At 48.5% G+C, this 230,686-nt stretch carries 186 protein-coding genes and 6 rRNA genes (1 of these 192 cut by a window edge); 117 read left to right on the top strand and 75 right to left on the bottom strand.

The genetic code is table 11. From position 1 onward, the window contains the following. On the top strand, window positions 1–398 hold the final stretch of the coding sequence (locus LKI20_RS00960) for a lipopolysaccharide biosynthesis protein (protein ID WP_291768616.1). It extends 1,078 nt beyond the left edge of the window; only the last 398 of its 1,476 coding nucleotides appear in the window; its start codon lies off the left edge, out of view; the stop codon is at window positions 396–398. Window positions 399–1,889: 1,491 nt separating this feature from the next. Further along, entirely contained in the window at window positions 1,890–2,921 is a 1,032-nt protein-coding gene (locus LKI20_RS00955) for a glycosyltransferase family 2 protein (protein ID WP_291768613.1), read from the top strand. Window positions 2,922–3,860: 939 nt separating this feature from the next. Here the strand turns inward: LKI20_RS00955 and LKI20_RS00950 are convergent. Both LKI20_RS00950 and LKI20_RS00945 read right to left on the bottom strand, forming a co-directional pair. After that, window positions 3,861–4,997: a glycosyltransferase gene (locus tag LKI20_RS00950; protein WP_291768609.1), complete on the bottom strand. Its 1,137-nt coding sequence runs from the start codon at window positions 4,995–4,997 to the stop codon at window positions 3,861–3,863. After that, window positions 4,994–5,878 (bottom strand): glycosyltransferase, encoded by an 885-nt coding sequence (locus LKI20_RS00945; RefSeq protein ID WP_291768606.1) that lies wholly within the window; start codon window positions 5,876–5,878, stop codon window positions 4,994–4,996. Before LKI20_RS00945 ends, LKI20_RS00950 begins: the two co-directional genes overlap by 4 nt. Before the next feature lie 105 nt (window positions 5,879–5,983). Here LKI20_RS00945 and LKI20_RS00940 point away from each other — a divergent pair, with 105 nt between their 5' ends. The 4 genes from LKI20_RS00940 (at window position 5,984) to LKI20_RS00925 (ending at window position 11,247) form a co-directional block, all read left to right on the top strand. Continuing rightward, window positions 5,984–7,030, top strand: coding sequence for a glycosyltransferase family 2 protein (locus LKI20_RS00940; RefSeq protein ID WP_291768603.1), 1,047 nt, complete (start codon window positions 5,984–5,986; stop codon window positions 7,028–7,030). A 21-nt stretch (window positions 7,031–7,051) separates the two neighbouring features. Then, complete coding sequence (locus tag LKI20_RS00935) at window positions 7,052–8,503, top strand: O-antigen polymerase (RefSeq protein ID WP_291768600.1); 1,452 nt, start codon at window positions 7,052–7,054, stop codon at window positions 8,501–8,503. Window positions 8,504–9,112: 609 nt separating this feature from the next. Next, window positions 9,113–10,585, top strand: a complete 1,473-nt coding sequence (locus tag LKI20_RS00930) for a polysaccharide biosynthesis tyrosine autokinase (protein ID WP_291773283.1) — start codon at window positions 9,113–9,115, stop codon at window positions 10,583–10,585. Window positions 10,586–10,602: 17 nt separating this feature from the next. Next, window positions 10,603–11,247, top strand: coding sequence for a hypothetical protein (locus tag LKI20_RS00925; RefSeq protein WP_291768597.1), 645 nt, complete (start codon window positions 10,603–10,605; stop codon window positions 11,245–11,247). Window positions 11,248–11,266: 19 nt separating this feature from the next. Here LKI20_RS00925 and LKI20_RS00920 read toward each other — a convergent pair whose 3' ends face one another. Further along, window positions 11,267–11,842: a low molecular weight phosphatase family protein gene (locus LKI20_RS00920; protein ID WP_291768595.1), complete on the bottom strand. Its 576-nt coding sequence runs from the start codon at window positions 11,840–11,842 to the stop codon at window positions 11,267–11,269. Between the two features lie 90 nt (window positions 11,843–11,932). Continuing rightward, window positions 11,933–13,810 carry a DUF4012 domain-containing protein gene (locus tag LKI20_RS00915; RefSeq protein WP_291768592.1) on the bottom strand — a complete coding sequence of 626 codons (1,878 nt, stop codon included), beginning with the start codon at window positions 13,808–13,810 and terminating at the stop codon, window positions 11,933–11,935. A gap of 378 nt (window positions 13,811–14,188) precedes the next feature. Here LKI20_RS00915 and LKI20_RS00910 point away from each other — a divergent pair, with 378 nt between their 5' ends. Further along, window positions 14,189–15,082 (top strand): hypothetical protein, encoded by an 894-nt coding sequence (locus tag LKI20_RS00910; RefSeq protein WP_291768590.1) that lies wholly within the window; start codon window positions 14,189–14,191, stop codon window positions 15,080–15,082. A gap of 195 nt (window positions 15,083–15,277) precedes the next feature. Further along, on the top strand, window positions 15,278–16,030 hold the full coding sequence (locus LKI20_RS00905; protein ID WP_291768587.1) for an alpha/beta hydrolase: 753 nt from the start codon (window positions 15,278–15,280) through the stop codon (window positions 16,028–16,030). Between the two features lie 178 nt (window positions 16,031–16,208). Here LKI20_RS00905 and LKI20_RS00900 read toward each other — a convergent pair whose 3' ends face one another. Beyond that, the gene (locus tag LKI20_RS00900; RefSeq protein ID WP_291768584.1) at window positions 16,209–18,404 is read right to left on the bottom strand and encodes a cation:proton antiporter; all 2,196 of its coding nucleotides are present in this window, start codon (window positions 18,402–18,404) and stop codon (window positions 16,209–16,211) included. A 430-nt stretch (window positions 18,405–18,834) separates the two neighbouring features. Between LKI20_RS00900 and LKI20_RS00895 the strand changes: the two genes are divergently transcribed. The 4 genes from LKI20_RS00895 to LKI20_RS00880 all read left to right on the top strand — a co-directional run bounded on the left by LKI20_RS00895 (window position 18,835) and on the right by LKI20_RS00880 (window position 25,758). Beyond that, the gene (locus LKI20_RS00895; RefSeq protein ID WP_291768581.1) at window positions 18,835–21,630 is read left to right on the top strand and encodes a cation-translocating P-type ATPase; all 2,796 of its coding nucleotides are present in this window, start codon (window positions 18,835–18,837) and stop codon (window positions 21,628–21,630) included. 51 nt (window positions 21,631–21,681) lie between these two features. Continuing rightward, complete coding sequence (locus LKI20_RS00890; protein ID WP_291768579.1) at window positions 21,682–22,233, top strand: nucleoside deaminase; 552 nt, start codon at window positions 21,682–21,684, stop codon at window positions 22,231–22,233. A 233-nt stretch (window positions 22,234–22,466) separates the two neighbouring features. Further along, a complete protein-coding gene (locus tag LKI20_RS00885) occupies window positions 22,467–24,695 on the top strand; it encodes an alpha-galactosidase (RefSeq protein WP_291768575.1) in 2,229 nt (742 codons plus the stop codon). A gap of 196 nt (window positions 24,696–24,891) precedes the next feature. After that, a complete protein-coding gene (locus LKI20_RS00880; protein WP_291768572.1) occupies window positions 24,892–25,758 on the top strand; it encodes a hypothetical protein in 867 nt (288 codons plus the stop codon). A gap of 95 nt (window positions 25,759–25,853) precedes the next feature. On the opposite strand, the gene LKI20_RS00875 is transcribed toward LKI20_RS00880, so the two are convergent. Then, complete coding sequence (locus tag LKI20_RS00875) at window positions 25,854–27,140, bottom strand: ROK family protein (RefSeq protein ID WP_291768567.1); 1,287 nt, start codon at window positions 27,138–27,140, stop codon at window positions 25,854–25,856. A 291-nt stretch (window positions 27,141–27,431) separates the two neighbouring features. On the opposite strand from LKI20_RS00875, the gene LKI20_RS00870 reads away from it, so the two are divergent. The 6 genes from LKI20_RS00870 to LKI20_RS00845 all read left to right on the top strand — a co-directional run bounded on the left by LKI20_RS00870 (window position 27,432) and on the right by LKI20_RS00845 (window position 38,354). Further along, on the top strand, window positions 27,432–28,688 hold the full coding sequence (locus LKI20_RS00870) for an ABC transporter substrate-binding protein (RefSeq protein WP_434734927.1): 1,257 nt from the start codon (window positions 27,432–27,434) through the stop codon (window positions 28,686–28,688). Window positions 28,689–28,713: 25 nt separating this feature from the next. Next, window positions 28,714–29,640, top strand: a complete 927-nt coding sequence (locus LKI20_RS00865; protein ID WP_291768562.1) for a carbohydrate ABC transporter permease — start codon at window positions 28,714–28,716, stop codon at window positions 29,638–29,640. A 1-nt stretch (window position 29,641) separates the two neighbouring features. After that, complete coding sequence (locus tag LKI20_RS00860) at window positions 29,642–30,520, top strand: carbohydrate ABC transporter permease (protein ID WP_291768560.1); 879 nt, start codon at window positions 29,642–29,644, stop codon at window positions 30,518–30,520. 834 nt (window positions 30,521–31,354) lie between these two features. Further along, the gene (locus LKI20_RS00855) at window positions 31,355–33,214 is read left to right on the top strand and encodes a glycoside hydrolase family 13 protein (RefSeq protein WP_291768558.1); all 1,860 of its coding nucleotides are present in this window, start codon (window positions 31,355–31,357) and stop codon (window positions 33,212–33,214) included. Window positions 33,215–33,888: 674 nt separating this feature from the next. After that, the gene (gene otsB / locus LKI20_RS00850; protein ID WP_291768554.1) at window positions 33,889–36,318 is read left to right on the top strand and encodes a trehalose-phosphatase; all 2,430 of its coding nucleotides are present in this window, start codon (window positions 33,889–33,891) and stop codon (window positions 36,316–36,318) included. A 179-nt stretch (window positions 36,319–36,497) separates the two neighbouring features. Continuing rightward, the gene (locus tag LKI20_RS00845) at window positions 36,498–38,354 is read left to right on the top strand and encodes an alpha-glucosidase (RefSeq protein WP_291768551.1); all 1,857 of its coding nucleotides are present in this window, start codon (window positions 36,498–36,500) and stop codon (window positions 38,352–38,354) included. 63 nt (window positions 38,355–38,417) lie between these two features. On the opposite strand, the gene LKI20_RS00840 is transcribed toward LKI20_RS00845, so the two are convergent. From LKI20_RS00840 to LKI20_RS00820, 5 genes are all read right to left on the bottom strand, one after another. Then, window positions 38,418–39,419 carry a siderophore-interacting protein gene (locus LKI20_RS00840; protein WP_291768548.1) on the bottom strand — a complete coding sequence of 334 codons (1,002 nt, stop codon included), beginning with the start codon at window positions 39,417–39,419 and terminating at the stop codon, window positions 38,418–38,420. A 66-nt stretch (window positions 39,420–39,485) separates the two neighbouring features. Next, a complete protein-coding gene (locus tag LKI20_RS00835) occupies window positions 39,486–40,367 on the bottom strand; it encodes an ABC transporter ATP-binding protein (protein WP_291768544.1) in 882 nt (293 codons plus the stop codon). Next, on the bottom strand, window positions 40,364–41,419 hold the full coding sequence (locus LKI20_RS00830; RefSeq protein WP_291768541.1) for a FecCD family ABC transporter permease: 1,056 nt from the start codon (window positions 41,417–41,419) through the stop codon (window positions 40,364–40,366). Before LKI20_RS00830 ends, LKI20_RS00835 begins: the two co-directional genes overlap by 4 nt. A 26-nt stretch (window positions 41,420–41,445) precedes the next feature. Next, a complete protein-coding gene (locus tag LKI20_RS00825; RefSeq protein WP_291768538.1) occupies window positions 41,446–42,477 on the bottom strand; it encodes a FecCD family ABC transporter permease in 1,032 nt (343 codons plus the stop codon). 79 nt (window positions 42,478–42,556) lie between these two features. Beyond that, window positions 42,557–43,633, bottom strand: a complete 1,077-nt coding sequence (locus LKI20_RS00820; RefSeq protein WP_291768536.1) for an iron-siderophore ABC transporter substrate-binding protein — start codon at window positions 43,631–43,633, stop codon at window positions 42,557–42,559. Between the two features lie 304 nt (window positions 43,634–43,937). Here LKI20_RS00820 and ilvA point away from each other — a divergent pair, with 304 nt between their 5' ends. Then, window positions 43,938–45,203, top strand: coding sequence for a threonine ammonia-lyase (gene ilvA / locus LKI20_RS00815; protein WP_291773278.1), 1,266 nt, complete (start codon window positions 43,938–43,940; stop codon window positions 45,201–45,203). Between the two features lie 80 nt (window positions 45,204–45,283). Here the strand turns inward: ilvA and LKI20_RS00810 are convergent, their stop codons facing one another. Then, on the bottom strand, window positions 45,284–46,051 hold the full coding sequence (locus LKI20_RS00810; RefSeq protein ID WP_291768533.1) for an SIR2 family NAD-dependent protein deacylase: 768 nt from the start codon (window positions 46,049–46,051) through the stop codon (window positions 45,284–45,286). Window positions 46,052–46,580: 529 nt separating this feature from the next. Between LKI20_RS00810 and LKI20_RS00805 the strand changes: the two genes are divergently transcribed. The 11 genes from LKI20_RS00805 to LKI20_RS00755 all read left to right on the top strand — a co-directional run bounded on the left by LKI20_RS00805 (window position 46,581) and on the right by LKI20_RS00755 (window position 61,510). Beyond that, window positions 46,581–48,102 (top strand): 16S ribosomal RNA (locus tag LKI20_RS00805). Window positions 48,103–48,480: 378 nt separating this feature from the next. After that, window positions 48,481–51,538 (top strand): 23S ribosomal RNA (locus tag LKI20_RS00800). 161 nt (window positions 51,539–51,699) lie between these two features. Next, window positions 51,700–51,816 (top strand): 5S ribosomal RNA (gene rrf, locus LKI20_RS00795). A 314-nt stretch (window positions 51,817–52,130) separates the two neighbouring features. Further along, window positions 52,131–52,397 carry a type II toxin-antitoxin system RelB/DinJ family antitoxin gene (locus LKI20_RS00790; protein ID WP_291768530.1) on the top strand — a complete coding sequence of 89 codons (267 nt, stop codon included), beginning with the start codon at window positions 52,131–52,133 and terminating at the stop codon, window positions 52,395–52,397. A gap of 2 nt (window positions 52,398–52,399) precedes the next feature. After that, entirely contained in the window at window positions 52,400–52,690 is a 291-nt protein-coding gene (locus LKI20_RS00785; RefSeq protein WP_291768527.1) for a type II toxin-antitoxin system RelE/ParE family toxin, read from the top strand. A 484-nt stretch (window positions 52,691–53,174) separates the two neighbouring features. Continuing rightward, window positions 53,175–54,696, top strand: a 16S ribosomal RNA gene (locus LKI20_RS00780). Between the two features lie 378 nt (window positions 54,697–55,074). Next, a 23S ribosomal RNA gene (locus LKI20_RS00775) occupies window positions 55,075–58,132 on the top strand. A 161-nt stretch (window positions 58,133–58,293) separates the two neighbouring features. Continuing rightward, window positions 58,294–58,410, top strand: a 5S ribosomal RNA gene (rrf, locus tag LKI20_RS00770). Together the 16S, 23S and 5S rRNA genes form the textbook arrangement of a ribosomal RNA operon. 213 nt (window positions 58,411–58,623) lie before the next feature. After that, window positions 58,624–60,111, top strand: a complete 1,488-nt coding sequence (locus LKI20_RS00765; RefSeq protein ID WP_291768524.1) for an MFS transporter — start codon at window positions 58,624–58,626, stop codon at window positions 60,109–60,111. Window positions 60,112–60,308: 197 nt separating this feature from the next. Continuing rightward, window positions 60,309–61,247: an aldo/keto reductase gene (locus LKI20_RS00760; RefSeq protein ID WP_291768522.1), complete on the top strand. Its 939-nt coding sequence runs from the start codon at window positions 60,309–60,311 to the stop codon at window positions 61,245–61,247. Window positions 61,248–61,261: 14 nt separating this feature from the next. Continuing rightward, window positions 61,262–61,510: a hypothetical protein gene (locus LKI20_RS00755; protein WP_291768520.1), complete on the top strand. Its 249-nt coding sequence runs from the start codon at window positions 61,262–61,264 to the stop codon at window positions 61,508–61,510. Window positions 61,511–61,563: 53 nt separating this feature from the next. Here LKI20_RS00755 and LKI20_RS00750 read toward each other — a convergent pair whose 3' ends face one another. Then, a complete protein-coding gene (locus tag LKI20_RS00750) occupies window positions 61,564–62,391 on the bottom strand; it encodes a nitroreductase family protein (protein WP_291768517.1) in 828 nt (275 codons plus the stop codon). A 95-nt stretch (window positions 62,392–62,486) separates the two neighbouring features. Then, window positions 62,487–62,771, bottom strand: a complete 285-nt coding sequence (locus LKI20_RS00745) for a DUF4235 domain-containing protein (protein WP_291768514.1) — start codon at window positions 62,769–62,771, stop codon at window positions 62,487–62,489. Between the two features lie 286 nt (window positions 62,772–63,057). Between LKI20_RS00745 and LKI20_RS00740 the strand changes: the two genes are divergently transcribed. Then, window positions 63,058–63,759, top strand: a complete 702-nt coding sequence (locus LKI20_RS00740) for a histidine phosphatase family protein (protein WP_291768511.1) — start codon at window positions 63,058–63,060, stop codon at window positions 63,757–63,759. A 99-nt stretch (window positions 63,760–63,858) separates the two neighbouring features. Here LKI20_RS00740 and LKI20_RS00735 read toward each other — a convergent pair whose 3' ends face one another. Then, on the bottom strand, window positions 63,859–64,896 hold the full coding sequence (locus LKI20_RS00735; RefSeq protein ID WP_291768508.1) for a LacI family DNA-binding transcriptional regulator: 1,038 nt from the start codon (window positions 64,894–64,896) through the stop codon (window positions 63,859–63,861). Window positions 64,897–65,133: 237 nt separating this feature from the next. Beyond that, window positions 65,134–66,477, bottom strand: a complete 1,344-nt coding sequence (locus LKI20_RS00730) for an ABC transporter substrate-binding protein (RefSeq protein ID WP_291768504.1) — start codon at window positions 66,475–66,477, stop codon at window positions 65,134–65,136. A 721-nt stretch (window positions 66,478–67,198) separates the two neighbouring features. Between LKI20_RS00730 and LKI20_RS00725 the strand changes: the two genes are divergently transcribed. After that, window positions 67,199–68,053 (top strand): carbohydrate ABC transporter permease, encoded by an 855-nt coding sequence (locus LKI20_RS00725; RefSeq protein ID WP_291768502.1) that lies wholly within the window; start codon window positions 67,199–67,201, stop codon window positions 68,051–68,053. Continuing rightward, window positions 68,050–68,886: a carbohydrate ABC transporter permease gene (locus LKI20_RS00720; RefSeq protein ID WP_291768499.1), complete on the top strand. Its 837-nt coding sequence runs from the start codon at window positions 68,050–68,052 to the stop codon at window positions 68,884–68,886. Before LKI20_RS00725 ends, LKI20_RS00720 begins: the two co-directional genes overlap by 4 nt. 592 nt (window positions 68,887–69,478) lie before the next feature. Here LKI20_RS00720 and LKI20_RS00715 read toward each other — a convergent pair. Continuing rightward, window positions 69,479–71,239: a glycoside hydrolase family 13 protein gene (locus LKI20_RS00715; RefSeq protein WP_291768497.1), complete on the bottom strand. Its 1,761-nt coding sequence runs from the start codon at window positions 71,237–71,239 to the stop codon at window positions 69,479–69,481. A gap of 158 nt (window positions 71,240–71,397) precedes the next feature. Then, window positions 71,398–72,756 carry an ABC transporter substrate-binding protein gene (locus tag LKI20_RS00710; protein ID WP_291768494.1) on the bottom strand — a complete coding sequence of 453 codons (1,359 nt, stop codon included), beginning with the start codon at window positions 72,754–72,756 and terminating at the stop codon, window positions 71,398–71,400. 385 nt (window positions 72,757–73,141) lie between these two features. Here LKI20_RS00710 and LKI20_RS00705 point away from each other — a divergent pair, with 385 nt between their 5' ends. The 7 genes from LKI20_RS00705 (at window position 73,142) to LKI20_RS00675 (ending at window position 80,956) form a co-directional block, all read left to right on the top strand. Further along, on the top strand, window positions 73,142–73,738 hold the full coding sequence (locus LKI20_RS00705; RefSeq protein ID WP_291768491.1) for a YesL family protein: 597 nt from the start codon (window positions 73,142–73,144) through the stop codon (window positions 73,736–73,738). 280 nt (window positions 73,739–74,018) lie between these two features. Then, window positions 74,019–75,890: a molecular chaperone DnaK gene (gene dnaK / locus LKI20_RS00700; RefSeq protein WP_291768488.1), complete on the top strand. Its 1,872-nt coding sequence runs from the start codon at window positions 74,019–74,021 to the stop codon at window positions 75,888–75,890. Continuing rightward, the gene (gene grpE / locus LKI20_RS00695) at window positions 75,890–76,552 is read left to right on the top strand and encodes a nucleotide exchange factor GrpE (protein ID WP_291768485.1); all 663 of its coding nucleotides are present in this window, start codon (window positions 75,890–75,892) and stop codon (window positions 76,550–76,552) included. Before dnaK ends, grpE begins: the two co-directional genes overlap by 1 nt. 49 nt (window positions 76,553–76,601) lie before the next feature. Then, window positions 76,602–77,627, top strand: a complete 1,026-nt coding sequence (locus LKI20_RS00690; RefSeq protein WP_291768482.1) for a DnaJ C-terminal domain-containing protein — start codon at window positions 76,602–76,604, stop codon at window positions 77,625–77,627. A 151-nt stretch (window positions 77,628–77,778) separates the two neighbouring features. Further along, complete coding sequence (locus LKI20_RS00685; protein WP_434734926.1) at window positions 77,779–78,321, top strand: heat shock protein transcriptional repressor HspR; 543 nt, start codon at window positions 77,779–77,781, stop codon at window positions 78,319–78,321. Window positions 78,322–78,572: 251 nt separating this feature from the next. Further along, entirely contained in the window at window positions 78,573–80,186 is a 1,614-nt protein-coding gene (locus LKI20_RS00680; protein WP_434734925.1) for a DEAD/DEAH box helicase, read from the top strand. Window positions 80,187–80,269: 83 nt separating this feature from the next. Continuing rightward, a complete protein-coding gene (locus tag LKI20_RS00675; RefSeq protein ID WP_291768478.1) occupies window positions 80,270–80,956 on the top strand; it encodes an HAD family hydrolase in 687 nt (228 codons plus the stop codon). Window positions 80,957–81,524: 568 nt separating this feature from the next. On the opposite strand, the gene LKI20_RS00670 is transcribed toward LKI20_RS00675, so the two are convergent. Next, entirely contained in the window at window positions 81,525–81,761 is a 237-nt protein-coding gene (locus LKI20_RS00670) for a hypothetical protein (protein WP_291768475.1), read from the bottom strand. 367 nt (window positions 81,762–82,128) lie between these two features. On the opposite strand from LKI20_RS00670, the gene LKI20_RS00665 reads away from it, so the two are divergent. The 6 genes from LKI20_RS00665 to LKI20_RS00640 all read left to right on the top strand — a co-directional run bounded on the left by LKI20_RS00665 (window position 82,129) and on the right by LKI20_RS00640 (window position 88,918). Then, entirely contained in the window at window positions 82,129–82,569 is a 441-nt protein-coding gene (locus tag LKI20_RS00665; RefSeq protein WP_291768471.1) for a pyrimidine dimer DNA glycosylase/endonuclease V, read from the top strand. Between the two features lie 12 nt (window positions 82,570–82,581). Further along, the gene (locus LKI20_RS00660; RefSeq protein ID WP_291768468.1) at window positions 82,582–83,592 is read left to right on the top strand and encodes a LacI family DNA-binding transcriptional regulator; all 1,011 of its coding nucleotides are present in this window, start codon (window positions 82,582–82,584) and stop codon (window positions 83,590–83,592) included. Window positions 83,593–83,808: 216 nt separating this feature from the next. After that, entirely contained in the window at window positions 83,809–85,119 is a 1,311-nt protein-coding gene (locus tag LKI20_RS00655) for an ABC transporter substrate-binding protein (RefSeq protein ID WP_291768465.1), read from the top strand. 138 nt (window positions 85,120–85,257) lie between these two features. Then, window positions 85,258–86,397 carry a carbohydrate ABC transporter permease gene (locus LKI20_RS00650; protein ID WP_291768463.1) on the top strand — a complete coding sequence of 380 codons (1,140 nt, stop codon included), beginning with the start codon at window positions 85,258–85,260 and terminating at the stop codon, window positions 86,395–86,397. Beyond that, window positions 86,397–87,341 (top strand): carbohydrate ABC transporter permease, encoded by a 945-nt coding sequence (locus tag LKI20_RS00645; RefSeq protein ID WP_366936177.1) that lies wholly within the window; start codon window positions 86,397–86,399, stop codon window positions 87,339–87,341. Before LKI20_RS00650 ends, LKI20_RS00645 begins: the two co-directional genes overlap by 1 nt. A gap of 167 nt (window positions 87,342–87,508) precedes the next feature. Then, on the top strand, window positions 87,509–88,918 hold the full coding sequence (locus tag LKI20_RS00640) for a GH1 family beta-glucosidase (protein WP_291768457.1): 1,410 nt from the start codon (window positions 87,509–87,511) through the stop codon (window positions 88,916–88,918). A 116-nt stretch (window positions 88,919–89,034) separates the two neighbouring features. On the opposite strand, the gene LKI20_RS00635 is transcribed toward LKI20_RS00640, so the two are convergent. Further along, window positions 89,035–89,640: a DNA-3-methyladenine glycosylase I gene (locus LKI20_RS00635; RefSeq protein WP_291768454.1), complete on the bottom strand. Its 606-nt coding sequence runs from the start codon at window positions 89,638–89,640 to the stop codon at window positions 89,035–89,037. A gap of 251 nt (window positions 89,641–89,891) precedes the next feature. Here LKI20_RS00635 and LKI20_RS00630 point away from each other — a divergent pair, with 251 nt between their 5' ends. The 6 genes from LKI20_RS00630 (at window position 89,892) to LKI20_RS00605 (ending at window position 98,781) form a co-directional block, all read left to right on the top strand. Next, window positions 89,892–90,296 (top strand): hypothetical protein, encoded by a 405-nt coding sequence (locus LKI20_RS00630; RefSeq protein ID WP_291768451.1) that lies wholly within the window; start codon window positions 89,892–89,894, stop codon window positions 90,294–90,296. Continuing rightward, window positions 90,293–91,465, top strand: coding sequence for a cation:proton antiporter (locus LKI20_RS00625; RefSeq protein WP_291768448.1), 1,173 nt, complete (start codon window positions 90,293–90,295; stop codon window positions 91,463–91,465). Before LKI20_RS00630 ends, LKI20_RS00625 begins: the two co-directional genes overlap by 4 nt. 141 nt (window positions 91,466–91,606) lie before the next feature. Then, window positions 91,607–95,236 carry an SNF2-related protein gene (locus LKI20_RS00620; protein ID WP_434734924.1) on the top strand — a complete coding sequence of 1,210 codons (3,630 nt, stop codon included), beginning with the start codon at window positions 91,607–91,609 and terminating at the stop codon, window positions 95,234–95,236. A gap of 328 nt (window positions 95,237–95,564) precedes the next feature. Next, window positions 95,565–96,518, top strand: a complete 954-nt coding sequence (locus tag LKI20_RS00615) for a carbohydrate kinase family protein (RefSeq protein ID WP_291768444.1) — start codon at window positions 95,565–95,567, stop codon at window positions 96,516–96,518. Then, on the top strand, window positions 96,515–97,522 hold the full coding sequence (locus LKI20_RS00610; RefSeq protein WP_291768441.1) for an ADP-ribosylglycohydrolase family protein: 1,008 nt from the start codon (window positions 96,515–96,517) through the stop codon (window positions 97,520–97,522). Before LKI20_RS00615 ends, LKI20_RS00610 begins: the two co-directional genes overlap by 4 nt. Window positions 97,523–97,716: 194 nt before the next feature. Next, window positions 97,717–98,781 carry a LacI family DNA-binding transcriptional regulator gene (locus tag LKI20_RS00605; RefSeq protein ID WP_291768439.1) on the top strand — a complete coding sequence of 355 codons (1,065 nt, stop codon included), beginning with the start codon at window positions 97,717–97,719 and terminating at the stop codon, window positions 98,779–98,781. A 75-nt stretch (window positions 98,782–98,856) separates the two neighbouring features. Here the strand turns inward: LKI20_RS00605 and LKI20_RS00600 are convergent, their stop codons facing one another. The 4 genes from LKI20_RS00600 to LKI20_RS00585 all read right to left on the bottom strand — a co-directional run bounded on the left by LKI20_RS00600 (window position 98,857) and on the right by LKI20_RS00585 (window position 101,986). After that, the gene (locus tag LKI20_RS00600) at window positions 98,857–99,468 is read right to left on the bottom strand and encodes a DJ-1/PfpI family protein (protein WP_291768437.1); all 612 of its coding nucleotides are present in this window, start codon (window positions 99,466–99,468) and stop codon (window positions 98,857–98,859) included. A gap of 45 nt (window positions 99,469–99,513) precedes the next feature. After that, window positions 99,514–99,846, bottom strand: coding sequence for a hypothetical protein (locus tag LKI20_RS00595; protein WP_291768435.1), 333 nt, complete (start codon window positions 99,844–99,846; stop codon window positions 99,514–99,516). 78 nt (window positions 99,847–99,924) lie between these two features. Next, window positions 99,925–101,157: a pyridoxal phosphate-dependent aminotransferase gene (locus LKI20_RS00590; RefSeq protein WP_291768432.1), complete on the bottom strand. Its 1,233-nt coding sequence runs from the start codon at window positions 101,155–101,157 to the stop codon at window positions 99,925–99,927. A 31-nt stretch (window positions 101,158–101,188) separates the two neighbouring features. After that, window positions 101,189–101,986, bottom strand: a complete 798-nt coding sequence (locus LKI20_RS00585; protein WP_291768430.1) for a helix-turn-helix transcriptional regulator — start codon at window positions 101,984–101,986, stop codon at window positions 101,189–101,191. Window positions 101,987–102,184: 198 nt separating this feature from the next. On the opposite strand from LKI20_RS00585, the gene LKI20_RS00580 reads away from it, so the two are divergent. The 6 genes from LKI20_RS00580 to LKI20_RS00555 are packed head-to-tail and all read left to right on the top strand — an operon-like array spanning window position 102,185 to window position 106,772. Then, the gene (locus LKI20_RS00580) at window positions 102,185–103,042 is read left to right on the top strand and encodes a transporter substrate-binding domain-containing protein (protein WP_291768427.1); all 858 of its coding nucleotides are present in this window, start codon (window positions 102,185–102,187) and stop codon (window positions 103,040–103,042) included. Window positions 103,043–103,093: 51 nt separating this feature from the next. After that, on the top strand, window positions 103,094–103,762 hold the full coding sequence (locus LKI20_RS00575) for an amino acid ABC transporter permease (RefSeq protein ID WP_291768424.1): 669 nt from the start codon (window positions 103,094–103,096) through the stop codon (window positions 103,760–103,762). Further along, complete coding sequence (locus LKI20_RS00570) at window positions 103,759–104,406, top strand: amino acid ABC transporter permease (RefSeq protein ID WP_291768421.1); 648 nt, start codon at window positions 103,759–103,761, stop codon at window positions 104,404–104,406. The genes LKI20_RS00575 and LKI20_RS00570 overlap by 4 nt, the downstream gene beginning before the upstream one ends. Further along, window positions 104,403–105,143, top strand: coding sequence for an amino acid ABC transporter ATP-binding protein (locus LKI20_RS00565; RefSeq protein WP_291768418.1), 741 nt, complete (start codon window positions 104,403–104,405; stop codon window positions 105,141–105,143). The genes LKI20_RS00570 and LKI20_RS00565 overlap by 4 nt, the downstream gene beginning before the upstream one ends. A gap of 48 nt (window positions 105,144–105,191) precedes the next feature. Continuing rightward, complete coding sequence (locus tag LKI20_RS00560; protein WP_291768416.1) at window positions 105,192–105,569, top strand: Rid family detoxifying hydrolase; 378 nt, start codon at window positions 105,192–105,194, stop codon at window positions 105,567–105,569. Window positions 105,570–105,575: 6 nt separating this feature from the next. Beyond that, a complete protein-coding gene (locus LKI20_RS00555; RefSeq protein WP_291768411.1) occupies window positions 105,576–106,772 on the top strand; it encodes a pyridoxal phosphate-dependent aminotransferase in 1,197 nt (398 codons plus the stop codon). An 89-nt stretch (window positions 106,773–106,861) separates the two neighbouring features. Here LKI20_RS00555 and LKI20_RS00550 read toward each other — a convergent pair whose 3' ends face one another. Then, window positions 106,862–107,602 carry a VIT1/CCC1 transporter family protein gene (locus tag LKI20_RS00550; protein ID WP_291768409.1) on the bottom strand — a complete coding sequence of 247 codons (741 nt, stop codon included), beginning with the start codon at window positions 107,600–107,602 and terminating at the stop codon, window positions 106,862–106,864. Window positions 107,603–107,882: 280 nt separating this feature from the next. Between LKI20_RS00550 and LKI20_RS00545 the strand changes: the two genes are divergently transcribed. The 3 genes from LKI20_RS00545 to LKI20_RS00535 are packed head-to-tail and all read left to right on the top strand — an operon-like array spanning window position 107,883 to window position 111,259. Next, window positions 107,883–108,302, top strand: coding sequence for a GntR family transcriptional regulator (locus LKI20_RS00545; protein ID WP_291768407.1), 420 nt, complete (start codon window positions 107,883–107,885; stop codon window positions 108,300–108,302). Continuing rightward, window positions 108,295–109,200: an ABC transporter ATP-binding protein gene (locus tag LKI20_RS00540; protein WP_291768405.1), complete on the top strand. Its 906-nt coding sequence runs from the start codon at window positions 108,295–108,297 to the stop codon at window positions 109,198–109,200. The genes LKI20_RS00545 and LKI20_RS00540 overlap by 8 nt, the downstream gene beginning before the upstream one ends. After that, window positions 109,178–111,259: a hypothetical protein gene (locus LKI20_RS00535; protein ID WP_291768402.1), complete on the top strand. Its 2,082-nt coding sequence runs from the start codon at window positions 109,178–109,180 to the stop codon at window positions 111,257–111,259. Before LKI20_RS00540 ends, LKI20_RS00535 begins: the two co-directional genes overlap by 23 nt. Window positions 111,260–111,354: 95 nt before the next feature. Here the strand turns inward: LKI20_RS00535 and LKI20_RS00530 are convergent, their stop codons facing one another. Next, window positions 111,355–112,644, bottom strand: a complete 1,290-nt coding sequence (locus LKI20_RS00530; protein ID WP_291768399.1) for an MFS transporter — start codon at window positions 112,642–112,644, stop codon at window positions 111,355–111,357. 282 nt (window positions 112,645–112,926) lie between these two features. Here LKI20_RS00530 and LKI20_RS00525 point away from each other — a divergent pair, with 282 nt between their 5' ends. Beyond that, a complete protein-coding gene (locus LKI20_RS00525; protein ID WP_366936161.1) occupies window positions 112,927–114,363 on the top strand; it encodes an APC family permease in 1,437 nt (478 codons plus the stop codon). 46 nt (window positions 114,364–114,409) lie between these two features. Here the strand turns inward: LKI20_RS00525 and LKI20_RS00520 are convergent, their stop codons facing one another. Continuing rightward, complete coding sequence (locus LKI20_RS00520) at window positions 114,410–116,086, bottom strand: glycosyl hydrolase family 28-related protein (protein ID WP_291768396.1); 1,677 nt, start codon at window positions 116,084–116,086, stop codon at window positions 114,410–114,412. Window positions 116,087–116,313: 227 nt separating this feature from the next. Beyond that, a complete protein-coding gene (locus tag LKI20_RS09825) occupies window positions 116,314–116,400 on the bottom strand; it encodes an ATP-binding cassette domain-containing protein (protein ID WP_366936176.1) in 87 nt (28 codons plus the stop codon). A 290-nt stretch (window positions 116,401–116,690) separates the two neighbouring features. Between LKI20_RS09825 and LKI20_RS00515 the strand changes: the two genes are divergently transcribed. After that, entirely contained in the window at window positions 116,691–117,353 is a 663-nt protein-coding gene (locus LKI20_RS00515; protein ID WP_291768393.1) for a TetR/AcrR family transcriptional regulator, read from the top strand. 81 nt (window positions 117,354–117,434) lie between these two features. On the opposite strand, the gene LKI20_RS00510 is transcribed toward LKI20_RS00515, so the two are convergent. Both LKI20_RS00510 and LKI20_RS00505 read right to left on the bottom strand, forming a co-directional pair. Further along, window positions 117,435–118,349: a ketopantoate reductase family protein gene (locus LKI20_RS00510; protein WP_291768390.1), complete on the bottom strand. Its 915-nt coding sequence runs from the start codon at window positions 118,347–118,349 to the stop codon at window positions 117,435–117,437. Window positions 118,350–118,422: 73 nt separating this feature from the next. Next, the gene (locus LKI20_RS00505) at window positions 118,423–119,265 is read right to left on the bottom strand and encodes a PhzF family phenazine biosynthesis protein (protein ID WP_291768387.1); all 843 of its coding nucleotides are present in this window, start codon (window positions 119,263–119,265) and stop codon (window positions 118,423–118,425) included. A gap of 91 nt (window positions 119,266–119,356) precedes the next feature. On the opposite strand from LKI20_RS00505, the gene LKI20_RS00500 reads away from it, so the two are divergent. Continuing rightward, window positions 119,357–119,821: an Lrp/AsnC family transcriptional regulator gene (locus LKI20_RS00500; protein WP_291768384.1), complete on the top strand. Its 465-nt coding sequence runs from the start codon at window positions 119,357–119,359 to the stop codon at window positions 119,819–119,821. Window positions 119,822–119,947: 126 nt separating this feature from the next. On the opposite strand, the gene LKI20_RS00495 is transcribed toward LKI20_RS00500, so the two are convergent. Further along, window positions 119,948–121,231: a hypothetical protein gene (locus LKI20_RS00495; RefSeq protein WP_291768381.1), complete on the bottom strand. Its 1,284-nt coding sequence runs from the start codon at window positions 121,229–121,231 to the stop codon at window positions 119,948–119,950. Between the two features lie 443 nt (window positions 121,232–121,674). Between LKI20_RS00495 and LKI20_RS00490 the strand changes: the two genes are divergently transcribed. The 4 genes from LKI20_RS00490 (at window position 121,675) to LKI20_RS00475 (ending at window position 123,733) form a co-directional block, all read left to right on the top strand. Continuing rightward, complete coding sequence (locus tag LKI20_RS00490) at window positions 121,675–122,754, top strand: PQQ-dependent sugar dehydrogenase (RefSeq protein ID WP_291768378.1); 1,080 nt, start codon at window positions 121,675–121,677, stop codon at window positions 122,752–122,754. A 67-nt stretch (window positions 122,755–122,821) separates the two neighbouring features. Further along, window positions 122,822–123,040, top strand: a complete 219-nt coding sequence (locus tag LKI20_RS00485; RefSeq protein ID WP_291768375.1) for a hypothetical protein — start codon at window positions 122,822–122,824, stop codon at window positions 123,038–123,040. Then, a complete protein-coding gene (locus LKI20_RS00480; RefSeq protein ID WP_291768372.1) occupies window positions 123,037–123,273 on the top strand; it encodes an aldo/keto reductase in 237 nt (78 codons plus the stop codon). The genes LKI20_RS00485 and LKI20_RS00480 overlap by 4 nt, the downstream gene beginning before the upstream one ends. Then, window positions 123,242–123,733 carry an aldo/keto reductase gene (locus LKI20_RS00475; RefSeq protein ID WP_291768369.1) on the top strand — a complete coding sequence of 164 codons (492 nt, stop codon included), beginning with the start codon at window positions 123,242–123,244 and terminating at the stop codon, window positions 123,731–123,733. The genes LKI20_RS00480 and LKI20_RS00475 overlap by 32 nt, the downstream gene beginning before the upstream one ends. A gap of 10 nt (window positions 123,734–123,743) precedes the next feature. Here the strand turns inward: LKI20_RS00475 and LKI20_RS00470 are convergent, their stop codons facing one another. Further along, on the bottom strand, window positions 123,744–124,631 hold the full coding sequence (locus LKI20_RS00470; protein ID WP_291773274.1) for a LysR family transcriptional regulator: 888 nt from the start codon (window positions 124,629–124,631) through the stop codon (window positions 123,744–123,746). Window positions 124,632–124,775: 144 nt separating this feature from the next. Here LKI20_RS00470 and LKI20_RS00465 point away from each other — a divergent pair, with 144 nt between their 5' ends. Further along, window positions 124,776–125,609, top strand: a complete 834-nt coding sequence (locus LKI20_RS00465) for a DUF3737 family protein (protein ID WP_291768367.1) — start codon at window positions 124,776–124,778, stop codon at window positions 125,607–125,609. A 71-nt stretch (window positions 125,610–125,680) separates the two neighbouring features. Here LKI20_RS00465 and LKI20_RS00460 read toward each other — a convergent pair whose 3' ends face one another. Continuing rightward, window positions 125,681–128,257 carry an excinuclease ABC subunit UvrA gene (locus tag LKI20_RS00460; protein ID WP_434734895.1) on the bottom strand — a complete coding sequence of 859 codons (2,577 nt, stop codon included), beginning with the start codon at window positions 128,255–128,257 and terminating at the stop codon, window positions 125,681–125,683. A gap of 276 nt (window positions 128,258–128,533) precedes the next feature. Between LKI20_RS00460 and LKI20_RS00455 the strand changes: the two genes are divergently transcribed. Genes LKI20_RS00455 through LKI20_RS00445 form a run of 3 tightly spaced genes read left to right on the top strand, consistent with a single transcriptional unit; the run spans window position 128,534 to window position 132,300 of the window. Beyond that, a complete protein-coding gene (locus tag LKI20_RS00455) occupies window positions 128,534–129,046 on the top strand; it encodes an RrF2 family transcriptional regulator (RefSeq protein ID WP_291768364.1) in 513 nt (170 codons plus the stop codon). Beyond that, window positions 129,033–131,627: a YhgE/Pip family protein gene (locus LKI20_RS00450; RefSeq protein WP_291768361.1), complete on the top strand. Its 2,595-nt coding sequence runs from the start codon at window positions 129,033–129,035 to the stop codon at window positions 131,625–131,627. The genes LKI20_RS00455 and LKI20_RS00450 overlap by 14 nt, the downstream gene beginning before the upstream one ends. Window positions 131,628–131,649: 22 nt before the next feature. Further along, on the top strand, window positions 131,650–132,300 hold the full coding sequence (locus LKI20_RS00445) for an NAD(P)-dependent oxidoreductase (RefSeq protein WP_291768360.1): 651 nt from the start codon (window positions 131,650–131,652) through the stop codon (window positions 132,298–132,300). 35 nt (window positions 132,301–132,335) lie between these two features. On the opposite strand, the gene LKI20_RS00440 is transcribed toward LKI20_RS00445, so the two are convergent. From LKI20_RS00440 to LKI20_RS00430, 3 genes are all read right to left on the bottom strand, one after another. Then, on the bottom strand, window positions 132,336–133,766 hold the full coding sequence (locus LKI20_RS00440; RefSeq protein ID WP_291768357.1) for a DHA2 family efflux MFS transporter permease subunit: 1,431 nt from the start codon (window positions 133,764–133,766) through the stop codon (window positions 132,336–132,338). 57 nt (window positions 133,767–133,823) lie between these two features. Beyond that, window positions 133,824–134,543 carry a hypothetical protein gene (locus LKI20_RS00435; protein WP_291768355.1) on the bottom strand — a complete coding sequence of 240 codons (720 nt, stop codon included), beginning with the start codon at window positions 134,541–134,543 and terminating at the stop codon, window positions 133,824–133,826. A 433-nt stretch (window positions 134,544–134,976) separates the two neighbouring features. Then, on the bottom strand, window positions 134,977–135,543 hold the full coding sequence (locus tag LKI20_RS00430) for a hypothetical protein (RefSeq protein WP_291768352.1): 567 nt from the start codon (window positions 135,541–135,543) through the stop codon (window positions 134,977–134,979). Window positions 135,544–135,722: 179 nt separating this feature from the next. Between LKI20_RS00430 and LKI20_RS00425 the strand changes: the two genes are divergently transcribed. The 6 genes from LKI20_RS00425 (at window position 135,723) to LKI20_RS00400 (ending at window position 141,052) form a co-directional block, all read left to right on the top strand. Then, window positions 135,723–136,904: a sensor histidine kinase gene (locus LKI20_RS00425; RefSeq protein WP_291768349.1), complete on the top strand. Its 1,182-nt coding sequence runs from the start codon at window positions 135,723–135,725 to the stop codon at window positions 136,902–136,904. A gap of 1 nt (window position 136,905) precedes the next feature. Next, the gene (locus LKI20_RS00420; RefSeq protein ID WP_291768346.1) at window positions 136,906–137,574 is read left to right on the top strand and encodes a response regulator; all 669 of its coding nucleotides are present in this window, start codon (window positions 136,906–136,908) and stop codon (window positions 137,572–137,574) included. Window positions 137,575–137,673: 99 nt separating this feature from the next. Beyond that, on the top strand, window positions 137,674–138,576 hold the full coding sequence (locus LKI20_RS00415; protein ID WP_291768344.1) for an ATP-binding cassette domain-containing protein: 903 nt from the start codon (window positions 137,674–137,676) through the stop codon (window positions 138,574–138,576). A gap of 2 nt (window positions 138,577–138,578) precedes the next feature. Next, window positions 138,579–139,466, top strand: a complete 888-nt coding sequence (locus LKI20_RS00410; protein WP_291768341.1) for an ABC transporter permease — start codon at window positions 138,579–138,581, stop codon at window positions 139,464–139,466. A 44-nt stretch (window positions 139,467–139,510) separates the two neighbouring features. Further along, window positions 139,511–140,323, top strand: a complete 813-nt coding sequence (locus LKI20_RS00405) for a putative ABC transporter permease (protein ID WP_291768338.1) — start codon at window positions 139,511–139,513, stop codon at window positions 140,321–140,323. Window positions 140,324–140,371: 48 nt separating this feature from the next. Next, on the top strand, window positions 140,372–141,052 hold the full coding sequence (locus tag LKI20_RS00400) for a hypothetical protein (protein ID WP_291768335.1): 681 nt from the start codon (window positions 140,372–140,374) through the stop codon (window positions 141,050–141,052). A gap of 267 nt (window positions 141,053–141,319) precedes the next feature. Here LKI20_RS00400 and ptsP read toward each other — a convergent pair whose 3' ends face one another. The 4 genes from ptsP to LKI20_RS00380 form a co-directional block, all read right to left on the bottom strand. Further along, complete coding sequence (gene ptsP / locus LKI20_RS00395; RefSeq protein WP_291768332.1) at window positions 141,320–143,014, bottom strand: phosphoenolpyruvate--protein phosphotransferase; 1,695 nt, start codon at window positions 143,012–143,014, stop codon at window positions 141,320–141,322. A 1-nt stretch (window position 143,015) separates the two neighbouring features. Continuing rightward, window positions 143,016–143,282, bottom strand: coding sequence for an HPr family phosphocarrier protein (locus LKI20_RS00390; protein ID WP_291768330.1), 267 nt, complete (start codon window positions 143,280–143,282; stop codon window positions 143,016–143,018). A 132-nt stretch (window positions 143,283–143,414) separates the two neighbouring features. Continuing rightward, window positions 143,415–144,272: a PRD domain-containing protein gene (locus LKI20_RS00385; protein WP_291768327.1), complete on the bottom strand. Its 858-nt coding sequence runs from the start codon at window positions 144,270–144,272 to the stop codon at window positions 143,415–143,417. Between the two features lie 52 nt (window positions 144,273–144,324). After that, a complete protein-coding gene (locus LKI20_RS00380) occupies window positions 144,325–146,439 on the bottom strand; it encodes a glucose PTS transporter subunit IIA (protein WP_291768324.1) in 2,115 nt (704 codons plus the stop codon). Window positions 146,440–146,813: 374 nt separating this feature from the next. On the opposite strand from LKI20_RS00380, the gene LKI20_RS00375 reads away from it, so the two are divergent. Then, the gene (locus LKI20_RS00375; protein ID WP_291768321.1) at window positions 146,814–147,386 is read left to right on the top strand and encodes a hypothetical protein; all 573 of its coding nucleotides are present in this window, start codon (window positions 146,814–146,816) and stop codon (window positions 147,384–147,386) included. Between the two features lie 225 nt (window positions 147,387–147,611). Here LKI20_RS00375 and nhaA read toward each other — a convergent pair whose 3' ends face one another. Beyond that, a complete protein-coding gene (gene nhaA, locus LKI20_RS00370) occupies window positions 147,612–148,850 on the bottom strand; it encodes a Na+/H+ antiporter NhaA (RefSeq protein WP_291768319.1) in 1,239 nt (412 codons plus the stop codon). A 135-nt stretch (window positions 148,851–148,985) separates the two neighbouring features. On the opposite strand from nhaA, the gene LKI20_RS00365 reads away from it, so the two are divergent. Continuing rightward, window positions 148,986–149,336: a tautomerase family protein gene (locus LKI20_RS00365; RefSeq protein WP_291768316.1), complete on the top strand. Its 351-nt coding sequence runs from the start codon at window positions 148,986–148,988 to the stop codon at window positions 149,334–149,336. A gap of 21 nt (window positions 149,337–149,357) precedes the next feature. On the opposite strand, the gene LKI20_RS00360 is transcribed toward LKI20_RS00365, so the two are convergent. The 8 genes from LKI20_RS00360 to LKI20_RS00325 all read right to left on the bottom strand — a co-directional run bounded on the left by LKI20_RS00360 (window position 149,358) and on the right by LKI20_RS00325 (window position 156,499). Continuing rightward, the gene (locus LKI20_RS00360) at window positions 149,358–149,729 is read right to left on the bottom strand and encodes a RidA family protein (RefSeq protein ID WP_291768313.1); all 372 of its coding nucleotides are present in this window, start codon (window positions 149,727–149,729) and stop codon (window positions 149,358–149,360) included. 66 nt (window positions 149,730–149,795) lie between these two features. Continuing rightward, window positions 149,796–150,575 carry an amino acid ABC transporter ATP-binding protein gene (locus LKI20_RS00355; protein WP_291768311.1) on the bottom strand — a complete coding sequence of 260 codons (780 nt, stop codon included), beginning with the start codon at window positions 150,573–150,575 and terminating at the stop codon, window positions 149,796–149,798. An 89-nt stretch (window positions 150,576–150,664) separates the two neighbouring features. Beyond that, window positions 150,665–151,510 (bottom strand): substrate-binding periplasmic protein, encoded by an 846-nt coding sequence (locus LKI20_RS00350; RefSeq protein ID WP_291768308.1) that lies wholly within the window; start codon window positions 151,508–151,510, stop codon window positions 150,665–150,667. Between the two features lie 171 nt (window positions 151,511–151,681). Beyond that, window positions 151,682–152,341 (bottom strand): amino acid ABC transporter permease, encoded by a 660-nt coding sequence (locus tag LKI20_RS00345; RefSeq protein WP_291768305.1) that lies wholly within the window; start codon window positions 152,339–152,341, stop codon window positions 151,682–151,684. Window position 152,342: 1 nt separating this feature from the next. Further along, entirely contained in the window at window positions 152,343–152,990 is a 648-nt protein-coding gene (locus tag LKI20_RS00340; protein WP_291768303.1) for an amino acid ABC transporter permease, read from the bottom strand. Between the two features lie 48 nt (window positions 152,991–153,038). Continuing rightward, window positions 153,039–154,076, bottom strand: a complete 1,038-nt coding sequence (locus LKI20_RS00335; RefSeq protein WP_291768300.1) for a zinc-binding dehydrogenase — start codon at window positions 154,074–154,076, stop codon at window positions 153,039–153,041. Then, on the bottom strand, window positions 154,073–155,092 hold the full coding sequence (locus LKI20_RS00330) for a C-terminal binding protein (protein ID WP_291768296.1): 1,020 nt from the start codon (window positions 155,090–155,092) through the stop codon (window positions 154,073–154,075). Before LKI20_RS00330 ends, LKI20_RS00335 begins: the two co-directional genes overlap by 4 nt. A gap of 114 nt (window positions 155,093–155,206) precedes the next feature. Continuing rightward, a complete protein-coding gene (locus LKI20_RS00325; protein ID WP_291768293.1) occupies window positions 155,207–156,499 on the bottom strand; it encodes an aspartate aminotransferase family protein in 1,293 nt (430 codons plus the stop codon). A 142-nt stretch (window positions 156,500–156,641) separates the two neighbouring features. Between LKI20_RS00325 and LKI20_RS00320 the strand changes: the two genes are divergently transcribed. Next, complete coding sequence (locus LKI20_RS00320; RefSeq protein WP_291768291.1) at window positions 156,642–158,414, top strand: PucR family transcriptional regulator; 1,773 nt, start codon at window positions 156,642–156,644, stop codon at window positions 158,412–158,414. Between the two features lie 164 nt (window positions 158,415–158,578). Here LKI20_RS00320 and LKI20_RS00315 read toward each other — a convergent pair whose 3' ends face one another. Further along, window positions 158,579–161,476, bottom strand: coding sequence for a glycoside hydrolase family 3 protein (locus tag LKI20_RS00315; protein WP_291768289.1), 2,898 nt, complete (start codon window positions 161,474–161,476; stop codon window positions 158,579–158,581). Window positions 161,477–161,842: 366 nt separating this feature from the next. Between LKI20_RS00315 and LKI20_RS00310 the strand changes: the two genes are divergently transcribed. The 4 genes from LKI20_RS00310 (at window position 161,843) to LKI20_RS00295 (ending at window position 166,994) form a co-directional block, all read left to right on the top strand. After that, window positions 161,843–164,287 (top strand): glycoside hydrolase family 3 C-terminal domain-containing protein, encoded by a 2,445-nt coding sequence (locus LKI20_RS00310; protein ID WP_291773271.1) that lies wholly within the window; start codon window positions 161,843–161,845, stop codon window positions 164,285–164,287. Next, the gene (locus tag LKI20_RS00305; RefSeq protein WP_291768286.1) at window positions 164,280–164,876 is read left to right on the top strand and encodes a GtrA family protein; all 597 of its coding nucleotides are present in this window, start codon (window positions 164,280–164,282) and stop codon (window positions 164,874–164,876) included. The genes LKI20_RS00310 and LKI20_RS00305 overlap by 8 nt, the downstream gene beginning before the upstream one ends. 79 nt (window positions 164,877–164,955) lie before the next feature. Further along, the gene (locus tag LKI20_RS00300) at window positions 164,956–165,675 is read left to right on the top strand and encodes a LytR/AlgR family response regulator transcription factor (protein WP_291768284.1); all 720 of its coding nucleotides are present in this window, start codon (window positions 164,956–164,958) and stop codon (window positions 165,673–165,675) included. Further along, window positions 165,672–166,994, top strand: coding sequence for a sensor histidine kinase (locus LKI20_RS00295; RefSeq protein ID WP_291768283.1), 1,323 nt, complete (start codon window positions 165,672–165,674; stop codon window positions 166,992–166,994). Before LKI20_RS00300 ends, LKI20_RS00295 begins: the two co-directional genes overlap by 4 nt. A 9-nt stretch (window positions 166,995–167,003) precedes the next feature. Here LKI20_RS00295 and LKI20_RS00290 read toward each other — a convergent pair whose 3' ends face one another. The 3 genes from LKI20_RS00290 to LKI20_RS00280 form a co-directional block, all read right to left on the bottom strand. Further along, window positions 167,004–168,035: a glycosyltransferase family 2 protein gene (locus tag LKI20_RS00290; protein WP_434734923.1), complete on the bottom strand. Its 1,032-nt coding sequence runs from the start codon at window positions 168,033–168,035 to the stop codon at window positions 167,004–167,006. Window positions 168,036–168,515: 480 nt separating this feature from the next. Next, a complete protein-coding gene (locus LKI20_RS00285) occupies window positions 168,516–169,100 on the bottom strand; it encodes a DUF1349 domain-containing protein (protein WP_291768232.1) in 585 nt (194 codons plus the stop codon). Window positions 169,101–170,024: 924 nt separating this feature from the next. Then, window positions 170,025–171,299 (bottom strand): MFS transporter, encoded by a 1,275-nt coding sequence (locus tag LKI20_RS00280; protein ID WP_291768230.1) that lies wholly within the window; start codon window positions 171,297–171,299, stop codon window positions 170,025–170,027. 476 nt (window positions 171,300–171,775) lie between these two features. Between LKI20_RS00280 and LKI20_RS00275 the strand changes: the two genes are divergently transcribed. Both LKI20_RS00275 and LKI20_RS00270 read left to right on the top strand, forming a co-directional pair. Then, window positions 171,776–172,690: a glycosyltransferase family 2 protein gene (locus tag LKI20_RS00275; protein WP_291768227.1), complete on the top strand. Its 915-nt coding sequence runs from the start codon at window positions 171,776–171,778 to the stop codon at window positions 172,688–172,690. Window positions 172,691–172,785: 95 nt separating this feature from the next. Further along, window positions 172,786–173,367 (top strand): GNAT family N-acetyltransferase, encoded by a 582-nt coding sequence (locus LKI20_RS00270; RefSeq protein WP_291768224.1) that lies wholly within the window; start codon window positions 172,786–172,788, stop codon window positions 173,365–173,367. 133 nt (window positions 173,368–173,500) lie between these two features. On the opposite strand, the gene LKI20_RS00265 is transcribed toward LKI20_RS00270, so the two are convergent. Together LKI20_RS00265 and LKI20_RS00260 are read right to left on the bottom strand one after the other, a co-directional pair. Further along, complete coding sequence (locus tag LKI20_RS00265) at window positions 173,501–174,301, bottom strand: YaaA family protein (RefSeq protein ID WP_291768221.1); 801 nt, start codon at window positions 174,299–174,301, stop codon at window positions 173,501–173,503. Window positions 174,302–174,614: 313 nt separating this feature from the next. Further along, window positions 174,615–175,988: a right-handed parallel beta-helix repeat-containing protein gene (locus tag LKI20_RS00260; RefSeq protein ID WP_291768218.1), complete on the bottom strand. Its 1,374-nt coding sequence runs from the start codon at window positions 175,986–175,988 to the stop codon at window positions 174,615–174,617. Window positions 175,989–176,299: 311 nt separating this feature from the next. Here LKI20_RS00260 and LKI20_RS00255 point away from each other — a divergent pair, with 311 nt between their 5' ends. The 9 genes from LKI20_RS00255 (at window position 176,300) to LKI20_RS00215 (ending at window position 186,761) form a co-directional block, all read left to right on the top strand. Beyond that, complete coding sequence (locus tag LKI20_RS00255; protein ID WP_291768215.1) at window positions 176,300–177,736, top strand: ABC transporter substrate-binding protein; 1,437 nt, start codon at window positions 176,300–176,302, stop codon at window positions 177,734–177,736. A gap of 75 nt (window positions 177,737–177,811) precedes the next feature. Beyond that, complete coding sequence (locus LKI20_RS00250; protein ID WP_291768212.1) at window positions 177,812–178,750, top strand: carbohydrate ABC transporter permease; 939 nt, start codon at window positions 177,812–177,814, stop codon at window positions 178,748–178,750. A 4-nt stretch (window positions 178,751–178,754) separates the two neighbouring features. Next, the gene (locus tag LKI20_RS00245) at window positions 178,755–179,609 is read left to right on the top strand and encodes a carbohydrate ABC transporter permease (protein ID WP_291768209.1); all 855 of its coding nucleotides are present in this window, start codon (window positions 178,755–178,757) and stop codon (window positions 179,607–179,609) included. A gap of 31 nt (window positions 179,610–179,640) precedes the next feature. Next, window positions 179,641–181,131: a glycoside hydrolase family 32 protein gene (locus tag LKI20_RS00240; protein ID WP_291768206.1), complete on the top strand. Its 1,491-nt coding sequence runs from the start codon at window positions 179,641–179,643 to the stop codon at window positions 181,129–181,131. Between the two features lie 176 nt (window positions 181,132–181,307). Further along, window positions 181,308–182,330 (top strand): LacI family DNA-binding transcriptional regulator, encoded by a 1,023-nt coding sequence (locus LKI20_RS00235; RefSeq protein WP_291768203.1) that lies wholly within the window; start codon window positions 181,308–181,310, stop codon window positions 182,328–182,330. Between the two features lie 90 nt (window positions 182,331–182,420). After that, on the top strand, window positions 182,421–183,035 hold the full coding sequence (locus LKI20_RS00230) for a dihydrofolate reductase family protein (protein ID WP_291768200.1): 615 nt from the start codon (window positions 182,421–182,423) through the stop codon (window positions 183,033–183,035). Further along, on the top strand, window positions 183,036–183,473 hold the full coding sequence (locus tag LKI20_RS00225; RefSeq protein ID WP_291768197.1) for a hypothetical protein: 438 nt from the start codon (window positions 183,036–183,038) through the stop codon (window positions 183,471–183,473). A 165-nt stretch (window positions 183,474–183,638) separates the two neighbouring features. After that, window positions 183,639–185,303 (top strand): hypothetical protein, encoded by a 1,665-nt coding sequence (locus tag LKI20_RS00220; protein ID WP_291768195.1) that lies wholly within the window; start codon window positions 183,639–183,641, stop codon window positions 185,301–185,303. A gap of 339 nt (window positions 185,304–185,642) precedes the next feature. After that, window positions 185,643–186,761 carry a glycoside hydrolase family 26 protein gene (locus LKI20_RS00215; protein ID WP_291768192.1) on the top strand — a complete coding sequence of 373 codons (1,119 nt, stop codon included), beginning with the start codon at window positions 185,643–185,645 and terminating at the stop codon, window positions 186,759–186,761. A 78-nt stretch (window positions 186,762–186,839) separates the two neighbouring features. Here the strand turns inward: LKI20_RS00215 and LKI20_RS00210 are convergent, their stop codons facing one another. After that, window positions 186,840–187,664 (bottom strand): sugar phosphate isomerase/epimerase family protein, encoded by an 825-nt coding sequence (locus tag LKI20_RS00210; protein ID WP_291768190.1) that lies wholly within the window; start codon window positions 187,662–187,664, stop codon window positions 186,840–186,842. A 5-nt stretch (window positions 187,665–187,669) separates the two neighbouring features. After that, window positions 187,670–189,457, bottom strand: coding sequence for a glycoside hydrolase family 2 protein (locus LKI20_RS00205; protein WP_291768188.1), 1,788 nt, complete (start codon window positions 189,455–189,457; stop codon window positions 187,670–187,672). A gap of 133 nt (window positions 189,458–189,590) precedes the next feature. On the opposite strand from LKI20_RS00205, the gene LKI20_RS00200 reads away from it, so the two are divergent. The 6 genes from LKI20_RS00200 to LKI20_RS00175 all read left to right on the top strand — a co-directional run bounded on the left by LKI20_RS00200 (window position 189,591) and on the right by LKI20_RS00175 (window position 198,092). Beyond that, window positions 189,591–190,421 carry an AraC family transcriptional regulator gene (locus LKI20_RS00200; RefSeq protein WP_291768186.1) on the top strand — a complete coding sequence of 277 codons (831 nt, stop codon included), beginning with the start codon at window positions 189,591–189,593 and terminating at the stop codon, window positions 190,419–190,421. A gap of 328 nt (window positions 190,422–190,749) precedes the next feature. Then, window positions 190,750–192,144 carry an ABC transporter substrate-binding protein gene (locus tag LKI20_RS00195; RefSeq protein ID WP_291768184.1) on the top strand — a complete coding sequence of 465 codons (1,395 nt, stop codon included), beginning with the start codon at window positions 190,750–190,752 and terminating at the stop codon, window positions 192,142–192,144. 140 nt (window positions 192,145–192,284) lie between these two features. Beyond that, window positions 192,285–193,331 (top strand): carbohydrate ABC transporter permease, encoded by a 1,047-nt coding sequence (locus tag LKI20_RS00190; protein WP_291768181.1) that lies wholly within the window; start codon window positions 192,285–192,287, stop codon window positions 193,329–193,331. A 5-nt stretch (window positions 193,332–193,336) separates the two neighbouring features. After that, window positions 193,337–194,233 carry a carbohydrate ABC transporter permease gene (locus LKI20_RS00185; protein WP_291768179.1) on the top strand — a complete coding sequence of 299 codons (897 nt, stop codon included), beginning with the start codon at window positions 193,337–193,339 and terminating at the stop codon, window positions 194,231–194,233. Between the two features lie 61 nt (window positions 194,234–194,294). Beyond that, complete coding sequence (locus LKI20_RS00180) at window positions 194,295–196,967, top strand: glycoside hydrolase family 2 protein (protein ID WP_291768178.1); 2,673 nt, start codon at window positions 194,295–194,297, stop codon at window positions 196,965–196,967. 96 nt (window positions 196,968–197,063) lie between these two features. Further along, window positions 197,064–198,092, top strand: coding sequence for a LacI family DNA-binding transcriptional regulator (locus tag LKI20_RS00175; RefSeq protein ID WP_291768176.1), 1,029 nt, complete (start codon window positions 197,064–197,066; stop codon window positions 198,090–198,092). A 103-nt stretch (window positions 198,093–198,195) separates the two neighbouring features. Here the strand turns inward: LKI20_RS00175 and LKI20_RS00170 are convergent, their stop codons facing one another. Both LKI20_RS00170 and LKI20_RS00165 read right to left on the bottom strand, forming a co-directional pair. Beyond that, the gene (locus tag LKI20_RS00170; protein ID WP_291768174.1) at window positions 198,196–198,825 is read right to left on the bottom strand and encodes a YesL family protein; all 630 of its coding nucleotides are present in this window, start codon (window positions 198,823–198,825) and stop codon (window positions 198,196–198,198) included. Between the two features lie 115 nt (window positions 198,826–198,940). Further along, window positions 198,941–199,762 carry a hypothetical protein gene (locus tag LKI20_RS00165; RefSeq protein ID WP_291768172.1) on the bottom strand — a complete coding sequence of 274 codons (822 nt, stop codon included), beginning with the start codon at window positions 199,760–199,762 and terminating at the stop codon, window positions 198,941–198,943. A 358-nt stretch (window positions 199,763–200,120) separates the two neighbouring features. On the opposite strand from LKI20_RS00165, the gene LKI20_RS00160 reads away from it, so the two are divergent. Next, entirely contained in the window at window positions 200,121–201,485 is a 1,365-nt protein-coding gene (locus tag LKI20_RS00160; protein WP_291768170.1) for an AGE family epimerase/isomerase, read from the top strand. Between the two features lie 608 nt (window positions 201,486–202,093). Here the strand turns inward: LKI20_RS00160 and LKI20_RS00155 are convergent. From LKI20_RS00155 to LKI20_RS00135, 5 genes are all read right to left on the bottom strand, one after another. Further along, window positions 202,094–202,798 carry an amino acid ABC transporter permease gene (locus LKI20_RS00155; RefSeq protein ID WP_291768168.1) on the bottom strand — a complete coding sequence of 235 codons (705 nt, stop codon included), beginning with the start codon at window positions 202,796–202,798 and terminating at the stop codon, window positions 202,094–202,096. After that, on the bottom strand, window positions 202,798–203,499 hold the full coding sequence (locus LKI20_RS00150; protein ID WP_291768166.1) for an amino acid ABC transporter permease: 702 nt from the start codon (window positions 203,497–203,499) through the stop codon (window positions 202,798–202,800). Before LKI20_RS00150 ends, LKI20_RS00155 begins: the two co-directional genes overlap by 1 nt. After that, entirely contained in the window at window positions 203,496–204,293 is a 798-nt protein-coding gene (locus LKI20_RS00145; RefSeq protein WP_291768164.1) for an amino acid ABC transporter ATP-binding protein, read from the bottom strand. The genes LKI20_RS00150 and LKI20_RS00145 overlap by 4 nt, the downstream gene beginning before the upstream one ends. Continuing rightward, entirely contained in the window at window positions 204,290–205,369 is a 1,080-nt protein-coding gene (locus LKI20_RS00140) for an NAD/NADP octopine/nopaline dehydrogenase family protein (protein WP_291768163.1), read from the bottom strand. The genes LKI20_RS00145 and LKI20_RS00140 overlap by 4 nt, the downstream gene beginning before the upstream one ends. Before the next feature lie 88 nt (window positions 205,370–205,457). Beyond that, window positions 205,458–206,342, bottom strand: coding sequence for a transporter substrate-binding domain-containing protein (locus tag LKI20_RS00135; RefSeq protein WP_291768160.1), 885 nt, complete (start codon window positions 206,340–206,342; stop codon window positions 205,458–205,460). Between the two features lie 1,258 nt (window positions 206,343–207,600). On the opposite strand from LKI20_RS00135, the gene LKI20_RS00130 reads away from it, so the two are divergent. From LKI20_RS00130 to LKI20_RS00115, 4 genes are all read left to right on the top strand, one after another. After that, window positions 207,601–207,801: a hypothetical protein gene (locus LKI20_RS00130; RefSeq protein WP_291768158.1), complete on the top strand. Its 201-nt coding sequence runs from the start codon at window positions 207,601–207,603 to the stop codon at window positions 207,799–207,801. An 80-nt stretch (window positions 207,802–207,881) separates the two neighbouring features. Continuing rightward, entirely contained in the window at window positions 207,882–208,595 is a 714-nt protein-coding gene (locus LKI20_RS00125; protein WP_291768156.1) for a flavodoxin, read from the top strand. Window positions 208,596–208,597: 2 nt separating this feature from the next. After that, complete coding sequence (locus tag LKI20_RS00120; RefSeq protein WP_291768154.1) at window positions 208,598–209,869, top strand: FAD-binding oxidoreductase; 1,272 nt, start codon at window positions 208,598–208,600, stop codon at window positions 209,867–209,869. Between the two features lie 143 nt (window positions 209,870–210,012). Then, on the top strand, window positions 210,013–211,008 hold the full coding sequence (locus LKI20_RS00115) for a helix-turn-helix domain-containing protein (protein WP_291768152.1): 996 nt from the start codon (window positions 210,013–210,015) through the stop codon (window positions 211,006–211,008). Between the two features lie 123 nt (window positions 211,009–211,131). Here the strand turns inward: LKI20_RS00115 and LKI20_RS00110 are convergent, their stop codons facing one another. From LKI20_RS00110 to LKI20_RS00100, 3 genes are read right to left on the bottom strand one after another with little or no spacing between them, the layout of a single operon-like run. After that, complete coding sequence (locus LKI20_RS00110) at window positions 211,132–212,172, bottom strand: NAD(P)-dependent alcohol dehydrogenase (protein ID WP_291768150.1); 1,041 nt, start codon at window positions 212,170–212,172, stop codon at window positions 211,132–211,134. 47 nt (window positions 212,173–212,219) lie between these two features. Further along, window positions 212,220–212,990: an SDR family oxidoreductase gene (locus tag LKI20_RS00105; RefSeq protein ID WP_291768148.1), complete on the bottom strand. Its 771-nt coding sequence runs from the start codon at window positions 212,988–212,990 to the stop codon at window positions 212,220–212,222. Continuing rightward, complete coding sequence (locus LKI20_RS00100; protein WP_291768147.1) at window positions 212,981–213,625, bottom strand: NAD(P)H-binding protein; 645 nt, start codon at window positions 213,623–213,625, stop codon at window positions 212,981–212,983. Before LKI20_RS00100 ends, LKI20_RS00105 begins: the two co-directional genes overlap by 10 nt. 255 nt (window positions 213,626–213,880) lie before the next feature. Between LKI20_RS00100 and LKI20_RS00095 the strand changes: the two genes are divergently transcribed. Continuing rightward, entirely contained in the window at window positions 213,881–214,768 is an 888-nt protein-coding gene (locus tag LKI20_RS00095; RefSeq protein WP_291768145.1) for a LysR family transcriptional regulator, read from the top strand. A gap of 46 nt (window positions 214,769–214,814) precedes the next feature. Here the strand turns inward: LKI20_RS00095 and LKI20_RS00090 are convergent, their stop codons facing one another. Both LKI20_RS00090 and LKI20_RS00085 read right to left on the bottom strand, forming a co-directional pair. After that, window positions 214,815–215,780 (bottom strand): SDR family oxidoreductase, encoded by a 966-nt coding sequence (locus tag LKI20_RS00090; RefSeq protein WP_291768143.1) that lies wholly within the window; start codon window positions 215,778–215,780, stop codon window positions 214,815–214,817. A gap of 195 nt (window positions 215,781–215,975) precedes the next feature. Next, window positions 215,976–216,596, bottom strand: coding sequence for a TetR family transcriptional regulator (locus tag LKI20_RS00085; RefSeq protein WP_291768141.1), 621 nt, complete (start codon window positions 216,594–216,596; stop codon window positions 215,976–215,978). 103 nt (window positions 216,597–216,699) lie between these two features. Here LKI20_RS00085 and LKI20_RS00080 point away from each other — a divergent pair, with 103 nt between their 5' ends. The 3 genes from LKI20_RS00080 (at window position 216,700) to LKI20_RS00070 (ending at window position 218,910) form a co-directional block, all read left to right on the top strand. Beyond that, a complete protein-coding gene (locus LKI20_RS00080) occupies window positions 216,700–216,948 on the top strand; it encodes a hypothetical protein (RefSeq protein ID WP_291768139.1) in 249 nt (82 codons plus the stop codon). Then, window positions 216,848–218,146 carry a DHA2 family efflux MFS transporter permease subunit gene (locus LKI20_RS00075; protein ID WP_366936175.1) on the top strand — a complete coding sequence of 433 codons (1,299 nt, stop codon included), beginning with the start codon at window positions 216,848–216,850 and terminating at the stop codon, window positions 218,144–218,146. The genes LKI20_RS00080 and LKI20_RS00075 overlap by 101 nt, the downstream gene beginning before the upstream one ends. Window positions 218,147–218,211: 65 nt before the next feature. Then, window positions 218,212–218,910, top strand: a complete 699-nt coding sequence (locus LKI20_RS00070; protein ID WP_291768134.1) for a Pr6Pr family membrane protein — start codon at window positions 218,212–218,214, stop codon at window positions 218,908–218,910. A 64-nt stretch (window positions 218,911–218,974) separates the two neighbouring features. On the opposite strand, the gene LKI20_RS00065 is transcribed toward LKI20_RS00070, so the two are convergent. Continuing rightward, window positions 218,975–219,811, bottom strand: coding sequence for a helix-turn-helix domain-containing protein (locus tag LKI20_RS00065; RefSeq protein ID WP_291768132.1), 837 nt, complete (start codon window positions 219,809–219,811; stop codon window positions 218,975–218,977). Between the two features lie 260 nt (window positions 219,812–220,071). Here LKI20_RS00065 and LKI20_RS00060 point away from each other — a divergent pair, with 260 nt between their 5' ends. The 3 genes from LKI20_RS00060 (at window position 220,072) to LKI20_RS00045 (ending at window position 222,193) form a co-directional block, all read left to right on the top strand. Beyond that, window positions 220,072–220,665, top strand: coding sequence for a flavodoxin family protein (locus LKI20_RS00060; RefSeq protein ID WP_291768130.1), 594 nt, complete (start codon window positions 220,072–220,074; stop codon window positions 220,663–220,665). A gap of 122 nt (window positions 220,666–220,787) precedes the next feature. Continuing rightward, entirely contained in the window at window positions 220,788–221,801 is a 1,014-nt protein-coding gene (locus LKI20_RS00050; RefSeq protein WP_366936160.1) for a zinc-dependent alcohol dehydrogenase family protein, read from the top strand. A 59-nt stretch (window positions 221,802–221,860) separates the two neighbouring features. Then, a complete protein-coding gene (locus LKI20_RS00045; RefSeq protein ID WP_291768128.1) occupies window positions 221,861–222,193 on the top strand; it encodes a MoaF-related domain-containing protein in 333 nt (110 codons plus the stop codon). Here LKI20_RS00045 and LKI20_RS00040 read toward each other — a convergent pair. Beyond that, window positions 222,186–222,827 (bottom strand): DapH/DapD/GlmU-related protein, encoded by a 642-nt coding sequence (locus LKI20_RS00040; RefSeq protein ID WP_291768126.1) that lies wholly within the window; start codon window positions 222,825–222,827, stop codon window positions 222,186–222,188. The genes LKI20_RS00045 and LKI20_RS00040 overlap by 8 nt on opposite strands. After that, a complete protein-coding gene (locus LKI20_RS00035) occupies window positions 222,821–223,567 on the bottom strand; it encodes an SDR family oxidoreductase (RefSeq protein ID WP_291768124.1) in 747 nt (248 codons plus the stop codon). The genes LKI20_RS00040 and LKI20_RS00035 overlap by 7 nt, the downstream gene beginning before the upstream one ends. Window positions 223,568–223,826: 259 nt before the next feature. Between LKI20_RS00035 and LKI20_RS00030 the strand changes: the two genes are divergently transcribed. Together LKI20_RS00030 and LKI20_RS00025 are read left to right on the top strand one after the other, a co-directional pair. Further along, window positions 223,827–224,375, top strand: a complete 549-nt coding sequence (locus tag LKI20_RS00030) for a cyclophilin-like fold protein (RefSeq protein WP_291768122.1) — start codon at window positions 223,827–223,829, stop codon at window positions 224,373–224,375. 72 nt (window positions 224,376–224,447) lie between these two features. After that, complete coding sequence (locus LKI20_RS00025) at window positions 224,448–225,023, top strand: cyclophilin-like fold protein (protein ID WP_291768120.1); 576 nt, start codon at window positions 224,448–224,450, stop codon at window positions 225,021–225,023. A gap of 1,112 nt (window positions 225,024–226,135) precedes the next feature. On the opposite strand, the gene LKI20_RS00020 is transcribed toward LKI20_RS00025, so the two are convergent. From LKI20_RS00020 to LKI20_RS00010, 3 genes are all read right to left on the bottom strand, one after another. Continuing rightward, entirely contained in the window at window positions 226,136–226,795 is a 660-nt protein-coding gene (locus tag LKI20_RS00020; protein WP_291768117.1) for a sugar O-acetyltransferase, read from the bottom strand. 74 nt (window positions 226,796–226,869) lie between these two features. After that, the gene (locus tag LKI20_RS00015) at window positions 226,870–228,288 is read right to left on the bottom strand and encodes an MATE family efflux transporter (protein WP_291768115.1); all 1,419 of its coding nucleotides are present in this window, start codon (window positions 228,286–228,288) and stop codon (window positions 226,870–226,872) included. Then, on the bottom strand, window positions 228,281–228,883 hold the full coding sequence (locus LKI20_RS00010; protein ID WP_291773267.1) for a sugar O-acetyltransferase: 603 nt from the start codon (window positions 228,881–228,883) through the stop codon (window positions 228,281–228,283). Before LKI20_RS00010 ends, LKI20_RS00015 begins: the two co-directional genes overlap by 8 nt. A gap of 168 nt (window positions 228,884–229,051) precedes the next feature. On the opposite strand from LKI20_RS00010, the gene LKI20_RS00005 reads away from it, so the two are divergent. Beyond that, entirely contained in the window at window positions 229,052–229,978 is a 927-nt protein-coding gene (locus LKI20_RS00005; RefSeq protein ID WP_291768113.1) for a helix-turn-helix transcriptional regulator, read from the top strand. The last annotated feature ends 708 nt before the right edge of the window (window positions 229,979–230,686 follow it).

Below are 230,686 nucleotides of genomic sequence, written 5' to 3'. Positions count from 1 at the left end.
GGACCGATTATTTGTTTAGACAAGGAGTCGTAGCTACTACAACGATGCTCGGAATGCTTCTTATCGGCTCATTCACTCATGATCTGAATAAGCTGACTGCTTTCATTACGATAGGTTTCGTGCTTCAGACAATATCCGTTGCATACTACACTACAGTGAAGGCGTTTGGGCACTCAATAATTGAGTTTTTTAAACCGATTGTGTCCGCACTTTGCCCTGCAGTAATTATTTTCATTCCGCTCGCTGTATTGAAGTTCCACTATATGATATTGGCAGAGCATTTTCTTTTATCATTATTGGTTTTTGGTCTCACCTTCGTAGCAGCTTATTGTCTGTGGTTATTTTGCACAGGTAAAATGTCGATTTTTGCTTCTTTATGGAAGAGCAAGAGTGTCTAACCACCTGGGGAATTTCAACAATTGTAAACTATGGATACCTAGTACGGTTGTACAGGAAAAGTAATTGTTTGCACAGCCTGCTCAGAAAATTTTAATATTCATAGGGGAAAGTTCAATGTTCTAAACGGATTGTTTTGTACCTCACTTATAAAGCGTTGAAAATTGGTGGGGTATCAGAACAGTACGTGGTTGTTGCTAAATTCCTGAGTAGATTATTAATATTTGTTGATTTTGTTCAAACGAGTTGACCTCTCTTGCCCAGATATCTCCAGAGCCGTGCAATATAAGCAACGTGTTTGGATAATTGAAGAGCAATATTCTGTATTATCGTGTTCTCGAATTGGAGTATTAAAGCGATAAAGCTAGTCTAAAAAATAGCAAATCATTAAGTTGATATTTCTAGATAAACGTTCTCCGCGGTAACAACTCTACTATGTGGTTTATTCAATCAATGTGTTAAAACAATTTGAAAAATGCTTTGGGGTGGGGTGATCTAACATCATGGTCGCGCCAAGCGTGTGAAAGCATGAAAGCTTATCTATAACTCGTGTAGTTGTACTGTTGAAAAGACTTGGTTACGGGTGAAGCAGACTATTTATGGTTGAGTCGTCTTGTCGCAGAACCAGCTCGGTTCCGTAATGAGTTGAGAGTAAGTAGTATTTCTGTTGTTTCTCATTTGTTGTAGCCAATAGTGTTTTGTATCGCTAAAACTGTGAGTAGGTTCAGAACATGTTATCAACAACTTCGCTTTAGATGTTTCAAACCAGCTGATAGATTCGTTACTCTGCTACTGTGAAAGAAAGGCTTCTACAGCATGAGAACTGCTGACTGTTATCTCTCCCAAGTCTGCCTTCTGATCCGCAAAGTGGGGAGTATACCTGTGTTCGACAGGAGTGACACAAGCGTCACGGTGATCTGATTAGCTATCGGACGTGTCGAAAATAGACGATGAGACGCGAGGACGAAATTCCTAATTCCATATTGAAAATTTTGACCAGTATTTCCTCAACTGCAGGCAGATTACATAGTTACTCTTGTGTCTTTATGCTTTGTGCGCAAGGTGTGTCAGCACTAATTAATGATTTACCTTTGCGATTGATATTAAGATGAGTGATTTTGTAAGAAATCATCAAGGAATTAAACTCGGCTCATTGGTCGAGGCTTGGCTTCTAGAAGTTTGAAAGAATCCCAACTCAGTCCAGTTTATACTCGAATATTGACTGCGATAAAAATGAGAGATTTGGTATTTGTGCTGGATTCATTGAGGAGAAAAACGCGGTTCTTGTTAATCGAATTATAGGTAGAAGGTTCTCCACAAATTCTTTCTGAAGATAAAAACTCTAGCTACTGTGAAGTCAACAGCTTTGGATAACTTTACAACTCACGTTCTTAGCAACATAACTCCTGTGCGGGGTAAATTTGATATGCTCATTATAGTTGCATAGTCGGCAGCAACAAAGAGCATTTGATAAAGATCGAAAGCTGGTTCAATTGGGTTCTGTCAAGGTTTCTGTTATTATCCCGGTATACAATGTAGACACATATTTGCCGGCTTTCCTTGAGAGTCTAAGTCGGCAGGATTGCGCTGGTGCAGAGTATATATTTATTGATGATGGATCAACAGATGAGTCTGGAAAGATATTAGATGACTTTCAGAAGAAGGAACACTCTTTTGTCGTAATACACCAGTCCAATGGTGGTGTCGCAAGAGCGCGTAATAAAGGTTTAGAAATCGCGCGGGGAGAATACTTGTGTTTCATTGATCCTGATGATCAAATAAGCGACGATTATCTGAATCAACTACTCAACTATGCTAAATTGTATTCAGCTGATTTTATTTTTACTGATACCGTAAATATCGACAAAGGCAAATTATCTTTACCTCGGGAAATTGAATTTCCAAAAACAATACGTCACATAGATAAGAACGCTGTGATTTGTGAACCACAACTCGTTTTTTATGAACTCCTTAAAGGCACAAGTGTCGGACTAACAGTTTGGGCTAAGTTGTTCAACAAGAAACTGTTCAATGAGAACTTGTTCCCTGAGCAGAGGACCAGCTCGGATTCGGTGCCATGCTTTACAGCAATCAGCAGAGCAAAAAAAATAATTTATATCAATGGGCCTCGTTACTATTATCGAGTTGATCGGCCTGATAGTTTGCAGAATACTCTTTTACCTAAAGATATTGCGGATAGTGTGGACGTGCATCTTTCTCTACAAAGATTCATCGCAGTAACCTATCCAAACTTAAATTACATGGCACGAATGAATTTATCTAAGAAACTTGTACAAGTGAGTATCAAAATATGTTTGTCTTCAGCTATACAAAATAGGCATGTTGAGTTCGAAAAATATAATCGTATGCTCTCGGGTCAAATAATAGCTATTTGGAAATCTTCTCAAACTTTTAAGGAGAAGATAAATGCAACGATTGTCCGTTCAGGATACTATCCGACGATTATAGCTATAAAGGCTAAACAGGCTGTATCGAGTTTTAGGCGTTCCCTATTAAAGAATTAAATGATAGATTCTTTGAGTTTTGTTTATCCTGTATCAATGTAATTCATGTTATTAATCTTGCTGTCAAAGGTTTCATGAGGCTATAGGTTCGGTCGGTAACGTCTATTAGTTATATGCATTGAGCATTTATTATTGACTTTCTTCTAAAAACAACAGATAGTACTATCACATGATTAGCTGGTTCAAGAAATTTTGATACAGCAATCTCTAAAACTCACAGATTATACAGATTCGTATTTCCTTTGTTGATTTTATTGCTTCCACAGAGCCTGCGTATATGTAAGAATCAAAAAAACATTTGTTTTGTTTTTGACTACGGAAGTAGAAACATAGAATATAAGAATGGAACGAGAATAATATACTAGTTCAACAGACGAAGTCTTTTAGCTAGCTTGTAAATTGTGATTTGTTGCGAACGCGGGGTACATACAACCTCCGGTTTGCCCCCTCCAGTGGAAATTATGAGCATGAATCCCCGTAAACCGAGAGAATTTGAATTCATATCTTGTTTTTGAATTGAATTAATATGTATCAACGTAATCAAAGCAGGAGATTATGATTGCTCCTGGTTGGTAGTTTGCTGTATTGAATAGATCGACATTATGTACACACTAGCTAAGGGGATTAATCAGCCTTATTTGTTGTAAAACAATCGAAAGAGATTCTCTGTATGAATGTATTACGTAATGTTAGGCAAATGCAGCTTGGTTGGATTATTCCTTGCAGAGACAATATAACCGCAATGGGATATCACCCAGTTTTGCTTTTGTCTTTTTTATAATCTGTGCTAGATAATACTGTTGTTTCATGTGATAAAGAATTCAGAAAATCAAACGAACCTTATGGATGGGGTTGTAGAGAATTCACAAAATTCTACTTTCGACGAATAAGAATCTTGTGAATTATTACGCGGAATACTGCTATCTCTCTATTGTTTGCTCAATTTGTTGTATATAGAGTTTGCAAAAGTTTGACTGTAGAAGAAATGTCATATCCCAAATTGATTATTTCATTCGTCCCGTATTCACGTTCTTGAGTGGAAGGGCGATGGGTTGTTAACAACGTGCTAGCCCAGATTTCTGGATTATCTAAAGATAGTTTTGTAATGTGTGAGTAAGGGAATGTTGAAATATCAAATGAATCAGAAATTAGAATCGGTAGTCCGCTACATGCGGCCTCGATAACTGAGAATGGTAGCCCCTCAAATTTGCTCGGCATAGAAATGGCATCAAATGCTGAAAGAAAATCTTCTGGATGGGTCGTTGTGCCTGCCAATATAACGTTGTTTTCAAGGTTGTCCCGTTCGACGGTTGTGCGTAATTGTTGGACGAGAGGCCCATCTCCCACTAACATTAGTTTCGCCTTAATATTTTGTTTTACAATCTTGGAGAGGACTTCTAATTGAAACAAAGGATTTTTTGAGGTGTCAAGTCTCCCAATAGATCCGAATAGCAATGTTTCTTCATCAATTTCATATTGTCTTCTTATGGCTTGTCTTGAAGAATTGTCGAATGAAAAAATTGGGGGGTCTATACCGTTGGGCACTACGGTAAAGGAATCTTGGTCGAATAGATACTGGCCCGCCTGTTGAGAACAGGCTAGCCTGATGTCACATGAATTACTCCACAATTGTTTTCCTATTCGGTGCCCCAGAGTTTTAAGTCGCTCATGTCCTTCACCGAATCTCGAATTATGTGAGTGAACTATTGAGATGGGTATTCCACACTCTTTTGCTATCGACGAGTAAATAAATCCCATACCGTTCATGGTGTTGATATGGACCACGTCGTATTTCTTTGAAAGGAGTAATTCACGCCATGCTTTTTCACTTTTGAGTAAACGTGTGCAAAGATTTGGTTTTTTGTTATTGAACACAGTATATCTTTGCGCGCCTAGCTCATTAATCACTTCGTCATAAGATGTATCCCAAGTGTGAGTGGAAAAAATATCGAAATCAAAAGACGATCGATCAGCGTGCGCAATGACGTTTATGATGAATCGTTCAATACCCCCTAATCCCCATCCCTCTGAGTAGTAAAGGACATGATATTTTTTCTGGTCCATTGGAAAAGTCAATTTTCAAATCCTTTTTCTTGTAACAGTGGTTTCATTTTGTTTCCATCAGTGATTCCTCGTTTAACAGCCCTCAGTCGAGCTAGTTTTTGTCTCTCAAAGATAATTATTTTGATGATTGCTTTGCTGATCTCAGATTTCGAATTTCGATATCCGGTATGTCGTTTTGCTAAGTAGGTAAGATTGCGGGCTCTGTAATAGGTTCTCTTCAGGGATGTATCGTGATACTGAATTGTTTTATGGAGCAGATGCAGTTGTTTTATCTGGTCGTCTGCTATGACTTCGTGTAACATGCAAATGTTATCGACTCGTTTGATTGCTAGCCCACTCTGGTGCACACGAAACGCGTACTCGTAATCAACCTCATCAATGAATAGTTGTTCGTCAAAATATCCTAGATCCCGACAATGCAGTATCGAAATACAGCTCCCAGATGTTATGCAGCGCTCAATTGTCGACAAGTAGAGCCCATTAATGATTTGATGACCGGATCCTTTTTCTAAGTTTGCGAAAGGTTTTCCATGAAGCGATTTCACTGAAGGACAGATGATTGCTACATCTTTTTCAACTTCGGGTATGAGATCATGATAGGCTGCCAACAAATAGGGTGATAGAAGAGAATCATGATCCATGAGTAGCACCCACTTTGAACCGAGCTGTTCGCTTTTTTGTACTATCTGATTCAGTGCATGTGCCACACCGCGATTTTCCTCATTTAAGATGAGTAAAACTTTTGGAAGAGACAGAAAACTTTTCGTCAGTTCTTGTTGATTATGACTGCCGTTGTCGATAATGATGAAATGACAAATGCTTTTCTTGGCTAAGCGGTAAGATTGCATTAGTAAGTCTAAATCTGCATTGAAAGTGACTATCCCAAGATCCATAACTTCTGGCTCCAATGTTAGTATTGCTGAGCTTAGTTCTATATTCAAGTGTAGCCTGACGCTGTACAAATATATGTAGCATGACTTGGAGGAAGTGGGGGTGTAATGCTTCAGTGCAAGTTGTCTGATTCTGCTCTTTTATCGGTTATCGTACCGATTTATAACGTTGAAGATTACCTCTCCCAGTGTGTTGATAGTCTGCTAAAACAAACCGTCCCAGTACACGAAATCATTTTGGTCGACGATGGTTCAACAGATTTGTCAGCTCAACTGTGTGATTCGTATGAGAAGAGAGATAATCGTATAAGGGTTTTTCATATAAATAATTCTGGTGTATCTTACGCTCGAAACTTCGGGGTTGAACAAAGTACTGGCAACTTCATTTTATTTGTTGATCCTGATGATATGCTGAGGAGAGACGCGGTTTCTTTGATTTATCCTCTGCTGTCTCCTCCGCAAAAACAAGAGACAGTGGTTTTTAGTTACAAGAAAGTTGCAGATAACGGGCGGTTGATTGAGGAGACCGAGGAATCTAGATCTTTTCCGAAAGATGGTTTAGTTTCTCCTAAACAAGCGGTTGAGCATCTTCTAGAAGAACATATTCAGAATTTCATTTGGAGAGTCGTATTTGCTAAGAGCATTTGGCAGAACAACTCTATCCGATTTCCCATCGGGAGGGTTTATTGTGAAGATATGTCTGTGATGTATCAGATTCTTATGAATAGTGGTTCTGTGATTTTTCTAAACCAGAAGCTTTATTTATACAGACAACGCGAGGGCTCAAGAACTTACAGAATGACTTCGAAGACTATCGAAGATATGAGGTTCGCCTTTTTGAGTAGAGACAATGACGTCCGAGGTGTTATGCCGAGTTTGTCTGGACTATGTAACTTGCAATTGGACAAAATGAGTTATGTCACTTATATCGATAGTTATTTAATATCGGATAAAAAACGTGCTAAACAACTCAGAGCGGATTCTGTTAGAGAACTCAAAGGTATCAATAAAGTTAGCCGTTTACGTAAAGTTATTGGGCGCAAGGGATTGTTTGTGATCTTTCTTGCCCAATTGAATGTGGCAGATCCAGTGGTGAATTCCATGCGAATCATATTGAACGGTTTTAGGACATTACGCAATAAAATCAGTATGTAAAACTTTGCATGATTGTCGGAAGTGGAGTGGGAGATTTTGTTAACAATTGTATTACTTATTGCTTTAGCAATGTTGCTCAGCTTGAACTGGTTCTTTCTTGGGAAGGATCCTATATCGCCGGCGGTATTGTTGGTTGCTGTATTTTGCTTTTCCGTTGCTGACGGGGTTATCACTTCTTACGAAAAATGGGGACTAGATATTGATGCCTCTACATGCTTTTCTATTCTATTTGCATGTTGTGCTTTCTCATTAGGATGTTATTCCATACACGTAGCACTGGGGGAAAAACGGATAATGACAAGGAGCTCAGAACGTTATTCCCGCAGAAATTTGTTCAAAATCAATACCCCAATTCTCGTGATTATAGCCCTTCTGCAAATTGTTGTCTATTTTTTTGTGCAACGAAAAATTGATACGATTGTTGCGTCGTACACAGGGGCTCTAGCATATGACAGAACAGGTTCTACTGCAGGCGTATATGACCAACTATCCAAATATTCCTCTGTAGATACTTCACTTGGAGTTGTTCTCGATACGGCCTTTAGCCTGTGCACGGCAATTCCGAATGTATTAGGTTTCGTTCTCATATGGAATTACTTGATTGTTCGAAAAGCCAACATACGGTATCAACTGTCGATGCGGAATCTGTTCCTCTTCATAAATATTCTTTTAGGCATATTAGGCTCCATGATTACGGGCGGCCGGTCGGGAGCTATTTGGACTCTGCTATCTATTACCGTTATGTTTGTCATAATTCGGCGCGGCGTAACAGGGCGAAAAGCCAACGCATTAAAGTTGAAATATGTCGTCGGATTCGTAATGGCAGGAATTATTATTATTCCGCTTTTCTATTATTCGTTGGCTCTGGTTGGGCGAGCTACTGGAGGTTTTTCTTCAGTATTCGATACTCTGAATGTTTATTTGGGTGCGCCGATAAAAAATTTTGACACCTTTATGAGAACCAATATTCGCAATCCTGGGTCTTTTGGGGCTGAGTCCCTTAAGTCATTGTACGGTTTCTTGGGTATCGACACTCACAGTCCCGGAATCAGTGTGGAACATCGTTATTATCAGGGTCATTGGCTCGGTAACGTAACAACTATGCTAGCATCGTTGAACTATGACTTCGGTCTTTTGGGTACAGTGCTTGTGATGTTCATACTTGGATTATTCAGTCAATTTATATTTGAAAAAGCGCTCAGCGATGGAAATGAAATCAATACTGCATTGTCTGTTGTAGTGTACGGGTACATAACCAGAGGTATTGTATTCGCATTTTTTGATAACTTATTTACGACATCAATTATCTCTATAGGGTTTATTTGTAAGGTGCTCTTATGGTTTGTAGTTTTAAAAATGTGTTTTAATAGTCAAACAGATTGCTGGAAAGCTACGGGTGTCATGCGTCAACCCCAAATTAATTCCATGAAACAGCTCCCAATATCAGCGCGGGGACGAGAAGTTATGGAATAGCATGGTCTCGGCACATCATTAATAAGCTTTCCGTCAGCATATCTTGTGGACACGGTACGAGGATTATCTACAGATACTCATTTTTGGTTTTTGGCTGTTTTCTATACAATGTCTAAATTGCATGAATTGCTCAATGTTCGTTGAAACGAACTTTTACGGCGAAAGAGCATAAACTAAGTTAATGGAACAGGGGCTGCCCTGTCTTCTGCAGCTGTGGATATTAACTATCTCTTTTCCAATTCGTATACAATATTAGTCTCGCGTTATGGCTTTCAATATACTTATTCAAATTTGTATGGCGGCGGCCTGTCGTGTTGTACGGGTAACTTGTTGTAAATTTGACACTATGATGTTTATTGAGCTTTTTGAGCCAGAAATTTGCATAGAATGTTGGAACTATAGTGTTAGATATCATCCGAATAGGAACGATACCTCAATTGGGGAGCAATCATCAATTCCCTCTGAGCGAGCAATAGTTTGTTTAAGGTTCTTAACTTGAATAGAGAGAATTCTATAAGGCGAAAAGTTAAGACACCTAGGAAAGAATTCCATATAGTCTGCTAGTATTGACGGCACCCGTTCAACGCGAAGGAGAGACGCGTGGCTTCTATGAGTACCAAATCTGGTACCGATTATAATCAAGAGTTACCCTCAGTTGGTAGTTCGAATTATTCGGGACTTAACGTTACAGATTTGTTTGGAATCGTATCTAAACGCATTTTGTTTTTCTTAACCGGTTTCGTGCTAGTAGTTGGTTTGTTGCTGCTTTACTCTCTTGCGGCCACGCCAAAGTACACCGCATCGTCAGAGCTCTTCGCCAGCTACGATGACACTTCTTCGTCATCGCAAGACATTTCATCAATAAACACCGCAGGCTCATATATAGCCACTCAGATCAAGTCTTATCCGAGTCTTGCTACCACTCAGGCTGTGTTGGAGCCAGTCATCAAGGATCTCAATCTCGATATGTCTGTGAAGGATCTTGGTGAATTGATCACGGTCACTAATCCGACGAACACCATGCTTGTAGATATCTCAGTTGAGACGGACGACGCCGCACAATCGCAGAAGATTGCTAATGGTGTTGCTGAGTCACTTAGCAACACCATTAAATCATCGTTGTATTCATCATCCAACTCACCAGTGAAGCTCGCAGTAGTGCAAAAGGCAACTCTTCCTGATAGCCCAAGCTCTCCTAATATCAAACTGAACCTATTAATTGGTATTGTGCTTGGCATCATCGTTGGCATCCTCGCTGCACTGGTCAAAGATATGACCGATACCCGACTCAGCTCGGTTCGAGACCTGCAGAATATTACTAATGCTCCGCTGTTGGGCTCAATCCCAGACACAGATGTGGTTAAACAGGCGGCGCCGGTGGTTACTTCTGCTCCTAGCTCGCTGGTGGCTGAGGAATACCGACGTGTTCGCTCAAATCTCTCCTTCATTGCACCTGTCAAGGGATTAAACTCACGTCTAATCGTTATTACTTCTACAGAGCCTGGTGAAGGTAAGACCACGACATCAGTGAATATCGCTGCAGCTTTTGCCGAGAACGGTAGCAAAGTGCTCCTGATTGATGCCGACTTGCGTCACCCCTCAGTTGCGACGAAGGTTGGACTGGAAGAAGCAGTTGGTCTTTCCCATGTGCTCTCAGGTCAGGCGAATGTGGCTGATGCTGTGCAGCGTTACTGGAAAGCTAATTTCCACATCATGCCAGCTGGTCCTAAGCCGCCGAATGCTTCTCTGCTGCTGAACTCTTCCACCATGGAAGCCATGGTGATGCAAGCACTCAGGCAATACGATTACGTCATTATTGACACCACCCCAATGACCATCGCGGCAGACGCTGGCATGTTCGGGCGTATGGGCAACGGCGTGGTGATGGTTGTCGGCAGAGGAATATGCGACAAGAAAGATCTTGGCACCACTCTGCAGCAGCTCCACAATGTGGAAGTGCCAGTCATCGGCACAGTACTCAATTACGCTGAGCAATCCAAGAAGCATCATGGCAACTACTATTATTACGACACAGAAGGTAAGCGCCAGCAGCGTCAACAACGCCGCACAGACAAACGGTGAAGGAGCCTTACGACGCTATGAATGATTCTCATACAGTCGACAATGGGCAACCGAGTTTGATGTTCCCCGTGATTAGCACGGATGATAACGCTCCCTCTGCTGCGAGCAATGCAGCAGAGGATGAGCAGCTCATTTTTGCACAACAAGATGCTGCAGTTGGAGATGTGGTTGATACCAACTGGGATATACCCAAGATTGATTTCACAGAGCATCAGCCACTGCGCGTCAATCCAGTACCATTGCCTCCGGCATTTCCGCCTGCGCATACCGACCAGGTACGAACTACTCCGACAAGCAACTCCGTGTGGGACGCCAAACTTGATTTAGATCCCGCCGAAGATAGTGCAGTACAGCCAGTCGCGCCATTATTTGCCCCAACAGTCACTCCCGAAGAACGCAACCTAACTGCAGCGACTCCCCAAGAGGATGCAGTACCGAGATCTCTTCCTAGACGAAGTGTGCAGGAAGATCAGGAGTTTTTGAGCATATTAACGGGGGCAGACGCTGACGAGCAACAGGTGGCAGCAGCGCCAAGACGTAGATCACATACTAATACTGAAGAACCGGCCACCAAAGGGATTCTGTGGTACATAGGCTGCGGCGCTCTGCTTGGTGTAGTCGTTGTAGCTGCGGTAATACTAGTAGCTAGCCTTCTGCAGTAAGAATCGATCTATATGACTGCTAGGCGATTTGCAGTTCAGGAACCACAGCGGGATGCTTTTTTAAGCTCAGCAGTATAGTTCGTAGAGCCTTATTCGTTTGATCCGCTGCACGTTCAAAAACATCAAAGCTTTTGCGATGCGGATCTTCAATATCATCAGCGCTTGGCAGCAACCCTTGAATCAAAGGTGCAGTAGCGATAACAGATTCTAAGCGGTCAGCAACAGTGAGTCCGCGCACCATATTGCTATTGGCGCAGTACACCGCGATATTAGCGAAATCTCCCAGCAAAAAAATGCGTTTAGACATTGAAGGAGCCAGGAGAGCAATTTCTTGACGTTGAATTTTCTCAAAACAGAAAATGAGATCAGCAGAAGTTGCCAGTTCAGCGGTCAATCGTTTCGACCGGAAAGCTTGTGAGTCAATGCCTGCTCTAGTGAGTAATTTCTCGCTTGACGGGTCGATGCGATGGTTGGCAAGACCATGAGTTCCAGCGCTAGAAATGTTAATAGAAGAGGCTGCTAGATAGCGTTTAGCCAGGAGCTCCCCGATTGGAGAGCGGCAAATGTTCCCTGTGCATACAAACAAAATCAGCATTGTGCTCCTCAACATCCCATCAACTCTGGTGTATTTTTTCTTTGCTCTGGCTGAGCCCTAGTACTTCAACTCAACACGTCTCAACTCAACTTACTTAATGGCACACGCCTTGGTGTCATAAGTTACCCCTTGGTCCGTCCATCCCATCGGGGTCTGATCAAGTTTCAAATCTGTTGTCGCCTTGGAAGAGGTGTTTACATCATATGCATAGGTTACAGACTTGCCTGGTGCAATGGTAGCGACACTCGTCCATAGTTTCTTTCCATTCATAGAGGCTTGGTCGGGCTTTTCAGCGTTACCGGACACTGTGAAATTCGAGATACTGCCACCAAGAGGAGCATAGAAGAGAATTTTTTCAACTGATGTACCAGCGGAGCCGATGCCGTTGACTCCACCTAGGATGTAAGAATTGCCGGTAGCTAGATCACTTTGAGTGATGGTGTTATTAGCAGTGAATTCCACATGATAGCTCTGCGAACCATCAGCATTGCAGCTGTTCCGTGTAATCGTGGTGTTGCGATGTAGATACCAATCAAGCTTAGAAGGATTGTTTTGGTTGAGATAGATACCAACCTCTGGCTCTGTTTCACTACTCGGAGTTTCTTTTGCGAGCCCCGCCCCTTGGAAGGACGCAGCATCATCCTTGTGGAAGGAATACAGGTACAGATGCCGCTGGCTCGCCAAGTTGGTAAATGATTGTGCCATACTTATCATCTTCTTGGCTGTCATATTAGAAAATATGTTGTTCATTGCAGTTGAAGCAGCATACTCAAAATATGCATCCTGCTGGGCAACGGGCACAGTTTTATAAATCCCATTGAGCAGGAATTCGGCAGTATTATCACCGGTAAGCTGTTGGCCATTCGGTAGTGAAACATTGCCGCCGAGCTTAATCATCTCTTGCACGAATACGGGGTCAATCATCATCACCCCATCTGTGGTGCTGGCATAAGCGGATCGCTGCCAAACCGAATTGACGGTTGTAGCTGTGCGCGAGAAATCAGGGAATGAGGCAAGATCGCGGATATCGAATGCCAAGTCCAAAGGAGCCTTAAATACATTTTCCTCATCGGCGTTGGCATTGCCACCGCCAATATTGATGAATTCAGTATTTGGATGAAAAGAGCCAATGGTTATTGAACCGTTATCTGCGGTAAAAGTACCAAGAGAACCAATCAACCCCCCGCTTGAACGCGCCTCAGAAGTTGTCTGTGCCACAATCAAATAATTGCGAGAACCATTTTGCCCGAGAAACTTCGGTAACACTTGAATCAGGCTGTTCACCTGGTCGATCTTGTCTGAAACCGATGTGAATTGCTGCACTGCAAGATCATAGGGTTCTTGTATCTGGCTGAGATGCGGTTCTGGTAGAGCCTTCAAAGTTTTCAGTTCAGACTGTAAAGAGGTGTTAGCAGCATTAAAACCTTGTTGAGCATCAACAATAGGCTGCAGATTGACGTTCCCATCCCCTGAGCTCAACTTTGACGACAGCATAGTGGTTAAAGTTTCTGACAGTTTTGGCAGAGCTTCGGTAGACAGCGAATCAACTGCGCTGGCCATTCCTCGGACTGTGGTGATGTCGTCTCCATAAACCGGCAGAGAGGATGCTATCTTCCATAATCTGCCGTCTGTAATCTTCTTCGCTGATGACGTCTCGGACTGCAGCTGAGGAAGGATTGAAGCAATTGCTTGAGAGTCTTGCAGTTGATCGACATTCTGCACACTTGACAGTAGAGTCATCGCACGCTGCTCGTGTGCCTTGACCTCTTGAGCTTCTCGGTACAGCTTGTATCCCATAAATCCGGCTACGCCTGCCAGTACGAGTAGTAGTAACAGTATGGTGACTATGACATTGCGCACCGTGTGCCGTGGCTTGCGTCCGCGGCTATGCTGACCAGAGTTATGTCTTGAGTGACGAGCATATGCGTCTGGATTTGCTTCGTAGACGCCGTCTGTAGCATTACTCATATCTGGTCTCCTCAACTTCGTAATCTGACATCTTAATTCTGAACATCGATACACTTGTGAACAGCAATTGATAGCTATCTCCACACAATCTGCGTTGGAATTCCCAGAGTATTATCAGAAAACCCCAGCAAATCGTCAAGGTTCGAGTGGTCTACTAGATGTTGTCAAAGGAAAACAACACATACCCGAGGCCAGGAATTTAATTCCCGATAACTGAATCCTTCTTCTCTCTCCTTTCTCTCCCGGCGGTCAACCCCCGCCGGGTTTCTCTTTGTTCGAGGCCAAATAAACCTTCCCTTGTGTCTCCCCATACAAGTCTTCTGCGTACACTGATGTTGAGTAGTGCGGCAGTGTCCGTGTGAGCAGAAGGGTGACATCATGGCTGACGATCTCGATTTTTTCGAGGAATATGCTAAATCGCAGGATGAAGGCGCAACTCAAAACCCTTCAACATCAGAGCTTGATGAGAAGCAACCTTATGGAGCTGACAGTCAATCTGATACCGGTAGGAATCCCGCTGGTCGTCACCAGTCTGGTTCTGGAGCAACAGCGCCGAGAGCTTCAAGGCCAACTGTACGCAGGTCTACACCATTAAGCAGGATAGCTCTGCTCATTGGCATTATTGCACTAGCTGTCGCAGGATTATTCCTTGCCTACGCTGTTGCGCCCTCCAAAATACAGTTCCTCAACGGGATATTTGGCACTACCGCTGCGGCCATAGCATCTGCTGCGCTCGCGTTGATATCTCTAGTGCTAGGGATTGTTTCACGATTCATAGTGCCTCGATTTCAGCGAAGCCACTCCACTGGTTCATGGAGCATAGTGTGCTTTGTCTGCTCACTATTACTGCTCGCAGGCGGATTTGTCGTGCACAATCTATTTCCAACGGGCATCATCAAAGAAGCTGTTCGCGATGAAGCTCCCACAACGAGTGTGTCCGCCATGCAGAAAGGCATGGAGCAAACTGCTGGCACTTGCACCGATGGCTGGCAATCGATGGGAGTCAGTGAGTACCCTGGTGTTAGCAGTATTGAAGCATGTAAAAGCCCTCGCATGGCTTTCATCGTATTTAGTAATACATCCGCAGCAAGTTTATATAGAGGAGCTGCGGAACAAAAGATTGCCAGCCTTCTCAGTGAATATAGCGACAAGTCGCAGGCGCAGGGGGACTGGCGCATACTCAATGGCAAACAGTGGCTGGTGTTTGCCCAGGCATCTGAGATTCAAAAACTCCAAAAATCTTGGGGTGGAACGATTAGCACAGTCGATTAAGAGCTAAATGGTGATAATCTCGCTGGTTTTCTGCCCAGGTATTCGTTTGTGTAGTGATTTGCACTGTAACTGCTACTAGCGCATGATTACAAACCCCGGAATACTGCGGATTTTTCATTGCCGATAGTCATGAGATTGCAGCAAATCCCTACACAAAATGGCTGAAGGGTGAAATTGTGCGCTATGGTGTCCAATATGAGTGAGGAAAACCTTAAAAGTGAGCTAAGTGGCCGCGAATCTGAGGTAATTGCTGGAAGATTTGGCGAGGCCGTGCAAGTACAGCATGCGTTGTTTTCCAAGGATCATGCGCAGGCGAATACTCGACTTCCGATGTTTCTCCTGTTGCACGGATGGGGCTCAAACGAGCAAGATTTAGCTGATTTGATGCGTTACGTGGCTCCTTATAACGATTATGTAGCTTTACGTGCGCCACTCGAGATGCCCCAAGAACTTATGGGGGTAGGTCCTGCCGGTTATACGTGGTTCCATGATTGTGTACCTACTGGCGATGACTTAGATAGAGATGCCTACGCTGCATCCGTTGCCATAGATCGATGGGTACGCGAGCACATCCCAGCAGATCGAGACATCGTGCTGTTGGGATTCTCACAGGGTGGGGTGCTGGCAGTGCATTTATTGCGTATCAACCCCGAACGATACCGAGCTTCAGTATGTCTCTCCGGATTCTTAGCACCAGGGAATGTTGAGGGTTCAGCACCCGCTGACGAACAATTAGCGCAGTTGGACCTTCCGGTTTTCTACGGATACGGCAGCTCCGATAATGTTATTCCGCGATATGAGTTGTTTGCGATGGATGCTTGGTTGGAAGAGCATACCTGGCTTACGTCCCATGAGTATAGAGGATTGGACCATGCTGTCAGCCTCGAAGAGTTCAGCGATATCAGGCAGTGGCTCATACAAAACAATATTTCGTCTGGAATGATGTAAAAAACGCAGTAATTGTCGTCAATATTCGTTGACGGATTCAGTTGTGTAGGGATTTCAACCGATACCGGCAGTATAAGAATTTTGAAAAGGGCGGAATTCCGCCCTTTTCAAAACTATAAAGAAGGCTTTATCAAGATAATCCCTACACAAACGATTTTGTCACTGAAAATTGCCTGCATTAGATGCCAGAATCGGCGTCAACCTGCATCACATAGACGTTGCGGCGCAACAATCGGGCCTCAGGGCGTGATATGTCACCCGCCTCGAGCATATCTTGGATGATGCTGAGCTCGATGGCGTATCCCTCACGTTTAATCTCTTGCACGGTGACCAAAGTTTTTGTGGTGTCGCCCATAGTCGGACGTGCACGCAGAGCATTATCAGCCCGCTGGTGCTCAATCAGCAGTGACAACACATCTTCGGTATTAAAGCGGTCAGAACCTAGTTCAACATATAACTTCTCGATAACATAACGATTTACGTCTGCCTGCAACGATCGAGTGATAGCGAATAACACATCACCATTCATCAACGGAGTTGAATGCCGGATACGTCCACTTAGACGCTTAACTAAACTGTGCGAGCGACGTCGAATGCTGCGCAGTCGCCAACGCATCTCACTGGATTCATCGATATGACTGAGCGAACGAGAAATCTGATCCAAAAGACGTGAGGCTGCACGACGTTCATATTCTTTTCGTGTTTCCTCATCAATCGGATCAGCAGTCAGAGTAGCTGTCTGCGCTGCAGCCGTATCCGTAGATGGCTCAAGTGCATCCGGCGCACTGGGTAATGACTCGGTTGTTGAATCTGCGGCACTCTGCTCAGTTTCTGGTGTTTCAAGGCTGTGCTTAGATTCTGGCTCATCCAAGACGGCAAGACGGTGCTCAATGAAATCCTGCTCCCACGTCAAAGCCTCAATCTGAAGTGCCTCAAATTCCTTAGGATCGCGCTGCCCGATTCTGGCTTTGAGTCGTGCAATCCTTTGGTTGTAGGAGGACAGCACGATTTGAACTGCTCGACGATTTTCGGCGGTGGCTCTGGAAGATAACTCCTCCACCGTTCTACGAAGCACATCAATAACGGTTTCAAAATGCTTAGTGGGGATGCTGTGCGCTCCAACAGGGGCAAGCAACGGTAATGCGAAATTAGCCATGACCAGAGTCACGATAATCACCCCAGCAGCGACAAAAATCAGTTCATCGCGCATTGGGAAAGGTTTACCAGAAGCTAGGAAATACGGAATGGTAAGCACCAACGACAGCGTGATAGTTCCTTTTGGCCCGCCGAAAGTCATCACTGCTGCGGAACGCCAACGTTCTGCAGTCATAGGTCTGCGCCTATGTGAGTTGGCGTCTTTGGTAATGGCAAGCATGCCAGAAACCCAAATGAATCGAATAACCACAACTACTGCTGAAACTAAAGCGATAATCCCAATGAGTGCCCAATTGTTCACTGTTTCATCTGACCAGCTGGTTTGCATGGCCTCTGGCAGCAACATCCCCAGAAGCACAAAAACGGCACCGTTCAAGCTGAACGACAGTACCGTCCACACACTTGAGGACACAATGTTGGTTCGTGAAACATTAGGACCTATACCGCTGCGGTCAAAGCGGATGAGTAAGCCAGCTGTGACCACTGCAAGAATCCCAGATATGTGGGCAATATCTTCCGCGACGATGTAGAGCAGGAAAGGGAAGAAAATCTCCATTAGGATTCGTGTAGTAGTCGTTTCCCAACCGAGTTCGCGACTGGTTTCGAAAAGCCAGTTGAGGCATACGCCAGATATCAATCCGAGTAGCACTCCTCCAACGAAGGAGAAAGCGAAAGTGCCAATGGCCTGAGCCGGAGAGAAAGCCCCGGTTACGGCTGCAAGAATGGAAAATTGGAAGCCTATGACGCCAGTCGCATCATTGAATAATGATTCGCCTTTAAGAATGGCTCGTTGACGGATACTTAAACTAGCTTCTTTACCAAGTGAAGATACAGCCACAGCATCAGTAGGACCAAGAGCTGCACCCAAAGCGAAAGCTGCTGCCAGCGGTATCGAAGCCCATGCGGCGTTCAAAGCGTATCCGACTACGAGCATGGTTGCAGTTGCGAGTCCAATAGCCAGTGAAAGTGAGATACCGAGGTTCTTAATTAAAGACGACTTATCAATACTGTGAGCTTCGTAATAGAGCAGTGGGGCAATAAAGAGCACCATAAAGAGCTCTGGATCAAGGTGAACCTCAGGGAAAAAGGGTAATTGGGTTAACACCACGCCAAGGAGTATCTGCACTAAAGGTGTTGAAACCTTTGGAAGAAAACGACTGAGAAACGAGGAGATCAACACGGCGCCAACGATGCAAAGGATAAGTGTGAACTCCTGCACAGCCGCCCTCTTTCTCGGTCACATGCGCGTACGCATGATGGCTCGGGTGATGAATCCCGCTCCGTTTTGCCATGGATGTTGGGCGCTCATCGTCAACCGGCGCATATCTCATCTCAACACCGACCGACTGCTTCGCTCTCACTGCGTTCCGTGGCTGATGTTTACTATTATCCGCGATAGCGTAATGAACACCTACAGCTTCTCATTCTTCCTTAAATCGTCTTGGGGATGCCGCCACAAGCATAATGTTTCCAATTACTACAGATTAGCCCGTTAGTAACGTGTTAGTGTTGAATTAGGTTTTTGTTAACGGTCTGATTGACGTGCGAAGTCGCTGTTCACCGAGTGGGGAAGTATGCGCCGCGCACAAACTGGTTTGGACTCGCAGCGACCTCTCCGGTGATGGAATCATTCACGAGAAAGGCCCCCTATGACCGAGATGGCACATACGACAACAGATAATGCGACGGAGCTTAAGGAATCGATTGCCCCTGTCCGTGAGGAAACCTCATGGCACGCTATTAGCGCCGAACAAGCACTTGACGCTCTAGAGGTTTCTCCGCGAGGGTTATCCCCAGAAGAAGCTCAGCGACGATTTGAGGTGTTCGGAGCTAACGCGCTTTCTGCCCAGGCGCCTATGCCGAAGTGGAAAATGTTCCTCATCCAATTCAAGAGTCCTCTGATTGCTGTACTTATCGGGTGCGGCATTATCACCATTCTGTTGGAGCATTTCGTAGATGCCATCGCTATTTTCATCGTGCTGCTGCTTAATGCCATTATCGGCTACTACCAAGAGACCAAGGCTGATAAAGCTGTTGAAGCGCTCGCATCGCTGTCGTCACCAACCTCCCGAGTGCTGAGAAACGGTTCAATGCAGCGTATAGAAGCTGCCAACTTGGTTCCAGGCGACATTGTGGTTATGGAGAGCGGAGATAGAGTACCTGCTGATTTGAGATTGATTGAATCTAGCAGGCTGCGAATCAACGAGTCAATGTTGACTGGTGAAAGCACGGATGCCCAGAAAAACACTGAAGCTGTGGATGAGGATGCATCGCTTGGCGATCGCAAATGTGTTGCTTTCTCAGGAACTTTGGTAACTAGTGGCCGAGGGCGTGGGCTCGTGGTGGCGACCGGTTCAGATACTGAGCTCGGTGAAATCAACGATTTGGTGCATGGTGCCAAGGCGAATACGCCACTACAACAAATCATGCAGCGCACTGAGCGCGGTATTTCCATTGCCGTGCTGATCGTGGCAGTATTCGTTTTTCTTGGTGGAGTATTCATCAACAAAGATGCCACTGGTGCATTTCTCTCCTCAGTCTCACTCGTTGTAGCGTCTATGCCAGAGGCGCTGCCAATCGTGTTGACGGTCGCTATGGCCCTTGGCATTTCGAGAATGGCGAAGCGTAATGCCATTGTGCGAACGCTGCCTGCGGTGGAGACGCTAGGATCCACAACGGTGATCGGTTCAGATAAAACCGGCACACTCACACAGAATCGTATGACTGTGGAACAGTTTGCAGTTGGGCAGCAGCGTCCAACACTGTGCGACGAAGAATCTCGTGACCAAATAAGCGAACCGCAGAGAGCTAGTTTGATACAGCTGCTTAAAGCAGGGGCGTTAACCAATGAGGCTTATCGCAACACCGAGGATGACGGCAGTATGACCTACACAGGTGATGCCGTCGATGTAGCCATGGCACGAATAGCAGATGAAGCCGGTGCTATCAGTGCTTCGGAACTTGCATATCCTATAGAGATTGAAACTCCATACGAGCCAGAGTTACGTTACTCAATGACTATTCGTCGTAATCCAGACGGCAGCTATACACAATATGTGAAAGGCGCGCCCGACAGCATAGCCACTATGAGTACCACGATGGATGACGGCAGCGGCGAAGAAATCGCTATGGACGTCGATGCTATGCATCAAACGTACAACAGCATGGGCAGCCAAGGGTTGAGAGTAATAGGGGTTGCCAGTAAACAATTGCCCGCTGATACCGATCTCCACGATCATCAAGAACCGCATAGTTTGAAATTCCTAGGATTAGAAGGAATGTTGGATCCTCCTCGTAAGGGCGTTAAGGAGGCAATCAAACAATGCGCAGATGCTGGTATTGAGGTCAAAATGATTACTGGTGATCATCCTCTTACCGCAGCTGCGATAGGAGAACGTCTGGGGTTGCGACATACCAAAGACGCCTTAACTGGTAGTGAGATGTTGGAGATGAGTGACGAAGTACTCAAAGCACGACTTAGAGAGACTTCTATAGCGGCTCGCGTTTCACCACAAGACAAGCTCCGCATAGTCGAAGTGCTGCAGGATCAAGGCGAAGTTGTTGCAGTCACAGGTGACGGTGTAAACGATGCTCCTGCTTTGAAAGCTGCCTCGGTGGGTATTGCTATGGGCAAATCAGGAACGGATGTTGCTCGTGAGGCGAGCGATGTGGTGTTGACTGACGATAACTTCGTCACCATCACGGATGCCGTTCGTGAGGGACGAGTAACGTTCAAGGCCATTCGAGGTTCGGCATTCTTCCTGCTCTCAACTGCAGTTGCTGCGATGATTGCAGTAGGAGTGAACGTTATTGCCGAGATGCCGTTACTATTCCTCCCGCTACAGATGCTATGGATTAACTTTGTTACCAACGGTGTGCAAGATATCGCGCTCGGTTTCGAGCCAGGTAGCGGTGATGAACTTACGCGCCCACCGAGGGAACGCAAAGAAGGACTGCTCTCCGCAGCATTGTGGGCACGAACAGCTGTGTGTGGTCTATGGATGGCAATGTGCATTCTGGTGATGTTCCGTATGCTGCTCGACAATGGTACTGAAGTTATCCAAGCTCGCACTATGGCATTAACCTTGTTGGTGCTATTCAACTTCTTTATGTCAATGTCAGCCAGATCAGAAACGCTGTTGATAGTGCAGCTCAACCCATTGCGTAACAAATTCCTATTAATCGCATCGGTGGTTGCCTTGGTAATACATGCTGGAGCAATGTATATATCGCCGATTGCCTCAGTACTCGGAGTATCTCCGATGAATGGAACTCAGTGGTTGGTGTGCTTCCTAATTTCCATCACAGTGCTGTTCTTCTGCGAAGGCGACAAAATCATCCGAGCATGGCTTGCCAGACACGGACATGGGCCAAAATCAGGACTTAAGGCCATGGGACGTAGGGCTAGGCGCGGAATTATCACTATGTTGAAAACCAGTCGTTAAGACTCCGCCTCTAGTCGCGCAAAGCAAACGGGCCATGCTACAACTTGGGGTATGAATATCGCATCCGTACCCAAGCAGTGGCATGACAGTATGAGCCAAGCACTTCAACTGGCAGCTGTCGCGGCAAAACAGGGCGATGTTCCCGTGGGTGCTCTGGTGATAGGACCAGACGGAACCGTAGTTGGGCAAGGATATAACCAGCGAGAGCTTAAAGGTGACCCTCTGGCGCATGCAGAGATGGTGGCGATTCAACAAGCTGGCATGCTGAATGATCGGCGTTCATCTTGCGCAATAAATGCTTCCAGACCGTCGCAGCTGTGTGGCGAAGCTGCACATGAAAGTTCCTCGATGCCCCGCTGGAATCTTTCAGACATGACGTTGGTAGTAACGCTCGAACCCTGCCCAATGTGTGCAGGTGCCGCGCTCGCTACGCATATAGGACGCATAGTTTTTGGAGCCTGGGACCCGAAGATGGGTGCCTGCGGCTCGGTTTGGGATATTCCGCGTGACCCACATATTGGGGCTAGGCCTGAGGTTATCGGTGGGGTGCAAGAAGAAGCATGTACCGCGATGCTCAACAATTTCTTTCGTAAATTAAGATAATCGTGAGTTGAGATAGTCCCTCGCAAATAATGTATAGCGCTGAACATACTGTGAAATCAGACTTCAGCACCAATTGAGCAGTCGTCAGCAACAGGTGTTTTCTTTCCACTTGTCGTTGACACGCAGAAATAGGACAAGCAAACGCACTGTTTCTACGATATTGGTTAGCGCCGAGGAATGATTTTCGTAGCTAGAACATCCTATTTCAAAGGTGAAGGGACCGAAGGAACAATATGAGTAATACACACACATCCGAACAGACCGTATGGTCCCATGTTGAGGGCAAATCTGCTCTGGGACCTCATATCAAGGTTTATTACGGGCAGAGGTCTAAAGCTGATGTGGGTTTCGCGTTCGTTATAGCGGACGATCAGATGCCACGCATTGTTTACTGGGGGAAAGCCCTCAAACATCCAGAGCAATTGCTTGATACCTATGATGCACTCCGTCCACAACGAGTGTCAGGTTCATTGAACGATACTAATTGGCCTAGCGTTCTGCCGACTCAAGCAGAAGCATGGTCAGGAGTATCTCGCTTCGTGGTCAGGCGTAATGGCATTGAACTATTCTGCAGCTTCTCCGTCATAGATGTCGATACTGATTGCGATGGGCAAGTTGTTGTGGTGAAGGCCAGCGATGAAGAGCAGCATGTCGGCCTCGAATGGCGATGTGAATTGACGCCTTCCGGTTTGCTTAGACAACAAGCGACCGTCACCAATATGCCAGGTGCCTCGGGTACTTTGGCAGTCGACAAGGTCGAATTGGCGTTCCCTGTGCCCGAAGTAGCGAGCGAAATCCTCACCACGACCGGACATCACCTGCGAGAGCGCTCTCCACAGCGTCAGCCTTTCAACCTTGGCCGTCTTGAAAAAGCCAGCACCGTTGGACGTCCTGATTTTGATGCGTCCCTGCTCCTTTCTGCTGGAGTGCCAGGATTTGGCTTTACTCAAGGCGAGGTGTATTCAGTTCATGTTGCGTGGAGTGGCAATTCGCTGTTGTCTGCCGAAAGACTTGCATATACACAGGGCATCATTGGTGGCGCTGAAACACTCGTCGGCGGCGAGATTGAGCTGGATGAGTCACAGACATATACCACTCCGTGGATTTACGGCTCCTACGGTATCGGCCTCAATCAGGTTGCTACTCGTTTCCATGAGTATCTCAGAGCATTACACCCACAATTCGCAAAGAAACCACGCCCAGTTATTCTCAATACTTGGGAGGCTGTGTACTTCGATCATTCCTTCGATACGCTCAAAGCGCTCGCGGACAAAGCTCAGGACTCAGGAGTTGAGCGTTTTGTGGTTGATGATGGATGGTTTATGCATCGTCGTGATGACACCGCAGGTTTGGGAGATTGGCAGATTGATCCAGCTGTTTGGCCAGAAGGTTCCCAGAGTCTAGATGCTCTCGCAGAGTATGTTCACAAGCTTGGCATGGAGTTTGGCTTGTGGTTTGAGCCGGAAATGGTGAATCCTGATTCAGATGTCGCTCGCGCACATCCGGACTGGATTATCAAACCGACAGCAAACAGATTACCTATGACAGGGCGTAGCCAGCAGGTGCTGGATCTCAGCAATCCTGATGCTTATGAGTATGTGTTCTCTGCAATGGATGGACTAGTAGCTCAGCTGGGTATCGACTACATCAAGTGGGACCATAATCGTTTGGTTACTGAAGCTGTTTCTCCTCGCAGCGGGCGTCCTTGTGTACATCAGCAGACAGAAGCGGTGTATCAGATATTTCGTGATCTCAAGCAACACCATGTTGGTTTGGAAATCGAATCTTGCAGCTCAGGCGGTGGCCGCGTAGATTTGGGCATTCTTGAAGTTGCAGATCGTATTTGGGCATCTGACTGTGTCGATCCAGTGGAGCGTGCGGATATTCAGCGATATACCTCATTGCTGGTGCCTCCAGAGATGATCGGTGAGCATGTTGGTGCATCACCTGCGCATTCGACGCATCGTGCAACAAGTCAAGAAATGCGTATGGCAACTGCGTTCTTTGGTCATATGGGTATTGAGTGGAATTTGCTTAAAGAACCGCAGTCGGCAATTGATACTCTTGCAGGTTGGGTCGAAGCGTTCAAAGAGCGCAGAGGAATCTTTGCTACCGGACAGGCTGTGCACGGGGATTCAAGCGATCCTGGGGTTCGGCTTGACGGTGTGGTCAGTGAAGATAAATCTCACGGGGTCTATCGCTTTACTCAGCTCACCACTTCAAAAATATATCCCAGCGCTCCTGTGAGACTTCCTGGACTGGATCCTGATGCTCTCTATCGGGTAAAGCCTCTGTCTGTGAGCAGAGACATTAGCGAAATCGGTAATGCGCAGTCTGATTCAGGATGGTGGAATGAGCAAGGAGTAGTACTCCCAGGAGCGCTGTTGATGTCTTCAGGATTGCGCGCACCTTCCCTGCATCCGGCGCAAGCAGTGCTGTTTGAAGCTGAATTAGCTCAGTAAATACGTAAATATGCTTGGTAATGCCGTTTCTGTAGGGATTATTAAGTAGTAATGCAAGGTGAGCGTTGGAATTCCAACGCTCACCTTTGTTGTTACCTGCGAGATTGCAAAAAATCCCTACACAAAACGACGCACTCTGTCTCATTCGACCACATAGGTGAAACAGTCATCATTATCTGAGGATATTACCTATGTTATGAGCATGAACTTCGATGAAACTGATGTGAATGGCGGAATTCTTGGTAGCTCTTTGAGCGTGGCTGCGGATGAGATGAAGCGATGCATTGATGCCAGTAAGAGGTGTAAGCAGTCGCTGGTGTTTTGCGCATTAAGTGCTCTAAAGTTGTTAGGGATCCCCATTCCTTACGGACATCGACTTAGTGATGATCTTTTGTATGTGTGTGTACCACGACAGGATATGCGTTCGACTGTAAGAGGTATGCAGTTCCGCGTGTGGTCTTTGCCAGTGCAAGCCCAACTCCTCGAAAATAGCATTAGCGTGGTCGATCCGATTACCGCATGCATGCAGATGCTTGCTTTCTGCTCGAGAGAAGAAGCAGTAATGATGTTTGACAGTCTTGTGTGCAGAGACCCCATCCGTCGCCTGGCTAGTTTGAATGAGCTCGAAGGGTATCTTGCTGATTCAGCTTCATTTCGTGGAAGAAAAAATGGAATGTGGGCTATTGAGCGTTGCCGCGAAGGAACGGATTCTCCGATGGAGACGCGCTTGCGTCTCAAGATAGTGCGCAGCGGATTACCTTGTCCTGAGGTGAATTATCGCCTGGTTCACCCGAAGACTAAGGAAATGTGGTTTTTTGATCTCTCATACCCTGAGCATCGTGTTGCACTCGAATACCAAGGGGAACAATTTCATACGACTCGAGATGCTTTGCACAGAGATAGTCGAAAGATTGCAGCAGTTCAGGGTTTGGGGTGGGCAATTATTCCTATTACTTGGGAATCACTGCTTTCTGAGCGTCAATGGAAGCTATTAGTGGAAGATATTGTCGAAATATTGGGTCATCGAACGAACCCGATTCGTTTGTGTAGGGATTTTTCTTGAAACCCAATGTATCGGTGTTGAAAAATGGCGATTTTTCAACACCGATACTCGAGGTATGGCGAAGAATCCCTACACAAACGGTCTAAGGGAGTATTTCAGCCTCGGATATAACGTTCAATCGCGCTAGAAGCAGCAGATCGTCCCCAATTAATCCAATTATCATCGAGTATTTCTATAGGCACCGGCTCAGCCTGACTGTGTCGGTAGCTTTCTACACCTTTGCGCAAGAGCTCCATACTCATTTCGGCAAGAAAAGAGGATTCTCCGCCTATCAGCACTTTTTGTGGCATCGCAGCGTTGGTGATCGTGGCAATCAAAACACCCAATCTGAAACATGTACGGTTTAATAACTGAGTAGCTTGTCTCAGTCCTCTGCGCGCATCGCTGACAAAGTCTTCAAAGGAGCAAGTCTTGCCGATTAGCTCTGAATATTGCTCAGCGATTGAGTCATTTACCAAACAATCTGCACACCCAATATGTCCTTGATAGCATCTTGGTCCTTCAGGGTCAACGATGATGTGCGTGGCTGTTCCATAGCTGGTTTCTGAATTGTTTAGTGGCGCACCATCTTGGGCTATGGAGTATCCAATACCGGCACCTATCGTGATGAGTGCGAAGCGCGAAACTCCAACCCCGGCTCCGAACCAACATTCGTGCCTTACTGCGGATTCCAAATCATTGAACAAGATGGTTGGTATGGTGCATTTGGTGGTGAGTAATTGTGCAAGTGGCGCATTGCCGTTCCAGTGCAGGAATGGTGCTGCAGTAACTATCTGGTTATCGACCACATGCCCGCCCAGACTAACGCCAACTAAGACCGGTTCAGGCAGGCCAGCTTTCTTAGTATCTGCTACGCAGGCTTCAATCGGTTTAACTAGTAGTGTGCTCAACTCTTCAGCAGATACATAAGAAAAATCGATGGTGTGTGGTTCTCCGATTGGCTCACAACGAGCATTAACAGCCACTGCTAAAGCACTGTTACCTCGAACGTTTATTCCTATAAACGTTCGTTCGTTTGCATTGATCTGCAAAGCGGTGAGAGGACGTCCCCTTCGCTCAGCATTGTCGTTGTGTTGCTGCGAGAAGCCAAAGGGAAGTCGGCCTGACTGTCGAGTGTCAGAAGAGTCGGATGATTCTTCGATGACATTGAGATGGAGAAGGTCTCCGGTAATGCGGGACAACGCGCCTTGTGAAAGGTCAAGAATCTGAGCCAGAGTAGTGCGCGCTATTGGCCCATATTGGACGATATCGGCGGCAACTTGATGAGTGTATGGAGAGCCGCTAAACCATTGTGGCACCGGCGTGCTTTGAGTGTCAGCTTGCTGAGATTCTGTGTTGTCAGCGATAATTTTATGTGAGTCGGGACTGGACGCTCCTGCCATAACGTGTTTCTCCCTTTCGTAGATTTTGGTCTGCCTCACCGTCTATCACAGGACTTGGAGACAGGAAGGAAGCATTTTCTTTCTTAGTTTATAAAATTAGCTCGATTTTGTTGCTTACTGCAACTGACTCGCCAGAGATAGGAATGATAATTGGGGATAGTTAAGATGCACAATGAAAGTAAGCTCAGTACGCGACGACGCGTCGAGCCACGACAATAAGGAGTCGAAATGAAGTCTGATTCCATTTTTCGTCCTAAGGGGAGCGGCATGCTTTCCGGTTGGTCGGGACGAATGAAAACAGTTTTGGGCCGTACATGCGCAGCTCTATTAGCTGCTGCTATAGGTCTGTCGATCAGTGGTTGCGGTTCATCCACCGCACAGGTCGTAACTTTGGACTTCTTCCAGTTCAAGTCGGAAGCTGCTGATCAGTTCAAAGCGATGGCTAAGGAATTCGAGGCTGAGAACCCGAATATCCGAATCAATATTAATAACTCAGCTAGTGCGCAGACTGATTTGCGTACTCGTCTGGTCAAGAACCGCGTGCCAGATGTCATCACATTTAACGGCGATATCAGCTTTGGCATGTTTGCTGCCTCGGGCGTATTCCATGATTTTACGGACGATCCGATCGTTAAAACTTTGAATCCTGGCATGGTAACTATCGCCAAGAATCTTGTTCAAACTACTGACGCCTCCAAAAAGAAGCTCTATGGTTTGCCATTCGCAGGTAATGCTAGCGGTTACATCTATAACAAGGCGCTGTGGAGACAAGCAGGTGTAGATCCGGATAACCCACCAACAACATGGACTGGCTTTATCCAGATGCTCCAGAAGTTCAAGGCTGCTGGTATTACACCAGTACAGGCCACAGTTGCTGATTCCTGGACCTTGCAGGCTCCTCTAGCTTCGCTGAACGGTACCTTAGTGCCTGAAAGCAAGTACACAGATTTGAAGACTGGTGCTACCACCTTTGACAAGATCTGGACTGATGCAGGAAACAAGATTGTTGAGTTAATGAAGTACTCACAAGCGGATCAGGGTGTTACCTACCAGCAGGGAACGCAGGACTTTGCAAATGGTAAGGCCGCAATTATTCCGCTGGGAACTTATGCTATTCCTCAGATCAAACTGGTGAACGCCAAAGCAGATCTTGGTTTTGCACAGATGCCAGCCACTGATAATGCTGATGAGCAAGTTCTTACCGCAGGTGATGATGTGATGCTGACTATGGGTGCCAATACCAAGCATCCGAAGGAAGCCATGAAGTTCATTAAGTTCCTGATGAGTAAGCCACAGCTTGAGGCTTATGCCAAGGCTCAGTCGGCATTTACACCTCTGAAAGACACCACGGTCGGTGACGATGCCCTCAAGGGTGTACTCCCGTTCTTCAAGCAGAATAAGCTCGCTGATTTCTGCGATCATTACATTCCGTCATCCATCAACATCGGAGGCTATCTCCAGACGATGGTGACAACGGGCAATGTGGATAACTTCACCTCCTCGATGCAGACCGAGTGGGACAAGATCCAAGCCAGGACCTTCGAGTAGGCCGAGGAAGGATAGAGAGATCATCATGTCACACGTACAAACCGCGCAGGGCGCTGCTGTAAAGCGTCCAAAGAAGCGCAGTGCTTTCTCCAATCGCAAGGTTGATCGAGCCTACTACTGGATGGTTGTTCCAGCAGCAGTTATTTTCGGTCTATTCTTGTATGTTCCCTTCATTCAGGGCGTCGCTTATTCCTTTACCAATTCGCAAGGTTTTGGCGACTACAAGTGGATTGGTTTCAAGAACTATGTTGCTCTGTTCTCAGATGACCGTGTAGGCCATGCGTACCTGTTCACCTTCCTGATTGCTATTGCGATTACGATTCTGATTAACGTTATTGCTATGTTCTTGGCAGTGGCTTTGAACAGTAATCTGTGGTTCAAGAATGGGTTCCGCGCTATCTACTTCATCCCGTACACCCTTGGTGTGCTGGTCATTGGTTATGTATTCAAGTACATCTTCATGACGCCTTTACCGGCGCTAGGGCGAGCTTTAAACATCAGTTGGCTTTCGGAATCGCTGTTGACTAGTGAGCATTATGCTTGGGTGCCGATTGTCTTCCTTGCTGTTTGGCAGGGCATCGCTTACTCGACATTGATTTACCTTGCTGGTTTGCAGACTATTGATGGCGAGATTTATGAAGCAGCTTCCATCGATGGTGTGAATGGCTGGCAGCGCTTTAGCAAGATTACCTTCCCTCTGATTGGACCATTCTTCACCATCAATTTGGTGCTGACCATGAAGAACGCTTTGGGTACTTTCGATCAGGTCGTTGCTTTGACAAATGGTGGTCCTGATTCAAAGACTGAAACGGTGACTTACTTGATTTACACAGGTGGTCTAACCGGCGGCGAATACGCCTACCAGACTGCAAACGCTGTGCTGTTCTTTATTGTTCTGGCAATTATCGCGTTTGTTCAGTTGAAGTTCTTTGGGAACAAGGAGAAGATCTGAAATGAGTGCCGCAACAACCTTAACGAATGGCGCAGAGCCTGCTGGGTCGGAAAAGATAAAGAAGAGTCGTTCTCACCGCATTAATTGGTGGTTGACCGCAGTCATTGCAGTGCTCTCTCTGACGATTCTTATTCCGCTGTATTTCACCATCATTACCGCTCTGAAAACACCTGCTGATGCAGGTACATTCGGTCTGCCGGGAACGTGGGAATGGCATAATTTTGCTGATGCTTGGAATAAAGTTAACTATCCAAAGGCAGCACTGAACTCGGCGTTAATTACCGTGGCTGCAGTGGTGTTGACATTGCTGACCAACACCTTTGTGGCGTATGCAGTGGCAAGGAATATGGATAAGCGATTCTTCCGCTTTATGTATTACTTCTTCATTGCTGCAATGTTTGTGCCTTTCCCTGTGATCATGCTTCCTATCGCTAAGCAATTCGGTAGCTGGCATTTGGATAATCAGATTGGCTTGGTGCTGCTGTATATGGTGCTTGGTCTTGGAACCAACTTGTTTATCGCAACCGGTTTCATCCGTTCGATTCCTGTCTCTTTGGAAGAAGCGGCGAGAATCGATGGTGCTGGGACTTGGCGCATCTTCTGGAAGATTATCTTCCCGCTGATGGGACCTATCAACGCTACTATCGCAATTCTGACAGCACTGTGGGCTTGGAACGACTTCCTGTTGCCATTGATTATTTTGACTGATCAGTCGAATCAGACAATTCCTCTGGCACAATATGTGTTCAGCTCTCAGTTCGCCACTAACTATCCGATGGCTTTCGCTAGCTATCTGATGGCTATGGCACCAATCCTCATCGTCTACGTCTTCGCCCAGAAGTGGGTCATCTCCGGCGTAATGAGGGGCGCCGTTAAGTAACGAACAGCCCTGTGGGCTGAGCCGTTAAGCGGACAGCCCTGTGGGCTGTCCGTAGGCGAAGTGAGCAGCCGCAAAGGCTGAGCCCGTTAAGTGTGAAGCGCGGTGCGCTTCACATAGGCGAAGTGAGCGCCCGCAAAGGGCGCGAGGGCTATCGCTGTGGCGATAGTAAGAATCGCGTAGCGATTGCCATACGTCGTGATACGTTACGCAATGGTTCATGACATCAGGCGAAGTGAAGTACCCGCTAAGCCTGAGTTGTTAACCGTACAGCGCGCTGTGCTTCGCATAAGCGATATGAGCACCCACCAATCTGATCCCATAAACATACAGCTCACTTAATCACGAGTGTATTTGCCATAATCGGGCCCCTCCTACATAGGAGGGGCCCGATTATTGTTGAACTCGCTATGCTGCGTAAGTAATGAGGCGAGAGTGTGCATAGTGCTGCATAACCCGTCGAAAATCATCTTCCACATGCAGCATTATGCACACTCTTAAGGCCACAGTGAGTGTGCGATTTACTTGCTCCAACTGCCAGACGCGCCGAGGCATCCCAAGTTATTCGGTTGTTGCCATACTGTAGGAGGAAAAGCAAAGATCTTGATGGTGACAGCAGGACAGCGAAGTCAGCTAGGTGTTGTGCGGCCTGTGAGCAAGCGCTTGCACTACATGGCAATACAAACAAGTATTCCCGTGTTCTCAGAGCATTGACAGCGCACAATCCTGAGTGGAGTTAGTAATCCAAACCCCGCGCTCACAAGTCTGAAAGTCTCGCAGTGCTGTGTGCACATCGAGGAGCTTTGCAACAGAGGTATAGCTAAGAAAGGATTTGTAATGACCAATTCCCAACGAATCACACTCGCAGATTCAATTCGGACGAATGGGGAAACACCAAACCCCTGGTGGACAAATGCTGTGGTCTATCAGATCTATCCAAGAAGCTTCCAAGATTCTAATGGTGATGGTTTCGGTGATCTCAAGGGCATCACTTCTCGTTTGGATTATCTGGCTGATCTCGGCGTTGACGTGATTTGGTTGAGCCCTGTATACAAGTCTCCTCAAGATGATAACGGCTACGATATTTCGGATTACCAAGATATTGACCCGCTCTTCGGCACCCTTGAGGATATGGACGAGTTGCTGGCTCAAGCTCATGCAAGAGGCATTAAAGTCGTGATGGACTTGGTGGTCAACCATACTTCTGATGAGCATGCATGGTTCCAAGCATCACGCGACCCTCAGGATGAGCATGCTGATTGGTACTGGTGGCGTCCAGCGCGTCCTGGTTTTGAACCAGGCACTCCAGGCGCTGAACCAAATCGCTGGGGTTCATGCTTTGGTGGTTCCGCATGGGAATACGATCCCAAGCGTGGAGAATACTTTATGCACAACTTTTCCAAGAAACAGCCTGAGCTGAACTGGGAGAGCAAGAGCCTACGTCAGGCTGTGTATTCGATGATGAACTGGTGGATGGATCGTGGCATCGATGGTTTCCGTATGGATGTCATCGTAATGATTTCTAAGGTTATGGACGAGAACGGAAAATTGCCAGGCGAGGCTGGAAGTTTGCTTGAAGATACTCCGGTCGGCCCAGAAGGTTATTCGAATCCTGGCCCGTTCTGCACGGATGGTCCAAGGCTAGAAGAATTCCTCAAGGAAATGCGTGCGAATGTATTCGAAGGTCGCGAGGGTGTTATTACTGTTGGCGAAGCACCAGGGTTGTCACCTGAGCGCACAGGAGTGATATCTGATCCTGCAAACCATGAGCTTGATATGTTGTTCCTCTTCGATCATCTCAGCATTGATCAGGAAGGTAGCAAGTGGAATGTGCTGCCATTTGAGGTGCCGAAGTTGCAAGACATCATGTCTCGTGAACAGGAAGCTGTGCGCCAAGCGGGTTGGGCAAGTCTCTACTTCGACAATCATGATCAGCCTCGTATTGTGTCTCGGTGGGGAGATACCTCCACTGAAGAGTTACGCGACTTGTCAGCCAAGGCGCTTGGTTTATTGCTTCATCTGCATCGTGGCACTCCCTATATCTATCAGGGTGAAGAACTCGGAATGACGAACGCCGGTTTTACCAGACTCGATCAATATCGTGATCTCGAATCAATCAATCTATATCATCAGCGCGTAGAAGAGGCACAAGTTCAAGATTCAGCCTCAATGCTGCATGGTATGGCTGTGATGAGCCGAGATAATGCGCGTACTCCGATGCAATGGGATTCAACCACATATGCAGGTTTCACAGCATCGTACGCACCGAAGGAGCCGTGGATCTCTGTAAATCCAAACCATGCGACCATCAATGCAGCTGCGGAAAGCAGAGACGAAGACTCTGTTCTAGCGTTTTACCGCAAACTCATTGAATTGCGCCATAAGAATCCTGTGGTTGCTGCTGGTTCGTGGCATCTGTTGGATGAAGGCGATGCACAGGTGTATGCCTTCACCAGAGAGCTCGAATCCACAGGGGAGCGTCTTCTCGTAGTGGTCAATCTTTCTTCCCGTAGTGCTCAGATTCCTGAGCAGACTGCGCAGCTGCTCGGTATCGATCAGGCGGGAATGATGACTACATCGCTTGGTGCTGTCGACCCAAGTAAGGTGCTGATTAGCAACTATGCACAAGAGAAAACTGCAGCTTCACTACTTACCGGGAAGCTCTCTGCGTGGGAGGCACTGGTTTACGCTCTCTGAAGGGGTGAAGCGGATACGTCCTGCTGATTTCACAGTTTCTTGGATTTGTTGAACTGTTGTTTCTCGGTAGAGCGGTGATTATCTTAACTCACATAGCGCACATGGGCACGCGTGGCAGTCAATACAGACCGCTCCGCGTGCCTTGTTATACGGATTTCACGATTGTGTAGGGATTTGTGAATAAACAGGCTTCGTCAAGTTGGCGTTTTCCTTGCAATTCCGCCATTCTGCTATTCCTCCTACTCTTGGATGTAGCCATAATCCCTACACAAACGGAGAACGATGCTCCAACAGGCAAGATTTCACTGTATTTTCGTCATGAATCCAATATATTGAAGGTCTTTTGTTGCGAGTTAACGGATTTGCCTGTGAATATCGTAGAGAACCTTCACTTGTGCCAAGAAAAAGGTGTATCAAAATCTGTGAGACGAGTGTGGCGGTCACCAGTGTACGCAGCTATGAGGAGCTCGTGATAGTGCGCGAACCGCGTAATCTCTTAAGCTTGAGAAAGCTAAAAAATCCTAATAGCGAGTAAGGCTCCACGTATATTCCACAGAGTTTATAGCTCATAGGCTTGTAGTGTGCCTGTGAATCTTGTGTGCTATAGCTTAACAACAGATGGAGAGTGCCCAAGAACATGCAGGGCTGTGCCCTGTTCGCGGAAACGAGGAAATGTGGGACGACTGATAATCGTATCGAACAGACTGCCGATGTCTCTTGATATCAGTGATGACGGGTCGTATTCCCTCCGGCAAAATGTTGGTGGTTTAGCAACGGCAATTGGCCCATATCACAAAGCACATAAAGACAGCATTTGGGTTGGTTGGAGCGGTATCAATCCTGATGATCATACTGATGAAGAAATTGATCGTATTCGACAAGAGTATGAGGACCGTCGATGTGTGCCGATATTCCTCAGTAAACACGAGGTTGATGGGTATTACGCAGGATTTTCAAATGACACTATGTGGCCATTACTCCATGATTTTGCTCATGAAGCCAATTTTGATCCTGACACTTGGCAAACATACCAAGAAGTTAATGAACACTTCTTGGAGACATTAATACCGTTACTGCGTAAAGGTGACAAGGTGTGGATTCAGGACTACCACCTGATGTTGCTGCCACAGATGTTACGCAAGCGCTTCCCTGATGCCTCTATCGGATGGTTCTTGCACGTGCCTTTCCCGAGCCCAGAAATATTCCGTTCACTACCGTGGAGCAGAGAAATACTTGAGGGCATGCTCGGAGCTGACCTAGTTGGTTTCCATACTGTCGACTACGCGAAGAATTTTGAGGGTTCAGTGGAGTTGTTGCTGGATAAGCACAGTGACAAAGAAGGTCGTTTCGCCATGCCTGACGGGCATGATGCCGCTGTTGATGCCTTCCCAATTGGCATTGATTACAACTTGTATCGTAGGACTTCGCGTTCGAATCTTGCACGCATGATGCGAAGAGGTATTGAAGAAGCAGCAGGTAAGCGACCACATAGTCGTTTCTTGAGCTCGCTAACTGCAGAGAGTAATGCAGCTGCTGAAGCTTCCACTAAGGAAGGCAGCTGGTGGAGCCACTATGCGCATGAGGAGCTCCCCGAGTTAACTCTCGCTAAATCCGCTGCGGCTGGTTCTCCTAAACCCAATAAGGTCATTGTTTCAGTTGACCGTTTGGATTACACCAAAGGAATCCCTGAACGTTTACGTGCCTATCAACGGATGCTAGAGAAATACCCGGAGTGGGCAGGGCATGTGACCTATTATCTGCTAGCTACACCATCAAGAGAGAACGTCGATACTTATAAACGCTTGAAAGAGCAGGTCGATCAACTCGTTGGACAAATTAATGGCAAATACTCGCTGCTCTCATGGTCGCCTATTCACTACATCACGCGATCGTTACCGATTAAACCTGTATGTGGCATCTACGCAGCCGGAGATGTTGCGCTAGTAACGCCACTGCGTGACGGTATGAATTTAGTCGCCAAGGAATATTTAGCATGCCATGACGGGCGTGACGGTTCTCTGGTGTTATCGGATATGTGTGGTGCAGCTGCGGAGCTGTCCGAGGCTTTCATCGCGAACCCTTATGACACAGAAGCTGTGTGCGAAGCTCTGCATGATGCACTAGAAACCAGCGCTGAAGAGTCAACCAGGCGCAATATTGCCATGCAAGCTCGTTTGAAAGCGCGTACCGCTGCTACATGGTGTGCGGGATTCATTTCTGCACTTGAACAAGTCGCAGATGTCAGTTCTGCGGACAAGCGTCTGCGCATGAGTCAACGCAACGATCTGATGGATCAGTGGCGTAAAGCGAAGCGTCGACTGGTGATGTTTGATTATGACGGTACCCTGACTCCCTTAGCCCGCACACCAGATCGGGCGAAACCCACAAGAGCTCTAAAAGAATTGATGCGCAGCATTGCTTCTCAACCTGGAGTCGATATGATTATCGTTTCTGGACGTGGCCACGAGACCATGAACGACTGGTTCTCTGATTTGCCGGTTGGGCTGATTGCTGAGCATGGCGTTTGGTTCTGGAAATATCCCGATGTGGGTGCAAGCCCTGAAGGTATCGATCCAGAAGAGACTTGGAGTAAGGGTTGGGTCCGCGCTCTCAATCTTCCAGATGCACAAGAGTGGAAGAAAACCATTCAGCCAATATTGGAGCAGGCTGTTGCCACGGTGCCAAATTCACTAATTGAGCAGAAAGATGATGCTATAGCTTGGCATTATCGACTCAGCGATCAACGCGTGGCAGAAAACGAGAAAGTTAAGCTTCTCGAAGCCTTGCGTATGGTGACAGGCAAACTTGGCTTGATGGTTATGGAAAATGCCATGGTTGTTGAAGTTTGCCCAGTTTCTACGAGCAAAGGGCAAGCTGTAAGACCTTTGGTGAATAGCGGCGCTTACGACTTTATGATGGCTGTTGGAGATGACAGCACTGATGAAACTATGTTTGCAGTGATGCCGGAAGATACTTGGACTATAAAAATTGGTCAAGGACTCACCAAAGCGCATACCCGCTTACAAAATCCTGCCGCGCTTCATCGTCTAATCGGTTATTTAAATGCCGAATCTGCGGTGGCTAGCGTAGAAAATAGTCACTGATTCTCGACACAGAGCGTTGCTCTGCATGTTTGCGAATTGAATGTTGTAGGCTTACCTTCTCGCAGGTTGTTGTATGTGCTCAGACGCAAGGCCTCTACGAAGATGGGCTTGCTGTTTGCGCTGCTGCTACCTGCAACGAAGGTGTACTGATTGTTGTTGGTTATGCGAGATGGACGGTCATGACAAGTGAGCAGCGTGAATTCCTACCGGATTCAATTCGTACCAATGGGGCCACTAACAATCCGTGGTGGGCGAATGCCGTGGTGTACCAGATATACCCACGCAGTTTCCAAGATACTAACGGCGACGGTATAGGTGATCTCAGAGGGATTATCAGCAGGCTCGATTATCTGGCAGACTTGGGTGTCGATGTGCTCTGGCTGAGTCCTGTGTATAAGTCACCACAAGACGACAACGGTTACGATATCTCTGATTATCAAGATATAGACCCGATGTTTGGCACTTTGTATGACATGGACGATCTTATTGATGCTGTGCACGAGCGTGGCATGCGAATCATTATTGATTTAGTCGTGAATCATACTTCTGACGAACATAGTTGGTTCGAAGCATCTCGTAGAGGCACTGCACCCTATGCCGATTGGTACTGGTGGCGGCCCGCCAAGGAAGGTCATACGCCTGGCGTTCCAGGGTCTGAACCAAATAATTGGGGATCAGACTTCGGCGGCTCTGCTTGGGAGTATTCTCCCGAGCGCAACGAATACTATCTTCACTCATTTTCTGAGAAACAGCCAGATCTCAATTGGGAAAATCCTGCTGTGCGACAAGCTGTGTATGACATGATGAATTGGTGGCTTGACCGTGGTATTGACGGTTTCCGTATGGATGTCATTACGCTGATCTCCAAACCTATTGGCGTTGATGGGGAATTGCCAGATGGAGTGCCTGGTGAGGATGGATATGCCAATGCACAAATTGTGATGGCTGATGGCCCACGGTTGGATGAGTTTCTTAAGGAGATGCGTCAGGAAGTTTTCGCGGGCAGAGAGGGCTTCCTCACTGTTGGTGAAGCACCTGGAATTACTCCTGATCGTAATCGTGCGATAACCGATCCATCGAACCATGAGCTCGATATGTTGTTCCTCTTCCATCATGTTGAATTTGATGCGAGGGGCAGCAAGTGGAATCCTCTTCCACTAGATATTGTGCCGCTCAAACGCATTATGGCCAGCGAACAGGAAGCGGTGAAAGATTCTGGCTGGGCAAGTTTGTTTTTCAATAACCACGACCAACCGCGTGTGGTATCGCGCTGGGGAGATACCACTACCGAGCAGCTGCACTCGCTCTCTGCAAAGGCTCTGGCGTTGGTGTTGCATATGCATCGCGGAACGCCATATATCTATCAGGGTGAAGAGCTTGGTATGACTAATGCTGGTTTCACAGCACTTGATCAATATCGCGACATTGAGTCTTTGGACTTATACAGGCTTCGCGTGCTGGCAATGAAACTTTCTACACACGATCAGATGCTTGAGGCGCTTGGTAGGCGAAGCCGAGATAATGCGCGTACTCCGATGCAGTGGGATTCCACTATATATGCTGGTTTCACTGATGAAGATGCGACCACAGCACCGTGGCTTCCGGTTAATTCGAATAAAGAAGACATCAATGCGCTCGATGAGCTGCGTGATCCCAACTCAGTTTTGGCATTCTATAAAGATCTAATTCATCTCCGTCACATCAACCCTGTGATCTCTGCAGGTAGCTGGACCTTACTTGATGGAGACGATAAGCGTGTATATGCTTTTGTACGCTCGCTAGAAGGATTTGATCTTTCAGATACCACTGAGCTATCGCATGTGGTTGTAGTGGCGAACCTTACTGGCCGCACTGCCTTCATTCCGCCGCAAACTGCAGCAGCACTGGGCCTTGATCCTATAGCGTTCCCAGTAGAGTCAGGTATGTCGATCGACGAGGAGAATTTGCTCATCAGCAATTATCCCAAGGGACAAACCATATCTGCACTCTTCACTGGGAAACTAGCACCTTGGGAAGCTTTTGCATATCAACTGTGAGCGCTGTGGTTTGCAGCGGACACGTCATGAATATATCCATGAATGTATCCAGAAGGTAAGCGGTCACATCTCTGCTTTCCCAGCCCGCCAATACCCCATAAAGGCGACCCTCTTGCGGTTTACTCCGTAGTCTCGAACCAAGATTTTTCGAAGAGTTCGCATAGTTGCTGCTTCTCCTGCCATCCAGGCATAGAAGCCGTCATGTTGAGGCTGTTCAGGGACTTCCCAGAGCAGCTCTTTGTCAACATTGATGTCTGTGAAAGCATGAGTGTTTGAGGCAAGGTTGTTTTCACCATCATTACTAAACATTGTGCTGTGTGCGGCGGCGTAGTCTTCAACTCGCCTGATTAGTGAATCTCCGTGGACGATAGGCGAGGCGCTCTCAGGGGAGGAGCGGCTGACCCAATCAATTGCAAAATCTTGAGGTTTCACTAACGGTATGTTGATGTCGTCTTGCTCAGGAACTTCCAACAATGCTAGGCCAGAGCCACTCCAACCCGAGTTTGCCAATCCTTCGAGGATTCCTCCAATTGCTGGGACTGCCGTCTCATCCCCTACCAGCAGCAAGGTGCTAGCTCGACCTGGATGAAAATCGATACCGATAGCAGAATTATCGGATCGTCGATCTGGCCCAACGATAACCACTTCATCCCCAACGACTGCCTGCTGAGCAAAGAGTCCTGCAGGCCCGGAGTTATCGTGGAGCACGAAATCAATGCTGAGACGACGTTGCACAGGGTCCGCCTGGCGTATCGTGTAGGTGCGAATCGGATTGCGATCTTGTACTGCCAACGCTCGCCATTGTTCCCACCACAAGCCCTTCGCAAGAGATTCCTCGTCGAATAGCTGCGGGTCAGACCACTTGCTACCTGGAAGCGGCAGCAAGATTTTGATGCGTTGATCGTAGCCGTCTGTACCGATGTATTGCAGATCGTCGCCTTGGAATACTATCCGTTGAAAACTTGATGAGAGGCGTTCAGTGCGTGCTACCCGAACTTTATACGGGCGAAATGCAGGAGGTTGTTTTGGAGCCTCAGCATTCTGAGAATTCTGGGAATTCATCATCAAACCTTTCGTGCTATATATATCGGTGTTGTGGTGATCTGGGTATGGAAGTGTTGCGTTAGAGTCCTAATCCTGAGTGCGTCGTCCCTTGAGAGAGTGACTCTGGTCAGCAATCATCATCGGGGTGCCGCTGACAGGGTCTTCGAGTACTGCAGCGTGTATACCAAAAACCTCTTGAATCAGCGATTGTGTGAGTATCGCAGACGGAGCTCCTAGCGCTGCACGTTGACCATCACGCATAGCGAGCAGCCAGTCTGCATATCGCGCGGCGAGGTTAACATCATGCAACACCATGACAATGGTGGTTCCTTCGCTGGTGTTCAAGTCACACAGCAAATCGAGTACTTCGAGTTGATATGCAACGTCAAGGTAGGTCGTGGGTTCATCAAGCAATAGAATCCCTGTTTGCTGAGCCAAAGTCAGTGCAATCCATGCTCGTTGACGCTGTCCTCCTGAAAGTTCATCAACCGCTCGGTCGGCAAAATCAGCCATGCCAGTAGCATGCAAAGCATGATCCACAGCACGTTGATCGTCTTGGGACCACGACGTGCCGAAGCGATGATATGGATACCGTCCCCGTGACACTAAATCGCTCACAGTGATTCCCTCGGGCGCTATCGATGACTGTGGCAACAAGCCCACTTTCGTAGCTACCTTTTTAGTGGGCATTGACGCAATATCACTGCCGTTGAGCAGCACTGTGCCCTTCTGAGTTTTCAATAAACGAGCTAAAGCGCGCAAGAATGTTGATTTGCCACACCCATTCGGGCCGATAATTGCTCCGATAGAACCTGGTTTGATATCTAAATCAATATCATTGACGACAAGATGAGCGCCATAAGCAAGCGAAACGTGCTTAGCGTGCATATGGTCGCTATTGCGTGGTGCTAGGCGCTCGCTAGCTGCGGCCAAGGCATTGTCACTAGTGTGATGTGGTGTATCGCTCATTCTAGGTTCCCCTTCTTTGCCGAAATGGTCATCAGCAATACCAAAACCGGTCCACCAACCACGCTGGTAATGACCCCAACAGGCATCTGTTCCGCAGCTACATGCTGAGCCAAAATATCGGATCCCAACACTAAGCAAGCTCCAACCAGCGCCGATTCCATGAGTGCCGAATTGGCGTATCCACTGATACGTCTAGCAATCGGGCCGGAGAGGAATGAGACGAACGCGATTGGCCCTACTGCAGCGGTAGCGACCGACAGCATAGCCACAGCGACAATGACGATAGCAATTTGCGAGAGCCCCACACGTACCCCGAGTCCGGCTGCGAGATCATCACCGAGGCGAAGGATATTCAGTCTCCTTGAGAGAGGCATCAGTGCGACTCCACCAAGCAGCAGGGCACAGCCTGACAGCAGCACGTCGCTCCATTGCGTTCCCGATAGGCTACCAGTGAGCCAGCGGGATGCCGACTGTATATCCCATTGATCGGCATGTACTAACATCCAAGAGCTCACCGCATCAAGCATGGCTCCAAATGCAATGCCTATGAGGATGAGACGCCCCAGTGAAAGTCGGCCTTGCCACGTCAATCCAGAAACCACTGCTGCTGTAATAAGGCCTCCCGCTATCGCTAAGGCACTGAGTTCAATACCAGAAAGACCCAGCACCACTATGCCGAACACCGCTGCAGTATTCGCTCCGGAGGTGATGCCAATGATGTCGGGACTGGCGAGAGGATTACGAAGAAGATGTTGAAAACAAGAACCCGCTAATCCGAAGGTTGCGCCACAAATGAGAGCGGTAAGTGAGCGAGGGATGCGCAGCTCTCCAAGTGCAAAGGAGACACCTGGGAGTTGTTCGCCAGATATAACCCGTAATAGTTGATCGAAGCTGTACATCACGGTTCCATAAGTGATATCGAGATACAGCAGAGCAAGTCCCAAAGCGCCGAGGATGCAGCACACCACTACTGTTCGTCGCCTCCGATGCATGCGCACTTGTACAGAAGGCGTCAGGTAGGTTATAGCCCTTGTCCCAATCGGATGTGCCACCACTTAAGGTCCCCTCCTAAACTTTCCTAGATCTGTTGTAACTTGCGCCGACGAACCAGCAATATAAAACAGGGCGCACCGATAAGAGCGGTGATAATGCCGACTTCAACGTCAGTAGGACGAGTGAGCACACGTCCGATGGTGTCTGAAGCCACCAACAGAACAGGACCAAACGCCATGGAAAGTCCAAATATCTTTCTGTAGTCAGAGCCGACTAACAATCTGGCGGCGTGCGGAATTACCAAGCCTACAAAACCAATAGGTCCCGCTAAGGCTGTGGCGCTCGCTGACAGTATTACTGCCGAGACCCAAGCAGCAGCGCGCACCACGCGGACTTTACTTCCCAGTCCTAAAGCCATATCGTCGCCCATTGCCAGTGCATTCAATCCTGGAAGGCAGAATATTGCAATTACAACGCCGACGAGCACAATAGGGACTATCGGTAGCATCAGTGAGAAACGTGCACCGGATAAGCCACCAACCTGCCAAAAACGGTAAGAGGAAATGACATCAATGCGTGGCAATAATATCGCTGAAGTTGCAGATGACAGCATGGCGGCAACAACAGCGCCAGCTAGTGTCATCTTTAAAGGGGTAGCCCCCGTAGCTCCGAGTGACCCAAGAAACCATACGCATACGGCAGCAATACAAGAGCCAAGCATACCGACCCAAACGTATTGAATTGGAGCACTTAATCCGACCGTTGCCATAGAAAGAACTATCGCAAACGCAGCTCCTCCGTTAAGACCAAGTATTGACGGGTCTGCCAGTGGATTCCGCGTCATTCCTTGGAGCAGTGTGCCTGCTGCAGCAAGAGCAATACCGACAAGAACACCTAGCAGCATGCGAGGGATACGTAGACGAACTGCTTGTGCAGAGACTCCGTTTACGTTTGAATCGCTGAGAATGTGCAACACTTCGGACAAGGGCACAGAGCGTGAGCCAATGGCGATTGAGGCGACAGCCAAGAAAGCCAATGTTATCAATGCAATCAGCAGATACATCACATAGCGGCCCGTACTAGATTTCGCTTCTCCATGCTGATAGTGCGCATTCATATCGCTTGGCTTTCCTTCCTTTCTTCATTGCAGTGGTGATGGTATTGCCACACTCCAATTGCTTAACGCTTGGCTAACCTCAACTGACTTTTGCGGCGGCTGTTGCGAGTTCGCTGGCGTAATCGTCCACTGTTGATGGAATTGACAGTGCAGAAGGTGCGATTGCGCTGCCGAGCGCAGAGTTCAAGTCAATAACTACTACAGAACCGCGCTTAACCGCAGGAATTTGCGAGATCAGCGGGTCTTTTTGCAGCGTGCTGAGTGTGGTGCTGTCTCCGTAGGTCACAATGATATCCACGTCGTTGAATTGGTCGACGTTTTCAGCAGCGATATCTTTATAGAAGGAATCGGTAGAATTCGATATCTTCTTGACTGAAGAGGGAGTTTGTAGTCCCAAATCTTCGAGGAAAGCTGGCCTAGTATCGGCAGTGGTATACACACTGATGGTCGAGAGTTTGGTGGTATCGAAATACATTACTGAAGCGTTTTTGCCTTTGAGATCTGGGTGAGCTGCCGCTGCCTTACTGATTGCTTCCTCATCGTCGGCGATCACTTGTTTTGCTTCACTTTCTTTCCCGAGTGCTTTTCCGCTCAATTCAAGGACTTCTCTCCATTGCGCTGCCCACGCTTTCCCTGGGTATGCGATGGTCGGAGCTATTTTGCTCATCGTCTGGTACTGAGCCTTGGAGATGCCTGATTGAATACCAATAATGACGTCAGGGCTAGTGGAAGCAATGGCCTCTGTATCTATATCGTCGCTTTCGTCATGCAGTTTCGGCGCCTTATCGCCTGTGGCTCCTAGTTTCTTGAGCGCGCTTTCGGTCCAAGGCAAAATGCCACTGTCTCCTGCTGCTCCATCAGTAATTTTGGGCATATCAACTGGAACAACTCCTAGAGCGATGACGGCATCCTGATTCGTCCAACCAATAGTTGATACGCGTGAGGGCTGTTGCTCAATCGTTGTGGTGCCATACGCGTGCTTAATACTGACGGGAAAATTGCCTGAAGTCTTAGACGTTGCGTCAGAGGATGTGGCTGATTGCCCAGTACCTGAGCACGCAGTTAAAGCGATAACGCTTAGTCCAGCCAAAACCGTCACGGTCAGACGTCGGACCATATTTGAGCTGTGCCTGTGGTGTGTGTTCGTGTTCATCATATTTCCCTTACCCGAATATTCTCTTAGCCATAACTCATGTGCACTTCGTTGTAAATGCCGTTCTCAGTAGCTGATTGCTTATTGCAACACTGGCAGGAAGCGCAATCAATCTAGCAATCTAGCAGAGCGCGAGTGCTTTGAATAGGTCTTGACTTTTCTTAGCGCAAGGGCTAAGGAACTGCCTCGTTGCAAGCCTTCTGCTGGAGCTAAGGGCACTGGTTATTGCCAGTAATTACGTCCACTTAGTGAACATGCCGGACTCTATTGGCTAAGCTCGTCATGCGTGGGCGTGATAATGAGTGGCATGCAAAGCGACGAAGTCCAAAAGTTTCTCTCATGCGATCATCGTGCCGAACTGCTTGCTGCAGTGCAGCGACTTAAAGGCACGGTGCGTCATACGCGAATCGAAGAATCTGAAATTCTGAGCACACGAAATGGTCATCGCACTCTGCTGAAGCCTGAGAATCTTCAAATTACAGGCTCTTTCAAACTGCGCGGAGCATACAACAAGATTGCATCCTTATCTCAAGAAGCTCTCGATAAAGGTATTGTTACCGCATCTGCTGGAAACCATGCTCAAGGTGTTGCTTTCGCTGCCCGTGAGCGAGGAGCTCAGGCGACAATTGTGATGCCACAAATTACTCCTCCTCTTAAAGTTGATTCCACTCGGGCATATGGAGCTGAGGTAGTACTGCACGGTAATGTCTTCGACGAAAGCTTTGCCTATGCTCAGCAGCTTTCACAAGAACGGCATATGACTTTTGTTCATCCATTCGACGATTATCAAGTGCTTTGTGGGCAAGGCACAATTGCTATGGAGATACTCGAAGATGTGCCTGATGTCACTGACATCGTTGTGCCGATGGGCGGCGGCGGCCTAGCGGCTGGTGTAGCGCTGGCGGTGAAAACTTTCCGTCCTGATGTCCGTGTGATTGGCGCAACACCTGTTGGATCGCCTGCGTGGAGAGAATCGTTTACAGCTGGCCATGTTGTTGAGGCGGATCAGGTCAATACTGCAGCTGAAGGCGTTGCCGTAAAACGCCCGGGAGATCTCACTTTCGCTCTACTGCAGCAATACTTGGACGATTTGGTGCAGGTTACTGAGCGCGATATTTCTGAGATGATTTTGTTGATGCTTGAGAAGCATAAGTTGGTTGTTGAGGCAGCGGGCGCTGTTCCTTTGGCTGCTCTGGCACAGTTGGATTTGCAATCTCAAGTATTCCAGTCTGAACCAGGACCTCATGTGGTGGTCCCGATTGTTTCAGGCGGCAACATCGATACAGTTACTATTGGTGCGGTTATTCAGCGAGGGATGATTTCACGCGGGAGAATCATGCAATTCGGTGTTGAACTGCCTGATATTCCTGGTCAGCTTGCGAAAATAGCTACATTGCTAGCAGGTTTGAGAGCGAATGTTATTGAGTTGAATCATGATCAGTTCAAGGCTTCTGGGCATTATCGCAATGGGGTTCTGCTTGAGGTTACGGTCGAGACGAATGGCCCTGACCATATTGCTCAGGTACTAGATACCTTGCGATCAGAAGGTTTCCGAGTCGAGCAGACCTACTGATACCTGAAATCTACTGATGCATTAGGGGGGGGGGACTACCCACACCGAAAAACCAAGACGGTTGGTGTGGGTGGTCTCCTTTAGTTGTTATTAGACTCAGATTCACTAATAGTGTCGGATACTAAACGAGGTAAGGCATCTTGTATTGGTTCACGAATGAGCCTTGTTGCCAATGAATCGTATTGAGTGCTTCCCATATTCATAATGGTGATTGGCACACCAGCTTGAGCAGCGACTGGCACTAATGATGCAGCGGGGAATACTTCTAAGGTGCTGCCTATAACCCAAAACTCATCTGCGGATGTGGCCAAACGCATGCTTTTTTCCATGGCACCCTCGGGAAGTGCTTCTCCGAAATACACCACATCGGTTTTGAGTATGCCGCCACATGTCATATTTGAACGGTAGGGGAGCTGACGATGACAGTGTGGGTCAGGCTCTTCATCTAAATGATTCATAATCTCTGCTGTGTCGTACTGTGCATGGCACTTCAGACAGTGTGAGGTACCGATAGAACCGTGGAGGTTCACGATGAGGTCTGGCGAATTACCTGCTTTTTCGTGAAGTGCATCGAAATTCTGTGTTGCCAGCAGAGTCAACAAGCCCGCCTGTTCCAAACGCAGCAGGGCTTTGTGCGCAACTCCAGGTTGTGCATTCCATACGGGTGACTCTTTTTGCCACCGCCAGGAGTATTCGCGTTCTTCCTTATTAGTCATAAAAGCATCGATGTCATAAACGCTCATCTGTTCAGGGTGCTTAGTCCAGACGCCTTGAGGTCCACGGAAGTCGGGTATTCCTGCGGAGGTTGAAATTCCTGCTCCGGTAAGTATTGCTATGTTCTTGCTCATATGGCTGTATTACCACCTCGTTTGTGAACGCCATAATGCCTTTATGTCGTATATCAACGTCACAACGGTATAGAGGTGGTCGTATCTCGAGCTCGACACGCCGTGCTGAGAAATTAAGCAATCCAATATTCCCGAGAACAAGGCGATAATCTGGTGTTGTTGAGATTTGTTGCTTCAAATCAACACGCCGATGGAAGCTTGGAATACCAAGGCTCCCAGGCTTCAGTGCGCCTATCAATTTGCATATCTACCCTCATCAGGGTAAGTTTATTACTCGCTGCTCAGCACGGCGGACATCTCCTCAAGGGAGTTGGAAAGCTTGCTGGTGTGGTGGTGGTTTGAGAACTCAAGAGCGTATTTGTACTACTTTTTATAGTCTTTTTTAATTGCCAGTTCGGTATGAGCTTCATTTTTTGGTGGAGTGCTTTGATTAGCTTAATGAGTACCGAGATTTTTGTGTGGTTCGTTTTTTAACGAATCCGTCAATATGAATTATATTTAAGGGTCATTTTTTGGGCTCTTCATTTTTTTTGTGGAGGGTTTGATTCTGGCTCAGGATGAACGCTGGCGGCGTGCTTAACACATGCAAGTCGAACGGGATCCATCAAGCTTGCTTGATGGTGAGAGTGGCGAACGGGTGAGTAATACGTGACTAACCTGCCTCATACACCGGAATAGCTCCTGGAAACGGGTGGTAATGCCGGATGCTCCAACATTTCACATGTTTTGTTGGGAAAGCGTTAGCGGTATGAGATGGGGTCGCGTCCTATCAGCTTGTTGGTGAGGTAATGGCTCACCAAGGCTTCGACGGGTAGCCGGCCTGAGAGGGCGACCGGCCACATTGGGACTGAGATACGGCCCAGACTCCTACGGGAGGCAGCAGTGGGGAATATTGCACAATGGGCGAAAGCCTGATGCAGCGACGCCGCGTGCGGGATGAAGGCCTTCGGGTTGTAAACCGCTTTTAATTGGGAGCAAGCGAAAGTGAGTGTACCTTTTGAATAAGCACCGGCTAACTACGTGCCAGCAGCCGCGGTAATACGTAGGGTGCAAGCGTTATCCGGAATTATTGGGCGTAAAGAGCTCGTAGGCGGTTTGTCACGCCTGGTGTGAAAGTCCATCGCTTAACGGTGGATCTGCGCCGGGTACGGGCAGGCTAGAGTGCAGTAGGGGAGATTGGAATTCCCGGTGTAACGGTGGAATGTGTAGATATCGGGAAGAACACCAATGGCGAAGGCAGATCTCTGGGCTGTTACTGACGCTGAGGAGCGAAAGCATGGGGAGCGAACAGGATTAGATACCCTGGTAGTCCATGCCGTAAACGGTGGATGCTGGATGTGGGACCCTTCCACGGGTTCCGTGTCGGAGCTAACGCGTTAAGCATCCCGCCTGGGGAGTACGGCCGCAAGGCTAAAACTCAAAGAAATTGACGGGGGCCCGCACAAGCGGCGGAGCATGCGGATTAATTCGATGCAACGCGAAGAACCTTACCTAGGCTTGACATGTTTCGGACAGCCCCAGAGATGGGGTTTCCCTTCGGGGCCGATTCACAGGTGGTGCATGGTCGTCGTCAGCTCGTGTCGTGAGATGTTGGGTTAAGTCCCGCAACGAGCGCAACCCTCGCCTTGTGTTGCCAGCACGTTATGGTGGGAACTCACAAGGGACCGCCGGGGTTAACTCGGAGGAAGGTGGGGATGACGTCAGATCATCATGCCCCTTACGTCTAGGGCTTCACGCATGCTACAATGGCCGGTACAACGAGATGCAACATGGCGACATGAAGCGAATCTCTTAAAACCGGTCTCAGTTCGGATTGGAGCCTGCAACTCGGCTCCATGAAGGCGGAGTCGCTAGTAATCGCGAATCAGCAACGTCGCGGTGAATGCGTTCCCGGGCCTTGTACACACCGCCCGTCAAGTCATGAAAGTGGGTAGCACCCGAAGCCGGTGGCCTAACCTTTTTGGAGGGAACCGTCTAAGGTGAGACTCGTGATTGGGACTAAGTCGTAACAAGGTAGCCGTACCGGAAGGTGCGGCTGGATCACCTCCTTTCTACGGAGAATTTAAGCCACGGTTTGTGGCGAACAGGTCATCAGCGCAGCAGGTTGTTGTGTGTGATGGCGTACTGGTGTGGATCAGTTAATGAAGACTGTATTGTGCAGATACGCTTTTGGGCTCCCGGATTGCCACTCGGCGATTCGACGCCCTGTCGTTGATACTTTCCATTGTTGTGGTTGGTTGATACGCCTGGTGCGGTGGCAGCTTGAGAACTGGATAGTGGACGCGAGCAAGCAGTTTTACTGCTTGCTGTATATTTCGATCGGGCTCTGTATAGAGTCCGTGTCGATCGTTTATGATCAATTAGTGTGATGATTTGTTGTCTAGGAATAAGCTAGTAAAGGCTTGCGGCAGGGCATATGTATGTTCGTATGTGTTGCTTGCAAGGGCATATGGTGGATGCCTTGGCAGATTGAACCGATGAAAGACGTATGAGGCTGCGATAAGCCTCGGGGAGCCGCCAACAGGGCTTTGATCCGAGGATTTCTGAATGTGGAAACACACCACCCGTTATGGGGTGGTACCGCTTAATGCGGGGGGTACGCAGGGAAGTGAAACATCTCAGTACCTGCAGGAAAAGATATTCCGTGAGTAGTGGCGAGCGAAAGCGGATCAGGCTAAACCGGTTGCGTGTGATAGCTGTCAGGCGTTGCGCAGTCGGTGTCGTGGGAAAGTATGTCCGGTCGCTGATGAGGCCGGCAACAGTAAAAAAACAATGTGTGAGACGAACAGGATTGAAAACCTGGCCGAAGAGGGTGATGGCCCCGTAGTCGAACGCGCGTTGTCTGTTGATTGCTTCTCCCAAGTAGTACGGGACTCGAGGAATCCCGTGCGAATCCGTCCAGACCGTTGGATAAGCCTAAATATTTCAATCTGACCGATAGCGTACAAGTACCGTGAGGGAAAGGTGAAAAGTACCCCGGGAGGGGAGTGAAATAGTTTCTGAAACCATGTGCTTACAAACCGTCGGAGCCTTTCGGGGTGACGGCGTGCCTATCGAAAAATGAGTCTGCGAGTCAGTGATATGTGGCAAGGTTAACCCGGGTGGGGGATCCGTAGCGAAAGCGAGTCTTAAAAGGCGTTTTAGTCGCATGTCCTGGACCCGAAGCGGGATGATCTAGCCCTGAGCAGGTTGAAGCGCGGGTAAGACCGCGTGGAGGACCGAACCCACTTAGGTTGAAAACTGAGGGGATGACTTAGGGTTAGGGGTGAAAGGCCAATCAAATTCCGTGATAGCTGGTTCTCTCCGAAATGCATTTAGGTGCAGCGTCGTTTTATTGCTTCCAGGGGGTAGAGCTACTGGATGCTTGCGGGCCCATATCGGGTACCAACAGCAGCCAAACTCCGAATACCTGTGAAGTTTACAACGGCAGTGAGTCTGCGGGGGATAAGCTTCGTAGTCAAAAGGGAAACAGCCCAGATCGTCGTCTAAGGTCCCTAAGCGTGTGCTAAGTGGGAAAGGATGTGGAGTCGCATAGACAGCCAGGAGGTTGGCTCAGAAGCAGCCACCCTTGAAAGAGTGCGTAACAGCTCACTGGTCTAGTGGTTCCGCGCCGACAATGTAGCGGGGCTCAAGCACACCACCGAAGACGCGACATTAGTCTTATGGCTAATGGGTAGGAGAGCGTTCTGTACGGGGCGAAGCGGCGAGGGAACTCAGCCGTGGACTGTACAGAAGTGAGAATGCAGACATGAGTAGCGAAATGGGAGTGACAATCTCCCACGCTGGATGACTAAGGGTTCCAGGGCCACGTTCATCGTCCCTGGGTTAGTCGGGTCCTAAGGCGAGGCCGACAGGCGTAGTCGAATGGATGAAGGAGTTGATATTCTCCTACCGGCTTTTAACCGTCAAATCCGAGATTTGGGGTACTAACCTCCTCGTTGACTTGAGGCAACCTTCGGGTTGTTGATGGTTTTCGGGTTGGGACCTTCCCTTACAGTAGGACAGCACAGGAGTGACACAGAATGGTAACCGGCTGCGGAGGTGGTTTTCCGTGGTTAAGCACGCAGGGTGTCTGGTAGGTAAATCCGCCAGATATAGCCCGAGGTGTGATGATGGGGGCTTTTTAGCCCGAACTCGGCGATCCAGGCTGTCAAGAAAAACTTCGGTGTTAGGTTGTTAGCCGCCCGTACCCTAAACCAACACAGGTGGTCAGGTAGAGAATACCAAAGCGATCGAGCGAATCCTGGTCAAGGAACTCGGCAAATTACTCCCGTGCCTTCGGTATAAGGGAGACCCGTCTCGGTGGACTTCTTCACGGAGCGAGCTGTAGCGGGTGGCACAGACCAGGGGGTAGCGACTGTTTACCAAAAACACAGGTGCATGCGAAGACGAAAGTCGCTGTATATGCACTGACGCCTGCCCGGTGCCGGAAGGTTAAGAGGATCTGTCAGCTTCGGCGAAGCAGTGAATTTAAGCCCCGGTAAACGGCGGTGGTAACTATAACCATCCTAAGGTAGCGAAATTCCTTGTCGGGTAAGTTCCGACCTGCACGAATGGCGTAACGACTTCCCCACTGTCTCGACCAGGAGCTCGGCGAAATTGCAGTACGAGTAAAGATGCTCGTTAAGCGCAGAAGGACGAAAAGACCCCGGGACCTTTACTATACCTTGGTATTGGTATTAGGTGCGAACTGTGTAGCATAGGCGGGAGACTTTGAAGCTTGGGTGCCAACTCGAGTGGAGTCAACAATTGAAATACCGCTCTGTTCTCATTTGATATCTAACCTCGATGTGTTATCCACATCAGGGACAGTGCCTGGCGGGTAGTTTAACTGGGGCGGTTGCCTCCTAAAGAGTAACGGAGGCGCTCAAAGGTTCCCTCAGCCCGGTTGGCAATCGGGTGTTGAGTGTAATTGCACAAGGGAGCTTGACTGTGAGACTGACAGGTCGAGCAGGGACGAAAGTCGGAAATAGTGATCCGGTGCCGGTGTACGGACGCGGCATCGCTCAACGGATAAAAGGTACCCCGGGGATAACAGGCTGATCATTCCCAAGAGTCCATATCGACGGGATGGTTTGGCACCTCGATGTCGGCTCGTCGCATCCTGGGGCTGTAGCAGGTCCCAAGGGTTCGGCTGTTCGCCGATTAAAGCGGCACGCGAGCTGGGTTCAGAACGTCGTGAGACAGTTTGGTCTCTATCCTCTGCGCTCGTTGGAATTTTGAGAAGACCTGCCCATAGTACGAGAGGACCTGGGTGGACGAACCTCTGGTATGCCAGTTGTCGCGCCAGCGGCACGGCTGGTTAGCTACGTTCGGAAGGGATAACCGCTGAAAGCATCTAAGCGGGAAGCCTGCTTCAAGATTAGAATTCCGTGAGACCTTGAGTCTCTGAAGACTCCATGTAGAACACATGGTTGATAGGCCGGATGTGGAAGCCCTGTGAGGGGTGGAGCTGACCGGTACTAACAGTCGAAAGGCAATCATACTTCATTCAACTTTAGGGTTGGATGGATACCGTAAGTCCTTCTAGCAATATGACTTCAACAAGGAGCACTTGTTGATTCACAAACGATATACATCGCGTCCACTATCCGGTTCCCAAGCGGCCACATACCATTCCTGTAACACGGGGATGACAATTCAAGATTTGCGGCGACCATAGCCTAGGGGAAACGCCCAGCTCCATTCCGAACCTGGAAGCTAAGACCTAGCACGGCGATGGTACTGCACTCGTTAGGGTGTGGGAGAGTAGCACGTTGCCGCTTTACACGTTACCAGAACCCCGAGTAGGAACACCTACCCGGGGTTCACTCATACCCACACACCACAAACAAAAAAACAACCTTTATCGGTGTTCGCAAAGAAGCGAACATAATGTATATTATCGGCTATTCCGCTATTGCGAGTACATCAGCCTTTCACACGGAATACACTAGGCGTCTCGTTTGCTTCGTGGAAGTGCAATAGAACGCATTTATGAGCTTCACCTTTGATGAAAAATTGATATCTCTTGCTATTACTACACTATTGTATGACAATAGATAAACAGTGTAAGACGAAAGTAAAGGTTGATAGCACCATGGCGACTATTACTGTACGAGTGGACGATGAGACCAAACTGAAGGCCTCTGATATCGCAGAGGACTTCGGCTTCGATCTTTCCTCTGTCACAAGGGCGTTCTATCGCCAGATGGTGCGGGAACGTCGTATTCCGTTGAACCTCAGTTATGAGCCTATCCCCAATGAGCAGACTCTCGCCGCGATTCGTGAGGCGGAGGAGATCGCGCAGACCGGACGTCAGCGTTTCAAGAACGCTGACGAGATGTTTGATTCTTTGGGAATCTGACCATGCTCGTTCCCGAATACACCTCAGGCTTTGAGCGCGATGTGAAAAGAATGACCAGGAAACATATGGACACCGAGGGCCTACGCCGTGTAATTCGTCTCGTACTTGCAGACAACGAAGAGTCTCGCGATGAGCTACGGCGCAGGCATCGTGCCCATAGGCTCACTGGCGATTGGAGTGGAGTGCTCGAGTGCCACATCGACAACCGTCTCGATTGTCTGCTGATATGGCGTACATCCAGCGGTACTGCCGTATTCCTGCGTGTGGGCAGCCACGACGAACTATTCCATTAGAATCCGTGGCCAATATGCCGGCGTCTACGGCAGCCCAGCTGAAGTGAACCTGCAACACGCCGAAGGGAAGAAATATTTGAGGTATTTTGGTGACTTCGAGATGTATGCAAAGCAAAGAATGGAAGAAACCAGCAAATACGACACGCCGAAATATCGGCTGTATTGCAGCGTTTGTCAAAATCCAGCGAGGGATGATTTGCACAGGTGGGGCATCTCGTGTAAATTGTCCTCTTGCTGCCCGACAGCGAGAAGAAATCTTCGAGATGACTTCAAAGGTCTGGTGTGGTGGTGGTTTGAGAACTCAAGAGCGTATTTGTACTACTTTTTATAGTCTTTTTTAATTGCCAGTTCGGTATGAGCTTCATTTTTTGGTGGAGTGCTTTGATTAGCTTAATGAGTACCGAGATTTTTGTGTGGTTCGTTTTTTAACGAATCCGTCAATATGAATTATATTTAAGGGTCATTTTTTGGGCTCTTCATTTTTTTTGTGGAGGGTTTGATTCTGGCTCAGGATGAACGCTGGCGGCGTGCTTAACACATGCAAGTCGAACGGGATCCATCAAGCTTGCTTGATGGTGAGAGTGGCGAACGGGTGAGTAATACGTGACTAACCTGCCTCATACACCGGAATAGCTCCTGGAAACGGGTGGTAATGCCGGATGCTCCAACATTTCACATGTTTTGTTGGGAAAGCGTTAGCGGTATGAGATGGGGTCGCGTCCTATCAGCTTGTTGGTGAGGTAATGGCTCACCAAGGCTTCGACGGGTAGCCGGCCTGAGAGGGCGACCGGCCACATTGGGACTGAGATACGGCCCAGACTCCTACGGGAGGCAGCAGTGGGGAATATTGCACAATGGGCGAAAGCCTGATGCAGCGACGCCGCGTGCGGGATGAAGGCCTTCGGGTTGTAAACCGCTTTTAATTGGGAGCAAGCGAAAGTGAGTGTACCTTTTGAATAAGCACCGGCTAACTACGTGCCAGCAGCCGCGGTAATACGTAGGGTGCAAGCGTTATCCGGAATTATTGGGCGTAAAGAGCTCGTAGGCGGTTTGTCACGCCTGGTGTGAAAGTCCATCGCTTAACGGTGGATCTGCGCCGGGTACGGGCAGGCTAGAGTGCAGTAGGGGAGATTGGAATTCCCGGTGTAACGGTGGAATGTGTAGATATCGGGAAGAACACCAATGGCGAAGGCAGATCTCTGGGCTGTTACTGACGCTGAGGAGCGAAAGCATGGGGAGCGAACAGGATTAGATACCCTGGTAGTCCATGCCGTAAACGGTGGATGCTGGATGTGGGACCCTTCCACGGGTTCCGTGTCGGAGCTAACGCGTTAAGCATCCCGCCTGGGGAGTACGGCCGCAAGGCTAAAACTCAAAGAAATTGACGGGGGCCCGCACAAGCGGCGGAGCATGCGGATTAATTCGATGCAACGCGAAGAACCTTACCTAGGCTTGACATGTTTCGGACAGCCCCAGAGATGGGGTTTCCCTTCGGGGCCGATTCACAGGTGGTGCATGGTCGTCGTCAGCTCGTGTCGTGAGATGTTGGGTTAAGTCCCGCAACGAGCGCAACCCTCGCCTTGTGTTGCCAGCACGTTATGGTGGGAACTCACAAGGGACCGCCGGGGTTAACTCGGAGGAAGGTGGGGATGACGTCAGATCATCATGCCCCTTACGTCTAGGGCTTCACGCATGCTACAATGGCCGGTACAACGAGATGCAACATGGCGACATGAAGCGAATCTCTTAAAACCGGTCTCAGTTCGGATTGGAGCCTGCAACTCGGCTCCATGAAGGCGGAGTCGCTAGTAATCGCGAATCAGCAACGTCGCGGTGAATGCGTTCCCGGGCCTTGTACACACCGCCCGTCAAGTCATGAAAGTGGGTAGCACCCGAAGCCGGTGGCCTAACCTTTTTGGAGGGAACCGTCTAAGGTGAGACTCGTGATTGGGACTAAGTCGTAACAAGGTAGCCGTACCGGAAGGTGCGGCTGGATCACCTCCTTTCTACGGAGAATTTAAGCCACGGTTTGTGGCGAACAGGTCATCAGCGCAGCAGGTTGTTGTGTGTGATGGCGTACTGGTGTGGATCAGTTAATGAAGACTGTATTGTGCAGATACGCTTTTGGGCTCCCGGATTGCCACTCGGCGATTCGACGCCCTGTCGTTGATACTTTCCATTGTTGTGGTTGGTTGATACGCCTGGTGCGGTGGCAGCTTGAGAACTGGATAGTGGACGCGAGCAAGCAGTTTTACTGCTTGCTGTATATTTCGATCGGGCTCTGTATAGAGTCCGTGTCGATCGTTTATGATCAATTAGTGTGATGATTTGTTGTCTAGGAATAAGCTAGTAAAGGCTTGCGGCAGGGCATATGTATGTTCGTATGTGTTGCTTGCAAGGGCATATGGTGGATGCCTTGGCAGATTGAACCGATGAAAGACGTATGAGGCTGCGATAAGCCTCGGGGAGCCGCCAACAGGGCTTTGATCCGAGGATTTCTGAATGTGGAAACACACCACCCGTTATGGGGTGGTACCGCTTAATGCGGGGGGTACGCAGGGAAGTGAAACATCTCAGTACCTGCAGGAAAAGATATTCCGTGAGTAGTGGCGAGCGAAAGCGGATCAGGCTAAACCGGTTGCGTGTGATAGCTGTCAGGCGTTGCGCAGTCGGTGTCGTGGGAAAGTATGTCCGGTCGCTGATGAGGCCGGCAACAGTAAAAAAACAATGTGTGAGACGAACAGGATTGAAAACCTGGCCGAAGAGGGTGATGGCCCCGTAGTCGAACGCGCGTTGTCTGTTGATTGCTTCTCCCAAGTAGTACGGGACTCGAGGAATCCCGTGCGAATCCGTCCAGACCGTTGGATAAGCCTAAATATTTCAATCTGACCGATAGCGTACAAGTACCGTGAGGGAAAGGTGAAAAGTACCCCGGGAGGGGAGTGAAATAGTTTCTGAAACCATGTGCTTACAAACCGTCGGAGCCTTTCGGGGTGACGGCGTGCCTATCGAAAAATGAGTCTGCGAGTCAGTGATATGTGGCAAGGTTAACCCGGGTGGGGGATCCGTAGCGAAAGCGAGTCTTAAAAGGCGTTTTAGTCGCATGTCCTGGACCCGAAGCGGGATGATCTAGCCCTGAGCAGGTTGAAGCGCGGGTAAGACCGCGTGGAGGACCGAACCCACTTAGGTTGAAAACTGAGGGGATGACTTAGGGTTAGGGGTGAAAGGCCAATCAAATTCCGTGATAGCTGGTTCTCTCCGAAATGCATTTAGGTGCAGCGTCGTTTTATTGCTTCCAGGGGGTAGAGCTACTGGATGCTTGCGGGCCCATATCGGGTACCAACAGCAGCCAAACTCCGAATACCTGTGAAGTTTACAACGGCAGTGAGTCTGCGGGGGATAAGCTTCGTAGTCAAAAGGGAAACAGCCCAGATCGTCGTCTAAGGTCCCTAAGCGTGTGCTAAGTGGGAAAGGATGTGGAGTCGCATAGACAGCCAGGAGGTTGGCTCAGAAGCAGCCACCCTTGAAAGAGTGCGTAACAGCTCACTGGTCTAGTGGTTCCGCGCCGACAATGTAGCGGGGCTCAAGCACACCACCGAAGACGCGACATTAGTCTTATGGCTAATGGGTAGGAGAGCGTTCTGTACGGGGCGAAGCGGCGAGGGAACTCAGCCGTGGACTGTACAGAAGTGAGAATGCAGACATGAGTAGCGAAATGGGAGTGACAATCTCCCACGCTGGATGACTAAGGGTTCCAGGGCCACGTTCATCGTCCCTGGGTTAGTCGGGTCCTAAGGCGAGGCCGACAGGCGTAGTCGAATGGATGAAGGAGTTGATATTCTCCTACCGGCTTTTAACCGTCAAATCCGAGATTTGGGGTACTAACCTCCTCGTTGACTTGAGGCAACCTTCGGGTTGTTGATGGTTTTCGGGTTGGGACCTTCCCTTACAGTAGGACAGCACAGGAGTGACACAGAATGGTAACCGGCTGCGGAGGTGGTTTTCCGTGGTTAAGCACGCAGGGTGTCTGGTAGGTAAATCCGCCAGATATAGCCCGAGGTGTGATGATGGGGGCTTTTTAGCCCGAACTCGGCGATCCAGGCTGTCAAGAAAAACTTCGGTGTTAGGTTGTTAGCCGCCCGTACCCTAAACCAACACAGGTGGTCAGGTAGAGAATACCAAAGCGATCGAGCGAATCCTGGTCAAGGAACTCGGCAAATTACTCCCGTGCCTTCGGTATAAGGGAGACCCGTCTCGGTGGACTTCTTCACGGAGCGAGCTGTAGCGGGTGGCACAGACCAGGGGGTAGCGACTGTTTACCAAAAACACAGGTGCATGCGAAGACGAAAGTCGCTGTATATGCACTGACGCCTGCCCGGTGCCGGAAGGTTAAGAGGATCTGTCAGCTTCGGCGAAGCAGTGAATTTAAGCCCCGGTAAACGGCGGTGGTAACTATAACCATCCTAAGGTAGCGAAATTCCTTGTCGGGTAAGTTCCGACCTGCACGAATGGCGTAACGACTTCCCCACTGTCTCGACCAGGAGCTCGGCGAAATTGCAGTACGAGTAAAGATGCTCGTTAAGCGCAGAAGGACGAAAAGACCCCGGGACCTTTACTATACCTTGGTATTGGTATTAGGTGCGAACTGTGTAGCATAGGCGGGAGACTTTGAAGCTTGGGTGCCAACTCGAGTGGAGTCAACAATTGAAATACCGCTCTGTTCTCATTTGATATCTAACCTCGATGTGTTATCCACATCAGGGACAGTGCCTGGCGGGTAGTTTAACTGGGGCGGTTGCCTCCTAAAGAGTAACGGAGGCGCTCAAAGGTTCCCTCAGCCCGGTTGGCAATCGGGTGTTGAGTGTAATTGCACAAGGGAGCTTGACTGTGAGACTGACAGGTCGAGCAGGGACGAAAGTCGGAAATAGTGATCCGGTGCCGGTGTACGGACGCGGCATCGCTCAACGGATAAAAGGTACCCCGGGGATAACAGGCTGATCATTCCCAAGAGTCCATATCGACGGGATGGTTTGGCACCTCGATGTCGGCTCGTCGCATCCTGGGGCTGTAGCAGGTCCCAAGGGTTCGGCTGTTCGCCGATTAAAGCGGCACGCGAGCTGGGTTCAGAACGTCGTGAGACAGTTTGGTCTCTATCCTCTGCGCTCGTTGGAATTTTGAGAAGACCTGCCCATAGTACGAGAGGACCTGGGTGGACGAACCTCTGGTATGCCAGTTGTCGCGCCAGCGGCACGGCTGGTTAGCTACGTTCGGAAGGGATAACCGCTGAAAGCATCTAAGCGGGAAGCCTGCTTCAAGATTAGAATTCCGTGAGACCTTGAGTCTCTGAAGACTCCATGTAGAACACATGGTTGATAGGCCGGATGTGGAAGCCCTGTGAGGGGTGGAGCTGACCGGTACTAACAGTCGAAAGGCAATCATACTTCATTCAACTTTAGGGTTGGATGGATACCGTAAGTCCTTCTAGCAATATGACTTCAACAAGGAGCACTTGTTGATTCACAAACGATATACATCGCGTCCACTATCCGGTTCCCAAGCGGCCACATACCATTCCTGTAACACGGGGATGACAATTCAAGATTTGCGGCGACCATAGCCTAGGGGAAACGCCCAGCTCCATTCCGAACCTGGAAGCTAAGACCTAGCACGGCGATGGTACTGCACTCGTTAGGGTGTGGGAGAGTAGCACGTTGCCGCTTTACACGTTACCAGAACCCCGAGTAGGAACACCTACCCGGGGTTCACTCATACCCACACACCACAAACAAAACATGTCTATAGTCATCTGATAGTGTTCTGGTGTTTATGCTTGGCGGTTCAGCATCTTTTATGCTCGACCGATTCATATCTACTTCTTAGATACTTCTCAACCAAGCCCTAGAAAGGTTCGCCGGGAACGGCCTCTTAGATTTATGACTACAAAGAATGAGATTTTTGTTCAGGATCAACCGACTCAAAACACTGATCTGCAAGATGCGACAATTCCTAAGAAGTTACTTGGTGCTGTAATCGCAACAGGAACATTGACTTTTATAGGCATTCTTACCGAGACAGTGATGAATGTCCTGTTCCCTGTCTTAATGAAGGAATTCTCTGTCGGCACGTCGACCATCCAGTGGCTGACCACTGGTTATCTACTGGTAGTGTCTTTGACGGTTACTCTCTCGTCCTATTTCAAACGGCGCGTGACCTTACGCGTGCAGTTTATGATTGCAGTGTCTCTGTGCTTATTAGGGGCGATTGTTGCCGTCAGCTCACTGAACTTCCCTATGCTGCTCGCCGCAAGGCTATTACAAGGTTGTGGTACTGGCATTGCTCTACCACTGATGTTCAATATTATTTTGGAACAATCCCCGAAATCGAAAATCGGGCAATTGATGGGTATCGGTAACCTCGTCTGTGCATCAGCCCCTGCACTGGGACCGACTTTTGGCGGTGTTGTCGCCTCTGTGATGTCTTGGAGATGGGTATTCGTATTTATCATTCCTTTCCTGTTGGTGGCGCTGGTCGTAGGCCTGCGCTGCATTGAACAGACTGAGCCGACAGTTGCAGCTCGCTTTAGCGCACTTCAGCTACTCACTGTGGCCATAGGATTCACATCGGTACTATTCGCGATTGAACAGATTGGTGCAGCGATTACCTCTGCATCAACAAATAACAGCTCCTTCCTAAACACCTTAATTGTGGCGGGACTATTGCTCATTCTTGGAATAGCTGCGTTGCTAATCTTTTCCCAGATATCACGAAAGTCATTTTCTCCACTAATCCGCTTAGGCGTATTAGCTAGTGCTAGCTTCAGATGGCATCTATTGTCATATGTACTATTTCCGTTTATCACCATCGGTTTGGGATTTGTGATACCCACAGTAATTCAAATTGGTTTGGGAGGAAGCTCGTTGACTGCCGGATTGGTAGTACTCCCAGGTGCAGTGTTTGGCGCCATTATGGCACCACTAGGAGGAATGCTTCTTGACAGAATAGGCGCAGTCAAGCCAATCTTTGCTGGTTTTATAGTAGCGTTCTGTGGGTTGTTGCTTCTTACCGTGTTTGGAACTCGCACGGGAGTAGTGGCCTTAGGTGCGTACTACATGGTATATATGCTGGGATTTTCGACTGCGTATTCAAATATTATGACTGATGCGCTTAATGAGCTTCCACCAGCTTTGAAAGCGGATGGTAACGCAATGTTTAGCACTCTCCAACAGTTGATGGGGGCAGTTGGTACCACAGTGATGTCAGTGTTTATTGCGGTAGCACAGGCCGGCCATGGGTCTACTGGAAGCAAACAATACGCAACAGCAACTATTACTGGGTCACAATATGCTTTTGTTTGTGTGAGCGCGGTAGTGGTGATTGCTGCTCTATCAATGCTGAGGGCTGCAACAGTGCGCAAGGCCTAGACGCATCTCATACCACGCCTAAAGACACATACCCTTCGGCCAGTGCGATGACATCTCGAGATGAGTTGTAGGTTGTCTCGTGTGGTCGTTGGGTTATACGCTTACGGGCACTTCACTGTTACTGAGACTTAGCGAGAGTTAGAATTCCTATAGGTTGACACAGATACGTTATTCACAGTACACAAGGAGCTGCAAAGATGAGATATGCGCCATTAGGAACTTCAGGTATTAATGCTTCGCGAGTGGCCTTGGGCGTGATGCGTATCGCTGAGAAAAGTGGCGAGGAAGCTTCGCAGATAGTGCAAACTGCATTAGATGCCGGTATTAATTTCTTTGACACTGCAGATGGTTATGCAGGTGGGCAAAGTTCTCAACGCTTTGGCACAGCTATAAAAGATTGTCATGTTGAGCGCGAAAGCATCTACATTCAAACAAAATTCGGAATTTATAGAAATCCGGATAGCGGAGATATCACTCGTTATGATTTTTCAAAAGATCATCTCATTAAGGCGCTTGATGGTGAATTAGAACGTTTGCAGACTGATTATGTTGACTTCGCGCTGCTGCATCGTCCAGATACATTAGTCGAGCTAGATCAATTGGCTGAAGCGTTCAATGAGTTACAGAACAGTGGAAAAGTTCGGCACTTCGGTGTAAGTAATGTCAATCCTATGCAGGTTGAGTTGCTGCAAAGCGCTGTTGACCAAAAACTCGAAGTGAACCAATTGCAATTTGGATTGGGACATACAGGCATGGTTCAACAGGAATTTCATGTCAATATGGTAGACGCCCCGAGTCTGGATCACGACGGTGGACTGATTTCGTATAGCAGGCTGAAGCATATGACTATACAGGCTTGGAGTCCATTCCAATATGGTTTCTTCGAAGGTGTATTTCTAGGTAATCCCAAATTCCCCGAGCTCAACAAGGAATTGGATCGCATAGCACAGCAGCATGAAGTAAGCAGTAGTGCTATAGCTGTCGCATGGATTCTCCGTCATCCTGCACTAATGCAAGTCTTGCTGGGGTCAATGACGCCTTCTCGTCTCTCTGATATGGCGGCAGGCGCCGATATAGAGCTGAGTGCACAGGAATGGTACGGCTTATATATTGCGGCCGGTAACGATCTGCCGTAAAGGGGAAATGAGCCGTGCATTACTTTGTACCGCGTCGGTGCAGCGCATCCTCCAAGATTATGTATCACGATCAAGTATCCGCTAGGCGAGCCGCTGAAGACAGCAGAATTCAACGTGGTGTGGAACTCTGGGTCTATCGTTGTGAGCTTTGCGGATCGTGGCACTTAACTAGCCGTTCTCCGGATTCAACAGCTGCGTTTGAAGGTCAGAATGTAGCTAAGCCACGATCCCGCAAACGTGGATATAAGCCTAGACGCCGTTAATCGCTCCTAAAACTATGGATTGTCGGACCGTCGTGGCGGTGAACTTCGTCTTCCTATCGTTGCGGAGTGAATCCTTGACGTTCAGATGGAGTGCTAATGCACTTATTAAGTGGAGATGGTGACTGCGAGATATGAGCTATCTGATTGCTGAAAGATGGGACTGTTTTGCTGGTATCGCGTAAATCATAATACTGATGCACAATTTCGTTAAAGTCTTCAAAAGCAGGAGTCAGTAGCTCTAGGTTCTCGTCATCTGGATAGTGATTTTCGAAAAATTGGGTACTCTGCGGAAGGCGAGGTTTCAGCGCCGGCTCCTGATCAGGTTCACCTATGGCGAGACCTAAAACAGGGAAAGTGAGCGCTGGTAGATGCAGAAGGTCAATAATACGGTCGATATCGTTGAGCACTGAGCCCAATATCACGCATCCTAAGCCAATGGCATTAGCTGCAGTTTCCATAGCATGTAGAGCGAGTACAGCGTCATTCTGTGATTGGGTAAAAATATAGCTGCTATTGAGCGTGAATGACGACGAGTGAGTATCTATACCCTGCTGTGCAGCTAGGCGCATATTACGATGTTGATCGACCACAAAGATATATAGTAAGGGCGCTTCAGCTATATATGTTTGGTGCCCGATATCAGCAAGTTGATGTTGAACTTCGGTGTTACTGATGCGTATTGCTGACCAAGAATTCAGGTATTGGCTCGTGGCAGCATGCTGAGCAACGGTCTGCAACATGTCGACAGTTTTGTCATCAATCGGCGTGGATTTGAAGTGTCGAATTGAGCGGCGATGCAATAAGCACTGGACTGTCGGATTATCTGTGAACTCGGACTCTGCTGAGCTGGGAGACTGCACATCATGTGTGGATGTTGACATGTCACTATTATGCACTCAACAGTGGCGTGTGAACAGTGGGAATAACATCGATATTCACTATCAGGGTAGGACATACCGATATATAGACGACGTGATTAGTGTTTTGCAGCCTTCTTGTGACGGTGATTCACAAAGGCCTCAGAGCCTCTGTCGGAAAGCTGAGAAACAACAGCAGTGACTGCAGCTGATAACGCTGCAAAAACTAGACTCATGAAGAATCCTTCTTGACGCTCCTCCTCATCAAGCCCATCTTTGCCGCGCTGTTTATTCCATATCATCTTGAAAATCTGACCAGCCAACATACCAGTCAGCGCAGGAAGTGCTAGTTTGATGAGTTTGTCACCGAACGTGTCAGGATCGTTTTGCGCTTGTTCCCTCATGGTGTCCACCTTCGAATTGACAGAATCGAATTTGGCCGTCAACCGATCCGCTGTATCGGTTAGGTCAGTTTGCCGTTCTTGAGTCACATCCACATTATTCCACAACCTCAACGTTTATGGAGCAGGCTTCACAACGAATGAATTTCCCTACAAACGTGACGCTGCTGCGTATGTGATGCTACCAAGCCCCCCCCCTCAGTTATACGGGTATGGAGTTGAGAATTCATAGGTGGGGAGTGTTCAGGACATATTCGGCATCGGGGCTATCTGTGAGTAGAGTAGAGACATGGCTGATTCTCATATTGACGAAAGCAAAGACGCTTCGAAACAAGGACTCATCGTATTACTGAGGCATGGAGAGACCGCATGGAGTGTCTCCGGCCAACACACAGGAAGAACGGATATTCCACTCACCGCCGCTGGAGAGTTGCAAGCTAGCCAGGCAGGCCATCGCTTATCGAGAGCGTTTGGAGGGCATTTCACTCCAGATATGGTGTATTCGAGCCCGCTGCAGCGAGCACGAACTACTGCTGAACTGGCAGGATTCACTGAGGCCACCATTCTCGATGGTTTGGCGGAATGGGATTACGGTCGTGCAGAAGGCCGAACGAGGGAGGAACTCGCTCATGCAAATGGCGACGATTGGACGCTATGGCGTGATGGGCCAGAATCGCTACGTAAAGATTTAGGCGGAGACTGGGAATCAACGCTGCCTTCCGGAGAAATGGTACACGTCCACAATGGTGAGGGGGAGACGCTCGATGAGGCCTTTGAGCGCGTAGGACGAGTACTCCAGACGGTTGAGCCTCTGATAAATCAAGGCAGCACTGTATTGATGGTCGCACACGCTCATATTCTGCGCATCCTTACCGCACACTGGTTAGGCCTGGATCCTCATGTAGCGCGATTATTGCGTCTTGACACAGCTCACTATTCGGTGCTGTCGCGTTACCACGGAGATAACGTTATTGACCACTGGAATTGCTAGTCAGCGTTCTGAGGGATATGCGCACATATTGATCTGCTTACTCTGAGCATTGCTTATTCGAGCATCGCTCACTTGAATAGTACCCAATCAAGGCAACGCTCAGCGTGGTGAGCTAAATAGTCCCGTGGTCGCAGATGCCCTGGCCACATCGGTACTTGATCTCAGCATCAGCTGGGGTTCAAAAATTCGTTGTGGATTGTTGGGGTGCTCTCTATCAATCAGTTCCAAGGTCATGCGTGCAGCGGTTTTTGCCATGTTCAGAGGATCCTGTCTGATAGTGGTCAAGCCGGTGTCTTTAGCATAAATGCTGTCATCAAAGCCAATCACTGAGACATCTCGTGGTACTCGCAAACCACTTCGTGCAAGTTGAAATATCAGAGGAATTGCCAAACCATCTTCCTGACAGATAACTGCTGTTGGCATGTTTTCGAGTGTGAACAATTGTGTGAGAATATCTGAGATGCGATCGCCAGAAGTACTTGCTGTCAGCACCATTGGAGTCAGCGAAGACTCTTTACAACATTCGATGAATGCATCTTTTCGCTGTTGCACACTAAAGAACAAGGAATTCATAGGGTCTGTCTGTACATAGACAATGTCTCGGTGGCCTAAAGAATAAATATGCTTGAAGGCCAACATCGCACCCAATTCATCGTTAATGCGTACTGACGCGTTGTAGACATTATGTGTGGCTGAGTTAATGCCGATAATCGGAACATCCAGCGAGTGAAGACGTTCAACTTCGTCATCAGCGACATCAAAGGAAGCAACAATAACTGCATCAGCATTCCTTCGTGTGGGTAAAGTCTCGAAGAATGATTTGCGCTCAGCACTGCTGTCAATTTGAAAGATTGAAATATCGTAGCCGGCTGGATGGAGCACAGAATTCAGACCTTCGAGAATTGCTGAATTAAACCATGAACCGAGACGATCGCTCAGTAACAGTGCAATTCGTAGCGAGACACCGGATTTTAGCGCAGTTGCCGAACGGGATATTGAAAATCCCATGGTATTAGCGATATCTAAGACGGTCGTCTTCGTTTTTTCAGAAACTAATTCTGGGTGCGTGAATGATCGCGAAACCGTGGAAATAGATACGCCCGCCTGCTTAGCGACTTCGTGAATAGTGGCAGCCATGGCTTCTCCTTGATGCGTGGTTTCTCCAATATTTCTCATATGCGGTTATAAGCATAAGGCTCATTAACTGTTTCGTAGTGCATCGAGTATGTCTATGTGTGATAAGCCTGCGTGATACGCCTATGTAATGCACGTGCATTGAGTTTATATACAACTTAAATCTAGATGGACATCAAAAAGGACGGGAGACGCTCAAAACCTCAGCGTTCCCGCCCTTCTCAGAGACAGTGTTCTGGGTCAGCTTTGATTGGCCTTTGTAGTCTCATATTCAGTGGCCCAGTTGTCCACGAATGATTTCTTCACAGCATTCCAATCGCCGGTGCCTTGTGCATATTCAAGCAAGGAGTTGCCTAGATTTGTCTTCCACTCATCGCTTGGGTCGTACAGGAATGCCCATTGGACGTTCTTCTTGCCTGCTTCTTGGTAAGCATTTGCGGCTTTAACGATGGGGTTGTCGGTGGCATATTCGCCCGTGAAGGTCTTGAACGGTGTGGTGAATCCCATGGTATGTGACCAGGTTTCGCGTCCCTTATCTGAGGTAATCAACCACTTCAAGAAGGCTTTGGTGGCCTTCTGAGATTCTTCAGATGCCTGCTTGTTGACGCACCAGAAGGTCTCAGAGCCAGTGGACATACCGTAGTCTTCTTCACCTGGGATGCCTGTGTAAATTGGGAGCACACCAATCTGATCAGCCTTTAAGCCTCCTGATACTAAGTCAGGCCAAGACCATGATCCATTTTGGAAGAATACGGCTGCGCCTGTGGTGATGTCAGAAAGTGAGTCATCCATCGTCTTGCCACTCAGAGCGCTGGTGGCGACAGTAGAGTCTTTGAGATAAAGATCAGTAATGTTTTTGAACTGCTTAAGGTATGTGCCCTTAATACTGGAAGGCTGCTTGGTGACGTTATCTTTGGCGAACTCGAAAGCCAACGGGATGCTTGCCAAATGAGTGCTCCAGCGCCAGTTGCTCGAAGCGTCGAAGCCCATTGATGCAAAAGCACCTTTAACGCCTAGAGCGCTCGCATTTTGTTGGATTTCGTCAGCTACTGTTTTTAGAGCAGCAAAGTCGGTGATGTCCTTCACGTCTTTAATGCTTGCATTTGGTAGTTCGAAGTATTTCTGTAATAAATCTTTGCGATAGATAATGCCGTAAGTTTCGGTAACCACAGGAACTGCGAGAACCTCGTTGCCATCGTCTGACTTCAATGCCAGATCTTGGTCGTTCAGCTGCTTGTAGATTTCAGTGTCGCTCATATTGGCGGCATAGTCTTTCCAAGTGTCAAGACCCGTTTGACCAAGCACCTGGAACAACGTTGGTGGTTGGTTCTTTGACAGTTCTGATTTCAGTGACTGCTGGTAAGTCCCTGATGCTGCGGTTTGTACTGTGAAAGGAACGCCGGTTTCTTTCGTGTACTCTGCGGCCAAGGCCTTCATGCTGTCAGCTATCTCGGGTTTGTTGTTGAGATAATAAATACCGCCTGTCGAGGCATCCCCCTCATCGGAACTACTCCCGCAAGCAGCGGTGCCCGCCAACATCGCTATCGCTAGAGTTGCCGATAATGCTTTGTGCGCGACTTTCATATGACCGACTCCTTCTTATTCTCACCCGACTCCTCTGTCAGATGTAGTGAGTGTGAAACCGTTCGGTTATCAGGTTAGTAAGCCGCTTTGCTTACTCCCTTGAGTGAAAACGTTAACATAATATCGCTAGAAATGCTAACTGTTCCACGAATATTCTGGTAGCAGCAGATGCGCACTTTGACGAGATCTGCTCAAGTTGTCGTTGATCAGATATGTCTAGAAGCGCTGAAAATCGGCCAGTTTTTGCCGAATTTTATGGCTGGTAATCATGCCTATATCACTGCCTCTTCCTAGGAAAAAGAGTCCTGTTGAGTATGAAAACACACAATTTTTGTGGTACAAAATGTGGTGAATGGTTGAGAAAGCTTACAAATTGATGTGCGATTAGTCGATGAAAACGATCGCAAATGTTTTATATGCCTGTACCTGTTCGGAACACGAAGAGTGTTGCAGCGCGAAAAGCTGATATTTGGGATATGCGGCTTAATTGCAACAAAAATGTATTTCCTAAAAATTCCTTTTTGAAGTGACGAATCGCGTCCGCATCAAATGACAGCGTTTGACTTTCCTCTCGTGCTTTGATAGTTTTTCAGTGTTCGGGTTCCCATCCTTAGATGGTGAACCTTAGATGTCCCATTGACAGCGTAAGGGCGCGTTGATTTCTTCGGGTCAAATGGGTGAGGTGCAAGTCTTATCTCGAGGAGGAGAAAGTGAGCAACCTATGATTACGATGGTCGGAAAAGCTGTACGTAGGTGGTGGGGGCTTTTTGCTCTGCCAACGTTTGCAGCATTTATAATTGGATTTCTCGTTCCATTCATAATGGGCATATACCTGAGCTTTACCAAGTTCACTACGGTGACCGATGCCCAATGGGTCGGACTCCGCAATTACAGAGGTGTCTTCTCAGATAAGGAATTCATTCACGCACTCTGGTACACCGTTGCTTTTACGGTTATTACCACCGTTATCGTTAATATCGTCGCTTTTGCTATCGCATATATGCTGACGAAAACGATGAAAGGATCAAATCTTTTCCGGTCGGTGTTCTTTATGCCGAATCTTATCGGTGGCATTATCTTGGGCTATATCTGGCTCTTACTGCTTAACGGAGTTCTCGCGAAGTGGGGAAGGTCAATAACGTTCTCTGGAACGTATGGGTTCTGGGGAATGGTCATGTTGGTTTGCTGGCAGCAAATCGGCTACATGATGATTATCTATATCGCTGGCATGCAGAGCTTGCCAGGAGATGTTATCGAAGCAGCAGCAGTCGATGGAGCCAGTGGTCGTCAGACCTTGACAAAGGTCATCATTCCGCTGATGATGCCGTCAATAACTGTGTGCTCGTTCCTAACTGTCACCAATGGTTTCAAAATGTTCGATCAAAACTTGGCGTTGACCAATGGTGCTCCGTCAAACAGTTCTGAACTTCTCGCCCTCAATATTTTCAGAACGTTCTATGGGCGAATTGGTTTTGAAGGGGTTGGACAGGCTAAGGCCGTTGTATTCTTCCTCATCGTGGCGGTTATTGTGCTGTTGCAAAATCGTCTGACAACAAGCAAAGAGGTGGCAGCATGAGTGACAAAGTCAAGCATGGAGCATGGTGGACAACCTTCTTTGGAGTTGTCTCTATCGCTTGGATTTTCCCAATTCTATTGGTCCTCATAAATTCCTTTAAGGAAAAGGCGTACATCTCGCAGAATGCATTTTCACTGCCTGTGGGAAAAGCTTTTGTCGGTTTTAGAAATTACACTCGCGGCATTGAACAGACGAATCTCATATCAAGTTTCGGCTGGACAGTTGTAGTTACTGTCGGTTCGGTTTCGCTAATTCTGTTGTGCACGTCAATGTGCGCCTGGTGGATTGTCCGAGTTAATAATTTCTCTGCCAAGACCTTATACATTTTGTTCTTGTTCAATATGATTGTGCCATTCCAGATGGTGATGTTCACACTCTCCAAAATTGCCGATACGCTCGGACTCAATACTCCGTGGGGTTTGTGGATCATTTATCTCGGTTTCGGTGCAGGACTGGCCGTGTTCATCTTCACAGGTGTGGTGAAATCCATTCCAGTTGAACTTGAAGAATCAGCAATGATTGACGGTGCTAGTGTGCCACGTATTTTCTTCCAAATCGTTGTGCCAATCATGCGTCCCTCGCTGATCTCCGTTGCCATTCTTCAAACCATGTGGATCTGGAACGACTTCCTACTGCCATACCTCACTTTGGATATGCGTAAATATAAGACCATGTCAATCGCTATTCAGTATCTCAAGGGTGGATATGGTTCCGTAGATATGGGAGCTATGATGGGCTGCTTGGTCTTGGCCATTGTGCCTATTGTCGTCTTCTACTTGTTGTGCCAGAAATACATTATCAAGGGTGTTATGGCAGGAGCAGTTAAGGGTTAATACTCATTACACCAACAGATGCATTAGGTGCTTGCTTAGAGTGAGAAGGTACTCGCTCTAAGCAAGCACCTTCTCGCAAAGTCTGCTCAAAATATCATTAATGGGACTACATGTGAAGCCGTCCAACGCCAAGAGCGCTGGGCGGCTTCACTATATTGCGCTAATCCGCGCAACTACAAGGGGGTATGCACGATTGTGTAGGGATTACTGTTGCGCTAGCGATGCCATAGAATCAAGAAAGCCTGGAATTGCAACGATTCTGCTAATTGTGCATGCGCTATTTGCCAGACAATCCCTACACAACCGACGCTCTGGTGATTTTCGCGTACTCATATGGGCTCATACTTCCCCAGAGTGTGTAATACACTGCATAACTGGCCGAAAACTCCGTTCTAGATATGGGAGAATGCGCACTCGGTATTTTGTGGTGGGTGTTACACACAGTGGGTGTTTACATACTGGGTGTGGGTGTGGGTGTGGGTGTGGGTGTGGGGCGTGTACACAGTGCGGGAGATGACGCACGCGCATTAGGGCATAGAAATAGGGCGTTCGGATCAATATGCCAATCCGAACGCCCTATTGCAGAGTTCTTCTATTCGATTCCCAACCAGACTGTGACGTCCTGCGGCAATTGCCCCTCGCTGTCGAGTTCATCGGAGCGTAGCAGCAGAGTTCCAACGGGTATGGAAATCGGTGTTGCTCCAAAGTTGGTTATGGATATGACGCGTGTGTATGCGCTGTCGTCTGCAGCTTTGCGTGAATACGCAATCACATCCTCGCCCATGTCGAGCCAGCTTACTGTTGAATCCGTGGCGGGGGTGAGTAGCTCGGCTCTGTGTGACAAGCATGACTTATACAGAGACAACATAGAATCTGAATCATTCTGCTCAACATCAACCGCAAAATCTCGGTACCACAAGGGCTGAGGGAGATGTGGTTCAGCACTTGGCAATCCCTCTTGAGCGTTGTTCGTGGAGAAGCCAAACGAAGCTCCGGAGCCAAAATGATTATCCCATGAAGCTGCTTTGGGCAGATCTGTGGAATCCCAAGGTAATGGCACACGGCAACCATCGCGACCCTTCTCCGTGAAACGGCCACGCGTTCTAAACGGTGTTGGGTCTTCCAATCGATCCCAAGGAATGTCTGGAACCTCAAACAACCCGAGTTCCTCGCCCTGATAGATGTATACGGAACCTGGGAGAGCAGTTTCCATCAGGATTGCGGCTCGTGCACGACGTGTTCCGCGCTCGCGATTTTCTACATAGCTGGTTCCATCGCGCAACACCCAATCTTTTGGTAACTGGTGGTAGCTCTTCGAGGGTGCTTGTGGCAGGCCATATCGACTTGGATGTCGGGGAATGTCATGATTACTCATTACCCAAGTCGCGGTCGATCCGGATGCGCGAGCAGTCTCGAGGCCCTCTGTGATTGCTGTACGGAAATCACTGCTGAACCATTCAGCCTTCGCGAACTCAAAATTGAAAACTTGACCAAGCTCATCGGGAGATGCATATAGGTATTGATGCTCTGGAACTACCCAGGCCTCACCTACGGCAAAACGTGGAGGATTGTACTCGTTAAATACCTGTCGCCATTCGCGATAAATGCTATGTACCTCTGCGCGATCCCACAGCGGATGGGTACCATCATGAGACATAGTATCGTGTACAGCCCAGCGAGATAGATCCTTAAGTGGTGCACCGTCGAGCTTCTTTGCGAGGCCATGCGCTACATCAATTCTGAAACCATCGGTTCCGTGATCAGACCAGAAGCGAAGTGTTTTTTTGAATTCTTCATGGACTTCGGGATTGTCCCAGTTGAGGTCGGGCTGTTCTTTGGCAAAGATGTGCAGATACCACTGCCCATCCTCAACGCGCTCCCAAGCAGGGCCGCCAAATAATGACTGCCAGTCATTGGGCGGAAGTTCACCGTTAGCGCCAGATCCTTCTCTGAAGATGTATCGGTCACGAGCTGCAGAGCCACGTCCAGCTGCCAACGCTTCTACAAACCAAGCATGACGGTTCGCAGTGTGATTAGGAACGATATCGACAATTACTTTGATACCTTGCTGGTGTGCGGTCGAGACCATCTCATCAAAGTCATCCATGGTGCCGAGGCGAGGATCGACATTGCGGTAATCGATGATGTCGTATCCGCCGTCAGCAAGGTCGGAGGGGTAGAAGGGTGAGAGCCAAATGGCGTCAATGCCCAGATCGCGCAGATACGACATTTTCTGCGTGATGCCTGGGATATCCCCTAAACCATCGCCGTTGGCATCTTTGAAGCTGCGTGGATAAATCTGGTACACAACGGCCTGTTTCCACCAGTCGTCGTTGAGGTTGTTATCGGTCATCACTGTCCTTTCGATTGCAGGCTGCTGCGATGAGAATTCGTCGCAGCAGCCTGTTGTATTTTCTTGTTGATATGCCGCTTTTCGCCTATCTGGATGCGAGGATACGCACCCGAATAGTTACGCAGTGTCAAATCAGTGTGGTTAATGGGACTTCGTTGTTAGTTGAATTTTTGCGATTCGGGTAGTAGTCCGAGTTCGGATTTGTTGTTTGCCCATTCGCTCTTCCACTCCTTGGTAAAGGTTGATGTGAAAGCATCCCATTTCCCTGTGCCTTGTGCATATTCGGTCAATGCACTGGTCAGATCTTCCTGCCATTGTGGGCTTGGGAGTGGGAAGCTGCGAACGTCTTGCTTTCCTGCCTTTTCGTAAGCTCTGGCGGCAGTGAGTAGAGGGTTACTGGGCTGATATTCATCTGTGAAGGTCGTGAAGGGAACGGATAAGCCCATCTCCTTGCTTAGTGTCTTTTTCCCTTCTTCGCTGCTGACCATCCATTTGATGAAGTCGAGAGAGGCTTGTTGATCTTTTTCATCTGCCTTAGAATTGATCGCCCAAGAAGCGTCATACACAGAAGCTGGGCCGTAATTTTCCTCACCCTTGATGCCCATGTAATAGGGGAGCATTCCCAGATCATCATCGGCTACGTTGTGATCTTTGATTTGCGTGTAAGCCCAGATACCGTTGGGATAGAAGGCCACATCGCCAAGTGCAAATTCGGCAGTGACATCGTCATAGGATTTTGAGCTGAGCAGTGTGGCCTGGGTTGGACTGTTTTTCATCTCTAGGTCAAACAGGTCTTTGTAATTCTTCAGATACGTGCCTTTGATGGTCTCCTCGAAGGTGCTGTTAGCGTCCTTGAATTCGTAGAACAGAGGTATGCGAGTCATATGTGCGGCGAAGCGATATGAGCCCGAGGAATCTAGACCAGGAGTGGCGAAGGCTGCTTTGATGCCCAGATCATCCTTGTGTTTCTGAATGTCTTCTGCCACCTTCTTCAACGTGGCGTAATTAGTGATGTCTGCGTCGCTCTTGATAAGGGCATAACTTTTCGAAGCGTAATCCTTGATAATTTTCTTGTTATAGATGATGCCGTACCACTCTGCTGCGTAAGGCATTGTGTATGTCCCGTCAGCATCTTGGTGTGCGTTTGCTTTACCTTCTGCGGACATTAATTTGTAGACATCGGTGTCTTGAATAGGTTTGAGATACTGCTTATATTTTGCGAATTCGTCATATCCTGCAACCGTGAACATTGTCGGAGCATTGCTTTTGGAGAGTTCCGAGGTGAGTGTGGATTCGTAGCTCCCCGATGCTGCCGTTTGGATATCAACCTGCACCCCAGTTTTTTTGGTGTAGTCCTCGGCCAACTGTTTGAGTTGATCTACTACTTCTGGTTTGCCATTGAGAAAATACACATGACCTTTGTCGCTGCTTGCAGTGCTGCCGCCGCAAGCGCTCAGGCCTCCTAATCCAATGATGACGGCTATACCTGCAGCGGCGATAGTCTTGAGTCTCCTCATTAATCCCCTCCTGATGTGGATGTTGGACTCGTTGTTATCTGCACGACTTCGTGTCAATAACTTTGTGCACTTCGATGTGCGAGTCACTATGTAGCTGAGAATTGCTCTCAGAATGAAAACGATAGCATTTATATTTGGCGACATGCGGTGGAGTGGTGATTTGCGCGGATGTATCGCCTTTTTGCTTCATTCAGTGACATGAATAATAACGCCATTTATCGCGGGTTTAAGCTTGACAATGTATGATGAGCAGGAGTTGATGTATACGTTCTCATAGTTGCCTGCTTATATGGAGCAATAATGCTTTTCTGTATATATTGGCGGGTGATCGTTGCATGGTAGTTGTTGATGTAACTTGACATTGAAGTCACAGCAGGGGGTTCTTATGGGCATGTTTTTACCTGATTCACCTTTTATGCGCGGGTTGTCCGCTATGGTCGATGCTATTTGGATTAACGTGCTGCTTATAGTGACCAGCTTGCCAATTGTCACAGTCGGTGCAGCGATGACTGCTGCTCATGATGCCGGACGTAAGTCACTTGAGGCTCGTGGGCATGTGACTGCTAATTTTTTCAGTTCCTTTAAGAAGAATTTTGTTCAGTCGACCTTGTTGTGGGTGCCCTTTGCTTTGAGCGGGGTGGTATTGGTATATGCCTGGATTTTTCTTCAGTTCACGCCATTGCTTATCGTTAAGATTTCTTTTTCTGTTATTTGGTACATCGCCTGGCTTTGGGTTTGGGCTTTACAGGCTCGTTTTGAAAACTCGGTGGGCACTACGCTCAAAAACTCTGTAATAATCGGCATATCGCGTGCTAAGCAGACGGTGATTATGGTGATTATCGATGCGCTGCTGGCATCCTTAGTTGTTGCTTCTTGGTTTTTGATGCCTGAAGGGTTGTTCTTACTGGTGTTATTCGGTTACGGCACACTCATCATGCTTCATACCCCTTTGCTTGAACGCGGTTTTGCAGCTTGGCTCTAAATCGCTGGTTTCCATATTGGTTTCAGCTGCAGCGGTAGTGCTCCTCGCGCGCCAGCTCTGAGGACTTGCTGTGTCCTGTGTTTCAGATGAATTCCTCCATAGTTTGTAGGTTTTAAGAAAACTGGGAATATTCGTTTGCCTTCAGAAGTTGAGTGATGTAGGCTCAAGTTTCGAGAGCAGAGGTTAATACAGATATTGACCCTGCCCAGGAACGTGAGCGGGAAACCGTGAAGGTGCGAGATGAAATGATCTCGTACGAGTACAACCAGGAGGAAATGATATGGCACGAGCAGTCGGCATTGATCTAGGAACCACGAATTCGTGCATCGCCACGCTTGAAGGCGGCGAGCCCACGGTCATCGTGAATGCAGAGGGCATGAGGACTACACCATCAGTGGTCGCGTTTAGCAAGTCGGGAGAAATTCTCGTAGGAGAGGTCGCCAAGCGCCAGGCCGTCACCAATGTTGATCGCACCATAAGCTCGGTCAAGCGTCACATGGGCACTGATTGGACCGTCGACATTGACGGTAAAGGCTGGACTCCACAGGAGATTTCGGCACAGATTTTGATGAAGCTCAAGAGGGATGCAGAGGCATACCTGGGCGGTCCAGTGACCGACGCGGTTATCACCTGCCCGGCATACTTCAATGATGCTCAGCGTCAGGCAACCAAGGATGCAGGAAAGATTGCAGGACTCAACGTGCTGCGAATCATCAACGAGCCAACAGCTGCTGCTTTGGCATACGGGCTCGAAAAGGGCAAGGAAGATGAGCGCATCTTGGTCTTCGATCTCGGTGGTGGAACATTCGATGTTTCATTACTAGAAATCGGCAAGGATGACGACGGCTTCTCTACTATTCAGGTACAAGCTACCAACGGTGATAATAAGCTCGGTGGCGACGACTGGGATCAGAAGATTATCGATTGGCTAGTTGGCGAAGTTAAGAATAAGTATGGCGTGGATCTTGCCAAAGACAAGATTGCTCTACAGCGTCTGAAGGAAGCTGCTGAGCAGGCAAAGAAAGAGCTGAGCTCATCCAGCTCAACCAATATCTCAATGCAATACCTGGCCATGACACCTGATGGAACCCCAGTGCACCTTGATGAAACTTTGACGCGTGCACACTTCGAAGAGATGTCTTCAGATTTGCTTGGACGTTGCCGCACACCATTCAACAATGTGCTTTCAGATGCAGGTATTTCAGTCAACGATATTGACCATGTGGTGTTGGTCGGTGGCTCAACTCGTATGCCAGCCGTGCAAGAGCTCGTCAAGGAACTTACCGGCGGCAAGGAAGCCAACAAGTCTGTGAACCCAGATGAGGTCGTGGCTGTAGGCGCTGCTGTGCAGTCGGGCGTTATCAAGGGTGACCGCAAGGATGTGCTGCTGATTGATGTGACCCCGTTGAGCCTCGGAATCGAGACCAAGGGCGGCATCATGACCAAGCTCATCGACCGTAACACCGCCATCCCGACCAAGCGCTCCGAAGTGTTCTCCACGGCGGAGGACAACCAGCCCAGCGTGCTGATTCAGGTGTACCAAGGCGAGCGTGAATTCGCCCGTGACAACAAGCCGCTCGGCACCTTCGAGCTGACCGGCATCGCACCTGCGCCAAGCGGCATGCCTCAGATCGAGGTCACCTTCGACATCGACGCCAACGGCATCGTGCATGTATCTGCTAAAGACAAGGGAACTGGCAAAGAGCAGTCTATGACCATCACTGGTGGTTCTGGTCTACCCAAGGACGAAATTGACCGCATGGTCAAGGAGGCCGAGGCGCACGAGTCCGAGGACAAGCAGCGCCGTGAGGATGTGGACACCCGCAACCAGGCCGAATCCTTCGCCTATCAGACCGAAAAGCTGGTCAACGACAACAAGGACAAGCTTTCTGACGAGGTCTCCAAGGAAGTCACCGAGAAGGTTGACGCACTTAAGGAAGCTCTCAAGGGCGACGATCTCGAGAAGATCAAGTCTGCACAGACCGAGCTCACCACTTCTGCTCAGAAGATTGGCGAAGCACTCTACTCTCAGCAGCAGGCTCAAGGCGCTGAAGGCGCTCAGGGAGCAGCCGGTGCAGCTCCTGCCTCTGAGGACGACGTAGTAGATGCCGAGGTCGTGGATGATGACGACAAGAAAAAGGGCGACAAGTGATGTCCGAGTTCGATAAGGACGATTACCTGAGGGATATGCCTGACGCTGATTCACTAGCTGCTAACAACAGCGGTGAATCAGCATCCCCAGAGGATGGTGCCAAATCCAATCCGACCGACTCCAAAAACTCAAACGCTGCTGACGCAAGTAAGCAGAATGAACAATCTGCAACAGAGCAGGGCGAAACGGATCAGAGTCAGGATGGGTTGACTGATCTCGGTAAGGCGAAGCAGGAAGCCGCCGGATATCTCGATGCATTGCAACGCGAGAGAGCCGAATTTATCAACTTCCGTAATCGCACTGTCAAAGAGCAGGATCGATTCCGCCAACACGGCATTATCGATGTGCTGAGCGCATTGTTGCCAGCTCTCGATGACATTGACAGAATCCGTCAGCACGGTGAAATGGATGAGTCCTTCCAAGCGGTTAGCGCGAAGATCGATAAGACCTTTGAGAAATTTGGTGTAGAGAAATTCGGCAAAGCTGGAGAAGATTTCGATCCAACTCAGCATGAGGCTATTCTCCACAAGCCAGATGCCACCGCTAAGAAAGAAACTGTCGATACGGTTGTCGAATCCGGATACCGAATTGGAGACAGGGTTGTCCGTGCGGCTCGAGTAGTGGTTGCATCCCCACAGGGTGCTCCATCGCAGGCTGACTGAAAGGTCCAAGAAACGAACAATACGACCATCATCAAGCGGGGAGGCATAAATGGCTGAGAATGAATGGCTGAACAAGGACTTTTATAAGGTTCTGGGTGTCTCTAAGGATGCCAGCGAAACGGAGATAACCAAGGCATACCGCAAGCTGGCACGCCAATATCACCCTGATCTTAATAAGGGTGCCGCAGCCGAAGAGAAGTTCAAAAATATCTCTGAGGCATACGATGTGCTTCGTAATAAAGAGCAGCGTCAAAAGTATGATGCAATTCGGCAGTTTGGCATGGGCGGAGCCCGTTTTGCAGGAGGCTCAAGCCAACAAGGTTTTGACGCTAATAGCTTCCAGGACATCTTCGGTTCCATGTTTGGCGGAGCTGGGGGAGCACAAGGGGATCCACGAGTACGCTTCTCAACATCCGGAGGAGGGCAGCCTGATTTCTCAGATATCTTCTCCTCCTTCGGAGGTGCTGGTGGCGGTTCCTCAAGACGTGGATATCAACGTGCGCAACAGCAGCCGCAGGCAGTAGCAGGTGCCGACCGAAACTCTTCAATCACGCTGAGCTTTCGTCAGGCTGTGAAGGGTGCGACGGTCTCATTGAGCGTCGGCGGTACCAAGTTCAAGACTCACCTGCCAGCTGGTGTAAATGATGGGCAGAAGATCCGGTTGGCAGGCAAAGGTCATCCAGGTCAGCACGGTGGTGCCAATGGTGATTTGTATCTCACCGTGCACGTCAAGGAGAGCGAGCATTTCACGCTGCATGGTCTTGACGTGCTGATGGATCTGCCAGTGACAGTCGCCGAAGCGGCTTTGGGTGCGAAAGTCGAAGCCTTGGATGTAGACGGGGAAACTATTACTGTCAAAGTTCCTTCTGGATCCACAACAGGTACAGAAATACGTATCTCTGGAAAAGGTGTGCACAACACCAAAGGTAAGGGCGATTTAGTAGCAACCCTACGAGTTGCTCTTCCACATAAGCTCAGCATTAAGCAAAAGAAAATGCTCCGAGAATTCGATAACGACAGTGAATCATTCGCTGCTGAAATTAGTGAGCAACGCTTAACGCCTGAAGCAAAATGACGATTACTCCCCCTTCTCAATGTGCCTCGTGGCATCTGCGAGGGGGAGATTGTCACACTAATAGCTAACTAAACAGATACGAATCCGAGATAGAGCTTCATATGAAAGAGAGGTGAGGGGTGTGGCAACGATAGCGAGAGAAATCAGACAGATGTATCTCATCTGCGCGCGCTCCTTGGTTGAAGGTCACGTTGACTTGGATGGAGCCGACGACGTTGGTATAGATATTGATCTTCCTGTACTCACCGTTGGTCAAGTTGCTGACTTGGCAGATATTCACCCTCAGACCTTGCGACAATATGATCGTTTGCGGCTCATAGTGCCTAAACGCACTGAAGGTGGCGCTCGCAGATATTCAATCCGAGATTTAGACAGACTTTGCCAAGCTCAATATATGAGTCAGGAAGAATCCATCAATCTTGCTGGCATCACCAGAATTCTCGAACTGGCTGAAGAAAATAGGCAACTTCGGCGGCAATTAAGACGTTTGCGTAAGCCTGAAGGTTCGAGCATTTTCGCTGCCGGTGTGGATGGGCAGGTCATTGAAATCCAGCGCTCGGAGAGAGCCCGTCTATGGCGCCGCGAGCTACATCGGCATATGGAAGAGGCGGAGCATAGTGTGCAGGACTCTGACGAGTCTAACGAAGACATCTTCCCAGCATCGAAATCATTGATTATCTGGGGTTTGCGCTGACACGCTTAGCCTGACTACTCAATACTGCTTTTAGACATCATCATTCGGTGTTATGGCCTCGCTATGCTATAGTGAATCTTTGCTCGGGATTCAGTCGAATCCCACCATGTCGCTTGAACGCTTCGGTTATCGGGAATTTTCCACGAAATCATTGGCCTTGCTCGCGGCCGCGCGGCCTGATAACAACGCCGCTGGAATCATTCCTTAATGAAAGGTAACCGGTGTCAAACACCAAAGCTGCATCACATACTATTAATTCAACTTCTACTACTGATTCAAACACTTCCTCAGATACTTCTTTTGCTGAGCTCGGTGTTCCTCACGTTCTCGTTGCAGCACTTGCTGCAGACGGCAAAAGCACTGCTTTCCCAATTCAGGTTGACACCATTCCTGATGCTCTTGCAGGTCGCGACATACTCGGGCGCGGTAAGACCGGTTCAGGTAAGACTCTGGCCTTTACTATCCCTCTCATTACACGTTTGAGCACGCAGAGTCCTGCTGCTGTAGACCGCGAAATTCAAGAGTATGAGCAGGATCTCATCAAGCGTGGTGGGAGCGACGATTTCCACCGTGGCAAGGGTCATAACAGCCGCGGACGCAGCAATCGTAGCGCCGGTCGCAGTCGGGGTCCATTGCCTAGCCCTCGCGCTTTGGTTTTGGCTCCAACTCGTGAGCTTGCCAATCAGATTAATGAAGTTATTGAACCACTTGCTGCAACATGCAGACTGAGCACCACCACCATTTATGGAGGCGTTCGTCAGAACCGCCAAGTAGATGCTCTCCGTGCTGGCGCAGATATCGTTGTTGCTTGCCCTGGACGTCTCGAAGATTTGTTGAGGCAGCACCTCCTTACCTTGGAACACGTTGAGATCACAGTTCTCGATGAGGCTGATGAGATGGCAGATATGGGCTTCTTGCCAGCCGTAGAACGCTTGCTTGAGCAGGTATCTGCTGATGGACAGCGCATGTTGTTCTCAGCCACGCTTGATCACGGTGTAGATGCACTGGTAAATCGCTTCCTCAATGATCCTAAGGTTCATACTGTGGATTCTGCTACTGCGCAGGTGACACAGATGACTCACCACATTTTTGAAACCACATTGGGACAGAAGCATCAGCTGGTAAGGGCTCTTGCCTCAGGTTCAGGTAAGCGCATTCTCTTCACCAGAACTAAGCATCAGGCAAAGAAACTTGCTCAGAATCTGACCGATAATGGCATTCCTGCAGCAGAGCTTCATGGAAATCTTTCGCAGAATCAGCGAGATAGAAACCTCAGTGCTTTCAGTGAGGGCGACGTTCGAGTGCTAGTTGCCACCGACGTAGCTGCTCGTGGTGTAGATGTCAGCGGCGTGGAATTGGTTGTACAGGTTGACCCACCGGCAGACGCAAAATCATTCCTACACCGTTCTGGACGTACTGCTCGTGCGGGTCATGAGGGTGATGTGGTGACCTTAGTGCTCCCAGATCAGCGTCGCGATGTGCGCCGCTTGCTGCGCGCTGCAGGTATTGAAGCCAAAGCTCTCTCGGTGACGAGTGACTCCCCAGCTGTCGAAAAGTTGGTTGGACAACATGCACCGCTGGTTTCGGGTTGGACGTTGCCTGAATCTCGTCCACCGCGTCAAGGGCGTGGAGGACGCGGCTCGCAGGGTTCTAGATCACGCGGTTCTAGGTCACAAGGCTCTCGTTCACGCGACGGTCGTTTTGACGGACCACGTTCCGAGCGGACTCATGCACCTAAGTCAGCTGATTCCAGACGACGCAATAACAAGCAGACGAGCGCAAGTTCATCTGAGACGAATCATTCTTTCCGACATTCGCATAAGCGTAGTGGTGGCAAAGCTCCATTCCGCAATTCCGGCCGCTGAGCCAGCTTAATCTCCCTATCGCTCTATGAGAGGCATGATAGCCTTTCACAGAGCGATAATGTTGAGGTTGACAGGGAGGTCATATGACATTGCGAGCCGTATTTTGGGATATGGACGGTACTCTGATTGATTCAGAGCCTTACTGGCACGAAAGTGAACTCGCAATTGCCAGACGTTATGGTGGCACCTGGAATGAAGATTTAGGTTGGCAGATGTCTGGCACTGCCTTAATACTTTGCGCACGCAAAATGCGCGAAATGGGAACGGATCTCCCTGAATCGCAAATTGCTGATTTGATGGTCCAATATGTTGCTGAGCGTGAACGTGAAACCATGCCTTGGACTCCAGGAGCCCTAGATGTGTTGCGTTCACTGGCAAAGGCAGGAATTCCTTCTGTTCTTGTAACATCCTCCCCAAGAACATTGGCGGAGGTAGTTATTCAGCAAGCGCCGAATAATGCTTTCACAGCTTTCGTTTGTGGGGATGACGGTTTAGCATCCAAGCCGGATCCAGCTCCATATATTTATGCTGCTAAGACGATACACATTGATCCGCAACATATTGCGGAGTGTGTGGCTCTTGAAGACTCACCATCGGGACTTCAATCAGCTATTGCTGCAGGAGCGACCACGGTGGCTGTTACTGGATTCACCAGAACTGACGTTAGTGATCAGCATCAATATGCCACTATCGATAGCTACGCGGGCATAGATGCTCGCGCTCTTGAGGCTTTCGTAGAGTCGCGGAAACAGCAGATGCACCGTCGTTGAACCGACGGTGAAAGCATCCTCACACATACACCTAGTATCTTTAGCCGCGGAACTTTAACGTAAGTTTCCCGCCGTTGTCGAGAACCCAATAGTGGAAATCGCATACGGGGATGGGAACGAATGTGTGCGAGTCAGCAGGGCACCCGCGCACAGTATCCCACTCATGAGAAGCATGGTTTTGGCACTCTGGTACGCCGCAGACTGAACCAAGCACGCCGTACCCCTTTCTCGCAATGAAACACCAAACCAGAACTCAGCATATCCAACACATATTGCAAATGAAAACCTATACACAAATGTCAGCGGGAATGTTACAAACGAGAGTTTTGACCAAGAGCGTGCGAGTGGACGGTTGTGGTTTCGAGGGGGTATCTGCGTTGATTCTGCGATAATGAAAGCGCAGCACGGCATTGTCATAATGGCAATTCGGAACTCAATTGTTTGTTAATAAGACAAGTGGGTGACCCCGTAGGGTCACCCACTTGTAGATGCATATAAGCATCAGATAAAACAACGATTAATCACCACACAACAATTTCGCTGAATTATCTTAAATGCGGTAACGAAATCAGCGAAGTTTATCTTTGGCTGCGTTCTTGGCTTCGGTGGCTGCCTTTTCTGCTTCGGCACCCGCAACCTTGCCGCTTGCCTTGGCTTCGTCCAACTTGTCAGAAGCTTTATCTGACGCCTTGTCGGTTGCTTCGGAGAATTTCTCAGAAACTGCATCCTTTACATCAGATGCTGCCTCGGCAACCTTGTCGCCAGCATCCTTCGCTGCCTTCTTTGCATCGTCAAATAATCCCATAACGAACCCCCTTCGGTAGTAGGAACAGTGAACACCACTATAATCTCTCCAACGCAGAAAAATAGCGAATACTCAGAAGGGTGAATTAAGTCACACTTACTTTTTGAAGTGTTATAAGTCTTAAACTTATACATTTCGAGCGGTGAGTATTCGCGTATTTGTACGATTCTCAGTTGCGTTCAACCAAGACCTTTGGGCATAATCCTGGGTGACAGGGTGACAGGGTGACAGGGTGACAGGGTGACAGGGTGACAGGGTGACAGGGTGACTGAATATCTGCGTATTCATGGATCGAAGGCAGTCAACCCTTCTGCTTGTTGTATTCTGTTGACCTTGGCAAGTCTTGAGCTATGAAAAGGACGAAACAATGAGAATGTGGAGTCTTACCCCATCGGTACTCGACGTTAAAGGCATCGTAGCTTGCTGGCGCGAATCATTATTGGCACAGGCGGTTTTAGCTGGTAACACCAAAGGATATACACATCATCCGCAGCTCAATCGTTTCCGTGAATGCGAAGATCCTCTGCTGGCGATAGCGGGATATTTGGCGCCTTTGGTAGATGAGGCGGACCGCAGGGGATACCATTTTGATCGATCCAAGATTTTGAGAAAACCCGACAAGAAGCTTCGTCTTGACGTTGGGAATGAACAGCTTGCATATGAGTGGCGTTTGCTGCTCACAAAATTGAAACAGCGCGATCCAAATGCCTATACTCGCATGCTGCATATGACGCCTGAAGCCCATCCAATGTTTAGAGTTGTCTCAGGTCCTCTCGCAACATGGGAAAAGGTGATTGATGGTGTGTAATCATTAGTTCTTATGAACGCAGATAAAGTGGTGACAATACGTGATGTGGCTAATCGCGCTGGCGTTGCGGTTTCTACAGCCTCGCGTGCTTTGGGCAATGGATCTGCCTCTGCAGCCACTAGACAGCGAGTTCGTCAAGCTGCTGAGGAGCTCCACTTTTCGCCGAATTCTGCCGCCAGACGGCTTTCATCGGGGCGCAGTGGTGTTGTTGCACTTGCTGTTCCCGAGCCCGCCCCTTTCATTTTTGGCGATCCGTTTATATCAGGGATGATTAGTCGCCTTTCTCTGGCTTTTGCGCAGCGTGGACTGTTGCCTTTTTTGGCTTTGACGAATCCTGATGATGCAGAAGGTTTTAAGAGTCTGTTGGACAGAGTCGGAGCGGATGGTTTAGTAGTGCTCAGCTATCATCAGAGCAATCGAGTGGCCGAGGTGATTCACCATTATCGCAAGCCTCAGGTATTCATTGGGCGGCCCCCACACGGAAGTTCAGTGCCATACGTTGATGTCAATAATCGAGCCGGAGGGTACCTAGCGGGACAGCGATTGATTGAGATTGGTAGGAGTCGCATTGCTGTGATTGCCGGACCTGAAGATATGACCGCACCAAGTGACAGAACTGAGGGTATTACCCAAGCGTTGCAAGAAGCTGGATTGAGCCCTGTGGTGGTGTTACAAGGGCCATTTTCAACGGATTCCGGATATGCAGCTATGCATCGTATTCTCGAAGATTTTCCTGACGTCGATGCAGTTTTTGCTGAATCTGACGAGATTGCAGCAGGTGCTATGCAAGCCATTGCAATGTGCAGCAGACACATTCGGATTCCACAAGATTTGGCAATCATTGGCTTTGATGATTTTCGGCTCGCGAAGGCTCTCTCTCCGAAGTTAACTTCAATTGCGCAGCCGCTTGACGATATGGCTAATGGTGCAGCTCAGATGCTGCAGGACTGTCTGAAAGACGGTGTGTGCCGTGATCGCAGCAAGATTTTTGACGTCCAATTGAAACCGCGTGACACCGCGTGAAGTTCTGTTGCGTCGCCACGGGTTGTGCCAGGTGAAATTACTCAGAGAATTCGTGGCAGACGCATAGTTTGCGGTAAGCAAACTTTACAAACAATGCATCTAGCGATAATCTTATAAGACCGTATTGGAAACGGTTCCATTGTGAATTGTTCAAGGCAAAGAGGGCTTGAACAGCACATGTCGCACATCGTTGTGCGATATCAGGAAGGGGAAAAGATGAGTGTTTCTAAGAAAGTATTGGCTTCCTTAGCTGCGGGGGCTGCGGTTGTCAGTTTCGCGGGCTGTGGGGGATCTGGCGATACTGCAAGCAGCACTAATAGTGACGGAAAAGTAGTAATCAAAGTACAAACCTTCAATAACTTCGGCTACGGCAAGAGCACCGCGGAACGACCAGGTGCAGATTTGTGGGCGGCTTATGAGAAGGAACATCCTAATGTGAAAATCGAGGAAACCGTGGCATCAGGATCAGATGATGCTCGTTCTGCATTCAATACAGCTATTTCCTCCGGCTCGGATGCCTATGACGTGTATGCTGCCGATATTGCATGGATGCCCTCCATATTGGCCATGCCAGATAAATTCTTAGATTTGTCTAGTTATGTCAAAGGGAACGACTGGCTTGATTGGAAGACTGAGGGTGGCACAACAGATAGCGGGAAACTGATTGGTGCCGGTAATGACATTGGTCCGACTGCATTGTGCTATCGTTCCGATCTATTTGCCAAAGCAGGTCTTCCAACTGACCGCGACGAAGTAGCAAAGATGCTTGGTGGCGATAACGCTACCTGGGATAGCTACTTCAAGGCCGGTGAGGAGTATACGAAGAAGACTGGTCTACCTTGGTACGACGCCATGGGTGGCATCTGGGGCACCATGAAGACGCAAATCAAGGAAGCGTACGTGAAGAAGGACGGCACAGTCGTCGCTACAGACAGCACTGTGAAGAATCTTTATAATCAGCTCACTGCAACGACAGATATGTCTGCACATCTGACTCAGTGGTCGGATGATTGGAATGCTAATTTCAAATCAGATTCCGGATTCGCCACAATTATGTGCCCTGCTTGGCTGGTGAACAATATCAAAGGCAACTCGGGAGAAGATTTCAAGGGCTGGGATGTAGCGGATGTTACGCCTGGCGGAGGTAGCAACCAAGGCGGTTCATGGTTGGTAGTTCCCGAAACTTCTCAGGTGAAGACCGAGGCAGCAAAGCTGGTGGCGTGGCTAACAGCTCCAGAACAGCAGGTTGCCACCTTCAAAGCAGCCGCTCAGTTCCCAAGCTCACCGACTGCTTTGAAGAATTCCGAGGTTACCGACAAGGTTGATAGCTTCCTCAATAACGCTCCAACCGGCAAGATTTATGCCAATCGTGCGGATGCCGTCAAGGTGATTCCATACACCGGCAGCCAATATTATGACATCGATTCCAAGTTGGGAGATGCTCTTGGACGTGTGGATGTCACTAAGGAGCAAACAGCTGCACAGTCGTGGCAACAATTCGTGAGTGATGTGAAAGCTCTCTCATAATATTCCGACAACACAGGCTATAAATCTGCGTCCCTTCACACGATATATTGGCGGGCTATATGCGGGCACGATATAGACGACGAAGTGGCGCAGGTTTAACCTGAACTATCCGATATGGCGTTTCTCAAAGGAGAGATTATGTCAGAATCGCAAGATGTCACGCAGAGAAAGACATCACCAAACTCCTGGCGAAGTAGGATGGGCATTGTTGAGTGGAAAGCTTCGCCTTACCTATATATAGCGCCATTCTTCTTACTTTTTGCTGTTGTAGGTTTGTTCCCACTGATTTATACGGTCTATGTGGCAATGCGTCAGTACAACACGCTCACCGGAGATGCTGGTTGGGCGGTTTGTGGGGCAACTTGCGCTGATACACAGGCTTCGTGGCTTGGCAACTTCCAATGGGTTCTGCATCAGGAGGCATTTTGGGTTGCACTGAGGAACTCCGTATCAATCTTTCTGCTCAGCTCGGTTCCACAGGTGATATGTGCGCTGTTGATTGCATGGATTCTTGACGCCAACTTGAAAGCTAAAACTTTTTGGCGCATGGGCGTGCTGTTGCCATATGTAGTGGCACCTTCAGCAGCAGGTATTATCTTTTCTCAAATTTTTTCGGACAGAATGGGTGCGGTCAATGCTTTGCTACAAGCTATCGGCATGCAGCCAATCATGTGGCATGGGAGTGCTTTTTGGTCGCATATAGCAATCGCTATGATTGTGAACTTCCGCTGGACTGGATATAACGCTCTAATTTTTCTTGCCGCAATGCAAGCGATTCCTCGTGACGTTATTGAAGCTGCCGTGGTTGATGGAGCTGGTAAATGGAGAACATTCCGTTCGGTCACCTTACCGATGCTCCGGCCAACATTGATCTTCGTGATTATCACATCCACAATCGGCGGATTGCAAATCTTTGATGAGCCTCAGCTCTTCCACAATGCTGCAAGTGCTGGTGGAGGTGTCAATAATCAGTATTTGACGGTGTCTCTGTACCTATACAAATTAGGATTCGTAAATGTAACAGTTGGCCAACCAAATCTAGGCCGTGCGGCCGCAGTGGCATGGTTCCTGTTCATCATCATCGTATTGGTGACGATATTGAATTTCTGGCTTACTAGACGCATGTCTTCAGGCTCGCATGTGAAACGAGACAAAACAGCCATGAAGCATCTCAAGCAACGTCAGGAAGCTGAATTGCTTAAAGCACAGCGTTCGGGCGCTAATGCCAGGATCGCCGCTCAGGCGGCATCAGCAACACAGCCAAGCGAGGTGGCATGATGACTGATTTCGATAGATGGTCAAAGAAAGAGCCGATTGCTTCACCGGCTTTGGAACAAGTTTATGGTCGACGTGTAGCAGCGGCTGCTCGCAGACGTAATGCGCGTCTTGGCATTACTTCTGAGGGAAGAAAACCAGGATGGGTGAGTTATGCAGTGCTGACGTGCTTTATGCTGCTGTTCCTCTTCCCTCTGTATTATGCAGTCTCTATCGCTTCACAAGACACTCCGGCAAATCAATATGGAGTACGTGCGTTGGTGATGGGCGGAGCGCTGTTTAGGAATCTCGCTCGAGCTTTTGGTGAAATCAAATTCTGGCAAGCTCTGGGAGGGACATTGATGGTAGCGACAGTGGTGTCGGTTTCTACCGTCCTGTTCAGCACCTTGGCAGGGTATTCATTCGCGAAATTGCGTTTCCGTGGCAGTGGAGTATTGCTGACTTTCGTGGTGGGAACTATGACTATCCCGCAGCAGCTGAGCGTTGTACCTCTATATATTCTTGCGAATAAGGCGGGACTATTCGGCTCACTGTGGGCTGTTATCATTCCAGGCTTGGTGACTTCATTTGGAGTGTTTTGGATGACGCAGTACTTGCGTGACGCCTTGCCATATGAGCTGATTGAAGCTGCAAGAGTGGACGGTGCATCGATGATTCGCACATTCTGGTCAGTTGCGATGCCGGCGGCACGACCTGCTGCGGCTATGCTCTTCCTCTTCACTTTCATTGGGCAATGGACTAACTATTTCTGGCCTATGCTCATCCTTGGTTCCAATAAAAACAGCATGCTCACCGTTGCGGCTGCAACGCTGAAGGGTGCTCATTTCACGGACTATACGATTGTGATGTCAGGCGTGATTCTCACTACTTTCCCTCTGATTATCTTGTTCTTCATTGCTGGCAAGCAATTGGTATCTGGGATTATGGCGGGAGCTGTCAAGGGTTAGAGATTGGCGTACAACAGCGCAGTAATACTGTGAACTTGCTGTTGTGCTACTGGGAGCGGCAAGAACCGTACGTGAGGTTAAGAGCTCACACATTATGTAATCGTCTGTGACGGATGACGACCAGCATCTTCGTCTGCCGCATACCGCACACACGTGTAAGGAGAAACATGACATATACATTTCCACCAAACTTTCTTTGGGGAGTCGCCACGGCTTCATATCAGGTCGAAGGTGCGATACAAGAAGGGGGACGTACCCCATCGATTTGGGATACTTTCTGTGAACAAACGGGGACGATTTCGGACGGATCCTCCGGTGCGGTGGCATGCGACCAATATCACCGTTACATCGAAGATATCGAGCTTATGCAAGAGCTTGGTGTGGGTGCCTACCGAATGTCAATTTCCTGGTCCAGAATTTTTCCTGAATATCAAGGCCCAGTAAACGACGAGGGAGTGCAACACTATCTCAGAGTTCTTCGAGCTCTTCGCTCGGCAGGTATTAAGGCAGTGGTGACTCTCTATCATTGGGATCTTCCACAGTATTTGCAAGACCGTGGGGGATGGGCCAGCAGAGAAACTGCGGTGGCATTTGCGCAATATGCGCAGGTGTTGGCAAGAGCCTTCGGCGATTTGGTAGATACCTGGACTACGCTGAACGAACCATGGTGCTCCGCATATCTAGGTTATGGCAATGGCATGCACGCTCCGGGGATTCGAGACTATGAGCAAACCCTTGCTGCAGCGCACCACCTCAACCTAGCGCATGGCCTTGCAGTCAAGGCTATACGAGGAGTTCTGGGGCAGAATGCCAAGATTTCGGTTACCTTGAATCTACAAGTCAATCGTGCTGCTAGCGACAAGCCTGAAGATATTGCAGCAAAGCAGCGAGCAGATCTTTTTGCCAACGAGATTTGGCTTGGGCCCATGCTTGAAGGACGCTACGACGACAAGATTATGCAGGCAACTAAGGAAATTAGTGATTGGGGATTTGTGCAGCAGGGTGATTTGGAAATAATTCACCAATCTCTGGATAATCTCGGCATTAATTACTATTCCACGGCTTATGTGAAGCAGCGTCACATGTCTGACAGTTCAGAGGCATCGCGGATAGCCGCATCTCACGCAAATCCCATGCCTGCACAGGAATACGTGGAGGTACTTCCTCCTACAGGACAGTTGACGGCGATGGGTTGGAATCAGGAGCCTGAAGGCTTGCGTGACATCTTGGTCGAAATGTCACAGCGTTATCCGGGCCTAGCTCTCGCAGTTACCGAGAATGGCTCAGCATGGGATGACGAAGTGGAAAGTGGCGGATCTCCCTTCGGTGGCGAAATCGTGCACGATCCTGAACGTGTGGCCTATTTGGATGCTCATGTTCGAGCAGTTGCTGAAGCGATCGATCTTGGAGCTGCTGTAAGCGGATATTTCGCGTGGTCCTTACTTGATAATTTTGAGTGGTCCTTGGGATACAGCAAACGTTTTGGGATTATCAGAGTCGATTACGAGAATCAGGAACGGATCTGGAAGGATTCCGGATTGAGGTATCGAGAAATAGCGCGCAGCAATACAGTATGAGCTTGAATACCATCTTGACCGGATGGTAATGGTTTGGTAAATCACTCCTATATCGGGGCTTGTGAGCGTTGGTCTCACACTCGGATATAGGAGTGATTTGCTAAGGCTTGATACTGCTACTGAGCTATCTGCTTCCACCTAAAACAGTGGATTTCGTGGTCGTTGACCAGTCCCGCTGCTTCCATGAATGAATAAGCAACTATCGGTCCTACGAATCTGAAACCGTCATGTTTCATCTGCTTACTCATCGCTGTTGAACGAGGTGTTTCGCATGGTGCTTGGGCATGGTCGACGAAAGCATTGGTAATCGCAACACCGTCTACGAAGTTCCAGATGTAATCCGTGAACGATATGTTGTTGTCTTCAAGTCGCACGATTGCCTGAGCATTAGTGATAATTGCTTGGATTTTTTTGCGATTTCTGATAATTGACGGGTTGGTGAGTAACGAGTCTATATTGCTAGCCATATTCATCACTGAATGAGCATCGAAATTATCGAAAGCTTCTATAAAACCTTGACGCTTGTGCAGGATAGTTTTCCAGCTAAGACCGGATTGCATGAGTTCGAGTGATAGTAATTCAAAAAGAGCGCGGCTGTTGTGAAGAGCTTGCCCCCATTCACTGTCGTGATAGCGTCTCATTGCATCATCGTCGGTATTTGCCCAAGAGCAGCGCGGTAGCTCATCAGAGCTTGCTGCGTTCTTATCGCTGTCAGTATGCATTGTCGGTTATGCTCCTTTACTGGCCAAAATGATGAAAGGCATTGAAGCGGCAGGTAATTATTGTTGCTTACTTCAGGAAGTACTAGAATCAAGCGTCACTTTGGTAATAACCAAATGTAATCAAGGTCGGCAACTTATGCGATGCCGCAAGCTGCAGATTATGCGCATACAGTGCAATTTACTGTTCACAAACTCTCTCTGAGCTATGATGTGTGCGCATACATAAGGGGAATAATCTGGGAGGAGCGGCAATGAGTAACAAATCAAAGGCCGATGGAGCCACAACAGTATTGTGGAAAGCTGCTCCGCAAGAGCATGACTTTCCCGCAGCAGCCTCATATCTGTCTCTGCTGGCGCTCGACGATCAGGTCGATTCCATAGTAGGTGCCATGAAACACCATACGGTATTGCAACATTTCAAAGCTAAGGATATTTTACGAGCTGCCAGACTTCCTTTGCTTGGAACCGATAATCCACATGTGGCCGCAGACCTCAGCAAAATTCATCACGGAGACGAAATATCTCCCATACTGCTAGTTCGTGGCAGCATTGAAGACGCCCGACCTTTGCAAATTGCCGATGGATATCACCGCGTGTGTGCTTGCTACCATAACGACGAAAATACTGATATTCCTTGTGTATTGGTGGAACTGTGAGTTTTGCGCTATTAGCGCTGTTGTGCGCGGTTGCGATGCTGGGGCCAATACTGAGCTTGAACCACACGATGCATATTCCGGTGGTTATTGGCGAGTTACTAGTAGGAATGGTCTTAGGGCGTTCGGGTTTACAGATTGTCGATTCGAATAATGACGTTCTCACATTCTTGGCGCAGATTGGCTTTGCCTTGGTGATGTTCGTTGCGGGCACACATGTGCCCTTACGACAATCAGCAATGTTGAAAGGTCTGACGCGAGGAGTGCTGAGGGCCTTGTGCGTGAGCGCGATTGCGATTCCGCTGGCTCTGCTGATCTCGAATGTGTTCGGAACAGGGCATGGAGCTGTCTACGCTGTGGTTATCGCTTCATCGTCTGCAAGTATTGTGATGCCAGCTCTAGGAGGAGCTCGTGTCACCAGCAGTGCAGGACTGGAAATGTTGGTGCAGCTTGCCGTTGCGGATGCCTCATCTATTATTGTGCTGCCTTTGGTATTGGAACCCCAGCGAGCAGGGAGAGCGGCGCTAGGAGCTCTCGCAGTGCTAGTAGTTGCAGCTGCTTTCAGTTTGATTCTTGAGTGGGCCAGAAGAACCGGCTATTGGCATCGAGTGCACCATCTGAGTGAGGAGCGAGGCTTAGCGATTGAGCTGAGAATGACGCTCACTATGCTGTTTATTCTGGCTGCTATTGCGGTATCAATGGGCGTATCAGTGATGTTGGCGGGCTTTGCGATGGGCTTAGCGATGGCTGCGGTGCATGAGCCTCACCGTGTGGCGAATCAGACTTTTGCGCTCACACAAGGCTTCTTTGAACCGATATTCTTTGTGTGGGTTGGGAGTTCCTTGGATTTGCACAGCTTGATAACAGATCCCCAAGCAATCTTGCTAGGCGTGTGCCTAGCAGTCGCATCTCTGCTGGCTCATGGCTTGCTGGTATTTAGCAAACAACCATGGCCAATCGCTTTATCTACATCGGCACAGCTCGGTGTGCCGGTTGGGGCAGTAGCGATGGGTAAAACTTTGGGAGTTTTTGCTAGTGGCGAGGCGACAGCGCTGCTACTGAGTGCGCTCATAACAATAGGGGCAGTAACGGTATTAAGCGGAAAATTACTTGATTCTGTGACTTCTCAGACGATGTTACCGGTATCTTCTGTGCCGAAACAACTCTCCTAGGGGTAGGCGAGTATCCGAGGATGCACAAACCGCTGCCAAACACCTACGCACCGTCACTTATGCGTCGTTAAGCGAAGAATTAGCACCGGTCGAGTATTGTCTTAAGTTGCGAATAAATCAAGGGCAGAGTGAGGTTTGGAATTGAATTGGCGCTCGCCGGTGTATGGCACGAAGACAAGGCGACTTGCAGATGAATCAGGTTTGGGACCCAACAACAGGGGCAACGGCATTCAAGAACAACAAGGTTTCGGTGATGGAGTGACCTATGGTCATTGGCAGGTCGTACCCGATTCGACTCTCAAACAACGAGGAGGATCTGCATACTTTCGCGCATATCAAGTCATCAGTAGTGGACGTTTACATAATCTCAGCAGTGCTTCAGAAGGCGATTCGCTCGTATTGTCAGCGACGGTAGACGGAATTGAAGGTCTCAGCTCCGATTACCGCGTTAGCGCAACCGTAGATCAGAATGCCGGAGATATTACCGATGCTGCTTGCTCATGCCCAGCATTTGGTAGATTCGGTTCCCTGTGCAAACACGTAATTGCTGTGGTTATGGCATATAACGACAATCCTGACGAGTTTCAACAGCGCGAGGGTGATGCTCCACGTAGGCCAGTGCAGCGGACATCCAGAGAGCTTCAAGCTTTTATGTTGCAGCAAGACGCTGATCTGAAGCAACAGGCGAAAACTCGTCAGCTCGAATTGCTCAAGGAAGTCGGTAGTCTGGCCGATTCTGGCGGAGCTGGTGTGGTCTCGCAGCCTAACCACAGAATGGGCATTGGTACAGTCAGCCTGCGCCCAAGCATTGAATATACGTCGGTTGGTTGGCAGCTTCGTTTGCACATCACGGTACCCGCGCACGGCATTAATTATGTTGTCAAGGACATTCATGAGCTCGTCAGGGCGGTTCGATGGCAACAATATGTGGCTTATGGCAAGAAACTCGGTTTTGTGCACACACGAGATGCTTTTGATGACCGTGCTAAAAGTGTGCTCGATATTCTCGACAGGGCTGTTGAGATTCGCGACAGTGTGAGTAGTCATCGTGGTGATAGTTATCGGCGATCTCATAAAGTGGCTTCAACTGCCATGCCGCTTTCTGAGGACGAAATTGCCGAATTGCTCGATTTGTATGTGGACTCAGGCATTCCGGTTGAGTATGCGCCACCAGAACAGTATTTCATGGCTTCGATGCCGGCACTCGTTGTGGATGGAAACCCTGAATTAGGTTTGGTAATCGAGTCTAGTGATTCAGGAGCACAATCATCAGCGAATGTGCAATCGCAAGATTTCACCATTCATGCTGACTTGTGTATTGAACGTTTTGTTAAGGGTCATCGCTCATCATTTGTTATGGTGCGCCCAGTAGCTGGAAAACAACTCGATGGATCTGATTATCCTCGAATTTTTCGTTGTTCCGACGTGTTTGTGAGAAACAGCAATCTTCTGGCCGTACTGTGTGGCAACAGTGAGGGCGATTCCTTATATCTTGGTAAACAGGATGTTGATGCCTTTGTTCGCACAGTACTTCCTGTGTTGAGCTCAGTTCATGCGGTGAGCACCCAAGACCCAGCGGCAAAAGCTAGCGCAGGGACGATAGGAATACCAGCATCTTTGCCTGATGAGCTGTTGCGATTGAGGAAGCTTCCTTGCAATATTGAAATATATTTGGACCGAGACGCAGAAGGAATTACTTGCGATCTGCAGGCCAGATATGGAGATGATCGCTTCCACGTATTCGATGGTGCGCAATCTGGTTCGGGTGTCGTAAGAGACAAAGAAACTGAACGTTTAGCTGTTGAAGCGGTCCGACATTATTTCCCACGCCCGCAAGGAGCTGTGGCAAGAATTGCTGAAGCGCAGGATGAGGCTATCTATAAGCTGCTCAACGAAGGCCTTGCTGTGCTCAGAAGCATGGGGGAGGTATTTTCTACGCCTGCCTTCGATGGGCTTACTGCTGTAAGTCATCCGATAATCAAACTTGGTCTTTCGGTGAAGTCCGGTTTGGTTGAAATTTCCCCTATTGCAGACGAAATTGATCCGGTTGATATTCCGGCATTGCTAGCCAGCTATCGACGTCGCAAACGCTACCACCGCTTACACGATGGATCGTTTGTGGATGTGCGAAACATGGATGTTGAAGCGCTGGATGAAGTGTCGAGCGATTTAGGACTATCCACTGCTGATTTGGACAAGGGAGCTGTCAAGGTACCGGCTTTTGAGGCATACTATTTGGACAGTCAGGTTGACGAACAAGACAAAGACTCGAGCTTCACCGCATACCTAGAAGATATGAAAGCAGTAGATCCTGCAACATATGCTCTACCTGAAGTCTTTGAAGGTGTACTTCGCCCATACCAGGTCGAAGGTTTCCGTTGGCTCAATGCCCTGAGCGACAAAGGTTTCGGTGGAATACTTGCCGATGAGATGGGCTTGGGAAAAACGGTTCAGTTGCTTTCCTTCCTCCTTGGACGATTGACTGAATCACGCAAGGTTGGCCCTAGCTTGATTGTTTGCCCTGCATCGTTGGTTTATAACTGGGCTGCAGAGTGCGCAAAATTTACACCCGATATCAGGGTGTCAATCGTGGCAGGTAGCAAGTCTGAGCGCAGAGACATATTGCAGCATTACACGCAGAGCGATGTATTAGTTACTTCATATGATTTATTGCGCCGAGATATTGAGGATTATGAAGATATCTCATGCTTCTCCTTGGTATTGGATGAAGCTCAGTACATCAAGAACCATGCAACGCTATCTTCGAGGGCAGTTCGCTCTATTGATGCCCGTCACAAATTTGCATTAACAGGCACGCCTATTGAGAATCGTCTATCTGAATTGTGGAGCATTTTTGACGTGCTCATGCCAGGGATTCTTGGTAGTTACCGGCATTTCCGTGATCGCTTTGAGATGCCTATTCTGAGCGGCGATGAGCATGCACAGCATAAACTGCAAGCCTTTGTGGGGCCATTTATGCTCAGACGTTTGAAGTCTGAGGTATTAAAGGACCTTCCAGACAAAATTGAGAATGTGGTCACTGTTCGTCTTGAAGGAGAGCAGCGAAAGTTGTATGCAGCTCTTGAGCAGAAGCTACGGATGAGTTTGAACAAGCAGCAAGACCTTGATTTTGAGCAAGGAAAGATTCAGATTCTTGCTCAGCTGATGAGACTGCGACAGGTGTGCTGCGATCCGCGATTGATTTATGACAAACTTCCTGAACTTGCAGGCAGTACTAAGTCTGGAACCTCAGCAAAACTTGATGCTATAGAAGAGCTAGTGGCAAATTGCCGTGATGCTAGTAGGAAGATGCTGATCTTCTCACAGTTCACCAGTTATCTAGATTTAATTGCCGAGAGGCTGCGATCTGTGGGCGTGCAGTATGACGTGATTACTGGTTCTACAGCCAAGAAGCGCAGAGTGGAGTTAGTTGAGCAATTCAATCGCGATGAGACTCCGGTGTTCCTTATTTCACTGAAGGCTGGCAATACAGGGCTCAATTTAACGGGTGCTTGCGTGGTGGTTCATGCAGACCCTTGGTGGAATGCGGCTGCACAGGATCAGGCGACGGATAGAGCTCATCGTATTGGTCAAACACAGGATGTTAATGTGTACCAGATTGTTGCCAAAGATACTATCGAAGAGCGTATCTTGGCTCTGCAGCATTCCAAGACAGATTTGGCAACACGTTTCGTGAATGATGCTTCAGCATCGTCCGGAAGCTCGCTATCGGCCTTAACTAAGGACGACCTGCTGGCTTTATTGGGGTGATTGACGGTCATAAAGAGCTCAGTATTCGTTTGTGTAGGGATTTTTAGTGAGACCGTAAGTATAGGTAGTCCCGTCCGATTTGAGAATGGCGGAATTTCAACCTTTTGGTCAGCCAAGGAGCGGGAGCTATTTAAGAATCCCTACACAAGTCGCGCAGGCAGGTATTTAGCGTCTGTATAGTGACGAGCAACACTCACGTCAATCGTTTGACATGGGGTGAGTGGAACACTACGCTTCTACACCGAAGGGTTTGGTCAGTGCAGATCGTCACCTGCACCGTCGCACGTGGAGTTGGCCGCGTGATCACATTGTCGTGAGAGGGGAAGTAATGGATATTCTCGGTTTGGGCGGTAGCGCGCTCGACACCATCAAAGTTGTTGACCATCTACCCATTCGTGATGGTTTCTGTACTGTGCGCACAACGATGCGCATGCTTGGGGGAAGTGGCACTAACGTACTAGTTCAAGCGCAGCGTCTTGGGGCCCAGACAGCGTCCATATCGAAAATTGCTGACGATAGTGATAGCGACCTTATTTTCAATGGTTTGCGCGATATCGGTGTAGATACCCGCGGCGTAATTCGCCAGAGTGGTGGTTTTCAGGCACCTCATTGTTTGATTTATGTCGATGAACAAGGGGAAAAAGCCTTGGTTTTGGATTCAGATGGAGGCAAAGGATTGCCTGCTATATCTCAACCTGAAGCTTCCCTTGATCTCATTGGTGAGACTTCGATACTCTATGTAGATTTGACCCCAGCAGATCTGTCATTAGTCGCTGTCAAACGTGCCAAAGCCTTGGGCAAGTTGGTGGTATTTAACATGCAGGAAGATTTCTCCACAGTGCTCGCCAAGGGCATTGACCGCCAATTCCTCATCGAGTTCTTGCAATATGTCGATGTGTTCGCTCCTTGCCAGGAGGGAATTGCGCCATTTGCTGGGAGCAGCGACATTGATATGCAAGTTGCTTTCATTCGTGAATACTTCCAAGGGCTAATAGTGTTGACCAGAGGCAGTGCAGGTGTGAGCGCAGTAGATGAACTCGGTCAGCGTTGCGATATTCCCGCATTTGATATCGAGGCGAAAGACACAACCGGAGCAGGGGATTCCTTTATTGCAGCCTTCATGGTGGAGCATCTTCTCAGAGATCAGTCCTTGGAATCGTCGCTGCTGTTTGCATCGGCTTGTGCGGCACTGACTTGTATGAACTATGGAGCGCTGTCTTCACCAATGCGTTCGGATGCCGAACAGTTTCTTTTCTCAACACAACATGGGAGTCAACAATGAAAACGACACAAGAACGTGTGCGTGAAACACTGCTCGCCATAGCTTATGGGGATGCGATGGGCATGCCAACGGAAAATCTCACCAAAACCCAGATAGAGCAGCGGTATGGAGAAATCACCGACTTCCAACCAAGCCCTGACGATTTGGGAACGTTTGTGCGTCATTTAGAAGCAGGAACAGTAACTGACGATACTGAGAATGCCATTTTTCTGTGTGAGATGCTCATTGAAACTGGTGGCAAGGTTGAAGCAGAGATATTCGTGAAATATCTCATCGATTGGTTAGAGCACGATGAAAAAAGTGCCGTTGTAGCTGGTCCTAGTACTAAGCGTGCGGTTGATGCAATCAAGCACGGCACTCCATTATCACAATCTGGCATATGGGGCACCACAAATGGAGCTGCTATGAAAATAGCACCAATAGGATTGGTGTCTACATGGCAGAATTTGGATGAATTAGTGAATAATGTGGCAGCTATTTGTTTGCCAACTCATAACACTCAAATCGCAATTCAAGGTGCTGCAATCATCGCTGCGGCAGTGAGCTTCATGTTTGATAACGATGATGTTGATTGGGATGAGTACTACAGCGTCATTGGTCGGAGCGCATCTCTTGCTGCTAATTATGGGAACAAACTTCCGACTCCTGACATCCTTAAACGTATCGCATGCGGTCGTAGAATCGCAGAGTTGAAGGATGACGCTCAATTCAAAGATGAGCTTTACTCGTTCTTAGGAACTGGACTAGAGACGATTGAAACCGTGCCAGCGGCTATTTCGGTGGTATATCATTATCGCGGAAACCTCCGTGCCTGTGTGCGCACTTGTGCTGCAATAGGGGGAGATACAGATACTCTCGGTGCAATTTGCGGTGGAATTTGTGGCGGGTATATGTTCAATCTCAATGACGATGATGTTGCACTGTTGCGGTCAGTCAACGATATTGATTTTGATGGTGTTGCCAAAGCTATGGCACCGCTGGTCGATAAGGCTCGTGAGCAATAACGAGCAGCTCATGGTCAGCCTAAGCGCAGGGAGGCACTATCTGGTGTTGCATACAGGTATGTTGTGTGAGCTTCTCATGGCTATCAGTGGAAGAATGCCGCTGATGTCACCAGAGAGTGTAACGTTTGACGTAATGGAATGATGCCGAATTCGGAACGTTGTTGGTCCGTGGGCATGCGATGAGAGGAAACGGTATGGCTGCTGTCACGATGAAGGAGATTGCCCAGGGTATGGGGGTTTCTGTGTCCTCAGTCTCGCTTGTCCTTAATGGTCGAGATTCAGGGCGGATTAAACCTGAAATTGCTGACAAAATACGTAAGGAAGCTAGACGTCTCGGATATCGTCCTAACCGTATCGCTAGTAGCATGCGCACGAATCGGACCAGGATTCTAGGTTTTATTAGTGATGAGATAGCAACCACACCCTTTGCTGGGCGTTTGATTCTTGGCGCACAAGATGCTGCTCGAGCTTTCGGGTACACCTTGCTCACGGTTAATACCAATGGTGAGAAAGCACTGGAATCAAGCGAGATCGAAACTCTTAAACAATATGGTGTTGACGGTTTTCTTTATGCGAGAATGTTTAATCAGGAAACGTCAGTTCCTCGTACTTTGCGCGACTATCCCTTGGTTTTGGTCGATGCCACAGATGTTGAGGGGCAGCTACCCTCGATTGTGCCGGATGAAACGGCTATTGGTAAAGCCGTGACCGAACGGCTACTTGCCGCTGGATGCAAACATGTGGCTTATATCGGACTGGACGACAATATTGCCGCTCAAGTCGGTCGTTACCAGGGATATCGTGATGCACTGAATGCGCATGGTATTGCTCTCGACAGCAACTTAGTTATTAATCCGCGTATAGGTGCCGAAGCTCTTGAATCCACTGAGCGATTGATGTCTGAATTCCGACCTGACGGGTTTTTCTGTTTTAACGATGCTCGTGCGTGGGGTGTCTATCAGGCTGCAGCATGGCAAGGGTTGCTTGTTGGTAAGGATCTTTCTGTGGTGGGAGTTGACAACCACCAGGTGATTGCAGAGACACTTGCTCCACGGCTAACTACTGTTGAACTCCCTCACTATGAGATGGGTTGTTGGGGAACACGCAAATTGATCTCTCTTATCGAAGATAAGGATGTGAGCGATGTGTTGCCGCCAGAAACCAACGCCGAACTACCGAAGCTAGATCTAGTGCAGGCGATGATTTCTTGTCGCTTAGTGGAGAAGGAGTCCATTGTCGGCTCCCGCCGCGAAAAATAGCCGCTTAGTGCGTAGCCGCTTAGTCCGCTGATTTGGCATCTGAGTTAGATGTTGAATCAATCAATGTGAGCTGAATTATTGCACTGCAAATGGATCGTTATCCGGATCGTCGTTCCACACGTATTCAATTGCTTTGGCGAGTGTTGAGGCAAACTGGGGGCCATAAACCTTTGACACTAAGCCGAGTGCCATATCGATTCCTGCACTAACACCTGAGGATGTCAGCACATCGCCGTCATCTACCCATCGGGCGCTACCCAGCCAATTCACTTGTGGGCGCACGCTCTGTACCCAAGCAAAGGCGCGTTTATTAGAAGTCGCATTACGCCCATCGATATTTCCTGTTGCTGCAAGCAACGCTGATCCAGTGCACACGGTGAGTATCTCGGAGAAACGTGGCAGTTGCTCGTTAAGAGCATTGAGAAAGATGTCGCTCTTGACTAGCGGGCGCGTGCCGGCCCCTCCTGGGATGAGCAATATAGCGTCATCGTGGATATCACTAATCTTCACAGTCTCAATAGTTGTTGAGATTGCGCCATGGATCATTCCACCGTTGATGGAGCAGTACTGAATTTGTGGCGCTGGTGCTGAGTTGTCAATCCGTTCAATGCAGCCGAATACCTCAGCTGGACCAAAAACATCTAAGGGCTCAAAACCGTCGAAAAGCAATATGGCTATATCTTGCATGTATTTCCTCTATCGATGATTGATGAATATCACTTGATATGTGTATCACTTACCACTGCTTGTGCGGCGCTTCTTAGGCTTTGGCAAGGGGGTAATAGCCTCGAGCACACTTAGCACTTGACGTACAAGGTCGCTGTTATCAATATCGAGTATGTAATGCTCTTTGGCTCCAGGATATGGCACCGCACGTTCGGCATCCTTCATCAGTTCGTCCAGCTCGGGGACGATTTTGACAAAAGTCTGGTCATCGCAGAGTAGCAATATTGCTTTGTCATTGACGTATACCATGTAATCGCCAAACATCTTTCGATGGCGCAGTGCCCAAGGTCCTCGTGCCTGATCGATGACATAAGCGACATAATCCTCTGAACTGGTCATAAGCGAAGTGTATCGCCTAAACACAGCAAGTTTGAAATGTAGACGCGTCACACCTTGGACGAATTCGTTGAGAATGGCTTATTGATGGCTAGCGCTGCTTTTTGGCCATTTCAGTAAGGCTATTTTGATACGTTCCAAAGCGTCGCGCATACGTGAGGGGTCTCTAAAAACACCTTGTACGATTCGTATGTGATGACTTCCCGATGGTCCATAGGGGGCTCCCGAGTTGACAATTACTTGTGCTTCTCGCACCAAGTATTGCGCAACTTCATCACCAGTGCCGAATGCCGACACATCAATCCAGCTGAGGAATCCACTCTCAATCGGCGTGATATGGAGTCCTGGCACTTGGGAGAGCACATCTTCGACCATAGTTGCTCGCTGCGAAAAATCCGCAAAGAAATCAGTAAGAATCTTGGGATCATTGAGTGCAGCCAATGCTGCAGATTGACCAGCCGAAGCTGTTGCGCCGAGTACGTTCACAGCTGCTCCGTATAGCTTATCCATCAGCGTATCTGGACCGATGATGTACCCTACTCGTATGCCGCTGAGACCATATCCCTTGGAGAAGGAACGGACGGTTAGCGTCCTCTCCCAAAGCGCATCCAAACTAGCTGTCGGTATAAAGCGCTCGCTGGAATAAATGTGATCGCAGAAGGCTTCATCGCATATAACAGCTATATCTTTTTCCTTCGCAAACTTTGCCAAATCTTCGAGCGATTGTTTACGGAGAAAGGTGGTGGTTGGATTATTGGGGTTGGTGAGTACGATCGCTCGGGTTCGGCTGGTGGCAACGCTTTCGAGTGCCTTATAGGTAATTTGAAAGTTGTTATCTGCATCTAAGGGAAGAAAGACTGGGTGCGCTTGTAGCAGTGATAAATTTGAAATATTGCTTGGGTAGCAAGGATCAGTAACGATTACCTCATCACCTGGGTTGATTATCGCAGTCATTGCGTAGAACAAACCAGCATCGGATCCTGGAGTGATGATGATATTGCGACTCGAATTGATTTGCCGATTAAATTCAGGAGTGAGATGTGTGGCAAGTTGTTGGCGCAATTGCTTGTCGCCAATTGGCATGGTGTAATGCGCGCAGAATCCTGCTTTGGCGCTGTCTATGAGAGCAGTTTGAACGCTTTCAGGCGTTGAGCTATCTGGAAAGTATGGGTCTGCCCATGCCAGCAGATCGCAGCCTTCACTCATCAGTTTCGATGCATTCTCGCCAACATCAGCTTTGGTTACCTCGGAGAATAGCCCGCCTGTAAAAGATTGGATTCGGGTTGATGCCAGATGTTGTGAATGCTGTTCCATAGGGTGTTCCTTAATAAAGGATGCGCGAAGTTTAGTGGCGTCTATTTGTAGAGTTGTCGTTGTTGATGCTGTTGTCGCGGGTGCATCGCAGGTAGCGGTATATCGATGGTTGTGAGAGACCTAGTGCCGAAGCGGTTTTTTCGATGGATCCTTTTAAGAGGAATATGCCCTCGTCGTCGAGTTGTTTGATGAAATCAAGTCGTTCTTCTTTAGAGAGTCTAGTTAGATCGAGATGTCCTGCCAGAGCTAGCGCGTGAATACGGTTTGTGGTGAGTTCATCTACGCTTATGCTGAGATTTTCGCTAGTGCTGGAACGTGGGAGCTGAGGGGCAGTAGCTGAAATATTGTTAGCAGCATGAGTGTCGGCTTGAGTGTCGCTAGGTTGTTGTTCTGATTGGTTTGTTGCCTGCTCATCGTCTGTATGAAAACTCGAAAGAAATTGTTCTAGGAGTGCTTTTGCCTCGACAACAGGGCCATCGTCTTGGTTGATGCACAATAGGGCAATCACTGTTCCTTGAGCGTCACGGACGAAAAAGGTGGAGGAACGAAACTCCCTGCCGTCGCTAGAAAAGCTGCTGTAATTGGCATAATAATCTCGATGCTCATACCGTTTCGTTCGCCATAGTCGCAAAACCAGATCAGTAGCTGGTCCGCCAAGGCTTCGGCCACTGATATGAGAGTTCGCTACAGCCACAATTGAGCGGTTGAAGTCTGAACAGTCATGGAGCAATACCTCGCACTTATCCCCGAGGATCACGCCAAGAAACTCAACTAGCGCAGCGTATGGCTTAAGTGCTGGTGATATATCGGAAGCTACTGCCATGCTCATTACTCCATATTTCCACGTTGAACCGGTGACGCCAGCTTGCCGGATTGGGTCACAGTGTACGCCAATGTATAAGACAAAATTATTAACTCAATAATAAATTATTATTGTTGTAACATTTTTTAATCACGTTAGAAACAATGAACCGTGACACTTTCTCGTAAGCGCAACCCCCTGCGTTAGTCGAGAAAGGACGTGCCCATGAAGCACATAAACGTCAAAAGAATCGCCGCCGCTGCCCTCGCGGTATGTGCGACTCTTACATTCGCAGCGTGTGGAAGTGGTGCTTCAGGCGCCTCATCCGAAACATCAACACTTGATTCCGTGCTAAAAGCAAAAACGCTAAAAGTTGGAGTCGTATTGTCGATACCACCAGCAGAGTCCAAAGACAAGAACGGCAATCCGGTTGGGTATGACATAGATTTGGCCAATCAGCTTGGAGAATCTTTAGGAGCAAAAGTCGAATATGTAGATATGTCGGCTGACGCTCGTATTTCCAGCTTAGAGACTGGAAAGGTGGATGTCTTATTTACGCAGATTACTCAGACACTCGATCGTGCACAGAAGGTTGCCTTCACTGATCCATATGTGGCATCAGCTCCCGTCATCGTTACCACGAAGAGCAGCTCAATTAGCACAGCGAAAGATCTTTCAGGCAAAAACGTTGGCATTCTCAAAGGAACTACATTCGATAAGCTTCTAGACTCCACGGTCAGTGGTGCTAATAAACAATATTTCACTGATACAGCTTCGCAAACGACCGCGTTGAAGAACAACCAAATTGATGCCTTTATTTATGACGGGAACTCCTCGTACTACATGGCTAAGCAAGATAACGATCTCAAGATTCTCGATGGCACTATTGGCTCTCTCGAATACAACGGCATGGCAGTGAAGCGCGGTGACCAGCAATGGCTGAATTATCTTAATCAATTCGTGTTCCAGGTGATCTCGGATGGAACCAACGCAAAGCTATACAAGAAATATTATGGCTTAGATATGCCGTTTAGCCCTCTCCTTAGCGAATCAACAGGAACATCGACGACGAGCCAAGAATAAGCGTCACATTGTCGATAAACGAATATCAGAACATGTTGAGGAGGCGAACCAATGGTCACGCTTGATTTTATGTCGTTGACCGACTACGCGGGAGAGCTGCTGAGCGGCACTGTCTCCACTATGTGGCTTTCAGCAGTGATATACGTGTTGACCCTATCAATCAGCATTCCTCTTGCATTTGTGCGTAGTAACACCAAAGTGAAGGCTCTCTCCTGGCTATTGACCATCTATGTGGAAATAGTCAGGAATGTGCCTGCGTTGGTGTTTATATTCATGGCATACTTCGGATTACCCAAAGCGGGAATTCGAGTGAACAGCACGATTCTGGGCATTGTGGTGTCTGTTCTGGTGCTTACCGGATACACCACTGAAAATGTGCGCGGTGGAATCAACGCAGTTTCTTCAGGACAGTGGGAAGCCATTGATGCACTAGGCATACCTCGTTTTACAGGCATTGTGAAAATTATTCTTCCACAAACATTAAAGAATTGTTGGCCGGCATTAACCAACATGTTGGTTATTACCATCTTCTCAACCTCGGTGCTTTCGGTAATTGACGTTAGAGAGCTAACCCAAATTACGGGGTTGATCAATGCTGAATCTTTCAGGACTCTTGAGGTGTACATCGTTGCTGTGGCAATCTACTACATCATCACTACGCTATTTCGTCTCGCTTTTGCCGGTGTATATAGATTGGCCTTCTCAAAGGAGACCCGATGAGCGCATTTATCAACGTGTTGCAATATTGGCCTTTGCTGCTCAGTGGTCTTGCCGTAACTGTGGTGTTAGCCGTAATATCCATAGTTGGCGGCATGGCGTTAGGAATTCTTGCAGGGTCAGGACTGGTCTCGAATAGCCGTATAGTGCGAGTGATTGCTTCGGTCTATACATCAATATTCCGTGGGTCTCCATTGTTGATTCAGTTGTTTATGATCTACCTGGGCCTTGCGTATTTGGGTGTGAATATGTCGGTATATACGGCGGCGGGGATTGGTTTCGTCTTATACACCGGTGCGTATGTTGCCGAAATTATTCGGGCAGGTGTCAATGCGCTCGAGGTAGGGCAGTTCGAAGCTGCTGAAAGTTTGGCTTTCAACCGTTTCACCACAATGGTTCGGGTCATTCTCCCTCAGGTATTGAAGAATTCTGCTCCGACTCTTGCCAGTTTCTTGCTGGGCGTGGTTAAGGACACCTCGTTGGCTTCCATACTCGGTTTTGTCGACTTAACCCAACAAGGTCAGGCAATTATCGCTCTCACGAATGAACCCTTCCAGACCTTATTGGTGGTGGCGGTCCTGTACTTCGTTATCTGCTTCCCCATTAGCAGATTCGCTGATCGACTCGATAGAAAGGTAGCAGCATGACTGCACTGATTAGGCTCGACTGTCTTGGCAAAACTATAGGAGATAAGCGCATTCTTCATGATGTTTCCTTTGATGTGGAACAAGGCCAAGTGGTTTCTATTATTGGCCCCAGTGGCGCAGGCAAAAGTACGACTCTGAGATGCATTAACGAGTTGGAAGACGCCACAGAAGGGAAAATATACTTCAAAGGTAAAGCGCTTCAAGGTGGCAAGCCAGAAAAGCGAGAATTACGCAGGCATCTGGGAATGGTATTTCAGAATTTCAATCTTTTTCCGAATATGACTGCTCTTGAGAACATTGCATCTGGCCCTCGCTTTGGTTTGAAAGAAAGCAAAGAATCCACACTTGAACGAGCACGGGAACTTCTGGATAGAGTTGGACTTTCAGAGCAATCTGGCCATTATCCGAGCCAACTATCGGGAGGCCAGCAGCAACGAGTAGCCATTGCTCGGGCGCTGGCGATGAAACCAGAAGCAGTGCTCTTCGATGAGCCCACGTCAGCCCTTGACCCAGAGCTGGTTGGTGAGGTGCTCAAAGTGATGACCGATCTTGCGCATGACGGCATGACCATGATTATCGTCACGCATGAGATGAATTTTGCCAGAAACGTTTCTGACAAGCTCATCGTTATGGCAGATGGAAGTGTTATCGAAGCGGGAACCCCTGAGAGTGTGTTCACTAGCCCCAGTAATCCCCGTACACAAAGCTTTTTGAAGAATTTCACACAAGGATTCTGAAGGCTCTGCCTTGTTAACGCAATACCAGTAGAAAGAAAGAATGAGATTATGGAAAAAGCAGCAGTGTCGACTGACAAAGCCCCAGCGGCGATTGGTCCTTACTCACAAGGTGTAGTTTCGGACGATCTGCTATTTGTGTCAGGACAATTGCCTGTAAATCAAGACGGTGTTATCCCAGAGTCGATTGAAGCTCAGACAAAGCAAGTATTCAACAATATCGATGCGATTCTTCATGCTCAGAATATGACTCTCGCCGATGTTATTAAAACGACAGTGTTTATTGCTGATCTCAATGAGTTTGCAGCTATGAATGCTGTGTATGCCACATTTTTCACACAAGGCGTGTTGCCTGCACGTTCCGCATTCCAGGTGGCAGGTGTTCCGAAAGGCGCCAAGCTCGAAGTGGAAGTAATCGCTAGGAGGTGAGCGGCAATGCTAAACGTTGATAATTCATGGCGAAATATCGCCTCGCCAGATTTCACTCCTTATGATGCGCTTGATCCTGAGAAAAAAATTTTGCTCAATGGTGCTGACCTCTTTTCCCCTGATCCCTGCCTACCGAGCCATGTTATCGAGGCAACTAAGCGAGCCCTCGACGAAGGACGTACGCACTATTCGCTGGCCAATGGGTATGCAGAACCGGAGTTGCGAGAGGCATTGCTGAAGAAGCTCAAGGAGTTCAATGGCCTAGACGTGGATCCTCAACGGGAACTGTTGGTGATACCTAGCTCTGCATTAGGACTGTATTTGGCAATTCGTGTTTGTATTACTCCAAATACAGGAGATGAAGTTCTCAACATTTCTCCTGGATTTGCCGAAAACATCAACGATGTTGTGCAAATGGGTGCAACTAATGTGCTGGTGCCGGTAAGACAAGAGCACGGTTTCCACATTGATCCAGCTGACATCGAAAGCCGTATCACCGAGCACACGCGTTGTCTGGTTCTCACCAATCCCAATAATCCGACAGCTGTGGTGTATACGCGCGACGAGTTGCTCGAGGTGGCGAAAATCCTTGAACGACATAATCTCATTGCTGTTGTCGACCAGGATTTTGAGAGGCAGGTATATAGCGGTTCCTATACCACGTTTGCGAATCTGCCTGGTATGCGTGAGCGCACTATCACGGTGTTTGGTACTTCCAAAGATTTAGGTCTCACAGGCTTTCGCGTTGGCTATATGGTTGTTCCAAGAGAGCTGTTTGGCATGTTAAAAATAGCGATATTTAATATGCATGGACCAACCAATACCTTTGCGCAGCTGGGAGTAGCCGCTGCATATAACGATCCTGCCTATGCAGATGCTTGGGTTGATCTTATGCGCGAGCGAAGAGCATATGGGCAATCTGTACTCGATGCGATTCCTGGTGTGAAATGTCCTCTTCCTGAAGGTGGATTCTATTTCTGGGTGGACATCAGTGCTTTAGGAACTTCCGAGCAGGTCCGCGATTGGCTGATTCACGATGCTCAGATCGGTGTTGGCCTAGGAACCTGGTTCGGAGCAGACGGCGAGGGTTTCCTCCGCGTCATGTACGGAGCTGTGCCTGACGAAGACACCTATAAGGAAGGTATCCGTCGTATGGATGTGAGTTTGAGAAAGCTAGCTACCATACAGCATGTCGTCGCATGAGGGTCGCAAGGCCACAGTGAACCCCCGCCATGTATGCAAGGCATACGTGGATTTCGCTCTGGCCTTACCGCCGTGGTAAATCGCCTGAATTATGCACCTGTTGCCGTATTGAATACCAATCCTACGAGCCATGCAAATAACATAGTTCCCAATCCCATACAGACGTTTCTCACCACAGCTTTATGCCAATTAGCCCCTCCGAGTTTGGCAGAGATAAAACCTGTCAGGCAAAGTGCAAGAGCTGCTGCGAATACGATGCAGACAATCGTGCCGCTGGTCGCAATCGGAGCTAGGGCAAAGATCAGTGGTATTAAACCGCCCAATGTGAAGGATATGAACGACGAGAACGCTGCGCTCCAAGGGTTGATGAGTTCATTGGGATCGAGACCGAGTTCATCGGTGGCGTGCGCATATAATGCGTCGGTGTGCATAGCTTCAAGGGCAGCTGTGCGAGCTGTTGCAGGTGATATGCCTTTGGTTTCATAGATTTGTGCTAGTTCGTCAACTTCGTCGTCCCAGCAGTTCTTCAGTTCCCATTGCTCTTTCTCAAGTAACGCCTGTTCCGTATCGCGCTGCGTGCTGACGGAAACGTATTCTCCGCCGGCCATAGAAAATGCGCCTGCTGCAAGAGCAGCAAATCCGGCGACGAGTAACGCTCTCACATTTGAACCAGCGCCGGCGACACCGATGATGGTGCCTGCAACCGAAACGATGCCGTCGTTGGCTCCTAGCACACCAGCACGTAGCCAATTGAGTTTCGACTGCTCTCCGCCCAACTGATGCTGTTCGTTCGGATGAGGTTTCACAGATTGCCGTATTTTATTGCTCATAGCGACTAATGTAGCGTGACGTTTCACCAATACCGTACGCGGTCTGGTATTAACGGCTTTCGATTAATCGTATGAACCAGCTGCTCTGCCATAGCGCTCTATAGGCAAGGATGTCTGAGTGCGTTCATCAACAACTGTACTATGTGATATAGTACAGTTAGTTCGGTAGCTAAATAGGTAGTAATCGCTGGTGCACTGAACTGCATTGAGAATGCGGAACTTCTTCCAATGCACAGTCAGCACATACACGACCAAGAAGATGAATATTAGGAGGCGGTGAATGATTGATATTGATCTCAAAAGCCGCAAGTCCATTTATGAGCAAGTGGTGATTGGCATAAAAGAGCAGATACTCTCAGGACTGATAGTGCCAGAAACCAAGCTCCCGTCGGTGCGGGAATTGTCTAAGGAATTGACTGTCAATCCGAACACTATTCAAAAAGCTTTTCGTCAGCTAGAAGAGCAGGGATATATATACAGCGTTGCAGGTGTTGGCAGCTTTGCGCATGCTCCTAAAGATATACAGCCAGATGCACGTTTACTGCGCGAATCTGAATCTCGGTTACGCGACGATCTACGCGAATTGCGACTGCTGCTTCCTAATGATGAAGATTTCTCCGCTATTGTCTCGCAGATATTAGCGGATATGAATGGTTCGGAACGCTCAATGAGGCAGGATCGAGGGGAAAGACATGATTGAGCTTAGGTCCGTGAGCAAAACTTTCGGAACTCATCACGCATTGACCAATATTGATATGACGGTCTCAACAGGGTCCATCTATGGCCTCGTTGGCACCAACGGTTCTGGGAAAACCACCATTCTCAATATTCTGGCTGGAGTGCTGAGACCTGACAGCGGAAGTGTGGTTTACGACGGAAGTCCGGTGTATGAGAATCCCGCCGTGAAAAGTGCAATGGTGTTTGTCCCTGATGATCTGTCATTTCTCAATGGTTTTACGCTCAAACAGGCAGCAAAGCTCTTTAGCGGTTTATATGCCGGCAAGTGGAATGATGACCTCTTCTCAGTATGCGTGACACAATTCAAACTCGATTGCAATATGCAAATTGCTCATATGTCTAAAGGTATGCGCAAACAGGCTATGTTCTGCTTATCCTTTGCCAGAAAACCCTCTTATATGCTGCTCGATGAACCGATTGATGGTCTAGACCCTATCGTCCGTCGAAGCATATGGGAACTTATCGTTGATGCTGCAGCTGATAGAGGCATGACTACTGTGGTGTCTTCTCATAACTTGCGCGAGCTCGAAGGATATTGCGACAGCATCTGTGCCATCAAACAAGGGCAAGTTGTGGTGGAACGGGACTTGGACGAACTTAAATCAGATATTCATAAACTGCAGATCTCCTTTGGCGCGGCTGGTCAGCAAAGTGCTGATATCTATGATTCTTTGGATGTGCTCGATAAGAGAGATAGCGGATCTGTTGATTATCTTATTGTGCGGAATTCTGCTGAAGAGCTGGATGATTTCGCACGGCGTACTCAGCCGATTCTTTTTGACAAGATTCCATTGACGCTTGAAGAAATATTTATGTATCAACTGGGAGGTAACGGCAATGAACACACCAGCATCCTCTGAGGCAACGGTGAGTACACGCATATCGTTCCCCTGGAATAAGCACTCTGCTAATGCTGATATTCCTGGTTCGTTGATTTCTTACGCCATAGTACGACACTCATTGAGAAAATATTGGCCTATTGCGTTGATAGGAAGTGCGATCCTACTCATATTCGGTCCGGTACTTACACTGCTGGTTAGCAATACGCAGACTCCAAGGTCGTATGTCATAGAATCCCTGTTAAATGATCAGAATTTCGGATTTTTGGCTTATCAGGTGCTCGCACCAATCATTGTTGCAATCGCAGTCTTTTCTTATCTCGATTCATCGGGGCGTGTGGCGATGGTCCATTCCATGCCACTGACACGAAATGCACTGTTCCGCAGCAATGTGGTTTCGGGACTCGTGTTGATATTTGTGCCTCAGATCGTGCTGACTATTACGCTGATTCCTTTCGTGCGTTTTGGTTTTTCCGGATTTACTTCGCACGATCGTGGAGCAGGATTTAGAGCTTCGGTACACTATTCCGATGCCGTTGCGGTGGCTGGAAGTACTGAGGGAACATCGAATCAAGTGCGGTATAACCCCGATTTGGGTGATTTGCTGCGTTGGTTCATTGTGGCATCGGTCATCATGGTATTTATATATAGCTTGACGGTCTTAGCGGCAATTCTCTCTGGCAATGTGGGTGTTGCGGCGCTAGTGTCGGTGCTCCTCAATGGCATAGTCCCTGGGCTTTATGTGCTTACCGTGTCTACTCTGGGCATGTTTCTTTATGGCTTCTCGTATAGCACCTACCGTTACATGTCTTGGATGCATCCCCTTCTTGACCTTTGGCTAAATAGTGGCGGGCTCTCTCTTGGAACCACATTGTTGTTTATCGTTGTGAGTCTCATAGTCTTGTATGTTTCCGCTGTGTTGTATCGGCGGTTTAGATCTGAGCGAGCGGGCAGTCACATCACCTTTGAGGGTTTTAATCTGATTGCTACCGTGCTGACAACTTTTGTAGGGTCTTGCCTAGCTGGTTTGATCCTAGAATCCTTGGCTGGTAGCTATAGTCCTGTGCGACCTCACCATGGATTGTTCTTTTTAGGCGTGGCATTGGGCGCTCCTGTGGTGTTCGCTATTACTTCTATGACATTGTGCGGAACGGTTCATATATTCAATATGTCCAGCTTGAAACGCTTTGGAGCTTTCGCTGTGGTGGCAGTACTGTTCTTTTCGCTGACGAGTTTCGACGTGACTGGCTATGAGCGTCGTTTGCCTGACCAGCAAAGTATTACTGCGGTGACCATTCCCACTATTAACTTGATGAGTTTGCCCTATGCTGCTAGCAATAGTGATTCCATCACACTTTCTGACGCACAGTCCATATCAGATGCCCGCGCTTTGCATGAGGAGATTGTGAGCAAAGCAAACGATCCGAAATATAATTCCTTATTTACCGGCAGTGATGTTGAAGATAGCGATACTCAATCATCGTCGGCGACAACTGCGGATGTATGCCAACATTGCAACATTAATGAATATGATGTGCTGACTGTTGAATTCACGTATCGGATGCACTCGGGGTCTTCTATGGAACGCAAATACACGGTATATCAGAAATACTTGACCCAGAGTGCGGCGTATCACCGTTTAATCAACGATGCTGGGTATCGCAAAGCAAATAGCCTGCGAAGCAAGGGGTATAACAATATCCAATCATCACAAGTTACTGACGCATATAGTGACAATGGCAGCTCCCTTGGTGTAGATGGTTTGGGGGGAGCAAACACTTCACTCGGTGCTGCAGATGCTCGTACATTGGCCAAATTACTTGACGAAGATTATCAAGCTCTACCGGACTACGACGTCGCGTCGAATATATTTGGATATGACTCTCAGACAGGTAATGCAGTTAACAAGAGGTTGCTGATAGGCATATCGTTCCAAATGGAAGATAAGAACTACAACAGTATTGGGCCGGTGTTCTACGGGATTACTGATGAGTACACACGCACCATCAATTGGCTGAAAGATAAAGGACTCTATCAGACTATGGTCGCTACTACTGCGAAGCTTATGAATGCACATTGATAACGAAGGGTTAATGTATGGGCATGCGTAAATCTCTGTGATATTCGGGCCTCGAGACTTCAAAGTTTCGAGGCCCACTGCTTATCTGAATCTCGTTACTTGCCCACCAGTCGAGGAATGTACCGGAACATTAAGTAAGCGCCAACCAATCCGCCGCACCCCATTAAGACAGCGGCAGAAGAGAGCCCAGCCACAGCAGTCATCGCTGATATTGCAAGAGGGCCGAGAGCCGAACCAGAATCGGTTGAGGTGCGCCAGCCACCCAGGAAGGCAGGCATATGGTCTGGCGCATAACGTGATGCCAGATCCGAACCTAAGGTCATGACGATGCCACTACCTAAACCGTTTGCTGTGGAGATAACAATAGCTACCAAGATATAGCTCCATTCGGCAGTAGCAAAAGGCATGAGCAAATGACCGATACTGATACCTACCAGCACAGGAACCGCTGCCCATCGCCTGCCAAATCGATCCATAATCTGGCCTGAAGTGTAAAAGAGTGAAAGGTCTACGGCTCCGGCGATGCCCATAATCAGAGCAATATGTGGCGAGGATATTCCCAGCTGTACACCCCACAGTGGAAGGATTACCTGACGAGAAGCACGCATCATCTGAAGAATTCCTGCTGCGCTTCCCATACGGATCAAAATAGGGAAATACGTAATAATCGGTAGCTTATGCTCGTGCTTCACATATGGGGCATATTTCTTGTTCGCAGGAGCTTTCACGACTGGTGTGGTCGAAGCCTCAAGCCGGTGTGATTGGGCGCTCGCGCGATTACGCGCCAGCGCTTTTTCTGGATCAGGCATGACTTGCAGCACCAGCAACACTGTGACGCAGGCACACACATGAATCCAATACACGCTTTGTGCTCCCGCAAAGGCAATAACAGGGGAGGCAAGGAAGGGTCCAACAAAATATCCGATTCGAGATGTTCCACCTAGAAGAGACATCGCACGAGCGCGATACCACGGTGGCGTCCAAGCAGTTAAGAAAGCATGGCGGGCAAGATTGAATGTTGCTGAAGCAATGCCAATCATGAGCACACCCATGGCAAGAACGACGAGATTCGGAGCTTTCCAACACACGATTGCCGAAATAATGGCAATAATCGCTGCCGCTCGCATGGCAAAGGTTTCTCCCCATTTTGAGACTGCGAAACCGCTTGGGATGTCACCAAGCACAACGCCTATCATCAATAATCCGGAAATGATTCCAGAAGTTGCGAGATCCGCTCCTAGTGCCCTTGCTGTGAGAGGCACTACGGGGATGAGGGCGCCTTCTCCTGTGGCAAAGAGTATTGCAGGCATATACACGGGTACAAACAAATGATGTAAAAAGTCAGTCTGCTGTGCTTTTGCCTGTTGTTCAACACTCTCTGCCATCCCTGAGATGACCTCCTGCCATTTTGCGTAACGTCTCTGTGTGACTGCTCTAAGCGCTGCTGCTCTGAGAGACTTCTAGTGACTTGAAGTATAGCTGTGGATAGGCGGTAAAGCTCCCTATAGACGATGAATATCTTGAAGAGTGAAGCGTGCCGGTAAGCGGAGCGCAATAGAGAACTGTGTGAACTCACGGGAAGTCCATATATTGGTGTGGAGATGAGCTAAAACAAAATTGGAGTAAGGTTTGTCGAGGTCATAATGATGGGGATATCGACTTGACCGATGTCTAGCTCAGAAAGATACATACTGGTGAAATCTCAGAAAACGCTAATCTCAGTATCTCAGATGTCAATTATGACAATCATTACAATTGCTGGTCTTCGAGGGCTTCCAGCGATGGCTATATTGGGGTGGCAGTCAATTATTCTGTACCTCATTCCAGCGGTAATGTTCTTCGTGCCCACAGCGTTGGTGTCAGCTGAGTTGGGTGCCACATATGAGGGTGGCGTATACGAATGGGTCAAAGAGGGACTCGGTCAACGCTTCGGTTTTATTGCGGTCTGGATGCAGTGGATACACAATGTGGTCTGGTATCCCGCACAGTTAGCATTCGTTGCGGCTGCTGGTGCAGCTGCCTTTGGATTCAATCATCTTTCTGATTCTGGCGTATATATCATGATTGTTATCGTGGTGGTGTTTTGGTGGGCTATTTGGCTAACCCTCAGAGGCGGTAACCTCTTCGCAAAAGTAGCTTCTGGAGCTGGCCTCATCGGTACGATTATTCCGGCATGTTTGCTGCTGATTTTAGGTGTTGCTTGGCTCGCTACTGGGCAGCATATTTCCAGTACCTTGACCCAGAGCTCGGTGATTCCCAATTTCACCAATATTGCCGGCATTGCCTTAGTGGTGCAAAATGTTTTGGCATTCGGCGGCATGGAAGTTAACGCAGTACATGCACAGCATATGGAACAGCCGAAGCGCTATACGCATGTGGTTGGCGTGGCCTTTGTTAGTGCGCTCGCAATTTTTATTGTGCCTACATTAATACTCGCCATGGTGCTTCCCAAGAATGTCAATCTCTCTGACGGCACGGTAAGGGCATTCGAAACGATGTTTAGCGCTTTCCATCTTGGGTTTATGGGCAATATCGTAGGACTGGCAATAGTATTCGGTGCTATAGCTTCGATTATCAGCTGGATTTCTGGGCCTTCTCGAGGCTTGTTCAATGCTGCAGAAGATGGATGCTTACCTGATTACTTCAAAAAGACCAATAAGCATGGTGCTCAGTCTGGAATTTTGTTCCTGATGGGGATTATCGTCACGGTTCTGGCCTGTTTGTATATTGTCTTTCCTAAGAGTGTTTCGATGGTCTTTTCATTGCTGATTGGTATGGCCGTCGCTTTATATGTGATGATGTACATCTTGATGTTTGTAGCCAGTATTAATCTTCGTCGTCTGCACAAGACCGGCAATCATGGTTATCGTGCCCCTGCACTGTACGTGATGGCAGGTATGGGAATCGTGGCTTGCCTGTGTGCTTTCGTGATGACTTTCGTTCCTGCTGCGGGACAAACTGGCATACCAACCACTTGGTATCCGGTGATTGCAGGTGTGGTGGTTGTGGCTCTTGCCATACCAAGTTTGATGCTATATCGAGGTAATAGAAGCGATAGCAAGCGGCAGCTTAGTAATGCTGCAGATGTACGCGATGCTCAATAAGGAACATGGCACTGATTATTGATATGAGACTGCTGGTGTGATGACACTAACGTTTCGTCGTGTGATCAAGATGGATGGTGTTATTGACGGTATTGTCATGTCCGTGAATCTCTTGGTCATACGTGACGATGAAATGTTGGGAATATTCGTGTAACCACTGCAATGCAATATGGCGTGGTGTTCCTTCAAAAGTGTTGTGGGCGATGGTGACGTCAGAGATTGAGGGTCCTGGGGCGCTAATACTGCCACGATCTCGATACAGCTCGAAAGCTCCGCGTTTAGGTGCAAAACCTTCGAACTTATTATTAGTAATAGTGATGCCATGCCAGCCTGAGGGTATGACCATCCGGTGTGAACGTGCATAAAAGGCTACTGCCCACGAGGGTTGAGGTGTTTCGCCTGTCCAGATAAAAGTGTTGTTGCTGATGGTGATGTCATTTGCTGCATCAAAATGAATTACGGCACTATTCTCTGTGCCTGCGCCTTCATACGCAACTGGGTCTTCGACGATATTGTTGCTAAAAGTTCCGAAGCGGATATAACTATCATTATTCGTTGTCTTAGCGTAAGCCATATGTGTGCCGAAAGGGGCTGCAGCAGGTAGAAGTAATCGTCCTGACTTTGAGCGCAACGGTAGAAAGCGGTTGTGCTCAATAGTCATGTTGATGGTAGGAAGATTGTTGAATACTGTGTGCTTGTCATAATATCCGCTTGCTCCTAGGGCGGCGACATCCATCTGAAATGCTTCTTTGAAGGTTTGCCCGCGGTTCGGTGATCCAATAACAGTGCTGTTACTCACACGCACCCCAGAGCTGCCATCAACGTCAAGCACATGCCCATATGGGCGTTGCACCATATCGAAGGTGCACGCATCAAAAGTGATGTTGTTGGCATGAATAATTGCTTGATAAATCGTTTGCGATGGAATGAGGTGTCGGTAGTCACCACGGAAGGTGATGTTTTTCCATGCGACGTCATGCATGCCGTTGTAGGCTTGCGCTCCATTTGTTGGATACCAGATAACCATCCCTCCAACAGTGCCTGTTGGCATTTGCACAAAGGTTTTATCGTGTTGACCGATGATATTGAGATTGCTAATCATGCTTAGCACGCCAGTGAACGCGAAGTGACCTGCTGGGAAAGACACCGTATTAACAATATTTTTGGGCAATAATTGCAGCAATACATTGAATCGAGCAGTATTATTGGTTGCTCCGTCACCGACTAGCCCTGCTTGGTGAGCGTCTACAACACCTTTGGGGTTGATGTATGGAGTCCCGTCAACCACTGCAGCCTTGTGTCGCAACACGATACGTATTGTTACGCTGTTTCCGGTGCTAGATCCAAACCGAGCCCCAGGGACTGTGAGCGTAGTCGCATGTTCTGACCCAGTGGTCCAGAACACATATTTGTCTGTAGCTTCAGACTTGAGAATTCTTATAACATGGTCACCCTCACGTTGATGAGGTATGGCAATCTCGTCAGCTGGGCGATATCCGTCTGAGTGTTCAAGAACTTCTGGCGTGGCATCTTTTGCTGAGGAATCTGCTTTGGGACTGTTATCTGAGGATGATCGAGCTGCTGATATATGTAAGCTTGATATTGCTACCAGCAGCAATATCAACACAATTGATGTTATTGCTACAGCAATGCGCACAATAGTGGTGTTGGAACGCGCGTTCTGATATTCGGGAGAATTGATATCGTTTAGCTTTCGTCGCATTATCTATCGCCTCCCTTTTGCAGTGCGAATTGTTATGCGAAACGTTGATATTCCAATCTTTCGCATACTGTTTCGCACTCTATTGAGTGAGTCTGCTCAAAGTTGAGCATTGGCATGCACTCTTGAATCCCCAACAGCTGTAGTTCCTTCTGAGAGTTATCAAAGCAGATATAGCTGGATTTTTGTGCAGGGCATTCATACACTCTCACACTCTGTGCACGCTATCTTCAGGCGATTGAGATCAACGTGGTTTTTCCCGCGTCATTCCTCCCCAGCAGAGCGAGTATTTCTCCATATGCAACACTGAGATTGATGTCTTGTAATACCTGATGGTCTCCATATGACTGGGCGATATGTTCACAACATAACGCTGTTCATGTATCTCGCACTAAGAAATTCTCCTTGTTAACAATATTTACATGAAGATGGTAACACAAATGTTAACATTGTTAACATGAGAATATGTGCTCACATCACTTGGCCAGATTGCCGACAGTGATGGCAAGCAGCGTGTGGAAGAATAAGAGTTATAGGACGATGACTGTGATAGTCAATAGTGCAGTCATTAACAACAAGCTCTATGAGCACGAAGGTTGGGGCAAACATGGATGCGAACAAGACTCAAACCAGAGCTGGGCTTTCGCGTGACACGATCTTGCAGAGTGCGTTGTTGGTTCTGGATGAGCGTGGATATGATGCTTTAACCTTGAGAATGCTAGGTAAATACATGCATTTTTCGTATACGGCTATCTATCGGCATTTGCCAGATAAAGCAGCTCTACTTGATGGCGTTACCGAAGTTCTGTGGCTTAAAGCTTTGGATCTTGACGCGCTGGATGTGTTAAGTAATGACAGCTGGCAGATTATTTTAGAAAAGTTAGCCAATAGGTTGAGAAATACCTTGTTGGAACATCCCAACGCAGTACCGCTAGTAGCTACGCACCCAATCAGCACTAAAAAGGAATTACTCGCGGTGTCTCGAATTTTGGAGGTACTGGTTTCGCGAGGTTATGAAGTTACGGACAATAGTATCCATCTCATCATGAACCTCTCTGTGTTTGTTATTGGACATGTGATTGCAGAAAGTGTGCCACCTGCTGGTGGAGCTGGCGGTGATGCTAAGCCAGAAATCCTTGAAGAGGCCGCTCATACTGAGGTATTCATGGGAAGATTCCTGAATCCACTACTCAAGTCTGATCAATACAATCTTGGCGAGCAATTCAATCAGGGTGTGCACGCTCTGATTTACGGGCAACCAGTGCTATGACTGGTCATGCGATGAAGTGCTCAACCATATGCAAGATTATCTGCCAGACATCGGTTCCTGTGACGCGGATTTGTGGCTGCGCTACTGAAGTTGTTCCCCTGGTCGTATGGCGGCAAGAAGTGCGAGAATCATGCGATTAATGGGTACTTCGATGTGATGCTTTTCTGCTGCACGGACTACAGCACCAGTTAATGCATCATATTCAAGAGGCCTTCCGGCAAGCCGATCTTGGCGCATAGAGCTAGTCGAGCCAACAGGCACATGCATGAGCCAATCCAGTTCGGCGTCTACATCAGATGGGGTGAGATTCACACCTTCTGCCTGTGCAACCTGCTGTGCTTCGGCCATGATGAGATAAGCAAGTGCATTGATTCGTGGCTCACAAATCACTTCTGCACGTCGACCTGTGAGTGCGGTCAGAGGGTTGGCGGTCAAATTCACCAATAATTTGAGCCATGCTGTGCGAGAGAAATCTTCTTCCGTGCGCACTCGCATTCCACCCCCTATAAGCCCATCGGCAATCAGCTCGCCCGCAGGGTTGTTTGGCACGGAAAGATCATGATCGCCTGCCCTACGCATGATGGCGTGACCTGGCCGAGTGCGCTCAACATTGAGATATACCACGGCAGGAACGATAGCGCTGTCGCCAGCATAGGGAGCTACACGCTGCCGCTGTTCAATACCGTTTTGTGCGACCAATATGGTAGTTGTGCTGTCAGCTGCGGCTTGAATCCACTGTGCTGCAGAACTTGTCTGATGAGCTTTAACTGCAAGAATCACAGTCTTGATTCCCATAATATCTTGGGGATTATCGGTATGGATCACCGACCATGAGCGCGTCTCATCTCCTTCGGTGATGGTCATATGATAAATAGGTTGGTGGCCCCCGCATACTATGACCTGCCTGCCCTGTTGCGCACATGCCGAGGCTAGCGACAGACCAATCGCGCCGGCACCTATCAAGGCAACAGATTGTTCTTTGTCTATCGGATTCATTGTTGTATATCTTTCATCGCTGTAAGATCTGGTTTCGAAGTCTGGGACAGTGGTTGATTCAATAGTTCACGGGCTACACCAAGGCTGTGCCTGTAAACATGCTTGCCGTGTTTCCTCCCACCCAAACAATCCCATCGCTATCTGAAGTAATGTCGATTCGTCCAGTTCTACCCAAACATGTGCCTTGAGAAACTACATAGGGTGCGCTTGCCTCTCCTGATGCAATGAGCCACTGCGCCACAGAAGCATTCATAGAGCCGCATACGGGATCTTCGCTGACACCCACTCCTGGTGCGAAAGTACGGAGTTCAAATGCACAGGGTGAATGGTCGGGGTAAGCTCCGATTGCACCGACCATCGCTTGAGGCACGCGTGTGAATTCAGGGTGTAAATCGAGTACTTCTTGAGCGCTGTTAAGTTGAATGACCGCCCAACCTGGTCCGTTGTCAACCCACTGGTGTGCGACTACTTGAGAGCTTTTGACGCCCATATCTGCAATCAAGGCATCGAGATATTCCTGCTCGAGTACTCCTGTGCGTATCATGTTCGGTGCAGCGAAAGACAGATGTTTGCCATGCCGTCGGATGGTGATTAATCCGGCAGCACACTCTTGGATTACTGTGTCAGCACTATGAGCTTTGCCACCATGTTCCAGCCATGCATGAGCACTGCCAAGTGTTGGGTGTCCAGCGAAAGGTACCTCGCCACCTGGTGTAAAAATTCTGAGTTTGTAATCCGCTCGTGGATCAGTGGGAGGGAAAATAAACGAGGTTTCTGACAGATTCGTCCAACGAGCAATTCTATGCATACTCTCATCACTGAGACCTGTGCCGTCGAGCATTACTGCAAGTGGATTGCCACCGTAGGGTTGCTCGGAAAATACATCGACTTGGGTAAATGGGATGCTGTGAGTCATAGGAGAATCCTTCTGTTGTGAACCAACAGTCAACAAGCATATCGCTAAAATCGCGCGAATTAGTTGCCTTTTCGAGCCTTAGAATACTTCTATGAGCAACAATATAGCTATTGATGGTGTTGATAGAGCAATAATTGATGTCTTGTTAGAACATGGTCGAATGAGCAACGTGGATCTCGCAGCACACGTGGGTTTGACGCCGGCCCCTTGTCTCAGAAGGATTAAAAGGCTTGAACAAGAGGGAGTCATTACTGGGTATCGTGCTCAAATTGACCCGACTGTGGCAGGGAGAGCATTCTGCGTGTATATGCAAGTGCAAATCGTAGGTACTAGTCGAGAGATTGTGGAGCAATTTGAGACGGTAGTAGCTTCATACCCTGAAACTACCGAGGTGCGTCGTTTGTTCGGACCAGTCGATTATCTCATCAGAGTTGAAGTTGCAGATGGTGCAGCATATGAACGATTCCAAACTGAAAAAATGTATCCTTTGCCGGCAGTCCGACGAATAGAGTCGTATCCCACCATGCGAGTCATCAAAAGCAGTGCTGGTGATTGAGCTCGTGTGGATGGGATCGTGCGTAGGTAGAGGACCGTGTGGATGAGTTCGTGTGAGTGAGGTCGAAGCAGTGGTTCATGAGGTGATGATGCATGACGAGAGCAGAGCGCTCTCTCGGCTGTATCGCTAGGCTGTTGTATGCCAGTGTTCAGGTTGCTGTACAGCGGTGATATGGCTATGGTCAGCACCTGTTTCGCATATTGAGGTATTGCTGAGGCTGCACTCTAGGCCAAGGTCACGCAGCTCTTTGGCAAAAGACAGAGCGTATTGGTCGCCTTCGAAACCTTGAAGTATGTCGAAGGTTATCGTCTTTCCGGCTGCAATCATATTCAGTGTCAGACCTTTGATGCCGCCGCTATACATATGTACTGATTCAACATATTTGGCGAAATCGTTATATTGCATTTGTCCCACATAACTCAACACATAAGTATTGAGTAGTAAGTGGTCGAACATTCCCATCATTGAACGCTTGCTATCAAGGGTATCCATGCTGTCGAGTTTCTTGAAGAGAGAGACCTGCATATTGATTGCCTTTTTTGCAGAGTCCTCGGAGCGTTGCTCGCGGATGAGTGAACGATATTGAGAAGACACTTCGGCAATTCCTAAACCCTGCTCTTTTGTGGAGTACGGCAGATACAAGGAAGCTGTACAGTTCCTGCGAGTGGGTAATCCGCCAACTGCAAATCGCATATCGGCTGCCATGTTGCAGATCACGGCTTTGTCTGTGTCGGGATGAAGGTTGACTACTGCTTGGGAGAAGAGCTCTGCGGCTAAGATGCCTGGGGTTGCACCAAAATGTTTGGCTAAGGCAACGAATGCATCTTGATCGACAGAGAGCGACGTGCGGTAGCAATGCTCTGGGTTGGGTGTGCTTTCCGGCAAAGCGTATCCATCAGTATCTACAGCTTTGATTGCTTCTGGGTCAATGTCGTATGGAGATGAGGGTAGCGGTTCCTGATATTCACGCGGGTCAATTTCGGTATTGAGTGTGAGAATCCCAGCGTCGTCAAAATTCTTGCCGTAGCGCTCGCAGCAGTAGTAATACATCAGCGTTTCCATAAATGGTTTTATGCCCCTGCCATCGCAAAGGCAATGGTGGAAGGCAACCCTGATGAGCTTATCGGTGTAGGTGACGTCAATGAGATGGTAGCCAGTTTCTAGTCCGCCCAGAGTGCGAAATCTGTCAGTATTTGCTGCGTGTAGCGAGAGTGGATTGGCATGTAGGTAATAGCTACCATCTCGTTCCACTAATTTTTGAGCCATGTCAGGGAAACGCCTTGCTGTTTTGGACAGTGCCACGTCAATGCAGTCTCCTCGCACATGTTCTGTCATACGTGTCTCAAGAACTGTGCTGTTGTAGCCGTTACTGCGGTATAAGAAGGATTGTCCTGATTGAATTTTTTGCATATCTCCTCAAACCTCTCGCTGGATGGTGGTGAAGGCCCGAATCTGTTCGAAACCTTGCCTGGTAGTAAGGAGAGTACGAAACGGGCGTTAGCCGAAGGTTCGAGATTTGTTGGGATTGTATTAAAGCCCCTCGAAGGTGCGGATTTGAGATAACTGCGATAAAAGTGGGGATAATTCGACTAGTTTTCGCCAAAAATCCCCACTTTTATCGCAGTTATCAAAGCGGAAGAGGTGAAGCTATGAGAACATATTCAAACGACAGGAATCTGCCATAGGCACTGTGCATATATACGGTCATGAATAGTGTGACTGCCCGCTTGAATATCCCAATCTTGGTGAATGGATACGCGGGTGAATGTGTATCTAGGCGGCTGTGTATTCAGGTGAATAGGCAAATACGTGGGGCAAATCTTGCAACGGCAAATTTCAGACAAGGGGGGACAATGATGTCAAAGGCACGACGAATATTGGCCGCTATTGGTGTACTGGTGATGTCACTTGCGCTGGTCGCATGTTCAAGTGGTAATTCTGGTGAAGATACGGCTAACACTCAGCAATCTTCGACTAGCACTGCTTCTAGTGATACTGCGTCACTCGTTCAGGGTTTGGATGCGCCTTGGTCAATTGCTTTTCTCAATAACACTGCGCTGATTAGTGAACGCGACTCTGGCAAAATCCTTGAATTTGCAGGATCAGGCGAGGCTCGGGAGGTAGGGAATATCGCAGATGCCTCTGCTTCCGGTGAGGGCGGTTTGCTCGGCATAGCAATACACGAGGGTTATCTCTATGCCTATATGACTACAGATCAAGATAATCGAATCTTGCGATACCAACTGAATGGACAAGACTCTTCGCTTTCACTCGGACAGAGCGAAACAATTTTTTCAGGGATCCCATCGGCTAGCTATCATGACGGAGGCCGTATTGCATTCGGGCCGGACGGCATGTTGTACGCAACGACCGGTGATGCTGGTAATCGCAACAATGCTCAGGATCTTGAAAGCTTGGCAGGTAAAATTCTGAGACTGTCGCCAGACGGCAGCATTCCGCAAGATAACCCCTTCCCTAACTCGCCTGTATATAGCTATGGCCACAGAAATCCACAAGGCTTGGCTTGGGATGACAAGGGCACTCTATACTCCTCGGAATTCGGTCAAGATACTTGGGATGAACTGAATGTGATTACAGCTGGTGGCAACTATGGTTGGCCGACAGTTGAAGGGATTGGGCAGCGCGAGGGTTTTGTTGATCCAGTACAGCAATGGCATCCGTCAGATGCAAGCCCGAGTGGTATGACCATAGTCAACGGAACCATCTATATAGCTAATCTGCGTGGCGAGTCTTTACGATCCGTGTCAGTCAACGATCTTTCCAACTCAACAAACATGTTCCAAGGTGAGTATGGGCGACTCCGTGACGTGGTTCAGTCTCCCGGCGGAATGCTATGGATATTGACCAATAACACTGATGGGCGTGGGGACCCAGGTCAACATGATGACCAGATCATTAGGGTAAACATCTGAATATCAGTATTGCTTGCAAGAACTTCAGCACTCGTCACAACTTCGAATTCAGAGATAGGAAATATTGATGCGAACAGTATCTTTTGGCTCAAGTGGGATACAGCAGCCAAATATTATCGGTGGCATGATGCGTATAGCGGAACAGTCTGATGAAGAAATTCGCGCCTTGTATGAGGCATATCGGTCTGTTGGTGTTACATATTTCGACCATTCCGATTTATACGGTTTTAATGTGCCGGTGGCACACATATGTGTGAACGTCGATTTGCTCAGTCTGTGCAATTGAGTTCATCTGAACGCGACAAAATCGTCGTGCAAAGCAAGATGGGTATCGTTGCCGATCCCTGGTATTACGACTCCTCGTATGAGCATATAGTCGATTCAGCTGAAGCTTCATTGAATGCTTTACAGACTGACTATCTCGATGTGTTGCTGCTGCATCGTCCTGATGCACTCGTGGAGCCTGAAGAGGTGGTTCGTGCTTTTGGTGTTTCGAATCACACTCCTAGGCGCAGATAGCAGTTCTGAAATCTGCTGTTACTCAGCCACTTATGGTGAATCAAATACAGTTGTCTATCACTCATTCGACGGTTATTGCGCAAGGCTTATCGTCGAATATGGTAGCCAGGAGGACTCAATAACTAGAGATGGCGGCGGGATTGTGGACTACTGCAGGCTGAACCACATCACCATTCAAGCATGGTCGCCATTCCAGAAGGGCTTTCAAGACAGAGTGTTCTTCAATTCGCAAGAGTATCCGGCACTGAATGAAGCGCTTGACTCGCTTGCACAACAGTACCGAGTAAGCCCGTTAGCGATTGCTAGCGCCTGGATAACTCGGCATCCTGCGGGAATGCAAGTGGTGTTGGGAACTACAAATCCCGAGCGCGTTGCACTTGCTGCTGCAGGTTCTGACATCGTGTTAACCAGAGCGCAGTGGTATGGCCTTATCGAAGCTGCAGGTCATAACGTTTCCTGAATCGAGGGAATCATACCAGTATGGAGTCACGATCGAAGTCAGGAACGAATTCTCTGATTGCATCGAGGAGTGCGTTTGCGGCGGGTGAGAGCGGCTGTGACTTGGGCCATATCAGACTCGCTTGTGATTCAAGTCGAGGTGAGAGTGGGATGAAGGTGAGCTCGGTGTCGGTTGTGTTGATGATGCCGTCAAGACAGATGGTTGAACCAACACCAGCCATTGTCAGCATTGATGCGTTGTAGAGGAGATTGTATGTGGCGACAATATCGAGTGCGATATCGCTCGAGCCAAACCAAGCGGAGAGGGTATCAGCACTGCCGTGCTGCTGCGACGTGATCAGTTTCAGATTTTCTAGGTCGGATGCAGATATGTTCGTGTTGTGCGCTAACGCAGAGTCTTTTCTGGTCAATAGACCCCAGGTGGTTTTCCCAGGCAACCGCAGAAAGTGGTAATTACTTGTATCGCTTGGTTCCATAACTACACCAAAATCGAATACCCCAGAGTTGATACGAGTATGGACTTCGGAGGCATCGGCACTATATATATTGACATGGATACCAGGTGAAGTTTCATTTAAACGATGTATCGCTTGCCCTAAGGTCTTAATCATTGGTGCTTCCGCACTACCGATAAGCACGCTGCCTGTGATTTGTCGGCTCTGTTGGATGTTCGCTGTTGTTTTATCGCTGAGTGCCAATATTTGCCGCGCCTGTGAAGCCAGGTACTCTCCCGCCTCAGTAAGTGCGATGGTGCGACTGCCACGTTGAAAGAGCGTAACGCCAAGTTCTTCCTCAAGATCTTTGAGCTGACGCGAGATGGTTGGTTGGGAAACGAACATACTTTCAGCTGCATGTGAGATGTTTCGTTCCTCAACAACAGCCAAAAAGTACCGAAGCACGCGTAGTTCCACTACAGTCCCCAATCCATGCAAATTTTGTATAGTTTGGCATTCATTATAAGCATTAGACAGATGAAGTAATCGTTCTTAGCATCGTGCTTGCGGATATGACGTTGTGTTGGGGACGAACAGAAATGGATATTGATGACGCAGTATATTAATGGCTATTTTGAGGGAGAGCGGTCCCTATTCGCTGAGCAGGATGCTCAGCTATCAGGCGTTACTTTTGGGCAGGGGGAGTCGCCTCTTAAAGAAAGTCGAAACATTGAGCTTGACGATTGTTCCTTCACTTGGAAATATCCGCTCTGGTATGGCCGAAATATCACGGTACGACAGTCGATTCTCGAATCAATGGCGCGCTCGGGTATTTGGTATACGAAAGACATCAGTGTATCTGACAGTGTGATTCAAGCTGAGAAAAACTTTCGCAGATGTGAAGGCGTTGAGTTGAAGCATGTGCATTTTTCTGATGCCAATGAAACCTTGTGGAATTGTGATAACGTGCGGCTATCCAATGTTCAGGCGCGTGGGGATTACTTCGGTATGAATTCTACGGATATTGTCGCTTCCCATTTGGATTTAGTGGGAAACTACTGTTTTGACGGTGCCAAGAATGTTCAAATCCGCGACTCTACTTTACTTTCCAAGGACGCCTTTTGGAACTGTGAGAATGTGACGATTATGGATTCCAAAATCAACGGCGAATATCTGGGGTGGAATACGAAAAACCTCACACTGGTCAATTGTATTGTGGAAAGTGATCAGGGCCTGTGTTATGTGGAAGGGCTGACCTTGAGAAATTGTAGGCTGTTACATACGGACCTTGCCTTTGAATATTGCTCGGGCATCGATGCCGACATCAACTCTTCGATTGACAGCATCAAGAATCCCATCAGCGGAAGAATTAGTGCCCAAAACATAAAACAGGTGATTATGGATGAGCGTTTCATCGACCCCAGCAAGACGAAAATCGTCTAAAACACGATAACTGCGATAAAAGTGGGGATAATTCGACTAGTTTTCGCCAAAAATCCCCACTTTTATCGCAGTTATCTATGCTGGGCCAGTAATGGAGACAGATATTGGCCAGTTATCGAGTTCGGGTCCTTAGCAACTTGTGCGGGAATACCCGTGGCGACAATACGACCGCCCTGTTCTCCACCTCCTGGCCCCATATCAATGATGTAATCGGCGTTGGCGATGATATCGAGATCATGCTCGATAACCAGAACTGTGGCGCCGCGTTCAGTTAGTTGGTCAAGGACTTTAAGCAGCGTGCGTACGTCGAGAGGATGTAGTCCGACGCTTGGCTCATCAAGTACGAATACTGCATCAGATTGATCTTTGTGAAGCTGATTAACAAGTTTGAGTCGCTGAGCCTCGCCACCAGATAATGAAGGGGTGGCCTCGCCCAAGGTCAGATACCCCAGCCCCAATTGGTCGAAGGCGTGCAGCCTACGGACCACGCGCGGGAGATCGGACAATCTGTCAATGGCTTCGTGAATGGTCAGTCCAAGTACATCAGGTAGAGAAATTCCGTTCAGAAGGTAGTTCTGCGCCTTCGCCAGGAATCTTGAACCGTGACAATCGGGGCAGGGAATGACCACATCTGGCAAGAACTGCACATCGAGTGAGATTTCACCCGTTCCTTCGCATCGCGTGCAGGCTAGAGAACCGGTGTTGTACGAGAAGTCAGAGGCCGTTAGCCCATCGGCTTTCGCTGCATCAGTCAGTGCGTAAGCCTTTCTCAGTCCGTCCATGACCCCTGAATAGGTCGCTACGGTGGAACGAACATTAATACCGATTGGTGTTGCATCAACCACATGTGTCGTAGTGATACCAGCTGCATCAACGCTTCGAACATGTTCAGGCATCAGGCGGCCGTTCCTGCCAGCATTGATGGAGGGGACCAACGATTCGAGCAACATAGTTGTTTTCCCTGAACCGGAGACTCCTGTGATTGCAGTAAGCCGTCCTTTGGGGATATCGACCTGCAGGGGATGCACAGTGTGAATTGCGCTAGTGGACATGGTGATGTGCCCATTGTCGAATATGCGCGCAGACGGAATCCGATCGCGTATGACGATGTCTTCGGTTCCGGCCAGGAATCCGGCTAACTTCGAGCCTTTCAAATGTGATTTTTCCTCTGCTTGCCCCTGAATCTGCTGTTGCGAAGCGATAAGATCTTTGATCGTTCCCTCGGCGATAACGCGCCCTCCCTGGCTGCCGGAATCGGGGCCGATCTCGATAAGCCACGTGGCCTGCCGCAACACCTGAACGTCATGATCCACAAACACCACAGAGTTGCCGTCTTTCAACAGATCCTGCATCACGCCAATAAGGCCTTCCACATTCGCTGGGTGCAGGCCGACCGAAGGCTCGTCAAGAACATACAGCACGCCTGTAGTTTCGTTTCGCACAGCACGTGCTAGCTGAACCCGCTGGCGTTCACCTGTCGAGAGTGTGGAGCCAGCCCTGTCGAGTGTTAGATATCCCAGTCCCAATTCCACAAGTCGTTGTGCCATGGATTCGAGTGTGCTCACCAGACCAAGCGCCATTGATTGCATATCTTCAGGCAGGTTATGCGTCACAGTCGGAGCCCAAGCAAGCACATCATCAAGAGTCATAGAACTGACATCAGCAAGGTTTTGTCCGTTAATCTGTGGAGCGCGAGCAGCCTCGCTCAGTCTGGTACCGCTGCACTCAGGGCAGGTTCCTTCATTCAGAAAGCGCGCTACCCGCTTAAGCCGACGCTCGCTGTCTGCGCGATCGAGCTCCTTGGTAACAGTGAGTCGTGCGTTGCGGAAGGTGAAGTCGAGCTTGTGCACACCTTTGACACTGGTGAGGGTGATATGTTTTTTCTCTTCGGGGCCGGTGAATACGATGTTTCGTTCACGGTCGCTCAGTTCATTCCAAGGCACGTCTGTACGAACCCCGAATTCACGTACGATATCGGGCTGTACATTGAATCCGAACATTTGCCAGGGAAGCACTGCACCCTCGTCAATGGTCTTTGATGGGTCGGGCACCAGGGTGCGATCGTCAACAGCGCGTACTAGTCCGGTTCCTTGGCAACGCGGACATGCACCGGCAGCATTAAAAGCGAGCTCTTCAGCGCCAGGAGCCTTAACGTTTGCCCCGCAGGTAGGGCAGATGATAGGCCGTTCGGCGGCGACGTTGATGGTAGGAGGCACATGATGCCCATTTGGACAGACGTGGCTGGCGAGACGTGAAAACATCAAACGCAGCACATTGAGTAGCTCGCTGGATGTGCCGAAAGTTGAGCGAATGCCTGGAACATCAGGGCGTTGCCGCAATGCCAGGGCAGCAGGAACGTGTTGCACTGCATCGACATCAGCTCTGGGTGCTAGTGACATCCGTCTGCGCGTATACGTTGAAAGCGCTTCGATGTATCGGCGTGAGCCTTCGGCATAGAGCACGCCGAGTGCCAGTGAAGACTTGCCGCTCCCTGATACACCACCGATGCCAACCAGTTGATGCAAAGGAATATCGACATTGATGTTTTTCAGATTATTTACACGGGCCCCGCGCACGCTGATGTGATCAGGTTCGGCACTGTTGTTTGCAGGACTTGTGGTGTTCGTGCTTCCATCATCATTGTTCACGACTCACTACGGTACTAGCAGCGATCTTTAGGAAGTTCACCATTTCGCTCTACTCTCAATTTGCTTGTGTTGTTCATGCGGCTGCTGATGAGATTAGGTTCCCTCGAATTGTGTCCTCAGCAGTATTAAGTTTCGCCATACGGTTTGCGATGGTGCCTCCTGGCATAGGGCTGTTCGTTGCGGGCATAAGCCGCGCGCTGATATCTGTTGACAAAGCATGTCACCGGATGCATGATTATCCGTGGATAAAGTTTGTCACTGGATTGGTGTGTTGAAATGAAAATCAAGAAAAGTCTTGAACAAGCAGCATGTGTGTTGCTGATGCTTGCCTTGCAGCAAGATCATAAACCCGTAAAAAGTGCGGTTATCAGTAAGCGGCTTGATGTCTCCTCCTCCTATCTGAAGAAAATCATGCCACGTCTAGTCTCCGAGGGCCTGGTCACATCAGATGCCAGCAAAGGCGGTGGGTACACGCTTGCTCGCCCAATTAGTGAAATCACGATGCTTGATGCGTTCTACGCAATAGAAGGTCATGGTCATTTCTATGCCTTATCGCATTTTGCACAGAAAATTTTCCATCGCGGTGATCGAGTGCTGCAGAGCGAAAACGAGATCATGGACGTTTTTGCACATGCGGAGAATCTCTTTCTTAAAGAGTTGAGCGGATATCCTCTGTCGAACTTCTTAGAAGGAATCGATTACTCAAATGGGACCGTCGACTGGGCGGCACTCGGCCTTGGTGATCCCAAGTGCGCAGCACTTAAGGGGGTTGCTAGTGAAGAACGCTAAGAAGGCTAAGAACACAGGCCGAATATTCTTGGTGCTGGTCGTTATCGCTGTGAGCCTGATACCAGCTTTATATAATCTGATTTTTTTGAGTTCGATGTGGGATCCGTATGGGAATGTGGCGAACCTTCCTGTTGCCGTGGTTAATGAAGATGAGCCTGCCACGGTTTCTGGTAAGTCGCTGTCATTGGGCAAGCAGATAGTCACCAGTCTCAAGAAGCAGAAGGGTCTCGACTATCATTTTGTTTCCGCCAAACAAGGTGATGCCGGTATCGCCAACGGTACGTATTACATGAAGGTGACTCTGCCCAAAACACTTTCTCAGCAAGCAGGAACCCTGCTCGGTGATTCGCCAAGTGTACCTACTATCACTTATGCCATTTCAGAGGGGCGTAACTACACCGCGTCAAAGATGGTCACTAGCGCCGCAACCTCATTGAAAAGCAGTGTCTCTCAGCAGATAACCAAAATTTATGTGAAGACTTTACTGACCAACTTCTCGGATACCGGAAATGCTTTGAACGCAGCGCAGCAGGGGACAACCCAGCTTCATGATGGCACTGTGCAGATTGCAGCAGGAACGGATAAGCTCTCTACCAACCTTCTCAAGCTTTCCAAGGGTGCTATGGAATTCACAGATGGCGCTAACACACTAACTGTTGGTATCAAGGCCTATACTGATGGGGTTTCCACAGTCAACACAGGTGTGAACAAGCTCTCTACAGGAAGTGCAGCATTATCTGGTGGAGCGTCGCAACTCGTATCCAAGGGCAATGAGTTGGTATCGGGGTTGTCCACGCTGTCATCCTCTAGCCTGAGTGGAGCACAGAAACTCACACAGGCGAGTAAAAGTCTGACATCTGGAGTGGAGCAACTGTCATCTTCTATGACGATGAGTGACGCGCAAAGTGCACAGATGCAGCAGCTCACTGCAGGTCTACCAACACTGAATACAGCTATTCAACAACTCAATGCTGCAATTCAACAGATTGATACCAGCAGCCAGATGGAGGCCATCGCGCAAGCGGCAAGCGCCAGCCAGAAGATTGAAGAGGAATCCCAGTTCTTGAGCAGTGGATTTGATACATTACTGAGCTCCCAAGAGGCTTCCTCCTCTCAGAACGTCAAAAATACCGCCGCCTTCCAGCAGCTTGGGAGTGCTGAGCAGCAGCAGATTCTCGATGCGATGAATTCGGGCATCACGCAGACGCAGCAGGTGACAAGCATGAAGACGCAACTCGTCACACTGAATACCTACTCGAGTGCACTCTACAAGAAGCTCGCCGCGGCCAGCAGCGCTGATGCCCAAAGCAAGGCAGTGAAGGACACTGCGGCTTTGAAGCAGGCATCTGCCACTATCGCAGGGCAATCCGCTCAGGCTCTTCCAGGTGGGGCACAGGCCATAAGCACTCTCGATTCTGGTCTGACCAGCGCGAAGAAAGCTATCGACTCCCAGCTCCTACCAGGAACGCAACAACTCAGTAGCGGTATTAGTACCTATGGAAATGCGGTTTCAGGAGGTGCCACAAAACTGAGCAAAGGCTCACGTACTTATGTGAATGCGGTTGGTACCTTGGGCTCAGGCATCAATACCTTGGGCTCCGGCATCACGACGCTCTCACAGGGAACCGGAACGCTGGCATCCCAAAGCGGCACGCTGCTCGCGGGCTCGCAGAAACTCGCCATTGCCTCGTCGAGCATCGCGAGTGGCTCAGCGCAGCTAAAAAGCGGTGAGGACACGGTTGATACCGCATTGACCAAGGTGTCGTCCGGTTTGTCGACGATGTCCACAAAATTCGGGAAGGCAACAAGCGCCATTCGCGCTCTTAACACCACATCTTCGGGTGCCGACGCAGTCTCTGCACCACTCAAGCTCGATAAAACGGTGAATGCCTCCGTGCCCAACAATGGCACTGCAATGGCTCCATACATGATGTCGGTGGCATTATTCGTCGGCGCGCTCTCATTCAACATGATGTTCGAGGCTGGTGTGCCGAGATATCGTCCACGTTCGGGCTGGCACTGGTGGCGTCAGAAGATGCCGCTGTTCCTGCTGGTGTCGATTGCACAAGCAAGTCTGGTCTTCGGTGCGGTCACACTGCTCGGACTACATCCGCTGAACCCTGCTCTCACCTTGTTGATGCTGATTTTCGAAGCCCTTGGATATATGTCGCTAATCACGGTGGTCAACGTCATCTTTGGCAAGGTTGGTGCATTCCTGATGCTGCTCTTCCTGATGGTCCAGCTTGCAGGGTCCGGAGGAACGTACCCTGTTGTGCTGTCAAATGGCTTCTTTAAAGCCGTCAATCCGTGGCTACCTATGACTCACGCTATTGATGGACTGCGAAACGCGATTTCGATCGGTGGCAGCATTAACAGTCAGCTAGCACTGTTCCTAGCGCTGTTCTTGGTAACTAACCTCATTATGCTGCTGATCTTTAGCCTTAGAAGACGCAGCATACTCGTGAAACCATCCGACTCTGATGACACACAGAACTATGTTGTCAAAGAATCCCAAAGCGGCACTGCAACAGTGCCAGCGATAGTGCCAACAATCTCAACAACGCCAGCAGTTCCGGCATAAAGAAACAACAAGGAGAATCACCATGAAAATCCTCATCCTAGGGGCTACAGGAAACGTCGGCTCACGAACCATGAAGCACGCCTTAGAAGCCGGTCATCAGGTCGTCGCCTATGTGCGTCGACCGGAAGCCGTTAGTGATGCCAAAGGAGTTCAGATAATCAAGGGTGATGTGCAGGACTCAGGAGCACTCGCGCATGCTGCTGAAGGTGCGGACGCCATAATCGTTGCAATAACGGGAGCAGTCAGTGATGGCTCATTCATGCAACGTGCAGTTCCGGACATCATCCAAGCTGCCAAAACTGCTGATGTGAAGCGTATAGTCATGGTCTCCGCATTCGGTGCAGGTGACACTGCCGATAAGGCGGCCTGGTTTATGAAACTCGCCTATCGCACGGTGTTGGGTAAGTTCTTCCGTGACAAAGCGGCCAGCGATGCCTTGCTTGAGCAATCAGGACTGGACTACACCATTGTGTATCCCGTCAATCTCAAGGATGCTCCGGCAAGCATCAACGCGGTTGCCAAGCCGCTGGACCAGGTGGATAAAGTTCCTGGCATGCCTACGCTGCCATTCACTAATGTGGCGCAAGAGCTTGTGAAGATTGTAGCCGACCCTGAGAGCATCGGCCAACGTATCCTCATCACCACTGCAAAGGGTTGGAAAGCGAAGCGATGAGTTGCTGGGTATTGGGGTTATTGCAGCCTTAAGCCTTAACGCTTAGCGACTTCATCAACCTTGGTTGTTGCAAGTTTGGGTTTTCTAAAAGCGATTATGGCTAATATCAAGCCGATTACAGATAGTGCGGTCATACCCGCGAAGGAGATATCTAGACCTGCGATAGAGTGGGGAATAGGTATATCCAAACTGTGCAGAGTAGGCAGGCTCGCTGCCCCTACCATTACAGCAACAAAGATTGCTGAACCGAATGCTCCTGCGAGCGTTCGTAAAGAAGTCAGCAGTGCGCTGGCGTCCGAGGTGTAACGCTGTTCAACCGAAGCAATTCCCCATGTGGTAATCGGCATCATCATCAGTCCAACTGCGATCAGGCGAATAGTGAAGATAATAATTACATACAGCGGGTTAGTGGAGTCAGTTAGCAGGCTGAACCCAACAGAACTGATGACCAGTGCTGTCATACCGACAATAGTTAGTGGTTTGGGTCCGATGTTGTCGAATAGTCTGCCAGCGAGTGGGGTGATTGCCGCCATTACTAATGATCCAGGAAGCATCATGAGAGCAGATTCCGTGACTGGGAATCCACGCATCTGTTGCAGATAGATGGGAATGATGGTTGAGCCGGCTATCATGATCGCATACAGTATGCAGATTAATGCCACAGCCATAGAGAATGAACGGTTACGGAAGAGTCTGAGATTAAGGAAGGGCTCTTGCAAACGCTTCTGCCTCATCACAAAGGCAAGTAGCGACATAGCTGAGAGTATGAATGTGCCTATAACCTCGGGGCTGAAGAAGGCACTGGTGCCAAGATTGCTCAAGCCAAGCTGCATACCAGCAAAGCCAAAGCCACACAGCAGGAACGATGTGATATCCATATGTATTGCTTGATTTTCCAGCACATTGTCCATAACAAAAATCGCGAGTAGTAGTACCAAGCTCGATATGATTGCGGATATCCAGAAAATGGGTCGCCATCCGAGCGAATCGACAATCAGTCCCGTCAAGGTTGGCGCTATCACAGGTGCTGCCCCGACGGCTAGACCGTACACACCCATGGCGGTGCCTTGTGAGGAGATTGGGAAAATTGCCAGAATGATGACCTGAGTCATCGACAACGAGATGCCGCATCCTATTGCCTGTATGACGCGGGCAAGCATCAACACGTTGAATGTCGGCGCTACTGCCGCCATAAACAGACCTATGGTGAAAATTGCGATGCCGGTGATGAACAGAGCTTTGGTATGGAAACGTTTCATCATAAAAGCTGTCGCCGGCACGATGATTGCCATGGCGAGTGAGAACCCGCTGGTAAGCCAGTTGCCGAGTACGGCGTTAATATTCAGGTCGTGCATTACCGAGGGTAGTGCTGTTGTTAACGATGTTTGTGCGAAACCGCCAGCTATTGAAGCTGCCAGCATCACGGCAAATATCAGGTTACGGCGGGTGCTGTTTTCGATGCTCATGATTACTTTCTTGCTTCCATAGCCTGACGGTTATGGTGCTCGATGACTTCCACTGAGTCAGTGCTCTCCAATTGTTCGAGCGTGAGCGCTTTGCTCTCTTCGATTGCTTTCTGTTTGAAATCTTCCCCGATGTTCCGGCGAAGAAACATGATGAGCCCAGCAACGATTACTGCGGTACCTAGCCCCATGCCGAGCATGCCTGAACTCTCGCTCGCACTGTCCGACCCTTGAGATTCCAACATAACGTTCTGCACAAACAACCAAGGAGAGCAGAGCGTCGGTGAAAGTGATGAATTTGATTGCAGAATCCATCGGATTACGCTCTCTTTTGGCTACTACAAGCCCACGAATTGCAACGCCTATTTTGACTGCGGTGATGGTGGCAACGGTGATAGCAACAATCTGTGTGTAGCGCGTGGGTGCTTTGACGAAAAACATGAATCCCGAGAAAACAGCATATGAGAGTCCGATGAAACATAACAGCAATCCAGTGCGGTGATACACGCTCATTTCTCGTTCAAGTCTTTTCAGTGAATCACTGATGGTTCTGATACTGCGATGTTGTTGGACAATAGCTAAACGTGATAAGCACAATGCTATGTAGTAGACGGCATTGACGATGAACAGCAAGGAATGGGTCATAATACCCAAGCCGATTTTGACGACTGCCATACTGATGCCGCTGGCGACTGAGCCTGCAGCAGCAAGAGCTGTCCTATCAACTACGGCCATTGCCTGATAGCTTCTCCATGTCGAGCGGATCCGATTACCCATCATCGACCTTTCTGCTTGCTGTTGAACATAAGGAAAGTGACACAGCTGTGAGTGTGTATCAAATGTGCGTCAGCCACTTGATCCCGGGATTTCTGTTCAGGCAGAGCAATATTCTCGAAAGCATGCTCTGCGTGATGAATGGCTGCTGTGGCTCAGAAGTTCTTCGCATCGTTACTAGAACAAGGACTTGAAACTCGGGTGACTGATTGTGACGAACGACTGTTTTGAGTGCATCACAGTACGGCTGTTGAGTCTGAATATTGACTTTGAGCCGTACTGTTGAAGTAATGAGATCTTTTGCTCATGCTGGAGAGTTTTCTTTGTTGACTTTCCAGATGAAGAATCCTGCTCCTGCACAGATGACTGTAATGATTGCGATAAATACTTTCATGATGTTGCCTCCTGATTGTTGTTGAGATTGATTAGATGATGGTGCTTAGTGGATGAGGCGAGCCGCCTGCTCGCCAGTTTGGAAGATCACTGTCTGTTCTTGGTCGATCAGAGGGTCGAGTCGCGCGGTGCGGGCGGATTTGATACCAAAGTATGCAATTGCCCCGCCGACCCATGCGACCAGCCCAATAGCTCCGAGGATGATGCCTCCGGTGCTCACAGCTCCTATGAACATGGATACTGCGAGGAATCCCGCGCCGATGATGCCCAGAACCGCTGCGACGAGTATGGCCGTGCTCTTCTTCGAACGCTCCATGCGGGCTATTGACGCCAGAGAAGCGTTGACCTTGTGCTGCAAATCCTGCATCATCGGCTGGTTTTTGATATTCCGGTCGCGTTTGAAACTCAATGTTGCGGTATTTGAGCGTATAGCTGGGAGCAAAGGGAGCGGTCGTATTGGCGGACGGACTTCCGAACGTTCGAAATTCCAACCGAAATTGCGGTACGCGTCACGATAGAGGTTCTCGAGCTGTTGAGGAGCTCGGACTGTGGTGTATTCATACCCTGCATAGTCTGTGGTCTGTTCACCCATTGTTGATGTCTCAGCGTTCATGGTGTACTCCTAGTGTTGTTGTATGTGAACCGTCATACGCCAAGGTGTTTTCACCTACCGGCGGTTTGTATGACTATCTTCATCCGATGCAGGGGAAAGTGAATCCTCCTGACAGACCGACCGCACTACTGCATATGCAGTAGATAGGCATTAACCATTCGCATGAGAGGACAGATCTCGTGGTAAGGCGTAACGGCAAACGAAGTAGTGAGCACACACCGATGTGGTTGCTGATGCCTCGCATCATGGAAGTGGGCCTTGTATCCATCGTGCTTACTGCATCGCTGGTTATTTTCTATACCGTTGCGTACTCGGGCAGTGATTGGCAGGCATACATGCCGCCGAGCGTTTTACTGTTGGGAGTTACACTAAGTTACCGTTTCCCTTGGGCAGGGCTAGTCGTTATTGCGATTGCGCCTGTGCTGACCTTGCTGTCAGATACTGCCGCTGTCGGGACATGGTCAATGGTGTGTTTCTCGGCGTTCTTGCTGACTCTACGTGGGCTCACCCCAATTGCAGTCGCACCGATTCTGGCGCTGAGCGTTTTTGTACCGTCAGCGCTTTCCACAGGCACTATAGATATATCGATTGATGCAAGCTCTTCGATTTTCGCTTTTTCAGTTATTGTGTGCGCTGTCTTCGGTGCTGCTGCTCGAGGGAATGCACGCTATCGCCAAGAGGTGCAGTTAAGAATTCATGAGGAACAGACGGCTCGAAGAGCAGCGGTCGATAGGGGTATTGCACAGGAACGATTGCGTATTGCAAGAGATTTGCACGACAGCGTGGGACATCAGGTAGCCATGATTAATATGCATCTTGGCGCTGCGGAGGTTTCGTTACATTCAGATGAGGAGGGCGTGCGTAGCAGTCTTGAGGCTGCTCGTGGTTCAGTGCGGGAAGTGCTCAAAGAGACGCAACAGATTCTTGCCATACTGAATACAGGCCGTGATGAGAATGAGCTTGGAGCAACTCCGGGTCATGAGCTCATCTCGAATCTCATAGAATCGTATCGAACCGGTGGCATGCATATCGACGCCACTATCCATAATCTTGGTGATGGCATTGCTCCGCAGGTGAGTATCGCAGCATATCGGATAGTGCAGGAAGGTTTGACGAACGCTCACCGATATGGTGATGGTATGGCATCCATTGTCGTGGAGAGAGATATTGAGGCTGAACAGCTAAAGATAGAAATCGTCAATAGGCATGGTTCACGCAAACACCCGTCAGAGCCTGGAGGAGGGAACGGACTAGTGGGTATGCGTGAACGAGCCGAATCCGTTGGGGGATCGATGGAAATACAATCTGAGTTCCCGTTGTTCTGGGTTGTGGCATCTTTGCCAGTAACAGTAGGGCAGTGAGATGGTACGCGTCATGCTGGTTGATGATCAGGAAATGCTCCGTGCAGGCCTTCGAGTCATACTTAATGCGCATCAAGACATAGAAATTGTGGCTGAAGCGGGAGACGGTATCAGCGCGTTGAGCATTCTTTCAACCACTCAGGTCGACGTAGTGCTGATGGATTTGAATATGCCTGGTATCGATGGGGTAGAGACCACACGGAGGATACGGAAGCTTCCAAATTCCGAGAATATTCGGATTCTGGTGTTGACCACTTTTGATGCAGATGACAATGTTCTTGCGGCGTTGAAGGCTGGCGCTGACGGCTTCTTGGGTAAGGGAGCAAGTCCGAGTGAACTTACTGAGGGGATTTTACGCAGTGCAGCTGGTGAGCATGCCCTGTCAGACCGGGCAGTGCATGCACTTGTCGATAACATCAGTGATCCGAAAGCCGTCGTTCTTGATTCGGACAAAGCTGCTTTGTTTAAACAACTAACGCCTCGCGAGCTTGAGATTGTGCAGCTCATCGTGGACGGACTGAGCAATATACAGATCAGTCGAAGGATTTTTATTTCTCCGTTTACTGTGAAAACGCATGCCAATCGAGCCATGATGAAAGTTGATGCGCGTGACAGAGCGCAGCTGGTTTCTTTCGCTATACAAGCCGGAATGATGCCAGATAACGACTAAATACCAAGGCTGGTACTACTAGCTCCTACTGCGGGTGGAGTAGAAAAGCCGATTCATGTGTACGATTCATTGTTGCTTTCGCCATTCCACAATGAATGCATGCACATTACAGCGAATAACATCAGCAAACACTATGGCAAGAAACTGGTTGTTGATAATGCCAGCTTCACAGTTCACGGCGGGAAGGTAACGGGATTCCTGGGCCCTAATGGTGCAGGTAAATCCACCATAATGAGGATGCTGCTCGGTCTGCACAGACCAGACAGTGGTGATGTTCTCTTCGATGGCAAAGCACTCAGCTCTTTTGAGAATCCCTTGCAGATTGTTGGGAGTCTTCTTGATGCGAAGGCGTTCAACCCACACAACACCCCCAGCCAGTTTCTGCTTGCTCAAGCGGCTACGCATGGTCTGGGAGCCAAACGTGTTGATGAGATTCTGCACCTGACAGGACTCGCCAAAGTTGCCGACAACAAGATGGGTGGATTCTCACTTGGTATGGGACAACGCTTGGGTATCGCCAATGCTCTTCTGGCAGACCCACAGGTACTTATTCTTGACGAGCCTATCAATGGTTTGGATCCAGAAGGAGTGCGGTGGGTTCGTGACACTTTGAAGGCTCTCGCCGCTGAAGGGCGCACCATTCTCATCTCAAGTCACCTGATGGCTGAGATGTCTCAAACGGCTGATCACATCATCGTGATTGGCAAAGGCAAGATACTCGCAGATGCTCCTGTTGATGACATCGTCTCTGGCAAAGGTTCTGTGCGAGTGCGTAGTCCCCAGTTGTCGCAATTGCTTGAGCTGCTTGCCAGCAGAAGTGTGGAGGCGAAATCACTCGAAGGTGACACTGCCACACTCACGGGGATTGAAATCGAGGAGATCGGGCAAATCGCTGCGGAACGCCGCTTTGCACTCTACGAACTGACGCCAGTTGGATCCTCTCTTGAAGATGCATATCTCAACCTGACTGCAGATGCAGTTGAATACAAGACTGGAGAATAATTATGAGCATTACAGCGTTGACTTCGCACGATACAACATCTCAAAGCACAGCTTCTAGAAGCGACGTAACTCATGTGCTGCCGACTATTGGGAAGACCAGAGTAACGTGGTCAGGTCTGATAAGCAGCGAGTGGATCAAGATGAGAACTCGGGTCTCAACATATTGGCTTGGTGGAATCGCTGTCATCATGATGATAGCCATGGCTATCGCATCAGCCATACAAGGGTCGAACGGCGATGTCAGTGCCGACTCTGTGATGGTCATGGCAACAGGAGGCGTTGTCGGAGCTCAGTTCTGCGCCATGCTTCTGGGAGTGTTCACCATCACGAACGAATACCGTACAGGGCAGATTCGCAGTACCTTCAATGCTGTTCCAAAACGTTTGCAGAGTCTGGCTGCGAAGACTGCTGTTGTTGCGATTGCGAGTTTTGTTGTCACGGCTGTATCCATAATGGTCTCTTTCGTCATTGCACATGTGCTCTCCGGACGCGGGTTAGTATTCGACTATTTCAGTGCCGACATCTTGAGAATGTTTATCGGCGCACCGTTTTACATGGCATTCATAGCGGTGCTGTCGTTGATGGTTGGCGCGATTTTACGTAAAAGTGCAGGCGCAGTGAGCATTGTTCTGCTCATGTTTTGGGCGCTTCCAGGATCCATGGTGATACTTCCACCTTCAATTTCGGGAATCGTGGCTGCATTTCTCCCATCCACAGCAGGAGCAGTGTTATACGGGTCGGCCACGGGAGCGGGAGATCAAGTTTTCAGTGCGATTACGCCACAGAGCGCCTTCTCACTACCGGTTTGGGGCGCATTCCTGGTGCTTGTTGCATATGTCGCACTGTTCGCCGCCATCGCTTCGGCAGTTACCAATAGAAGAGATGTGTAAATGCTGGTGAATCGCCGGAATATGCGGGACGGGAAGAGGGATGAATGACTGTACAAGCAGGTACGCCGCTTCAAAGGGTGCGGGAGGTGACCAGACACAGCGTTATAAGTGATAGTACGGCGATGCCACTTCGACGACAGGTGCTCTCGTTGTTCTGGATGTTCATATTCGGAAGTATTGCAGGATATGGGATTGAAGTGCTGTGGGTTGGTTTTTCGCAAGGCCTGTGGATGAATCGTTCCTCATTGGTGTGGGGACCGTTTAGCTTGGTATATGGTCTTGGCTTGGTCGCGCTACAACTGTTGACACGGTATTTGACAGGTCGAAATATGCTCACTTGCTTCGTGGCATGCTCTGTAGTGGGGACAGCAGTTGAATTCCTGGTGAGTTATTTTCAGGATTTATGGCTTGGATCAACATCATGGGACTATTCGAATGATGTGCTGAACCTTGATGGGCGTATAAGCCTCAAGATGGGTCTGATCTGGGGTGTGTTAGGTTTCTTCTACATCTTGGTATCAGTGCCACTTTTTCGCTTTATCTCTCTGATTGGTGTGAGGATTGGCATCTCGCGTATCACCGCAGACCGAGGTTGGATAATGCCTGCTGCTACCAGCCTGGTCGCCATGTTCATGTGTATTAACGGCCTAGTCACATGCCTTGCCATAACCCGATGGCAGGAGAGACAAGAGGATTTTGGACTCACATCTACAGCAGCATCCACAGCAACAGTCAGAATCCTCGACTCGCATTTCGATGACACCCGTATGAAAAATCTTTTTCCCACCATGGTTTTTGCGCATGGACGCGCTGGCACCTCATCTGATAACACGTCGGCACGGACGCACAGCAATTAAGCAATATAGGCAAGATTTTTGAAGGAAGTATTGATGAAGGGAGTTTTTATGAAGGCAGTTTTTATGCAGCGAGTAAAAGCATTAGCTCTGACAGCAGCAATTGCTGCTGTTGCTTTCGCTGTTTCTGCGTGTGGCTCAGCTGACGGAATTGCTGACAGAGCTTTCGGTGACACCTATACCCCCGAGTTCCCCGCTGAATATTCCATAACGTATTCAGTGCAATACCCGCAGGGAAATAACATGGAGATTTCAAAAACACAAGATCTTCAAGGCAATATCAGATATGTTTCGGGAGATATTGACACATTGTTCATCGCATCGGGAAAAGGGCAGTGGCAACGTTATAAGCCCGACAGCAACGGTGCTTACATATCCTCGGATAGTAAGAGTTACAGCGAAGACCAGATTAGTAATATCACCAAGGACTTTGACACCTACGCCAAGACGTCCACACAACAGAACATGCCTGGCACCAAACAAGAGGGCTCGGTGACTGTCCTTGGTCGCACTGCAGCGTTGTTCAGTAATGGAGTTGGTACATCCAAAACCGGAGTGACCTATACTTTGACGGTTGATGATGAAACCGGTCTGTGTATTGGTTGGATCGAGAGCAAAACGGTCGATGGGAAAGCACAACTACCTGACGCTGAAGTCTTCCATGCCACAAAATTTTTCACTAGTAACATCAGCTCGCTGATCAGCGGCAGTATTCACGCCATCACGAGATAACTGCAATAAAAGTGGAGCTAAATTGCAATTTTTGGGGGCAATTGCTCCACTTTTATTGCAGTTATCTCGTTTTAGGATGCGGATGTGCCCAGTGCACAACTCATTAATCAACTTGAGCCAGTGTTAAATACATATGTCCGACGTGAACTTGATATTCCGAATCCTCAGGATTGACGCGACGCATTGAACCGAAATCGACGATGAGGATCTCCTCTCTTGGCACTAATCGAAGAAGATCCTCATACGAAGGCATGCTGAGATTGTGGGTTACAGCAAATCTTTCACTGCCGGATCGGCTATTGCAATCACCGCTTCGCGGGCTTGGACAGCTGTTGAAGCATCCAAAGCTGCCTGTGCCATGCGTTGGCAGCTGGCGAAATTATGCATAGCCAAAGAAGCTCGCACGGCGGCCACTTTTTTCGGTGCCATTGACAGTGAAGTGACACCTAGGCCGACTAATACGAGAGCAAGCAGTGGATCCCCGCCAGCTTCGCCACAAACGCCCATATGACTTTGTGTCTCGGCTCCTCCCTTGCAGGCCAAGGAAATCATTTCAAGAACCGCAGGCTGCCAAGGGCTCAACAAGGATGCTAAATCCCCGTTGAGGCGATCAGCTGCCATGGTGTATTGTGCCAAATCATTCGTCCCTATCGAAGCGAAATCCACCTCTCGCAGCACTCTGGATGCACGCAATGCTGTACCAGGAACTTCGATCATTACACCAACTTTTGGTAGTCCGAGAGCACGCACTTTTTGAGCAAACCAATGGGCTTCATCAACATCGGCAACCATAGGGGCCATTACCCAGACGTCGCCGTGTGTTGCCTGGTATGCACGAGACAAGGCTTCTAATTGGGTGTCAATCAGTTCTTGCTTGCGCATGCCTAAGCGCAGTCCGCGAATGCCTAATGCCGGATTCTCTTCAGAAGGCATTTGTGTAAATGCTAGAGGCTTGTCAGCACCTGCATCCAAGGTACGTACTACTACACGCCTATCGCCGAAAGCTTCAAGCACTCGCGTATAGGTGTCTGTTTGCTCTTCAACGCTGGGAGCATCCTGCCTATCAAGAAACATGAATTCAGTGCGGAATAGGCCAGAACCTTCAAGATCGAGTGCTGCAGCTTTTGTAGCATCCGCAGCACTGCCGATATTTGCCAGCAGTGCTATGTGTTTGCCGTCCTTACTTAATCCTCGACCATGTGAGTTCGCCAACAATGTTGCTCTGCGGGCAGAACGTGTGCTGAGCTCGTCGATTTCCTCTTCGGATGGATCGATGAGTACTGTACCTGCGCCACCATCCAGAGCAAGTTCGTTGGCAATTTTTGCTTCCTCAACGATTCCTGAAACCTTGACGGCAGCAGGTATGCCGAGCTGCGCAGCCAAAATAGCAGTGTGGCTGGTGGGGCCACCCTCTTCCGTGACAATTCCTAATACGATTGACGGATCCAAGGTTGCGGTTTCCGCAGGCGCAAGATCTTTCGCAACAAGAATGCTGGGCTCCGAAAGCTCTGGAATTCCTGGGGCAGGTACTCCACGCAGTTCGCAGATGACTCTGTCTCGGACGTCATATAAATCAGTGACACGTTCGGCCATGTATCCACCGATTTTTTGCAGTTTACTGGCATACTCGCCAACAGCGTTATGGACGGATGCAGTAATACCCTCGCCGTTTTGCAAGTGTTTGCTGATGGTTTTGAGTAGTCCTCTGTCTGCTGCTAGTTGGGCTGTGGCAGTGAGAACATCGCGCGAATTCCCTGTGCTGTGTTCAGCACGTTCCTTAAGTTGTTGCGCCACATGTTGCATTGCATCATGCACGATTGCGCTATCACCCTCAGCGTCATGCGATGGAGTTTCATGAGTATCTACGCCAATCGCGGTAGCGACTAATGCTACAGGGCCGTGCACTGCTCCAGCACTTACGCCAATTCCATGAAGTATATGTTGCACTGTTTCGCTCAGCATGTCAGTCTGCATCAAGATCACTGGCAAGCATTGCCACGAGCTCATCTAAAGTTGACGCATCCGCATCGTTCGCTGTACTGAGAGTTACCTCATCGCCATTGCCGACGCCGAGCGTCATCAACTCCAATACACTTGCTGCGTCCACAGTTTCGCCTTGGAAAGTGATATCAACGTCAATTCCGGAATTGGCCACGGCTTGGGAAAAACGAGCTGCTGGACGAGCATGAAGACCAGATGCTGCACCAACTGTAACGGTTTTTGAAATCATGAGGGTTCCTTTCTGAACAATCCGGTAGCCATCGCTACGGATGTGTTGTTGTCGTCCTTAACAGGGCGACGAACAAGTGCTGTATTAGAGGCTGCTGAGGCAACCTGATTACTGAGGTCAAAGTAGTAATAACTAAGCGTGAGTTTTAACTTTAGGTTGCTGAGCAACTCGGTAAACATGAAGTGCTAGATAAGCGATTTCATCTTCTGTGAGATTTACATCGAAACGGAGTTCAACGATTGTTGCCAGTTTCTCCGCACAATCCATAGCGTCGGGATAGCTCTGCATAATTGCGGTGGCGATTGGTGACCGTTCATCACCCTCAAGCTGCTTATGCTGGTGAATCCTTACGAAGAGATATCGCAGATGTGTGATGAATCGGCCAACATTGATCGAGCTGGAATCGAGTCGGACGCGGCAACTGCTTTCAACCACGGCGAGCATCTGCTGAATAATGCCTGTCATGGTGTATGTATACGTCAAATCCCCGGTGGAGAATCCCGCATTAACGAGATGTAGCGCCAGTGCGATTGCCTCAGCACGGGGCATCGCATTGTTCAGACGGGTATTTAATGCACCAAGAAGCTCAACGCTTTTGCTGTATTCCTCGGGGTAGAGATGTTCAACCTCGGCTTGTAACGGATATTCAACTGTGATTCCCTTCTTGATGCGCTGCAGAGCAAAACCAACGTGGTCGGATAGCGCCATAACCAGCATTGGTTTGCTCTGCGACAGCTCTTTAAGACCAACATCTTGCATGGCATCAGTAACAATTTGGATGATATCGGGTGAAATACACGACAGCATCTCGGCCATATGATCAGGATCGCGTCCGTCAGAGGGAATGAATTTTCTGACAACTTTTTGTGGATCAACGTGTGCGCCGGGCTTCGCTTGAAAGCCGAGACCTCGGCCTGTAAGGATTACTTCATCGGCATGTTCGTCCTTCGCTAACACCACATTATTGTTGAATACTCGAAGAATTTCCATGGCGACCTCCTTTCATAACGAAGCCCATGTGCAACGTCATCAATCCCTGAACTCAATGCTCCACTGCAATGATGGGATCCCCTATACCCACGTTAACATCAGTTATTGGTTCCACGGTATGTAAACGCAAGGTATTGGTAACAGTGACAACTGTGGTGGTGCTATAACCGGCTGCGCGAATAGCATCAAAATCGACAGTTGTGAGCAGGTCGCCTACATTAACTCGACTTCCTTTGCTAACTGCAACGGTGAAGCCTTCTCCCTTCATCTTTACGGTATCAATGCCAATATGAACTAGTACTTCTACACCATCGTCAGTTTTGATGCCGAACGCATGGCCTGTTTTGGCGACGCTGAGCAGAGTACCGCTTACAGGAGCAACCACGGCAGATCCATCAGGAACGATGCCTACTCCTTCTCCCAACGCTTTGGTGGCGAAAACTGGGTCACCAGTTTCGTCGAGCGTGATGACATGTCCTGCTATTGGAGCGCGAACTACAGAAACGGGTGCGGCAGCTGGTGATGAATCAGACGTTCCTGAGAGAGTCCCAGGAGTATCTGCGGTTAACGTTGTTACCGGCTGAGTGGATAGCGCTTCCTGTGCTGAAGCATCCGCAGATGCTTGTTGCTCGGCTTTTGCCAAGGCTGCAGCTGCTTCAGCTTTTTGCTCAGGTGTGCGGTAATCGCTGATGATAATTAGTGTCATAGCTACTACGAAAGCAACCGCAACTGAAATTGCGTATACCCACATTGGGCTAAATACAGGGATAGTTAGCAATGAAGTGAATGCGAATGCTCCGGTTCTGACTCCACCATAGGGCAAACTCAAAATGGCTAGGGTAAGTCCGCCTGCGAAGCAGCCGACCAGCATACGCGGATAGATCCTCTTGAAGCGAAGATGAATGCCATATAGAGAGGGTTCGGAAACACCGCCGAAGAGACCTGCGACCAAAGCGCCGGTTGCGGTCTGCTTCATGACTTTATCCTTATTGCGCCAAGCGATGAACAGCACACCGGCGGTTGCGCCGAAGCAAGCGAAGTTCCATGCACCCATTGGGCCTTGAATGAAGTCATAGCCGAGAGTTTGGATGTTGACCAACATCAGAGCATTCAATGGCCAGTGCAAACCAAGTGGTACGAGGAACGGGTAGATCATAGGAATGAGAATTGCGAAGATGAATGGAGCAGTGGTATTTAGCCAAGCTAGCCCTGCGCCGATGCCGTTGCCGAGCCAGATGCCGAGCGGTCCAATGAGGAAAGCTGTGAGTGGGATGATGATAATCATCGACAGGAATGGCAGGAATACCATTTGTACGCTACTCGGAATGACTTTCTTGAAACCGTGATAGACCAAGGCGAGTACTGCAACCATCATTAATGGAACGAATACATTGCCGCCGTAATCGTTCAACTGCATGGTGAGACCAAAAATCTTGGTGGTGCAGGAACTAGTGTTCAGTGTTTGGTTGACGACGCAGAGAGTTTCATTGGGGAAAGTTTTAACATCTGAAAGACTCATGAAATTCGGTGTCATCAATGCCGCCATAACCGTTGCGCCAAGCCAGGGATCAACCTTGAGCTTCTTCGCTGCATTGTAGGCAATCATGATGGGTAGGAAGTAGAACACACCACGCCACATGGCATCAACAAATACCCAGCCCGCAGCTTTTGTAGTTGAACGGAAGTCAACAATGCCGAGTGCATCCATTACGGATGCAAAGGCGATAATTAACGAAGCACCCAAAAGCACGCCAAGAATTGGACGGAATGAATCGGAAAGATATTCGAAGAATGAATCCAGCCAAGCGACTTTGCCGCGCGCTTTGCTTCTCGCAGCTGCCTTAACGTCAGCATTAGATGCGTCTGCTGTGCCGTTCGATGCTTCGTCGGATTCTTCACCATGAGAAACATTCGCCATACTTGGTAGCGAGACGATGGCGTTATACATGGTTTCTACACCGCCGCCAATGACTACCTGATAGCGATTGCCACTTTGTGCAACAGCTCCCAGTACTTCTGGTGTTGCTTCAAGAGCTTGCTGATCTACGTTGTTATTGTCTTTAAGTTCAAAACGGAGACGAGTAGCACAATGAGTCATACTGCGCACATTGGCTGAGCCCCCGATGCCGGAGATAATTCTCTCGGCAGATTCCTGTGTATTGGACATCGTTGTCTCCTTCTTCACGGATACACACCGCAGCACAAACAAAAAAAGACCTGAGACAGATATAACTCTGTCTCAGGTCTTGCCTCATTACTGAGTAGCAACCCTGCTATTACTGCGATTGATGGTAACCGTACCACTGAAGGTAATGTGGCGCAACACTGAGGATGATGTGGCGTGTGCAGGGTGGATTTCGAATACTTGAAGCTGCTGTTGAGCTCTCGCAATACTATATCGACAAGTATGCGGCACTCGGATACCTGCCTATTACTGTTGTTGTCCCACGATATGTGAGTTGAACGCGCTTAAGCTTGCTTACGCGTCACATGAAGTGTTAATAGTTGCGGTGATGAGTACTGACGATAGGGGTGATTGTGATGGGCGCAGAGAAGAACGATGACGATTGGTCGCCCATTCCTCTCAAGAGTATGGTGCAAGGTGCGCTGATTACGGAGAGCATCCTGCTTCCCGTGAATTTCTTGTTATGTTGGTTGTGCGGAAAGATATTTTCGCTGACTCGCATTTCTTCCTCAACATTGTTTGGAATCATTGTATTTTCGACGATTTTAGGTGCCGTATGTAGTGGGTGTATCAGTTATATCTGCTCACAACGTCAGCGTAGTGATCACCCTGCTCCTTGGTATGTAGCGATTCAAGCGCTCTGTTTAGCAATTATTGCTGTGGTCATTAGTGTGTTGAGCGGAAGTACTTACTTGCAAGCCGTATCTGTTGGCCTGATTATGGGGATTGTGGAGCTCTCTGTCAATTTGTGGGTTGAGTTGGATAGCCACAACAAAACACTGACAAGAGAACAAGTCACTGAAAAGATGGAACAAACACAGGCTATGACGCAAGAAGTATTTGCTGACGAAATCGGTCATCTTCATGATGCGCAGCAGCAGAAACTCGACGAAGTAAATCGCAAACACGGCGTTGATAAGCTCCATTGAGAGTGGCTCGTTAGCTTCATCGTGAACACGATTTGCGGTGGGTGCCTATATGCAATTCGTGCTGTCTATGTAGGTGTACAACTTCGATGTAGGCATCTTGGGTGGCCATGATTATTATTTCTCAGAATCGTGAATGGTTATTATCTCCATGCCATGAATGTCATTCCATCCGCAGCTCAGTTCAGAATCTTTAGCTCCGTATTCGGTGATTGGTCATGGTTGCGGTTATTGCATTTGTGGCACTGGGCCTGATCCTTTACCGACACCTGAAGACGCAGAATGCTGATGCTCGTCAATCTTGAGGATAAGTACGCCGAGGATACAGGCGATCAATGATCCGAGGAGAACCGCGAAACGAGCAGTGTCAATGAAGGATTGCTCACTGAATGCCAGACCTGACATCAGGAACGATACGGTGAAACCGATTCCGCATAGCTGGCTGACACCGAATAATTGCATGGGACGTGTGTTGTTGCCGACCGTAAGACCTGCCATACTGCATAGCTTCGTTGCGATCATGATGCCGAGGGGCTTTCCCACGACAAGTCCAATGGCCACGCCTAGGAAGAGCGGGGTCGTGAGGGTGTCGGCGCTGACTTCATGTAGAGGAATTCCCATCGCGAAGAAGGCAAATAGCGGCAGCGCAATCAGGGCTGATATCGGAGAGAGCTTGCGTCTATATCGTTCCGCACGCGGGGAATTTTCCTGGTGAATGGGTAGCGCAGGTGTGAGCAGACCAATAGCGACTCCGGAGAGAGTCGGGTGAATTCCGGCCAGAATCATCGCATACCAAGCGCCTATACCCACGGCGATGAGCAGGGGCCAGAAGGGTTTGCGCGTGCGAGTAAGAAGAAACCAGGCAAATAAGCACGCTGTCAATGCCAGTAAGGCCCATATCGATGAAGGATGCGAATACACGATTGCGATTAGGAGGATTCCTATTACGTCATCGACTGTGGCCAATGTCAGCAGGAAGGCCCTGATTGCAGGTTGCACATGTTTTGAAGCCAAAGACAGCACAGTGACGGAGAAAGCGATATCCGTGGCTGTCGGGATAGTCCACCCTTGTGCGGTTGATGGTGATGAGAAATTGATTGCGATGAAGAGCAGGGAAGGGACGATAACCCCGCAGATGGCACCAATGATGGGGGTGGCGGCATTACGAGGATTCTTGAGGAATCCACTTGCCATTTCTTGTCGCAAGTCAAGGCCGATGACCAGAAAAAATAGTGTCAGCAGTCCGTCCTGCGCCCATTGCGAGATGGAAAGGTTGAGATGAGGCAATGGAAGATTCGTCGCGAAATCAGAGATGAGCCGGTAGTTTTGTGACGTCCCAGGTATGTTGCATACAAGGAACCCGATTACACCCATGAACAGCATGAGCAAACCGCTGTGTTTCTCGTTATTTGCAAAGGTCTTGATGCGTCGTATCATTCCCGTGACTGTTTGAGGGATTGAAGACATGTCGACCAATCTTTCGATGTTGTGCTGGGAAGAATCAGCTTATCATTGCCTATTTGCGGTGAGATTGAAATTGCTGATCGCTTTGTGAGGCGGCCGCCTATACTTTCGATAATCTTGCCAGTATGACGATCCACTTTGTTCGCTACATGGGTCTTAAGTCCCGCTACTTTTACGCCTTCGATTACGGGGCCGATTGGTTTTCGTTTGGTGCTGAAACAACTCGACTGGATTTCGGGCATTATCAGTAGAACAGCAATATATACAGCTCTGGGCATTGAGCGCAGCGACGAGGTGTTGGTGTTCAGCCTCGTCACGCGTCCGTGCACCGAAGAGCAGAAGAAGATGTTCTATGCCGATCTCGTTCATGAACTCCATGAGCAGCTGTGTGTTCGGCAGGAGGACGTCATGGTGAATTTGAGCGTCAATAGCGATGCGGACTGGAGTTTCGGTCCTGGTCGGGCTCAGTTCCTCACCGGCGAACTCTAATAAGTCTTGTGGTGCGCAGGGTTAGACTGTGGCCGCCCGCGCAACAACTTCGATGCTATATCCGGGAAGCCTTGCGCCGACAGTTGCTCGAGGGGGATAGGGCGCAGGAATCATGCTTTTGTATACAGCGTCAAAGGCAGCATAATCATTGTCTATATCGTTAAGAAAAACTTGCACTTGTAATAGGTGGTTAAGGTCCGAACCAGCTTTTTTTAGTATGTTCTCGAGTAGTTGAAGCGATAAACGAGTTTGTCCCTCGATACCCTTGCCTTGAACAACTCCAGTGTCAGGGTGGTGCGGGGTGCATCCAGATGTGAAAACAACACCATTCGCTACGGTTGCATGACTGTAGGCCGCAACGGTGTTTCCAAGAGTAATTGTCTGAATATCCATAGTTTCTCCTGATGGGTAATAGTGGGCAGCGCGACACATAGGTGTCTACGCCGTTGCTCGGCGAAGTTAGCGATCAATGACTGCCGTGAAGAATTTGCGGGTACGTTCCTTCTGCGGTGATGTCATGATTTCATCTGGGTCGCCCTGCTCAAGAATTCCGCCATCGCCCATAACTACTAAGTGATCACCTATTTCTCGTGCAAAGCGCATCTCGTGAGTGACCACCAGCATGGTCATGCCACTGCGTGCAACATCTTGCATTACGCGGAGTACGTCAAGACCAACTTCGGGGTCCAAAGCTGAAGTTGGTTCATCAAACAGCATGATTTTTGGTTCTAGAGCCAATGCTCTGGCAATGGCTACTCGTTGTTGTTGTCCGCCTGAAAGCTGGCTAGGTCTGGCTTGCGCGCGGTCTGCGAGACCGACCTTGCTGAGCAATTCCATGGCTACTTCCTTACTTTCTGCAGCAGAACGAGATAGCACGCGTTGTTCAGGAAATACGATGTTCTCAAGGACGCTCATATTAGGGAAGAGATTGAAACTTTGGAATACCATGCCGACATTACGTCTGAGCTGAATCAAATCATTGTTGGAAATCTTCATACCTGATTCAATATATTGCCCAGCAATCCACATGTTGCCCTTATCAGGTTGCTCAAGAAGGTTGATGCATCGAAGGAAAGTACTTTTCCCCGCTCCTGAAGGCCCAATAATCGAGCACACTTCCCCTTTTCGCACACGCAATGACACATCAGAGAAAATAGTGTGATCGCGGAATGACTTTCCAAGAGAAGCAATCTCCAAAATGATATCGGTGTCTCTCTCGCTGTCTGCTGTATGTTCCATGGGCGTATCCCTCTCGAAGTGCTAATGACGGATTTGGTGGCCGGCATCAGTGTTATGCCGGCCAGATATTCCTTGGTTCTAGAGATGTGTTAGATGAGGTCACTACTGGTGATTTTCGTAGCGCTGGTGTCGAGACCCATATCGGAGAAAATCTTAGCGAGAGTACCGTCATCGCGAAGCTTCTTGATATCGGCATTTAGTGCGTCTCCAAGAGCGGTGTTGGTTTTCGTATAGGGGATTCCAGCTTGTACACCGTCGACCGATGAAGAAACTCGACTATCCGCTTTGGCGACCTTACTGCTGTAATCTTTACCCTTCGAATATGCTGCAGCAGTAGCATATGAATCAAAACCTGCCACGATTCTCCCTGATTCGATATCCTCGCGCATCTCAACATTGGAGGAGTAAATAGTGAGATTGTCACCCCAAATCTTTTTAGTGTCGTTTAACCAGAGGTAACCGTCGACCGTGCCAACCTTTTTCCCTTCAAGCGACTTCAGAGTATCTGTGCCATCCTTGGACACTATTCCCAGCTGATCGGCATACATGGCGTCAGACATGCCGACAACTTTGGCGCGTTCTTTGGTGCGGTAATAATCTCCGATTGCGATGTCTGCTCGGTTTGATTGAACTGCGGGAATGGCTTCAGCGAAAGAAACTTGTGTATAACTCACGCTGAGACATTCAAGGTCGGCTATTTTGCTAATGATGGATGGGTCAATTCCTGTAGCTTTATTATCCTTATAGCTGGTAAATGGAGGTAACTCTGGAATGGCTACAGTGAGTTGCCCTGTGGTGATCGTGCTAAATTCGTGGGCTGCTTTGCAGTTAGATGAGCTGCTCGAAGCACCGGATGATGACCCGCATGCTACTAAGCCAGACATCATGAATACTGCGGATAACGATCCTACTATTGCCTTCTTCAGATTTCTCATGCTTCTCCTTACATAACCTCAGGTATGGTTGTTGCGAAATTGCTGTTGTTTCAAACGTCAGTGCTGAAGTTCGTGGCTTTTCGTTTTATAACCTTTTCGCTAGTTGTGGGGATGATGCTTCCCCTGGATGTGATGCCGTATCGAATCCCCTTTCTCGCTTAAGCGCTCTCTCTAATGAAGAGCCACGCTTCGTTCAAGCCAAGCGACGAGTATTGTGCAGAGTGTTGAAACCGCCGCATACAACAACCCAGCCAAAGCGAACACCGCAAGATATTGGAAGGTTTGTAAACCGTAGGAATATGAGATACCCGTTATTTCTCTGACGGTGATGTTGTATGTCAGCGAGGTCATTTGGAACAGTTGAATCGAATAACCGAGCAGCGCAGGAATAGCTATACGCATGCCTTGCGGGATCACGATTTTTCTGTAGATATCTGACCATTTCAAATCCAGAGCTTGACCAGCTTCAATCTGCGAGCGAGGCACGGATCGCAAACCTGAACGGATATATTCACATGAGTATGCAGCTGTGGTGATTGATAGGCCAATGAATGAAGAGATTAGAGCACTAAAGGTGAGCCCAATATCAGGTAAGCCATAGTAGATAATATATAGAGTCACCAAGGCGGGGGTTCCGCGACCAATCTCAACGATAGCGAAACAAGGCCATCGCACTATTTTGAGACGGCTCCCCGAACCTAATGACAGTAATAATCCGAGGGGCATGCCGATGAGGATGACCACAACCGTTATGAGTAGGCTTAGTTTCAAGCCGTCGAGCATTTCGGGAAGTGCACCCGCCCAAACGCTTAACCACGAGGTTTCAGACATATTATCTGCCCCCTTCAAGCTGAATGCTTTCAGTTCGGCGTGCCAGCAAGGCTATAGGAATGCTGATGAGAATATAAAACAGTGCGGCTACGAAAAATGGAGTAACGCCCGCCTGGGATGACTGTCTTGAAACCAAGCTAGCTTTGAATGCCATTTCGCCTACCCCGATAGCCGAAGCCAGTGTTGAATCTTTAAGCAGTCCAATGAAATATGTAGTGAAAGAAGGAATCATCGTCCTTATTGCTTGAGGGAAAATCACACGAGAATACCGACTTGCATAACCAAGGCCAAGTGCTTGTGCAGCTTCGAATTGACCGTTCGGAATGGCTTTGAACCCTGAACGCAATATTTCAGAGAGATACCCCATCGATACGATGCTCAAGCCTAAAATTCCGGCTTGGAGTGAAGTAAGTCTGACTGTGCCAATTTCTATACCAAAATACAGCAGCATCAGCCACACTAACGGAGGTATGCCTCGTTCAATCCAAATGATGAGCTGTGCGAGCCCTCGTATAGGTGCAGATTTGCTGACGCTAGCGAGAGAAATAGGAACAGCAAGCACAAAGCCAATCGCGAAAGCTGACACCGAAAGTAATAGAGTCAGTGGAAGTCCCATCAAGACCGGCCATACGATGGTGTCAATCATCATTCCTCTCCTGTCTAACGGTGATTAATTCCCGATATTCAACGCCGGCATTCATTGGATGATCGCCTTCACCGTCACACGCTGATCCATGTCTTGATATGCCTGTGCGATTGACGACAAGTGGTAACTGTTGTTGAACACCACTCCTGCTTGAACGCGGTTATCCAGAACTAAGGGGAGCAGACCTCCGATATAACGTCGGGCAGGGCATATCCCTCCAGTCAAGGTGATATTGCGTGAGAACAATTCGGCAGGGCTCACTTGCACACCGTGAGGTAAACCAACGTAACTCACAGTTCCTCCAGGAGCAGCACAGTCTAGAGCTGTTGCAAATGAAGATGATGACCCGACACATTCGAGAACCACATCAGCCATCAGACCATGCGTAAGAGTGCGAATTGCCTCGATAGCTTCCTCACCCCTGGTGGTAACGATGTGGTCGGCTCCGCAATCACTGGCCAAGGCATTTCTATCGATGTGACTACTTCCAGCATTAATAACCAGACCTGCACCAAGCAATCGTGCTGCCTGTATAGCACTGAGTCCGACCGCACCGTCGCCTACAACCACAACGGTGTCGCCAGGATTGATATGAGCGCTGTATGCAGCGTGATATCCGGTTGAGAACACATCACTCAATGCCAACAATGACGGTACCAATGATGAGTCGGGACGCTCGCCGCTAGGCAGAGCTTTCACTAAGGTTCCGTCAGCAAAGGGTATTCGTGCAGCTTCACCTTGGCCCGCATCGGGTGTGTCTCGACCCCAAAAGCCGCCGTTACTGCAGCTGGACTGCAGACCACTACGGCAATACCGGCACTGTCCGCAACTAAAACGGAATGGGACTATAACCCAATCGCCAACAGCCACCTGCTCTACGGCGGAACCAATTGCCAGTACTTCGCCAGCGAATTCGTGCCCGATACGAGTGCCTGGTGCAGCACCTTGCCCACGGTAAGTCCACAGGTCAGAGCCGCATACTGCACTAGCCTCAATGCGTACCACGGCGTCCGTGGGCTGTTCAATTACAGGATCTGGAACATGCTTCAGAGTGATATCGCGCAATCCGTTGTAGATAGCTGCTCTCATGCTGCATCACCTCTTTGCGCAGCATTCCAAGCTGTATTGACGAGATAACGGGGTGTGGTGTGGTCAACCAGCACATCCACCATGCCTCTCAAGGCCATTTCTCGCGCCTGGTAAAACGACTCTTGAGAAAGAAATGCCGCATGTGGATTGATAACGACATTGTCAAGGGTTTTTAGCGCTGATTGCTCGCTCTCTTCATCCTCGATTACATCAATTCCTGCGCCTGCAATCACATGCGATTGAAGTGCAGCAACCAAGGCCTTCTCGTCGATGATGCTACCGCGTGCAGTGTTGATAATCACCGCGCTGCTCTTCATCATTGCAAATTCATGCTCTGAGATCAGATGATATGTTTCTGTAATCAGAGGAGTATGCAGAGAGACGACATCTGAGCGCTTAAGGAGCTCAGCAAGCGTCTCAACTTTTTCTGCTCCAAAACCGGCTATAAACTCAGCAGTTTTAGTAGGCGCGAATACCACAACATTCACACCTAGCGCTCGCAGAACAGGCATCATGGTTTGAGGAATGCCACCGAAAAATACCAGACCAACGGTTTGACCTTGCAATCGGTGCGGCATCCTACCATCAAGAGGTTCCCATCGTCCCTTACGGACACTTCGATCGTAGAAACTAATCTTGCGGTTGAGATCTAGCATCATAGCTATTGCAGTAGTGGCTACTTCTTGCTGGCAGAAGCCAGGAGCATTAGTTACCGCAATACCGTGTGCAGTTGCTGCTCGCTTATCGACCATATCGGTGCCTATTGATTGCAGACCAACTACCTTCAACCGCGGTAAACGATCAATAATGCTGTCGCTTATATTGAAATATTCGACCACCACACCATCTGCTTTTTGATTTGCGGCGATAAATGTTTCCTCATCGGGAGTTTCGCAAGTGACGCTATGGAGTTCGACAAGGTGTTCCATATGCCACGATTCAAGAAGGCTCTGCTCATAATCCAAACCTCCGGAAATGTTGAAATATGAAATGTGCATCAAGTCGTTGGTGCTCATATCGCGCTCCTTAATGTTTGGCGGTGTGTAGTTCTGATATGAATGGTGATTTCTCTAATGCTGACGGACCGCAATTCTCGGTAACACTGTGGGGATAGATATCGAAAGTGACTGTTATGCGTCAGCTTGTTGTGCTTGTGCCAAGCTTTCATCAAGAATGGCTATGCCTTCGTCAATAACGTCTTGAGTGACATTAAGAGGTGTTGCCATGCGCATACCGTTGCCTTTCACGCCACATGAGAGCGTGAGCATATGTCGTTTCAGCGCCTGTGCCCTAGTAATTTCAACCAAATCGCCACCTGATCTACCATCACTATGATCAAGCTCAATGGCCAGCATGAGTCCCAAGCCTCGAACATCGTGCACGATTGGATATTGATCCTTGAGCTTGAGCAATTGCAAGCGAAGATAGTCACCCATCTTGTTGACATTCGTGAGAATATCTGATGCTGCAAACTCATCGAGTACCGCTAGGCCAGCAGCTCCCATTATTGGATTGCCGCCAAAGGTTCCGCCGTGCATACCTGGATGCCATTCCTCCATGATTTCAGGTGTGCTGACTACTGCGCTTGCGGGTATACCACCGGCTAGCGCTTTGCCGAGAGTCATGATGTCAGGTACAACTCCAGCATGTTCAGAGGCAAACATGGTGCCGGTTCTTCCATATCCTGCTTGGATTTCATCGAAGATTAGGAGAATGCCATGAGCGTCACATAGACTTCTTAATCCTTTGAGGAAGGAATCAGGCGGAACAACGTAGCCTCCCTCTCCTTGGATGGGCTCCACTAGAATTGCTGCGGTCTCATCTGGTGCGCAGATATAGTCAAAAATTCTTTGGATATCGTTCAAACACCACTGGCTACGCTGTTCAGCATCATAGCCATCAGGGCATTGATCCACTGAGGGGTATGTTGCGAAATGGATGCCACCTACTAAAGGTTCGGCATATTTGCGATATTTGGAGTTTGAAGCAGTGACCGACATTGCTCCGAAGGTCCGGCCGTGAAATGAACCTTTGAATGCGATGATTCCAGGCCGTTTGGTGTAGGCTCTGGCTAGTTTCAGAGCACCATCGGTGGCTTCTGCGCCTCCGTTAGAGAAAAATGTGCTCGACAATTCGCCAGGTGCTGCCTGTGCAATACGTTTTGCTAATTGGAGTGTGGTCGGGTAATTCACCATATTGAATGAAGCTGTGGTGAGCTTAGCTACCTGTTCGGTAATCGCCGCTACTACCTTGGGATGACTGTGTCCAAGGGCATTTACGGCAATCCCCTGTACCCAATCTAAATATTTGGTACCGTCAGTGGTCCAGATATGGCTCCCCAGGCCTCGCTCAACGACTAAATCAGTAGTTTTGTATAGTGCTGGTGAGAGATAGGCTTCGTAATCGCTGAATTGAACATCCATCAGAATCTGCTCCTTGGTTATGCAGAACTTCACATGTTGATATCTGCAATGTAGGTGAGGTGCGAAGAGCAAACAATGGATGCAATGTCCATGTAAATTCGAATTCATGGACATGAAATCATAGGTATAACATACTGTTCACATGTCAATTACAGTTGGGGAGCTTCTTAAAATCAACGGTCTTCATTTGCGTTTGTTGAATCACGCCAGTCTAGAAGCGTTACGACATCACATCGTTTGGATTCATCAAAGTGAAATTTTGGATTCACGAACCTTCTCCGAGCCAGGGGAGGTGCTGCTCACTGTTGGTTTGAACTTACCGGAGTGGGATAGTGATGCTCGCGGTGATAATTTGCGGCAACAACAATCGCATTTCGAATCTGTCTGCGAGGAATACATCATAGGTATGTGTGAAGCAGGCGTATTGGCTTGTGGTTTTGGGACGGGTGTGAAACATCGTAAGGTACCTGATGTATTAGTTGATGTTGCTGAAAAGAACGATCTTCCTGTGTTCGAAGTGCCGCTTGAAATTCCTTTCCAAGCGATAGAAAAAGAAGTATTCCATTCGCTTGCTGAAGACGAATATGCAGATTTGCGGACCGTGTATTCAGCACAGCGGCGTTTAATTGCAGCCGCGCATTCAGAGAACCCAACTCATTCAGTTATTTTGAAAACAGCGGAAAGTATCGGTGGATGGGCTGCATTCCTAGCTCCTACAGGGGAAGTTGTTGATAGTTCACACATCGCTCCGCGAGGCGTTGCTAGAGATCTTGGTCTTGAGTTTATTGAGCGTCGAAACATGCAACGAGACTCCAGCCATAGACCCAGAACGATGTTTTTTCTGCGAGATGGCTTAGATTGCAGCATTTCCGAGGTGCTATACAACAGTGTGGAAACATTAGGCTATGTAGTTGCAGGGATACAACAGTCAGAAAAGTCAGATATGTCATTGCGCTCTGCAGTTACCGTTGCAGCTGAGATACTTTCTGTAAGTGCTCCGGTTAGTAGGTTGGAATCACGACGGATGAGCCATACGCGTTCGGTCGTTCTTCGGCAGGCGTTCAACGGAGATACATCTCTGGCAAGAGAACTGAGTGATGATTTGTGGGGTGGTGCTCCTCGTTCACCTATCAAGGTCTGTTGCATTCGCGATGCAGGTGTAGAACATCATGAAGAAACGCGTAGTGACATACTCGTCGCTCGAGAGATTTATGAAAGCTTGTCTTCTAGAGTGGAGATGATTCGTGCGGATGCAACCTTGGTGCACAGCTCAAATCCGGTTCTATTTGGTTTCCATGATGCTATGTTGTGGATTGTGATGGATGCCAATAGCGAGCAATCGGTACTGCAAACCCTCTCCAGTGTGTTGAAGGGGAGAAGAGAAAGTATTGGGATTTCGGCTGAACATTCCTGGAGTGATCTGACAAAAGCTGCAGATGAAGCCCTGCTGTCTGAAAAGCTTGGGGGCTATGCGAGCGCTATTGTTTCGGGATTTTCATATGCGGGGAAGCTAACTAGTGTGGCTTCGCAGGGGGATATCAGTGTTCCAGTTATGGGAATAGACCGCCTTGCATCACTTAATCAATTGGATCTTGTCGCGCCAGAAATCGCGGACGCATTCGCAAATGCCTTTTTTGATCCACTTCTCGGTGATGAGGTAAAGAGTACACGTCAGGGGACAATTTTGATGAGTACACTGATGTCCTTCGTTGACTGCTCTTTCAACATCAAACACTGTTCAGAAAAACTTGGAGTGCACCGGCACACCATTGAGAATCGAATTATCAAGATTCAGCAGATGCTCGGCGTGGATTTCGCACGAGCCGAGGATGTATCTCGTGTATGGTTCGCTGCAAATGCTTTTAAACGTAGCCAAGCTAGAAATGCTCAAGGACTTGCACCAATGCAACCTTGAGGGGACTGATGCATAGGACTACTGCTGTTTCGATTACTGGAAGCTAAGGCTTCAACCTCATCGAGTCATGATGAAAGTAGTGATCTCAGTAGCGCTGTTTGTAAACAGTGTTGTTACAAACAGTCTGTCGAGGAAGCAGACAGCGTTCCTCGACAGACTGTCATTTACTGAGCGGCTGCTTGAGTTTGCTGTGGTTGCTCCTTGCGCTGTTTGATAAGTTTTAGAGTGGTGTATCCCGCGCCCGCCAGAACAATCAGAGCTACGAGAGCAGTCCCTGCGTATGTGAGCATTCGCCATGGTGGAGTAACTCTAACAATTTTCCCGTCAGAAGTGAGACCGTTCATAGCATTACTTCGAGAAATAGCGAAAGCTATATTCTTCGCTGCTCGGCGTATGTTTTGCTGTCGAGCCTCAGATAAATTGGATTCGTCAAACTTCCAGAGGCTAGCGTCAGTGTTGAGCCAAAGATCTGTTCCTGCTGCTAAGCCTTGTGCTCTGTCTTCATAGGCAAATACAGCAAAGGATGCCTGATCGGTAACTACTGCTCCTTGGAATCCCCATTCGTCTCTGAGAGTGGACGTCATTAACCCTGCGTCAGCGCCTGACCACAGTGCGCCGATACGGTTCATGCTGGCCATCATGCCAAGAGCTTTTCCATCTCTGACAGCTGTTTCAAATGGAGCAAGATACACTTGTCTGATTGATTGCTCATTGGCAAAAATGGATATACCTATACGGTTGGTTTCTTGGTCGTTGAGCGCAAAATGCTTCACAAATGGCAATACGCCTTTCTCCTGTGCGCCTTTGACTGTGGCAGCACCGATGCCTCCCGATAAGAAAGCATCCTCTGAATAATATTCAAAATTTCTTCCGCTATATGGAGATCGGTGGATATTCATTGACGGCGCATACCAACCTGTGACACCTAGAGCAAGGCTATCTTCCCCGATTGCATTGCCAAAGTCTTCACTGAGTTGATCATTCCATGTAGATGCTAGAACAATCGCTGGTGCATAGCCCTGTCCACTAGCACCGCCAACTAGCGTGTCAGAGATTCCAGCAGGTCCATCTTTGTCGGTTGTAGCGGGGAGCCCGATGCTTTCAAGCTCTTTGGTGGCGTATCCTCCCATTCTTACCAACTCATCAAGGTCTTCAATCGACGCTTGATTCATCAAAGTGTCCCATAGTGAGCTGTCGAAATCTTCATCTCGTAATGCGGCAACAGTAAGAGTGTCATTAGCGTCGCCCTGAGAAGAAGTGGATTCGGATGATGATGATGCTTCATCATCACTGGAAATTTCGAGAGCTTTGAGGAATTCCTGCGGTGCATTCCACTTACCGTTGGCATACACTGTCGGCCAAGTACCTTCCCAATCTTGACGACTGAGATATTTGAATGTGCTGTCGTAAGTGCTGATATCTGCATTAGTAAACTGATTGGAAATAGCATTACCGGTGGCTAGCGATTTGCTATATGTGCTGTCGTCTTGCTCATTCTGGGTGTACTTACTGGTGAAGGATGCATTGCCGTTGGCATCCATACCATCAGCAGTAGTTTTTCCTTTGGCGGCGAGTACATTATTCACAGCGTCATGTGCGTTGTGCCCAGCTGTGAGGTAGTAATCACCACTGTCGACGATATATGTTTGTTTGCCTTGTGAATCATAGCTTTTCATGAGTTCTTTAGGGACAGTCACTGTTACGGTTTGTGATTCGCCTGCCTTCAGATTTTTCGTTTTGCTATAGCCAACAAGTTGTACTGAAGGTTTCTCGATACCATTGCTTTGGTCATAAGCGGTGTATGGCTGCTGCATATAAATTTGAACAGTATCTTTGCCAGCAGTATCCCCGCTATTTTCCACGTTTACAGAGACCTTGAAATTGTCGTCCTGCTCGTCGACGGTGTAATCAGACCACTTGAACTCTGTATAGGATTCGCCATATCCAAAGGGGAATTGGACTGTTTTGGTGTAGTCATATGACGATGATGAATCGTTGCCCAGCACCACATCTTCGTATCGAGTCTCATAATATAAATAGCCGACGTAAATGCCTTCACCATAAACCATATAGGTGTTGCCATTTTCGACCTGCGAATTGCTAATGGAGTATGAGCCGAAATTTTCTATGCTTGGCGCGCTTTTTGAGTCATATGCATAAGTGTCGACGAGCGATCCAGAAGGGTTTGATGCTCCGGTTAACAGCTTGCCGACAGCGTTTGAACCCTCTTGCCCGAGTGATCCAATCCACAAGGCTGCTTGAATTGGGTAATCGTTAAGAAAGCCTGATTCTATTGGTGTGGATGTGTTCAGCAGCACAATGACTTTGTCGAACTCGCTAGTAGCTAAGGACAGTGTATCTTTTTCATCCTTGGTGAGTTGAAGATAGGTGTTGCCCTGAGCATCTGCGGTGGTGCTGATATCGCTAGATTCTCCGCCGGAACGTCCTATAACAACAATTGCGGCATCTGCATACTGTGAAAAACTGTCTTTTACCTGTTGCGTATATGCAGATACGGGTACTTCATTGACTTCGAAGCTACCTTGACCATACACATCAGGAGTTTTTTTCCGGTACTCTTTGCCAGCTCCATTTGTGTAAAAATCGCTTAATGTTGGGTTAAGAGTGAGCCCTGCATTCTTGAGTCCAGCTTCAAGTGATACAGATTTAGTGAGGTCAATTGAACCTGCCCCACCACCGCCATAAATTGAGTCTACAGAATCCTGTCCAAAAACGCTTACTCTGGCACTCTTTGCTAGTGGCAGACCGTTGTCGTTCTTGAGAAGTGTGGCACCTTCTGCAGATATTTGTTGACCGATTTTTTTGAGATACGCTTCACGTTCTTCATCTGTCGAGAAGCTGCTCTTAAAATACTCGCTATCACTGGTGTCACCAGAATTTTGTATTTGATATGTTTTTTGATTGAAGTATACGGAGATGAGGTCCGAATACTTATTTGCATAGAGATTGCCGATAATCAATCCGACGATCACAGCAACACTGACAATGTAGGCTATCACTGCAATTGGCAGTGGGAGGCGTCTATTCTTTCTTGTTGACATGTCGAACCGTTCTCCATTCCTTCGCAAAGCGCAGCAGTGCGCATTCACCGTCTCTTACGGTTAATTGTCGCGTAATATCCCGCACCTCTCCGTGTGGGCTGCTTACAGTTCATCAGGATTATCTGCTTCAGGTTAAGGTATATGCCTAAACTGTCAATTTCTGAGCATGAATTGTCAAAGTTTCTGTTTGAGGCGATGGGCTTTGGCTGTTGCACAGAGCGCTAACCATTTATGTCGCCAAAATGACAGGTTGTGAGGATGAACATGTAGCCGTTGAATTTTCTGATTGAATCGCTGTCATGGTGCTTGTGCGCAATGCTGCGCGAGGCTTTCGGTCGAGTTGATACCAAAGAGGTTTGGAGAACTATGAAGATTGAGGATTTACCACTTGTACAAAAGGCGGCATTACTCTCTGGTGCTTCTGAATGGGATTCTCGCGGAAATGATAGCGCAGGGATATCAAGCTTTGTGATGAGCGATGGCCCTCATGGTGTACGGCGTCAGCTGGGTTCAGGGGATCATTTGGGCCTCGGCGAATCTGTCCCTGCAACGTGTTTTCCTACTGCAAGCATTTTGGCGAATTCTTGGGATCCTGAACTTGCAGAGGAAATGGGGAAGGCGCTGGGCGAAGAAGCTCGTGAGCTTGGAGTCAATGTGTTGTTGGGCCCTGGACTCAATATCAAGCGTGATCCCTTGTGTGGGCGGAACTTTGAATATTTCTCTGAAGACCCAATAGTCACAGGTCGTATGGGTGCTGGTCTTATTCGGGGCATACAGAGTGTTGGAGTATCAGCATGCCCGAAGCATTTCGCTGTTAATAGTCAAGAGACCCGTCGCCAGGCTTCAAATTCAGTAGTTGATGAGCGCACCATGCGTGAACTGTATTTGACTGCTTTTGAAATAGCAGTTCGGGAGGCTTCGCCCTGGAGCATAATGACTTCCTACAACATGATTAATGGAGTGTATGCGCACGAAAATTCGCATCTGTTACAAGATATTCTTCGTCAAGAGTGGGGTTTTGACGGGATGGTCGTCTCGGATTGGGGTGGTTCGAATTCTGCCACTGCAGCCGTGAGAGCTGGCGGATCTTTGGAAATGCCTTCCCCTGGTTATACTTCCGTGCACGAACTTGTGAAGTCTGTTCAGTCAGGAAGATTGGACGAATCGCATCTTGACCAACGGGTACATGAGGTTGCCGGCCTTGCAGCGCGTACCACAATTCCTCAACGTAGTGAAGGTACACAGCTTGAAACTCATACGGCTCAAGCGCATCATATGCTGGCAGGAAAAGTTGCGGAGCGATCATTCGTACTGTTGAAGAATCAAGCAAGGAACGAGCACAGCGCTACCTTGCCATTGACATCTGATAATCGAATCGCTCTTATTGGAGACTTTGCGAAGAATCCCCGCTTCCAAGGCACTGGTTCCTCGAAGGTCAACCCAGCAGTAGAAGAAAATCTCCTTGAGGAATGTTCAAAATCCTCCGATATTGCATTGTCGGGGTATGCACAGGGGTACACGCGTCAAGGAATATCGAGCCCAGAGTTAATACAACAGGCAGTCGATCTGCTTTCTGCTGAATCAAGTGATATGGCTGTGGTTGTTGTGGGGCTTGACGAGCGTCATGAATCGGAAGGGCTTGATCGTAGTACCATGTCTCTTCCACAGGCACAAAATGATTTATTGGCAGCATTGGCACAAGTATGTAAACCGATAATTGTTGTCCTGGTATCAGGCTCACCTGTGGAGTTACCTTGGGCTGATGAAGTGGATGCGCTGCTCTATGTAGGGCTCTCGGGTCAAGCGAGTGCTTCTGCAATAGTTAAAGTTCTTAGCGGCGCTGTTAATCCAGCGGGACATCTTGCGGAAAGTTGGCCTATCCAATACGCCGATTGCCCAACTTCGGATTGGTATCCATCATCTCAGCGTGATGCAATCTATCAGGAAGGTCCTTTCGTTGGTTATCGGTATTATCACAGTGCTGATATTCCGGTGCGTTTCCCCTTTGGCTTCGGATTGAGCTATTCTCATTTCTCATTTTCTGACTTTGCAGCGGATGAACAAGGCGTGCATTTTACAGTGCACAACGATTCAGATGTTGATGGTTCCTGCGTTGCTCAACTGTATGTACAAAGTGCCGAGAATGGTGTGTTACACCCAAAGCGAGAGCTGAAAGGTTTTGTGAGAATCCCTTTGCGCGCACATGAACAGGTTCAGGCACGTATCGATTTTGACCGTTACACCTTCAGACATTTTGATTGCAAGGATCACGAGTGGCATATCGAAACAGGACGCAGACAGCTACTGCTGGCGCAGCATAGTAACGATATTGGGCTACAGACAGATATTGACATTGACGGTGATGTTCGTCCTGCGCCAGCTAACGCTGAACTGGGAGCGTATTTGCTGGGGCAAGTCAAGGATGTGAATGATGCAGAGATTGCTGCTTTATTTGGGCAGCCAGTACGCAGAGCTGCTGCTCCTACAGTCTTTACTGTTAATGATCCCATTGCATCGTGGCAAGATTCTCCCTCGTTCTTAGTTCGTGCTGTAATCAAATTCTTGCAAAGGAATGAGCGAAATGCTCGAGAGAAAACTGGAGCGCCTGACCTCAATGCCTTGTTTGTACTTAATATGCCCCCAAGAGTGATGTGCAAGATGACTCGTGGCCAGATTGATTCCGCAATGGTCGATGCTGTAGTACGAATTGCCAACGGACATCTAGTAGGTGGACTGACCGCATTTGTGACCGGATATTTCCGTAACCGCACAGCTTGCTCAAAGATTGCAAAGGAGCTATCGCATGAGTGAACCACGTAAACCAGATACGTCTTTGACTTCCTCAAGTGATGAGCGTGCAAGCTCAGGGCGGCTTCGAGGTTGGATTGACAGACATCCGAATATTTGGGAGTTTATTCTCTTTAATGTCCTTTCCAATATTTCCACCATTACCAGATTTTTGATGACATGGGTAGGCACCGCAATTTTTGTCTCAACATTGCATCTGACTGCGCCTTTTAGCTTTCTTATATTCAATTATGATTCAGAAGGATCACATGGTATTGGTGGTTTTCTTACCTTTTTCTTGGCTGAAGTACTAGCACAAGTGGTTAATTTTATTGTGCAGAAAAAGTGGGTGTTCAAATCTGCATCAAACTTTTCTCAGGCCGCATGGAAATACGCTGTTCTTGCTGTCATTGTTGTTGTGGTCAATTTGGTGCTGCCTGGTTATGTGACTGCGCTATGCATCGGGTGGGGACTGAATGCAGGCTTGGCAGCTACTCTTGCCTCAGTGGTAAATACTGTGCTAGCAGTAGTCGTCAGCTATCCCTTGTTGAAGTTTTGGATTATGGCTGCCGTTACAGCACCGACTGAGGGTGAAAAGGAATCTAAACACTGATTGCTGAGGTGGCGGTTGGGTGCGGTAGATGAGGATAGGGATATAATATTCGCACTGCTCAGAGAAGTTGGGATATGACATGAGAAGCATTCGCGTAGGCGTTGTTGAAGATGATGCAGCCTCAAGAGCAATAGTTCTTGAGTATCTCAAACGTTATACGCAAGAATGCGATGTGCAATTCGCTACTGCCGTATTTGAATCTGGTACCTCCTTTATTAATCAATATTCACCGGTGTATGACGTGTTGCTGTTAGACATTGAGATGCCTGGCTTAAATGGTATGGAAATTGCTCGTGAGGTTCGTGAAAGTGATGAAAGCGTCATTATTGTTTTCATCACTGCAGCTCCGCAGTATGCCATTAGTGGCTATCAGGTTCAAGCGCTCTCATATTTGCTGAAGCCTGTCCCTTGGTTTGCCTTCAAACAAGAAATGAAACGTTCAATCGATATGATTCAGCAGCGTGGTGGCGAGTCCATGCTGGTAGAGACTCGGGCGCAGCAATTACGTTTGGAACTTTCCAACGTAGTGTTCCTTGAGTCAATTAGGCACACCATCGTTATCCACACTCTCGACGGTAAGTTATCAATAACCAGCACGCTTAAGGAGCTTGAAACTCAACTTGCACAACAGGGTTTCTTCCGATCTAATGCATGCTATCTCGTTAATTTACGGCATGTGCAGGCCATTGAAGATCAGGAGTGCATTATGTCCAACGGTGAGCACCTTCGAGTGAGTAGACCAAGAAAGAAAATGTTCCTCGCTGCATTGGCTGATTTTCTTGGTGCTGCATCACGATGAATACTACTATTACCAATGCTCTGCCCGATATTCCTAGAATATATACTGCCCTGAGCGAGTGGCTTGCCTGCATAGTGTATCTGGCTGTGATATATCGACGGCAGCCGTTGAAGCGCACGATTATTGTTGCAGGCATCGGATTGCCAATGATGGTAGCGATTCAATACGCTGGCGGTGTTATGCCGAAAGCCTTGTGGATTTTGGGAATGCTGTTAGCAATCGCTGGCATGCAGGCTATCCTTTATCTCGCTGGTGGACTCGGCGGAAGAGAATCGATGTACTTGACCGCACGCGCATTTGTGCTGGCTGAGTTGATTGCATCGTTGCACTGGCAATTGGTGACTTTTCTTGGAGTTGGGTGGCAAGATGAAGAGGGACGTTTTTGGTCAGTTTTCATGTTGCTAGGCACGTACGCGGTATGTTTTTCACTTGCTTGGCGTGTAGAAAGGCGCAACTTCAGCCAACAATCGTCGTTGGTTACTAGTCGCGCGACAATTATTGCCACAACGGGTATCACGATAGTGACTTTTGCGATGAGTAACTTGAGTTTTGTGTCAACAAACACCCCATTTTCTGGGACTGTTGGGCAAGAAGTATTTTATATACGCACGCTTGTAGATTTTTGTGGTTTTGCGATTTTGTATGCGCAACAAGAGCAGTCGCGTAGAATCGCCGCGAGTGCAGAATTAAACTCAATAAATGCGCAGCTGACCAGTCAGCATCAAGAATATTTACAATCTAAGTCAAATATTGAAACTCTGGGACGTATGACACATGATTTGAAACATCAAATCACCGCTTTACGCGCGCAGGTTGATCCGGAGCAAAGAGCTGAAGGTTTCGAACAATTAGAGGCAGCAGTTCAACAATATGGGGCACAGCAGCACTCAGGGAATCCTGTACTCGATGTCATCTTGACTAGTAAAACTAGCATCTGTATCAATCGTGGGATTAGATTAATGGCAGTTGCGGATGGCAAGTTATTGGATGCTATGTCCTCTATGGATATTGCTACCTTGTTTGGAAACGCATTGGATAATGCTATTGAGGCGACGTCGAAGTTGGCTGATAGTGATAGTCGATTAATTAAGCTCGCACTATATGCGAAAAACCGTTTTGTGGTGATCCGAATTGAGAATTATTTTGATTCGAGATTGAAAACTGATGTAGAAGGTAATTTTCGGACTACGAAACAAGACGGTGCGAATCATGGTTTTGGCATGAAATCCATAAGGCACGTTGCCAGACAATATGGCGGTGAAATATCTGTACGTACCGAGGATCACTGGTTTGTGTTAACTATTCTGCTGCCTCAGTAGTTGCTTGAGCTAATTAAAGCCAATTGCTGCTTCAGCAATTTTGTACCCACAGCGTACCGCCAGTCTGCCTGTCTGACCTGGGATATTGATGAGACGGCATAATGTCGATGCACGTACGTCTGCAGCTATGGTGGAAGACTGTCGCTCCAGTTGTTTCCACAGGTGTTGTTCCATGACGTAGTTTTCTTGCTTTTTTGACAAGATAAGAAATGTTGAAGTTACGACGCAGTTGATTGACAGGTAATGAATCATGTATCGATACAGGCCCGACGGGATTCTGTCTGCTTCCGGTGTAATCAGTGTCATGATTCGATTCACACGAAGCAACTGATCTACTCGAGAAACCATGGTTTTTGTTTCCACAGACTGGCCATGTCGTCCTGTGAAATATCGATAGAAATCGGTATCGAGATATAGCAGGGTTGAAGCGAAGGGGAGTGGCTGATACGAATAGATGAAATCGACATAAAAAGTGTGCGAAGGTAAGCTCACCCCTGACTGTCTCAACACTGAGGTTTTGAAAATCAGAGCGTGCATGATGAGATATTGGTGTGCGCGGAATTCGCCGATCTCGTCCCAAGAAAGTCTCATATCTGGTGTCATGACATTATCGAAACGCACAGTATGTTTGAATCGTCTATGTTGTTTCTCATACACGTAATTAGTGACCACTATGTCAATAGGTGCGTCGCTAGAGCACTGCTGTCGCAAAGTCGAAAGCACAGTGGATAGGGAATCACCATTTACCCAGTCGTCGGCATCAATGACTTTGACGTATGCACCACTTACGTTATTGAGTCCAGTATTAATTGCACCACCGTGACCTTGATTTGTCTGGTGGATCACTTTCACAGTCTTGGGGTATCTGCTCGCAAAGTCGTCAGCTATGAGTCCGGTGATATCCGTGGAGCCATCATCAACGATGATGATCTCGATATCATCTGCTTGAGGCAGTATCAGAGACGATAGGCATCTTTCCAGATAGGAACTCACATTGTACGCAGGGACAATGAATGATAACGTCACGCCGTCAGAGGGCACATGGGATGCTAATACGCTGGTCATCTGTTTTATCCTCGCTCACTGGTGGTGACTGAGTGCACACAATAATCTCATACCATGCTCATCCCTCGGGTATTTCCGCCGGATGTATCCGGTGTAAGGCCATGCTGATATGAGGTATCTTGATGCCAGTGTGCCTGTCTTTCCTGTACGCGGGGTGTGTACTATCTCAAAAATTCGTTGATTGAGAGCTTTAGCTGCCAGAGCAGTTATATGAGGCTGATTATTAACAGCTAGTGCTGATAGTGGTAACAATCTTAGGCACGGTTCCACTGAACATTTATGTGGCGCTCGCCAAGTATTGATGGTTCTCCTTTTCATACCATGACCCCTTCGTCCGATGTGAATCTATTATCAGTCCTCTTGAGAATCACAGTGACAAATATGCATAATATGTCTTTTCTCATGCATGGATGGTCTGTTATGTGCCGGCGTTCTTATGTATTAGACCAATGCATCTCAGTCATGGAGGGAAATGTCAGCAGCGGTGGTGCGCCATGACAGAAAGTCGATAGTGAACCCTGCACGAGTGGGTGCACATATGTATGGCCCTGCCTCAACGCCCTCTCTGTCGTCAAAGGGAATGACTCTGACTAGTCGGAACGCTTCATCATCTGCTTTTGCACGGAGAGTGATGGCATTATTGGACCAGCTGGCTCGTATGGTGATGATGCGGTGATTCCACTCTGGTGTGGGTGAAACCGACCAATCAGAACGGTTGTCAGTGACCACAGCGCCAAGTTGAAGTACGCCATCCGACTGTTCTAATCCTGCTTTTATCCAGTGCGATTTGTCGGCGAGAATAAATAATCCTGCCTGGTCGAATTGCTGCGACATGTTTGTAGCAAAGGTGATTTCCATGGCGCTGCTAGTAAGAAAAGGTCTGACCAGTGCGTGCTCTGAGTCATGGATGAATCCGTAGGAGGTAGTTCGCCAAGCATCTGAGCCTTCGTTGGCAGTGACGCGTAATGATGAACCGAATTCTTCTGAGGCTGCAGGGCTATGAGTCCAGCGGCCTTCATTCCAAGAAATTGCTTCACTCACGGTACTCATCCCTTTCGAGAGCAGCGGCAGGATTATAGGAAAACAACATGAAATGTCAGTAGCGTTGTCGTTTATACCTGTGTTTGCTCCTATGCAGACAGTATTACTTCCCCATATAACAAATTGTACGTACGTACAATACTATAACCATACGCATGTCTGCCTATTCAATATAAAACTGGAAGTGCGGCGAAATAGATGAGCACTGCCATAAGAGATACACCCAAATCGAGTACATTGGAGAAGAAGAATCTCATCATTGCGGCGTGCTTGTCGGTGGTCGTGCAGTTGAACGATGCATTGTATGGATCTTTCACCGAGTGTGCTTGAGATAGTAGTCATTCTTTTGCTGATGCTCCGCGAACAGTCGGCTCTCAAGAGGACGCCGCCAAAGTTGTTTCTGCGTTTATTCTCAGTGGTCGACAGTGAGGAAATGAGACTTCTGTACTTACTCATCAGTTGTATACTCTGGCGGCATGAGACGAGCGATTTATGGATATTACTCAGCAGTGGATGTGCGGTAATAGGTCTGCACTGGTCTCTCAATGGTGCTCAGGACAAGATAACATTACGATTCCAATCTGGACAGTGGTTTGAGGCCCAAGATGCTGTAGTTACCACTGGGTAGTTTCTTCGGACATGTCGAGTTAGGTATCGGAAGGATTCGACTGATCTTTTGACGCAGATCCATACGTCCTGCTCATTTTCGGTGCCATCCGACGATAGTGGGGTGGTTGAGGCCAAGAAAAATATCTGGAGTCTGGAACAGCATAATCTGTTGAAGAGGTCATATTCCGTTGACTTCGAATGGTCTAGGCCGGACGGTACCGCCGCCCTCAGGTCGAGGGTGGTGGATGGTGATTTATATGTGCTCGTACTCTGATATAACTCGAACCCTGTTATGTTCATTCGTAGGGGACTCAGTCAGCCTCTTTCTGCAGAAGTGAACATGATCCATAGGGCCACGGGGAGTGCCAAGAGACCGGCGCCAATGTACACCCATTCAATGGGAATGAGATCCGCAAGCGGTCCGATGATAGACAGCCCCAGAGGAAGTGACAATGTTCGGACTGCGTTGAGTAATCCGAATACTCGCCCCAGCATTGACGCTTCAACCGTTTCCTGAATCAGCGTGGATGCGGGCGCCAGCAGCAGTGGGGCGACAAACCCCGTAACAGTGTAGGACAGCGCGAATATCCAGACGGAATCAACCATGCTAGATGCTGAAAATCCCATCAATATGTTGGCGGAGGCCAGACCGGACATAGCGACTCCCATTGAAGTGAAGCGACGATGGAATCCTCCCCACACGGTCATAATCAGTCCTCCGGCTATTGCGCCAACTCCATACATCAACTCAAGCAATGCGAGCTTATCGGTCGCGGTTCGCAGTGTCATCCATGCTAGATTCAGGGATTCATTCGTGAAATTTCGGTTTACAAAGATCGGGTTCATGCCGATAGGTGCAACACACAGAATGAAACATATGGCAAACACCACCATAGTTCTTCCAACGATTGGATGATGTCTGCAATATGTTAAACCCTCACGTATATCCGACATTATGGAGGGACGCTGAACTTTCCGGTCCCCGGCATTGATTAGGGGTGCCGGCGCTTCGCGGATAAGCAGCAGCAGACTGATGCCTACCAGTGCGGTTATAGCATCGACGATAAGGATGGACTGCATGCGGAAGGTGCCGATGAGCGCCGCACTCAGAACGGGAGCAAGTATCGTTATTCCTGACTGGAGTATGCCATTAATGGAATTCACTCTCATGAGATGTGATGTGGGGGTAAGGCTCGGAAGATACGAGTCCACTGCCGGCGATTGAACCCCAGCGGCCAATGATCTGACAAATAGTACTGTGTAGACGAGCATCACCGAAGCATGGTTTGTGGCGTATCCCACCGCGAGGCCTATTGAAAACATAGCGGTGACCATATCTGGGATATTGATAAGTGCCCCGCGAGGGAAACGGTCGGCCAGCCACCCACCGAATATCGACATCAATGCCTGTGGAACATTGGCAAATGCGAATCCTAACATGGCCACGATTCCGGAATTTGTACGAATAGCTAAATCCCAAGTAATTGCATATTGAACAAGACTTGAACCAAAAATTGAAATGAACTGGCCTGACAGGAGAAATGAAGTGTTTCGTCTCCAACCTGTTTTGGGCAGCATGAGTTTCTTCATGAATAGTGTTTTCCTCTGGAATAATGAAATAGTACGTTAACGTTGCGTTGAAGCCCTCAGCCATCGTGCTATGACGATTAAGTGAGGGGCACAGGAACAAATCAGATTGACGTTCTCATTAGATATAGGAAAACACGTATGGAATAGCGGCTCATGGTGATACATCTACACATATGAGCCCTTCCCCGTAGATAATTCACAAGCAAGACTACGCACGACTTAGGACAAAGTCATATTCCGAACCGTATCAATAGTGATCTCCCCGCAATAAATTCGAAGCGAGAAGAGATGATATATGACCCTCATGCAGGATGGTCTCGCCACATCCTCTAGCTTGCACATGCTCTCTCTAGACCTCTTGGATTGCTGACGATCAGGCGGTGAAAGGAGTGATGTGATGGGAGCAGTTAGCTTGGAAAATTCAGCCTTGCATTCGGTGAGATGTTGCCGCTGCCAATTCTAGGTAGGATGTTGTTATGAGCGATGATGCCAGTGATATCACTGTAGTAATTCCATGTTGTAATCAAGCCGATTATATAGTCGAGGCGGTCGACTCAGTACGCGCACAGACGCTTCAGGCTTCAAATATCATCATCGTTGATGACGGTTCACATGACAAGAAGACGATTCGTGTGCTAGATGAATTGGCAAACGGTGGTGTGCGGGTTATTCATCAGAGTAATCGTGGGGTTTGCGCTGCGCGGAACACTGGTATCAGAGCATCAACAAGTACTTTTGTAGCCTTGCTTGATGGTGATGACCGATTCAGACCGCAATTCTTGGAGAAAGCCGTAGAGTTGTTCAATCAAGATGATGATGTTATTGCAGTGTCTTCTTGGCTGAGAACTTTTGGGGTGCTTGAGTCTACGGTCAAACCATTAGGTGGGGGTATCAGCGCATTTTTAGCGCGTAATAATTGTCCTGCGGCGTGTATGCTTCGACGCAACCTCGCACTTGCTGTGGGCGGATATGACGAGGAGATGCAAGAGGGATTTGAAGATTGGGATTTCTACCTGACGCTCTTAGAATATGCTGAGCAAATCGGGTCACCATCCAGTCATATTGACATCATCCCTCAGACGCTGATTGAATATCGAACGACCCCGAATTCGTCGAATATTGCCAGTATGAACAAGCGACTCGAACTCATGCGACTCATAATTTGCAAACACGCACAGAGTTACCATATGCATCTCTGCGATGCCATTCTTGGGGTTGAAACTATCTCCATGCAGCGGCTGGAATTGTGGGAAAGCACCGTGCGTACTCATCCGGAGCTTCTTGCGAAGAAAACTCTGAGCCGATCCTTTATGCAAGAACCTAGTTATGGTGACGGTGGTATGGCTGCGGCAGTCCGCCTGCGATCCAGCAGTGAAGTTTCATCTCAATGAGCGTTTTCAACAGCTAACGTGTAAACCTTCTAGAGCCCGTTGAAATAATGCCATGTGTTAGCTAAGACATTTCCCGAAAGTGGTAGTTTGTGTGCATGGAAGGTATCTTCACAAGGCCGGCAACAGTTGGTCGATGGCACGACCTTCAAGATGTGCTCAACGGTGGCGGTGACGGTAAGAGCTGTCAGTGTATGTGGCCGGTGATGCAAGGGGCTAGGTGGCGTGAGTGTTCCGTTGAGGAACGTAAATCGGCTTTGCATGATGAGATCGCATCAGGGCCAGCTCCAGGAATAATCGCTTATGTTGGCGATATCCCTGCTGGATGGGTGCGAGTAGGTCCACGTCCGCACCAACGACGTTTGCAACGGTCGAGAATCGTGAAGGCGGGTTCAAAAGAGCCCTTCGAGGAGACAAGCGTTTGGGCGATTACGTGTTTCTCAATACGTAGGGAATACAGGAGAAAAGGACTCACTGCAATACTGATTCGGGCGGCGGTGGAGTATGCGAAGGATGGCCATGCAAGAAGCATCGAAGCCTACCCAATTGATAATCGGGAGGCAAAAGTGTCAAATGCTAGTCTTTTTGTAGGAACTGCCACTACTTTTCTGGATCAAGGTTTTACGATAGTGTCTCACCCCACACCAACTCGGATTGTGGTATCAATGGCCTGCGAATGAGCGCGAAGAATCCCAGAATATCGTATATATTGACGTAAATATATTGACCTCATATTCGTGTGGGTTGTTCAAGATGTGCGGTGCCTCACCGGTGTCCTCATGCAAAGCATTGATGGTTTACCGTGTCCCGACTTTAGTCGAGTCTCAAGGTGATGTGATGGCGAGAACCGTTGTGTGTAATCTCGACATGACCGAGTGTGTGGGCGACTTGTGCCACATCGATATTCGTTTTGTGCTTGTCAGTTCTGGTAAGTGTGCTGTTGCGTTCTTGCTGCGTTATGTGCTCAGCATCGAGTAATGCTCGCGTCAGTAATCCCCGATAGTGTTTGGCAGCATGAGTGATGACTTTGCCGCGTGAATCCAGCACGCGTAGATCCCACCATTGCCCCCATGTAGCGGTGACCTGATACCCACCAGAACGCATATCAACCGTCGTTATTGTGTCGCTGTCAATATGCTTACTGGCGATGTCGAAGTGCTGCTTGTTAGTATCCGTTCGATTGAAGCCTGCCTTTGCTAATTCACGTCGCCAGAATGTTTTGAGACTACCGATCCTCGGTAATGAGGTATTCATCGACAGACGGTAGGCGGGGATAAGATCTTCGGCTGTAGTGACGCCAAATAAGCCTGAGAAAATCATCACGTCGTCATTGCTATGTAGTTGTGCTGCCTGATAGAGCACGCCGGTGTATATTTCCCGCGCTGGGGCGCAGGGCATATCGATGATGTCGCGTTGGGCTACGACCTCTGGCATGATGCGTTTGCCTACTTTGAGGATTTCTGCGGCGTCATCCCTGGCGGATACTTCAATCAGGGCTTCTAACACTTGCCGTCGTGCAGCAGTGAGTTCAGGGTATGACAGCTGCTGAAGATTAAGCACAGGGCCAGAGCTTGGGAACGTTTTGCCTTCGGAAGGTGGAAGTAAAATACGCACGCCGTTCATTCTATAGGCAGATTGGGTTGTCAGCTCAAGAGTGATTGTGTGAGGAGCGGAATATACATGCATATATGTTTCAATGTGACTCGGCTGTGTTATGTTGCTGCTATGACAGCGGATTATGAGCCTCAGCGTGTTGGCACCGAGGCTTTAGGATGTGAGTTGGGCGCAACCTGAAAAGCATTTTCCTTACCTTTCGTAACAGTGCAGTATTGGGATGTCTGTGTGCGCATATGGATATTTGCAACACCTTGCGCACACGAATTCATGAGACTTTAGTTAAGATTGTAATTTCAGCTGTGTGGGCACTCTATTCTTCAAAAGAGGGTATTGCGCGAAAAACGTTGTGTTTTCTGTCAAGGATGGCCTGGTTTTCCGTTGCACTATCGAGAACAATATTGTGTGTGGAATCTGAATCTATCAAAATGTTGATAGTTGCAATACTCTCGGCAAATCGGTTCGAAAGAACGGCTTCAACTTGAGTTGAGAAGCAGGAATCCGTGTTATCTGGCAGCGACGTGGCATCCGACTGAGTTTGAGCATGTTCCGTCATGGCAACAATGTGGTTAGTGGCAACGTAGTTTGAGCCTCCTGATGAAATTCTAATGATTACAGGTTGGATTCCTATCGGATGGATATTTTCAGTGTCAATAATTTCTGAAATATGATTGGCAATGATGGAGTTGTTGCTGCCGTGTATTCGGATAAGTCCATAATCATCATCTTTCCCGTTGTTATATAACTTCATGGGGAGCCAAGGTTCGAAGGCTCGGTAGATATGATTTGAGCTGATAAGATTTTCTGAGCTTCCGTCGCTGAGTTCAATAGCTCCTGGGTAAAAAGAGTGGAAGCGATTTCCTGTGACGGATGATCTTGCAACGCCACTAAAATAGATGGTGCTTGCTCCTCTAGGGAATATATTGTTTGAAGTGATTAATAGGCCCCCAAAGTTCTGTGCATATATAGAGTACCCTCGGTACCCAGCGCCGATGAGATTGTCGGTTATTTTTGAGGCTTGTCCTGATTCTCGTAATTCAATACAGTTATTGCATTCAGCTATGAAATTGTCGTGAATACTGAGTGCATCAGCATTGTAGATTGTGATCGCATGCTCAAGATAAACAAAACCCATACCAACGATACGGAAAGAGTCTTGAGCGCTCTCGATATAGATTCCTGTTTTAGCATTGAGGTACGAGTTTTCTGGATCAAGAGCATTTTGGCCGTTATTAGTGAAATGAACGCCGTCTATACAAAAGTTTGAGAATTCAACTGAACTAATTCTTGGGCTTCCTTCACGTGCAACTCGGAAAGCAGCACCTGATGCTTCGTTGTTTAATGAAGAATTATCTAGATTGTTGATAATCCGACTTCCTCCTGGCCAGATATCATGGAAATTTGCTAGCTCATTGTCAGGAGTATTGAATCGTATGCTTGATGAAATAAACCCGTGCCCCGAACCTCGTATTGTTAGGTAGCTAATATCGATGAGCACTTGGGTCCTCAGATGATAGTCTCCTGGGGGTATAACAATAACTGCACCAGGTTTGCCGTCTTCACCGGATGAAACGTCTGCTTGGTGATTCTTGACATCTGCAATAATGCTGTTGATTACTTCTCCAATATCAACGTGTGGGTTTCCTATGGGCCATTGGGTTATGTCATAGTAATTTTCTGAGACCATCTCGTCCTCCTTGATGCTGATGTCTTGCTCGGCATTACATGTTTACCGGGATTCGCCAGCTCTATTGATTCTTTACTATGTTTCTGCGATGAAGCAAAGTATAAGAGCTATTTAGATTAACCGATGAACATGTATGCATATCACAGAGATATTATATACCAATAAAAGAAATATTACTGTTGTAGCAAAGAAATATCATTCGGGATTATGTAATATGTTAATCGGTTGACATATTTTTTAAACTGGGATATTCTTGACCATGTTGTTGCTGGGTTCGTTCATCTCGACAATGCAGTGAGATGAACAAGAGAGTGCAGATTTGTGGCAGTGTAAGAGAAAAGAGTTTTACAAAACTACACATAGTCGTGAGTCTTAAAAACATTTGTTCGCCATTCAAGCTGTGCATAGAGCAGACACTCAAGTCGCAACATACAACTCAATACGCATCGTTTCTTGTTACTGAGAAAGGTTCAAAGATGAAACATAAGATGCAAACACTGATATCAGTGGTTGTTACAGCTGCTGCTGTGCTTTCGCTCGCTGCGTGTGGTAGTTCGAGTGCAGAAAGCAAAACTCTTAGTATTCTCGTAGAGGGCGGCGGCCCTGCAGAAAAAGTTGCTCGTAGTAACGCTGCAGAGTTCGAAAAAGAAACAGGCTACAAAATTAACATCGACACTTCTCCTTACTCGGGTTTGTACGATAAGTTGAAGGCAGAAACAGACTCAAGCAAGGCAACTCATGACTTAGCCGTCATTGACGTGTTGTGGTTCCCTGCTCTCGCTAAAGGTCTCTCATCGGTTGACGGTGTGCTTTCAAGCAGTGAAGAAAGTGATCTTATGCCACAGCTAAAAGAGGGTGGCACTATCGACGGGAAATTATTAGGAATACCGACTTGGACTAATGCCAAAATTCTTCTCTATAGAAAAGATCTCTTTGAAAATGAAGCTAATAAAACAGCTTTTAAAGAGCAATACGGCTATGATCTTAAAGTTCCAACGACTTGGGCAGAGTATCGGGATACAGCAAAATTCTTTACAAAAGACGATATGTATGGGACTGCCATCATCGGTCAGACGGGTGCTGATTCCGTAACAGGTTGGCTCGAATTTGCAACGCAAGCTGGCGCAAACAATCTGGTATTGGGTAAGGGTAACAAGCCCAACCTCGGTGATAAAGCATACTCACAAGCACTTGATTACATGCGCGATCTTGTTAAAGATGGGTCAATACCAGCTGACTACCTCTCATTGGGCACAAGCGAAATTTCAAATATGTTCAATCAAGGAAAAATTGCTATGCAGCTAACTTGGGCTCACTTCTACCTGTCTTCCGCAGAAGAACTAGGCGATAAGGTTGGCGCTGCACCAATGATTGCAGGATCAGCGGGGGTTGGGGCCATTCCTGGACCTTGGTATGAAGTAGTAATGAAGAATTCAAAAAAGCAGGATATTGCTAAGAAATACTTGGAGTTTATGTATGGGAAGAACGAAGGGTATATGGAGACACTTGGTGTTGCTGCGAGAAAGAGTGTTTTTGCAAAGTATGAAGACAATGCTAAATATGCTCATGTAAAAGCATTGGAAACAACACTAGCTGCGAAACAAACGCAGAATCGTCCTGCAACGAAAATGTGGACTGAAATAGAAACTGAAATTCTGTCTCCACTTGTTCAGAATTCGCTTAAGGGCGCGAATACAAAGGATGAATTGAGCAAAGCACAACAGTCGATAGAAGATTTGTTGGGTTAGCAATTCTTAAGGGGCACTCACTAATCAGTGATCTGAAATTGTTGTGCCCCTTATTGATTTTTTCAAGGAATAAACATGATTATAAATCTACACAGGAAAGATAATTTTTCTCATACTGTTCCCAAGAAACGACGGATGCTGAGCTCAACGATAGAAAGGAAAACTCTAGGTTTTTTCTTCCTACCTGCCGGTTTATTCATGGTTGCTTTTCTCTTATTTCCTTTGCTCAAATTGGTTTATGATAGCTTCTTCGCTGTCGGGGATAACTATGAAGGGCGTACATTTATTGGGTTTGCGAATTATATAAAAGCGTTTACTTCGCAACAATTTCAATCAGGTTCACTCCATACCTTGGTATATGTCGTGGTTGCCGTAGGTTTAGAGACTGTTTTAGGTCTTGTGCTTGCAGTAATTCTTACAAATAAGTACCGAGGATTTAAGGCGATTCGGACCTTTTTGCTTTCCCCACTGATGATTGCTCCTCTTGTGGCTGGTCTTGTCTGGAAATTCATGTTGAGCAGCCAATTTGGAATCGTGAATGTATTGCTTGTCAAAGTAGGCATCATCCAATCAACAGATAGTATTTTGTGGCTTGCAGATTCTAGGTTCTCGTTATTAGCGTGCATTATCGCGGACGTCTGGCTAACCACACCATTCATGATGCTCATGTTTCTCGCCGGAATTCAGTCGATTCCAGAAAGCCTGTATGAATCTGCTGCTGTCGAAGGTGCGAATAAGTGGCAAATAATCACTAAAATAATTCTGCCCAGTATCAAGGGCGTGCTATTTAGCACATTAGTGATCAGAGTTATTGATGCTGCTAGAACTTTCGATATTATCTGGGCAATGACTCAGGGGGGTCCACAAGGATCGTCTGAATTATTGAGTGTCCAGATTTATAAAATGCTTCAGCGCTATGGGGATGTGGGATACGCCAGTGCTATGGCTGTTATTTTCATCATTGTGTTAATAGGTCTCACGCTTTTTGCGCAGCACAAGCAGAATAGGGATTAGTATTATGTTCCACGAACGGTTTGGTCGTAATAAGAGCGACAATTTCTGGATGATAGCAATGTATGTGCTTGCAGGAATATTTCTGCTAGCTTTCGTTTTTCCATATTTGTATATGCTGTTTTCCTCGTTTAAACCATCGAACGAGGTCATATCGGTAAATCCAACGTTCTTTCCTGAGAGATGGTCGTTAGAGAATTATCGCAGCGTCTTCCAAACGTCAGATATTGGCACAAATTTTGCAAACAGTTTTATTGCAGCCTTGGTTAGTACCATAATTTGTCTACTTCTTGGGTCCTTGGCTTCATATGCAATATCACGTACTGCAGTCTCACGATTTAGCAATTTTTTGTTGGTGTTGGTGCTGTGTCTAAAAATGATTCCTATGTCGAGCATCGTAGTTCCAATATACGGTTTGGTGCAGCAATTTGGATTTTATGACTATCTGCCGGTGCTATGTATTGTTTATGCGGGTGTCAATATGCCTTTTGTGCTGTGGATGATGATTAGTTTCTTTAAGGAAGTCCCAGTTGAACTTGATGAAGCTGCTGCTGTGGATGGTGCAGGGCCACTAAAATCGTTCATTCGAGTCATCCTTCCCGTGGTTACTCCAAGTTTGATTTCTACAGGAATTTTCACATTCCTCTTGGCTTGGAACGACTTCCTTGTAGCGCTGTTGCTTACTAGTAGCGATGCCAAAACGGTTCCAGTCGCACTCTCTGAGTTCTTGACTTCATATAATCTTGATCTTGGTCCAATGACGGGTGCCGCGGTACTCTTCTCCTTCCCCGTAATAATTATTTCCTTCTTCCTTCAACGGTATTTAGTATCCGGAATGCTTGCGGGATCCGTTAAGGGATAGTTAGAAAGAATCAACAAGAGAGGGAACTCTTATGTCTCAAAACCTCATGCATGCCTCCATCGAAGAGGCACAAAAGTTCATTGACCGGCACGTAACCACGGTCGCTCAAGCAGGTATGCGTCAGCGTTACCATTTCATGGGTCAATGCGGATGGATTAACGACCCGAATGGATTGATTTATTTTAGAGGAGAATATCATCTCTTCTTCCAATTCAATCCCTTCAGCGGGTTTTGGGGCAAAATGTATTGGGGACATGCAGTCAGTACGGATCTTGTCCATTGGAAGTACCTGCCTGTAGCTTTAGCGCCGAGCGAATTCTACGATGACCATGAGCAGGGTGGATGTTTTTCAGGTTCTGCAATTGAAAAAGATGGGAAGCTCTATCTGCTGTATACAGGTTGTTCTAATCAAGGTACAGGGTTACGTCAAACACAAAATGTTGCAATGAGTGATGATGGTATTCATTTTACGAAGTATGCTGGCAATCCTGTAATTGTGCCACCAAGTGATGTCCCTCAGGACTGCTTTAGGGATCCTAAAGTGTGGGAGCATGAGGGCACTTATTACCTAGTGTGTGGCGCACAGCGTGAAGGCCATGCTCAGGCATTGTTATATTGCTCTCGGGATTTGCTGCACTGGGAGTATAAGAATGTTTTGTTCGAGTCTAGGGGAGAATGGGGCAATATGTGGGAGTGCCCAGATTTCTTCCAACTTGGCACGAAGTGGGTTTTGCTATGTTCTCCAATCGGGGCTGGGGAGAGAAAAGTTGTGTATTTTGTTGGTGATTTTGACTACACCACAGGAAAGTTCGTGAGCCATACAAATGATGAAATAGATTGGGGCCTAGATTTTTATGCCCCACAAACCTTTTTAGCTCAAGACAACCGTAGAATCATGGTCGGTTGGGCTAATGAGTGGCAGTGGATGAAGGACTGGAAGGATTGGGGTCCAACATATCAAGAAGGTTGGTGTGGTTCGTTTGGTGTCCCCAGAGAAATAGAGATTCGCGATGACGGGAGATTGAGTTTCGTTCCAGTGAGTGAACTGCAAAGTCTGAGAGGTGATAGGCGTTCGGTCTCCGAGTTGCATGTTACGCAGAATCAAGTGGTAGACATTCAAGCGGGTGACGGTGTCTCGTTTGAAATGTCATTGGTGATTGACATGCTCCGGACTCGAGCATCCTCAATTGAGCTGTCACTCAGAAAAGGTGAGGGCAAACAAACTACTTGTACTGTTGATTTGGCACACGGTTTAGTACTGGTCGATAGGAATAATGCCGATGGATGGAGCCAAGGAATTTCAAAAAGTCCTCTTAATGTGTTCGGTAAACATCAGTTAGATGTTCATATGTATTCGGATCAGAGTTCGTTAGAGATATTTATCGATGAGTTCACAAACGTTCATTCGCTGAATATTTTTGCGCCTTCATCGCAGAATAGAATCGAAATCAAGGCTATTGGGGGAGAAGCAGTGCTGAAGCATGTTCTCAGTTTTGGAATGCAAGAGCCTCGCGGGGAATAACGCTGATAGTAATGGACGCGACAGTGAAACTGTAAGTGTTCTTTGAAAGAACATAATGAATAAGAAATACATCAAGGCAATAAGACATCATCGTATAAACTTGCGTTGGAATAGGCAAAGAAGTTTATAACGGCTTTACCGCACTGATTTGTCTTGACACTGCGAAGGAATGTGTGATGGCCACCATAACAGATGTTGCAGAACTCGCGAAGGTTTCTAAGAACACCGTTTCGCGTTACCTCAATAATCGAGGTTATATATCTCAACAGACGCGTGACAACATTCAACAGGCCATTGATTTTCTCCATTACCGGCCGAACCAGATAGCACGTAGCTTGTATAGCAATAAGACAAATATCGTTGGTTTGGTTATTCCAGATGTTACACAGCCATTCTTCGCCAAAATGGCCTCATTAATTGAAGACGAGCTCGATAAGAATGGCTATCGGATGATCCTATGTAATACGATGCATTCTTCAGTTAAAGAGCAAAAATATATCGATTTGCTGATTGGCAATAAAGTTGATGGAATAATTATCGGAAGTCACTCGGTGGATATTAACTACAAAGACATCGATGCTCCCATTGTCGCTCTTGACCGCTGGCTCGCGGATGATATTCCTGTTGTGAGTGCCAATCACACACAAGGTGGAATACTCGCTGCTCAGGCGATGATGGAGAGGAACTGCAAAAATGTTGTTCAACTTGTTGCAAATTCTAAAGTTCTTTCTCCCTCTTCTCAACGACATCAGGTTTTTGCCGAGCAGATGAAGGCAAATGGTATTCGCTGTTTAACATACGAGCTCAAACTCAATCAGTTCGAGTTTCAAACATATCTTGAAACTGCTGATGACTTCTTTAACGAGAACCCTGAAGTTGATGGTATCTTTGCCTCTGATTTGGTTGCTTTAGCTTTTCAAAAGAAAGCTCTTGAACGAGGTATACAAATACCGCAAGATTTATTTCTTTTCGGTTATGACGGATCGTTCATTTATCAAACTGCATATCCGGAGCTCCCAACAGTAGTGCAGCCGTATAAGGAATTATCTGAAACTATTGTTCATGTGCTAGTTGAAAAAATGAGTGGTAAACAGCTCTCAAGGCTATCGTATACTTTGCCGGTGAAGCTTTCGAAAGATGAGCAAATCAAAAGCGAGCCAAACTTCGAGCCGCGCCTTCTTACATCCTTTCCCGATTAGACATACAGCACTATCATGTGGCAGGACGAGTGTTGCTACCTATGCATCGCAGCACTCGGTGATTCACGGCGGTCACTATATGATTATTTTATGAAGACATATTTCTATACTGCTTCAAGTCTTGACGGATTTCTTGCAACATCGGAACACAGTCTAGATTGGCTGTTTGCGCAAGACTTTGCTGAAGATGGACCGATGTCATATACCTCATTTATTCGCTCAATTGGGGCTCTGGTGATGGGGAGTTCTACATATCGGTGGTTGCTCGACCACCAAACAACCTGGGAATATGACTTACCAACATGGGTCTTTTCTCACAAGGAAATGCGCGTTCCTGAAGGTGCGAATATTCATCTCGTTCAAGGCAATATAAGTGACCATTTCACCGATATAGTAACGAGTGCAGAAGAGTATGCAGATAATACTCCTGTGGAAACTGTTGGAACAGTTGAGCAGAACACCACTCAACAGGGTCGAAGAAACAACGTATGGGTTATGGGTGGCGGAGACTTAGCTGGGCAATTTGCTGATGTGGGATTACTTGATGAAATCTGGATACAGTTTGCTCCTGTGACATTAGGTTCAGGGCAACAGTTATTACCGAGGAAGATACAGCTGCAACTACTCGAAACAGCTGTGAATAATGACTTTGTTTGTACTCGATATCAAGTGACCAGAGATGGTGTGGAGAAATGGGGCCAGTAAATGAATACCATTGTTTTGCAAACGGACGAGGGTGCTTATGCGGACGACGAGATAACGAGTGCGTTGTTCCAAAACTTGTTGGATAGGCTATATCGTAACGATATCGACTTCATGGTTCTGCAACCGAACCAGCCAATACAAGAGAGTTCCTATCTACAAGTGCTGGGTGCTTTTGCGGTGGAAATTCGAATGCTTGTTGCAGATGGGTCTTTCATTCAATATTCCTATATCAGCGACAACAAGGACGAAGTCTTGTCAATATTCCTAGATTATTGGGAACGAGGTGAATTACCAGACTTGAATCATTGGAAAGACATCACTGGATCATTAACAAAACCGACGCCCCTGAGTATTGTTACCAAGATACGGAAGCTATTGCGGACTAAGAGAGTGCCTAGCCAAGTCCCAATCGACGATCCCGCTCTTGACAAGAGCTGACGGTCTTCATCCGATGAAGACTAAGCGTATGTGCAATACCTACCTGTGGAGAAACACTTCTAATTTATTCGCATCGGACTTATATGTGGGTACAGTGAGCGTTGCATCAGATGTGCATGTGTTGCCTTGAATGATTGAATGTCCTTGGTGCACTTCAGCATTGATATGAAGGGAAATACGAAACCGAAAGTGATGCTTCACAATGGTTGTGAAGTAGAAGAGTTGGGCAGTTTTGAGCTTGTTGGTGTTCATCTAGCAGATAGTGCAGGCGGCTATTCAAGTGCCTGCCCGTGTGACTCTTCTGCGATTATTGCTGCAGATGCCACAAGCATGATGAATAACCATGACAGCCGATCCCTGTTGATTGTGACAAGCGAAGAATGCAAGAAAGCTATTGTATTGCATGATGAAACCATATATAGGAGCCGTGCACTGATGCGTGGAAACAACAATTGGAACTTTGCCCATTATCTGCCGATTCCTGAGTATGTAGATAATCGCATTTATATACATCAGATTATTCCCGAAGATCATGGATTTAGAGCTTCATGGGATGCGATGAAGCCCAATCAGAGTTATCAGGTGATGTGGCGAGACATCGAGCATGGGTCTGGTGGTGAGATACAGACACGCAAGACATACGCTCGTGTCACAGGTCTTAGCGAGGGTCATGATTACGAGATACGCATAACCTCAACAGATGGTACTTGCACTAGTCATACTCGATTATGTCGATGTGGCGATACCCCTGGGACTGTGGTGAATTATCTGCATCCGCAAGATAGGACGTGCAGGTTCTCAGGCAGATTTCTTGCAAGCCCCTCAATTGTTAGGCTCGATTCAGGAAAATTATTGGTTTCAATGGACGTGTTTGAATGGCATGGCGGACAGAATCTGACTATTCTCTTTGAGTCAACCGATAACGGCGAAACGTGGCAATATGTCACGGAGATTTTTCCCTGCTTTTGGGGAGCTCTGTTCTCTCATAATGGCAAGCTGTATATGTTAGCCATGGCTACTGAATACGGTGATTTACTTCTTGGAGTATCGCTAGATGAAGGGAAAACGTGGTCTGCTCCTATTACATTATTCAGGGCCTCAGCGCATTGCTCTGTCGGTGGTCTGCATAAAGCTCCGACGCCAGTTGTCGAAAAGAATGGTGTCATCTGTACTGCAATTGACTATGGTTCATGGGAAACAGGGGGTTTTCGTCAAGCCATCTTGTCAATTGCCGTGACCGATGACCTGATGGTGGCTAGCAACTGGAAACTCAGCGAACTGTATAGTCCTTGCGCTGCTCTGCAACAAGACGCAGGGATTGTCGGCGGAGGGCTTGAAGGCAATGTTCTCAGAAGTCCTGATGGTTCATGGTACGACATGCTTCGTTTGCAACTTGGGCAGCATCAGAAAAATCCCGCCAAGGCTTTGCTGCTGCGTGTAGATGATGATTTGCAAAAACTACATTACGGTGGAGTGGTTGAGTTTAATGGTGGGAATAATACGAAATTCTATGTCGTTTTTGATGCAGTCTCGCAGCTGTATTGGGCTGTTGGCAATGAGATTATTGGTGATGATGTAAATGCCAGAACTATTTTGTCTCTTAGCGTATCTGAGGATTTACGAGGATTCAGGAGTGTGCATAGAATCGTTGATTTAAGCAACGGGGATGCTGCATTCGTTGCTGCTCAATACCCAAGTTTTGTTATTGAGAATGACGACTTATTGGTGGTAAGCAGAACTGCCATAAATGGCGCAGATTCTTTTCATAACAGTAATTACATCACTTTTCACCGAGTCGAGAACTTCCGAAGTTATGCCAGTGAAAGTTAAAGATGCAGATCCGCGAAGACCAGCTAGAATCTGCTCGTTGAGTTAAGTTGATATCCAATCAAATTTCTCTGGTTGATTCTGCTGCAGCCAACAAATATTTACCGCGTAGAGCTGTATCGAGGAAATCATAATGTAAAGCTCAACTCGTGTGCCCCACGTTGTTGATAGAGCAGAATCAGAAAATTGCTGACCTTTCAAGAGTAGAATAAGACAGCGAATTTGAATGAAACACGTCACCATTTCAGAGCAGATTTTGGGGGCAGAAAGTCTTCAATATTTCAAATTCTCATCACCAAGAACCGAAGATGAGATTTCCACGTATCAGTAATAGGAGCGATAATGCCAGTCGACAACAACCTTGATGAACTAACTCAACAATTATTGGTGAATTTACGGAAAAGTCAGGGACAGTTTGCGATGTTTGGTCATCATGATGATCTGTCGTGTAGAAGAGATACCACTATGCCCTCAGATGTGTTACAAGCTACTGGAGTATATCCCGCGGTATTCGGTTTTGACTTTGGGGGGATTGAGAAATATGGGATGCCTGATTTTGATGAACAGTATTTTTCGAGGCAACGTGATCAAATAATTTATGCTTTTTCCAGAGGAGCGGTTATCACTATGAGCTGGCATTCGGTAAATCCTGTTACCGGAGGTGGCTATGGCAATAATTGCTCCCCTGACTCAGTTAAGGCTGTTTTGCCAGGTGGCTTTAAACTCAGCGATTTCAACAGATGGCTGGATGGAGTTGCAGATTTTGCACATAGCTTGGTCGATGCCGATGAACAAACCATCCCAGTGGTGTTCCGACCTTTGCACGAACATAATGGCGACTGGTTTTGGTGGTGTATCGGTAAACGTGATGGTCAAGTAGACACTGATGAAGCGCAGTTTATTGAGTTATGGCAATATATAGTGTCGTATCTTCGCGATAAGCGAGGAGTGCACAATTTCTTGTATGCTAACTCGCCCGATCGAAGCTGTTTTACTATTGATGATTTTGACACGGGATATTTTCGAGGATATCCAGGAGACGACTTTGTGGATATCTTTGGACTTGACGATTATATAGACATTGGCCGTTTTGATAATCATCAATCACCTGAGCTGATTTTCAAAGATTTTCAAACTGTGCTGCGTAAGTTGGTCGAATGCGCCGAAGGACGAAACAAAGTGGCAGCATTCACAGAGGTTGGTACACCGAACAAGCTTGCAGGTGTGGAATATAATCCGTGGACCGGATTTCTAGAAAGAGCTGCACGCACTGATGAGTACACGCGCAAAGTGCTATGGTACTTAGCTTGGCGCAATTCTATGACTCAGGAAGAAACTAATGTGTATGGAACTCCGCTATTGCAAGACGCCACGGGGGCAGATTTTAGAGAATTCTCGAAAGGATATATCCGTTTTCTGGATAGGATTCCGAACATGTATAGAGACAATGAGATTGATTGACATGGATATCAGGTAGCCACATACGAGAGTTAGTGGTGTCAACACCACTAACTCTCGAAATCAACAGGGTGAATGACTCTACAGTGACTTCAGGGTCTTATAAACATATTTCATGGCCTGCGCATAGGCATCTCGGTTCGGGAGGTGCTCAACAAACACTGTGGTTTCTTCTGATAACTTGGCAATTTGCCGGAAGACCAGATTAAAATCGATGTCACCTTTACCAGGTTGTATCTCAACTATTGAAGTTGGCAGATTTGCTGAGAGTTGCACATCCTTTACGTGGACGCTTACCACCTTGCTGCCCAGAAGATTAAAGCAGTGCTCAATAAATGCATTCTTGCCAATCCACCGTTCAACTCCATTGATCATATTCGTATAGTCAAGGTGTACCGCAAAAGCCGGCCGGTTGATGTCTGCGATAAGTTGAAGATATTGTTCAGGCGAATCTGGAACCATCCATGGCATGCACTCAATCGCATACGAGGTGCGCTGTGGATTCACAGCATCAATAATGTTCTGTGTGGTTTCAACAATTCGATCATAGGTTTCTGGAAGATAGTTGCTTGCACTGTATTGATCCCAGCCACCAGAACCCGAGTTCCCTGAAATGTTGACACAGCAGCGAGCGCCGATTTCTTCGGCTAATGCAAGTTGTTGCTGAGCGTATGCTAGATTCGCCTGGCGCTCGCTCTGGTCTGGAGACATCACGTTTTTCCAAACGCCAACTTCCCCGATTGAAAGGGCATGCGAGTTGGCCTGTGCAAGGTATTCACGTTTCAATGACTGTGGTGCTGTGCAATCGAAAGGGCTTACAGCAGTAGTGCAACCCATGCCAACTAGAGCATCCGCCCATTCTTGTGGGCTGTCGTGATCAAGCGTAGTTCCAATGCCGAGTCTCATGGTGATCAGGCCTCGCTCTCGCCGTGGTATGCCGCAGATTCGTTGTCGCCTTGCTCAATTGCTGCTGTAGCTGTATTGATGTTGCGAATAACGTCTACATTGACTTTTGGTCTGCGGTTATAGTCATATATTCCGTTACACTCTTGCTCCACATCATATAGTTGCGTATAGCAGAATCCAAACATCTTCGGGTTGCTCAGTAATACATTGGTAAGTCCCCGATATCGTGTGATAAATTCGTCTTCGCTATTCGCTTGTTGCCCGTATCCCCATGCAGAAGAGTCTTCGGCGTGAGATGGATCCCACTTTATGCCACCGTATTCGCTGATGAAGAAGGGCATAATACCTTCGCAATGCTGACGATCGGGATACAATTCTGGGACTGGAGCTGCCCCTGATCCCCAATCGTCATAACGTTTGGCAAGATTATCAACATCCTGTTCGTAATCGTGCAAGTCGTAAATATCAGTTTCGACATGATAGTGTCCACTTGTGTCGATGCAAGGGCGTTCAGGGTCATATGCTTTGGTGACTTGATATGCCAGTCGTAGCACATCATCATCCTGCCGTCTCCCATTAAAATCCCACGTTTCATTAAACGGACACCATCCAATGATCGCTGGATGGTTGACGTCACGTTGAATGACTTGCAACCATTCAGGAATGAAAATATTCACGCTCGATTCCTTGCTGATGTCAAAGCCCCAACTTGCCATTTCTCCCCATGCTAAGTAGCCGTGTACATCACAGTAATAGAGATATAAGGGTTCAAAAACGCGCTCATGTAACCGAGCACCATTGAAGCCTGCCTGCTGCGAGAGAACGATATCTTGTTCTAACTCTTCGGCGCTTGGAGCAGTGTATATTCCCTGTGGATAGAAGCCCTGGTCGAGAACCAGCCGTTGAAACACTGACTTTCCGTTGATAAGGAATTTGTATCCGTCTAGCCGTATCTCGCGCAAGCCAACGTAGCTGCTGACTTGATCATCGCCGTATGTGAGTGTGATGTCGTATAGATTGCCAACACCTGGTTCCCACAGATGTGTTTGGGATAGGGGGAGAGTAATCGTGCAGCTTCCGCCTTCACTCACTACCGTGGCAGAACCGCACGGTGTGCCTTGGAAAGAGGCTTCAATACTCAGAGTCGCAGCACCATGTAATCTGGCTTCGATGGTGATAGTCGAATTGTGAATATTCGTATGGTATCTCGCCTGCTCAATATGGGTTTCGGGAACAAACTCCAACCAGACGGTCTGCCAGATACCTGTGGTCCTCGTATATAGGCATGAGTATGAGCTGTACCGGTCGCACTGCTTTCCAGTTGGTTGTTGTTGACCGCGGGTATCGTCTTGTGCACAGACAATAATGACGTTGTCTCCGGCTTGGACGCTGTCAGTGATGTCAAGTGAAAATGACGCATATCCTCCCTTATGACTGCCCAATTCTTTGCCATTGATGTAGATATGTGCAAGATAATCAACTGCTCCAAAATGCAGTAAGACGCGCCCTGAGAGTTGGGAATCAGAAAGCGATATAGTGCGTCGATACCAGCAGCAGGGTATAAAATCTGTGAATTCAATCCCGCTCAGTGCGCTTTCTGGACAGAAGGGAACGGTTATGGTGTTTGAAAAATCGTGGTATTCGAACCAGTGCTGATCAATGCCGCTTGCTGACATGTCGAAGTCGAAATCCCAAGAGCCATTGAGATTCATCCATGTGGAGCGCTTCCACTGAGGGTTTGGGTGTTCGGGACGTGGAATATCGGTTGAGGAGTAAGCAAAGTCTGTATTCATATGTTTATGGCACCTTCCTTGTGTCAAACATCAAAGAGGAAATTTTTCCTGCGTGAATCCGTTATAGTATAAAAACAACGCAAAAAAGAATATTAAATTCGATTATCTAATCAAAAATGTGAGGATTCAACGCATGGAACATGTGGTAAACATCGTGCCTGGAGTTTTTCCTCGCCCTGAACGCTTCCGTATCCAAATGGCTGGTATCACCTATCCTGATCGGTCGTATCACATTGTGCGTGAAAACTCTGATATTTATTGCATGGAGTTTGTAATCGAGGGGAAGGGCGATGTTACCTGTGGCGAAAAGCACGTTGTTCCAGTTGGTGGAGATACCTATATATTGCCGCCGCATGCCGCACACGATTATCGTTCATCAATAACCGATCCGTATAAAAAAATTTGGGTGAATATGAGTGGTTTGCTTTGTGATGCTCTGTATCGTGAGTATCACTTAGGTGAATCAATTCTCTTTAAGCAGGTACCTCTATATCCTCTCTTTGAGCGTCTTCTTGAGTTGTGCGAACACAGCAGCGATCCACAAGCTCAAGATATTGAGCGCAAAGCCTCACTGATTATCCATGATATTTTTGCGCAACTTGCTCAACGGCATCTTGACGAGCACTTATCGTCATCACAAAATCGCTATGCAGGGATAATTAAAGACATGCTGGACCGTAAAGTTGAAGACAACATCAACCTTGGAGTGGTTTCAAAAGAAATCGGTTTATCAATTTCTCAAATTTCGAGAATATTTACTCGCGCCTATGGAGAATCTCCATACCACTATTACGTCTCACAAAGAATCCAACTTGCTACAGAGTTGCTAAATAATACAGGAATGAGAATCCAAGAAATTGCTTCTAGATTGCGGTATGCTGATGCGCATTATTTCTCTACGCAGTTTAGTTCAGTAATAGGCTTGTCTCCCAGACAATATCGTGATCAGAACGCAACCGATTAAGTAAAATAGCTAGGGACAATTAGAGCAATTTTGAAGAATAGAAAATCTGACAATATCGCGTAAATGGCAGTATTAATGGATAATTTCATTGATAATCATCAGATAATTACATTACCTGACAGAGTTTAGTTTCTGAAATTTACTTAACCGGTTGACATATGGATTTTGTGATTGTAATCTATATATGAGTTTGCTAGCAAGGGCTAACTAAGCAGCAGGCTAAGGGGTTGTGCAACATCATTCAATATCGAATGGAAAACGGTTGCACGTGCTTCGACATACATTGTTTTTTCAATGAGGCAATACAAGGTATGAGGGGATTAAGACAATGAAAGCGCTGAAAAAAGTTGCCGCTATGGCTGTCGCGGGTGTCTGCGTAGTCAGTATGGCAGCATGCGGCGGAACAGGCTCATCCAGTGAGGCTACTTCGTTAACATATCCAGGCATTGAATTAGGAAAGACTGGAAAGGATCTTACTGCATCAATAAAGCTGTTTTCAAACAGAACAGATATGACTCAGGCATCATATTCAGGAAAATCTTGGAAAGAATATATTGCTGATTTCAACAAGTTATATCCCGATATCAAGGTATCGATAGAGACGAGTACCAATTATGACAGCGATGCCTTGACTCGGATTCAGAGTAAAGACTGGGGAGACATTATGCTCATCCCTGCAGTCGATAGCACAGAGTTGGGCAATTACTTTATACCTTACGGATCCTATAAAGAGATGAATAAAGTAATTAATTTTGCAGCGGTTCAGCAGTACGATAACCAGGTCTATGGCGTTTCAGGCGGTGGCGATGCTGGTGGGGTTGTCTATAACAAGGCAATTTTCAAAGAAGCGGGTATCACTGAGTTACCGATCACTCCCTCAGAATTCATTGCTGATTTGAAACTGATCAAGAAAAACACCAGTGCCACACCCTTGTACACGAATTATGCCGCAGGTTGGACAATGGGAGCTTGGGACGCATACATTGGTGGCAATGCCACTGGTAATGCTGATTACATGACGTCTATCCTCCCTCATACTAAAGATCCCTTCTCAAATCCGAAAGATGGAACACATCCATACAACGTGTACAAGATTTTATATGACGCGGTTGCAGATCATTTGACGGAAGACGATTACTCCACAACGGATTGGGAAGGGAGTAAAACTCAAATGAATCAAGGAAAGATTGCGACGATGGTGTTGGGGTCTTGGGCGGTTCAACAGATTCAGGCTGCAGGAGATAAATCTGACGATATTGGTTATATGCCATTCCCAATTAGTGTTAAAGGTAAGCAATATGCGGCTCCTGGCGGTGGATATGCATATGGGATTAATAAGAATTCATCGTCAAGCAATCAAGAAGCTGCCATGATCTTTGTAAAATGGCTTACCGAAAAATCAAAGTTTGCATATAACGAAGGTGGACTTCCAGTTGCTAAGGCAGACACAACGCTTCCGGCACTATTTGATAAATTCAAAAATGTTACTTTCTTGGAAGGCAAGCCCGTTAGCAAAGATGAATCGGATTTATTCAACGACTTGAACACAGATTCCGAACTTGCAATCAATTCCGGAGGAAACGCACGTGTTCAAGCAATCGTCGAAGACGCTGCAACCAAGAGCAAAACATTCGACAGCATTATGAATGAGTGGAACGACAAGTGGAATGCTGCATTACAAACAGAAAATGTGGATATTAAGTACACGACGGTCGCGAAATGATGAATGACTGATAAATCGGTTTTGCAGGTGTCCGCTTATTAGGCCTTGTCTGATGTGAGCTCGGCACCTGCAATGTTAATTGAGCCATTGTGGAAAATTTGTTAACAGCAGCATGTCAAATGACTCGGAAGGGTGAAGAAATGACGGCAGCAACAGAAGGTGTTGTGAATCTTCCAGAAACAATACCTGTTAATAAGCAGCCAAGAAATTGGCGTAAGGCTGGGATTATTGTTGCTTTTTGCGCAATTCCGGTAACAGTACTTGTTGTTTTTACATACCTGCCATTTGGAAGCATGGTTGGATACAGTTTTTTCAAAATGAAATATATTGGTCCGCGTGAATGGGTTGGTCTGCAGAATTATATAGATGTGTTCTCCAGACCGGATACGCTGTCCTCACTCAAGCTGAGCTTATATTATATGGTTGGTGCCATTATCCAAGTTATTTTGGCGCTCTACCTCTCAACGATTCTTGCCTTCAAGGTACGAGGTGGAAATATTTTCAAAGCAATATATTTCTTCCCCTATCTTATTAATGGCATAGCAGTTGGATTTATATTCAAATTCTTCTATACCAGAGGATTTGTGCTCGACACGGTGCTGCAATGGTGTGGTTTCCAACTCGACCAATTGCCTTATTGGCTTAGAGACCAGAGTATTAACAATTGGTCATTAGTAGGTGCTTCTATCTGGCGTTTTCTAGGTCAAGCTGTCATTTTGTTCATCGGATCAATTATGTCGATAGACCAAACGCTGTATGAGGCAGCAGAGATTGATGGTGCAAATAAATTCCAGCAGTTCCTCCATATTATTCTTCCTGGAATCAAAACCATTCTGGTATTGAACATTATTTTGTCTATAACTGGTTCTCTTTCGGCTTTTGAAGGCCCTTACGTTATTACCAGTGGTGCGAATGGTACGGCTACATTATTTGTTCTGATGGACCGGTTGGCACACGTAAATCAAAAGGTTGGGCTAGCTTCTGCAATGGCAATCGTTCTGCTCATTATCATTCTGGTGTTTGCAATTCTTCAACAGATATTGTTTAAATTCATTTTCCGTGATGCGGATGATGGAGTCGCAAAAGCAAAGAAACAAGCCAAGAGAATTGAAAGACAACATCATCGTTTGGCTCAGAAGAATGCACCGATTTTTCGCAACGGTTCACGAATTGGAAAAGAAAGGTGAGAGAAATGACGTCGAATGTATCTTCTTCTACCAATACTGTGATCGTGAATAAGCCCAAGATCTCTTGGTACAGTGTGAAAAACAGGTTATTTGTGTTTTTCAAATATCTGAGTCTTATCTTTATATCATTTTGGATGCTCCTACCTTTAGTGATTAACTTTGTCACTGCGGCAAAAACTCAAAAGGAATATCAGAACACCAATGTTATGGATATGCCAGCAAATTGGTTCAATATAGAGAATTATATTGAAGCTTTTAAAGCGTCCAACATGGCTGTGGCATTTCGTAATTCATTCATCATCTTGATAACAGTTCTTTTTGTGACAACCATTATCGGTACACAATTAGCCTATGTGTTGAGCAGATTCACTTTTCCAGGTAATGGATTAATTCGTGGATTATTTACGATGGCTGCTTTGCTTCCAGGCATAGCTATGCAGGTAGCTTTATACAAGTTGATGGTTGATCTCAACGCAGTAAATACACTGTGGGGCTATATATTGATGATGTGTGGCACGGATGTCATTTCAATATATGTGTTCATCCAATATTTTGAGAATATTCCAATATCTTTGGACGAGTCGGCAATTGTAGATGGGGCTTCATACTTCACTGTGTATTCGAAGATATTGTTGCCGTTATTGAAGCCTGCAATTGTGACATGCATGATTCTCAAAGGCGTCGGAGTTTATAACGAGTACTATGCTTCCAATCTCTATCTGCAAGACGATGATTTGAAGACGGTTGCCATAGCGTTATATTCCTTCACAGGGCCTATGGGCAGCAAATATAATCTCATTTGCGCAGGTGTGATTATTACTCTGCTGCCGATGCTGATCCTATTCCTTATTTTCCAAAAGCAGATTTACAACGGTATCGCTGCCGGTTCTGTGAAGGAATAAGCATTTTCAGCAATCCAAGATTGAGTCGTATACGATTCCGCCATCATACAAAGGAGTCTTGATGACAGCTTTACCGCAAACATTTATACCATTCGATGAGGGATGGACGGTCAGAGCACTTAATGTAGATGCAGTACCAGAAGCCTTACGTGAGGATCTGAGGCGTGGAATTCCAGCCGAAGTTCCTGGTGAAGTCACACTCGATTTGCTTCGCGCAAATATGATCAATGACCCATTTGACGGGGACAATGAGATACTCCAACAGTGGATTGGGAATATTGATTGGCAATATCAATGTGATTTTGTGTGGCGTGATGACGGCAAGGACAGGCACGATCTTCTTGCTTTTGGACTAGATACTGTGACTCAAATCTTGTTGAATGGCAGGCCGATAGCAGCGACCAACAATTACCATCGCTCGTACCGATGGGATATTGATGACGTATTGCAAGAAGGCAACAATACCCTGACAGTTACTATTGCGTCATCTGTGCGTGAATCGGATGTCCGTGAGCAACGCCTTGGATATTACCCTCACACTGAGCATCATCCATTTAACCAATTGCGAAAACCGTCATATCAATTTGGATGGGATTGGGGAATAGATATTGCCAATGCAGGGATCTACCGTCCAATAGGCATAGATTCATGGTCTGGTTCCAGAATTGCAGAAGTGAGACCGTTGACTCGTGTGGACTCACATGGTGCAGGCATAATTGATGCAACCGTCGTTGTGGAAAGAGCTGATACTACTAGGGTTTCATCACCCTGTGAGAAACATCGCAGAGGAAATATTCCTGTTGTTGTAACCCTAGAAGGGCAGGGTGTCAGCATGAGTGTGCAAGGGGAGGTTGAATCTGGTAGGAATAATGTCACGATATCTGTTGTCGTTCCGGATGTGAAGTTGTGGTGGCCTGTGGGATATGGTGAGCAGCCCCTGTACCAGATGAGAGTTGATATTGAAAATAATGACGAAGATATCTGGCAACGCTTCGTCGGATTCAGAAATGTCAAGGTTGATACCGCCGCGGATGCCGTTGGAAGACCTTTCCAAATTTATGTGAATGATATTCCTGTGCATGCACGCGGTTATAACTGGGTTCCAGTCGATGCATTCATGTCTCGAGCAAGCGAAGATCAATATGACCATCTGTTTGATGATCTAATTGAATCTCACTCGAATATGATTCGTGCGTGGGGTGGAAGCATTTATGAATCAGATTATTTTTATGAATTGGCAGATCGACTAGGAATCATGGTTTGGCAAGATTTTGCTCTGGCATGTGCTGCATATCCTGAAGATGCGCAGACTCAGGCAGAAATCGAGGCTGAAGCGCGTGAACATATCATCCGACTTAGTTCACATCCGAGTCTACTGGTTTGGAATGGTTCCAACGAGAACTTTGTCGCATATGCTGACTGGGCTGGATTCAAACAATCTTTACGCGATGATGATATCCAACCAAATACACTCGGTTACGGTGAAAAGGGTTGGGGAAACTACTACTACTCAACTCTGTTCCCTAAGCTGCTGAATGAGTTAGATCCGACTCGCATCTATTTGCCGAGTTCTCCGATGAGTTTCACTCCACATGTTGATGCCAACAGAGATACTGATGGAACTATGCATATCTGGGATGTGTGGAATCGAACAGATTACCGAAACTATGCAACATATACCCCTCGTTTTGCAGACGAGTTTGGATATCAAGCGCCTCCTGCTTGGAGCACTCTGAGCAGAGTTGTTCATGATCCACAACTCGAGCCTTTTGGTGCACAAATGCTTGTCCACCAAAAAGCAGCAGGTGGCAATTACAAGCTTGCAAGAGGCATGCGTTCACATCTCACTAAAGGTCATATTGATGATGTGAGTTATCGCTCAGATGGTTCTAGAAATTGGCTCATCAACAGCGATAACTGGAGTGATATAGAGGATTGGCATTGGGCATGCCAATTGCAACAAGCACAGGCTATTCGTTTTGGCGTGGAACATATGCGCTCGCTTGAGCCCGTGAATGCTGGCATTTTGATTTGGCAATTAAATGATGATTGGCCGGTCGTGTCATGGTCTGCTGTTGATTATGACGGACATAGGAAACCGTTATGGTACGCGTCAAGAGATTTTTTTGCTCCACAATTTGCGACCATACAACCCAGAGTTTCGCAACAAGCTATGAGTAATCTCTCGTGGGAGGGGAGCAATCCAGAATGTGATGTATTGGCTTTGATTGTATGCAACGATACCCGCGAAGATTGGAGTGGAAGCTGGAGAATTGAACGACGCACGCTCGAAGGCAAGGTGCTCGCCTCTCAGCAATGCGATCTTTCACTGGCGGCTCTTGACCATCACAGTATTGTGCTCAACGAAAATGTTGCAAATTGGGGGGATGTCGAGCATGAGATTATTGTTGCTACACCCTCTGATGACAATTTTGCTCGAGTCATATATAACGCTTGTGAAGTAGTGGATCAAGATCTCGATGTGAATGCCTTGCAAGCCAGTGTTCAGTCAGCCGATTCAGGATATGTACTAACACTGCATGCCCGCTCATATGTCAGAGATGCATTTTGTATGGTTGATAAGGTTGACCCAGCTGCTACGGTTGACGGCGGTATGTTGACTTTATTACCAGGTGAAAGTGTTAGCTGGCATATTACCTCACGACAAGAGTGCGATGTCCATGCGTTCACAGCGCAGAACGTGCTACGATGTGCCAATGATTTAAAGCGATAGCTTATAGATGTAGAGCGCAAGCATACAGACGATCTGCTATGTAGTAGCAGATCGTCTGTATGCTATATAAAGCTATCCAGGGATGAGGGTGCGGTCATGAATTCTGAAAGAACTAGAGTCACCATTTCAGATGTTGCAAAGGCCTCTGGTGTCTCTAATAGTGCGGTTTCCTATGCTCTGAACGGCAAAGCTGGCGTTTCGGCAGATACCCGCAAGAAAGTGCTCGCTGTTGCCCAGCAGATGGGTTGGCGCCCTAATAGTGCTGCAAAAGCTTTGTCGGATGCTGCAACACATAGCGTGGGGTTGATTCTGACCTATGCTATGAGTGTTCTTTCCGTAGAATCTTATACGACTGAATTAATGGCCGGTCTTACTGCGGAGTTAGAAAGAAAAGGATATTCACTACTCATTCGCTCATCGTCGAGTCATGAGTATGAACTAACCGTGTTACAAGAGTGGATCGCATCTGGAGCAGTCGATGCAGTGTTGGTTCTTAATGTTGAGCTCAATGATCCACGAATCGAATTATTAACTAGTCAGCAGCGAATTCCTGCTTTGGCATTGTGCAACCCAATGCTGTCACAGGGCTTGTCAACGCTATCTAGCAACGAGTCTGACGCTGCTCATCTGATTGTTGACTATCTACATGAACTAGGTCATACACGCATCGCTCGTGTTGCAGGACCTGAACGGCTTGGACATACTTTCATACGAGATAATGCTTTTATGGAGGAAACTGCTGCTCTTGACCTTCAATATAGTTGCTTCCATGCAGATTACTCGCCAGAGGATGGTCTCCGATGCACTAAGCGGTTACTGTCTTTACCGCAGCCTCCGACTGCAATCGTGTATGACAATGATGTTATGGCGTTATCAGCGTTAAAAGCTTCAAGTGCTATGGGGATTGCAGTGCCAGAAGAGTTGTCGATTGTTTCTTGGGATGATTCCTTCATGTGTGAAGTCAGTGTTCCTAGCATCACTGCCTTAAATCGGAACGTGGTGGGAACAGGCAGAATTGCAGCTCATTTGCTTCTTCAACTTATTGAAGGGAAAGAAGTCGGCTCGGTTTCAGAGACTGATAACGAGTTGGTATTCCGCGACTCAAGTGGGCCATCGCGAGTTTAATGTTCAATCAAATGGCATGTTTCACATTGCCGACCACGAAAATCTAGACGTGGTACGGGGTATTACGTCACTACGGAGGTTGAGATTAAGCAGGTGAACAAGATTACTGTTTCTCAGCAATAACAGAGCCGTGCACCATGAGTAGGATAATCAACCAAGCACTGATTGCGCTAAATAACAGTCCCCAGAAGAATGCGACGAAAGCAGCACCTCCTGGTATTGCGACGGCTATGACAACCGGAACGGCAACAATGAAGAACATGTTTGCAGCGATAAAAGGATGTCGCAAAGCAACCGATAGAGACTGTTTTAACTGTCCAATGACCGACAGTTGACTTCTTCCGGATAGCGGGAAAATAAAACCGCAAGCAGCAATAATGAGCACTGAGATGGTGACTACGCAACCGTAACTGACTGTGGCAAGAGGGGTGCTTGCTGTATTTGAACTGAGATAGTGTAAATCGAAGAAAGCTAAACAGAGAAATGCAATATACAGAAGTGAAAATACGAGATTTCTGCCGAAATTATATTTCAGCTGAATAATAAATCGATGAATGATATGTGTGTCGTGTCCTTCTTGGATTTGACGTATGGTCTCGAATAAGGCGGATGTTGCGACACCAAAGGTTACAACTGGCAGGCAGCAGATAACCCAAAGAATATTCAAGATAGCGAGATCGCCGATCCGCGACATAAAGTCATTAAAACGATTATTTGATGATAATGCCTGCATGGCCCATCTCTCTTTGTGACTATACCTAGTATGCATTTGTCTGGAATATAAACGGTGTTTACGTTATATCAAGTCTGCTCAACGTAATTGCGCGGTTGATTATGATTGTTTCAAATCAGGCTGAATCAAGAAACTCTATGAATTCACGAGCCTCTTCTGGATTGCGAGTATTTTGTGTAATACCTAGGACGGCTTGGTTGTTCTCAGTTGCAAGTTTTCTCCATTGAGCAAACTGGGTGATATTCAACCCATATTTATGCTTCGCACCTTTGCCAGATCCGTCGTAGAAGGCGTCTGCGTGCTCAGAATCGTCATAACCATGAAAAGTCATGAAATTATCTGAGAGATGTGTTGATGTGCTTTTCATTTGCGACAAGCTCGGGAGTGACACAAAATAACCGTATCCACTGAGTTGAGAGAACCTTGCATTATCGGCGATAACAATATCGATTTCTTGGCTGCTGATCATTGTTTGCAGTTTGCTCAGGCCATCGTTAGTTAAGTCAAAATGCGAGGAGACAGTGATCCCACCTGTTCTTCCTTGTGGCAATTTTAGTGCCTTGGCGCTTATTTGTTGGAGCTGCTTACTTTGAGAAGTGTCAAGAGCATTATTGATGATTGCAACATACAACTTTGGCGCAGGGGCTGGCGTGAGGATATGTATCAACAAAAAGCTAGCTGTGAATACTGCAGCCAGGGCAACGAGACATCGCTTAAGCAGTTGATCCTTGAAATAATTCCAGCGTTGGTGCTGCGGTAGGGAACACAAAATGCTGAGTCGAGAGCCGCGCGTGAGTTTTTGTGGCATCAGAGCACTGGTCGCATTCGTTGTTGCGTTATGTGCTTCGTTGATCTTTTTGGGAGACTGAGCACTGTGTGCTGCGCTGTATGCTTCATTGCTCGACAGTGGTGTCTGACGATTGTTATGCCCTCTCATAATTTTAGTATAGTCGATTGTTGTTGTAATATGTTAACCGATTAAGTACAATGTTTTGAAGGATTTATGCTTTTATTGCTGATCCGCGAAAGGAGGTTATTATCAGCATGATCGGATTGAGTGAGCTCCGCCACCTCCTGCATCTTCTCGCGCACAATACACATTTTTGCGCACGTAATATCACGGCAGTGGATCTTGACAATGATGCCAAGCGGAACAGAATTGCGATCCTGTCGTTGTCACATGTATCGATTTCTCGAAAAGCGCTCGGCTCGATTGAACTCACACGAATTCTTTAGCAATTGCGATTTGAGGAAAGCGATATTTACAAGCTGTTGGAATATGGGAAGGAACAACAATGTCGTTGAACAAACAACTTGATACTGATGCATATATTTTGGGGAGCGGGCAGAATCGCGAATTCCTTGCAAAGGTCCGCGAGGATCTTCTTGAATTCGGACATCATTTTCCGGCGCCTAATGGAGGATCGTATTGGCTGAACAATGTTGGTCAGCCTGATCCTAGCGAAGGAATCCAAACTTGGATAACTTGTCGTATGGCGCATGTCTACACACTTGGGGCAATCGCAGGTCACAAGGGTTCCACTGAGCTTGTTGATGCAGCGTTACAGGGGTTAACAGGCATTCTTCATGATGATGTGAATGGCGGCTGGTATCAGTCCATCGATGAGGATGGGATGCCCTCGTCAGGCAAGATTTGCTACACACATGCTTTTGTGATGCTTGCTGGCGCTTCGGCCACCCTTATCGGGCGTCCGGGAGCGAAGGAGCTACTTGACGAGGCTACATCAATATTCCTCAAGTACTTTTGGGATGAGCAGACAGGCCTTGCTGTCGACACATGGAATACGGAGTTTACTGAGCTGGATCCATATCGTGGTGTGAATGCCAATATGCATACCACTGAAGCATTCCTAGCCTTAGCAGATGTGTTGGGTGAAGAAACTTGGAGAGAGCGTGCTGGACGCATTGTTCAGCACGTTGTTAGCTGGGCCGAAAACAACCAGTGGCGTATTCCCGAGCATTTCACGTCAGATTGGGTTCCGGAGTTGGAATTCAATGATGACAAGAAAGATGACCAATTCAAACCTTATGGGGCGACCCCAGGCCACGGTATTGAGTGGGCACGTCTTATTACGCAATATGCTTTGAGTGCTGCTGGTATCGACTCATCAGAAAAGAATCGTTTGATTCACACCGCAGAGTTACTATTCCAGCGTGCTGTCGAAGATGGGTGGGCAACAACTCCAGGACATCACGATGGTTTGGCATATACAACCGATTGGTCAGGGAAACCCGTGGTGACTGACCGCATGCATTGGACTTTGGCCGAGGCCGTGAATACGTCGGCAACGTTGTTCACTGTTACTCAGAAAAAGGAATATGAGCAGTGGTATGCCCGTTTCTGGTCATATATTGATGAATACCTCATCGATCATGAGCATGGTTCCTGGTTCCATCAACTTAATTCAGATAATCAAGTGATTGGCACAGTCTGGCCTGGCAAGTCAGATCTTTACCACGCGCTTCAATGTACGCTTATCCCTTTGTTGAGTCCATCCATTTCTGTTGCACCAGCGTTGAAAATACGGGAAGATGGTATTGCCGCAGAACGAGGCGGATCCCCTGCTGCCAGACAGCTTCGTTACGATGCAGGTCAATTCCCTGCAGCAGTTGCTTGGTCTATTCTCACAACCTTGTAGTTGATATCTACCAACGAGTAGCAGCCGTATGTATAGGTGGTGGTAATCAGGCCATTGTTGAGTCAATGGCCTATCTGCTTGCGATGAGCTAGGCCATCTAAGTTTCACTTTTGTGGTGTTGAGATGTTTATTTTCAGCCCATGCTCGGTGTTGAATATTGAAAGTTATGCATATCGGATTGCAGAAGAGAATCTGATGAGAATAGAATGCCACGCAGCTTTATCAATACAGGATTTATATAACGATGCGGCATATATGAGACAGCTTAGGACTTTTCTGTATGCCAAAGAAAACTGTGTGTAAGGCTGAACGATATCACCATGGGCAGCATAAACACATTGGCGGTTGAGAACGAGACATTAACCCCAGCATTACTGTTCTTCGGCTGCGGTTGGTGCGACAATCACCCTCGATGATCTCTCTGAGGCAACATTGGGGGAGTGTTGAACGTAGAGCTCGATACTTCCCCCTCTCTCGATGGTGGGGCTGGGAGGGCAACGTGGTGAACAAGAATATATATAGAGAGATAGCCGCTTTACGATTTGGCGGAGCATCGGAGCTTGACGAGTAGATAATCCCCGCTGTTTCGTCGACAACTGCAGGGGACCTCACACTTCTGTGTGTACCATCCGTTTCACAATAGTTTCAATTATCGCGAAAACTGCAAACAGAATGATGGCGATGAACAAATACACCACAAGTGCATCGGCATAAATCTCAATGAACTTGAAACTCTGCGATGCGATAATCGTGGCCTTCGCCATAATATCCATTACGGAGATGGTGTAGAGCAGTGAGGTATTTTTCAGCATGTCGATTACTGAATTGGACAGGTTGGGAATGGCGTTGAGCGCTGCTTGCGGTATCACGATACGTCTTAACGCCGCAAACGGATTGAGGTTGAAGGATCTGATAGCATCCCGTTGTCCTTCACGCACCGTGAAGTAGGCAGCCTTAAAAATTTCGCTGAAGTAGGCGCTTGCATACAGAGTGAATGTCACCAGCGCCACCGTGTTGGGGAGTACGGTCACCCTTGCGGCAACTTCAGGGTTTTGCTGGATGAGCGCAGAGATTCTTGGCAATCCGTAGCATACGACGTAAAGCTGCACCAGAATTGGTGTTGATCGGATCAAAGAAATCAGCAGACTGGCGATGGTATTGAGCACTGGTATAGCGTTGATTCGAATGGCTGCGAGCAGAGCTCCACCGAACACACCCAGCACAGCGGAAAGCAATGTGACCCACAGGACTACAGGGAGTGCAGAGAATATCTCTGGGAAATGTTCAATAGCGTAATTGGTATCGAAAGTCATCACGCCACCTTCTTCTGTGATGACGCGTATATCAGAGCAGCGATTTTGTCGATTATTGCGGCAAGTACCCAGTAAATGAGCATAAGCGCAAGAAAAATCTCTAGTTGCCACAAACCATAATCGTTGGAGGACAGCGTGACTGCCTGCTCATAGATATCTGCGATTCCTATGGTGAAGAGAATTGATGACTGTTTGATAGCGGTGATGAGTAGGTTCCCAAGATTTGGCAGGCTGTTGATTAGCGCTTGTGGGATGAGGATGCGACGGTAAAATGTCACAATTGGAAGATTCAGCGATTTTGCGGCATCGTACTGGGAAGAGTCAACTGAATCGAGAGCGGCGCGCATAACCTCCTCAAAGAATGAAGAAAGACTCATTGAGAATGCTATGAGAGCGAAGACCAGAGGATCACTTGCATCCAGTTCGATTCCCACGGCCTGCAACATCATGGGGATGCCGTAATAAGCCATAAACAACAGCAACAATAGTGGAGTACCTCGCAGAAGCCACACGTAAGCGTCCACAAGTATTTTGATGACACGAGAGTTTGTTCGTCGCAGTACGGTGAGTACAGTGCCAAGGACTCCGCCAATGACGAATGATACCGCCACGATTGCAAGAGTGTAGGGGAGTCTGTCAAGGAGCATCGGGAATGCCTTCAAAAACACAGAAAGATTGAAGTAGGTGTCCACAGATGTCACTCTCCTGTAGCTGAGGATGGGGCAGAGGGCTCAGCGGTGATGGGAGTAGGTGTTCCGACGCCGGCATTGTATCTGCTCAGAAAGTCGCGAGTACGTTCGTGCTGGGGATGTCCGAAAATCTGTTCGGGGCTACCTTGTTCGACAATGGAGCCATTCTCCATAAAGACAATCGTGTCGGAAATTCTGCGCGCAAGTGCCATCTCGTGTGTTACTACAAGCATGGTCTGTCCGTGTGCAGCTAGGTCTTCGATAGTCTTTTCCACTTCACCCACAAGTTCGGGGTCGAGCGACGATGTCGGTTCGTCCATCAACAGTAATGCCGGATTCACTGCTACTGCGCGCGCGATACCGATACGCTGCTGCTGTCCTCCTGAAAGTTCCTTTGGATAAGAGTCCGCTTTCTCGGCCAGACCGACCCGTTCAAGCAGTTCCAGACCGATTCTGCGTGCTTCTGTTTTGGACGTGTGCTTTGAATAAATCAACGCTTCTGTAATGTTGTTGAGCGCTGTGAGGTTCGCGAACAGATTGTAAGACTGAAACACCATTGCAGTCTGCGCTCGCAAGCTGCTGATTGCTTTGCGGTTGGTATGAGAGAGATCCACCACAACTTTATCGATTTGCACGCTCCCACTGTCTGCGCGCTCAAGTGCGTTTATGCAGCGTAACAGAGTGGTTTTACCCGAGCCTGATGGGCCTATGAGGGAAATGATTTCACCCTCATGCTGCTCGAGTGAGACAGATTTGAGAATTGCACGGCCATCGTAGCTCTTGGAGAGGTCTGTGATCCTAATCATGATTGCAGCTTTCTGCGCAGTCGCGTAATCACGGAGGTATCAAACTCCGGGCCAGTGAAAGTTTGGTTAAAGTACATTGAATACATCGACAGCATTGTGGAACAGGCTGGAGTGGGAACATGCAGGCTCGTGCCCAATGACGCCAGAGGTGCAATCCCGAAGGGAATATCTTCCTGAATAAAGCGGTGGTCGGTGTTGCTGGGCCCCTGCAAGGATGAATAGACAGGATTGGATTGGAACAACTCTTTCAGGGTGTGGTAGTTGCTACCCCACTGCTCATTGAGCTGTTCAAGAATTGGTTCGTATCCACAGCCAATCGCTTCAGCAAGTGCCGCGCGTTCACGGTCAATGTGTGCCACAAGGTGCTCTGTACGTTCGCTGAATCCATCCGTGAGCATCGAGAACTGCTCGCCTGTCTCAATTTTCGTCATGTTGAGCAAGCACAGTGGTGCGTGGATGATGGGATTTGGTGCCATCAGTGACGTTTCAAAAAGAGAATCCGCAACCTTGACATCCTCGTATAGGTCATGAAGAACGTTTTGCGCAATGGAATTCTTTGTGGTGAAGGAAGCCGTAAGAGTTGTTTTGATAGCTGAAAGGTGAAGATGAGGGGTACCGTCAAAATTCATGTTGGCAACGTAAGGCATTCCCGATGTTTCGGCAATGCATCCAATCGAAGGGTTTTCACCAAGTTGTGCGTACGCCTTGTATGCGCCCCAATTGCCATTGAAAACAATGATATCTATAGGCCCTTGTAAGGATCCTGATTCATTATTGTCATCGTGCGGTGTGGATTGTGACGCGAGTGCTTCACGTATTGCCGTGAAAACCTCGCTGTGGGCATTTGCCCAGGTGCAGATTATTACTATGTTGACACGACGAAGCATTTGGGCGATATCTGTTACTGCATCAAACGAGTACTTGCCATTGGCAGCGCCTGAGACTTCGATACCTTCTCGCAAAGCAGATTGTTTGGCATCACTGCGTGTGAAAAGAACCGCCTCGTAACCGGCGTCTGTCAAGTGTGTTGCACATGCCACACCTGTATTGCCCGCGCCGATGATACCGATTTTCATAGGTCCCCTTACATTGCTGGCGGGTCAGAAATATCTGACCCGCCTAATCGCGATATTGCTTAGGATGCTGGAAAAGATTTGCAGCCACTCACTTCCAGTAAATGACGCTATCGACCTTATCGGCGCCCTTCAATTTGAAAACGTCCTCTCCATACCATTTTTCGCTCAACTTGGAGAGTGTGCCATCGTCCCGAAACTCCTGAAGCACCTTGTCGACATCCTTGCGCAGCTGTGAAGTCGAATCACCCTTGTGATAAAGGAAAACAGTGGGGAACAATCCGATGGAGTCGGTGAGCTTCAGGTTCAGATTGAGTTCATCTTTAATCGCTTCATATGAGGTATATGGATAGATTGCAGCATCATACTTTTTGGCTGCTACAGATTTCAACACATCTGCGACGGTTGCTGACTTCTCAGTGGCTCCTTCAAACTCAATCTTGTTGTTCGGGTTTTCCTCGTTGTATTGGTTGATGAGAGTGTAACGGGCATCGTCGGTAGGGATTGGCGCGAGCTTCTTGCCTGACTTGGCGAGGTCGGCTAAGGAATTGATGGTTCCTGCTTCGTCGGAGCGGATAATCAGGCGCGCGTCACTGAGTCCTGTGGGTTTCTTGGAATAATCGAAAGTCTGAAATCGCTCTGCAGTACCGTAGAAGGAGCAGCTCGCCAGACTGTACTTGCCGGACTGTAGGCCGGTCAGGAGTGCATCCTGCTGGAGTGTGGTGTACTTGAACTGGTACTTGGGCAACTTCTCATCGATTTTCTTCAGGAGTTCAAAATCATATCCTGTGTAGTTGCCATCTTCCTGATAGGTATAGGGCTTTTTCCCGGTTACGCCTGCAACATTGATGGTCTGAACACCGTTGCTGCTGTTCTGACCTGTTGATGAGCCAGAAGCAGACCCGCATGCACCAAGTGAAACGATTGTGGCTACGGTTACGAAAAATACGGCGATCCGTTTTGCAGAAAATGCCATTCCCTTATGTTCCCATCTCAGTTGGAGTAATTGTGGTTGCTTCTGGGTGATAACTCACGTTGGGCAACGAAAAATAACGGTATCACCACGCTGATTGAAAAGGAGTGTGTCGTTATTGAGACTCTCTGTCTCTGGATATAAGGAAAGTTTATAGCTCAGTAAGTGCTTGTCTTATCGGTATCTATGGTCTAGGTGCCGGCTAATCTCTTTCTATGTGTTTCAGCGATTATCTTGTGAGAAGTATCTGCCAAGGAATCCTAGCCGCTGAATTCAACACAACTTGGTCGCTGGCACAGTGCTTGAGAAGATTAACGTCGTTTCTAGTGCAGCCGTAATAAGCCCAATTGACTTTTATGATGAAGGCTGATCATGAACCACTTCGTCCTGACTCTTATGTCCGTGTGACAACGCATTGCGGTATCTTCCGTACTGACACCGATAAGACAGCTGGTCAGTCTGATACGGTGGACAGGCGATTACCCTTGGTGATCTCCCTGAGACAAAACAAACGGGGGAAGTGCTGAACGTAGAGTTCGACACTTCCCCCTGACGGTGGAGCTGAGTGGGTGCGTGTCGAACTTTATGAGGTTAAGGATTATCTGTTGCTGAAGGTGGCTTTATAGGTGAGCCAAGAATTGCTGGGAAATTGGGTTATATCTGTATAAGAATGGAGACTTTTGATTCGGCAGCATTAGATTTGCTCATACGTGGGGAAACCATTCATGCAATCGCTGCAAGTTATGGCTGTTGTAACGGATAAGGAGTTACTGGCTGCTGCCATACAAAGTGCTGCCTCTGTATCGTTATGCGAAACCGCTGCCCAAAGACCTGTAGTTTAATTGGCTTGCTTCTAGAATCTTCATCGCTTTGGTTATCCCCCTGAGGCAGAGATTGGGATCGTCCCGCAGATATTTCACGCTCTTTGAAAGGTCGTTACAATCGTCAAAGGTTTAGCGCTGAAGAAGAGTGATCCAAGTGACTGATAATTACAAGTATAAGAGTGCTGAACGTCGTTTTAGTGACGGATATGTCGTCAGTACACCGGTTCAAGCTCCTTTTCGTAGTTTATTTGAAGACTTGCCAGAAGTCATTCGTGATTGCTGCTGGAGTCTGTATCTAGTTTCGTCGCTTTATGGCGTTGGGGATACTGGTAATACTCCTTATGCGGGAAACTCCCATGTCTGGTTCCATGGTGATGTACTAGTGAAGATGCCCATAAGGATAACGGTTCTAGAGCCGTTATATTTCAGGAGTGCCAATGCGATTGAACCATGCTGTCTATTGGTCTGCAGTCTTCGTAGCATCACGCATTGTGATTTCTGATACCTGTGGGCCAAGTGCTGCATGTGATGTTCTCCGCCACCCAGTCCTACAAGATTTCAACGCAGTTGGGCATGCCGATGACATCGAACAAATTACGCGGCCTGAAGATCAAGGAGCAACTATTGAAACGCATTGAGCGTTGTCGTGTCCGATATTCGAAAGTTGCTAGCAATTGAGGAATAACCGACATTCGAGAATATCGAGGGGGAAGGTTGAATGATGCGGGAACGTTCTAAGCTCATCGCCCTGATGAGCATAATCGCTGTGGTATTCGCTGCATTGGTGGCGGTGAACATTCATTTTGGCTCATCCGGTCAGTCCAATCAGAATACAGCCGTGCCCGTGCATACCGATCTTCCACCGGAAACCGGCTCGTCCGCGCCGGAGGGGAACTCCTCGCAAGGTTCAGGTGGTCGGATATTGGTCGTCTACTTCTCAATGACCGGGCAGAATTATGGGGGTCGTGATCTGAAAGTCGGCAACACTGAGCATGTCGCCCAGTTCATCCATGAGCGGGTGGGCGGTGACATCTATCGCATACGAACAGTGCATGCATATCCAACGAATTACGATGACATCGTCAATCAGGCTGAGCAAGAGTTGGATAACCACGTCTTTCCGCAAATTACCGACGATCAGCCGGATACTGATGGGTATGACACGGTGTTCCTGGGATATCCGATATGGTGGGGCGAGCAGCCGATGCCGGTGCAGACCTTCATGCGTGACCACAATCTGAATGGGAAGACGGTCATACCCTTCGCTACGCATGAAGGCTCTGGATTCGGTAACTCGCTTTCAGTGTTGAATGAATATTATCCGAGGGCGACCATACGAGACGGCTTCCAGAAACGCGGCACCACGGTGGAGGACGATCTGTCCGGTACTCAAAACGAAGTAAACCAGTGGCTTCAAGGATTGGGGTATTGATTATGACACGCAAAGCGCTGTTTTGGCTTCTCGCCATACTGTTCCCTCTGCCAATGCTTCTTGTGCTCAACGCGTCGTTGAGTGATGTGTTTGAAGTGCGTTTGTTCATCATGCTCGGTGCGCTCGCCTATTCATGGTGGCTGGCGTCGATCCTGCTCAGTGTGCGTCCGTCATGGCTTGACCGGTGGGTTGGACTGCCGCAGGTATACATGCTGCACGGCGTGCTCGGTGTGACAGCGCTGTTGGCTGCATATCTGCACTTGGATAACACGCACGCGCATAGCCAACTAGCCGCAAATGTCGGGCATTGGGCATTCTATCTGTCTTTAGCGGTCGCCCTCTATTCGATCGTATTCATGAGCGGATGGCTCGTCGACAGATTCAGGTCAGTGGCCAAAGTGAAGCATTGCTTGGAGCATGTACTGCATCATCAGGTTTCCTTGTGGCTGCACCGATTGAACCTAATCGCGGTCGTGCTCATCGCCGTGCACGTCCATGTCATTGCACAGCTTCGTCAACACCTCGTGTTCATGATCGTTTTTGATTTGTATACGGTGGCGACCCTGGGTGTGTATGCGTGGAAGAAGTGGATAGCGCCGGATTCGTACCTGACCGGACTCGTAACGGAGAATCGGGCATTGAACGGATCGACCAGACAGGTGCGCATCACACTTGACAGCAGGTCTGCCGATATTCGGCCAGGCGACTTCTTCTTTATTCGATTCGAAGGGCCGGGTATTCCACGTGAGTGGCATCCTTTCTCTTTGACGGACGACAGCCAGGGTGTCGTGGTGTTCACTATCAGACAACTTGGTGATTACACAAGAACGGTTCCTCAGATACCGATCGGGACCACGGCGAGACTTGATGGCCCGTTTGGCAGATTCGACGGCATTATTCGTGAAAGCGGAGCCGGCAGGCCTCTCGTGCTCATCGGTATGGGTGCGGGTGTTGCCCCATTGCTTAGTCTCGCAGCAGGATACCTGCGGAACAGGAAAATCTCACTGCTGTGGTCGATTCACAGTCCCAATGACAATTACTACGCTGACCTGATTGACAACTATCGCAATAGCAGCGACGGCAGTTTCGATGCGCTTACCAGAGTCGGGCGCTTTACTCGTGACGCCCTGCAATCACAGCTTTCAGAAGAGCAGATCGGCAATGCGATCTATTTCATCGTCGGGCCGAATGCGGGAGTGCTGTCTACGCAGCGGACTCTGAAACGGCTTGGTGTTTCCACCGGCCGCATCCATCATGAGAGGCTCACCATGTGAGTTCTCAGTTTCGCTCCTTGGTCCCCTGACAGTGATACTTCAGAGCGCTTGGACCTGGCGAAGGACGATGCTAATACAGAGAAGAACCGTGGGTGATGTGCCTATCGAAGCCCACGGGATACATGCGTCAAGGAGTGCTGGCAATGGCCGAAGATAGTAGGACAATTGAGAGTATGACGCTCAATGCGGCAAAAGCCCAAGCGATATCCGGGCATCAGCCGGTTGATGCGAGCGATAGTCGTGCTCAGGCGCGATCTTTCCTGCTTTCACGGCGGGGGCGTGTGACTCCCGATCAAGTGGGATTGCCCGAAGGCAGAAATCGACGGGTCAAGGGTTTGCGGCGCAGCGAGGTGGCTGAGCTGGCTGGTATCAGTGTTGAGTACTACACCAAGCTCGAACGTGGCGCACTCTCCGGGGCTTCTGAGCAGGTGCTTGATGCGCTCTCGTGCGCGTTGCTGCTTGATGATGCTGAGCGTGAATATCTTTTCGATTTGGCCAAGGTGGGTGTTCCGCGTGCCAGAGCATCACATCGTCAAGCGCAACAAGCCTGGGCGCCCTCCCGTGGGCTGCAGTGGGTGCTGGACTCGGTGACGGTGGGCCCGGCATTCGTGCGCAACGGGCGTATGGATTTGCTGGCGACGAATATGTTAGCCAGAGCTCTCTATGATGAGGTGTTCACCATGCCGGGGCAGGGTGCGAATCTTGCGCGGCACACCTTCCTAGATGACCGCGCGTATGACTTTTACCCACACTGGGGCCAAATTGCCGATGCCACGGTGGCCATGCTGCGTACCGAAGCTGGACGCAACTCTCATGATGAAGGGTTACACGATCTGATCGGCGAGTTAAGCGTCCGTAGCGATGAATTCCGCACACGGTGGGCAGACGGCAACGTGCGTCATCATGGCTCGGGTTGCAAAAGTTTCAACCACTCCGCGGTAGGGGAGATGTGTCTTGCCTATGAAGGAATGATCATGGAATCTGACCCGAGACTGACCGTGACGATCTATACGCCCGAACCCGGGTCGCATTCGGCGCAGCGTATGCAGATACTCGCATCGTGGGCTGCGAACCGTTACGAGCAGCATGAGAGTTCATTCCGCGTGATGCACGAGACCATCGGGCAGGCACTGGATTGAGACGCATCGCCCACGTTGTTATCGTGTGGACGATGCGCAATACGCTTCGTGTGCGGGTGAGACCTTCATAATCTCCCGTTGGGCTTCAGGACAGCAGATCAGCCCAGCGAAGGCTCATGTGCTTCACGCGAACGTCGAGGCGTCGATGACGAACCTGTACCGAACGTCGGAGGACAGCACCCTCTTCCAGGCTTCGTTGATTTGGTCTGCCGCAATGACTTCGACAACTGCGGAAATGCCTTTCTCGGCGCAAAAGTCCAGCATTTCCTGGGTCTCTGCCACAGAACCTGTTACGGATCCCGCATAGGAGAGTCGCCTGGCGAGCAGTGATTGCACATGCAAGGACATCGCTTGGGCCGGCGCTCCGACATTCACCAAGGTTCCATCCTGCCGAAGCAACCCCAGGAACCTGTCAACCGGTAACGCGGCGCTGACGGTATTCACGATCAGGTCGAAGGTTCCGGCCAGCTCCACGAAGGTCTTGTCGTCGGCAGTGGCGTAATAGCGGTCTGCTCCAAGTCGCAGACCGTCCTCCATTTTGTTCAGGGTCCGTGACAGGACGGTGACCTCAGCTCCCATGGCGTGCGCCAGTTGAACCCCCATGTGGCCCAGACCGCCCAAACCGACGATCGCCACGCGCTTTCCAGGGCCTGCTCCCCAATGACGTAGTGGCGAGTATGTCGTTATTCCCGCGCACAGCAGTGGGGCGACGGTCTCAAATGGAAGAGCGGAGGGGACTCGGAGCACAAAATCCTCGTCCACGACGATCATGGAAGAATATCCGCCTTGTGTGATGCTGCCATCACGATCCCTGGACCCATATGCTTGAGTGTTGCCGTTCAGACAGTATTGTTCAAGTCCGGCTTGGCAGTTTGCGCAGATACCGCAGGAATTGACCATGGTTCCTACACCGACTCGATCTCCGACCTTGAATTTCGAGACCTCCGTACCGACGGCTGCCACTGTTCCGGCAATTTCATGTCCGACAGTGAGCGGGAACGGAGCTGGTCCCCAGTCGCCGTGGACGGTATGAATGTCGGAATGGCACACACCTGCCCAGGCGATGTGAATAACCACATCTCGAGGACCGGGGTCACGCCGTTCTATGGTTCCTGGTATCAGCGGATCGGTTTCAGAAGTCGCGACCAGTGCGTGTACATGCATAACAGAGTCCTTTCATTTGGTGTGTTCATGAATATGGGTCAAAGCTGTCAATCTTCCGCAAGCGGGCGAATGGATACCTCGTTGATCACCATGCGCTCGGGGGCCGCGATGGCGAATTCCACGAAACGTGCGATATCGTCTGGAGTGAGTGAGTGGTTGTGTTCATGCCAGGCAGAGACCACCTCCTGTGAGCGGGCCTCATCGCCGATCGACTCGTACAGTTGCGTGTCGACCATACCTGGTGCGACATAGGTCGTCTTGATGCCATTGCCGTGCTCCTCGCGCCGCAGGCCCTCCATGATGGCCCGTTCCGCGAATTTCGTGCCGCAGTAGACCGCTGCGCCCGGGTAGAGGTTATAGCCGGCCATTGAACCGGTTGCAAGGATATGACCGTATCCCTGTCGATGCATTACGGGAAGCACGGCGGATATGCCGTTCAGCAGGCCCATGATGTTGGTCTGCAGCATGCGTTGCCAATCGTCACGTTTGCCCTCGCTCAATGTGCTCAGTGGCATGATCCCTGCATTGTTGAACAGGGCATCCACCTTTCCGAAACGCTCCACGGAGAGATCAACGAGATGTTGCACGTCATCAAAGTTGCTGACATCGGTGGCTGCATACGCATACCGACCAGACGGAAGGAGCCCGGCGAGTTCCTCGAGTTTGTCCTCGCGTCTTGCTCCGAATACGATTCTCGCACCATGCTCGGCCAGCCGTTGGACAGTGGCCATGCCGATGCCGCTGGATGCTCCCGTAACGATGATCGCTTTTCCTTGAACGCTCATCGTGTCTTCCGAATCCGTTGTCGTCACATCCATGCTGGTTTGTCTCCCTCGGTGTTTGGTTTTTCGATGCCGATGCTGTCATTTGGATACAGATCCGGATCTTTGAGAAGGCGTACAACAACATCTGCGACACTCTTGCGGGACACTTCGGTTCCGGTGGGAGCTTCGGTTTTTTCCGTGATGTTGTAGTCGATCTCGTCGTGGTTGGTCAGCCAAGTCGGACGAATCTGCGTGGTGTTGATCGATTTTTCGGCGTTGATCAATGCATCCGACTCGCGGAAACCGGGCAGATAGTCCTTGATGGCGCGTTCGTTCCATTCGCCGAAAGCTCCTGGCACCTCATGGAGCGCACCTATGGCGCTGAAGAATATGAGGCGTGTTCGTCCCGTGGCCTTCATTGCCGAAAGAATATGCCGTGTGGAGTCGGCGAGGTCGATGCCTCCGATGTTCGAGTAAACGATGTCGACACCGTTCATGGACTGCTCAAGCGTTGTGGAATCGTGCACATCCCCTTCTGCGATCGTTACGCGTGGGTTGTCGACAAAACGCTTCAGCCGCTGCGCGTCGCGCAGGAAGAGAAGCAGCTGGTCGTCGCTTTCCTGCAGCAGCCTTTCAACGATCAGTTGCGCGGTGGCGCCGTTGGCTCCCAATATCAGTATGCGTTTCATGATGCTTACCTGCTTCCTGATGAATTCCCCTATTGCCGAGGGTTTTGCAGGGTGAATTGGATGACTCGTGGCACGGGGGAAGTTTCCCCCATCATTGATGATCCTCTCGCCACGCATGAACGTGCACGGCACCGCGTCGTCGAGTTTTCACCTGTTCGCCTTCGATAACCATGAATGGTATGGCTGTCAATACCGTCTGTCTAATGCCTATAATGAATATATACATATACATTTACTGAATACTGAGGCTAAACCGTGGAATTACGAGTACTGAGGTATTTTGTAGCCGTTGCGCAGGAGGGAAACATCTCGCACGCAGCTGAAAGCATGCGAGTGTCCCAGCCCACAATATCCCGCCAACTCAAGGAACTCGAGGATGAGCTCGGGGTGAAGCTATTCGAGCGGGGAAGCAGAACAGTCACATTGACCCAGGCGGGGGAGTATCTGCTGACCCAGGCGCATCAGATGCTGGCCATCAGTGACAAAACTACAGCGAATATTCAGCAAACGAAGCAAATCAGCGGAAGTATCATCGTCGGTTGTGCTGAGGTGCCGATGATCGACACGCTTGCCAAAGCTATACAACGCTTGTCGGAAATTGCTCCGGAGGTTACCGTAAATGTGTATAGCACGGATGCCGACGACGTTCACGAGCGTATGAACTCTGGCGTATTTGATTTTGGCGTGGTGATGGAGCCTACGATAAAGAATGACTATCACTTTCTGCGTTTACCCGGCACTACACCGTGGGGCTTGCTGATGAAATCAGATTGTGCGCTCGCACAACGGCAGGTGATTACTCCAAAGGATTTGGATCAACAACGGATCATAGTTTCACAACAGAAAAGCAGCGCGAATCTCGTGAACAGCTGGCTTGGGAGCAGTGATATCGGAATTAACATCGTTGCTACGTACAACCTCTTGTACAATGCCTCCAAACTCACAGTGGCCGGGGTCGGTCCTTGTCTGTGTATTGACGGGATAGTAAACACTGAAGGCAGCGAACTCACATTCGTTCCGCTGTCGCCAAAATTGGAGGCCCGTGCAAGCCTGGTTTGGTCCAAGAGTAATCAACTCTCACCAGCAGCTAATGCCTTCCTTGATATTTTCAGGAATGTTTCCTCTGACATTGGTGTTGATTAGCTGGCAATTCAGCGCTCAGATGTGTATTGGAAGGGCTTGGACGCGCTTATTGAGGCAGCTCCACCCCTGTGCGTTGCTCTAGAGCTGTGAATAGTCTGCGTTGCACCTCAGGATCTTGGCTTTGAGGATTCATCGGGAAGGCCTGGTCTTTGAACAGAAATTGCCCTGTTCCCGCGACCTCTCCTTCCACTAGCCTGACTTGGGTCATATATCCGGTCTTGAGAGTGTCCGGTGTGGTGGTATTGCCGTCAGCGAATCCCATTTTGGTTGGCACCCAGCCGGGGGTCACCGCATTGACCTGTACGTTAGACCAATGAGCAGCCAGATAATTCGACATGGTCAGAAGGTACAGCTTCGTATCATGATAGCTGGTCTGAGGATTGGCGTCGATGATTTTGGCTTCGTCGAACGATCCGGAACTCTGCAAGTCGGACGAGAGATATATCAGTTGTTTCGGTTTATCCATCAACGCCGTCAAGACGTATGGTGACAGCACGTTGACGGTGAGCAACTCTTCGGGTTCGCCGGTGTATATCCCCGCATTGTGGATGACGGCATCAAATGGTCCCAGACTATTGAGCTCGTCGGCAAGTTCTCTGCTGCGGTCGAGATTGTTGAAATCGCCGACCACTACGGAGTCCAAACCGGGAAGATCGCGCCTGGCATCTGCCGCACGCTTGTCGCCGCGGGCGTGGGCGACAACACTGAATCCTCTATGGATGAGATAGTTTGCAGCCAGTTGGCCGATGCCGGCTGTCGAACCGGTCACCAGTACCTTGCTTCCGCGGAATCTGGCGTCCTCCTCCACGTTCTCGTTGATCCAACGCATTTCCTCGGCCACTTCAGGCGTGTTATAGCTATCGGCTCCGAACTGCCCGGAATTCGAAGTGTCCGCAGTGCTCGTGGGTGCCATGGTCTCTTGCCTCCTGAATGCGGCAATGAGTAGCGCCGCTATGACCAGCACCGCGATGACGCTGGCTGATACTACTAGAGCCTTGGGTTTCTTGTACATATTGTCTCCTTGACTTGGTCGAGATTCTCGCTGGTCGTTCGTCGGGTGTGACAAATCGGTACTATTGCTTACCGATACGTGTATCTGGATGGCTGTACGCTCTGATTTAGTGTGGGATTACTTGGTGCCAACGATGTTGTTGGGTCGCTTATTATTCTGCTGCGTGATCATCAGTGTGGCTTAGCTTTTCCTGGTTCACTCTTGCGATGTGGCTTCTCGAAGTAATTTGCGTGCCGTATCGAACATGGAGATGAGATCGTCAATGGATTGCTTCGTCGTGTCTCTTCGCCATCCTTCAATTGCGGCACGAAGGGTTGCTGCGGCTACTTCAACGGCCAAAGACGCTGCCAATGTGTTCCCGCTCGGCCAAGTCCGGTCCAGCCGTTGTTTGAAGTGACGCAGGGTGGCAGCATCTCTCGCGGCTGAGGCGTCTTGCAGGGCGGGTTCACGTTCTATCAGACATTGAGCGGAACGCAGCCCTGTCTGGTCCATGTGACGGAGTGTTTTCAGATGCTCTCGATACACCTGTTCGAGCTGAGTCAATACGTCGCTTATGCTTCCGGTGAACTCAATATCATCGATGGCTTCGTCAAGGAGTCTGTTTCCGGCGAGCACGGCATCCTCTTTGCTTGGGAAATAGCGGAAGAACGTACGCGTCGATATTCCGGCAGAACGTGCTATGTCGTCAACAGTGGTTGAGGCAAAGCCATTGGTCTCTATGAGCGATAAGGCGACCTGTTGTACGTCGCTAACCAATTGCTGTCTCCTGCGTGCTCGAAGATCCCTGATCTGAGGTCTTTGGATGGAGTTGGTCATCCTGTTCCTTCCGAAGAATCGGTCATGCCGCCAGCGGAATGAAACTGGCATTCAATGCCATGTTGTCATACTTTGCCATATACTGACAAATCGAAAAGGAGTGATGATGATGGTCAAAGAGTCACGTGATGCGCCGACAGCGGTCGCTTCCGAAACACCGAGAATAATCGGAGTCATCGCTCTGTTAGTGGGTGCGACCTTCGTCACGGTGCTCAATGAGACGGTTATGGGGGGTGGCCATACCGCGTTTGATGCAAGAGATGAACATCACGGCGGCGACGGCACAATGGCTGACCACGGCGTACATGCTGACCATGTCCGTGGTGATTCCCATGACTGGATCGGTACTTGACCGATTTAGTACGCGAACGGTGTTCTTCACGGCTATGACCTTGTTCATTTCAGGCACGGTGTTGGCGATTGTTGCACCTAGCTTCGCCGTGCTGCTGTGCGCCAGGGTGATTCAGGCTGGCGGCAGTGCACTGATGATCCCGCTATTGATGACCACGGTAATGACCTTCATCCCGGTCACTAAACGTGGTCAGATGATGGGGTGGATCTCCGTGGTCATCTCCGTCGCACCCGCGATAGGGCCTACGATTTCAGGTCTGGTATTGGAATTGTTGAGTTGGCGCTGGTTGTTTGCCATCATGGCGCCGGTAGCCGTGGTGACTACGATCATTGCTTTCTTCTCACTCAGTAACGTAAGCCAGGCGCGACCGGCTCACTTCGATATGCCATCAATCATGCTGTCGGTACTTGGTTTCGGGGGCATTGTATTCGGGCTCAGCAGTATCGGTGAGTCCAGCGAGGGGGATGCGCCGATATCTCCGTTGGTGCCTCTTGTCATTGGAGCGGTCGCTTTGGTGATGTTCGTACTCAGGCAGCTGCATCTACAGCGTACGGACCAGGCATTGCTAGATTTGCGACCTTTCCGACATCGAGGGTTTGCCATGCCTTTGGTGATGGTCGCGATAACCATGAGTGCGCTATTTGGCACTCTAATCCTCCTGCCGCTGTTCCTGCAGAGTGTGCGTGGTCTGAGCACCCTGGAAACAGGACTAGTTCTTCTGCCGGGAGGAGTGGCGCAAGGTGCTGCATCGCTGATTGTGGGTCGTCTCTATGACAGGTACGGCGCGAGGCCTTTAGTCATTCCCGGAACGTTGGTGATGCTTGCGTCTCTTGGCTCATTTGCGTTTCTGGGAAGGCATACGACAGTCTGGCTGGTGGTGTTGTTCTATGCGGTGCTGAGTTTGGCGCTCGCCTTCGTCACCACTCCGCTGCTCACCAGTTCTCTTGGTTCCCTGCCCTCCAGGCTGTATTCCCATGGCAGTGCGATAGCAAATACCGTGCAACAGTTGGCTGGGGCGGCGGGCACCGCTCTATTCGTGACGGCACTGTCCCTGAGCTCCGCTGCCGCGCGAGCAGGGGGCCTCGCACCTATGGCAGCGCAAGAAGCTGGTATGCGCGGCGCATTGAGTCTAGGGGCCGTTCTTGCCATAGTGCCTGCGATTATGTCCTTTTTCGTCGATAGGCCGAGCTCGTCATGAGGCAAGGTGCAGCTTCTTGCAGAAAGTCATAAGCACATACACCATCACCGTTGGGAGAACTATCCATGATAATCAATACACGTTCATGTGCCGCCATATACAGAGCGGTCACCGTTATTACCGCGGGGATAGCTGTTTCTCGTGTCATAGGCGTGGGGACGACCCATTTCGCTCCTGGAGGGTTGTTATATTACACGTCGATGAGCAATCTGCTTGGTATGGCATGGTCTCTGTATGCCCTTATCGTGACGCTGGTATCCATAGGTAAATATGACCGACGTGCATCTGCGTCGGTTTGTCCAAGACTCGGAGCGGGTGTGGCTCTTGCGATTCTCGTTACCCTGTTGATTTATTTGACGATACTCGCCCCTGCGTCATTCACTCAGGGTTCCGGGTATCAGCCCTTTACCCTGACCGATGATCTGGTGCATATCGTCGTCCCCCTGCTGCTCATAGGCGATTGGCTGATCTTCGCCGATAAAGGTGTGCTGCGTTGGTGGGATCCACTGTGGTGGGCGCTTATTCCATACGCGTATGCGGCGTATGCCTTGATTCGACCTGTCTTTACTTCGGCGCAGTGGCCTGGTGGAGGGCATTATCCATATCAGTTCCTCGATGTCGAGCACATCGGCTGGGGAGGGGTGGCTGTAAACATCCTTGTGCTGACTGTGGTGATTGAAGCCATTGCTTTCCTGATGGTCGCCCTCGATAGACGGTTGGCTGTGTTGAAGAATCGACGGTCCTGTGCCGCGGTCAATGGGTGAGCGGTGCGGTCGAATGGGTGCTTTTACGCAGCGGCTGTTGTGTAAAAGCACCTGCTTCGTATTGTCAGGGCTTGGGAAGTGCCGCCAATCGTTGTAATGCATGATACGTCTGGCTGCCGGGTTTGGCGGTCCAAATGATGATTTGCTGGTCAGGATCCTGCGCAGGGGATAAGGCCTGCCATTCGAGTTCCAGGATACCCACTCTCGGATGGTTGAGCTTTTTAAAACCAGTGGCTTTATTGGAGACTTCGTGGGATTTCCAGAGAGCATCGAAACTTCTATCATTTGCAGACAAGTCTTTAAGAAGAGCTAGAAGTCTTGGATCGTTGGGATTTTGTGCGCTGAACATACGCAGACGGGCAACTGCCAGGTTGACCACATCATCCCAATCGACATAGAGGTCACGCATAGCCGGTTGCATGAACAACAATCGGATGAAATTGCGTTTAGTGGGTGGAATAGTTGCGAAATCCGTAATCATTGCCGCAGCAAGATGATTCCATCCGATGATATCGGTGCGTTGCCCAATAACGAAGGCCGGTGTGGTAGCAAGGTCATCCAGCATGCGTTGTAACGGTGGTTGAATGGTTTCAAGCGTCTGCTCGCTGTGTGGCACGGTCTTCTGTGCGAGACGGAACAGATAGGCGCGTTGGTCGCCGTTCATATGCATCACATAGCTAAGGTCATCCAATATGGCTGATGACGGTGGAATTCTGCCTTGTTCGATACGTGTGTAGTATTCAACGCTGATCCCAACGAGGTGCGCGATCTCTTCGCGTCGCAATCCGGGAACACGGCGAGGTCGTTCAGTATGCAATACGTCGAATTGTTCTGGACGGAGTCTGGCACGTTGCGCGCGCAGGAAATCACCCAGTTCTTTCGTTCGTCTGTCAGTGTCCATATGTTCATTATGCACATGAGGATGTCGATGATGGCTGACTTGTTTCTGAAGCCTTCAATTCGGTGCGTTGGACCGTACAAAGTTCGCCAAGAGGGAACTCGATGACTTGTGTAACAGGGGAATGCCATCTAGAGAATCTAGCGCGCAGTAGTCAGAAGGATGGGGGGTAGAAATAATGGCCATGTTAGATGTGTCCTCTGAGCCTAGCATGGGTCAACAGCCGGCAACAAGATACTGTTCACACCAAAAGGAGTCCAACCATGACCGAGATCACACCAACCGTAGCCATTGCATATCATTCAGGATACGGCCACACGGCTGCTGTGGCCGAGGCTGTCGCCAAGGGGGTCAAAGCCGGTAATGCGAAGGCCATCCTCATTCCGGTGGACACCATCAACGATGAGCAATGGAAGCAACTCGACGAGGCCGACGCGATTATCTTCGGTGCGCCGACCTATATGGGGGGTGCATCGGCAGCGTTCCATGCCTTCGCGGAGACGAGCAGCAAACGGTATTTCACTCAGAAGTGGGCAGGGAAACTCGCTGCCGGCTTCACCAATTCCGGTGCCAAGGCTGGTGACAAATCAATTACCTTGGCTTGGTTCCAAGCTTTTGCGGCACAGCATGGCATGCAGTGGATCAATTTGGGCATATTGCCAGGGTGGGCATCCACCACGGGCAGTGAAGATGATTTGAACCGGCTCGGTTTCTTCGGTGGCGCTGCCGTCCAGAGCCCAGTTGATGCGGGTGTTGAGGCAATGAGCGCATCCGATCTGAAGACAGCTGAGCACCTTGGCACGCATGTGGCACAGCAGTCGCTCGTGTGGCTGCGTGGCGTCCGGGCTGCTGCCTGAAATACATGGATTCGGCAGCGATTTCGCCTGTGCCTTTGCAGTGTATATGTAACGGCTGATGCGGCCGTACTTCACGAATAGTACATAAATCAAATAGTTCACAACTAAGAAGGAGCAGTCTCATGCGTGGTGTTGTTATGAAAGCAGCGAGGGATGTCAGAGTCGAGGATCTGGAGGAACCTCGCATAATCGAGGCGACGGATGCCGTTATCAGACTTACCGCCGCCTGCATCTGCGGTTCGGATTTGTGGCCCTATAGAGGTATAGAAAGCGTCAAAGACCAGCCAATGGGGCACGAGTATGTCGGCGTCGTCGAAGAGGTCGGTGCGGATGTCACCACCGTTGCGCCGGGGGACTTTGTTATTGGTTCTTTCTGCCTTTCTGACGGCACTTGTGAAATCTGCAAGGCCGGGTACCCATCCAGGTGTGCCCATGGCGGGTTCATGTCAGGGGCGCAGGCTCAGAAAGCTCGTATTCCTCTGGCTGACGGCACTTTGGTTAAGACTCCGGGGAAGCCTGATGACGATTTGATTCCATCGCTGCTCGCTGCTTCAGATGTGCTTGGCACTGGTTGGTTCGGAGCCGTAGCCGCTGAGGCTGGTCCCGGCAAGACGGTCGCGGTCGTCGGCGATGGAGCTGTAGGTCTGATGGCGATTCTGGCGGCCAAGCAATTGGGCGCGGAACGCATCATCGCGATGTCGCGTCACGAATCACGCCAGAAGCTGGCACGCGAATTCGGGGCCACGGATATTGTCGAAGAGCGTGGAGAAGAAGGAATCGCGAAGGTCAAGGCGCTCACCGGCGGATACGGCGCACACAGCGTCGTTGAGGCGATGGGGACGCAGGAGTCCATGCTCCAGGCGATTCATTCGACAAGGCCAGGTGGCCATGTCGGTTTCGTTGGCGTTTCGCATGATGTCAACCTGCCTGGTGATGATCTCTTCTTCTCTGAAGTGCATCTTTTTGGTGGTCCGGCTCCTGTGCGCCGCTTCCTGCCGCAGCTCATCAAGTTGATTTGGGATCGCAAAATCAATCCCGGAAAGGTCTTCGACCTCACGCTTCCTTTGGAGGATGCGGCTGAGGGCTATAAGGCCATGGATGAGCGTCGCGCCATCAAGGTGCTGCTGCGCCCGTAATACAAGACGATTGTCGGTTGTTGCCACGGCCGATACCTGCAACCCAGTAAGGAAATATCATGGAATTACAAGCACGACACCCAGCCATCGGACAGACTTGGCTGGCCGACCTAGGGCCGGATACGCCCTTGGGGCATTTCACTGTTGAAATCAGTTTTACCGAAGACAAAGTTTCGTTCTTTGTGACCGGAGGTGCCATCAAGGGACGTTCGGAAACGATGGATTACACATGCACCAAGCTGCGCGAAGGTCTGTATGTGGTTCGCTGGGCCGAAGAGGCGGGCGACTATGTGACGCACATCGAGGACTACGATGAAGGTACTTGCATGGCCAGCTCGGTTGTTGGCGGACAGTTCATCCAGCTCTCCGGAACATGGACGCGAGTTAAATAACGGTGGAGTCGATGGTGTGGTGCTGGTGTGACCTCAAATGAGAGCACACCAGCACCACACCAACCGTTTTGATGATCTTTGCGGGTACGCCCGCGACAACTGCCCGTTCGGGCACATCCCTGGTGACCACCGCGCCGGCGGCCACCACTGCACCGTCTCCTATGGTGACACCCGGTGTGACGGTGGCATGAGCCCCAATCCATACGCGTTTTCCGATCGTCACTGCTGCAGGATGCAGGTTGGCACGCAGTTCAGGATCCAGATCGTGGTTGAGCGTAGCCAGCACCACGGAATGCCCTATGAGTGTGTCATCGCCAAGGGTCAGCCCTCCCTGGTCCTGAAAATTGCACCCCGCGTTGATGAACACCCTTTTGCCGAGGCTGATGTTTTTCCCGCAATCCGTATAAAACGGTGGAAACAGTCCGAACTCATCGTCGACCGGCTTGTCGATCAGACGAGAGAACAATTCACGAATCTCTTCTTTGGTGTGAAAACGGTAGTTGAGGTCGCAGGTGATTCGTTGTGCTTCCTCGCTGAGTTGAATCATCTGGCGATGGCAGGTGGAACCGCCGATGACGGTGTTGCCTTGTCGTAGCTTGAGCAGCACATCCTGATATTCGGATTTGTTCACCATGGCTGGTCCGTTGGTCCTATGGTGATTTCACTGACATCGGTGTCTTCAGGCAGATCTATGGCAAACAGTACCGCTCTGGCGATGCGTTCAGGGTCGATTTGATAGGTGTCATAGATATGTTGCATATCCCGCGCGGAATCGGCATCCGAGATGGTATCGAGCAACTCGGAGCGAATGGCGGCCGGGTAGAGTGTTGTGGTTCTGATGCGGTTGGTTTCCAGACCGGATTCCATTCTGAGAACTTCCATGAGGTCGCGCAGCGCCCATTTTGTGGCTCCGTAGACGGCACCTCCCGGATAGGCTTTGAGACCAGCTACGGATGAGGTCGCCAGCACATGCCCTGAATGCTGCTCCTTGAAAACAGGGATCACAGACTTGATGCCATTGAGCACACCCTTGAGATTCACGTCGATCATTGCATTCCACTCGTCTGCATGAAGGGCTGAAAGCCGAGAGTTCGGCATCAACCCAGCGTTGAGGAATATTGCGTCCACTCGTCCGTAAGTGTGCTTCGCCAAGGAGACCAAAGCATCATTGTCTTCTGGTTTGGTGACATCGCAAACCTGGTATACGGCTGTTCCGTCAGCAGTCCTGATGGTGTCGCAGAGTTCACTCAGACGTTCTTCCCTGCGTGCGCCAAGCACCAGTTTCGCGCCGTGTTTCGCTAACATCAGGGCGGTCGCTTCACCGATTCCCGATGATGCGCCCGTGATGATGATGACCTTGTCTTGTATCGCCATATTACCGTCCTTAATTCACGCGACTGTTATGCGAAGGACAATATACGTGCGCCATATCATTATTTCAAATACCTATAGTGCAGAGATATTTATAGCTATTTTGCATGTTGTCAGATGGGCTGACGAACAATTCGCACCTAGCTACTATGTATAGATAGTAAGCATAGGTTTGTATTTGTTATAGGTATTTGATATGGAATTCTCTTTTTAATACGATAAACGTCAAGCAACGGGAAGCTATACGGAAATCGGGGAGATCATGAAGGACTATATGCGTCATGCCGTGAGTTCACTGGTGGCCATTGTGGCTATGACTGCCCTGATCGCGGGTTGCGGGCAAGGCGAGAAGACCGGCAGTCCAGATCGTGAATCATCTAGCTCTACAGATGTCTCTGGTACAAGTTCACCGCAACCGTCTTCTTCGGACGAGGGCTCAACAACGAAGGAAGACAGTCAGAATATGAATATCACGGTCACAGTCAAGGGCACTGATTTCCGCGCTCAATTGGCAGATAACGAGACTGCCCGTGCCTTTCGTAACAGGCTTCCACTGACTCTCAGCATGGAGGACATGAATAGTAACGAAAAGTTCCACTATCTCGATGAGTCCCTACCGAATAATCCCAGTCGTGTGAATGAGATCGCCAATGGTGATCTCATGCTGTTTGGATCGGACTGTGTTGTGCTGTTCTATGAAGCTTTCGATACATCCTTCTCATATACGCGTATCGGCCAAGTGATCGATCCGGAGCGTCTTGCCGCCACGCTTGGACGAGGTTCGGCCAATGTCTCTTTCCGTGTTTCGTAGACCGTATTCAGCTGTCCGCACGTCATCAGCCATGCAGTCAATGTACTTTCGTCAGGATAGGAATTCACAGACATGAAGAAATTCAGGAACATACCAGCAATAGCAGTAGCGGTATTGATGCTCGCCGCATGCGGTGGAACAGGTGCTGCTGACGATGGCGGATCAAGTGCCGCAGTCACCGGCGAATCAAGTTCGGTGCAGTCCGACAATTCGCATCGAGTTGCGCGTGACGGTGCGCAGATGCAGACCACGGACAAGTCAAAATCCACGCGAGTGCTGAACGGCGGCACCAAAATACGGATGCACTTCGGCGACACGGTGATTCCCGGAAGACTCAATGACAGCAGCGCGGCCAAACAGCTTATTTCGATGCTGCCGTACACAGTGCATATGAGCCGATTCTCGCATGATTTCTGTGGTGTGATGGACAAGCCGCTTACCGACTACACGCAGGACGAAGTGCACTACGGCTGGCTGAATGGCGATATTGATTTTGCCCAGGATGCAGACTATTTCACGGTGTTATTCCAGGATGAGGAGCGGTCCGAACAGTTCGGAGACCAGATTAACCTCGGTGTAGTCGATGGCGATCTTTCGGCGATAGCAAATCTCGAAGGCAGCTACGACGTCAGAATTGAACTTGCTTGAAATCTTCGGGAATGCATACTCTCGCTGAGAAATCAAGAATCCCGTTGAGAACGCATAGACAGAAATGTTGTACTGGCGGCATCGTAGGTTTCCTGTTAATTGCCTTTACATTTACACGGACCTTGGATTTATTTTGGTGAAATTAATACTCAGCAGTTCTTCGCTATCGGTTTGAGAGAAGCTCTATGCTATGCGTTTCGATCTTCGCTGGTATTTGAGAACACCGAGGCTCCACAATGTTTTGGGATGTTGAGAATCGATTCGCTAAGCAAGTAAGAACAGATAGGCACTTTTGCCACACTGTTCCTATTGCTTACTCTGACCCGAAGAGGCTCAGCATAATTCCAGAGCACGAGTATTGAATATTCGTTTAGAATTTTCGGCCATTCAGGTTTTATACCATTGCGCTCTCTTGTATATGGTCCCTCGACAGATCAGGTTAGATTATATAGAGATTCAGTGCATTTATATGCAGGGCTCCGACTCTGGGATTATCTTGTTCGGCTTGTTCTTGCTCCCATTTTATATGCAGGATAGCTTGTCTGTTGATGCATGAAAGATCGTACCCAATATAAGTTTTTTGGAAAGCAGAAGTTGGTGGTGCAACGACTCTTTGCTTTCATCAAGGTTTCCCAACATCTCATTGATGAGTTTGATGACGTGAAGCGAGACGCGTAGCTCAGCACCAAGGAATCCGTACACAGTGGCATCCGCGTTTCTAACATATTGTGAGCGCAATCTGAGTGGCAACCCTGGTCACTACAAAGAGCTGTTCTCCCAAGGATGCGATTATTTTAGATACGAGGCGTGGGCGGCGCCTAAGTTAAAGGGTGTGTCGTAGATCGGGTTTGTTGTAAAGCTGGTCGACAGTTTCCCTCGTGTTTGTGTTGTGGCGCTAGCTGGTTGTCTTTGGTGGTAAAGGCTGGTTCTTCCTCATTCAGACTTTCAGACAATATCGTTGTGTTTGCGGATCTTCGCTCGTGTTTTGGATAGTGGCTGCTTACTGATCTGGTAGTGCAAGTCCCGTTGGAAGGTCCTCCAGCAAAGTGGACTGTTTGGGATTGTTCAGGTTTTGCTTTGTTGGAGGTACTATGGCCGCTGAAAAAAACCACTTATTTTTCAGATTGGAACGGTTGGTCCCTGAGCTGTCGTTCTTCGTCCAGATCCGATGGGTCGAAGGGGTGCCCGTGATTGTAGTTGTTGAGGTCGTCAGGGCCGATCTCGCGGAGTATTCTGCATGGGTTGCCGACCGCTACGACGTTTGCGGGGATGTCTTTGGTGACTACGCTTCCGGCGCCGATTGTGGTTCCGGCTCCTATGGTCACTCCTGGGCAGATCGTCACTCCGGCTCCTATCCAGCAGTCGTTGCCGATAGTGACGGGGCTGGCGTACATGTAGCCTCGCATAGCTGGGTTGATGGGATGGCTGACGGTTGCGATGTTGACATTTGGTCCGAACATGACATGGTCGCCGATGGTCAGTGTTCCGTCGTCGATGAAATTGCAACTCCCGTTGATGTATGTGCCGCTGCCGACCTTGATGTGGGTGCCGTACGCAAAGCAGAACGGTGGTTCCACCCAGAACCTGGCAGCTTGTTGCGCGCTGATACCGAAGATTCTGGCGATGAGCGCCGCACGCTGCTCCACATCGGCGGGGTCGCTGGTGTTGAACTGGTACATCAGTCGCTTCGCGGCGGTCCGCTCTTCGGGAAGGCCTTCGCAGTTGTCGGTGAACAGCAGCCCTTCGTTGATTCGTTCGCGCATGGTTCTCATGTCAATCCGCTCCTTTACATTGCTTTCGTGGTCTGTAATTATTGTGGCCGATGCCTGGCAGGGCATCGAATGAATTAGTCGCTTGTCGCCCGAGTGACGTTGTGCAGCCAACGGTATCGCCGGTAGTGGGCGAATACTGCAGGCAGTTTGATGATTTCGTCGACGTTGAGCAGCGCATATACCCAAAGCACCGGCAGTTTCCAGGTGAAGGCCGCCATGATGCCGAGTGGGATTACGATGATCCACATGGTCACACTGTCGCACAACAGTCCGAAGCGTGCGTCCCCTCCTGCGGGGAAGATGCCCGCGACGGTTGTGGAGTTGATGGATTTGCCGATCACGTAATACGAGCAGATGATGAGCATCCCTGATAGGTACTCGTTGGCGCGCGGCGAGAGATTGGTGGCGTGCAGGATGAATGGGCGTAATAGCAGGATGACGCCACCCGTGAGCGCACCGACCGCTATTGCTAGATGGCAGAGTTTTCGGGCCGTCTCCTTGGCATCCGACAGCCTGTTTTGACCGAGCAGGTTTCCGATGTAGATACCTCCTCCGTTACCCAGGCCCAAACAGAAACAGACCACGAGGTCCTTGACGATGTTCGCGATGGAGTTCGCGGCAATCGCGTCGGTATTGAGGTGCCCCATGATGACGGTGTACATTATGAAACCGCCGCCCCAGACGATTTCATTGCCGAGCACCGGCAAGCAGTATCTCCAGTAATCACGTTCCAGCACTCGTTGCGTGTGCAGCATCAGGGTTGGTTGCACGCGGATTCGGCCTCTGCGTAGTGAATGCAAAAGAGGCCAGATACATTCGAACGCTCGAGAGACGATTGATGACAAGGCGGCGCCGAGGATGCCTAAAGCAGGGAATCCGAAGTGACCATAAATGAGCATTGCATTCACAATGATGTGTATGAGCACGCCGACAGAGCTGACCACCGTGCTCATGACCACGAATCTCGTGTTCTTCATCAGACACAGATAGATCTGGGATATTCCCAGGAACACGTATGACACCGCGGACACCCGAAGGTACTGCGCGCCGAGCGTGATCAGCGTGGGATCGTTGGTCATTACCTGCATGAGAGTCCGGGGAATCGTGACGAGCACTGCGCAGAATATGAGAGACAACAGCACGGCGTATCTCATGACGCATGCCAGAATCGACTCGATGGCATGCGTATTACCTGCACCCCAGTATTGGGCTACGAGGATACTCATGCCCAACGTCAGGGCGGCGAGGAAAAGGCTGAAGAAGAATTGGTATTGCGCGGCAAGCGAGGCCGCAGCAAGCTCCTCCTGACCTATCCCTGCCAGCATCAATGAATCCGCGGATGAGGACAGCGCAAGCATGAATTGCTGAAATGCTATCGGTCCAGCCAAAGGCAGCACCGAGCTCAGAAAGAGGTGCCATTGCGTCGGTTGCCTACCGTTACGATCCCGGAGTTCGGTCCGGTCTCGGGGCGGCGACGTCGGGTTCTTACTCATCGCTGCTTTTGCTGCGTCGGTATGCCCTGGCTTTGTCCATCCAATATCTCCGGTCTTCGTCGGAGATTCGGCGGATCACGCGGCAGGGATTGCCAACCGCCACTGAATGTGGGGGAATGTCCTTGACCACCACAGAACCGGTTCCAATAACGACATCGGAACCGATGGTGATGCCTGGTACCACCACTACATTGCCTCCAAACCAGACATCGTCCCCGATGGTTATCGGCAGCGCGCCTTCCATCTGTGCGTTGCGAACCGTTGCGTCTATCGGATGATAGGGGGTGTACAGGCCCACTCGTGGTCCGAAAAAAACGTTGTCGCCTATGGTGATGCGCGCGACATCTAGGAATATGCAATCCATGTTGGCGTAGAAGTTCTTGCCGATAACAATGTTCGAACCGTAATCGCAGTTGAACGGCGGCTCCAGCCAGGCATTCTCGCCCAGAGCCCCGAAGAGTTCATCGAACAGTTTCATGCGTTCGTCGAATGCGTCCCAAGCGGAGGTGTTGATAGCCCAGACCAATCTGCGTTTGCGACTGTTGTCTCGTGCCAGTTCAGGATCCTGAGCGATGTACAGCTCACCGGAGAGCATGCGTTCTTTCTCTGTTTCAGGTGTTGATTTTGTATCCACGCGACCACTGTAATGAAAGATACGCTCAAAAAACCCTGGAATATTGACAAATACTGCTCTAAAAATAGTAATATTTACCAAATTAATCTACGCTCAGACCGTATGGATGCACATACGTATGCAGGCAATATGGAAGAGTCTCGTCGCAATGCCGCGATGGCATTGAATTGTCCCAGCGCCATCACTGTGAGGCCTGACGGGTCTGAGTCGGTGCGGTACATGTATCCGACCACATTCCTGTATCTTCAGCAAGGTCGCCTCAGTCTGTACCCAAGGATGAGGGCAATCTGCCACTGGCATATGGATCTGGAATTCACCAGGGTCCTCAAAGGTCACATGATGTATTTCGTGAACGGAGAGATCGTTCGCGTCGATGAAGGCGAGGCCATCTTCATCAATTCCAGAGCGCTACATTACGGTTTCTCCGATGACGGTGAGGAATGCGATTTCTATTGCGCACTGATACATCCGATACGGGTCGGTGCTCCGCCTGAAGTATATCGGCACTTCATCCTGCCTCTTATAGAAAACAAGGACATCCCGTTTGCTTTGTTGAGGCCCGATGATTCGATCGGACGAGACATCGTTCACCAACTCGATCGATTATTCCAAGCGTCCGACGACAGGACGTTAGCCATCACGGCGCTCAGCGCCTTCTTCTCCATCATCGCGGACCTGGTCGAACGAGAGGAACCCCGTGCGCAGAATAACCCTGCATCTACGCATCAAGATACGACGCTCTCGGCAATGCGGGCAATGACGGATTATATCCAACGTCATTACATGGAAAACATCACGCTCCGCGATATAGCGCGTGCAGGTGCCGTGGGACGCAGCACCTGCGGGTCAATCTTCCGACACAACCTCGCTCAGACGCCGATGCAATATACCGTCAGCATGAGAGTCCATGCAGCAGCCGGACTGCTCAGGGACACCGAACTCCCAATGGTGTCAGTGGCAAAGAACACAGGTTTCTCATCAGCTAGTTACTTTGCTAAAATCTTTAATAAAGTCATGGGATGCACGCCGAAAGCGTTCCGCAACACACATGATTAACCTGACGGTTTTTTTACGGCAGAGGCAAGTTCCGAAATGGCACTTGATTAGTGTGACGGTCCTTGTTGTTTCATGACCGCTCAACAATCTCTGGGAAAGAAGATTCGCTTCCTGGAAGGTGCATGGAATCTTGTCTACGATCTCGCCACTTCCGCGGCAGTTATGGCCGTCTGAGTGCAATGTATATGATCTGGATTGCGACGTCCCTTTGAACCTTCCAAATCTGTTTTTGAAGCCTCAGACCATGGGCTTCGCCAAGGGTCTGCCAGAACTGCCGCTTATGCTGCCGGCCGCATATGAAGAGAACAGTGGTAACTGTTTGACCTGGTACCGATATTGGTCACGACATCGTGTAACAAGGACTCGGGCTTGTTGATGCAGGGACAGCCCCACGTGAAACATGTCGCCGAATTTCCACATTGCCAAAATCGCGTCGGTATCCGTTGCGATAGCGATAGCCTGCACACCTGATTTTCAACGTTCGTTGTTACGAAGTGACACGCCGTTGAAGACCTTATACTCTGGGGCTATTTCGGAGAACCATTCGAATACTCCGTCGACAAGATCTTCGTGGGGGACAAGACACTGACTATCGCATCATGGTTCTTCGACGGCGGGCAGGTAATCAGCCTCGCTGATCTCCCCAAAGCAAAACAAACGGGGGAAGTGCTGAACATAGAGCTCGACACTTCCCCCCCTCAGGTGGAG

The sequence above is a fragment of the Bifidobacterium sp. genome, assembly GCF_022647885.1.
Lineage (GTDB): Bacteria > Actinomycetota > Actinomycetes > Actinomycetales > Bifidobacteriaceae > Bombiscardovia.
Note: the sequence above shows the minus strand (reverse complement) of the source record. Positions and strands in the feature narration are given on the sequence as shown.

Bases quoted from the DNA above. Each gene is read 5' to 3' on its own strand.
- LKI20_RS00945 (WP_291768606.1), bottom strand. From the start codon at position 5,878: ATGGATCTTGGGATAGTCACTTTCAATGCAGATTTAGACTTACTAATG.
- LKI20_RS00940 (WP_291768603.1), top strand. From the start codon at position 5,984: ATGCTTCAGTGCAAGTTGTCTGATTCTGCTCTTTTATCGGTTATCGTA.
- LKI20_RS00930 (WP_291773283.1), top strand. From the start codon at position 9,113: ATGAGTACCAAATCTGGTACCGATTATAATCAAGAGTTACCCTCAGTT.
- LKI20_RS00925 (WP_291768597.1), top strand. From the start codon at position 10,603: ATGAATGATTCTCATACAGTCGACAATGGGCAACCGAGTTTGATGTTC.
- LKI20_RS00920 (WP_291768595.1), bottom strand. From the start codon at position 11,842: ATGCTGATTTTGTTTGTATGCACAGGGAACATTTGCCGCTCTCCAATC.
- LKI20_RS00915 (WP_291768592.1), bottom strand. From the start codon at position 13,810: ATGAGTAATGCTACAGACGGCGTCTACGAAGCAAATCCAGACGCATAT.
- LKI20_RS00910 (WP_291768590.1), top strand. From the start codon at position 14,189: ATGGCTGACGATCTCGATTTTTTCGAGGAATATGCTAAATCGCAGGAT.
- LKI20_RS00905 (WP_291768587.1), top strand. From the start codon at position 15,278: ATGAGTGAGGAAAACCTTAAAAGTGAGCTAAGTGGCCGCGAATCTGAG.
- LKI20_RS00895 (WP_291768581.1), top strand. From the start codon at position 18,835: ATGACCGAGATGGCACATACGACAACAGATAATGCGACGGAGCTTAAG.
- LKI20_RS00890 (WP_291768579.1), top strand. From the start codon at position 21,682: ATGAATATCGCATCCGTACCCAAGCAGTGGCATGACAGTATGAGCCAA.
- LKI20_RS00885 (WP_291768575.1), top strand. From the start codon at position 22,467: ATGAGTAATACACACACATCCGAACAGACCGTATGGTCCCATGTTGAG.
- LKI20_RS00880 (WP_291768572.1), top strand. From the start codon at position 24,892: ATGAGCATGAACTTCGATGAAACTGATGTGAATGGCGGAATTCTTGGT.
- LKI20_RS00875 (WP_291768567.1), bottom strand. From the start codon at position 27,140: ATGGCAGGAGCGTCCAGTCCCGACTCACATAAAATTATCGCTGACAAC.
- LKI20_RS00870 (WP_434734927.1), top strand. From the start codon at position 27,432: ATGAAAACAGTTTTGGGCCGTACATGCGCAGCTCTATTAGCTGCTGCT.
- LKI20_RS00865 (WP_291768562.1), top strand. From the start codon at position 28,714: ATGTCACACGTACAAACCGCGCAGGGCGCTGCTGTAAAGCGTCCAAAG.
- LKI20_RS00860 (WP_291768560.1), top strand. From the start codon at position 29,642: ATGAGTGCCGCAACAACCTTAACGAATGGCGCAGAGCCTGCTGGGTCG.
- LKI20_RS00855 (WP_291768558.1), top strand. From the start codon at position 31,355: ATGACCAATTCCCAACGAATCACACTCGCAGATTCAATTCGGACGAAT.
- LKI20_RS00845 (WP_291768551.1), top strand. From the start codon at position 36,498: ATGACAAGTGAGCAGCGTGAATTCCTACCGGATTCAATTCGTACCAAT.
- LKI20_RS00840 (WP_291768548.1), bottom strand. From the start codon at position 39,419: ATGATGAATTCCCAGAATTCTCAGAATGCTGAGGCTCCAAAACAACCT.
- LKI20_RS00835 (WP_291768544.1), bottom strand. From the start codon at position 40,367: ATGAGCGATACACCACATCACACTAGTGACAATGCCTTGGCCGCAGCT.
- LKI20_RS00825 (WP_291768538.1), bottom strand. From the start codon at position 42,477: ATGAATGCGCACTATCAGCATGGAGAAGCGAAATCTAGTACGGGCCGC.
- LKI20_RS00820 (WP_291768536.1), bottom strand. From the start codon at position 43,633: ATGATGAACACGAACACACACCACAGGCACAGCTCAAATATGGTCCGA.
- ilvA (WP_291773278.1), top strand. From the start codon at position 43,938: ATGCAAAGCGACGAAGTCCAAAAGTTTCTCTCATGCGATCATCGTGCC.
- LKI20_RS00810 (WP_291768533.1), bottom strand. From the start codon at position 46,051: ATGAGCAAGAACATAGCAATACTTACCGGAGCAGGAATTTCAACCTCC.
- LKI20_RS00790 (WP_291768530.1), top strand. From the start codon at position 52,131: ATGGCGACTATTACTGTACGAGTGGACGATGAGACCAAACTGAAGGCC.
- LKI20_RS00785 (WP_291768527.1), top strand. From the start codon at position 52,400: ATGCTCGTTCCCGAATACACCTCAGGCTTTGAGCGCGATGTGAAAAGA.
- LKI20_RS00765 (WP_291768524.1), top strand. From the start codon at position 58,624: ATGACTACAAAGAATGAGATTTTTGTTCAGGATCAACCGACTCAAAAC.
- LKI20_RS00760 (WP_291768522.1), top strand. From the start codon at position 60,309: ATGAGATATGCGCCATTAGGAACTTCAGGTATTAATGCTTCGCGAGTG.
- LKI20_RS00750 (WP_291768517.1), bottom strand. From the start codon at position 62,391: ATGTCAACATCCACACATGATGTGCAGTCTCCCAGCTCAGCAGAGTCC.
- LKI20_RS00745 (WP_291768514.1), bottom strand. From the start codon at position 62,771: ATGAGGGAACAAGCGCAAAACGATCCTGACACGTTCGGTGACAAACTC.
- LKI20_RS00740 (WP_291768511.1), top strand. From the start codon at position 63,058: ATGGCTGATTCTCATATTGACGAAAGCAAAGACGCTTCGAAACAAGGA.
- LKI20_RS00735 (WP_291768508.1), bottom strand. From the start codon at position 64,896: ATGGCTGCCACTATTCACGAAGTCGCTAAGCAGGCGGGCGTATCTATT.
- LKI20_RS00730 (WP_291768504.1), bottom strand. From the start codon at position 66,477: ATGAAAGTCGCGCACAAAGCATTATCGGCAACTCTAGCGATAGCGATG.
- LKI20_RS00725 (WP_291768502.1), top strand. From the start codon at position 67,199: ATGATTACGATGGTCGGAAAAGCTGTACGTAGGTGGTGGGGGCTTTTT.
- LKI20_RS00720 (WP_291768499.1), top strand. From the start codon at position 68,050: ATGAGTGACAAAGTCAAGCATGGAGCATGGTGGACAACCTTCTTTGGA.
- LKI20_RS00715 (WP_291768497.1), bottom strand. From the start codon at position 71,239: ATGACCGATAACAACCTCAACGACGACTGGTGGAAACAGGCCGTTGTG.
- LKI20_RS00710 (WP_291768494.1), bottom strand. From the start codon at position 72,756: ATGAGGAGACTCAAGACTATCGCCGCTGCAGGTATAGCCGTCATCATT.
- LKI20_RS00705 (WP_291768491.1), top strand. From the start codon at position 73,142: ATGGGCATGTTTTTACCTGATTCACCTTTTATGCGCGGGTTGTCCGCT.
- dnaK (WP_291768488.1), top strand. From the start codon at position 74,019: ATGGCACGAGCAGTCGGCATTGATCTAGGAACCACGAATTCGTGCATC.
- grpE (WP_291768485.1), top strand. From the start codon at position 75,890: ATGTCCGAGTTCGATAAGGACGATTACCTGAGGGATATGCCTGACGCT.
- LKI20_RS00690 (WP_291768482.1), top strand. From the start codon at position 76,602: ATGGCTGAGAATGAATGGCTGAACAAGGACTTTTATAAGGTTCTGGGT.
- LKI20_RS00685 (WP_434734926.1), top strand. From the start codon at position 77,779: ATGTATCTCATCTGCGCGCGCTCCTTGGTTGAAGGTCACGTTGACTTG.
- LKI20_RS00675 (WP_291768478.1), top strand. From the start codon at position 80,270: ATGACATTGCGAGCCGTATTTTGGGATATGGACGGTACTCTGATTGAT.
- LKI20_RS00670 (WP_291768475.1), bottom strand. From the start codon at position 81,761: ATGGGATTATTTGACGATGCAAAGAAGGCAGCGAAGGATGCTGGCGAC.
- LKI20_RS00665 (WP_291768471.1), top strand. From the start codon at position 82,129: ATGAGAATGTGGAGTCTTACCCCATCGGTACTCGACGTTAAAGGCATC.
- LKI20_RS00660 (WP_291768468.1), top strand. From the start codon at position 82,582: ATGAACGCAGATAAAGTGGTGACAATACGTGATGTGGCTAATCGCGCT.
- LKI20_RS00655 (WP_291768465.1), top strand. From the start codon at position 83,809: ATGAGTGTTTCTAAGAAAGTATTGGCTTCCTTAGCTGCGGGGGCTGCG.
- LKI20_RS00650 (WP_291768463.1), top strand. From the start codon at position 85,258: ATGTCAGAATCGCAAGATGTCACGCAGAGAAAGACATCACCAAACTCC.
- LKI20_RS00645 (WP_366936177.1), top strand. From the start codon at position 86,397: ATGACTGATTTCGATAGATGGTCAAAGAAAGAGCCGATTGCTTCACCG.
- LKI20_RS00640 (WP_291768457.1), top strand. From the start codon at position 87,509: ATGACATATACATTTCCACCAAACTTTCTTTGGGGAGTCGCCACGGCT.
- LKI20_RS00635 (WP_291768454.1), bottom strand. From the start codon at position 89,640: ATGCATACTGACAGCGATAAGAACGCAGCAAGCTCTGATGAGCTACCG.
- LKI20_RS00630 (WP_291768451.1), top strand. From the start codon at position 89,892: ATGAGTAACAAATCAAAGGCCGATGGAGCCACAACAGTATTGTGGAAA.
- LKI20_RS00615 (WP_291768444.1), top strand. From the start codon at position 95,565: ATGGATATTCTCGGTTTGGGCGGTAGCGCGCTCGACACCATCAAAGTT.
- LKI20_RS00610 (WP_291768441.1), top strand. From the start codon at position 96,515: ATGAAAACGACACAAGAACGTGTGCGTGAAACACTGCTCGCCATAGCT.
- LKI20_RS00605 (WP_291768439.1), top strand. From the start codon at position 97,717: ATGGCTGCTGTCACGATGAAGGAGATTGCCCAGGGTATGGGGGTTTCT.
- LKI20_RS00600 (WP_291768437.1), bottom strand. From the start codon at position 99,468: ATGCAAGATATAGCCATATTGCTTTTCGACGGTTTTGAGCCCTTAGAT.
- LKI20_RS00595 (WP_291768435.1), bottom strand. From the start codon at position 99,846: ATGACCAGTTCAGAGGATTATGTCGCTTATGTCATCGATCAGGCACGA.
- LKI20_RS00590 (WP_291768432.1), bottom strand. From the start codon at position 101,157: ATGGAACAGCATTCACAACATCTGGCATCAACCCGAATCCAATCTTTT.
- LKI20_RS00585 (WP_291768430.1), bottom strand. From the start codon at position 101,986: ATGAGCATGGCAGTAGCTTCCGATATATCACCAGCACTTAAGCCATAC.
- LKI20_RS00580 (WP_291768427.1), top strand. From the start codon at position 102,185: ATGAAGCACATAAACGTCAAAAGAATCGCCGCCGCTGCCCTCGCGGTA.
- LKI20_RS00575 (WP_291768424.1), top strand. From the start codon at position 103,094: ATGGTCACGCTTGATTTTATGTCGTTGACCGACTACGCGGGAGAGCTG.
- LKI20_RS00570 (WP_291768421.1), top strand. From the start codon at position 103,759: ATGAGCGCATTTATCAACGTGTTGCAATATTGGCCTTTGCTGCTCAGT.
- LKI20_RS00565 (WP_291768418.1), top strand. From the start codon at position 104,403: ATGACTGCACTGATTAGGCTCGACTGTCTTGGCAAAACTATAGGAGAT.
- LKI20_RS00560 (WP_291768416.1), top strand. From the start codon at position 105,192: ATGGAAAAAGCAGCAGTGTCGACTGACAAAGCCCCAGCGGCGATTGGT.
- LKI20_RS00555 (WP_291768411.1), top strand. From the start codon at position 105,576: ATGCTAAACGTTGATAATTCATGGCGAAATATCGCCTCGCCAGATTTC.
- LKI20_RS00550 (WP_291768409.1), bottom strand. From the start codon at position 107,602: ATGAGCAATAAAATACGGCAATCTGTGAAACCTCATCCGAACGAACAG.
- LKI20_RS00545 (WP_291768407.1), top strand. From the start codon at position 107,883: ATGATTGATATTGATCTCAAAAGCCGCAAGTCCATTTATGAGCAAGTG.
- LKI20_RS00540 (WP_291768405.1), top strand. From the start codon at position 108,295: ATGATTGAGCTTAGGTCCGTGAGCAAAACTTTCGGAACTCATCACGCA.
- LKI20_RS00535 (WP_291768402.1), top strand. From the start codon at position 109,178: ATGAACACACCAGCATCCTCTGAGGCAACGGTGAGTACACGCATATCG.
- LKI20_RS00530 (WP_291768399.1), bottom strand. From the start codon at position 112,644: ATGGCAGAGAGTGTTGAACAACAGGCAAAAGCACAGCAGACTGACTTT.
- LKI20_RS00525 (WP_366936161.1), top strand. From the start codon at position 112,927: ATGTCTAGCTCAGAAAGATACATACTGGTGAAATCTCAGAAAACGCTA.
- LKI20_RS00520 (WP_291768396.1), bottom strand. From the start codon at position 116,086: ATGCGACGAAAGCTAAACGATATCAATTCTCCCGAATATCAGAACGCG.
- LKI20_RS00515 (WP_291768393.1), top strand. From the start codon at position 116,691: ATGGATGCGAACAAGACTCAAACCAGAGCTGGGCTTTCGCGTGACACG.
- LKI20_RS00510 (WP_291768390.1), bottom strand. From the start codon at position 118,349: ATGAATCCGATAGACAAAGAACAATCTGTTGCCTTGATAGGTGCCGGC.
- LKI20_RS00505 (WP_291768387.1), bottom strand. From the start codon at position 119,265: ATGACTCACAGCATCCCATTTACCCAAGTCGATGTATTTTCCGAGCAA.
- LKI20_RS00500 (WP_291768384.1), top strand. From the start codon at position 119,357: ATGAGCAACAATATAGCTATTGATGGTGTTGATAGAGCAATAATTGAT.
- LKI20_RS00495 (WP_291768381.1), bottom strand. From the start codon at position 121,231: ATGCAAAAAATTCAATCAGGACAATCCTTCTTATACCGCAGTAACGGC.
- LKI20_RS00490 (WP_291768378.1), top strand. From the start codon at position 121,675: ATGATGTCAAAGGCACGACGAATATTGGCCGCTATTGGTGTACTGGTG.
- LKI20_RS00485 (WP_291768375.1), top strand. From the start codon at position 122,822: ATGCGAACAGTATCTTTTGGCTCAAGTGGGATACAGCAGCCAAATATT.
- LKI20_RS00465 (WP_291768367.1), top strand. From the start codon at position 124,776: ATGACGCAGTATATTAATGGCTATTTTGAGGGAGAGCGGTCCCTATTC.
- LKI20_RS00455 (WP_291768364.1), top strand. From the start codon at position 128,534: ATGAAAATCAAGAAAAGTCTTGAACAAGCAGCATGTGTGTTGCTGATG.
- LKI20_RS00445 (WP_291768360.1), top strand. From the start codon at position 131,650: ATGAAAATCCTCATCCTAGGGGCTACAGGAAACGTCGGCTCACGAACC.
- LKI20_RS00440 (WP_291768357.1), bottom strand. From the start codon at position 133,766: ATGAGCATCGAAAACAGCACCCGCCGTAACCTGATATTTGCCGTGATG.
- LKI20_RS00435 (WP_291768355.1), bottom strand. From the start codon at position 134,543: ATGATGGGTAATCGGATCCGCTCGACATGGAGAAGCTATCAGGCAATG.
- LKI20_RS00430 (WP_291768352.1), bottom strand. From the start codon at position 135,543: ATGAACGCTGAGACATCAACAATGGGTGAACAGACCACAGACTATGCA.
- LKI20_RS00420 (WP_291768346.1), top strand. From the start codon at position 136,906: ATGGTACGCGTCATGCTGGTTGATGATCAGGAAATGCTCCGTGCAGGC.
- LKI20_RS00415 (WP_291768344.1), top strand. From the start codon at position 137,674: ATGCACATTACAGCGAATAACATCAGCAAACACTATGGCAAGAAACTG.
- LKI20_RS00410 (WP_291768341.1), top strand. From the start codon at position 138,579: ATGAGCATTACAGCGTTGACTTCGCACGATACAACATCTCAAAGCACA.
- LKI20_RS00405 (WP_291768338.1), top strand. From the start codon at position 139,511: ATGACTGTACAAGCAGGTACGCCGCTTCAAAGGGTGCGGGAGGTGACC.
- LKI20_RS00400 (WP_291768335.1), top strand. From the start codon at position 140,372: ATGAAGGCAGTTTTTATGCAGCGAGTAAAAGCATTAGCTCTGACAGCA.
- ptsP (WP_291768332.1), bottom strand. From the start codon at position 143,014: ATGCTGAGCGAAACAGTGCAACATATACTTCATGGAATTGGCGTAAGT.
- LKI20_RS00390 (WP_291768330.1), bottom strand. From the start codon at position 143,282: ATGATTTCAAAAACCGTTACAGTTGGTGCAGCATCTGGTCTTCATGCT.
- LKI20_RS00385 (WP_291768327.1), bottom strand. From the start codon at position 144,272: ATGGAAATTCTTCGAGTATTCAACAATAATGTGGTGTTAGCGAAGGAC.
- LKI20_RS00380 (WP_291768324.1), bottom strand. From the start codon at position 146,439: ATGTCCAATACACAGGAATCTGCCGAGAGAATTATCTCCGGCATCGGG.
- LKI20_RS00375 (WP_291768321.1), top strand. From the start codon at position 146,814: ATGGGCGCAGAGAAGAACGATGACGATTGGTCGCCCATTCCTCTCAAG.
- nhaA (WP_291768319.1), bottom strand. From the start codon at position 148,850: ATGTCTTCAATCCCTCAAACAGTCACGGGAATGATACGACGCATCAAG.
- LKI20_RS00360 (WP_291768313.1), bottom strand. From the start codon at position 149,729: ATGGATATTCAGACAATTACTCTTGGAAACACCGTTGCGGCCTACAGT.
- LKI20_RS00355 (WP_291768311.1), bottom strand. From the start codon at position 150,575: ATGGAACATACAGCAGACAGCGAGAGAGACACCGATATCATTTTGGAG.
- LKI20_RS00350 (WP_291768308.1), bottom strand. From the start codon at position 151,510: ATGAGAAATCTGAAGAAGGCAATAGTAGGATCGTTATCCGCAGTATTC.
- LKI20_RS00345 (WP_291768305.1), bottom strand. From the start codon at position 152,341: ATGTCTGAAACCTCGTGGTTAAGCGTTTGGGCGGGTGCACTTCCCGAA.
- LKI20_RS00340 (WP_291768303.1), bottom strand. From the start codon at position 152,990: ATGATGATTGACACCATCGTATGGCCGGTCTTGATGGGACTTCCACTG.
- LKI20_RS00335 (WP_291768300.1), bottom strand. From the start codon at position 154,076: ATGAGAGCAGCTATCTACAACGGATTGCGCGATATCACTCTGAAGCAT.
- LKI20_RS00330 (WP_291768296.1), bottom strand. From the start codon at position 155,092: ATGAGCACCAACGACTTGATGCACATTTCATATTTCAACATTTCCGGA.
- LKI20_RS00325 (WP_291768293.1), bottom strand. From the start codon at position 156,499: ATGGATGTTCAATTCAGCGATTACGAAGCCTATCTCTCACCAGCACTA.
- LKI20_RS00320 (WP_291768291.1), top strand. From the start codon at position 156,642: ATGTCAATTACAGTTGGGGAGCTTCTTAAAATCAACGGTCTTCATTTG.
- LKI20_RS00315 (WP_291768289.1), bottom strand. From the start codon at position 161,476: ATGTCAACAAGAAAGAATAGACGCCTCCCACTGCCAATTGCAGTGATA.
- LKI20_RS00310 (WP_291773271.1), top strand. From the start codon at position 161,843: ATGAAGATTGAGGATTTACCACTTGTACAAAAGGCGGCATTACTCTCT.
- LKI20_RS00305 (WP_291768286.1), top strand. From the start codon at position 164,280: ATGAGTGAACCACGTAAACCAGATACGTCTTTGACTTCCTCAAGTGAT.
- LKI20_RS00300 (WP_291768284.1), top strand. From the start codon at position 164,956: ATGAGAAGCATTCGCGTAGGCGTTGTTGAAGATGATGCAGCCTCAAGA.
- LKI20_RS00295 (WP_291768283.1), top strand. From the start codon at position 165,672: ATGAATACTACTATTACCAATGCTCTGCCCGATATTCCTAGAATATAT.
- LKI20_RS00280 (WP_291768230.1), bottom strand. From the start codon at position 171,299: ATGAAGAAACTCATGCTGCCCAAAACAGGTTGGAGACGAAACACTTCA.
- LKI20_RS00275 (WP_291768227.1), top strand. From the start codon at position 171,776: ATGAGCGATGATGCCAGTGATATCACTGTAGTAATTCCATGTTGTAAT.
- LKI20_RS00270 (WP_291768224.1), top strand. From the start codon at position 172,786: ATGGAAGGTATCTTCACAAGGCCGGCAACAGTTGGTCGATGGCACGAC.
- LKI20_RS00260 (WP_291768218.1), bottom strand. From the start codon at position 175,988: ATGGTCTCAGAAAATTACTATGACATAACCCAATGGCCCATAGGAAAC.
- LKI20_RS00250 (WP_291768212.1), top strand. From the start codon at position 177,812: ATGATTATAAATCTACACAGGAAAGATAATTTTTCTCATACTGTTCCC.
- LKI20_RS00245 (WP_291768209.1), top strand. From the start codon at position 178,755: ATGTTCCACGAACGGTTTGGTCGTAATAAGAGCGACAATTTCTGGATG.
- LKI20_RS00240 (WP_291768206.1), top strand. From the start codon at position 179,641: ATGTCTCAAAACCTCATGCATGCCTCCATCGAAGAGGCACAAAAGTTC.
- LKI20_RS00235 (WP_291768203.1), top strand. From the start codon at position 181,308: ATGGCCACCATAACAGATGTTGCAGAACTCGCGAAGGTTTCTAAGAAC.
- LKI20_RS00230 (WP_291768200.1), top strand. From the start codon at position 182,421: ATGAAGACATATTTCTATACTGCTTCAAGTCTTGACGGATTTCTTGCA.
- LKI20_RS00225 (WP_291768197.1), top strand. From the start codon at position 183,036: ATGAATACCATTGTTTTGCAAACGGACGAGGGTGCTTATGCGGACGAC.
- LKI20_RS00220 (WP_291768195.1), top strand. From the start codon at position 183,639: ATGAAGGGAAATACGAAACCGAAAGTGATGCTTCACAATGGTTGTGAA.
- LKI20_RS00215 (WP_291768192.1), top strand. From the start codon at position 185,643: ATGCCAGTCGACAACAACCTTGATGAACTAACTCAACAATTATTGGTG.
- LKI20_RS00210 (WP_291768190.1), bottom strand. From the start codon at position 187,664: ATGAGACTCGGCATTGGAACTACGCTTGATCACGACAGCCCACAAGAA.
- LKI20_RS00205 (WP_291768188.1), bottom strand. From the start codon at position 189,457: ATGAATACAGACTTTGCTTACTCCTCAACCGATATTCCACGTCCCGAA.
- LKI20_RS00200 (WP_291768186.1), top strand. From the start codon at position 189,591: ATGGAACATGTGGTAAACATCGTGCCTGGAGTTTTTCCTCGCCCTGAA.
- LKI20_RS00195 (WP_291768184.1), top strand. From the start codon at position 190,750: ATGAAAGCGCTGAAAAAAGTTGCCGCTATGGCTGTCGCGGGTGTCTGC.
- LKI20_RS00190 (WP_291768181.1), top strand. From the start codon at position 192,285: ATGACGGCAGCAACAGAAGGTGTTGTGAATCTTCCAGAAACAATACCT.
- LKI20_RS00185 (WP_291768179.1), top strand. From the start codon at position 193,337: ATGACGTCGAATGTATCTTCTTCTACCAATACTGTGATCGTGAATAAG.
- LKI20_RS00180 (WP_291768178.1), top strand. From the start codon at position 194,295: ATGACAGCTTTACCGCAAACATTTATACCATTCGATGAGGGATGGACG.
- LKI20_RS00175 (WP_291768176.1), top strand. From the start codon at position 197,064: ATGAATTCTGAAAGAACTAGAGTCACCATTTCAGATGTTGCAAAGGCC.
- LKI20_RS00170 (WP_291768174.1), bottom strand. From the start codon at position 198,825: ATGCAGGCATTATCATCAAATAATCGTTTTAATGACTTTATGTCGCGG.
- LKI20_RS00165 (WP_291768172.1), bottom strand. From the start codon at position 199,762: ATGAGAGGGCATAACAATCGTCAGACACCACTGTCGAGCAATGAAGCA.
- LKI20_RS00160 (WP_291768170.1), top strand. From the start codon at position 200,121: ATGTCGTTGAACAAACAACTTGATACTGATGCATATATTTTGGGGAGC.
- LKI20_RS00155 (WP_291768168.1), bottom strand. From the start codon at position 202,798: ATGACTTTCGATACCAATTACGCTATTGAACATTTCCCAGAGATATTC.
- LKI20_RS00145 (WP_291768164.1), bottom strand. From the start codon at position 204,293: ATGATTAGGATCACAGACCTCTCCAAGAGCTACGATGGCCGTGCAATT.
- LKI20_RS00140 (WP_291768163.1), bottom strand. From the start codon at position 205,369: ATGAAAATCGGTATCATCGGCGCGGGCAATACAGGTGTGGCATGTGCA.
- LKI20_RS00135 (WP_291768160.1), bottom strand. From the start codon at position 206,342: ATGGCATTTTCTGCAAAACGGATCGCCGTATTTTTCGTAACCGTAGCC.
- LKI20_RS00130 (WP_291768158.1), top strand. From the start codon at position 207,601: ATGCGATTGAACCATGCTGTCTATTGGTCTGCAGTCTTCGTAGCATCA.
- LKI20_RS00125 (WP_291768156.1), top strand. From the start codon at position 207,882: ATGATGCGGGAACGTTCTAAGCTCATCGCCCTGATGAGCATAATCGCT.
- LKI20_RS00120 (WP_291768154.1), top strand. From the start codon at position 208,598: ATGACACGCAAAGCGCTGTTTTGGCTTCTCGCCATACTGTTCCCTCTG.
- LKI20_RS00115 (WP_291768152.1), top strand. From the start codon at position 210,013: ATGGCCGAAGATAGTAGGACAATTGAGAGTATGACGCTCAATGCGGCA.
- LKI20_RS00110 (WP_291768150.1), bottom strand. From the start codon at position 212,172: ATGCATGTACACGCACTGGTCGCGACTTCTGAAACCGATCCGCTGATA.
- LKI20_RS00105 (WP_291768148.1), bottom strand. From the start codon at position 212,990: ATGGATGTGACGACAACGGATTCGGAAGACACGATGAGCGTTCAAGGA.
- LKI20_RS00100 (WP_291768147.1), bottom strand. From the start codon at position 213,625: ATGAAACGCATACTGATATTGGGAGCCAACGGCGCCACCGCGCAACTG.
- LKI20_RS00090 (WP_291768143.1), bottom strand. From the start codon at position 215,780: ATGTACAAGAAACCCAAGGCTCTAGTAGTATCAGCCAGCGTCATCGCG.
- LKI20_RS00085 (WP_291768141.1), bottom strand. From the start codon at position 216,596: ATGACCAACTCCATCCAAAGACCTCAGATCAGGGATCTTCGAGCACGC.
- LKI20_RS00080 (WP_291768139.1), top strand. From the start codon at position 216,700: ATGATGATGGTCAAAGAGTCACGTGATGCGCCGACAGCGGTCGCTTCC.
- LKI20_RS00075 (WP_366936175.1), top strand. From the start codon at position 216,848: ATGCAAGAGATGAACATCACGGCGGCGACGGCACAATGGCTGACCACG.
- LKI20_RS00070 (WP_291768134.1), top strand. From the start codon at position 218,212: ATGATAATCAATACACGTTCATGTGCCGCCATATACAGAGCGGTCACC.
- LKI20_RS00065 (WP_291768132.1), bottom strand. From the start codon at position 219,811: ATGGACACTGACAGACGAACGAAAGAACTGGGTGATTTCCTGCGCGCG.
- LKI20_RS00060 (WP_291768130.1), top strand. From the start codon at position 220,072: ATGACCGAGATCACACCAACCGTAGCCATTGCATATCATTCAGGATAC.
- LKI20_RS00050 (WP_366936160.1), top strand. From the start codon at position 220,788: ATGCGTGGTGTTGTTATGAAAGCAGCGAGGGATGTCAGAGTCGAGGAT.
- LKI20_RS00045 (WP_291768128.1), top strand. From the start codon at position 221,861: ATGGAATTACAAGCACGACACCCAGCCATCGGACAGACTTGGCTGGCC.
- LKI20_RS00040 (WP_291768126.1), bottom strand. From the start codon at position 222,827: ATGGTGAACAAATCCGAATATCAGGATGTGCTGCTCAAGCTACGACAA.
- LKI20_RS00035 (WP_291768124.1), bottom strand. From the start codon at position 223,567: ATGGCGATACAAGACAAGGTCATCATCATCACGGGCGCATCATCGGGA.
- LKI20_RS00030 (WP_291768122.1), top strand. From the start codon at position 223,827: ATGAAGGACTATATGCGTCATGCCGTGAGTTCACTGGTGGCCATTGTG.
- LKI20_RS00025 (WP_291768120.1), top strand. From the start codon at position 224,448: ATGAAGAAATTCAGGAACATACCAGCAATAGCAGTAGCGGTATTGATG.
- LKI20_RS00020 (WP_291768117.1), bottom strand. From the start codon at position 226,795: ATGAGAACCATGCGCGAACGAATCAACGAAGGGCTGCTGTTCACCGAC.
- LKI20_RS00015 (WP_291768115.1), bottom strand. From the start codon at position 228,288: ATGAGTAAGAACCCGACGTCGCCGCCCCGAGACCGGACCGAACTCCGG.
- LKI20_RS00010 (WP_291773267.1), bottom strand. From the start codon at position 228,883: ATGCTCTCCGGTGAGCTGTACATCGCTCAGGATCCTGAACTGGCACGA.
- LKI20_RS00005 (WP_291768113.1), top strand. From the start codon at position 229,052: ATGGAAGAGTCTCGTCGCAATGCCGCGATGGCATTGAATTGTCCCAGC.